Source organism: Oceanobacillus sp. FSL W7-1304 (assembly GCF_037969805.1).
Classification (GTDB): Bacteria; Bacillota; Bacilli; order Bacillales; family Amphibacillaceae; genus Oceanobacillus; species Oceanobacillus profundus.
The window spans coordinates 1,323,997-1,554,682 of record NZ_CP150211.1; the positions used below are offsets into that span (position 1 = coordinate 1,323,997).

The following is a 230,686-nucleotide window of genomic DNA, read 5'->3' on the forward strand; positions in this document are numbered from 1 at the left end:
ACCGATTGATCACCTGTTTCCTTGCTTTTTGGTAGTACCATATCCCAAAGCGCTCTTAGCTTGCCTTTACGTGAAAACACATTGGATGCGAGCAAAGGCTTTATTTCTTTTGGCACTCCCATAAAAGCACCTTTAGACATTTTATGTAATTTATTTTTCACTAAAATATAGGATTGTCCTGTACCATTGTAAACAATCTCGTCTTCCAGACCTAGTTCTTGTACAAGATTCATTGCTTCTGGTTTTCTTGCTAACAAAGAATCTGGACCGCGTTCGATCGTAAAACCATCCCTTTTAATTGTATGAATTCGACCTCCAAGACGTTCAGTGGCTTCAACCAATTTTACATCAACAGCTAATTGGTTTTCACGAATTTGCTTTTGCAAATAGTAAGCGGCGGATAAACCAGTTATACCGCCACCTACAATCACAATCTTCTTACGTTCCATCACACTTCACTCTTTACTTTGCTTAATACTACTTTTACTAGTGAATCAATGAAGTCAGGATGAACATTCGGCATGTCTGGACGATAATAGGATACACCTAATTCATCACACACTACTTTACATTCATAATCATTGTCGTATAATACTTCCAAATGATCTGCGATAAACCCAACTGGCGCATAGACAAAAGCTTGGTAGCCTTCCTGATTATATAGATTTCGTGTAAGATCCTGAACATCAGGTCCTAACCAAGGATCTGGCGTATTTCCTTCACTTTGCCAGCCTACTGCATAATTTTTAATCCCAGCACCTTCAACAATTAAATCCGCTGTTTCTTGCAACTGCTCAGGGTATGGATCACCATTTTGTAAAATCTTCTCTGGCAAGCTATGTGCAGATACGATGAGCACCGCTTTTTCACGTTCTGTCTCCGTCATTTCATTGTAAATCTTTTTAACTCCATCCACCCAGAACTGGATAAATCCAGGCTCTTTATACCAGCTTTCAACAGCTTCAATGGAAATACCATGCTTTTCTGCTTCATTCGCTGCACGATCATTATAAGATTTCACGCTAAACGTTGAATAGTGTGGAGCCAGTACAATAGAAACAGCCTCCTTGATCCCATCCTTTGCCATCTCTTGTACTGCGTCTTCTATAAAAGGTGAAATATGCTTTAATCCAATATACGCTTTAAACTCATATTCATTTTGCGATTCATTTAATCCCTTTTCAATTGCATATGCTTGTTCTTCGGTAATCTTTGCTAATGGAGAAGTTCCGCCAATTGCCTTGTAGCGATCTTTCAGATCCTGAAGCGCTTCAGGATCTGGCTTTCTTCCATGGCGAATATGTGTGTAATACGGTTCAATTTCTTCTTCTTTCGTTGGTGTACCATATGCCATTACTAATAATCCCATTTTTTTCTTTTCCATTTTTATTGCACCTCTTTGTGAAAATTTAAAGTGTGAGTTCAAAAGGAGGATGAAAAGGTCCGAGGACGGCTAAGCTCGCAACGTCCTGTGCGTCGAAGTTCGAGACGGTGTGGCTTTGAGCAGATGCACTTGCACGCAGGAAAAGTAATTTTCTTTTCCAAGGAGTAGCGCAAAAGCAGCCAACGAGCTTCACGCCTGATGTGGTGACTTCGACTCTCGACACAGGACGTGTCGGTACTTAGTCGAAGGTCTACTGCTCTCGATGCGTCATTTTCACCGGACTTTTTGAACAACCTCTTGTATCTATTTATGTGTATAAGAATGAATAAGCGCTGTTAACTTTTTCAATGTTTCTGGTTTTATATCAGGTGTAACACCGTGTCCAAGATTAAACACGTGCTTTCCATGCTGCATTCCTTCGTCTAGAATTGCCTTCGTTCGTCTCTCAATTGTTTCCCAGTCCGTCAGCAAAATGGTTGGATCCAAGTTTCCTTGCACAACCTTCGTTACACCCATTTTACGTGCTTCGGCAATGGATGTGCGCCAATCAAGACCAATAACGTCAACAGGAAGATCATTCCACTCTAACAATAAGTGACGCGCACCAACACCAAAAGTAATCAATGGTACGTTATGCTTTTTTAGCTCTGAAAATATTCTTGTCATTACTGGCTTAATAAATACACGATAATCCGCAGCATTTAATGAACCTACCCATGAATCAAAAATTTGAACTGCTTTTACTCCAGCTTTTACTTGTGCATCCACATACGTAATAATCATATCTGCGAGCTTTTCCATTAAAGCAAACCAAGCTTCTGGCTCACGGTACATCAAGCTTTTTGTTTTGCTGTAATTTTTTGATGGGCCACCTTCTATCATATAGCTTGCAAGTGTAAACGGTGCACCACTGAACCCAATCAGAGGTACATCAAGCTGTTCCTCTGTTAAGATACGAATGGTATCAAGCACGTATGGAATATCTGCTTCTGGATTTAATTCACCAAGCTTCTCAATGTCAGCCAGATTCCTGATTGGATTGTCAATAACTGGTCCAATCCCAGCCTTAATTTCAACATCGACACCAATTGCTGGCAGCGGGGTCATAATATCCTTGTATAAGATCGCGGCATCAACCCCATAATTTTCAACAGGAAGCCTTGTTACATAAGCACATAATTCCGGCTGATGTGTAATTTCAAATAACGAATATTTCTCTTTCAGCTCCCGATACTCTGGTTGGGAACGTCCTGCCTGTCTCATAAACCAAGCTGGTGTATAATCCGTATCTTCCCCTTTGTAAGCTTTTAAAATCGTATCATTGATTCGTTTTGACATAAATTTTCACCCTTTTAACATACTGTGCGTTTCCTCTATACTATCTCCATACCTAACTATAGCGATTACATGCCCTACTGTATAGTAACGGTGGCTGATTGTCATCAATTTGTCTAATTTATTTACCAATTCATTTTCACAACTTCCGATCTGCCACCTTCCAATTTAGTTAAGGGGTCGTACGCTACAACATAATACGTATTTCCGCGAAATAGTGCATGATTAATGGTATATGCTGTTTCTCCTTGCACTTCATCAATGCGTTTATCAATGCCAGGCTTCTCTTGATAGATTCTATAATGCACACGCTCATCATCTGACCCTTCCCAGCTTAACTTTCCCTGTACCAATGAAAAGCCACCAAATTGATATTCTGCACGAAGGTTTGTAATTTGCGGGAGCTTGATTGGCTTAGGTAATTCACTCACAGCATCTGGTTTTGTAAATTCCGCTGTGAGTGCACCACCAGTTTGCTGATCAACCTCAGTCAATATCGATTTCGTTAATCTCGTTGGATAAGAACTTCCACCAGTTAAGTAATGATCCTTATCTGACTTATCATACCCAATCCATGTAGCAGTTACATATTCTGGTGTATATCCAACAAACCAAGCATCCTTGACTTGTCCCTCAACATGGGGATGTTGGGTTGTACCTGTTTTTCCAGCTAATGCTTTTGTATAGTCACCAGCAGCTGCTGTCCCATTATTAACGGTCTCCGTTAGCATCTCCGTCATATGCCATGCTACTTGCGGACTAAAAACCGGTGTAGATACAGCTTCCTCTTCGTATAGTATTTCATTATTTCGATCAAAAATGCGATTAATCGTTGTTGATTCCACGACATTTCCTTCTGCAGAAAATGAACGATAACCGGTGGCAAGTTGTAGCGGTGTAACTCCTTCAGCTAACCCACCAAGCGCAATCGCTAATCCTTCATCCTCAATCGGCATTCCTAATTGTTCTAGATAATCTTTCGCATAGTCAATGCCAATTTGGTCAAGCAGCCATACGGTCGATGTGTTTTTGGAACTCATTAATGCTTCATAAATTGTAACTGCATTTGCGTACGTTCCATCCACATTCGACACCATATATTTATCTGTTTGTTGATCCGGTAAAAGTGTAAAAGGTGTATATTTTTCCTCCTGCATGAGTGCTGGCCCATATACTGCAACCGGTTTGAAGGTTGAGCCCGGCTGGCGCTTTACTACTGCACGATTTAAATCACCAACCTGATAATTTCTACCACCAATAGCAGAAACAACATTTCCAGTCTTACCTTCCATCATCACAAAGGCGCCTTCCACTCCATCCGTGTTTCCCGGAAAAAATGCATCGTTTTGAAACTCATCATAGGCAATTTTTTGAATCGTACTATCCATATTAACGATAATTCGATATCCACCACGCTTTAACGCTTCAACTGAAAGCTGATGCTCACTTGCCGCTTCTTTCATCACAAGGTCAATATAGCTGTCAGTCCAAGACTTGGCCTCTTTTTCCTGTATTTCCAGGCCTAATGTTTTTTCTTGTTCTGCAAGCCTTGTTTCAGCAGTAATGTATCCAGCATTTTCCATCGCCTGTAAAACAACATTTCTTCTATTAAGTGCTTTGTCTGGATGGTTAATCGGTGAATATCCATTCGGGGCTTTAGCAAGCCCAGCAAGCGTCGCACTTTCTGCAATTGTCAAATCACCAACCGACTTCGAGAAGAAATACTGTGAAGCTACTTCTACTCCATATAAACCATGACCAAAATAAATTTCATTCATATATAACTCTAGGATTTGATCCTTCGTTAATTCTTTTTCTAAATAAACAGCTGCCATTGCTTCCTTTATTTTTCGTGTCCATGTTTTATCATTATATAAAAATAAATTCTTCGCTAGCTGCTGTGTAATCGTACTTGCTCCCTCAACCTTACTCATTGCAATAATGTCTTTGTAGGTTGCACGAATAATTGATTTGATATCTATTCCAGAATGGTCATAAAAACGTCTATCTTCAATTGCAACATAAGCTTGCTGCAGGTGCTCTGGCGTTTGATCAATAGGGGTATAAATTCGATTTTCATTGTATAACGTTCCAATTACTTCCCCATCCTGTGTTTCAATGATAGTCGTTTCATCTAATACCATACCAGCCTGATCAACGATTAGCTTTCCACCAAATAAAGCAGCACCATATCCAAGAAGTCCCATGACGATCATACAAACGATCATAAATAAAATCACTTTAAATCTACGCCGAATTGTTAAACGTCGCTTCTCTTTTTTTACCTTTTTTCGCATATGTTCACCTCTACACAATTACATTATTTATTATACGACATTTTTCTCCGAATCTAAAGAATATACTCCCTATTATTTAATAATAATTTTAATATAGGATTTGTGTAATCGTTGTCAATAGAGGGTAATATGGTTAATATGATATTATAAAAGATAAAGGGGGTTATTATATGAAGGCGTATATGACCAATGGAACAGTTGAGTTCCTATTGAAACTACGTAAAAAAAATCCAGAAATCAACCTTCATCTTATGCATAGTAGTGAGGGCGGGATTGCTTACTATGAGAATCATGAAAAGAAACTATTCCAATCGGGAAGAGAATATGAAATTTTAATGCAAACCGGAGACATTCTGGAAGAAGGATTTGTGGTAATGAACAACATACCTGTTTCCGATGAAAGTAAACCCGGTTTTGAATATCGATTCAAGAACCGGACTAATTCGGTTGAAGGAATGCCCGGATTCCAAGCCTTTCGCTTACTGAGGCCGACTAAAAGCAATACGTATGTTGTATTCACACAATGGGAATCTGCCAAGGACTTCGAAAACTGGAAGGAATCGGAGCAATTTAAAGAAGCTCATAAAAACCAAAGTTCTAAAAAGCCAGCAAATTTTCTCGAACGGCCGTTTCTAACGATTTGCAATATGTATACAGAGGAAGAGGACTAGAATCAAACACTTGAAATAATGCTCGAAAATTATCCCTCGGGCATTTTTTCAAGGTAATTCATTACCATAAGCAGATTACGCAAAGATAGTTTATTTGCTTACATTAATTTTTGCTTCCTCTGGTGTTATCGTCTTTATTTTCTTTATGAAATAATAGTGCTTATAGAACATGAGTATAACCAAAACTATCCTCACGAACAGAATATCCACATAAAATATCGAAAAAAGAATAAAAGCGTCAGCAATCAAGTTTATTCGAACTTTTTCTTTTTTGGTCATGCCACGGTTTTCTTTGATTCGAACAACGTATTTTTCATAAAACATGGTACTCTTAAACCAGTTTTCAATACGCTTCGAGCTTTTCCCAAAACAAAACGCGGAGAATAGAAAAAACGGTCCACCTGGTAAGACTGGTAATACCGTACCAGCAACACCAATACCAAAGGATATAAGTCCTAGAAGCATGAAAAGGGCACTTCTTATATTTTTAATGGTAATCACCTTACCTTATATAAATTTGGCAACACGGAACAGCATACGATTTAGAGTATAAAATCATATTAATTATTACGTTTTACCTCAAAAATATCAACCTCCTGTTCATTTGAAAATGCAATTCTACTATAGAACACTTTATTTTTCCATACCCTATTGGCAAACACTAGCTTTCTTCCTTTTGCAAACTCATCCATGCTACAATGAGAGAAAAGACAGCTGGAAGGAGTGATACCATGCCAGACTGGTCTTATCATGGTATTTTTCGTCCCCTATTGAACATATTACCGCCTAATGTCTCAAGAGAACTTATACATCGTGGAATGAGTTTCATTGCTACACTTCCATTCCAGATCGGCCCACAAGTGATTCATTTCCTGGGTAGGGAAGAAAGTTCTCCACTCATCCAAAAAATTAACCATGGATTAATATTTAATAACCCAGTTGGGTTATCTGGAAAAATCGATCCGCTTCTTTCTGGAACACATGCTTTTACCAACTTAGGTTTTGGTTTTCTAGAAATCGGTCCTGTGACAGTGAAGCAAACAACCCATTTCTCGACTCCAATAGTTGATAGAAAGATAGAAGTGATTCAGTTTCCAACTAAGGTGGAATCCATTGGAATTGAAAAAACAATCGATCATTTACATAAGGTAAAAAAGAAGCAACCTCTATTTGTTAGACTAAGTGGGACATATGAAGAACTAAGCTATATGATAAAGCGGCTTGAACAATTTACTGATGGTTATATTATCGAATCTTCGTTTCCGGTATTAATTCAAGAAACGAATAAGCCAATATTCTTCTCAACCGTTCCACCAAGTGAGAGTCTTATAGATAGTCCTTTTGCTGGTATTGTGTTGGAACACACGGAAAAAGATATTCGTTTGCATGAAAAAGTGAAGAAGCTAAGAAATAACGGCTATAAAGGCACCATTATAACTTCAGGCGGGATCAAGGAACCAGAACAAGCAATACAGCTGCTAGATGCTGGCGCTGATTTCATTATGCTTTCAGATGGCTATGTATTTGCCGGCCCAGGTTTAACCAAGCGAATCAACGAAGCACTTTTAGATCGCCTTGATTACAGCCCTCCACAACTACACGGATGGTTTGCCTATTGGCTATTTGGTTTATTTATTATGATTGGAGGACTGCTGGCACTTCTTTTTAGCATGACAACTGTAGTACTACCATATGATGAGCTGTTTTTAGGAATGAAACGCGAGTCAATAATGACCTTCAATGAGCGAATTATGTTATTCATGGCACATGATCGTATGACACTAGCTGGTACCATGATATCTGGTGGAATTGTATACATGCAGTTAGCCAAACACGGAGTGAAACATGGATTAAAATGGGCAAAGCAGGCAATTGATATTGCTGCAATTATTGGCTTTCTGGGTATTTTTGCTTTTATTGGATTCGGTTATTTCGACTGGCTTCATTTTGTTTTTTGGCTTGTTTTACTTCCAGTTTATATATATGGATACAGGAAATCCATAGGCGTTACTGGCACGCCATCCTCTAAAAACAGAAAAAATGATGTCATCTTTAGAAGAGGATTATTCGGGCAATTAGCCTTTGTATTATTAGGGTTTTCTTTTGTATTAGGAGGGATTATCATTTCCACCATCGGAATGACTACCATCTTTGTCCCAACTGATTTGGCTTATATCTGCATGCCAGCTGAAATGATGAATACGTTTAACGAGAACTTGCTTCCTGTTTTAGCACATGACCGTGCTGGATTTGGCAGTGCTTTAATAAGTGTTGGCCTACTCGTATTGATGCTCTCATTATGGGGATTCCAACAAGGCAATCGGTGGGTATGGTGGACCTATTTAATAGGAGGCTTGCCAGCATTTTGGGCAGGAATCTATATTCACTTTGCAATTGGCTATACGACTTTTATACATCTGTTACCTGCGTATATTGCACTTGGTTTGTATTTTATTGGATTAATTCTTTCTTATCCGTTTTTTAACAAAACAGAAGCACGACGCTAAATGATTCTTTCGCGTGTTCACTCCCCTTTTTAGCGGTAGATAGAATTCAAATTTTATAGTCCAATCATATCAAAAAAAGTAGTGGCTTCATTGACGAAGCCACTACTTCTTATATTAATTCACAACATATTCATTAAAAAATGTTTCGTAACCCTCTTCAGGATATTGTCCAACAAGCCTGGCAACCTCTTGTCCATCTTCAAAATGAATCAGTGTTGGAGTTGATTCAATGCGATATGCATTGCCTTCTTGTCCAAACTCTAATAAATTGAATTTCTTCATATCGACATCCATATTCTCAGCTAATGGGGCGAGATATGGTGTTGTGTTTTGACAATAAATACAAGTTGGGCTATAAAAGTAAACCGTAACAGGATCTCCATTCTGAATCGTTTCACTTAACTCATCTGGAAGAATTTGATTTTGATATAATGGATTGTCTAGCTGATCAATTGTAGCTTGATCCAAATCCTCTGTTCCATAAGGATTTTCATTGTTATTAAGTGCTTGATTATTTTTATAATCGAGGACGAAAAATAAAGCAATAAATAATACAACAATTACCGCAATAATAGCTATCATTTTCTTTCCCATTCGTTTATTTCCTCCTTTGTTCCTTTAAAAGCATAAGATGTAAAACAATAATTACCGTAAACGCTACACCAGCTAAAAACGGTATCGTTATAAAGCCAAAGTAATTGACGTAGACAGCATTACACGGAACTGCTCCAGTGCATGCTCCCCCCAATTCATGCATTGCAGGCACTTTTTGCAGCATGTAGTGATAAATTGAAATTGGCAATCCGATTACACTCAAAATTAATCCTGGCAGCGCAATTGAAATATCCTTCTTAATTGCCGCAGTCCCATAAATAATGACTAATGGATACATTAGAATTCTTTGGTACCAGCACATTTCACATGGAACATATCCCATTATTTCTGAATAAAACAAACTACCTGTCGTTGCTACAAATGCTTGTACCCAAATGAACAACAATAAATTCTCAGCTTTCTTAGTCATCTGCCGCATATTCGAGTATTCCTCTCTTCTTTTTATACATTTGTATTATACAAATGCCTGTAGTGAAAAACAATAAAACAGCTTTGGTTGTTTCATCTAATATGACAAATTATTGAACAATCACGAAAGAAAAACTCCTGTTTTCATTATAATATTGTTAGTAAATTAATGGTCTATGCTAGTATGGACATGCTATTTCACGAAGTATGAGAGGGTGAATTAGAACGGCTCTGGAGAATTTTTTTTATATTTATTTTAATAAAAGCTGCTTAAACATAGTACCTTAAGCAGCTTTTAGCTAATCTTATAGTAATTGATTACGGTGGACATAAACAGCTGCTTGCGTCCGGTCATTTACATCCAATTTTGATAAAATGTTGCTAACATGCGTTTTCACCGTCTTAATACCGATGTAGAGCTTATCACTTATCTCTTGGTTCGTCATACCATTTCCGATACAGAGTAAGACTTCCATTTCACGTTCTGTCAATTCATCATGGGGCTTTTTTTGTTCAGCGCGGAAATTTGACATCATTTTTCCAGCCACTTTTGGCTCAATGACATTTTCCCCGTTGGCTGCTTTTTTGATAGCAGCAGCAATTTCAGGTGCAGCGGAAGTTTTTAATATATAACTAAATGCCCCGGCTTCAAGTGCCGGAAATATTTGTTCATCATCATAATAGCTCGTCAAAATAATAATTTTACATTCTGGATAGTCCCCCATTATTTGCTTTGTCGCTTCAATTCCTGTCCCATCATCCATAATTAAGTCCATTAAAACAACATCTGGCCGTAATTGAAGCACAAGTTCAGCCCCTTTATTCCCGCTCGATGCCTGACCAACAACTTCAATATCATCTTCCGTCTGTAAATAAGCAATAATTCCTTTTCGTACAATTTCATGATCATCAACAACTAAAACACGAACCATTTCCATTCCCCCCACTAAATAAACCGATTTATTTTCCGCTAACAAGGAATCCGAATATCAATATATGTTCCTTCATCGGGATTAGAACGAATAACAAATGTCCCGCCTAACTCCTCACTACGCTCTCGCATCGTTTTCAACCCGTAGGATGTTTTTCTTTCTTTATCATTTACTACATCAAAACCTTTACCGTCATCTTGAATGTGTACAAATAATTCGTTTGATTTTTTAAAAATCTCTACCTGTACGTTGTTCGCGTTTGCATGTCTTAAAATATTTGATAACGATTCTTGAACAATCCGAAATACATGCTCTTCTATCGTTTCACTTAGTTCTAGCTCCTCATTTATCTTGAGATGGAAATGAATTGAGCTCTTTTGCTTTAATTCTTCAATTAATTTATGTATTCCTGTTGCCAATGAATCTCCTGATAAATGAACAGGTCGTAAATGCAGTAAAAGCGCTCGCATTTCTGTCTGTGCTTGTAATGCCGCCGTAGCAACTTCCTTCATTTGCTTTTTCGCTAATGCCGGATTTTTATCAAATTGCTTAATCGAAGCTTCTGAAATCATTGTTAAAGCAAAAAGCTGTTGGCTAACAGCATCATGAAGGTCTCTAGCAATCCGCTGTCTTTCCTCTATAACAGCTGCTTTATGTGCTGACTTAGCAAAATCTGCTTTCTCATCCGCCATTCGCTGCAATGACTTTACCTGATTCTTTAATTTATTACCGAGCTCATTTAAATCCTTTGCAATTCTTGTAATCTCATCTTCATCTTTCATTGACTTTGGGAACTGAATAGAAGAATCATAATTTCCGTTTGAAAATTGCGTAATGAGAAGGGATATGCCATCCAGCTTGGTTTTCAACATATTCCCTACCTCTTTAAACCCAGTGTACAGCGAAATAACAAAGGCAATAGAGGCATACAAAATTGCAAATAGAAAAATGCTTTGAACAGTTAACCATTCTGGCTCAAATAAGACATAGATAGATAACAAAATGGTAAGAAGTAAGATGGATGTTAAAAACATACTGTACAAATGGGAACGAATAAAAATATAGCGGATACTTGAAAACCTGTTTTTCATCATACAGCCCTCCTCACACACGATCGATACGAATGTTACCAGCTTTTAGATTGATATAAAAATCCAGCTTTTTGACAGCAGCATCATAGTTATTCGTTTGATAGACGAATGTGCGATTTATACCATCCGAAGCTTGATCCAGCACTTGTATACCGCCAGCTTTCACCCTCGCATGGATACGAAAATCAATATTTTCAGGTACCACAATATTCACATCTGCTGCAAGCGAATCAATCGTAATTGGAATTTTCTTTTCAGGAATAAAAGCTTTCGAAAAGTTAAAATAAAAGTCTCCGGCCATATGTTTTAAATGCATTGGCTCTACTACCCAATTCTGCTCATCGAAGGTTTGGCTCCCCACCGAAAACATCGAATTATCAAAATACTTTTTATGCCATCCTGTATCATAATCATAATCATGATTCTTGTCGTCATCAAAAGAATAATTGATCTTAACCCGATTACGTCCAATTAGAGAAAATCCAATATATACAATAAGCAATGGCCATAAATTAATAACATCTTTAAAAGCAAATGTCATCCAGTCTAACCGATCCATGATTAACAACGAACCGAATATTGCGAAAAAGGATCCAAAAATCCAGCTTCCCCCTTTTCTTCCTAAATAACGAATCAAGCTCATAAAACCAATCACAACAAAGAAAATTGGATAAATATAATGCCATGCGACACTAAAATTGAAATCAATCACTTCAAGATTAGCCATCACAAGCATAACGCCAATAACGATTAAAAAAATCGCAAAGAAATAACGAAAGAAATTTCTCATCTGTCTGTCATCCTCTCAGAGTCAATCTGTATATAGGAGATTGCTCTACACATCCTCTTTTTTAAGGACCATAAGCAAGTTACTACTCCTATCATAAACTTAGTTGCTCCCCCTTTAAACCATCTAGAGGATGCTTTTAGCTCCGACTTAAGACTGACTCCATCCTTTCATACACATATATGAGTCCAATTAAACAGATAAATCCAAGCGCAAATCCAGCAACAATATCGGTTATATAATGGACATGAATTACATATCTGCTGATCCCAATCAAAAATATAAGTGTGACAAACATTGTTTGCGTAATAAAGATTAGGACATGCGATTTCATTTTCTTAACTAATAAATAAGCAATCAAGCCATAACAAACCATTGAGATCATAGCATGTCCAGACGGAAAACTGTATCCTTCTGCATTAGCTGCAACCGATATGCTTGGTCTCTCCCTTACAACAAGACTTTTAATAAGTATATTCAATTGATGTGTCAGTAAAATCCCACCAGGAAAAAGGATAGCAACAAACCATTTTTTGAGTAAAATACTTAACACAATCGTCATGACAACTACGAATGGTACGAGAAAGGATTCTGATCCAAGATTTGTAACCAATCGGAATGGCTGATAAATAATGGAATTATGCAAGGTTTCAACGAATTGGTTTGACCACCTGTCAATATAGGGTACATAACCATTTACAATTTGTACAACCCAAACTCCCGTTATTATAAGTACTGCGAATAATAGAAACAACAATAATGTCCGATCTTTTTTCATCATTATTTCACACCTTCATTTTATCTTCTTATTTCAATTTAATGTTATTATACAGGGATTTAGGTTTAAACAAAACTAGAGCGGGTATTGTATCAGTATACTTAACGTTTTACTATTGAAAAGGTGGAGATAAATAATGGAAAAGGATTTACAAAATTTAATTGATGGTTTAAATGAAGATTTAGCTCATGAGTATGGTGCTGCTATTCAGTACACATACAGTGCATCTGTTGTTTCTGGCTTATACCGATCAGCATTAAAACCATTTTTCGAATCAGAAATTACGGATGAGCTTGGACACGCACTCTATCTTTCTGAAAAAATCAAGGCTCTTGGAGGCACTCCAACAACCAAATCAGCTGATGTACCTCAACCAACAGAAGTAAAAGCAATACTTGAAGCAACACTTCAAGCTGAGTCCGATACAATTAAACGTTATGAAGAACGAAAAAAACAAGCAGAGGACCTTGGGTTAACAGAGCTTGTTGTTAAGCTAGAGGATTTAATATCGGATGAAACACACCATAAGGAAGAAATCGAACGATTACTTGCTGATCCTCGACTTTCTTAATAGATTCCTTTTTTCTTAAGGACGGCTAACTATAGCTGTCCTTTTTTATTGGTTATCACTAATTTACTTATCTATTACTTGTAAAATCATGATATGATGAATAAATTAGAATTGAACAGGTTCCTGTATATAAAAGGCGCCCGTATACAATACAGGCGCCTTCACGAAATTTGCGGCAAAGCACGATGTGTTCACATTCACATCTATTGCATTGTGCTTTGACTTACACAAATCAGCTCATCGCAACGTTAAGTATAACATCATTTATATAAAAGCACCATACCGCAATTATAACTAATGGAGGATAAAAATTGAATACGAAAGATTTATCATTAGAAAATCAGCAAAAAAATAAACGTACAACATGGCTTCTTATCTTCGGAATTATTCTAATCGGATCCAATTTAAGAGCCCCACTAACTTCTGTCGGATCACTCATCCCTTTTATTCGAGATGATTTAGCATTGAACAATGCCATAGCAGGAAGTATCACCACGCTGCCTCTAATCGCATTTGCACTTCTTTCTCCATTTGTACCAAAACTAGCGAACCGGCTTGGAATGGAATGGACGATTTTTCTTTCTATGCTTATTCTAACCACTGGAATTATTGTCCGTTCATTAGCAGATGTTGGCTTTTTATTCATTGGAACAATCTTAATAGGGACTGCAATAGCATTTGGCAATGTGTTACTACCAGGATTTATCAAAATGAATTTCCCTTTAAAAATCGGAATGATGACAGGTGTATATGCTGTATCGATGAATATATTTGGTGCGCTCGGCTCTGGATTAAGTGTCCCTCTTGCTGCAATTCAAGGTTTTGGCTGGCCAGGCGCATTAGGAGTCTTCGCATGTATTTCATTTTTAGCCATACTTGTATGGGTCCCGCAATTACTTCAAAGAAAAGGGACTACTAATACGATCGCTGTAAAGAAAAACGGAAATCATTTATGGAAATCTGGATTAGCTTGGAAGGTTACACTATATATGGGATGTCAATCTTTTCTATTCTATACATTAATAACCTGGCTCCCTGATATATTACGAACAATTGGTTATAGTTCAAGTGCAGCAGGATGGATGGTTTTCTTAATGCAATTCTCTGTTATTCCAATCACCTTTATTATCCCAATTATTGCAGAGCGCTTGAAAAATCAAATCGGTTTAAGCATCGTAACCGCTTGTTTATATGCATCAGGCATACTTGGATTGTTAATCGGACATCCAACTATCGTTCCTGTCAGTGCTATCCTAATTGGTATAGCCTCTGGTAGTGCATTTAGTTTGTCCATGATGTTCTTCACATTAAGAACAACGGATGGAAAACAAGCAGCAGCATTATCTGGAATGGCTCAATCATTTGGTTACCTGTTAGCAGCGACGGGCCCAGTTCTTATTGGTGCCCTACACGATATCGCAAACAGCTGGAGTATCCCGTTACTATTATTAATAGGTATCATTGGATTGCTGCTGCTCGCTGGAATTGGATCTGGCAGGCAAAGAACTGTGGGAGAAAAGCTAAAAGGGTCAGCTTAATAATGTATTGAACAAATCATTCTTATATTAATAATGGATTAATTTATTTGAATTACTTGTTCATATAGTGATACGCTTAAACTATTAGTGAAAGGGAGTGGTTCATAATGAGTAAATCGATTCCAGAGATTACGCTTCATGATGGTATGACCGTACCAGTTATTGGTTTGGGTACATATAAACTTAATGGGAATGCAGGTGTAAATGCGATTACAAGTGCGATCGACATCGGCTACCGGCTAATTGACACAGCTTATAATTATGAAAACGAAGGAACTGTTGGGGAAGCTGTAAGACGCAGTTCTGTTCCAAGAGAAGAATTAAGAATTACATCCAAATTACCAGGACGTTACCATGAGTATGATAAAGCCGTTACAACCATTCAAGAGTCATTATATCGTGCAAATCTAGATTACTATGATTTATACCTTATTCATTGGCCAAACCCAATCCAAGATATTTATATGGAAGCCTGGCAAGCATTAATTGATGCAAAAAAATGGGGGCTTATTCGCTCTATCGGTGTTTGTAATTTCTTACCGGAGCATATGGAGCGATTAGAAAAAGAAACTGGTGTAAAGCCGAGCATGAACCAAATTGAATTACATCCTTTTTTCAACCAAGAACAACTGCGAAAATGGCATCAGGATAACCAAGTTCAGACTCAATCCTGGAGTCCTATTGGTCGCACAAATAATGCTTTACAACATGAAGTGATACAAAAAATTGCCGAATACCATAACAAGACTGTGTCACAGATTATTTTACGTTGGCATTATCAGCTGAATGCCATTCCTATTCCTAAATCAGCGTCACCGCAAAGACAATTAGAAAACATATCGATTTTTGACTTTTCACTGGACGAAACTGAAATGAACCTCATTGGAGAGTTGACTCGCCCTGATGGCAGAAATAAAAATCAGGACCCAGCTGTTTACGAAGAGTTTTAAATCACATGATGATAGCGCATCGTATATGAGCCTTTGATGCACTATCATCACGTTTGTTTTTAATTTCTAATGAACGGATTACTTCTTATTCACCTTTCCTTCTCCATAACTGTGCCTTGATAATTCACTATCTTAACCTTCATATTAAACCTCCAATTATCGTAGTGGTTCCCAACTTAAAATATATAAAATTTATTTTCTGAATAGAAACTCATGTTATGATAGAATAAACGTAAAAGTGAATTAATTTAAGAGGTGGCGTTATCAATGTTAGAAAGTATACATCAATCAATTGATGATCTCTATCCAGAAATGATAGAGATCAGAAGATATTTGCATCAGCATCCCGAATTATCTTTTCAGGAAACAAAAACAGCAAAATACATAGCAGATTTCTATGAAGAGCTCGGGATTCCCTATCAAACAGGAGTCGGTGGAAATGGTGTAATCGCAACATTAAAAGGAGCAAAGCCAGGTAAAACAGTTGCATTAAGAGCCGATTTCGATGCACTGCCAATTCAAGATGAAAAAGATGTACCATACAAATCCAAGGTTCCTGGTGTCATGCATGCCTGTGGCCATGACGGACATACCGCAACACTACTTACACTAGCTAAAGTTATGAAAAAATATCAAGCCGAGCTTACAGGAACGATTGTCTTTTTACATCAACATGCAGAAGAATTTGCACCAGGTGGAGCGAAACCTATGATAGAAGCAGGCGCACTCGATGAAGTGGACGCAGTATTTGGAACACATTTGTGGGCAACCGTTCCCCTAGGCGTACTCCAGACTTCAAAAAAGGAATTTATGGCTGGTGCAGATCGGTTTGAGATAAAGATTCAAGGCCAAGGTGGACATGGTGCATACCCACATGAAACAAAGGATGCGATCGTTCTCGGAGCGGAAGTTATTACACAGTTTCAGCAAATCGTTAGCAGAAGAGTAGATCCATTACAAACAGCAGTGCTAACAACAGGAATTTTCCAAGCGGGGAATGCATTTAATATTATTGCTGATCAAGCAGAATTAGTTGGTACGGTACGATACTTTAATACAGATGTTCAAAAACTAATTATGGATGAGATGGAAAAAATCCTTAAAGGTATTTGTATATCAAACGACGCATCCTACACATTAAATTATATAAAAGGCTATCCGCCATTAATCAATCATTCTGAGGGAGCTGAAATTGTTCTCGAGGCGAGCAAACAAATTGATGCGATTCATACTACTGAGGAAATTTTACCGGTAATGGGTGGAGAGGACTTCTCCTATTATATGATGGAAAAGCCAGGAGCATACTTTTTTACAGGTGCGAACAAAGAAGGAAATCCATATCCACACCATCATCCCAAATTTGATATTGAGGAGAAAGCTTTACCAATTGCTGCTAAAACCTTAATTGGAGCTTATTTTGAATATCAAAAAGCGAATTCCGAATTCTAACCAGATGAAGCAGACCAAATCAAATAGATTTGGTCTGCTTCATTGTATTACTTTAACCTCGGTTTCATATAACCATTCACAAATAGAACGGTAAAGAGCAACCCACCACCAAGAATAATAACAAATCCCAAATATTCCTGTAACAGAACAAACAACAAGGCGAACAAGAGCGTTTGAATTGTACTTAGTTGATAAACAATCTTGAGAACAGCACTTCTCCTATAATTTAATTCAACAGGATAAAGATCCAGCCACATATTCGTTCGGTGATGTTGATAAAGGGGCATCATCTGGAATGTGCTCAAATAGAGAAATAAAATTCCAAATAATATCTTCATCCATACATTCGGAATGAAATAAATGAATAATCCTCCAATTACGATGAGACGCACATACATCCCTAAGTAATCTCCACTGCGAATAAAGGAAATTCGAAATAAGTAGTCATACGTATGTTTCTTTTCAATTGGGACACCTCTGTTAACTAAATGAACCAACCACTGACGCTTTTTTACGCGGTTTTTTAAATGTGGAACATCTGCAAACATATTGGCTATTCTATAAAACGTCTGCATGCGATTTTGATCCTTTTCAACAAGCAAATCCCACGCCAACCCTGATTGTTTATTGGAGTAATAATAATCATAGAGAAAAACGATGACAAATAAAATCGAAGTAATTCCTGCAAATAGCATGTCACCATTTACGATAAAATAAAAAATAACCCCATTCAAAACCGTGCGGATGAGAAGATCAATATTCCGAATTCCTGGCTCCCTAACTTTCAGCATCCACCAATTTGCAAATAAATTTGCAACTTTAAATAGTAAAAGAAGAACTAGTGTAAGTAAATACATACTTCCCGCTCTTTCTGGATATGAAGCAAAATAAAGCGGTCCAAATGCTGCAGCGAAAAGCAGAATCATATAAAGCTGAATGACAAAACTATAAATAAGCGCATTACGGAAATAGGCCCCCATCTTTGTCTCAGCTACGATAAGAAAAACAAGATCCGGCTCTTTTAATAACGTTCTTACAGGGCTATAACTCACAATTAGCCCGAATGTAATTCCAATTATCAAAGCCGTCGGAAAATTCGCTGGTAATTCCGTCAACCATTGTTGGTAATAATATGCAGATGCAGAAATAAAGAATAGGATAGCGAATGCCATATGACCATTAAAAATATATTTCAAATAACGGCCTGTCTCTTTTAAGTGAGATGAAAAACGCTTTTTATAAAATGCATGCGAATCAAACATGGCTATCTTCTTCTTTCGTTAATTGCACATACAAATCATCCAACGTTGAATCAGGCATATTAAAGCTTTCTCTTAATTCTTCTAATGTCCCAATCGCTCGAATAACACCATCATGCAAAATAACAAAACGATCGCAATAGCGCTCTGCAGTAGCAAGAATATGTGTCGACATCAACACACCCGCTCCTTTATTTTTCATGCTGTCCATCAGTTGTAGATAAGATTGAATCCCCAATGGGTCTAAACCTACAAATGGTTCATCAACAATATAAAGCGGTGGTTCGATTAAGAACGCGCACATAATCATAACCTTTTGTCGCATCCCTTTTGAAAAATGAACGGGGAACCAGTTTAGCTTTTTTTCTAAACGAAATTCCTTTAAAAGCGGCTGAAGTCTTGCCTCGAATGTATCCTCAGCAATTCCATATGCCATCGCCGTTAAGCGCAGATGCTCATAAAGCGTTAATTCATCATATAATATCGGCATTTCCGGAATATATGCCATTTGATTTCGATACGTTTCTGGATTTTCCTTGTAGCTCTTTCCATTCACGCGAACGGTTCCTTTTTTGGGCTGCATGAGTCCAATAATATGCTTAATCGTCGTACTTTTACCAGCACCATTCAAACCAATTAAACCTACAATTTCTTTTGGTTTAACATCAAATGAAATACCGTGCAATACATTTTTATGTGTATACCCTCCATGAAGGCTATCAATATGTAATAAGGATTCCATCAAAATCCCTCCTTGTCATTACTTTTGATTTTATCATTATTGCTGGACATTGCCAAAGGCAAACCTTACGACATTTTCTGACCAAAAGCGCAGAACGCCCTTAGATAATACGCGGACATTACTGTTTCAGTACAAGACATACTTCCCATCAAAATTTTTAAAAAATCCATGTATAAGATATTTATTTCGGAACAAAATAGAAAGGAAGAAACGAGGATGTCTCACTACAACAAAATCTTGTCATACGCAAATGAGGTGTTGACGATCGAATATCTAATGTAATTTCGTGTAAAAAACACAAAATGAGGTGTTAGTGTTCGATAATTACTCTGATTTTTCGTAAAAAAGCGAGATGGGGTGTCAGTGTTGGCATACTAATGATATAAAGCCCTTTTACCAGCTTCCGCTTCAGACGAAGTGGACAATTGGTATAATGGTTTTTGTAAACCAAAGACGAATCATCTTTGCATGATTTACTGGTGTTTACAGTTCCCCAGCATTAGTTTAAAACATCCTCTTTCTTCTTAAAACAGGCAGGTCCGCATTATGCGGGTCTGACCTGTTTATTTATTTTGCGCTTGTCCTTTTTCAGAAAATAAGAGGAATAGCTTTACATTTGTCCCTAATACTTACTACAATAAACATAATATATACAATTATAAAAGGAGAGATAACAAATGAGTCATGACGATTGTATTTTTTGCAACATAATTAATGGTGAACTACCTTCTGCCAAAGTATATGAAGATGAGCATGTTTATGCATTCCTGGATTTAAGTCAGGTAACAAAAGGACATACACTTATTGTTCCGAAAACACATACGAAAAACATTTATGAAACACCACCAGAGGTTGCAAAAGAATTGTTCGCTCGAGTTCCAATCATTGCCAATGCGATTAAAAAAACATACAGTCCATTAGGAATGAATGTATTAAACAATAATGAAGCGCCAGCAGAGCAGTCTGTATTCCATCTTCACTTGCATCTAATTCCAAGATATGGCGAAGGTGATGGCTACACACCAAACTGGACTGTACATACAGACGAATATACGTCAGAAGAACTGCAAAATATTGCCCAGGAAATTAAAGCCGCAATTTAAAACAAAAGCGGAAACGTCCAGTTAGCGACGTATGAACTGCGCCCTGTACCTATCGGTAAGTCTTCTTTATCGTGTCATGAGGTGATGGAAGTCTTGCTACAACTTTCGTGCTGGAGCTGGACGTCGCTATTCCAGCATTTACAAAAATTAGTCCTTTTAATTTTCAATAAATTCTGCTATACTATTGCTAACATTTCGCAACTGACAACGAGTGTACAGTTGGAAATAAAAAAGCTTGAGCATAGAATAGATGAGGAGAGTTAAAAATGAATACGAGAATATTGATTATTTTATCCCTATTGGTAGGTATCGGTGCTGTTTTGCATGCAGTTGTACCACCTATGCTTTTTGGTGTGAAGCCTGATATGCTGTTGTCCATGATGTTTCTAGGAATTTTACTATTTCCTAAAGCAAAATATGTACTTATTCTATCCATAGCAACAGGTATCATATCCGCTTTAACAACATCTGCACCTGGAGGACAAATTGCCAACATTATTGATAAACCAATCACAGCCTTTGTATTTTTCGCTTTATTTTTACTCGTGAAAAATAAAGTTAAGATTACATTAAGTGCACCTGTTTTAGCTGCTTTTGGTACAATGATTAGCGGTTCGATCTTCCTTTCTGTTGCATTATTCATTGTCGGATTAATGGAAGGCGGATTCTTAGCATTGTTTGTTGGAATTGTATTACCTGCCACTGCTTTAAACACCATCATCATGATTGTTATTTATCCGATCGTACAAGGAATTATGAAACGGTCTAAACCAATAACAGTAGCTTAATCTATACAAACCTCTGATAAAACAATGTCAGAGGTTTTTTATGTTTTTCTGCTTAGTAGTAGCTTTATTTCCGCTTATTTTTTATAATCAAATTAGTGAAGCCTTTTCATATGTGTGCGTGATTAAGAAAGTGGAGGTAGAGGCCGAAATCGGCTAAGGGCGCAGTATCCTATAGCAACAGGATATTTTTATTCCTCCTTAATAAATATGTTTGATAGCACTATGAAAAGTGGAAATGATATAATAGAAGCAAGAAAGGAGTGCGTAGCTATGTCAAAAGGAAAATCATTTATTCTAGGACTGCTTGTCGGGGGAACAGTTAGTGCAGCAGTCACATTATTAAGCACACCTGAATCAGGAAGAGATGTACGTGTTCGTGTAAAAGATCAGGGATTGGAATTAAAACTTCTTCTCAACCGACTAAAAGTAGAAGGTTTACGACTACAACAACAAATTAAACACACGTCCAAAGAGGGTGCTGTCCTCATTAAAGATTTAACAGACGAAATCAGAAAATCTGTTGAGGAATGGAAAGAAACGGTTGAACCCCATCAAGAAAGTATTTATCAATCATTGGAACAAATTGAAACTAGTCTGAGAGACCTGGAAAATAAGGTTAAAAATCATTAATACTAGAACTAAAAATGAGACAGCTTGGTTAGGGCTGTCTCATTTTTTATTCCAGAATCATTCAACTCACCTTCTACGATGTTGCCTGTCATATTCCTCCAATATCTTGCTGAACTCCGACATAAGCATTGGATAGCATCCATCTAATTTCAGTGCTTCAATTGTCTTATTTGGGTCCAGTTTCTCATTCAACATACCAGCAAATTGAATAAGCAATGATGTGAAATCTAGCAAGCCCTCTTCTTTTTGAAGCTCATACGCATCATTTAAGCTTTGAATCATCTCCATCATTTCGTTGTATTCCTTGCGGGTAAGATTATGTTCGATAATCATTTTGATGACGGGGTATTGATTCATATCTATTATTTTGGAAAGTAATTGTATATGAAATAATGAGCTGTCATTTGTATTTTCAAATTCCCCCAACTCAGCTTCCCCCTTAAAATAGCATCTCTCTAAACACTGTTTTCTCTATATAGTTGTGTTTCCTATCAATAGCAAGCGACCTGTTTTTTTGAATTGCTTTCATTTGCTATCTATATAATTTGTATACATGAAACTACTTTTTGTTATAATCGTTCTGATATATTTTTTTGTCTTTCTACTATTATACAGAAACATGGAAAACAAAAAAAGCTTCTTTCACTTTATTCACAGCGATTTATATATATCAGTAACTATATCATTCTAGCTGGAAAAATGATAATTCATTTCTCTATTTTTCTTCTCCTGCCTCTGTTCATCCAGCACTTCTTTTGGTAGAGTAAGATTACAAGTGTACATTGAATGAGAGGAGTTCAAGTCATGGTCATTTTTTATATGTGCTTTGCTTTTGTTGTATTGCTTATTTTCAACACCCTTACAAAATCTTTCTGCATCAAAATGCAAATGGACAAGCATAAGCAAGCTAAAATATTCCGTGTGATCAATATGATTATGGTCGCATTGCTCGTATGCTCCTACTTACGTGTCATGAATGTGACAGTTTAACGGTATTTTTTAGGTATTTTACATAATACTATTTTTTCTAAAAGGAAGTATGTTATATTTATCATTGGCAGATAATAAGGTATAAACCATTCTTATCTGCATAAGTGCAACGAAGTCATTCGCCCAAAAGACCTGGCGAATACCAAGTTTTCCAATGAAAACTAGAACCAACAAACAGATTAGGAGTGTTTAGAGACGATGAAGAAATTAGCCTTTGCTGCTATTATTACTGCTGGTACACTAACGTTAGCAGCATGTACAAATAATGAAGCAGATTCTGAAGTGGTTGTGGAATCAGAAGCAGGAGATATTACAAAAGAAGACTTTTATGAAAAACTGAAAAGCCGCAATGGAGAAGCTATCCTTGAAGAAATGATTACAATCAAGGTGCTCGAGAATAATTACGAAGTAACTGAGGAAGACGTGAATGCTGAGATTCAATCGATGAAAGATACATATGGTGATCAATATGATTCCATTATCGAGCAAAACTTTGGCAGTGAAGATGAACTTCGCGAGATTATTCGCATAAGCTTATTGCAAGAAGCTGCAATTGCAGAAGATATAGAGATTACAGAAGAAGATCTTGAGCAAGAATATAATCGTCAAAACACTGAGATTGAAGCACAGCATATTCTTGTAGCAGATGAAGATACTGCAAATGAAGTAAAACAAAAGCTGGATGAAGGTGAAGATTTTGCTGAATTAGCAAAAGAATATTCAACAGATGGTTCTGCAGAGGATGGCGGAGACCTTGGATACTTTTCAACTGGTGAAATGGTCCCTGAATTTGAAGAGGCAGCTTACAACATGGAAATAGACGAAATCAGTGATCCAGTACAATCACAATTCGGCTTCCATATCATTAAAGTAAATGATATTCGTGATAAAGAAGAAAGCATCGGTAAATTTGAAGATGTAAAAGAAGACCTGCGCCGTGAACTATTAACAAAACGAATGGATGTTACAAAAGTTCAAGAAAAAATGGATTCGCTAATTGAGGATGCAAAAGTCGATATTAAAATTGATGAATTCAAGGACCTTCTTGAAAAACCAGAAACAGAAGGTCAAGGATCAGAAGAAGCCAAAGGATAAGAGACAATTACGAAAAAATATCATAGGCTGTCAAGGTGAACGAACCACCTGACAGCCTATTTTAATTGGAGCGCTGTTGCTCATTTTCTGACTCTCGTCGCAATTTATCTTCATGAATACGATCCATATAGATTTGTCCTTCACGTTCAATAAACTGCTGATCTAATTTCCTTTCTGCAAGCATTGCTCGGAATGCCATATAACCGCTGAGGAAAATCAAAATAATTACCGCGAATACCCATAATGGAATTGCTTCTGTCATCCATAAATCCCCCAATCTTGTCCAAGCTTTCTATTTTATATATATGAACAAAAATGAGGAAAATAACTATTGCTTAATTTTCTTCAAATAATGGCTTATAAAATGCCCGATTATCCATTGCAAACAACCGATCTGTAAATTCACCAGGCTTCACCTTATCTAAAGAACGATTCAGCATATTCATCTTCGCATCAATTAAATCAATAAGATGAAGAATTTCCGCTTCACGCACTAATGGTGGTGTCGGGCTTCCCCATTCTGCCTTCCCATGATGACTTAAAACCAGATGCTGCAAAATGAGCACTTCTTCCCCTTCAATTTGCAATTCTCTAGCCATCAAGCCAATTTCTTCCACCATCATTGGGATATGCCCAAGTAATTTTCCTTCTAAAGTATATGTAGTTGTCACCACCCCAGAAAGCTCTTTCAGTTTACCAAGATCATGTAAAATAATTCCTGCATAAAGAAGATCTTTATTAATCTGCGGATAAAGCTTGGATAGCTCTCTCGCTATTTGTAACATGCTTACAATGTGATGAGCTAAGCCAGATGCATATTCATGGTGATTCTTAGATGCTGCTGGATAGGTAAGCAACCCTTCTTGGTATTTTTTTATAAATGCTCTAACTATCCGCTGAATGACTGGATTCTTCATTTCAAAAATAGCCTCTGTCAGCTTTTCCGTCAAATATTCCCTTTCCACAGGAGCTTTCTCTACAAAATCAGAGATCTTCACACCGTCCGTTTCCTGCGCTGGTCTTACAGATAAGATTTTTAATTGGTTCTTACCTCGGAATTGGTTGACCTCTCCTGTCACCCGAATAATTTGCTCTGCAATAAAAAGAGTTTCATCATCCTTTGTTGCATCCCAAAGCTTTGCTTCTATTTCCCCAGTTGCATCACGCAATATTAAGGTTAGGAATGGTTTCCCATTGCTCGTCATTCCTTTAGTAGCTTCCTTGATTAATAGAAAGTCATCGAACGTCTCGCCAACTGCGCTATAACCTATTCCTCTTTTCATGTATTCTCCGCCCTTTCCAATTTCCTGAAAACTATATATTTTGGACTTTTTCCGTTATGTCTATTTGCTTCATTTCCGTTACAGCAGAAGCGATTTCCTGTCTGCACGTAAACAGGATCACTTGTTGCTTTTCTGCAACTTGCTGAAGAATAGCAATCATCTTCTTTATTCTAATAGGGTCAAAATGCACAAAAGCATCATCAATCACAAATGGTAATCCGTGCTTTTCACTCATTATTTCACTTATTGCAAGACGTAATGCTACGTACAGCTGATCAATTGTTCCTTGAGATAATTCATTTACAGTGTATCGTATATTGTCGATTGATTCTACTTGAAACACACTACTATCTGTTGGCGCATAGACCTGAACATACTTCCCGTCCGTAATTTCTTTAAAATATAAAGTTGTTACTTCAATGACCTTCGATAAATAATTCGCTCGATAATTACGTTTTGTCTCTGTAAGTATTTCTTTAGCAGTTTTTAAAACCGCCCATTCTTTACCCAACTGGTTAAAATGCTCCGTTTCCATTTCAAACTGATGAAGACTAGTAGAATAAGACTCCGTTGATTCCATGGCAACGAGCTCTGCTTTCGTATCTGCTAAATTTTCTCTTACCTTTTCTAGCTTGCTTTCCAGTGATTGCATTGATTCTTCGGTATGTCGCCGATTCAATTCTAGTTCTGTTTCTGTTACCATCGTTTTTCCAAATTGCTGTAAGCCTTCCGTTGACAATAGGTTTTTAAGCTGTGTCGTCGTTTTTGCTAATTCCTTTTCAAGCGTAGCCTTTTCCTCTGATTGTCTCGCCTTTTCATAGAATAATTCCTCTGTATCAACTGCCGCTAGGTTAAACAAACGCTCTATTTCCGTTTCGTATGTTTGCATACTTTCTTGTAATTCACGTTGTTTTTCCTTTAAATCTGCTAATAGTTGCTTATAATAATTAAGCTCTTTACGTTTCTCTAGTTGGACATTATGAATTTGCTCTATCGTTTGCAGCTTTTCTTCTAGATCCTCTCCTGAATTAGTAACCCCCAGCTTTTCTATAAATTGCTCAAGATTTTGCTGATCTATTGCCAATTGCTTTTCCAGCGTAGCTACCTCATCCATATGCTTTTGCCAATCCTTTATTAATTTCAAAACATGTTTTAAATGATGATACAGTTCAGGCCAGTATGCCATTTCCATTTGCTTTAAGAAAGGATGGCTTTCATAATGACGACAAATTTGCTCCTCTAATCGCTGCTCCCGTTCAGCTAACAGGTTTTGTTTTTCATTCCATTTAATATACTGGATGTGTGCAAGCTTCAACTGCTCTTGTAAGGCCGCCTGCTCACTTTTATACTTTTCCTGCATTTCTAGCAGTTCCGCTGCTTCTCTTCTTTCTGCTTCCGTAACCTGTTGACCAGATTGCTCATGATAATCCTCAAGTACATGATCGAACTCTTTATTTGTTCGCTTCGTCATCAACCATTGCCCGATTCCCAACACAAGTGTCAGCAGCATAATCGTATAGAGCCAGCTATAATCGGTTAATATTGCGCCAATACCTAAAAGGATTGCAACAATAATACTTCCTATAAGGACATTTGAAGCTAGTTGATTTTCTTTATTTTGCGCTTCTTCCCTTTTTTTTGCATCCCTTTTGAGTTTATCCATTAATTGTGTTGATTTAAAAGTATCTAACCGATCACGCAACTCATGTACATGACTATCTGATAAAATCGATTCCTTCAACTGCTTGATTTGGTTGTTCATATAATGCTTCTCTTGCTCTAGCTGCTTCTGTTCATTGTCCAACTGTTCGGATTCAAGTTTGAGCTGCTCGTTTTCATTCTTTAATTGCGTCCATGCCTTTTCTAAATAAAAGGGAAGCTCTAGACTAGCAAGTTCTTTTACTTGTATACCTAGATGTAAACGATCCATCGCTTCATTTAGTTGAAGTTCATCATGGCTTACCGCAGTTTGTAGTTTTTTTAGTTCACCACATTGCGATTGAATCCGTTTCTTCTCGTCAAGAAGCCCTTTTGCTTCTTGACCGATTTCCTTTGCATGTAAGTCCTGCTCAATCGTCGCTATCTTTTGCTTATACTTCTTTTCATGACCTGCGACGATATTCCATTCACTTTTGAGCGGCAATAGCGATTCCTTCCATTTTTCCAGACGACTTACACCGTTTTCAGGAAATTTAATTGTCTCTGGATAATCTTCAAGCTGTTTTTTTAACTTATGGTATTCATGGATTACCGGTAGGGCATGTAGTTGTTTTTCGATCGTAAATGCTACTTTTTTTTCTTCTTTCATCTCTATTTGCAATTGCGTTAGCTCCTGCTCCAATTGTGCAACCGTTTCTTTTTTTTCGCGATATGAAGCTTCCACTTCCCGAAAGCTTTGTAAGGAATCAGAAATCCGATTTAATGATTCAATTTTTTGGTTCATTAGTGGCTTTTTTCCAGTTGGTTTAAACAGCTCACCGATTTTCGCATCCAATTGTTTTTCAACAGCATAGATATTATTGGATCCTGTCATCCCAATCCCAAGTAGCACTTCACCTAAATCTTCATCTTTCATATTGCGAATTTCCGTTAAGTCTAGTGCAGAGAAAGAAAAAATGGATTCGTATGTTTTTGCTGTCATTCCATTTAGCTGTTCCTTTAACCATGCTTCGTCATATGTTTTTCCGTCTTTCGTAAAGCATGCAGCAGCACCATTATTCACTTCATCCAATCGTTCAATGCGAAATTCACCGATCTCTGAATGAAGGACTGTCATTTTACCACCCATTTTTCCGCTCGTCTTCGGTCGATAAAATGTGCGCTGCTTCGGTGTGAGACCAAACAACATAAAAAGAATAAATTTTTGAATCGTTGATTTACCAGATTCATTTTCTCCATAAATACATGTTGCATCTGAAAAATCAATTTTATAGTCGACCCATTTTCCAAAACCATAAATTGTGGCATCGAGGATTTTCAAATCAATCACCCCTTCAGCAGTTCCTGGATCAGGAGCTGCTTTGCTTCTTCTTTAATTTCTTGTTCTTCTTCATTTGACAATGGCTTCAAATACCTCCTTGCCTGTTTGTGCTGATATAATTCTCCAATGTACGGAAGTATAGCCGTCTCTTTTAGGTGATGAGACAATTCTGCTATAAAATGACTACCGTTCTCCATAGCTTCATCAATTAGAACTTGCTTCACATCTGTTGAAACACGAAATATGTATTTCCAATTCATTCCAGAAACAGTTGTTTCATTGATAAGATCAACAATATCTTCCACATGTTTTAGACGCTCCCACTCTTTCAAGCTTGGATCATCACTTGTTAGGGTAAGTTCAATTAATTGAGGTCCTTTTGTACTAGTGATCTCCCTTAAGATTTGCTTTTCTAAATCATGAACCTGCTTACACGAAGAAACATCTATTTTTTTCGACTGAAATTCAATGGACTGTAAAGGGATAAAGGACAACTCAGCCTGCTTGTCCTTCAATATAACATGGTAGCATCCCTTTTCACCTGTTTCTTTTCTATTTCGTCCTTGAATATTCCCAGGATAGACGATAGGAGGATTGTCTTTTAATATTTCTCGCTTATGGATATGACCAAGTGCCCAGTAATTAAAATCTTCTTCTACTAAATCAGAAATTTGAAACGGGGCATATACGTCATGCTCTGTGTTGCTAACAATACTTCCATGTAACATTGCAATATGATAGGGAATTGTTTCATCGCTAATTTTGTATGCTTTCGCTTTCCTTTCAAATACAGCACGGTTTTCATAGCTGAATCCATAGATTTGCGCTACATCCGCTCCATCTTTGGTAAACGTGAAATTGGTCACTTTCTCTCCTGGAAAAATAGAAACATTTTCTGGGTATGTTACTGGGTAACGATTGCCCTTTATGTAATCATGATTTCCATAGGATAAATATACATGAATTGACTGCGATTCTAATTTCTCGAAAGCTCGTCGTAATCGAATTTGCGCTTTCAAGCTTTGCTTCTCATTATCAAATAAATCTCCAGCTATCAGAACAAAATCCACCTGTTTGCTAATCGCTACCTCAATTAGTTGATCCAAAGCGGCAAATGTACTTTCAAGTACTTCATTAAAAATTTGTTCCGGTAGATTACTCAATCCTTTAAAAGGACTATCTAAATGCAAATCAGCTGCATGGATAAATGATATTTCTTCTGCCATTTCGGATCTCTCCTTTTAACACATAATGATTTCGTTATTGAATCGTTATATTATTAATCCCATTTTACCAAACCGCTAAACAGAATGCACGTTCTATATAATAGAAGAGAAAATGCCCATATTATTTGAATAAATACGGGCATCTGATACTTCACCAATTATACCCCGAGTAATAAGGGCCATACGGTGGATATGGATACGGTTGATAAACTGGAAATGGTTGATATACGGGGTAATACGCCGGTCCAGGCTGGTATACCGCACCAGCGAGCAAACCACCGGCTAGACCACCTAGAAATGGCAGCAAGAACGGAAAAAATCGTTGATCACCATGATATTCATGTTCATTTCTAAAATAAGGATATGGTACATAAGCTAAATAGGGAGACATGTCATAATTCGTGGATACAAGCGTCTCATTTTGTTCATCACTCATCTATTTTCCCCTCATTTCTTTATTGCTCTCTCCATTATCCTATGCATATGCCTAAAGTAACTATTGGGCGTATGTACAGTTTTTAAAACTTTCCTGAAGAATTGTTTTGCTCCAGTCGCTTTCAACTTCCATCTTTATACCATTTCGGGATGACACGTGTAAAATCCTCATGATCTCTTATTACATCCAGCGAATAGTTTAGCATTATTTCGTATTGCGCTTGACTTCTTTTTAGTCCCCAGACAAGCGATGAAGCAACGTGCATCGCACTATATAATGTATATAATTTCCAAAATGATTCCGCTACAGGCTGCTCATTATGATAGCCGGCAATAACCCCATTTGTAAACGGAATACTTATACGCTTGGAGAAAAAACCGAGCTTCTGTAAGTCATGAACCGGATCTCCCCAATCCATTCGTCCGAAATCAATAATTCCAGAAAATGTCCTGTTATGAATTAGAATATTGGCAGGATGAAAATCATCATGCTGAAATGTATTTGGCCTTCCTTTTAACAGCATTTCATTTTCCCAAATATAGGTTTCTAGCATTTCCTTTATCCGTTTATCAACATCAATCTGCTGTAACTCCATTAAGTACCTATCACTCTTTTGTTTTTTTATTGTATTCCATGCTGGATAATCAGTAGGGGCTGAAAAACGATGAAGTTTCTTTAATTCCTTTCCCGCTAAAATTCCAATTCGATATTGCTCTTCGTTTGTTAATTCCTTTAAAGCAATCTCAGCGTCTTTTCCTGGGAGATACGTGAGTATCATATAAGCCATATCAGTTCCTTCTATCACATCAAATTCAATTCCTTTTGGGATTGCATCTGAATAGGCACCTAATTTGTTTACCGTAACAAATTCTTCTTTTCTGCGTTGAATTTGTTTATTCGAAAAAACTCGTAGCAGATACTGATTATCAATAATAAACTTCTTATCATAAGAAAATCCTTTGTCCAACGAAACGACTTCTTTCGAATATCGCAAAAAAGGAATCTTCTTTTTCCATTGTTCTTCCATCTGATCACTCCTTGTCTGTATTCTAGCGTTGGCAATGAAATGTAAGCATCATCCATATACTCCATACATGCAAACAAGACACTATCTCCGGTGCTTAAGACACCATACTCACAAATAACACACCATTCCAGCTGATTAAGACGCCATACTCACAAATAACACACCATTCCAGCTGATTAAGACGCCATACTCACAAATAACACACCATTCCAGCTGATTATGACGCCATGCTCACAAATAAGTCACCATTCCAGTCGTTAAGTATGACTCTTAAAAAGCGTTCCTTCATACGTAGCCCATCAGCCTTGTGTACAAATTTTGGATATGTTATGCCAGCTGCATGACTGGCTGATGCTTTTCATCGAATTCTCTCCCTGGCTCACTACCTACTTACGACTGACAATAAGCGCTCCAACACCACTTAAAAGAAAATATACCGCAAATGGGATCATTAAATAGAAAACTGCCACACTTTCTATATTCATGAAACTAATAATTCCCAACCCAATAAAAAGAAGCGCAATAAAGATATTTGCCGCATAAGCATAAAATTTAAGCATGTTTTTCACTGTTCGTTCATCAAAATCCGGTGTTTTGTCTTTTTTAAAACGCATTCGAGCTACATCAATTCCAACCACAAGTAATAATGCAGTTAAGGATCCAAGTATGCCACCGAAGTTCAGATTTCCTACAAGCAACTGCCCAATCGTCATTCCAATGACTCCTCCAATTCCTGCAAACGTAAAATTCCATTTGTGCATTTTTCTTCTTTTCATTCGCCTTCCTCCTCCACTAATGTAAATACTTCTTCGATCGGAACATTAAAGTACTCTACAATCTTAAGTGCAAGTTCAAGACTGGGATTATATTTATTTTTTTCAATCGCTGTGAACGTTTGTCTGGTTACCTGCAAATCCTCAGCTATTTGAATTTGCTTTATCCCCCTTTCTAACCTAATTTTCCGTATGTTGTTTTTAACCGGCATTATTTCACCTTCTAGCAAGTAAAGATATCTTTACATATTTTATAACATACCAAACCTTTAACGTAAAGACATCTTTACCTTTTCAAAAAAAAAGAATATGATAGAATGCTCTCTTTTGGGAATATTACATACTAACTACTATAGGAAAGGAGTTTGTCAATGAGTGAGAACCCTAAAATTAATGAAAATAGTAAGCAAGAGCAATTAGAGCAATTCCGTGTAGATGATACGAATAAGAAACTAACAACAAATCAAGGTTTAAAAGTATCGGAGGATGAGCTCTCATTAACTGCCGGAAAACGCGGTCCAACACTAATGGAAGACTTCCATTTCCGCGAAAAGATGACCCATTTCGACCATGAACGTATCCCAGAACGTGTCGTACATGCCAGGGGAACTGCTGCGCATGGCGTCTTTGAACTTTACGAATCCATGAAACCATACACGAAAGCAAAGTTTTTACAAGACCCAAAGGTAAAAACACCCGTATTTGTACGTTTTTCAACAGTTGTTGGTTTTCGTGGTTCGGCAGACACAGTCCGGGATGTTCGCGGTTTCGCTACAAAATTTTACACCGAGGAGGGTAACTATGATCTAGTAGCTAACAATATGCCTGTTTTCTTCATTCAGGACGGTATTAAATTCCCGGATATTGTTCATGCTATTAAGCCTGAACCGCATAATGAAATCCCACAGGCTTCTGCTGCGCATGATACATTTTGGGATTTTGTTGCAAATAACCAGGAATCCGCACATCAGGTAATGTGGCTTATGTCGGATCGAGCGATACCGAGAAGCTTCCGAATGATGCAAGGGTTCGGGATCCACGCATTCCGCTTTGTAAATGAGCAAGGCAAATCGCATTTTGTAAAGTTCCATTGGGTACCGAAGCTTGGTGTCCATTCACTCGTTTGGGATGAAGCACAAAAGATCGCTGGTAAAAATCCAGATTTTAATCGTCAGGATTTATTTGATGCGATCGAAATGGGAAATTTCCCTGAGTATGAATTAGGTGTACAAATAATCGAGGAAAAGGATGAGTTTGCTTTTGATTTCGATATTCTTGATTCTACGAAGCTTTGGCCTGAAGAGGATGTACCGCTAAAAATAATTGGCAAGCTTACATTAAATCGCAATGTCGATAACTTCTTCGCTGAAACAGAACAAGTCGCATTTCATCCTGGACATGTTGTACCAGGTATTGATTTTACAAATGACCCACTGTTACAGGGACGTTTATTTTCTTATACGGATACACAGCTTATTCGATTAGGTGGACCAAATTTTCATGAGATTCCAATCAATAAGCCTGTGTGTCCATTCCATAATAATCAGCGAGATGGCTACCATAGGCAAACAATCAATAAAGGAAGGGTAGCTTATCATAATAATTCAATGGCTGCAAATACCCCCGCTCCAGCAACAGAAGAAGAGGGAGGATTTGTTCATTATCAAGAAAAAGTCGAAGGCAGTATCATTCGAACTAGAAGTGAAAGCTTTAATGACCACTTCTCTCAGCCTAAACTTTTTTGGAACAGCATGAGTCCTATTGAAAAGCAACATATTATTAATGCCTTTAGCTTTGAAGTTGGGAGCGTAAAAGATAAATCGGTTCAACAGCAGGTAGTTGATATGTTTGGGAATGTTGACCTAGCAATGGCCACAGAGGTTGCGAACAACATCGGGGTAACTCCTCCAACTGCAGAAGAATCATCTGTAACAAAGGCCTCCCCTGCACTTAGTCAAGAAAACACAATAAAAACTCAAGTTGGTCGTAAAATTGCTGTGATTTTGCACAATGGCTTTCAGGATACGGAGGTAAAAGAGATTTTACAAGGATTGAACATAGCTGGAGTAGCATACGAAATTATTAGCGACAAACAAGGTTTCGTATCAGGTAAAAATAATGTTGACCTCCAAGTTGTTCATACTTTCACAACAACTCACCCAGTTTTGTATGATGCCGTTTATATTGTCGGTGGCAGTAATGTTGATGACGCATTCTACAAAAATGCAAGCGACTTTGTAAAAGAAGCTCATAAACATTATAAAGCAATTGGCGCAACAGCAGATGGAATTGAATGGCTTGAAAGTAATAATATAATTGGTGATCCAGGTGTTATTGAAGGAAGCGGCAAACAATTCTTGGAGACGTTTCTTGAAGCTATCGCAGCACACCGTCATTGGGATCGAAAGGTAATTTGATACTTGAATTGATTAAGAAAGTCTGTCAACACTGCCCCAATGTCGTTACTTTGGGAGCAGTGTTACATTTCATTTTTTCCATACAGCACGATAATCAACTCTGCCATGACTATCGAGTTCGATATTTGCATATTGACTTGATTCGGATTCGTAAATTGTATGAATACGATGATTGAGAAAAATGATTGCATGCTGCGCTTTTAAATAATCTTCTATTTCAAAATAACTATTCCAACGAGCCGTTTCATCTTGGAATGTTTTCATTTTTGAAACCTGTTTATTAATAAATACTTTCATGTCCTCATCCAAACATGGAAAAATGGATAATTGATTGGAATGAATGGAAGTTAGAACAGAAAGTAATCGATCATCCGATAATGCAATTCCAGAAACAAACAAGTCATACTTCTCGATAACCTGAGGATCCTTGAATTGGATTGCGTTTACAATTTCTACTTCCGCTTCTATACCTGCTTGCTCTAATTGCTGTTTGAGTATCATCGCTTCTCTTTCATGGTTAACTCCTTCTCGGATTTGCTGTGCAGCGATTTTCAGTTCAACATTGTCTGCCAACTTTTGCTTCGCATTACTCCTTACTGGTAAGTCAAGCTCTCTTGACTTCTGCGTTAGAAAACTATGCGCAACCATTTCTCCTTCTAAACAAAATTGCTCAGGATCGATTATTTGGCAGATACGCCGGCGAAATTCACTGTCCTGCAATGGCCCACTTTTTCTGCAATTAAATGTTATATAGTCTGCGCCTTCTTCAATCGAGCGCACTTCTTTCCAAGCAGTATCTGGTGCAGTTAATCGAAACGGATGGGATTGGTCGTCTTGAAATAATGCTGGTGTATTTATAACCTCCACACGATCCAACCAAGGGCGTAACCCATAATACTGCTGAAACACATCTAAACGAATCATTTCATTATCATTGCGAATTAATTGAAATGGACCACTACCTACAGGTAAATTCTGAAATCCTTCTTCATCTTTCTTGAAAACTTCAATCGGAATAATCGATGCTTTTAGGCTTGATAAATATCGCGGAAATAAATAATCAGCATGCTTAAGCTGGAACACAATGCTATATCTTGTTACACACTCCATACGTATTACATTTCCTTTAATATTATCTTCCTTTAAAAATCGTTCCAATGTTGCGCTTACATCTTCACTTGTCAATTCTCTCCCATGATGAAATAAGACACCTTTATGCAAATAAAACACCCATCGTTTGCCATCTCGACTTTCAAAATGGCGAGCAATTTTAGGTACCAGTTGTCCTGTATGACGATTAAATTCTACTAAACGTTCAAAGACTTGCTGAACCATATGTGCATCATGTCTTGATATGATCAACAATGGATCCATCGATAGCTTTGTTTCGTAAAAAGGATATCGCAGGATGTCCAAATCATTGTCCTCTATATTCTTATGGGTCATTCCTAAATATCCTCTAAACCATTCCTGGAACGTATATTGTGCTTCTTTTTCTAATTGACTCACAATGAAGAATGCAGCTTGATACTTTTCCATCTTTACGCTTTGCTTCGCTTCCTTAAGATGCACCTCTTCATGCGTATAATTCAGCATTAACTTCGGCTTCTTCCCACGACCTCTTTGGATTCTCCACTCTACGTAACCTGCTTGGTGAAGGAAGTTTACAATCGTTTTCACATGTCGTTCAGAACAGCTAAGAATTTCAGCTAATCGAGCGACAGTTGTTTCTACTTCTTCTTTTTTATTAAAATAACGCGTTAGCACCTTCATATGTTCAATATATTTCATTTTTCCTCCAAAAGGTGATCATTTTTTTTTACAATCTTCACTTTATATTCATCTTTTTTTATTTTACACTTCTTTTAGGAATAGAATCAATGAAAGGTTGGAGTGTATGCCAATGGAAGCAGCTAAAAGCAAGGACAACATTCTCACATTGTGGAGAAACAAAAACTTTCTACTTCTATGGGGAGGAAATATAATTTCAAGCTTCGGGTCACAGATGTACACAATAGCAATTCCCTTATTAATTTATGAAATTAGTCAATCAGCATTAGCAATGAGCAGCATGCGCGCAATTGAATTTTTCCCTAATATTTTCATCGGAATGCTTGCTGGTGTACTTGTCGATCGATTTAACCGAAAAAAGATGATGCAGTTGACAAGTTTTATTCAATTCACTTCCGTATTTGGCATCGTACTTCTATTACTCACAAATAGTCTGCAGCTTTGGCATTTATACATCCTTGGATTCATACTCTCCTGCGCCGGCTATACATTTGGAAATGCCCATCATTCCGTTATACCGCAAATTATTTCGAAGGAACAACTGACCTCAGCCAATGCAAAATTATCATTTGTAAGTACATTGATTCAAACAGCTGGCCCAGGGCTTGCAGGAGCATTTTTAGTCGCCTTCTCCTATACAGCCACATTATCAATCTATTTACTTTGCTTATTCATTTTATTTCTATGTGTTCAATTCTTTAAACTTCCTGTTTCGGAAAGAGAGATCAGAGAAAAAACCAGTATTTGGCATGATATGAAAGAAGGGATTGATGAGCTATTTCGTAATAAAACATTACTGACACCAACAATTACTGTATTATTTATCAACTTTGCTTCGAGCCTTGTCATTGGCGTGCTTATTTTTTATGTTACCGATAAACTTGGTGCTACGGAAGCACAAATCGGGTTGATGTTTACGATTTCAGCGGTAGGTGGCCTTTTAGGTGCAGTTGTAGTCAGTAAGATTCGCGCTAGATTTGGGCGTGGCAATATTTATACATTCTGTTTACTTTTTGATATCGTCGGGGTCAGTTATCTTATCTTTGCACCGACATGGTGGGCCATCGGAATTGCGCTTGCCATTCGGACCTTTTCTACTACAATTTCTAATATTGTCTATTTCACGATTCGGCAAGAATTCACGCCAAACCATTTATTAGGTCGTGTAGCAGGAACATCCTCCATGCTCATGAAGTTAACCCTACCATTTGGATTATTTATTGCTGGATTATGGGCAGAATGGCTACCCATTCCAATTTTATTTGCTATATCTGCAGGAATATTTTCTCTTTTGTTCATCCGCCTTTACTTTCATCCATTTCGCAATTTAGTTTAATTTATTAAAAGACCATTAAATCAAACCTGAACTTGATTTAATGGTCTTTCTTACATTCCGGCCCTACTTTTCTTTCTTCCCTAATACAAGCGCCTTTTTTAAATCCTTCAATGAACCAGATCTTCCATACATCAGCACGCCGCCACTATAGACCTTCGCACCGATATACGCAAGAACGGCAATCGTTCCAACCATAATTCCCAGTGATAATGCAACTTCCCAAATTGGAATATCAAGCATTCCAACTCGCAAAAACATAATCATCGGTGTAAAGAATGGAATATAAGAGGTTACTGTTACAAACGTTGACTCAGGTGCCCCTAGGCCAAAAATAGCGATCATGAAGGCAATTACAATTAACATCATCATCGGCGTCGTTAATTGGCCCACATCTTCAATTCGACTTACAAGTGAACCAAGCATTGCTGCTAATGTTGCATAAAGTAAATAACCTAGAATAAAGAACACAATTGCGTAAACAAAAATCATTGGCGATGTATCCTGAACACCAAATAACTCGAAGACTCCCCCGACTAACTCTTCCTGTTTCGAACGAATTAGCGTATAACCAACTATAATAAATAATCCAATTTGCGTCAGTCCAACTAATGCAATACCAATTATTTTTGCAAACATATGTGTAATTGGAGGTGCACTCGATATCAGTATCTCCATAACCCTTGATGATTTCTCTGTAGCGACATCCGTTGCAATCATCTGACCGTACATCATAACAGTCATATAAAGTACAAACAGCATGACATAGACAATACCTCGCGCTTGATTGAGTTCTTCCTCTGTTTTTGCTGATTCATCAAGCGCAACTGCTTCAAATGCAATTGGTGCATAAATTTCCGCAATCTTCGCTTCGTCAATACCAGAGGCTTGTGTTGCAATGGCAATCTTTAATTGTTGTAAATGCTGTTCAATAATCATTTGATTTCCAGACTCTGTAATAGTACTCGCAAAATACGTTGCATCAAAAATTTGTTCTTCGTTTTCCGTCAGTTCCACAACTGCATCATATTGACCATCTTGTACAGCCACTTTCGCTTCGTTAACCGTACCATCAAATGGAACTAATTCAATGTCCTCTTCTGCTACAGCAAGGCTTTGTTGCAATGCTTCTGTATAGACACCTGATTCATCCACAACCACAATTTCACCCGATTCCTCTCCAGCGAACATGTCAATAATGGTTTGGAAATTAGCAAGACCCGCGATAATTAACAAAGTAATGAGCGTACTGAAAATAAATGACTTTGTCTTAACCTTCGTAATGTATGTATGGGATAAAACAGTCCAGAATTTATTCATATGCTTCACCTACTTTCGCAATGAAAATATCATTAAGCGATGGTTCTTCAAGATCAAATTTACGAACAAAACCTTTTCCCTGGATTGCGGAAAGAATGTCTTGGGATACTTGCTCATTATCTATTTGCAGCTTACAGCCTTGAGCACCTTTTTGATATCCAGATACACCTTGGAAATTTTTTAAAAAACCAAAGTCGATATCTCCATGAATAATCAAGTTCTTTTTTCCATAGGAGCGTTTGATGTCTTTTAATGATCCATGCACAACTGGTGTACCTTTTCGTAAAATGCACAAATTCTCACATAGCTGCTCCACATGATGCATTTGGTGGGATGAAAAAACAATCGAAGTTCCTTGATCTTTCAGGTCAATTACTGCCTCCTTCATCATTTCAACATTAACAGGATCCAGCCCTGAAAATGGTTCATCTAAAATAAGTAATTTGGGCTTGTGAATGACAGCTGAGATAAATTGAATCTTTTGCTGATTCCCTTTAGATAGCTCTTCAACTTTTTTTGTCATGTATTCAGGTACTTTAAATCTTTCCAGCCAGTATTCGAGCTCTGTAAGAATTGCTTGCTTCTTCATTCCTCTTAACTTTCCTAAGTAAATCAACTGTTCTTTCACGGTTAGTTTTGGATAAAGTCCCCTTTCTTCTGGGAGATAACCAATCAAATGACTATTATCGTAATCGATTGGCTTACCATTCCAAGAAATTTCCCCTTCCGAGCTATCCAATAGCCCAAGAATCATCCTGAAAGTAGTTGTCTTACCAGCACCATTACCTCCTAAAAAACCGAACATTTCCTTCTCTGGAATTTCAAGTGAAAGTCGGTCTACTGCCGTATGTCCTTGAAAACGTTTTGTGACGTCTTTTAATACCAATGTCAAAAAAAACTCCCCCTTCTCTCGTATTCATACGATTCTTTATAAGATTTGATTCATTTTTATTCGTGCTTTGTTGAAAAAAAGAAATTTGTAATAATTGCAGTTACATTATGCAGAGCATAGAGTGCGGTTAGTAAAAAAAAGCTGAAGCCAATGCCATCAAATATGATGACAACAAACCAGGCTATTAGGTATACTACGATCATTGCATCCCAGGATCTTGCCTTTGAGCGGTTATTTGTCTGCTGATAGCGCTCATCAAATAAATGCTTCTTTCGACCAATGCGCCGATTAATGAAAAATATAATAATTGATACGATTACGGCAGCAATTAAACCCCAAATACCGGATGGGTTTGCTAAAAAGTCCTCACTCAATGTTCTCATCCCCTTCAAAAATAAATAATTCCTCAATTGTGCAGTCAAACGTTTGAGCTAGCTTATGTGCTAATATTAATGATGGCTTATACTTGCCTTTTTCCAAGGATATAATCGTCTGTCTAGAAACCTTTAATTTCTGTGATAATTCTTCTTGTGTAATATCCAGCTCTTTGCGTTTTTCCTTTATAAGTGTTTTCATGCTATCTCCTATTTTTTAGTAAAGTGAACTTTACGTACAGTTTACTTTACACTACCATTAATGTCAACCATACTTTACACCCTTTTCCTTTCACTTGTATTAAAATTTAGATTATAATGAATATACAGCTGACTTATTATAGTGGTAAACAGGAGCCGGGATTAGCGGAGCGAGGATAAGCTCTAACCATAATTGCACATTATGTCTCAGTTCCTTTCAAATGCGACAAATACAGGCAACTGCATGCTCGAAATGTGTCTAGCTATATATCTGGTACAAAGAGACAAAACAATTAACAATATCAACGCAAGCAATAATTTCTAGAAAGTTAAGTATATAGATTACATAAATATTAGGAGGAGTTTTTTATGAGAAACTATGCTTTAACAGTATTTGACCCAAGGGGTGAGAAACTGCTGGATGAATCATTTACTGCTGCAAATGATGCAGAAGCTAAAGAGGTAGGACAGGCACGATTGGATAAAGAAGGATACAGCGAACATACACATCGCTGCGTAAGCCCGGAAGCAAAGCTTGTCTTATTTCACAGGTAATTCACCATTCTCTTAAATAAGGAAAAAACTTCTTTGCGTACTTTCAAATAAGAATATTTAATCAAAAAATCCGCAGATATTAACTGCGGATTTTTTATGTATTTTCTTAGTTTGTTTCATCTGTAGTACCGTATAGTTCTTCTAACGGCTTCGTAATAATACGACTAATATCATTGATTGCAAGATTTAAACGTTGTTCTTCTTCCATCAATTTAGAGATATCCTGATGTTCTTGCACAGCCTCAACGACCGCTCGCGCTTTTTCTAGTTCTTCTTCTGTAATATCCAAACCTTGCATTTGCTTTTCTTGTAAATTCATTTGTGTATCACGGAAATCCTCGAACATTTGCTTTGCACTCGGATTATTCATTACCGTTTCATAAGCTAATTTCAAACTTTTAAATTCTTCGCTTTCACGAATAGCTTTTTCCAATTCATATGCGCTATCATAAATATTAGGCATGATGTTCCTCCTTTAGTATCAATACTAACGTTACTATAACAGAGCTTTTATCCTGTGTATACCCTCAACGAAAAAACCCTATTTTTGAAAAAATATTTTTACACTTGTATTTGACTGCTATAATTAAACAATAGAATAAGGAAAAAGGAGATTTCAAGATGTATAAAATGCTAAAAAATTTTTTCCCTACTTTTTTAATTTATGATGAAAATATATCTGAAATACCCGATGACTATCAATGGTTCGTTACAGATACAAATGCAATTATCGGCATAGCTAAAAGCGATTTGAGCGCAAAGGATGCTGCCATGCTTTCAACATTTTTAACACCATACCAGCTTACGATACCAAAACCGACTGATTTAGAAAAATTATGGAAAAATCGAATTCATCATTCTAGTTCTATGCCAGAGACATCACATGAAAAATTTCGCTTTGTTTATTTTTCTTTTCCTAAAAATCAAATAGAGCCTAACATTTTTAGAACTGCAATGTATGAATTTTTCTCTAATCCAATACCTATTTTATGGGAAAATGAACAGGAAGGAATTCTTATTGAACAACAGGGAGTACAGCTAGAAGATTCGCTCACGTATGACCAAATTGTTGATACACTGATGAGTGATCTTTATGTGAAAACGAAGTTCTTTATTGGTCCTTATTTATTGGACTTCAAAGATCTCTCTAATCAGTATTTATCTTTCATACAATTAGCAAAAATATCAGCTAGCTATTCCGATAATCCTGTTATTACATATGTGGATGCCATTCCCTTCCGACTTGTAAATCAAATACCCTTTGAGCAACGAAACCAAATTAGCAATTTGGTACTCAAGGAGTTTAAGAACGATGAGGAAATGCTTCAAACCATTTGGACGTTTATCCAATGCAATCTTAATATTTCACTCACTGCAAAAAAACTCTACATGCATCGGAATAGTCTACAATATCGCATTGATAAATTTTTCGAAAAAACTGGGATTGATGTTCGGCAGTTTAACCAAGCTTTAACCGTATACATAGCACTGCTAGCAACCATGCACAAAGAGCCTGTCTAAATTTGTGCACATTTCCCATTATGTAAAGCGCTTTCTTTCTATACAATGAATATATAAAACGTTTACATTTTGGAGGGGTAATAATGGCTGAATTACGCTTAGATCATATTCAAAAAACGTATGATAAAAATGTGGTTGCTGTATCAGACTTTAATCTACATATTAAGGACAAAGAATTTATTGTCTTTGTTGGACCATCTGGGTGTGGGAAATCAACGACTCTAAGAATGGTGGCTGGTTTAGAGGAAATCACAGGTGGCGAGCTCTATATTGATGACAAAAAAATGAATGATGTCGCACCAAAAGATCGCGATATTGCGATGGTATTCCAAAACTATGCATTATATCCACATATGAATGTGTATGATAATATGGCTTTTGGTTTAAAGCTTCGTAAATTTAAGAAAGACGAAATCGACCAGCGTGTTCAGAATGCAGCAAAGATTTTAGGGTTAGAGGCATATTTAGACCGCAAGCCGAAAGCACTCTCAGGTGGACAACGTCAGCGTGTAGCACTTGGACGTGCAATTGTAAGGGATGCAAAAGTTTTCTTAATGGATGAACCTTTGTCTAACTTAGATGCCAAACTGCGTGTACAGATGCGTGCAGAAATTCAAAAATTGCATCAACGTTTGCAGACAACAACGATTTACGTAACCCATGATCAGACCGAAGCAATGACAATGGCAACTCGCCTCGTTGTAATGAAAGATGGAGTTATTCAACAGGTCGGAGCGCCTAAAGAGGTTTATGATCATCCTGAAAATGTATTCGTCGGTGGTTTTATTGGATCACCCTCAATGAACTTCTTCCTAGGTAAACTAACAGAGGGCTATTTCGAAGCTGATGGTATAAAACTGAAAGTTCCAGAAGGCAAAATGAAGCTTCTTCGAGAGCAAAATTACGTTAATAAAGAAGTTATTTTAGGTATTCGACCAGAAGACATCCATGATGAGCTACTAATCGTTGAAGCTTCACCGGAATCCAAAATTGACGCACATATTGAAGTTGCTGAATTAATGGGAGCCGAGTCCATCTTATATTCTAAATTAGGCACACAGGATTTTGTAGCACGAGTTGATTCTCGCTCTGACGTTAAAGGCGGTGACAATTTAGAACTTGCTTTTGATATGAATAAAGTGCATTTCTTTGATAAAGAAACGGAAGAACGGATACGCTAAGAATAGAAAAAAATAACTTCATATCATGTTAAAGAGGAAAGTCCCGAAAGACTTTCCTCTATCCATATTTATGAAATTTATTTCCCGTGTAATTGTTGTTGTGCAGTTTGCACTAGACGTTTTGTAATTTCTCCACCTACAGAACCATTCGCACGTGATGTTGAGTCTGGTCCTAAGTTAACACCAAATTCTTGAGCAATTTCATATTTCATTTGATCAAGAGCTTGTTGTACTCCAGGGACAACTAATTGATTTGAACTGTTGTTAGCCATGTTTATCACCTCCTGTAATTCTATTGTTTGCACTATCAAAAAACTTATAAGTTTTATTTACTGGTAAATTGTAGGATTCCTTCCAGTTAAACAAAAAAACGCACTGCATCAAATTGCAGCACGCTTTTTTGCTTCGTCTATTTTGGAGATGTCATTTCTTTCGCGTTCACATACTTATCAAATTCTTCTTCTGTCAGTAAGCCTAGTTCAACTGCAGTAGCTTTTAGCGTTGAATTATCATTGAATGCTTTTTTAGCAATTTTAGCAGCATTTTCATAGCCAATATGAGGATTCAGTGCTGTAACGAGCATTAAGGAATCATTAAGGTATTTCTCAATTTGTTCATGGTTCGGTTCAATTCCAACCGCACAGCGCTCATCGAATGAAATAATACTATCCGCTAATAATTGACTGGATTGTAAAAAGTTATATGCAATCACTGGTTTAAATACATTGAGTTCGAAATTACCTTGACTTGCTGCAAAACCAATTGCTGCATCATTCCCCATAACTTGCGCAACAACCATTGTAACAGCTTCACTCTGAGTCGGATTTACTTTACCCGGCATAATTGAACTTCCAGGCTCATTCGCAGGTATTATAATTTCTCCAATCCCACAACGCGGACCACTAGCTAACCATCGTACATCATTTGCAATCTTCATCATATCTGCAGCTAATGCTTTAAGTGCTCCATGTGCATAAACCGTTTCATCATGACTTGTTAATGCGTGAAATTTATTCGGTGCAGAAACAAATTTTTTCCCGGTATACGAACTGATTGCCTCACAAACGCGTTCTGAGAACTCTGGATGTGCATTCAGCCCCGTACCAACCGCAGTACCACCAATAGCTAATTCTCTTAGATAATCTGTACTTTCCGTAATCATTTTTTCCGATTTTTCAAGCATGCGATGCCAGCCACTAATCTCCTGCCCAAGTGATAATGGTGTTGCATCTTGTAAATGCGTTCGTCCAATTTTCACGATATCGGAAAAGGCTTCCATTTTTTCTTTCAGCGTCGCTTTTAATTGCTGTACAGCAGGAATAACCGTATCTTCCAGCTTCAATACAGATGCTACGTGCATTGCAGTTGGATATGTATCATTAGAGCTTTGAGATTTATTTACATCATCATTTGGATGAAGTCTTAGCTCGCTTCCTTTTCCTTCAAGCCATTTATTCCCGACAAATGCTAGAACTTCATTTACGTTCATATTGGATTGTGTACCACTTCCCGTTTGCCATACAACTAATGGAAAATGTTCATTCAATTCATCAGCTAATACAAGGTCAGCAGCATACGAAATTGCTTCTGCCTTCTGACTTTCCAACAAGCCTAAATCACTGTTTGCTTTTGCCGCACTTTTCTTTAGAATTGCAAACGCTTTAATAATTTCAGCAGGCATAGTCTCAGAACCAATTGGAAAGTTTTCCTTGCTTCGCTGTGTTTGCGCTCCCCAATATTTATCTGCTGGTACATGTATTTCCCCTATTGTATCTCTTTCCACACGGTAATCCATTCTAATTCCTCCCTATAATATGTATTACTCAAACCCTCTTCTATTGTAACAAATTTTTGAAATAAATTAATAGTTATCGACTTATTTTTTTAGTGCAAGTAACGACTTATCAGTTAAACACCCCTCTCTCAATAACTGAGAAAGGGGTGTATGCTTCATTATATACTCATAATGCCGCCTTTAGATGCATTTGTTACAAGCTTGGAATACCTTGCTAACCATCCAGTTTTAATTTTTGGCTCAAATGGTTTTAAGTCTTTACGTCGTTCTGTTAATTCTTCGGCCGAAACTATTACATTCATTGTCCGGCTTGGTAAATCAATTTCGATTATATCACCATTTTCAACCAAAGCAATTGGACCGCCTTCAGCTGCTTCTGGAGAAATATGACCAATTGAAATACCACGAGATGCACCACTAAAGCGACCATCTGTAATGAGTGCAACTTTAGTTCCTAGTCCACGACCCATAATAGCTGACGTTGGCGCAAGCATTTCTGGCATGCCTGGTCCACCTTTTGGTCCTTCATAGCGGATGACTACAACATGACCTGCTTGTACTGTCCCATTATCAATCGCTTCTTGGGCTTCGTCTTGTGAATTAAAGACAATTGCTTCACCAGTAAATGTTTTGATTGACGGATCAACTGCACCTACTTTAATCACGGAACCTTCTGGAGCAATATTTCCATACAATACAGATAAACCTCCAACTGGACTATAAGGATTGTCTTTCGTACGAATCACTTCTGGATTAGTAATGTGATGGTCCTTTACAAGCTCACCCATTGTTTTACCGCTAACGGTAATTCTTTCCGGATGAATTGCCCCAGGGATTTTTGTTAGTTCATTAATAATTGCTTCTACTCCACCAGCTTTATTGATATCATCCATTGAAAGATCTGATGCCGGCATAATTTTTGCTAAGTACGGGACTCTTTCTGCAACTTTATTTATAACTTCTAAGTCGTACTCAATTCCAGCTTCATGCGCAATCGCCAATGTATGTAGTACGGTATTTGTTGACCCACCCATTGCCATATCAAGTGCAAAAGCGTCATCGATCGCTTCTTTTGTGATGATATCACGCGGCTTAACATCTTCTTTAATCATACGAACTAATTGTTTGGCCGCTTCGCGTACTAATTCTTTACGCCTTTCACTTGTAGCAACGATTGTACCATTACCAGGAAGTGCAACTCCCAGCATTTCCATTAAGCAGTTCATTGAATTTGCTGTAAACATACCTGAACATGAACCACATGTTGGACATGCATTCATTTCAATATCTAACAGCTCTTCTGAAGACATTTGTCCGGATTTGTGGGCACCAACACCTTCAAATACAGATGTTAAAGAAATTTGTTTTCCTGTTGCACTTACACCAGCTTCCATCGGTCCGCCTGATACAAAAACAGAAGGAACGTTCGTACGAGCAGCAGCCATCAGCATACCCGGTGTAATTTTGTCACAGTTTGGAATATAAAATACCCCATCAAACCAGTGTGCATTTATTACCGTTTCGGCAGAGTCTGCAATAAGTTCACGACTTGGTAAAGAATAACGCATTCCAATATGTCCCATTGCAATTCCGTCGTCTACTCCAATTGTATTAAACTCAAACGGAATACCACCTGCTTCAATAATCGCTTCTTTTACAACATCTGCAAACTCTCGTAAATGAACATGACCAGGAATAATATCAATGTACGAGTTACAAACACCAATAAAAGGTTTCTCAAAATCTTTAGGTTTTACTTTTCCTGTTGCATATAAAAGACTGCGGTGTGGAGCACGATCGACTCCAATTTTAATCATATCGCTTCTCATCTGAACAACACATCCATAATTTCAAATTTTAAATCTATTTTAAATCCTAAGTTGTCTGCTGTCAATATAGTTGTACGACAAGTTAAATAAAACTCTTCCTGTGACATTTCACCGGACTTTCTGAACTTCTCCTAATAAACTGTTATTCAATTCTTAAGTCTTTCATCGCGTGTAAAATGTGAATTTTCATTGCACTTCTGGCTCCCTCAGGATTACGGGCTTTCATAAATTCCATAATCAGCTTATGATCATTCAACGTATCTTTTACGACTTGCTCATTTTTTTGGGACAATTGGACTCCTTTATCAATTGCCTGAAAAACAACTGGCATAAGCTTGTCGATAAATTCATTATGAGTAGCCTTGGCTATCGATTTATGAAATTTCTGTTCAACATCTGTCCGATCCTCACCCTGGTCAATTTTTTGTTCAATCTGATTTCCATACTCTAATATGCGACTTAGCTCAGCATCACTCGCTCGTAACGTCGCATAATAGGCTGCTTCCGGCTCAAAAATCAGACGCATTTCATACAGGTCTTTCGCATTTATTCTTGCATGGGAAAGACCATTCAATGATTGCATGGTATCATGTAAATCAACTTCCTTTTTCACAAATGTACCTTTGCCTCGTTTAATTTCCAATACTCCATTTGTTACTAATATTCGAATCGCTTCACGCAATGTCGTTCTGCTAATCTGAAGTTCCTCTGATAACTCAATTTCGTTCGGCAGTTTATCACCTGGTAAAAATCTTTCTTCGATCGTAATCATTGATAAAATATCTTCTGCTATATTATCGGAAAGCCGCTTCATTTGTTTCATCTATCCTATCATCCTTATTTTTTTATAGTATAGCACACCATGTACACTGCATTATTAATCATTTAGAATACTAAACATGAACATAAACACTGGAAAAAATATGTAATGACACAAAATTGTACTACTCTACAGACCACCAACTACTGATATTTCGATATAATACGTTACATAGCTTTAATTTAAGGAAGACTTCATACTTTTCACTGTCCTAAAGGTTTTCCAAATACTTCAAGAAGGAGGATGTCGCTATGCCAAATACATGGACACATATTTTATTTTGCGAAGATGTGATTGATTCCGTCAAACAGCCTTATCCATTTTCACAATATGAACCTTATATGAAACTAGGCGCGCAAGGACCAGATCCATTTTTCTATTATAACTTCTGGCCATGGATAAAGGATGAACCTGTCCATGAAGTCGGTATGACACTTCATACGGAACGCTGTGGCGATTTCCTAATGGATTTGATTCGAAAAGCGAAGGGCCAATGTAGCGAGGTAAAAGCCTATGTTACCGGATTTATCACCCACCATATCCTTGATCGTAATACGCATCCATATATTCATTATCGCGCTGGCTATGAGGGAAGTAATCATCAAAAGCTGGAAATTATTATTGATACGTTAATGATGGAAAAATACCATAAATTAAAAACGTGGAAAACGCCTGTATATAAGGAAATTGATGTTGGCAGAACACTAAATCTCGAAGTACGAGAATTGCTTCACGAAACAATAAAGAAACACTATCCAGAATTAAATCGAGATACATCTGAATATATTCAAAAAGCATACCGAGATATGCTGCTTGCATTGAAGATACTTATGGATCCTTATGGTTGGAAAAACTTCATGCTACGCTCATTGATTTCATCCTATTCACATCAACCAGTAAAAACAAATGTTGATTACTTGAATTTAAATCATACAACCTGGTATCACCCTGCAACAAATGAAGCCTCAAACCATAGCTTTATTGAGCTATACGATAAAGCGCGAGTAGAAGGCATTGAAATTTTGTCACAGCTTCAAAACTATTGGGAAAACAGTGCCAACTCATCCGAACAACGATTAAGCGAACTTATTGATAATATTTCATATGATACTGGTAAGCCGTTAAAACTCGGCCTTAAAAATAAATATAGTGATCCAATTGTTTAGACATTAGTATATAGTTTTTACACGATTAAAATAAATTCCTCGAGTAAAATATACTCAGAGGGTCTATATAGATAGCTCGGGATAGACAATAACTTGTATATCCCGAGCCTAATTTTTGTCAGCACTACTAGCAAACAATTTTTGATGACATGATGCTATTTCGGTTTTACCTCTACTACACCTTTAGGGTTTGTCAGTCGTTCCGCATCTTGCATTCCTTTTTCAACATCAACAAATCTCAGGATAATAATACCTGCAATAAAGAATACGATAAGTGAAACAATTCCAAGTCTACTGCTTCCTGTTACTTGACCTACAAAGGCAAACATAAATGGTCCAATCACAGCTGCGAATTTAGAGGATATTCCATAGAATCCAAAGAATTCCGCATGTTTATTTGCTGGAACCATCCGACCGAAAATGGAGCGGCTTAGGGATTGTGCTCCCCCTTGGACCATTCCAACTACAATAGCCAAAATATAAAAATGCAATGCAGAGGTCATAAAGTATCCAATTATGACAATACCAAGATAAACGAATAACGTAATATTTAATGCTTTTTTAGCTGTAATGACTGAAGCTAGCCACCCAAAGAAAAATGTAAAAGGAATTCCGACAAATTGTGTAATTAATAGGGCGACAATTAAATCATTCTGCGCTATCCCAATTTCACTGCCATAAACAGTAGCCATCCGAATAATCGTTGATATTCCATCATTATAAAGCCAGAAAGCCAGCAAGAAAATAAGCAGCTGTTTATATTGCTTCATTTCTTTAAATGTATTTCCTACTCGGGAAAAACCAATAGCAACATATGACCTATCACGTTTTACTTCAACTTTCTTTTCTTCTTTTATGTTTTTAATGAGTGGGATGGAGAAGATTAACCACCAAATCCCAACGGTGACAAAAGCAACTCGAGTAGACATCTCCGTATCTGGTAGCCCGAACCAGCCGGGATTTAAAATCATTAAAACATTAATCGCTAACAATATTCCTCCGCCTATGTATCCATAGGCAAAACCACCAGATGAAACACGATCAATTTCGTCTTTCGTGGCGACTTCTGGAAGAAATCCATCATAGAACACGTTCGCACCAGAAAAACCGATGGAACCAACTATAAATAGTACGGAGGCTAATATATAATCCCCTTCACCAACAAAAAACAGTAAAATACTTGCTATGATACCCATAAATGCAAAAAACTGAAGAAATTTTTTCTTGGCTGCAGAGAAATCACTAATGGCACCTAAAATTGGCGCAAGCACAGCCACGATTAAAACAGAAATGGACTGCGAATAGCCCCAATAGCTTGTAGCCAATCCTTCCTCTAAACCAGAGGCCGCTACACTAGAATAATAAACAGGAAGTACCGCCGCCATTATCGTTGTTGCAAATGCTGAATTACCAAAGTCATATAACATCCAGCTGCGTTGTATTTTCTTTTTATTTTCCATCAATTTTCACCCCTTTTTTTAGCATACCAAACTTTTCCTGTTTGGAAATAACAACATTGTAAAATTTACAAAAATAATATATGTAGGAATAAAGTAAAGGCTCCCAAAACTAGGTTAGCCAAAGCTTTAGAAGAATTTTTATAATGAAGCAGCAAGAAAAAGCCTCACCATAACGGTAAGACTTGGTATTGTTACTCCCATATAAAGTGTCTGTATGATTCACTTGCTTTAAGAAATTCCTCTTTATTACCTTTCTCAATGGAGCTATTGATGTCTTCTTCTAATCGATTTTTATTCCAGTTAAAACAAAGCTCATCCAAAATCAATCGGGAAAAGAGTCTTAATTCATAAGGTATTTCTCTTTTTGCTTGTAGCTTTTCACCTTCATAGCGATAAAATCGATATACTATTTTTTCCTTCTTCATGGAACATGCCCCCTTTGTTCCCTTTTTATTATTATCCTAAATTTTTAGAATAATTTCAACTAAAAACAACTTTTTTAGGCGATTTGGTACAAAAACTTAAATGCTGTTGTAACCTAGTTGCGACTAAATCTTAGCTAAAACCTAATGTCGGCATAAGGAATATGTTACCTTAACATTTCCTACATAAGCTAAGCATGTTCACCTGGTCAAATCATCCCACAATACAGACGCATAATCGGACATCGCATTTTGTATTCTGTAAGGACACTTCCACTTTCGTTTCTAATTTTTCCCTCTGTAAACATCCTTCACACCCTTCAATACATATAACCAGGGTCTTGAATGTTTCTCTAGACCCACCATGTCTTGCTCTGATAGACTGTTAAAGCTATATAAAAATGGAAACAATTAAATGTGGAGGCATTTAGGATGAATCATTCAGAAAACCTGAAAATGGGAGAAAAAGGCGCATGGCTAAGCATTTTTGCGTATATTACGCTTGCCATTATTAAATTATATATCGCTACAATTGGTGACTCTGCTGCCCTTTATGCAGATGGATTAAATAATATTACGGATGTAATTGCTTCTGTTGCTGTGTTAATCGGCCTAAAAATATCAAGAAAGCCGCCAGATAAGGATCATCGCTATGGACATTACCGGGCTGAAACCGTTGCAGCATTATTTGCAGCTTTTATCATGATGTTTATTGGCGTACAAGTGATATACGATACATTGAAAAGTATGGCTGCCGCTGAAGCTTCACAGCCAAGCATGTTAACAGCATGGACCGCTTTAGGTTCTGCAGTTGTTATGTTATTTGTATATCGCTATAATGCTAAACTTGCTAAAAGAATTGAGAGCAGCTCATTAAACGCTGCTGCACAGGATAATCGTTCAGATGCGCTTGTAAGTATTGGGGCATTTATCGGTATTTTCGGGGCACAGTTTGGGCTTTTCTGGCTCGATCCATTAGCTGGAATGGTCGTCGGAATTATTATTTGTAAAACAGCATGGGATATCTTTAAAGATGCCACACACACACTAACAGATGGATTCGATGAAGAACAGCTGGAAATGATTAAGAAAAGCATTATCAAAGTACCTGAGGTTATAGAAGTCGTTGATGTCAAAGGGAGAGTCCATGGTAATCAAGCATTAATTGAGATCACCATTTTAGTTGACCCAACTTTGAATGTAGCAGAAAGTCACCGCATTACGGAAAGAATTGAAGACTATTTATTTAAAAAGCATCGCATCACACATGCGCATATCCATATTGAACCATATGGAGGAAAATAGGCTTTAGCAAATCATCGCTAAGCCTATCTTTTGATTGTTGATCAGGAGCTTTTTTAAAATGATAATAAAAAAACAGTAAGAATTGCTCCTAAGACAACTAAAATAATATTTAATCCAAAGTATGCCAGAACAACTGCCACAAGTCCACCTATCATTCCATGATGAGGCTCTTCTGGTTTAACAGACATAATACCAGGAAAAATTAAAGCTCCTAGTGCTGCATATGGTATTGCACTCAACCACTTATTAATCCAAGGACGAAACTGCATTTTTTCAATGATAACAGCAGGAATAACCCTTGGCAGCATTGTGGCTAATGACATCCCAATAATCATCAAAATAATCATGTGCGTTCCTCCCCTAGGAAATAAATGCCGCTAAACCCACCAATAATCGTTCCAGCAACGATTGCCCAACCAGTACTCATCCCCAGCTGAACAAATCCTGCGTTGACTAGCATTGCTACAATTGCAATCGCAGCTATTCTTGTTTCCTGTTTAATGGATGGAATGAGCAGTCCAATAAACATGGCATACAATGCGATCCCCATACTTTGACTAAGTTTTTGGGGTATGATATCTCCAAGCATACCACCAAGCAGAGAACCTAAAACCCATGATAAATATGCGCTAGCAAGAATCGTGCCATAGAATAAAGCACCCTTTTTCATGCTTGCTTCTTTCGAATTCATTGCAGAGACTGCAAACGATTCATCGGTCAATCCGAAAGCTAATGGAATTTTCCATTTTAGTTTAATTTTTTTGAGCTGATTCATAAAAGATAGACTCATAACAAAATGCCGGAAATTCAGGACAAAGGTTGCAATAATAATTTCCAATGCTCCTGTTCCAACCGCAAACATATTCACTGCCATAAACTGACTGGCACCTGCATAGACCAAAGCACTCATCAATGTTAATTCTGTTAATGACATCCCTGCTTGCTTGGCTAGAACTCCATATGTAATCGCAACTGGCAAATAACCAAGAATTATTGGAAACCCTGTTGCAAACCCTTTTCGAATCATATGTATAGAAGTATACGAATGTTGTTCTTCTTTTAACACAATGTCTCACAAGCCTCCTCAAGTAAAATAAAACTTCCTCTTTTAGCAGTACTCTATTGCTAGTTGATAAAACATAATAAAGCTAAGGCAGAATATAGTGTCTTCCTCCCCTTTCTCTTGTTTTTGCTCTCGATCTTCGTGGTGATGGGAATTACAGCCTGGTAACGCATATAAAATTCTTTATAGTATAACTGAATATTTCCTAAAATGGAAGGATTCTATCTTATAGGAGGTGTTGACAAATGAAGATTGGAGCATGTATAGTCAATATTACATAATTGAATTACGCAATTTATCCTAGGGATTCGAAGTAGATTATTTTTTAGCAAAGAATAGAGACAAAGCGGGTGGTGCAAGCTTTGGCGGAAAATAGTTGAATTACAAATCCTGTCTAGATATGTGCTGAATGTTAGCATGAACTATTCAAAGGATTGCATACAATGAGCGGGTGAATTGTATTTCACCAATCAGGGTGGTAACGCGGAGTATAGCTTCGTCCCTTTTTTAGGGGACGGAGCTTTTTTGTATTTGGTAACAGCCACAGACCAAGTTTTTTAATATCTTCAAAAGGAGTAAACATCATGATTCCAATTAACCCAAAGCATCAACCTTCATTTATCGAAGCAATTTTCTTTTTTTTACTGATTATCGGTTTAATCAGCTACTTTATCATTGGATTAGAAGCTGTGCCACATATACCTATTTTACTCGGGATTTTTATACTTGTTGCATACGGTTTATTTAAACGTATCACTTTTAAAGAACTACAAGATGCCATGATTTCAGGAGCACAATCAGGTATGGGAGCTATTTTCTTATTCTTCCTTATTGGGATTCTAATTAGCAGTTGGATGGTTAGCGGGACCATCCCAGCACTAATCAATGCTGGCTTCACAATCATTGGCGGAACTTGGTTTTATGGGATTGTCTTTGCTGTTACTGCGATTATAGGCGTAACACTAGGTAGTTCCTTAACGACGACTGCAACTGTTGGCGTCGCCTTTATTGGAATGGCAGGTGCAATGGAAGCTTCCTTAGCAATTACAGCAGGTGCAATCGTTTCTGGTGCTTTCTTTGGGGATAAAATGTCGCCGTTATCTGATACAACCAATCTTGCTTCAACTATCGTTGGAGTGGATTTATTTGACCATATAAAGCATATTAGTTTAACAACGATACCAGCTTTTATCATTTCGTTAATTTTATTTGTTTTAATATCGCCAGAACAAAATACGTCTCTACAAAGTATCGTATCCTACCGTGAAGCATTACAAGCTTCTGGATTAATTCATTGGTTATCATGGATTCCATTGATCGTTCTCGTTATTTGCACAATTATTAAAGTCCAAGCTTTTATTGCCTTAACTGTAAGCAGTTTGGTGGCAACATTTATAGCAAGAATAACAAGTGACCATACTTGGTCAGAAATTTGGGCGTATTGGTTTAATGGTTATACTGGGACTACAAATTTTGAACCGGTTAATGAGTTGCTGTCCAAAGGCGGTATAAACAGTATGCTCTTCACGATTTCACTCGTTATTTTAGCTTTAAGCTTTGGTGGCCTATTATTTGTAACAGGGATTATTCCTACGATGCTAGCCACTTTTCAGGAAAAATTACGAAAAGCACGTTCCATTATCGCTGCAACTGCTGCTACAGCAATTGGTGTCAACGTCCTAATTGGCGAACAATATTTATCCATTCTACTTACTGGAGAAACATTTAAAACGGTATATGAAAAAGCTGGTCTAACTAAAAAGGCTCTTTCTAGATCTCTGGAGGATGCAGGAACCGTGATTAATCCACTCGTTCCTTGGAGTGTTTGTGGTGTATTTATTGCAGATGTACTAGATGTACCTGTACTAGATTATTTGCCATTCGCATTTTTCTGCCTGCTCAGCCCTGTTATTACGGTTTTATTCGGAGCAAAAACGGCAACATTGAAAAAATAAGTTACTAATGTGTTTCGATTGAACAAAAGCGCGTGGCGCTGAAGCTGGACATGGCTGTTTCGGTAAATATGTAATCCACAGCATTCAAATTTTTATAGTTACCTATCCTCAAAAAAATAATATGAGGCTTTCCCGATAAGGAAAATCCTCATATTATTTTTGATAACTTTCTTAAGCCTTCAAGCAACCTTGGTGACGGTCTGCAAAAGAGCGATTCTTCTAAAACATGAATATTGTTATTTCGAATTGCTTTCATCTCATTCCAGCCTGGTCGCTTTTTTACTAATTCAGGTCGCATCTTATCTTCTTTTATTCCTACCCAAACCATACAAATATGATCTGGATCTCTTTTTTTTACTTCATCCCAATTTGTTTGATAACTAGCAACATGTTCCGTTGCGAAAATGTTTGCTGCTCCTGCCAATTGACTTATTTCTGTAAGCCAATTTACATATCCCGGAGTAAAAACTGGTTTTGGCCACCATTCCCAATATAAGGTTGGTTTATGTTCTTGTTCGAGTGCCTTTTCTTTATAAGCCTTCACTTCAGCAAGGAATTCGTGAGCTTTCACATCTCCAAGTGATTTAGCATTTAGAGCTTCTCCAACTACTCGAATATCATTTGCTATTTCTTCTAAAGAATTCGGATTCAAAATAATATAAGGGAGCTTTCTAGCATCTAGCTCCTCGATATTCTTTTCCATTCCAGGAACACTTAAAGAAGCTAGTATGAGGTCTGGCTGCAATGCTTCTACTTTGTCCATATCGATGGAAAGATCGGGCCCAACTTTCGGTAAATCCAATACCCTCTTCGGCCAGTCTGAATAATCGTCTACACCAACTAACACATCAAGTTTTCCCAAATATGCTAAAACTTCCGTATTGCTCGGACAGATTGATACAACACGCATAGACAATCGTCTCCCCGTAACGTACTATTATTCCTTGTCTTGATCCGTCGTTAAAAGTGGTCCATCCTTTGTAATTACAATTGTATGCTCATACTGTGCTGAGCGTCCTTTATCAATAGTTCGTGCTGTCCAGTTATTTTCATCCATTTGACTTTCCCAGCTTCCTTCATTAATCATCGGTTCGATTGTGATCACCATACCCTCTTTAAGACGCAATCCTTTATTAGGCAAGCCGAAATGCGGGATATGCGGATCTTCATGAATCGTCGGTCCAATTCCATGCCCAGTGAAATCACGAACAACAGAAAAGCCTTCTCCTTCTGCATAGGTTTGAATAGCATGTCCAATATCTCCAATACGCTTACCTACCTGGGCTTGTTCAAGCCCTTTATACAGAGCTGTTTTCGTGACATCCATGAGGCGTTTTCCTACCCCATCAACTTCTCCAACTGCATACGTCCATGCTGAATCGGCTAGCCCACCGTTAAGATTCACAACCATATCTATTGTAACAATATCACCATCTTGCAATTTTTCTTCTCTCGGGAAGCCATGACATATCTCATCATTAATTGATGCACAAATTGCATACGGATAGCCGTTATATCCTTTCTGCTCAGGTGTCGCTCCCCGCTCAGATAGAAACTTTTCTACAAAATCATTAATCTCCATGGTTGTAACCCCAGGTTTTATCATATCAGCTATCGCTTTATGACACGCAACAAGCACATCACCAGCAGCTTGCATTTGCTCAATCTCACGTTTACTTTTTCGTGTAATCATTGGTCATCTTCCTCTCTTTTATCGTCAACATTACGAACACTTATTGTTAAGTCATTATGGTTAATAACAGGAAATATACAAAATAAATTTTATCATAAAATAAAATTACTTTCAGTAACAGTCTACTATACTATATTATTCAAAACATAAAATTCATGACAAACACTTTCCTTCATTGTAAACCATTATTTGAGACTCCCAAGGCTAAAGCCGCTAGCTCTATACCTAGAGGTTTAACGAGTGGGATTCTTGCATGACTTACCGTTCGCAATCCATTTCTGTTTTGAACAGCCTGCAAGTTAAGGGGCATCTCATTGCCCCGCCCTGTTTCGTTCCACCCATCTTTGATAGGCGTGTACCAAAACAGGCGGTGTCACTATTACCACGACACTAATTCTTTTTAGATTTCTCCTCGGATAGTCCGCTCACTGCTTTCGAAATATTTATGGCGGCATTTATATCTGCATGACTTCGGTAGCCGCACTTCCTACAACAAAAAGCATCTCTGTTCCGGTTTCGCTTGTCAACATGTCCACATTTGCACATTTGGGAGGTGTAGGTTGGATGCACATACTCAACCAAGAGCCCTGCCATTTGTGCCTTGTATGCAATAAACTGTTGCAATTGATAATGGGACCAACGATGCAAATTGCGTCCTGCTTCTTTTGTTGATTTTCTGGAATGCCGGATACCTGTCAAATCTTCCATTCGAATGAGATGAACACCGTTCTCCAATGCGAATTCGACAATTTGACGGCTTATCTTATGGTTTGTTTCCTTCATCCAGTCAGATTCTTTATTTTTCGATTTACGAATAGCTTCAAGCTTCTTCAAGCTGCCTAATTTTCGTCTACGGGAAGCGAAACGTCTTCTTCGATATCCAAGTTCCTTCCCTGGGAAAAAGATAGAAGTCGTCCCAATAGAACAGGTGGCAAGCTGGCGCATTCCGATGTCAATGCCCATGGTTTTGGCTTGAGCTTGATCGGCTTGCTTTTGTTCTACTTCAAAAGAAAAGCTGATTGCGACAAACCACCGCCCTCTTTTTTCAAAAAGCTCTGTAGTGCCTTGTTTAACCTCACTAGACAAAAGTTTGTCAAGCCATGGCTTTTGATGGTCTTTACAGACAACTGGCACACCAATCCGCTTTTCTTGTGTTGGAAAAGAGACTTTATATAATCTGTTTTCTCTCTCAACCTTAAAGTTTTGATTATTGAATCCACACCACATACGGCGAAAAGTTTTCGTTTTCTGTTTTTTCTTTTTCGATTTTACTGTTTGAATCGTTTGATTGACAACAGCTGCAGGAAATGGCTTATCTGAAAAGTGTTTAAATACTTTCGAAGTAGCTGTTTGAAGTCCATCAAAATGCAACAACCAATTTGAAAAAGCGGTATTAATCGCTGTCATTTTTTGGTACATTGCCATTTTCTCTTTTGTCGGTTTTTGTAGCTCCAGCTTAAGTGTGATCGTTTGCACGTTATACACCTCCTGCTTAAATTATATCACGAAAGGGAACGTTTGTGCTGTTTAAGTGTTACTTTTAGATTGGGTTTAAGGGTAAATCTCAAATACTGTAAAGTTTAAAACATGGAATGTATTTGTTTCCAAATAAAAATGCAGCAGGATAACTGCTGCATTTTTATTATGATGACGAAATGCGAAAGCACCTCATCTTATTGTATTCTATTTCTTAGCAGCAGTAGCCACCATAGCCTCCATTGCCCCCGCCTGTATAAGCAGTGCCAATGATTATTAATAAAATAAATAATACGACTAACAAGGCGAAACCGCCAGAGCCGAACTCTTTACCTCCAACATCTTTACTCATTTTTTTCCCTCCCTATTTTCAAGACTACTTTACTTTATGCTGCGTTCATCAAATTGGGAGGGCTATTTACTCATTTTTTTTTCTAAAAATACTTATACATAATCACGCACATGATAAATTTTTCCGTTTTCCACATCATCATCTGTTAAAATATCAACCACTACTCCACCAACTAAATCTGTATCTTTTAGCAAGTTATTATCCTTAAATTCTTTAAACTTTTCCACATCGGCAAATTCATCTTCAGAGCTTGAACGTATTTTCTCTTGCATGTTTGTATCCATAATTCCTGGACTAAACGCGATTATTTTATGACCATTCTCCAATTCTTCCTGTTCCAGTGCAGCAGTTTTCGTATACATGTTCACACTCGCTTTAGTTGAACAGTAAGCACTCCAGCCATAAGATGGCTTTTCAGCTGCACCAGAAGTGATTACAACGCTAATTAACTGAACCCCTTTTTCCGTTGTCTTTTTTAGGAAATAATTTGTTATTGCCATCGGAGCAATCGTATTGAGATTCACATGTTTTGTAAGATCTGTAGTCTTTATATGCATCGATTGAGCAATTGGCTCAACCGTAGCAGCGTTATTTACTAAATAAACCGTTGTCGCTTCCTCCCAGAAAATAACATCGCTAATTTCATCACATACTGAATCCAATGTATTGATATTTGCCAGATCACAAGAGATATGCGTGAATAAATCTCCGTGATTTTCTAACTGATTATTCGTACTACGAGAAAGTCCAATTACATGAATATTTAAATCAATAAACAACTTGGCAATCGATTCTCCAAGCCCTTTCGAGACCCCGGTAACAATGGCATATTTCATTTCCACTCTCTCCTTTTAACGGTTTTTCATATTTTTATTTATCTTAATACAGAATTACCCCGAATCTGAAAAGGAGAAACGGGGTACTTTAATCATTCCTTATTAATTTCATCCCAGTAGTATACGAGTGTTTCCATCCCTTTATCAAAGCTATCTAACGGGAAGCTTTCATTTGGTGAATGCAAGCGATCCTCTGGTGTTCCAAATCCTAATAAAACAATTGGCATATCGTAAATTTCTTCAATCCATTCTACGACAGGAATCGAACCACCCATGCGAATGAAAATTGTTTCTTTATCAAAAGCTTTCGTATAACTGGCAGCAGCCTTTTTAATGAGTGGATGGTTCGGCTCTACTTTATATGCTTTAGAAGATAGTTTTTCTTTTTTCACTTCTAGTGTTACACCTGCAGGAGCAACTTTATTGACATGTGCTTCTAGTAATTCCTGAATTTTTTCAGGATCTTGTCCAGGAACAAGTCGACAGGTTATTTTTGCAGTTGCAGAAGATGGAATTATAGTTTTCGTTCCTTCTCCTTGATATCCGCCATAGATTCCGTTTATTTCAAATGTCGGACGTCCCATCGTGTGTTCTTTAGCCGTATACCCTTTTTCAGATACCGTCTCAGGTATACCAGTTGCTTCAACAAAATCCTCACTTGGAGCTTGTTCCATTAATTTCCTTTCAGCACCACTCAGTGGTTCTACATCGTCATAAAAACCATCTACTGTGATTACTTCATTTTCATCCTTCATTGATGCGAGTATGTGGCTTAATGCGATAATCGGGTTTCTTACTGCACCACCATACATACCGGAATGCAAATCATGATCGGGCCCATTTACGGTAATTTCAATGCCCGTAAATCCTTTTAACCCATATAGAATGGTTGGTTGATTTTTCGCCGCCATACCGGAATCAGAGATAACTGCAAAATCTGCTTGAAATTGCTCTTTCTTTTCTTGTAAAATGTTGTACAAATTCTCGCTGCCAATCTCTTCTTCCCCTTCAATGCATACCTTTACATTGAGCGGCAGTTTTCCTTCGGTTTTCATATAAGCCTCAAAAACTGCCAAGTGCATAAATACTTGTCCCTTATCATCACTTGAACCACGTGCATAAAGGCGACCATCTCTTACCTCTGCTTGAAAAGGATCACTTTTCCATTGGTCTATCGGGTCTACTGGCTGGACATCATAGTGCCCGTAAAAAAGCACTGTTGGGGCATCTTCTCCCGCCCCATTGTACGCAGCATATACAAGTGGATGACCTTCTGTCTCCTGCTTTTCTACCTTGTCAAAACCAATCTCTTTTAAGTATGTAACAATAAAGTCTGCCGCACGAGTTACATCTCCTTTGTATGCACTATCCGTACTCACACTCGGAATCGCCAGGAAATCACTCAATTTGGTTAGCAGACGTTCTCGGTTGTCCTTCAAATAGTATAATGCTTTTTCACTCATTAGACATTCCTCTCCTATCATATTGATATATAGTTTATTTTAGCATAACGGAAATGAAAAGGAATAGTTCGTCAAACTAATGGGTTTCGTTTTAGATATATATTAATAAATAAGGGTACAATTCTTTATTCAAGATTTGCACCCTTAAGTTCAAGATCACCTATTAAAGTTTCACATTTGCTATTGGAAATGGACTTTAAAGGGACTTATATCAAACACCACGTTTATTCCCCCATAAATAAGTGTGAAGCTGTGGCAATACCCGAACGTCGTTCAATTCTGAATTATTCATTACAAGGTCAACCAATCGTTCGTATTTTTCAAGTAAATATGGTAACAACTTATCCTGTTCTACTGTTTCCAAATCATCATTACCCACTTGCAGAAACAATTCTACATCAGGATACCTTTTGTGTATGTTGATGGCATATTGCAAATCTTCTTTCTCAAAGATAACCACCTTTAAACTGAAATTGCCTTGTTGCTTTTCCTCTAATGAACGGATGATAAAATCCAATGTTTCAAAATTTGTAGTCATTCCAGAGCTCGGTGGCTTAGGCGAAATCGTCAGATCATCTATCTTTGTAAACCATTTCTGCCATCTGCTACCTTGTGTTTCCAATGCAACCTTCACCTGATTTTCATGAAGTAAATCTACTAATGTATTCAATTGTGCCAATAAGCCGGGATTTCCTCCTGAGATGGTAACATGCTGAAATCGCCCGCCTCCCTTCTCAAATAAGGCATCCACTATTTTCTGCGGTTCCATCATTTGAACTGATTCCTTTTCTGAACCGTCCCACGTGAATTTCGAATCACACCACGAGCAGGAATAATCACAGCCGGCCGTTCTGACAAACATCGTTTTTTGGCCAATGACCATTCCCTCCCCTTGAATGGTTGGACCAAATATTTCAAGTACAGGTATTTTTCTCATAATGTTTTCTCCTTCGGTCGGTAAATACAATAGCTTGTGGGCGTTTCCCTTAAATATACCTGAACACAAGTTGGGTTATTCGACAGGGTGTTTAGGTATTCCTTAATGATTTCATATATAGTACGGGCAACCACTTCTGTTGTTGGAAAATATTCAGCGTCCTGGTCGGAGAATTTGGTATCTTCGTTCATCATACGATGATCAAACCGCTTATGAATTAAATCTTTTATTTTTTTAAAATCTACCAAAAAACCTGTGTGATCAAGCTCGTCTCCAGCAATGGTGACATTTGTAAAATAGGTATGCCCATGAATATTTTGGCATTTCCCAGCATCCTCATGTGGTACATAATGAGCTGCGGCAAATTGAAAATCTTTATTTAGTTCATATGCATAGGGATGTTCTGTTACTGGATAAATCTGTTGCATCATGAATCATCACTCCTTCGTTTATTTTGTATCTTTGGGAGCTTGTATCCATCCAATAAGGAAAAGCGTGAGCTCCCGTTTAGCGACGTACGGACTGCGCCCCGTACTGTGGGGTGGTTCGGCGTGTCGAACATTCTTACGTAGGAGATAAAGAAAACACGACGAACGGACTGAGTCGATGTTGACTTTCACCGCCAGGGTATAAGTGCGACTAAGCCTTTGGCATAGCCAATCGGCAAGTCTTCTTTATCGTACGGAGGTGAGGGAAGTCTCGCTAGTCGCTGGGCGCTGGAGCTAGACAAAAAAGGACAACACTAAGAAGATGCTGTCCATGCTCCTTAGTTTTTTATAGAGGGATGGAATTTCGAACCTCTCCTGCCAATACGCAGATTCTATTATTCACTTACCATCTTACTTTACCATATCTTTTGTTTAAGATTAAAGAATACATATCAACATAGAAATGAATTCATTCATGGTATAGCAAAAAACGTTTCAAAGGAAAAGACGATAACCGATGATCGTCTTGTTTAACGTTTGCATCAGTTTACTATAATAATAGACAGCTAAAAATATAAGAAATATGTAAAAATAAGAAATAAAATTGAAGATACAATAATTCTAATCCAACTCAATTTTTTACTTATCCCTGCTCTTTTTTCTAAGTAATTTATATAACCAACTGTTAATATAAAACCAAAAAGTATAATTGCATATCCTAAATTATCATTTTCTTTAATCAAATACCTCATTGCAGCTATAGCAACGAGTATAATGCCGATTGTTCCCAAAGTCATATTGAAATAAAGAGCTTGTTTATTTTCCTTCAAAACTACCCCTCCCTCTAAAAAATTCCTCAGGTATATCCCTTTCAATTACTTAACAACCCCGCCCCGCAAACGATAAAAAGCCACTTCTCTAATTGAAAAGTAGCAACAGATCGTTCAATAAGAATTATTTATTTTTTCTCTAATGCCTTTACACCTCTGATTAGCCAATACAAAGCTATCCAAGGTAAAACAAATTTAGTAATCCATTCAATTAAAACAAATAAGAAGAAACTTTCAATGTTAAAAAACGGGAGAATTATGAAAAGTACTACTAAAACGGCACCACCAATGATGAAAATATTCATCGGATTATCACCTCTTCCATAGGTAAACTAATCTTTAATTTGGAAAAATAGTATCTTTTGAATAGGTAAACAGCCAAAATCTAACCTCTTTTCGAAAATAAATCTTTAACAAACCTATTACTATACTTCAATAAGACAGAGCCGGTGTCCTTTTACACTAAACCTACACCGTTAGTACCATTGCTACCATTTGCATCATAACCTAATAACTTTTCCTTAGATTTTCTTTACTTTTAACCATATGCCTTATTCCTTTACCTGCAAGTGGTTCGTCTTTAAATCTTGGTATAATGTGGAAATGGGCATGAAAAATATGCTGACCACCTACTTCACCACAGTTCCAACCAAGATTATATCCTTGAGGTTCGTGTTCTTTGTCTAAGTATTTTTTTACCTCTTGAAGAAGACTGTAAGTTGCTGCCCATTCATCCTGGGTTAAGTCAAATGCAGTTTCTCTATGATTTTTAGGAACAATGAGCCCTGCTCCTTCAAGTAGACCAGCTTTTATTTTTGATTGGTCTAATTGTAAAAAAAGACAATGTTCATTACTCAAAACAACTTTTTGTTTAGGTTCTGAATAGGGGTTACAAAAAACACACTTTTCCATGGTAATCTCCTCATTTTTTATTTCTCTTCTTAGTTACTTCTACATAACCCGATTCCAGCACATATTTATTCAGTTATAGCACCATCATTTGAAGAAGCATTAAATGGCATTAAATGAAACTTATTAAACAATCGTGCCATTTAATTGAAATATTCCATACTGCAGGTCAGTAAAAAATAAAAAGCAGCAGATACTAATAATAAATTAACGATTGCTAACTTCTTCATACCTTCTTTTATACATATAACCAAGCCATATAAACTGCTAAACATCCAAAAAGCTATCAAAATTATCCAACCCAAATGGTCATTTCTATAATCGTCATCGAAAAACATTGTTATTGCACCTATAATTAAAAAGATAAGCAAGGTGTTAGTCCCAACTCTTAAAGCTTTAGTTGTTTTATCACTTTTCAATTTATCCCCACTTTTTTTGCGCTAAACTGCCAGTTACATTAAGAACAACATTTCACAAAATTATCTTACCATATATTAATAATCTTTTAAAAAATTCAATAATGTCCTCGTTATTTTAATAATAAAAACCGTCTGAACTAGACGGTTTTGTTTGTTAATTTATTAGTCAATCTAATGTGATTTGAGTTGTATTTTTTGTCAATACAACTCAAAACGGAACCACATTTAAATGAGTTGTTCCTGTTTATTGCTTAGTGCTATTTTTAAATCATCAATCAAGTCATCAGCATCCTCAATTCCAACCGATATACGAATTAACCCATCGGTGATCCCAAGCTCTTGTCTACGCTCAGCTGGAATTGAAGCGTGTGTCATTTTAGCCGGAACAGAAATTAAGCTCTCAACAGCTCCAAGACTTTCGGCTAATGTAAAATAGTTTACCTTACCAAGTACTTCATCTGCTTTTTCAGCACTTCCAACATCAAAGGACACCATGCCGCCAAACCCAGTTGTCTGCTGCTTCGCAATTTCATGTCCTGAATGAGTCTCGCGTCCAGGATAATAAATAGTGGAGACACTCTCGTGTTTTTCCAGGAACGAAACGATTTTCTTCGTATTTGCCTCAATTGCTTCCATACGAATAGCCAACGTCTTAATCCCCCGCATAATAAGCCAGGAATCCTGTGGTCCAAGTACCGCACCAACTGAATTTTGGATGAAATGAAGCTTTTCTGCAAGTTCCTCTGTATTTACAACCACTAATCCAGCTACTACATCACTGTGTCCTCCAATATATTTCGTTGCACTGTGAAGTACAATATCTGCTCCTAAATCTAATGGCTGCTGCCAATATGGTGTTGCAAATGTATTGTCCACAATTAAAAGAATATCATGCTTTCTGGCAATCTCAGCCATCTTTCGAATATCCGTAATTTTTAACAATGGGTTTGTAGGTGTTTCTACAAATATTGCCTTTGTATTCTCTTGTATAGCAGCCTCCACTTCATCTGAAGAGCTTGTATTGGTAAACGTATGCTCTAAATCAAAACGATTAAGCACTTTTGACATCAAACGATAAGAGCCACCATAGACATCATCGGTTAATACAACATGATCTCCAGCGTTAAATAACATCATAACAGATGTCATGGCACCCATTCCTGAACCAAAAGCAAAGCCTGCCTTACCATTCTCAAGGTCGGCAATGACTGTCTCCAGTGCATGACGAGTAGGATTGCCTGTTCTTGAATATTCATATCCACGATGCTTACCTACTTCATCCTGCTTATACGTACTTACTTGATAAACCGGCACAGAAACAGCTCCTGTTTGTTCATCTCCCGTTATACCGCCATGAATCATTTTCGTTTTTGCACGCATGATTATTCCCCCTTAAAATCTAAAATTGTTCATATATTTGCTTACTTAGATAACGGTCACTCGAATCTGGAAAGATTGTAACAATTGTAGTTCCTGGTTTGGCATGTTTTGCCTCATTTAGGGCTGCAGCCATCGCAGAACCCGAAGAACTTCCAACGAGCAATCCTTCTTTTGCCGCAAGCATCTTCACCATCATAAAAGCATCCTTATCTGTAATCGTGTAAATATCATCAAAATGTTCGCGATTCATATAATCTGGAAGGAATTCCATCCCAATCCCTTCCGTCAAATGTGGGCCTGATTTGCCGCCATTGATAATAGAACCCTCTGGCTCAACAATTACCGTTTTAACGGCAGGATTTTTTTCCTTTAGAAATGATGCTATACCTGTAAATGTTCCACCAGACCCAGCACCAGCAACAAATACATCCACTTTCCCATCAAGCTCCCTCCAGAGTTCTGGAGCAAGTGTCTGATAATACGTCATTGGATTAGCTGGATTTGAGAACTGTTTTGGTGAGAAGCTATTTGGAATTTCTTTTAGTAATTGTTCGGTCTTTTCAATAGCACCCTTCATTCCCAGTTCACGCGGTGTATGAATAATTTCCGCTCCTAATGCTTGCATCAGCTGCTGTTTTTCCTTGCTAAAATGTTCTGGAACACAAAATATGACAGACAATTTTTTATTTAGGGCTGCAATTGCAAGTCCAATACCAGTATTACCTGCAGTAGGCTCAATAATTGTACCGCCTTCTCGTAATCCCCCACGTTTCATGGCATCCTCAATCAAGGCAACACCTAATCGATCCTTCACACTACCACCCGGGTTAAAAAATTCAAGCTTTGCAAATAAACGTACTGCTTCAGGCAGATTAAAATTTCTAATCTCTAATAACGGGGTATCCCCAATCAGTTCATGTATTGAATTATAAAGAACCATTTCGTTTCGCCTCACATTACATTTTAGAGGTTATTAAAAAACTTCATGCCACCCGTGACGCTTGCTTAACATTTCCTTAGCGATTTCCTTTGCACCTTCCAAGCTATGGCTTGCTGCCCAGCCGCATTGCACTTCATTACACGCAGGAACTTCAGTTGCGTCGAGCACATCTGTCAGCGTTTTTTCAAGCATTGTTAAGACATCATCATAGTTATCATGATTGATTAACGATAAATAAAAACCAGTTTGGCATCCCATTGGCCCAATATCAAGAACATTATCTGCATGATTTCGGATATTCTCAGCCATCAAATGCTCTAACGAATGAAGTCCTGGCATTTCCATATGTTCTTTATTTGGTTGCTTAAAACGGATATCATATTTTTGTACTTTATCTCCATTTGCACCTTCTGTTACACCAACTAATCTTACATATGGCGCCTTTACTTTTGTGTGATCAAGATTAAAACTTTCTACATTCATTTTTTTAGTCATTATTTCATTACTCCCCACTTTTTTATTTTTTGTTTGCAGTCAATACCCAAACAAAATCATTCATTTGCCTAAATGATACATCAAATCCATGCTTTTCAAAAGCATTCTTCATTGTATCCAATGTGGGATAGTATTCACGATTCAAGTCTTCTGCTAGATCATGATGCCCTTTTTCCACTGCCTCTTTTATTTGCATCCTTTTATCGGCTTCCGTTTTAAACATCGTATCTCCAAAAACAACCTTGCCATTCAGTGGCAATAACTCTGCAAATTGTTTAATTGCAATCGCCTTTTCATCATCTGTTAGATGATGGAACGCATACGTACTTGTAATCGTTTCAATCTTTCCAGTGGGGGCCGGGTAGATTAAGAAATCACCATCCAGAATCGTCAAACCTGGAATTTTCCTTTTTGCAATGTTTCTCATTTCTTTTGAAGGTTCAATTCCTATTACAGAATGCCCTGCTTGCAGCAACTTCTTGGATAAATTACCTGTTCCAACACCAAATTCCAATACCCTGCCAACACTATGATCCACTACTGCATCAAGGATTACATCATAATTAGCAAAAACCTCTGCATATTGTGGGTCTTCTCCCACTACACTGTTATCATAATCCTCCGCCCACTCTTCAAATAGCTCAATAAACTCTCTCCCCATATATGATCAACTCCGAAGTTTATTAAATCAAAGTAACTAACTAAGATTACTAAGGATTATATGTATGTACTATACCACAGGTTCCAACTCATGACAAAGTTTTTTATTTCACAATTCGGATATATCTTTATCCATAAGAAAAAGAGCGCTCCTTTCAGGAACACTCTTTATGACTATCGTCTATTTTGTGGGAAAAGTCGTTCAACCATATTCCCCATCTGATCGAAAAATCCTTCGACCGGTTCACCATTATTAACATCATCAACATAGTTATTCGTTAAATCAATAAAATCAGGGTTCGTGGATACATACACATTATCAATTCCGTTATCCACAGACTTCACAATATCTCCAATTTTTTCTTTTACTTCATCTGTAAGTTCGCCACCATTATCACGTGTTCCGCGATTTGCATTACGATTGTCCGTGTCTAGTGTTGCAGCTACATATGCATTATTATCTGTAGTTAATACATACGCTCGATCAATATCATTAACTTCGTTCGTAATTCGCTCTGCAGCCTCTTCTGATATATCATATTGGTTGTGCTCATTTGCTCGATTGTTCCCATTGTCTCGGTTTTGGAATTGCTCCGAATTTCGATCTAGTGTATAGTTTCGAACATTCGTCATTCCCTCTCCAGCATTGTTGTAAAATCGGGTTTGTTCAATATTGTCATTAGGGCCAGTCGCATTGTCTCGAGCGTTATTATCTGTAGCTTGGCAAGCTGTCAAAGTTAAAAAAGTCGCAGCAGCGATACTTAAAACTTTCCATTTCATCATAAATCCCTCCTTATGGATTTGCTTTTAGTATGTAACAGAGGAGCATTCCTATGCTTAAATATCTACATCCTTTAAATGGCATTCACACCAAATAAATCACACGCATTATATATAAAAAGCGGGCAGTCTAATTAGTAACCCTTTAAACAAATGTGTCTTCAATAAAGGAGGGGGAAAAGTTGATTCCAGACTATGACAAAGCTTTATATTATACATTGTGGGGCCAATGGGATGATCTACTCGTACTAATGGTTCGAACAAAGGATGATATGCTTTCCAAAAAAATTGAACAATTTTTAAATGCTTATCACTATTCACTGGATCAGTCTAAAGTAATAAACACGCATGATACACTGCTTTATTATATAGACCATGCGATGAAATATACCCCACCAGTCATGATGGAAGTATAAAAAATGGAAAAGCACTTGTTGTGCTTTTCCATTATCTTAATTCATCAGGCTACTAAATCTTTTTTCATCATCCAGATGCGACGAATTTTTATCATCTATATCTTCCTCGTTAAAAAAAGTATTAATAATTGCCCTATCATCGGAAGAAATCGATGTTAAATCATTCGCTGAAGCATCTTTCTCTAAAAGTTTTAATGCCATTACTTCATTCATCGAAGTAGATTCTTCCTTTGCTTGGTCTCTAATTTTTTGCGGGATTAGCAATGTGGCTATTTCCCATCCAGATATACTTTGAAAAAAATCCTCCAATTCCAGAGGGATAAAGATGTTTTGATCAGGTACCCCATCAGCAAAGCTAAAGCCGACGATCATATTTTTTTCATCGTTTACTAATCCTGTTTGCTCACTAATATCTAAAATACGGCCAATTACCTCTTCCAGCAATTCATCTTGATAATTTGGTAATTGTTCCACAATTAATGAAGCCTCGTCATTTAAAGCTCGGATTGATTGCACATTAAATTTCTCATTTACTTCCATTTCAATACTAGGATTTATATCCAATGTCACGTACGCATAAGATTCGCGCTCACCCGAAAACATATAGAAAGGTAGAAAAAACAACAATATGACACATGTCATGAAAAAAGTTTTAAACGGTGTATTCAACATCTTCCAAGATTGTAAAATGGAAATATGCCGCTTATCGAGATCTAGCGGTTCGTAGGCGACCTCCTCTCCGATTATTACACCTTTTTTACATGGCTTCGCTTTTAAAAAGAAACCCTCTTTGGTCATAATAATCGTATAGTTGCGATGGAGTTCCATCACAATTCCTTTTTTCATTGCCCCACTCCCTTAAGATAATCCTTAAGATAGATGTAGTCTCCACTTAACACAATGAATATTGCTAAAATAAATTTCCGATTTCGCTCCAACGTCTTTTTGCTGACATCCACTTTTTTTACAAGCTCCTTAATCGGAAGTTTCTTTTTTCGATATACGTATTCACTTAAATGCTTATCGTGATAAAGAATTCTTGCAGTTTTGACTGCAGAATCACGTGCATCTCTATGTTTTGGAGAGGCCTCTGACAGTTCAACCAATGTCAACTTATATTCACGCAACTTTTCCTTAAATTCCATAATTTCTTCCTTACGATAAACTGCATCTAATTCCTGATTATACCTATCCTTTACAACGGCAACCTCAAGCGGATTCTCCATCAGTTCCTCATCAAAATTCTCATCAAATGAAATGGATGAGAGTCTTTTTTGATTAAACCGAATGTAGTCAATTACCTTCCGTTTTATAACAAGCTTTGCAAAGGATAAAAATGAACATCCTCTATCTGCAGAATAGGAAAAGATAGCTTCATTAAACGCAGAAAGCCCTATACTAAATTCATCATCTCTTTTTGGATCTATGTATCGTTTGCATACTTCTGAAACACATTTTGCAATAAATGGTTGATACGTACGCAATAAATAATTTTGTGTTGCTGTATCTCCTTGTTGAATCGATGCTACTAATTCTTCAAGGGGTTGTTCTTGGACCGAAGTACTTGCCATCATTTAAAAGCACCTCCGTCCATTATAAAATACGTATGTTAAATACCCTTTTTGGGTGTAGCTGTCTAATTGTCCATTTGAATTAAAAACGTTAGTGCAATGTATATGTATCATATGATGTCCCCACCATTTTCATTTTTATTTTTATTTTATAAGCAATCATTTCAAAAAGTCTGGTAAAAATTCAACTTCAAAACAACGATCATTCTAAACATGTATTATCGATATCTGTATTTTTCAATTTGTTTCTTTATATATTTCGACAAATAATGCTAATTATTTTAGTCTAATCCATGTTAACGTAATGCTGATTAGGTTGCTATCTCAATTCCATTACAGTTCCTTTAAAAAACAGTAACTAAATATATTAAACGCAAAAATTTTACTTTTCCAACTATTCTAACATATTATACATTCATAAAAGCAGGACAAAAGAACACCTGCATATTACTAGCTTAGGAGGTGCTCTCTTTAAAAGGAAACTATTTCTACCGTTACGACACTAAATTACTCAAAACTTACCAAAATCTCCTCTTTTTGCTGAAATGGCTTGTTATTTAAAATACCTTCAAGAGAATCATTGATATATAAATCTTTTTCAAACCAATCCACCGTGTTTATTTGTCTTGTGTGAAAAATATAAAATTCATTTTCAACAATACTTTTACTGCTCCGAACAACGATATACTCGATTATCCATTGAGACGTATCATAGATCATATCTACAATTCGGCCAATCTTACCGTCTTTCGCGTGTACCTTAAAATCGTTCGTTTCTTCCTCACTACGCAAATAATTATCATGCTCATGATATCGTCCATTTCGATTTAAATGCGGCTCTTCCGGTGGCCGTTCATTCTCTAATCCAATAACTGGAAATGTACCAAGCAGTCCACGTTCTGCGTGAGGTAATGCATTATCCGTATAACTGTTCCATCCAAAATAATCAATTAAGTGATTCTCTTTATCCTTCGTTAAATCCTCATTTTCTGGAACAGGAGGACTATTTCGGATCATCAGCTTATCGAATTCTACATTGACACTTTCATTTGTCTCATCTACCTCTATAAAGGAATTCGGTGACAAGAGGACTTTTCTACCTGGAAGCCATTTCCTTGTATCCACAATTGCATAGCGTATTTCCCAATTACGATCATCGAAATAAAAGTCTTTAATTTTTCCAAGTTCACCGTCTGTTGCGTGAATATTAAATTGCTTTAATTGAGATGTTAAGCGCATCATTTTGTCTACCCCCCAAAAGGTTTTATAAGGTACATACCCTTCTTAAAAACAATAAAACCCAGGAATACTTATTCCTGGGTATACTCGTGAAAGTAGTCAATCGATATAAACAGTCCAACTTTACCGTGGTTCTCATGTTCAAGCGTTGCAAATATAACACCAATTACCTCACCGTTCTGATTAATAACAGGGCTCCCACTATTTCCTCGATAGACTGGAGCATCCAGCATAAATACACGTTCATTCCAATCGGATAAGTGGGTATCGCCAATAATTGTTCCCTCATTTGCAATTCCATTAAATCGCAAAGGATTACCAATGAATCGAATGGGTTCATTTTCTTGAATATTTGGATCTTGGGCTAATGATAAGGATGGCAGTCCTGTTTCATTCACTTCAAGAACGGCTAAATCAATTTCTGGAAATTGTTCGGTAACTTCTGCAGTAAATAAACCATCCTCAGGGAATGCAACAGTCACTTGCTCTTCTCCTTCAACAACATGATGGTTCGTTAAAATAGTGCCATTTGCAGAAATAGAAAATCCGGTTCCCTTGCTGTTATCTGTCTCTACAACGACAACAGCTTCTTTAAACGTTCGGATATCTTCTTCAGCTGACAGCTTAGCAGATGTAACGAGAAAATCAAATGCAGGTATCGAAAAGGTTTGCGGTATTAGGGCGAAGAGATTAAATACTAAAGCGAAGGCGATCAGCCAAAACGCCCATTTCGGAAAGGAACGCTTTGGAGCTTTTTCTTCCTCAGAACGACGAGCTCGCTCTAAAGCCTTTCTACGCTCTTCCTGTACAAGCTCATATAATTCCTCGTCATCAAACTCTTCAAATAAGTCCCCATCAAGTTGATCATCTTTTTTATCTTGTTTATGATCCATAAGCCACCTCGCGTGAAACATAATTGAAAACAAAAGCGCCCGTTTTAGCGACGTACGGACTGCGCCCCTTACTTTAAGGGTGGTTCGAGGTATCGAACATTTTTACGTAGGAGATCACTCCAAAGTATAAGATGATCTAAGACTTTTGCTCTCATGGGCGCAAAGTCAAGTTCATCTAAAAGGAAACATGCCATGTAAAGGGGAGAGGCCAACGTAGGCTTTAACTAAGGTTTAGTTGGCCATCCTTTACCTAGAGTCGATTCCCGATTTCACCACAAGGGTATAAATACGACTAAGCCTCATGTCTTGCAGTCGCAAGTCTTCTTTATCGTCTCATGAGGTGAGGGAAATCTCGCTATCACTTAAGCGCTGGAGCTGGACTAGAACATCCAAACGCAAATTTACACAGCAGCTTTAACCTTTCCTTGCTGCATTTGGTACATCTGATAATATAAACCTTGCTGTTCAATTAGTTTATCATGATTTCCTTGTTCTTTGATAGTTCCATGGTCGAGAACAAAAATAATATCAGCTTGTTGGATTGTTGATAAACGGTGTGCAATAACAAGTGTTGTTCTTCCTTCCTTCAACACTTTTAATGCTTCCTGAATAATATTCTCTGTCTCCGTATCAATATTTGCGGTTGCCTCATCTAAAATTAAAATAGCCGGATCAAAGGCGAGTGCACGTGCAAAAGATATAAGCTGACGTTCTCCTAGTGAGAATGTGGTGCCTCCTTCTGTAACAACCTCATCATAAGTGTTCGGTAATTTATCAATAAACCGGTTTGCTCCGACAGCATGTAAAGCGCTTATTGCAGCTTCTCTGCTGATTTTCGGATCATTCATCGTTACATTCGAAATAATCGTACCCGAGAATAAAAATGGATCCTGTAAAACGATTCCCATATGACTTCTTACTTGCTGCCTCGCCCAATCTCTCGTATTGTATCCATCAATCCTGATTGAACCTTTTTGCGCATCATAGAATCGAAATAATAAATTCATAATCGAGCTTTTACCTGATCCAGTATGACCGACAAATGCTGCTGTCTGACCTTCGTTAATTTCAAATGAGATATCATTTAGAACATAATCTTTTTCGTTATAGGCAAATGAAACATGATCAAAGACAATCTTCCCGCGATATTTTTCAATTTGCTTATTCTCTACAGCTTCTCCATCATGATCCAATAATTCAAATACACGCGCACCAGCAACACGTGCTTGTTCTAAGAGCGGCAGCTGGTTCACAATATCTGTAACTGGTTCAAATAATCTTGTAATATAATCGACGAATGCATAAAGCATACCGATGGATATAACACTTGTCAGTTCAAGCGAAGAAGAGCCGAAGTACCAAATAAAACCAACAAAAGTCAAATTTCGAATAACCGTTACAAGATTATATGATGTCAACGCACTCAATTTAATCAGCTTTTTCTGATACGTATAATTGCGTTCATTCAATACCTCAAATTCCTCTTTTGTCTTCTTTTCACGATTAAACGCTTGAATTACCGGCATTCCTTGAATAGCTTCACTAATATTTCCATTTATTTGGCTGATCGTTTTCCGGATAACCTTATTGTATTTTGTTCCAAAGTATTTATAAGCTTTCATCCAACCATATAGCAACGGGAGAATGAGCAGACACATCATCGCAAGCTTAGCATCTAGAATAAATAGGGCAATAAAAATCCCTCCCATGTATACCGCACTTGTCACGATAATCGCTAATACCCTTTCATATAAATCACGAATTGCTTCCGTATCGTTTGTAATTCTGGCAACAATTGTTCCTGCAGGCTGATCGACAAAATAATCAATTGGAATTCGCTGTGTATGCGCAAATAAATCCGTTCGCATTTTTTTAACAATTTGATTTGCAGCTTTTTGCAGAAGAAATGTTTTATAAAATTGAAATATCCCAGCAATGACAAGCAATCCTATATATAGTCCAAGCAGTAGTAAAATTGGCCGTTGTTCCGGTTTAAAGAAAGGATAAGCTTCTGTTAAGGCGAGACGCTCCCCTCCATAATGAAACGTCCCTTCTGCTGTTGTAATGCTAATTTGATTATCATTCGCATTCGCATCTCGTTTCCCATCCAATGGCGCCCTATCATGAATAAAATGATATGCTGTGCCTATTTGAAGCAATGTAACAGCCTCGCCTATTGTCTCATCAGAAGCAGTTAAGCGGTCTACCCGCTTGAAAGACCCGCCATCATAATCCACCGTATAGCGATCATCATTTTCCGCAACTTCCTGCCAATAGCCTTCAACACCAAGTATATGGTCATCAATAACTATTTTCGCAATAAACGGTCCGGCCAATTCCATCGCAACAGCTATCATTAAGCAGAACAAACCAATGATAATTCCTTTTTTATAGTGTAAAGCATAGTTAAATAATCGCTTTTCTGTTGATGGCTTTTTCATTACATCGCCACCTCCCCATCCTCCAACTGTTGCTGTTGGTACTGCTTTTTATACCAACCATCCAACTGCATTAATTGTTCATGTGTTCCTTCTTCGGCTATTCTTCCATCCTCTAACACGATAATGTGATCTGCATGTGTCACTGCAGATAGACGATGGGCTGCTATGAAGGTTGTTTTATGCTGCCTTTCTGTTCTTAAATGGGCAAGAATTTTCGCTTCTGTCTTACCATCTACCGCAGACATTGAATCATCTAGAATTAAAATCTCTGGGTCCTTAATAAAAGCCCGTGCAAGCGCAACACGTTGCTTCTGACCACCAGATAAAGTAATCCCGCTTTCTCCGACCTGGGTGTCCAGCCCATTCGGCAGCTGCTTTATATCATCGAGAAAATGTGCTAGCTTCATCACACGAAAAATTTCCTCATCGGTTGCATCGGCTTTACCAAACTGAATATTTTCCCGAATTGATTTGGAAAACATCATTTGATCCTGTGGAACATAACCAATCCAGTCTCTAATTTGCTCCAATCGAATAGCATTTAAATTGATATCGGAAACCTTAATCTCTCCTTCTACTCCAGGATATTGCCGAAGTAAAAGCTTAAACAATGTTGTTTTTCCAGCTCCAGTTTTCCCTACAACACCAATTGTTTGACCACTTTTCACCTGTAAAAGTATTTCACTCAATTGCTTTCTTTCAACAGATGGATAGGAGAAAGATACATTGTGGAAATCGATGGAATGAACACCGAAAACAGATTTGGGTTCGGTCGTTTCCTTAACATCTGCTTCGTAGGATAGAGTTGCGTTTACACGGTCCAAGGATGCATTACCGCGTTGTAAAATGTTAATTAATTCTCCAACAGCAAACATTGGCCAAATCAGCATGCCTAAATACACATTAAATGTAACAAGGTCACCAAGCGTAATGTTACTTTCAAATACAAGAAATGCACCATAACCAATTCCAATTGTATAAGATAGCCCAACTAAAATTTTCATCGTTGGCTCGAATAATGCATCAATTTTTGCAACTTCAATGTTTTTCTCGTAGACATGATTTGTTCTGGTTTCAAATCGATCTGCATCTTGTTTTTCCTGAACAAATGCCCGAATAACACGCGCTCCTCGAATTGATTCCAGTACTTCATTGTTCATTTCTCCAAAAGCTGCTTGTGCTTCTGTAAAACGCGCGTGAATGGCTGAACCATATTTATTCATGACAATCGCCATAATTGGAAGCGGCAACAATGCTGCTAATGTTAGCTGCCAGCTGATTGTAAAGCCCATAACTGCAATAATCATTAACATAAAAATACTTGAATCCACAAGTGTCAGCACTCCGAATCCTGCAGTCTGACTAATTGCTTTCAGATCATTTGTAGATCTTGCCATTAAATCACCAGTTCGATGCTTTCCATAAAAAGTTGGCGTCATGCTAAGAAAATGTGAAATTAATCGACTTCGCATCCAGCGTTCTAGAATTACAGCTCCGCCAAATAACGTATAATCCCATAAATAGGATATTGCGTAATGGATAATAGTGAGAACGAGATATCCTAAAATAAGTGCAACTAATAATTGCATTGTTAATGAACCAAATTGGATTTGATCGATCGTTAACCCGACAAGCTTCGGGGGGATAAGTCCAATCGCACTTGCAATAATTAAAAAGATAATTGCTATTACATATCGCTTCCAGTAATACTTAAAAAACCAATCCAATTTCTTGAATACCTGAAACATTTTTTCACCTTCTAATCTACTTGTTTTTTCCCTTCATTAAGACACAAAAATAGCACACGCCTATGACGTGTGCACATAAATAGGTTAGAAAACGAGAGGTCTCACTTGCGTATAGCAAGTGTCTTCGTTAGCCTTATTCAGACAGAAAATGTTTACTTTCCACCTGACAAGAAATACCCCTTTATAATACAAATGGTCACAGACATCTGTAACCATTCAATGATTCATCCGATACTTAAATAGCTAAGAATCATTCGCATCCTTCATGAAGGTCACAGTACATATAAAATTCATTCGGTTTATGATAATTACCTTTTCCATGGTAGTGACCTCCTTTTCCGTTTCATTTTCAATTCCCAAGTAATTATATTATTTAGATAGTTTTTCGTCAATAGTTTTTTGAAAATTTTTTATTTCCTTTGAGATTACGAAATAGGATTTGTATTATTGGACAAAAATATAATACTTAAATCATTTTTTGAATCCTTTTCGTATTCTATGATGTATTACAGTTAATTCATAAAAAGGGAGTGGAAAAATTGAATAACCATGAGATTGATTACAAGTTATATGGCGATGATATGCAGTTTGTAGAAGTAGAGTTAGACCCGTCCGAAACGGTTATTGCAGAAGCTGGAAGCTTAATGATGATGGATGATCAAATACGAATGGAAACCATTTTTGGTGATGGCTCCACCAAGCAAACTGGTGGAATCATGGGCAAGCTGATCGGAGCTGGAAAAAGATTAGTTACAGGAGAAAGCTTATTTATGACAACATTTACGAACGAAGGAACTGGTAAAAAACATGTTTCGTTTGCTTCTCCATACCCCGGAAAAATTATTCCAATGGATCTAAGTGAATTGAATGGAGAGTTAATCTGTCAAAAGGATGCATTTTTAGCAGCTGCGAAAGGCGTATCTGTTGGAATCGCATTACAACGGCGCATTGGAACAGGTTTCTTTGGTGGAGAAGGATTTATCATGCAAAAGCTCGAAGGAGATGGCCTAGCATTTGTCCATGCAGGCGGAACCATTCATCGAAGAGATTTAAAATCAGGTGAGATTCTTCGAGTAGATACCGGTTGTCTCGTCGCGATGACAGGCAATATTGATTATGACATTGAATATGTTGGTGGCATTAAAACGGCATTATTTGGAGGGGAGGGTTTATTTTTCGCTACTTTACGCGGTCCCGGGACTGTCTGGATTCAATCCTTGCCATTTAGCAGACTTGCAAGCAGAGTATTTGCAGCAGCCCCTCAACGAGCAGGCTCAGATTCTAAAGGGGAAGGTAGTATTGCAGGCGGACTATTTGATTTATTAGGTGGAGATCGTAAATAACATAATTGACATTCTTCTAATTTCTATCTGTTTTACATTACTTCACACGATATAAATCTATTACATGAAAAAAGAGAATGGCTCAATAATTTGAGTTATTCTCTTTTGGTATATTTTATAAGGGGATCCTCAATGTAATTCAGATTCTAATTCACCCTTGCGATTATGGCCTAAATAGACCATATCTTCTACTTTTTCCAACGATACTTTGGTGTATCGTGAAATTTCTACAAGCGATACATGAGGATTTTTCTGGACAAAGTTGCGAACTTGTTCACTGTCCCTTAAGCATGTTGGGCACATCATAAACGGACTGCTTTTCATCGGTTCTTTGCACAATCGACAATTTCGAACAAATTCTTTCATTTCCTCACCCCTTTAAAGTATTACTTCCATAATACAACATATTTATTTAACTAACAATCACAATTTGGAATTATTAGAAAAATAATGCTTTAGTCACGCCTTTTAGCTTTTTTATTTCCTATTGCGCAAAAAACTGATATAGTTTTATAAAAGATAAAGTAGGAGTTGATTGGATGCATTTAGATGAAATGTTAGAGTTCAACAAACAATTCGTGGAGAATAAACAATATACAGCATATAAAACAGATACATATCCCAACAAAAGGATGATTGTTTTTACATGTATGGATTCACGCTTAGTCGAATTATTGCACAAAGCATTAAACATTCAAAACGGAGACGTAAAAATGGTCAAAAATGCTGGTGCAATCATTCGTAAGCCGTTTGATAGCATCATGAAAAGCATTCTTGTTGCCGTTTTTAACCTTAAAGCTGAAGAGGTTGTCGTGATTGGTCACCATAATTGTGGAATGTCGAATGTAGATACAGAAGCCCTTAAGAAAACAATGATAAATCGTGGAATTGATGAAGAGAAAATAAACACATTAACCCATAGTGGAATCAGCCTTGACGAGGAATTTCACGGTTTTGAAACTGTAGAAGAGTCCGTCATGCAAAGTGTTGGCATCATTCGAAACCATCCATTGCTGCCGAAAGAAGTAAAAGTGCATGGTCTAGTTATTAACCCTGATACGGGTAAAGTAGATGTTGTTACAAAAGAATAGAAATAGGTACTAACTACTGCTTTTCTTTTAAAGCAGTAGTCTATTTGTATATTATTGAGGATAGTAAATAAAGTACAATCTGCCTTCAATATCAATTGCCTTTGCGGGTTTGTTCTTTAGACTTTTATTGCAAAGAATCGTAGAAAAAAGCTAATTCACCAAAATTGATCAGCTTTTCTCTTTATTTTTGGCTAATTTTTTCCGATCTTTAATTCCTGGTGGTTGTTCCAGCCAATTATGTTTAATCATAAGATCGGCCCCACTTTTGGCTAAGCGGGTAATTTCTAATGATAATCGTTCGTAATTGACCGCTAAGTCCAATCGTTGACTAGCAGCTGCAGCAGTGGCATAGTTCCCAATCCCCGCTGCACTTATAAGTGACATATGAAACATCATCAATTTATCTGAAAATGTTTGTGTTGTAGAATCACTTACAGCTACATCAGGTACTTGCGGTGCTTCAATGTCATCTTTCAAAAATGTATCCACAAAAATTTTAATATGCTTTTGCGAAATTTCCTTTCCTCTTAGCATAAAATCTTGTACTTCTTTGGACGGAGAGGTTTGAGCAAAGGCAAGACATAATTTTACTCCCATCACGTTTGTTAGTATGTTCATATATAGATGGGAAATTTCAACTGCGTTCAATGGTCGTTTGTCACTAAATGGATTGAAGCCACTGTAATATTTCTTACTGTCCACATAATCCGTTTCTTTCGGAACTTCAATATATGGGTGTCTGCCGTTAATTCCCTTATTAACAGCAATTTTAAGTGATTCATTATAAAGATTCGTGATTTTACTCAAACCCATCGAAAAATAATTACATATATCTTCTCTTGTACTCATTGAAAGAAAACCACCGTATGCCAACATTCCCACTTTAGACATATGATTTACATAGGTTAAACAAAACGCATCTGTAAAAAGCCATGGAGCATTAATGTTAACGTCTTGTTCGTTAAAACCATTTGGAATGGCGTATCGTTCTTTTTCAAAAATGGATACCAATAGTTCCAGATGTTTGGAAGAAATGTCATAGGAAAGTTGAATAACAGGTTTTATATCTGGATCTTCAATATGCTTCAGCATATAGCCTAAAACGCACTTCGACATACTATCATTCATATATCCAGTCCAAAGTGAAGCAATTTCACCTGATGTTAAATATATTTTCTTTTCACTCATTCTGGTCCTCCTAAAGCGATGATAGACTTAATATGCGCAAACAATTTTAGTTTATGTAAAGGTTTCCTGTTTAGTTATCCGTCGAGGAAGGGATGAAGCGAACCAACATTACCAATAAAAAAATACTGACAAAATAGCAATGATAACAAACAAAATACTAGTTAACATCCCAAATACGTATTGCTCTCTTCTTGAAAAAATCCCCGTTCCATATGCCAAATAAGTTGTTGTTGTATGAATAGGCAAAATCATCATCCCTCCAATAATCATGACAACTAAAAATGCAAGCTGTATTGGCGGTATTCCAATTAATTCTGAATAAGAAATAACGATTGGGAAAATAACAACTATTGCTGAAGAAGGGACAATAAAGAAAAAGCGCAAAACAAAAACAATCAAGGCAATAATCACTACTTTTATAACAATACTCGTACCTTCTGGAATAAAACCAATTAGTAAATTGGCTAATGCTTCTGCAGTACCATTACTTTCTAATAGCAATCCCAACGAAAAAGATGCACCAAGCAATAAGAAATTTTCCCAATCATAAGCTCGAAGCATACGGTTGGTGACTAACCCTATTTTTGGAATAGCATAAAATGCAACTAATAGCATTGGTGGAAGTAAGAGCGGAACTTTCTCTTGATCTGTTACAATCCAAACGATAATCATTAAAAAAAAGCTTACTAATACAAACCAAAACTTAGTGGAAAACACCTCACCTCTCTCCTCGTTAATATCTTTTTCCTTGTTCAATAAGGTAGTTATTTTTTCATCGGGCATCGTCATTTTTAGATAGTACCATACAAATAAAACCATAAAAATCGAACCTAACCAAAGTGGAGGGGCTATCATTATAAACCATTCCACCCACCCTAAATCAGCTATATTATAATCACGAATCAACTGAGAAGCGAGTATCGGGAAGCCACCACCAGTAAAAATAACAGTGGTAACATTTTGATTTAACATCCCGATGATATAAAGACTATACTTTTGAAAAATACTCTTCTCTGCAAATCCATATAAATAATTCATGTTCTGAATCAATGGAAAAAGTATCTTAAACCGAGCTACTGCTGAGGGCAGAATAATCGGTGAGATCAATACAAATAATGCCAATCCGATAATAATAAATCGAATACCACCCCTACTGCATCTTATTAAAAATCGAGAAACAACCTGATCCAACCCCACTTTCACCAGTACGTGACTAATGATGGATAGCAATAATATAAAATAGATGGCAGGAGATAAAAAACCTGCCAATACCTCTTCAACTGTATCTACTAAGTTCAGCAAAAGCATAAGTGCCAGTATTAAAAAGCTGCTCGCACCTGTTGGAATTGGTGCGGCTATCCATAAATAGACTGCAAATACTAGTAACCCTAAGGTTAACTGTTGATCGACAGAAAAATCCTCTAAAGCGGAAAGTCCTCCACTCAAAAAAATTGTAACCGCTAAAGTAAATAAAAAAAGATATACAATTATTCTTATCTGCTTATGTAAGTCTGTATTAGAAGTAAATTTCATCAATCATAATCCTTTTTACTACATATTTGTATATTTATTTAAATCAGATTCTGATAATTCAATATTAACACAATTAGACTTTTACAAAAAAATATTTTTAAATAAACGTCAATTGCTACTCATATTTCTTTTATTTATCGGCATACTAAGTCAAGCTAAGCTGTGATGGAGGGACGACCTATGAGAAAAAGAATGAAACGTTCATCCAAAAACGTGTTTCCTCTGAAAATTGATGAACTAGAGCAACTAATGAGAAGTGAGTTTGATAAAAGCCCAGATTTAAGTTTTAGCAAATACGAACATCAAAATAAAAAAATTGCAGTATTTTTCATTCCCTATCAAGTGCAGCCGGATAGAGTAGAAAATCTGCTATTAACACCATTATTAGAGAGTAAGGAAGAATGGTCAAATACTGCTATTCTTAATAAAATACCGTTAAATTCAGGTAAAGAATATCAACAAATGGATGAAATTCTCCCAGGACTCATAACCGGTAAAGTTATGATTTATATTGAGGATGAAGCAGCTGTTGTATCCTATGATTTTTTAAACAAAGAAAAACGTTCTTTAGAAGGAGCCGAGACGGAATCCGTTGTTATTGGGCCGAAAATAGCCTTCACAGAATCATTGGTTACGAATTTAAATGTGATTCGCTGGAATATTCGTACACCAGATCTGGCAATAGAAGAGATAACAATAGGTAAAAGAGCTCCACGTGAGGTCCGATTAATTTATTTGAAATCGCTTGCCAACGATACGGATGTAGACACAATGAGACAACGTTTAAATGAATTAGATGTCGATAATGTTGAAGATAGTAATGTACTCATGCAATACATCGAGGACGACTCTGCGTCCATATTTCCACAATTTCATACAACCGAGTTGCCTGACCGTACTTCATATGCCATTTTAAAAGGAAAAATTGCAGTATTAATGGAAAATAGCCCGTCGGCATTAATTGCGCCATCGACCTTTTTTAGTTTTTTTGAATCAACGGAAGACTTATACATGCGCTGGAATTCAGGTTCACCTTTAAGGTTTATAAGATTTATGTCTATGTTCATCTCGGTCGTTCTGACACCAATGTATGTTGCTGCAGTTACATTTCATTATGAAATTATACCAACGCAACTACTCATTTCAATTGGACAATCAAGAGCAGGAGTTCCCTTTCCTCCTGTATTTGAAGCATTATTTCTTGAGCTAATGATTGAATTATTACGTGAGGCTGGCGCAAGACTTCCAACGAAGGTAGGACAAACAATTGGTATCGTTGGTGGTGTTGTTGTCGGAACAGCTGCTGTTCAAGCTGGAATAACGAGTAATATATTAATTATCTTTATAACGATAAGTGCACTAGCTTCCTTTACAGCACCAAGTTATCAAATGGGTACTTCCATCAGATTGCTGCGTTTTCCAATGATTGTATTAGCAGGTATTCTAGGCTTGATTGGAATTATGTTCGGTTTATGTATGCTGATTATCCATTTATTAAAAATGACATCCTTAGGCAGACCATATCTGTCACCGATCTACCCAATTCGTTTTGAGGATTTAAACAAAGCATTATACCGGTTACCTCAAAATTTTCAGTACAAACGATTTATATCACTTTCTTTAAAAGATTCCATTCGTTTTTCTAAACGTAATGCTAAAGAGAAAAAAGATATTGATGAGTAGGTGTCTCCTGTGGAAATTAATGTAAAAATAAAACCAAATATGCGTATTCAAGCATTTTATTTGTTTTTTATTATCGTTTCCATGCAAATCGGGGTTGGTATATTAGGTGTCCCACGATTAGTTTTTAGCGAGGCAAAGCAAGATTCCTGGATATCCATCTTAGTGGCGGCTGCTTACGTTATCATCGTGTTATTGGCAATGCTGCTCATTCTTAAACAATATGATAATGCGGATATTCATGGTATTCATCGTGATATTTTTGGAAAGTGGCTTGGGAATATATTCAGCACGGTCTACATCTTATATTTTGGGATTGCTTTTTACTCTGTGCTATTAACATATATCGAGGTCGTTAAAGTATTTGTATTTCCTGATGTAAGCAATTTTGTAATGGGGCTGCTGCTCATTTCTCTCACTATTTATGGTGTCCTAGGTGGCTTGCGAGTTATTATAGGCGTTAGTTTCGTCTTTGGGGTCCTAGCTAATTGGATCCTATTTTTATTAATTCATCCTGCACTGCAAATCGATTTTAATCATTACCTGCCACTTTTTCAAGCACCTTTTGTCGATTTATTAAAAGGTGCAAGGGCTACTTCCTATACATTTATGGGATTTGAAATTCTATTTTTGGTTTATCCTTTTATCCAAAATAAAAATAAAGTTAGGATTACGAGTCTATTAGCTGTCTCCTGGTCTGCTCTCCTTGTACTATCCGCAACAATGCTGGCGATAGGTTTCTTCAGTGCTGAACAGCTTGAACGCAGAGAGTGGGCTGTTCTTGTATTATTTAAAACCCAAAGCTTTCCCTTTGTTGAACGGTTTGATTACATCGTTGTCGCTGAATTGATGATGGTTGTTGTACCATCCCTGCTCTTTCTTATGTGGGGATTAACGTACAGTATGAAAAGAGTATATAAGGTCAAACAAAAACCAACATTGTATGTAGCTGCCATTATATTTTTAATTGGTACGTTCTTCTTTGAAAAGCATTTTGAAACGCAACGAGTTATTAATTTTGCTGAGCAGTTTGGATTCTGGTTTATTTATGTATATCCTTTTTTACTACTTCCATTGGTTTTATTCAAAAAGAGATTGAAGAAGCGAAAAGGAGCTGGATCCTCATGATAAAAAAAACAATTCTTTTGCTGATTTTCTCTGTCATTCTTACCTCCTGCGTACCCTATAAACAACTTGAGGAGCTAGGGATAATTAATACTCGTGGTGTAGACGTAACCGAAAACAATCGTGTTGAAACGACAATCATCGCTTACCAATTCGATGCGCAAAACCCACAAATAACGACATCTATTACTGGAATGGGGAAAACAATTAAAGGAGCACGTGAGAATGCCGGTTATAATACAAATTTTGAGTTAAGCCCCGGACAAATACGACTTGAATTATATGGCAAGGAAACTGCCGAGGAAGGAATTTTAGAATACCTAAGTACACTAGTTCGTGATGCACGTGTATCAGATACAATGCTAGTAGCTATTAGTAATATTACTGCAAATGAGGTCCTTACAGTGGGGCAAGAAGAATTGAATACCGATGTCGGTCAAATAATCCAAAGTTTAATTGAAAAGGAAGTAAGGGAGTATAGTATACCAAAAACCTCCTTACAAAATTTTTTGCATATTGAAGCAGATATTGGACAGGATCCCGTCGCTCCAATAATTGGTTTACGAAATAACAAACCAGCGATTGTCGGAATAGGCGCTTTTTCGAATGATAAGCTGGTTGGTGAGCTGCATATCGATCAAGCATTTCTAATTAATACCTTTTTAACAAATGTTAAAGGTACTCCAATGGAAGTTTCACTTCCGCGAGAACCATTTTTAGATTTTATCTTTAATAACGAAACGAATTCGATGCAACCAGATAAACTTGAAGATAAGGAACACTTGACCATACTAGTAAGAATATCGAAAGGTGAAGGTGATATAACATTAAAAAACATCGATGATCTCCACTTTGAGGCTAATGTTCATTTAGAAGTAGATCTATATGAAACATCAGAGTTACTCAGTGTTAAAAATGAAAAAATAGCAGCCATACTGGAAGAAGAAATTGAAAAAGAGTTTATGCGACAGTATGACGAACTATTGGCCAAACTCCAAGAGATGGATTCCGACCCATTAGGATTTGGAGGAATTTATCGAACAAAGAAAAAGGGGGAGCGTTTAACAGATACAGAGTGGAGGGAAAAATACCCAAACATTACAGTAGATTTCAATGTAAATGTAGATTTAATGCATTATGGAACAATACAGTAACAAACAAATCCAGACTAATAAATATACCCCCTGGCGTCCAAACCAGGGAGTATATTTTATTTGCTTGTCGCATTAATAATTTCGATAACACGATCCCGCGATTTTTCACTTTTATATTCCTTCATCGTATCTATCATAATCGGTGCATATTCTTTTAATTGTAAAAGCTCATCTTTTAATGTTTGTTTTGTTAGTTTTTCCTCATCTATAACCCTGGCATAGCGTTTTTCCTGAAACGACTGCGCATTGATAATCTGATCCCCCCGGCTTGCACCTTTGGATAAAGGAACCAACAGCATAGGTATTCTTAATGCCAGAAATTCAAAGATTGCATTCGATCCAGCTCGAGACAGCACATAGTCTGAAGCAGCAAAAATATCCTTTAGCTCTTCATTAATATATTCAAATTGCACATATCCAGCTTTTTGAATCGAATGATCTATTTTGTCTCGTCCACAGATATGAATGATTTGAAAGTTCGTTAAAAGCTCATCCAAGCTTTCTCTCACGGTTTCGTTGATCTTATATGACCCGCCACTACCTCCCATGATGAGTAGTACAGGTAATTTTTTCGATAATCCGGCAAATTTCAAGCCACTATCCTTATCCCCTTTAAAAAGCTCATCGCGAACAACTGCGCCAACATATTCCGCTTTTTTCTCAGGCAGATATTGCATCGTTTCTGGAAATGTCGCAAGTACTTTTTTCGTAAATGGAATGGAGAGCTTATTTGCTAATCCTGGTGTATAATCTGATTCATGGATAACGGATGGCACGCCTCGTAATTTTGCAGCTGCAACAACAGGAACGGATACAAATCCTCCCTTAGAAAAGATAACTGCAGGCTTACGTTTACCAATTATCTTATACGCTTGCATTGTACCTTTTATCACCTTAAAAGGATCTTTTATATTTTCTTTCGACATGTAACGGCGAAGCTTTCCAGTGGATATTGGATGATAGGTTACTCCTTCGAGCTGTCCAATTAAGTCTCTTTCTATACCATTATAAGAGCCAATGTAATCAATTTCCCAGCCTTTTTCCTGATAGAATGGAATCAACGCTAAATTGACAATCACATGTCCAGCTGTTCCTCCACCAGTGAAAAGGATTCTTTTCTTTTTCATTGAAATGTACTTCCCTTCTTTCACAAATCAGTATAACCGAGTATAATAAAGGCTACGTCTTATTAGGATTACACTACTCTCTATCCTATTAGAAAACATACAAAAAAGGAAGAGTTTTAATGTATGAAACAAAAACAGTTAAGGAAAAACTGAAGCTATTTATCATCATTTTAATTCCCATCTTAATTACGCAAATCAGTATGAACCTCATGACATTCTTTGACACGATGATGTCAGGCCGTTCTAGTGCTGCAGACCTTGCAGGCGTAGCAATTGGGGCTAGCCTCTGGGTTCCGATCTCTACCGGAATTAATGGTATTGTTCTGGCAATCACGCCAATTATAGCACATCTGATTGGCGGGCGAGCTGACCAGGAAGTACCAAAAGTTATTCAGCAAGGAATTTATTTGGCAATTATTTTATCTATCTTAATTATGGTGGCCGGTGTGATTTTCTTAGAACCGATACTATCTATGATGGATCTGGAATCTGAGGTGCGACATGTCGCAAAATATTATCTGTTCACACTAGGAATTGGTATTATTCCCTTGTTTATTTTTAATACAATTCGTTGTTTTATGGATGGCCTCGGACAGACACGCATTTCCATGATCATCATTCTGATCTCCCTGCCACTTAATGTTATCTTTAATTATATATTTATTTTCGGAAAATTAGGGGTGCCGGCATTAGGTGGTATAGGAGCAGGCATTGCAACTGCGATTACGTATTTTATCGTGTGCATTATTGCTCTTTACTTTCTTCATCGAATTCAGCCTTTCAAGAAATTTGCTGTGTTTGCTAAATGGTTTAAACCTTCCCTCAAACAATGGCGTAACCAATTAAAGATTGGTATACCAATTGGTGCAGCAATATTTTTTGAGACAAGTATTTTCTCAGCTGTAACGTTATTGATGAGCGTTTACAGCACAAATACAATAGCGGCACACCAAGCGGCATTGAACTTCGCTAGTCTCTTGTATATGATTCCACTGAGTGTCGGGATGGCGTTAACAATTACGGTTGGCTTCGAAGCAGGTGCTAAGCGTTATAAAGATGCACGTGCATATGGATACATCGGAATGAGCGGAGGTATATTTATCGCACTCTTTGCAGGAGTTATTTTGTATTTATTGAATGGTCCTGTAGCTGCCCTTTACAATTCCGATCCAGAAGTGATTGAGCTAACGAAGCAATTTATTTATTTTGCTATTTTTTATCAGCTGGCAGATGCATTTGGTGCTCCAATTCAAGGTATACTTCGTGGTTATAAAGATGTAAATATGACATTGATTATTGCATTAATCTCTTATTGGGCTATCGGGCTTCCAATTGGCTGGTTATTAGCAAATTACACTGCTCTGGAGCCATTTGGCTACTGGGTTGGAATTATTGTTGGCCTCAGCGCTGGCGCAGTTGCATTATTATGGCGACTTCTCTATATTCAGAAGAAATATGCGTTTTCTAAAAAAGCACATCCAGTTGAATGAAAGGGTTCCGTTTATAAGTGCATATTAGTTAAACAACAAAACTGACGTATGGCAATTCATACGTCAGTTTTGTTGTTATTCTAACGATTAATGCTTAAATTAGGTTTTTGGCATCCGAATATCTCATTTATTTTTTATTGGACAAGATATTGTACATATAAAAAACGATGGCAATTTGGCTGTCAATTTAGATAATAGACCTTTGTTTATAAAGTACAAAAGAACCTCTTTTAAAAGATCCAGGTCAATTTCTCCTTATTATTAAACTCCCTCGATGGATTCAATTTACTCCTAAATTCTAAAGCACCCGTAATTTAATATAATTTGCTTCACAAATGGAGGGAGAGCAATAAAGTCAGAACTATAAAAAGCTAACGTCTCGTCCAACTTTAAAACATTTTTGAATCTAAATGGAATTAGTCCAACACATTAAGATCACGATCGAATATTTCTTCATTATCCATGCCTGTTGAAGTGAAAATGCACTATTAAAATTCTCGCGAGGCATGGATACAGATGGAGAAACAAGCATAGTCAGTAGGACACGGATTTAAAACAATGCCAATAGCTTTATTCGTTCGGATAAAGATCTTTATATGTTTCTACTGTATGTTTAATTAAATCCTTTAAAACATTGGTATCGATATCAGCTAATTTATTTACATAAATACAAGCCTTACTCTTCGTGTGTTTACCAAAGTTTTCTAATAATTTTTCCCTTTTCTCACTTTCATAGTCCAAATAAAGACTAATTTTCGCTTTTCTTGGTGAAAAACCCACTAAAGGCGCATCCCCTTCACGTCCTGATGCATACTTATAGTGATAGCTACCAAAACCTATAATACTAGGCCCCCACATTTTTGCTTCGTAACCAGTTACTTCTTCAAATATTTCCAATAACTGATAGGCATCTGCCTTCTTCTTCTCATTTTCCACACTTTCAATAAATCCAATTACACTGTTGTCGGTTTCTTTCATCTTCGGTTCATACATATATGCGCTCTCCAATTCTCTGAGTAAACAATTGCTTACGATATTGTCATCATTATTACATTCTAGAATACAAGTCCAATTTCCTGCAATAAAGATGGGAAACTACTTTTTATACATTCATTTCTTTATAAATAAACCTCTTATCCGTTAAAAAACGAGCATAAGAATTATGGAAACCCTCCTCTATAACCAACGGGCTGTTTTGAAGTTCCTCTGGGAGATTAATTAAATTTACTTTTTTATTGAGCACAATAGGTGCCGTTTAATTTCTTGTTCAACTCTTGCACCATTAATTAAGAAAGGTTTTATTAATTAACGGTAAACCTGTCTTCCTTCAAAACGACATCTACAAGACCCTCTAAATCAGCATCATTATTATCAAGCATAAACTCATCAGGAAAATAATTTGAATTAAAATCTCTAACAATTTGTCTAATTCTTTCTTCTCCTACATACGCAATTCCACTTCGTAGCCTATCCCTATTAATTAGGATATTTATATCACTTTTAATTACTATTATTTTAATGTTAATATCTAAATGTTTCATTCTATCTATAACAGAAAATATCTGCTCTTTAGAAAAAACATAATCAGTAACTACATTCATATTATTTTGTGTAAAGTTTTCAACCAGAGCAACTATATTGTCCCATAAGACATTCAGAAAAAAATTATCGTGATCATCACAAGGATGTACCCATCCTTTCTTTACCAAATTGTATAGCACATCCCCCTCTATATGTACACATAATCCATCCATACTTTTACATATCTTATCAGCCAATGTACTCTTTCCAGCCCCAGGGGGACCACTTATCAAAAAGACTGTTCTTTTTGAATTCAAAAAATCACGCCCTTTGAAATGAATTATAACCTTTAGATCCACTCACCGTGTCTCCTCTCACACTCTTCATTATATTTGAGAAAAAAGGATTATAAGCCCAACAATAAATGCAAAGAAAAGACGATTGACTTAATACCCAACTGCGTAACTCTCACCAGTTGAATAAAAATGCTGAAATGATTCACCTTCGTTATATAGTTAATAAGATAATCGCTATCCTCGGAATAGATTAATTCTAATTTTTCCCCAAAGCTTATAACGATCTTGGAAATTGGTTTTTCCATTCACTATCTTACTTTCTTACATTGTTCAACCTTCACTATGGCTTAATAAAGACAACCTTAAAAGGTGGATATGAAGTGTGCCTTCTTTCGCTAATTTAGCTATGTATATCAATTCCTGTTTAGTCAAACCACAATAAAGTTTACCTAAACTCATATGGGTAAGATAATCATCCTGTTCATAAAATTTTACGGTAACTTATTACCGCGTGAAGCCGTATACAGAGAATACCATTCTTCACGAGTCATAATCTCCGCCTGTTGGATTGCATCCTGGCATTTAGCAATTCTATCTGGATTTGTTGTACCAATGACAGGCTGAACCATAGCTGGATGACGCATTAACCATCCAAGCACAATTGCTTCTGCGGAGGTTTCTTTTTCTAATGCTAATTTTTTCACGAGCTCTATCGTGACTAGCTCCGATTCTGACGGATTATCTATGGAGCGACCAGAATAGATTCCATTTGCTAAAGGTGACCATGCTTGAATTTGTACATTGGCTAAGCGACAATATTCAATTGTCCCATCTGGAAAATTCACACCTGTCCCTTCCTTTTGGTTCACTAAAACACCTTGCTCTAGCCAATCAACTTGCTGTAAGCTCATATTCAGTTGGTTAACAATCATAGGTTCAGAACAGTAAGCATTCAAAAATTGGATTTGAGAAGCACTCATATTAGATACCCCAAAATGACGAACTTTTCCTGACCTCTTCAATGTTTCGAATGCCTCTGCTACTTCTTCTGGTTCCATTATGGGGTCGGGACGATGCAATAAAAGAATATCTAAATACTCGGTGTTCAATCTATTTAGGATACCATCGACTGAATTCAGGATATAATCCTTTGAGAAATCATAGCGACCTGGATTCTTGCCATCCGCAAATCGAATACCACATTTTGATTGAAGTACTATGTTTTCTCTGAGTTCCGGACGCGATTTTAAGATTTCACCAAATACTTTTTCAGCTTTTCCCATATTATAAATGTCGGCATGATCAAACATTGTAATTCCGTGCGATAATGCTGCATCGATTGCTTTTTCTGTTTTTAGTATATCCTCTTTTGTGTAAGCAGTTTGATCCCTGTCTCCCCCAAACCCCATACAGCCTAGTATGAGACGGCTTGTTGTGATTCCCATTTTTTCAATAGGCATTACTTTCATGTATTTTCCTCCTGACTTACTAAATTCATAATATAATTTTGTTTATTTTCTATCAGAATTATAGCACCTTCTGTTAAATTAAACTGTCCTGTTCGTACGATATCAGAAACTTTAATTAAAGCATCGGTTAACTTAATATTAACATTTGCATATCATTAAGATGTTTCCATCCGGATCTTTGAAATTAAAATAATGATTATGTTCGATTGGTGTAATTAAATCAACATCCTTTTTACTCATAAAATGGAATGCTTCTTCAATGCTTTTTGTATTGAAGTGGAATGCTGGAACTTTAAATATTCTATCTTCTGAATAGATCTTGCTGTCTAACACAATCCCTGTACCTTCCATAGGAATAACGTAAAGATGACCGAATTGAATCTCCCCATCTGTTTCTAGTCCTAAAATATCGCAGTACCAATCTCTCGCTTTCTCTATGTTGCTTACTGGAATGAATACTGTTCCTATTTGTTTTAAGATAGGATTATCCATAAAAATCCCCCCCTTTAAATAACCTTATTAAATATTCCATATACTAAGTATAAAATCCTGCTTCTTTAGTAAAAAAAGACCGCCGCATTGACTAGCTCATTGTTATATTAAAACACCTGTTCGTTTAAGTGCAATTGTCTAAATAAGACTTAATTTCTTGTCTACTCTTTAAAATAATAATCTCTTTTGTAGAATCTAAGGCTTGAAAGTTCTGAAATTGTTCGATCATTTTTCTTTTACGAGGATAATAAGTAGTATATATAAACCTAATGAATTTCCAATCTAACTTTTCCTTACAACCATTTCCCATATCAGGCCGTGTTTTGCCGATGTTCTTTAGCCATCGCTTAACAACACGATATAAACAAACATATAATGGTAATTCCAAATAAATTATTGTGTCAGCGTGTTTTGCGCGAATCTGAATAGTATTACTATAGTTTCCTTCAATTATCCATTGACCTTGTTTTACAATCTCTTGCTGTGCTTCCGAAAACTCTTCTAATGTGGCTTCTACCCAGTTTGGCTTCCAATATAAGGCGTCTAAATGATTAACTTTTATATGAAGCTCTTTCCCTAACTTTTGTGCGAAAGTTGACTTCCCAACACCTGCCGAAACTCCAATTACCATTATTTTTTTCATCCTAAGTCACCACCTCTTAACAGGTTTTATAATCTGTTTAGTATCTCTTTTTCAATAATACCATAATATTCAAAAATATTTACCGAAAGAAAAAGACAACCATTTTTATGATTGCCTTGTTTAACAATGCACCCTTTAATAGAATAACTAAGAGTCATTCGCTGAAACCGTTACAGGTTCAAGCTATAAATCACATATACCAAAGTAAATCATTTTTCATTTTTTTACCTTGTCTTCTTTCCTTCTTTACAACTACCCATTTACCATTTAACCTAGACAGTTGAAAAACAATGTTAGTTCCATCTGCCTTTTTAAAAAGAATGTATCCTTGATTATTCTTAATAAAGGTAACTGGCTCTATAATATTTTTATATGGGGGTTTTATTTCGGGATTTAAATCATTCACTATGATGTCCGTTACAATATCCGATAGAGATTTGTATTCCTTTTGTTTTTCCGATTTATATAATAGTTGTTCATATTTAATTTTTTTGAAGGAGTTTAAGTTTATTTTAAATGTCTCTTTGATATCTGTAATAGTCTCATTATAGAAATTTGCTATTTTGCTTTCTTCTTCATCTCCCTCGTGGATGAATTTAATGACTTTGACCTTGTCTACTTCCACTCCAAGGATTATTGTTTCTTTACCGTAAGGGGGATTATGAGCTTCTTCAAAGGTATTTACTTGAACTTTGACTTTAAAACTAAATCCACCGTCTTTTTCTCTTGATATACCGAGTATTTTTGCATCGTACAAACCATACGATTTATGATAGCCGTAATACTTTTCTACTGCTTCTGATATATACGGATCCAATAAAGTAATCAATGTGTCGAGCAGCAATTTATTTTCTATTTTATTTTGTTTGGCATTCGTGTCATTTGGCTGGATAAGAATAATGAACAAGAAAATTAAAAGTACAAAACACAATTTGTTTTTCATATACACCCACCTAAAATTCTTTAGGTTTAGGATTTCCCTTACTGAAAATACAATACAACCCTTTAAGTCGAGCAACCACGCATTTTTTTTGACAATAAATAGACGGTAGAGTTTTCTGGCTTCCAAGTTAGTTACACCTGCCCACCTATCCATTAATTTCGCAATTGATCATTCAGCGATATAGTCCGATTGTTGAACAGAAGCTAATCACGACTCTTCAAGTATTCTGCCTCGTTCGTTCAAGACCTTTTATTCAAAAGAAAACTGCACCTCCAATTGAGGTGCAGTTCATTTTAGTCTACTTTTGTTTCCAATTTTAACGGTGGATTTTAATGTCAGTTGAGGTGTATTTTTGGAAAATGCACCTCAAAACGAATCCTTTACAGTTGTTTGGATGAAACGAACAACCCTCGTGCCAGGTCTTCATTATAAAAATAACCCTGTTATAGTTGCTGATAAAATCGAAGCTAGAATCGAACCAGCTAATAGCTTCATTCCAAATCCGGAAGCTTGTACTGCTTTTTTCGCATCGATACCTTTTACCGTTCCAGCAATAATACCGATAGATGAGAAGTTAGCGAAACTTGTTAAGAATACTGTAACAATACCAATTGTTTTCTCTGACATTGTATCCAGAAACGGTTGAAATTCAAGCATAGCTACAAATTCATTGGTAACGATTTTCATACCCATAACTGCTCCAGCGTCTATAACTTCACTTGGATCAATCCCCATTAGAATACCGAGCGGAGCAAGAATATAACCTAAAATTTGCTGCAATGTTACCCCTGCAAAGATAAATTGAATAATCCAGTTAACCAAGGATAATGAAGCAATAAAAGCTATTAGCATAGCAGCAACAATCAAAGCAATTTTACCGCCCTCTAATGCACCATTCCCCATTGCTTCAAAAACACTTTTATCCTGCGTTACATTACTTATATCAACATAATCCTCTTCCTTTGGTACTCGAACTGGTGCAATGATTGAAGCTATCATTAAACCACTGAACATATTTAAAGGAAGTGCTACTAAGATATACTGTGGTGGGAGCATTAGAATATAGGAACCTACAATTGCTGCTGAAACGGAACTCATTGCAGAAGCACAAACGATGTACAAACGATTTTCCGATAAATGGTGAAATTGGGATCGAATTGCAATTAATGCCTCTGACTGACCGAAAAAGATACTATTCACCCCGTTAAAGGATTCAATTTTAGGTAAGCCTGTAATTTTAGAAATAGCTGCACCAATATACTTAATTATCAATGGTAAAATTTTTAAATACGTAAGCACAGAAAGAAGTGTTGCGAAAAAGATAATTTGCAGTAATACGTTGAAGAAGAATACGCCACCATCTTCTAACGCAAATCCGCCAAGCACAAAGCTTATCCCTTCTACACCAAATTCAATTAGCTTATTAAATACAGCAGAGATACCATCAATGATTGCTTTTCCAATCTGTGTGGAAAACATAAACCATGTTATTAACAGCTGACAAACCAGCATAATGCCGATTCCCTTGTAATTAATTATTTTCTTATTATTGGACATTAAATAGGCTAGGCCTAAGGTAATAATTATCGCTAAAATACCGAGAAGTATACCCATCACGGTAAAGCCTCCTTTAAGAAACAGTATTAAAATAGTTTTTCCCTATTTTTATCTTTTTTAACATATAAATTTCCTGTTTGTTTGAGCCGTAAAAAACTGTCTCCCTTCGGTTGTGGAGACAGTATTCATTTGGCAGATAAGAATAAGAATGTCTTAAACATTCTTATTGCCTAAGGGCAACTATGGGATTTACATAAAAGCTTGGTAAATGCCAAGTTTTCTAATCAATGCGTTGGGAAAAAGGCCATTTGGATAAGAAAAATCACACCAAACACATATAAAATCCAATGCACTTCCTTACCTTTACCACTTACAAGCTTCAATATTGGATACGTTATAAACCCAATAGCAATTCCTGTTGCAATACTTGATGTGAATGGCATTGTTAAGATGACTGCAAATGCCGGGAAAGCTTCATCAAATGCTTTCCAGTTAACCTTAGCCAGTCCTTCCATCATAAAACACCCTACAATAATTAAAACTGGTGAAGTAATGGCTGGCAAACCAGCGATTACTGAAATTATAGGTGTAAAGAAAATCGACAGCGCAAATAGAATTGCCACAACAATCGATGTTAATCCGGTTCTTCCCCCTGCTGCAACTCCTGAGGTAGATTCAATATAAGCTGTTGAAGGGCTTGTCCCAAACATCGAGCCAACAGTCGTTGCGGTTGCATCTGCTAAAAGTGCCTGCTTTGCACGCGGCATTTTTCCGTCTTTCATAAACCCTGCTTGTTCGGCAACTCCTATCATTGTTCCAGTAGTGTCAAACAGTGTTACTAATAAAAAGGCAAATACTACTGTATAAAGACCGTTTGAGAATACGCCACCTATATCCATATCAAAAAATACTGGTGCAGGAGGTGCAGATAGAACACCTGTCACCGTTAACTGTCCTGTAAAATATGCAATGATTGCCGTAGCAAGCATACCGATGAATAGTGCACCTTTTATCTTCATAACAAAAAGAATTAGTGTGATTAATAACCCCACTAAGGTTAATACAATCATCGGATCATGTAAATCACCAAGCCCAACAATCGTCTCTGGATTCGCTACAACAATCCCTGAATTGCGCAGCCCGACGAAAGCAATAAACAAACCAATACCAGAAGTAATTCCATATTTTAATGATGGTGGGATTGCACCAATCAATGTTTCACGCAGCTTTGTCAAACTAAGAATAATAAAAAGAATTCCAGCTAAAAATACAGTGCCAAACACTACTTGATAGGACAACCCTTGCGTTGCGACAATACTCGCAAAGTATGCATTTAACCCCATACCAGGAGCAATTGCTATTGGGTAATTCGCGAAAATCCCCATAATTAAAGTACCTACTATAGCAGCAATAACGGTTGCCATAAATACCTGTTCAAATGGAATTCCTACAGAAGATAAAATAGCAGGATTTACAACAACAATATAAGCCATCGTTAGAAATGTTGTTGTTCCAGCAACAACCTCCGTACGGATATCTGTATTATTTTGTTTTAGTTTAAAGCCCTTATCCATATAATACCCCTTACTTTCCGTATATTTTTACCAACGTTTACTATAATATTCGTTTCACTACTATTTTGCAATGGTTAACTTGAGATTAAAGCAATTGTCATTGATTTTTCATCGTTAATTATTTTTAAATTGGGATATGGTTGGGCAGAAATTGCAGATGGTTCAATTAGAGGATTAGGTGGATATATGGACTAAGCGATTAATTTGAGACGTATGGTAATCGCGATTTTCCAGTGAAACAACACGTAAAAAACCTTTGCTGATACTTTCACAGCAAAGGTTTTTTAATTCTATTCAACTATTAACCTTCTAATAATAAATCATATGGGTCTTCTAGCATTTGTTTTACACGTACAAGGAATTGAACCGCTTCTTTTCCATCGACAATTCGATGGTCGTAAGATAATGCAAGGTACATCATTGGACGAACTTGGATTGAATCATCCGGCATTACCATTGCTCGTTTAACAATGTTATGCATTCCTAGGATTCCTACTTGTGGTGCATTTAAAATTGGTGTAGACATCATAGAACCAAATGTACCACCGTTTGTAATAGTAAATGAGCCACCTTGTAAATCCTTCAATCCTAATTTATTATCACGCGCTTTTTTGCCTAGGTTGACAATTTCACCTTCAATACCTGCAAAGTCAAGACGATCTGCATCACGTACTACTGGGACGACAAGACCTTCATCTGTGGATACTGCAATACCGATATCGTAAAATTTCTTTACAACTAGCTCATTACCTTGAATTTCTGCATTCAGTAATGGGAACTCCTTTAGTGCTCCTACAACAGCTTTTGTAAAAAAGGACATAAAGCCAAGCTTCACACCATTTTTCTCTAAAAATTTATCTTTACGCTGTTTTCGAAGATCCATCACAGCAGTCATATCCACTTCGTTAAACGTTGTTAGCATCGCAGTTTCGTGTTGAACATTTACAAGATTTTTAGCAATTGTTTGACGTCGACGGGTCATTTTCACACGCTCAACTGGCTTATCAAACTCCGTTTTATTTGCAGCTGCTGGCGCTTCTTTTTTAGCAGGAGCTGACTTAGGTGCTTTTGGTTCACTTGGTGCTTGTGCTGCGGCATCTACATCTTCTGGACGAATTCGACCGAGCGGATCACGGGCATTCACTTTACTCAAATCAATATTTAGCTCACGCGCACGTTTTCTAGCCGCTGGAGAAGCAATCACTTCAGAATTGTTATGATCCTTTTCAGAATTTGCTTCTGGAGCTTTTGGAGCCTCTACTGGTTGCTCTTTCGCAGCTTCCTCTTGCTTCTCTTCCTTTGGTGTTTCGGCTGGTGCAGTACTTCCGCCTGCTTCTCCATTCTCATCTAAGCTTGCAATCGTATCTCCTACGGAAACATCGTCACCTTCTTCACTGAGAATTTCGGTAATAACACCAGAGAAATCAGAATTGACTTCAACGTTTACTTTATCCGTTTCCAGCTCAACAATCGGATCTCCCTTTTCTACTTTATCCCCTTTTTTCACGAGCCATTCTGCAATCGTACCTTCTGTAATGGATTCAGCTAGTTCTGGAATCTTAATTTCTTGCACTGGATTTTCCCCCTTCAGATATGTTTAGCGCTTGATTGATAATTTTGTTTTGAGCTGTTTTATGAACACTTGGTATTCCTCCAGCTGGTGCTGAACGACTTGGCCTGCTTATTACGCGTAATTTCTGCCCTTCTTGTAATAATTCTCGTAAGTAATCATCCACAAAATTCCAAGCCCCCATATTTTTCGGCTCTTCTTGCACCCAGACAATTTCTTTTAGATTCGGTAATTGTTTTAACTCTTCTTCCAATGCTTTTTTCGGGAACGGATAAATCTGTTCCAACCGAATAGCACGCAACCATTCAAAGCTTTGTTCTGAAGCTTCCATTGTTTCCTCTATATCAATCATGATTTTTCCACTGCCGATTAAGAGACGAGTCGCACTCTCTTTATTTATCTCTAAACCTGGCTGGTTACGCAACGTTTTAAATTTCCCTGTTGTAAACTCTTCAGCAGGCGCCCCCATTTTAGGATGACGAATGAGACTGCTTTTTGGCGTCATTAGAATTAAAGGTCTTGCTTGTTCACGCCCACGTAACGCTGCTTGTCTGCGTAACAGATGGAAAAGCTGTGCGGATGATGTAACGTTCGCCACAATCCAGTTGTTCTCCGCTGCCATTTGTAAAAACCTTTCCAAACGTGCACTGGAGTGTTCTGGACCCTGCCCTTCATAACCATGCGGCAGAAGGATAACCATATTGGATTTTTCTCCCCATTTAGCACGTGATGATGATATAAATTGGTCAAAGATTACTTGACCAGCATTCGCAAAATCACCAAATTGTGCTTCCCAAATAACTAGCGTGTTTGGCGAATGAACACTATAACCATATTCGTAACCTAAAACAGCAGCTTCTGATAATGGGCTGTTTCGAATATCAAAGGATGCTTTTGCATCGGTTAACCCGTGCATTGGACTATACTTTTCATTTGTTACCGTATCATGGAGCACAATATGACGGTGTGCAAATGTACCTCTCTCCGAATCTTGACCAGTGAGGCGTATTGGAATTCCATCTCGTAAAATAGATGCATATGCCAGTGTTTCACCAGTACCCCAGTCCGCCGTATTTCCTTCTTCGAAAGCTTTTTCACGGCGTTTCAAAATCTTTTCTGTTTTCTTGAACCCATTAAATCCTTCCGGGCGTTTCAGCAAATCTTTATTTAAGGATTTTAATGTTTTCAGATCAATTGCAGTTTCAAACTGATCCAACCCATTTAATAGCACTTCAGGCATTAATTTTGCTTCTGGCTGACCAATATCATGCTCTTTCATATTTTTATAAATGTCGGTTAATTTTGTTTCGACATCCTCTTTCAGTTTATCGAAGTCCCCTGGATCAATAATATTTTTCTCTTCCAAAGCTTTAGCAAATATCTCTGCTACAGGCGGATGATTATCAATTTCTTGATACAATTTCGGCTGTGTCGTTCTTGGTTCGTCCATTTCATTATGACCAAACCTACGATAACCAACTAAATCAATCATGAAATCCTTACGGAACTTTTGTCGGTATGCATAAGCTATTTTTATGGCTGACAAGCATGAAATTGGGTCATCAGCGTTTACTCGGACAACCGGTATTTCAAATCCTTTCGCTAAATCACTTGCATAACGAGTGGATCGGCCATCCTCCCGGTCAGTTGTATAGCCTAAAAGGTTGTTTGCAATGATATGAAGCGCCCCACCTGTATTGTAACCAGGTAGCCCACTTAAGTTTAACGTTTCTGCAACAACACCTTCTCCAATAAATGCTGCATCACCATGAATCAGAACAGCAAGCGCTTTATTGAAATCACGCTTCGGATAACCTTTTTCTGACCGGTCATCTTGTGCTGCACGTGCGAAGCCTTCTACTACTGGATTCACAAATTCTAAATGTGATGGGTTATGTGCTAACGTAATGCGGGTTTTTAACGCATCCCCACTACTGACTTCTCGCTTTGCCCCATAATGATATTTCACATCACCTGTCCAGCCATAATTAATTGCTGCTGACCCTTCTGATGGCATCAATTCTTTATCTTTCGAGTAGTTAAACTCTGAGAAAATTTTATCGTATGGCTTCCCTAAAACATTTGCAAGAACGGCTAGACGACCACGATGAGCCATGCCCATCATTACATTTTCAATTCCATCCTTAGCTGCATAGTGTACGATTCGATCAATCATCGGCACCATTACCTCTAAGCCTTCAATTGAAAAACGCTTTTGTCCGACAAATGTTTTTTGCAAGAAATGTTCAAAACCTTGTACATCTACGAGCCGCTCTAAAACTACCTTTCGCTGCTCATCCGTTAATTCAAGTCTAGCATTTCCATTTTCAATTAAATCAAAAAGCCATTTTCGTTCTTCATGGTTATTCACATGATCATATTCAAATGTGATGGTACCCGTATAATATTTCCTTAGACGGTTTACAACATCTAATCCATTCTCCACATCACTTGGAGCTTTATCCCATACCCAGGAGGCTGGAATACTTTTTAAATCTTCTTCCGTTAAATCATACGTTTTCAATTCCAGTAAGTTCGTTTTGCTTCCTTTATAGCCACCAATCGAGTAAATATCTGCCTCCGTGTGACCATAACGACGAATAGCCTCAACAAGTTGCATCGCTGAGGTTAATTTTTTTACACTACTTGCTAATGTGTTTTGTGATACGGATTGCCCTGCATTTTCTTGTTGGTACATCCATGCAGGAGCCCCATACTTATCGAACATCTCTTTAATAGATGGTTCGACAGCTTCAGGGTCTTCTCTGTACAATTCATACTGTTGTTCTAAATACCCCGAGTTTGGTCCATGAAATTGCCCCCAGAATCTCTCTACAGATTCTCCATTTTCTGCCACGTCTGATACCCCCATTAGAAGTTAACTTCCCCCGCCATGTAAACGGTTCAATTTTATTATAGATATGTAACTACGTTTCATCAACTAATATACCTTATTTTTAGCCCACTTACAATATATGTACATACTTTTCAATATATTTATTTATTCCAAATTTTAATTAAATTGCAGGAGGAAATTCATCAAATTTTATCACTGGAATCAATCGGAAAAAATGCCTTTTCCAAGTACTTATATTAGAGGGATCAACTAAATAAATTGGATGATAGTTTCCTTATTGAAATAATTTCGTTATAATAGGGGCATATTCAATTAAAACGCTTTATTTTCATAATAAGGAGGAAATTCTCATGAAATTAGCATTACTTATGGGTGTTATTCTAACATTCGTCGTTTCTTTTTTCACTTCTGGCTATGAAGCAAAACCTGGGGTGCCTAAGAAAAACCAATAATGGTATGAAGTAAAAGTAACATATCCTAAAAAATCCGCTCAGCATTATTTGCCGAACGGGTTTTTTTACCTTATATCAAATTTGGAAAGCCTTGCTGTCTTAATGCTTCATAGATAATAATCGCGGCCGTATTCGACAGATTCAGTGACCTTACTTTATCATTCATATGAATTCGCAAGCATTGGTCTTCTCTACCGATTAAAAGCTCTTTCGGAAATCCAGTTGATTCTCTTCCAAAAACAAAAAATATATCTTCTTCTTTTTTGCTATAATCAAAATCAGAATAGTGCTTTATTCCGAAGTTTTCAATATAATAATAGACACCATTTGGATACTGCTCATATAATTGATCCATCGAATCATGCTCATGGACATCGACATGTTTCCAATAATCCAACCCAGCTCTACGCAGCATCTTATCATCTGTCGAAAAGCCGAGTGGACGAATCAAGTGAAGTGTAGTATCAGTTGCTAAACACGTTCTTCCAATATTTCCAGTATTAGCAGGTATCTCTGGTTGATATAATACGACATGTAAACTCAACATTCATTCTCCTTAACAATTTATTAACCCTACTATTATAGGTTGTTAAAAAATTCCGGTAAAAATGACACATCGAATTTCTTCGTTGGCTTGCTTTTCCGTTCCTCACGTATTAATTGCATACGTTCCGGTACTCAAAACTTCGCCGCCTCAAACTTCTCGGTCATTTTCATCCTCATTTTTAACCCTACTATTATATCACTAATCATCCCCAATTCGGAAAAATTTATAGTTAATCTCTGGTGTCCATGCAGTTGAATCCTCATAAGACCAATAGCGATTCCTGCTATTATCCGTATGTGCATTAACAAGTGGCATTCCATAGGCATCTTTGGCAACAACAATTGTGTTATGATCCCACCTGCCATCTCCTTGGAAATCATAACAAATTACATCCCCGGGAATGAGCTGATCCGCTCGCTCCATTTCCTTTCCTTTTAAACCCTGATTCGATCCACTTAGATACCATCTTAATGAATGAGCCACAGCCCAGCTGAAACTCCAATTATCCGTTTGGTACCACCAACCTCGCTCCCTCACAGGGACTCCCCACATTGGTGCCCCTCCAGCACGCAGGCATTGTGATACATAGTTTGTACAGTCAACATCAAAAACGCGATATTCTGGATTATAACTATCCCACCAACGCTCCGCATATTGGACAGCAGCTAAACGATCATAAGCGAATCTTTCTCCCTCTTGTATCCTCGTTTTCAATTCTTGTTCGATTCCTTTTCTATTTGTAGCAGTCTTTCTTTCAATTCCTTGGTGATTCTTCACAACGCCATCCTCATATCGAAAGCGGTATGGTATAAGCTGCTCCTCTACGTGAAACTGTCCTTTTTGTTTAATTACATATCGAAGGTGTAATGTATAATCGAAATTTGTGCTGTTATCATAATGGAGCCTTTGGAATATTTTTCCGTCCACTTTTAACCGAACTATTTCTGCTTCTCGGTCTTTCAGAGAAGCCTGCTTACGTGTCCACCAAACCGGAACGTCATCCGATTCATTTTGAAAAAAATCGAGCCACAGCTGCTTTATTTCTTCCATAAAAAATCCCCTCCACAAAAAGTATATGGAGGGGAAGCTTGGCATAATCTTTCAATGACAAAATATTATTTAATTCATGATTTATACTTGAATTCTAAACCTTTTTCCATTTCAAATAGTACTTGGTCGTCTTTTTCATTTTCCATAGCAGCCTCAATTGCCCGGAATGCTTCCACAGTTCCTATTTTCCCAAGAGCCCAGGCTGCAGTACCGCGAATCACTGGACGAGGATCTTCTTTCATTACACTAATCATTTCCGGGATCGCTGTTTTATCTTTATAATGACCAAGTGCGATTAACGCGTTTCGCTGCAATGGTTTCTTCCCTCGCCACGAACCGGACATGTGACCAAATTTTTCTTTAAATGAACGATTGGAAATCCGCAGCATTGGCTCAAGCTTGGGTTTTGCCAAATCATGCTCCGGTTCAAATTCAGGATGGATATGAGAATCAATTCCTTTATTCCTTGGGCAAACTTGCTGACAGGTATCGCATCCGTATAGGCGATTTCCTAGCTTTGTTCGAAATTCGTCGGGTAAGAAATCCTTTGTCTGAGTTAAAAATGCAATGCAGCGCTGTGCGTTTAATCTACCACCTTCAACAAGTGCACCGGTAGGACACGCGTCCATGCATTTCGTGCAATCACCACAGCTATCCTCGATCGGGTCATCTGGAACAAATGGAATATTGGTTATCATTTCACCTAAATAGACAAACGAACCAAATTCGGGTGTAATAATCGATGTGTTTTTTCCACTAAATCCGATTCCAGCTCTTTCTGCAACAGCACGGTCTGAAAGTTCACCGGTATCGACCATTACTTTATTGCTAACCTCTGGAACCTTTTCTTGGATAAAAGCTGCGAGCTTTTCTAAACGGTCACGCAAGACAACGTGGTAATCAATTCCCCAAGAGGCGCGGGCAAACAATCCACGCCTTTCCTCTTTTGTACTTCTTGGCGCGTCTTTCATACGAGAAGGGTAGGCAATCGCAATGGAAATGATTGACTGCGCTTCTGGTAATAGACGTTGTGGTTCTGTGCGTTCTTCTAGACTTCCTTTTTCGAAGCCTGATTGAAAGTTCAATTCCTGCTGTCTTCTTAATCGCTCTCTCAGCTCCCCAAATACATCTGCTGAGGCAAAACCAATTTTGTCTATTCCAATCTCCTTCGCATAATCAATAATCTCCTGTTTCAATTGCTCTGTTCGCATCTGAACAACCTCCCTTCTACTTTTGTTTTACAATTGCTGTTCGCATCCTGTTTAACACAGCCGCAATTTCGTGTCTGCGAGGACGTGCAAGATCCCCTGGATGCTGATTTTTAAATACAGTGAATGAAGCCAAACCAACAGCATCCAACTGACGTTCTATCTCATCGAGGACTTCATGTAATGATTTATGCTTAAAGTCATTTGTACGCGCCAAATAATGTATTATTTCAGCAATCATACGAGTCTGCGATAAATCAATTAATTGTTCTGTATAATCAAAGGTAATTGGTGTCTTCCCCATTACAATTTGATACAGTCCTTTGGCTTGTATTTTCATTCGATTTGCCTTTTCAAGTTTTAACGATTCAGGCTGAAAATAACGATTGGTTGTTTCATTAAAACCTGATTGTGCACGTACCTGACGTTCTATTGGATGCTTCTCTATAATCACACGCGCTCGATCTGTTACATCATAAGGGACATATTCATCCATCATTACAACTGAATCTGCTACTGAGAAATAATCACCTGATCCTCCCATAACAAGAATCGTAGAAATACCAAATTGATTAGAAAGCTGTTTAATTCGATCAATAAATGGTGTAATTGGTTCCTTATTTTGGCTAACAAGCTGTTGCATACGATAATCACGAATCATAAAATTTGTTGCACTTGTATCTTCATCAATCAGCAGTGTTTTTGCCCCAGCCTCCAATGCCTCCATCACATTAGCCGCCTGCGAGGTACTGCCGCTTGCATTTTCTGTAGAAAAGCATACTGTATCTTGTGCATTTGGTAAGTTATTAATAAAGGAGGAAATATTGACAGCAGTAACCTGTCTTCCATCCTCAGCACGGATCTTCACTGCATCTGGATCTGTTAATACATATTCCCGCCCGTCACCTTTTTGGTGAAAATACACACCGCGTTCAATAGCCTTTAACAAGGTGCTTTTACCATGATATCCTCCACCAACTATTAATGTAATCCCCTTTTTAATCGCCATTCCTTTTAGCGGATGTGCTTGGTGTGGAATTGTTATAGAAACCTCAGACGCTTTCGGACTTTGAAACGGCACAGCATGTTTAAGCGGTGTATTCCGAATGCCGCTTTCCCGCGGAAGTATGGACCCATTCGCAATAAAAGCAATCCAATTTTGCCGCTTCATTTCATTAAGAATTGCTTCCTGCTGATCAGCCAGCTTTATCGCCGTCTCTATTTCGCTATTTGTTATTTTAAATATAGAATTTTTTATAATAGATGGGATTGTTGCCGTAAAAAGCTTCTCGGCTTCTCTTGCATTAATGCGTCGACCATTAGCGGGTAGACCAACAGAAATACAAATTGTTATCGCCTTTGGACTAATTTGCAATGCCGTCCGTTCTAAAACTTCCTGTCCAGGGCGATCAAAGAAAATCATACCGCTTTTCCCTGAACCTTTCACGGAAAAAGACTGTCTATCCGTTTCCTTCCCTACAACTCGTGCAATTGCATCCTCTACAGCTACTTTTCGAGTTCGGGTTTGCAGCCATTCCGGACGAATCGAACGTCTATTCCCTGATATAACAACCCGAATCTTGGACGGTGTCGCAAATGGATCTCCTTGTACATAATCTATATATAAGTCATAGTCGTCAAATTGATAATGACCTTGAATGCTTTTATAACCTTTATAGCTCTTATTATCCAGTTGTCTTAGTTGCTGAAGCAAGTTTTTCATCGTGATCCCTCATCATTTAAATATTAATTTCCTATAGAATACTACTTAAAAAATGATAAATTCAAGTATGAAGATGTTGGAAATATCGTGAAAATTAAAAACGCAACGCTTCGTAATCCTACTTTTACGAAACACTGCGTTATCACATATGTATGGAGCGGGTGAAGGGAATCGAACCCTCATCATCAGCTTGGAAGGCTGAGGTTTTACCACTAAACTACACCCGCAAATCATTATTCATTTTTCGCTAACAGATAATATTATAACAACCTCTTCTTAACAAATCAATAGTAATTTCAACATTTCTTTACAAAAAATTTAATTGACAAGAGAAACCTTTGCTATAAAGACGAAACTTTATTAAATAATTTCTAATAATTCATTATTTACTTTAGAGGATAGAGGCTATAAACTAGGAATAGGCTTTTAAAAACGGATGTTCAAAAGGTATGTGACAGGAAACATTTTAGTCCTCTGCCCTTCTTGAACCCGTACTTAGAGAAAGGGGCTTTTATGTATGTCTGTTTATCCTATTATTATGACACAATCCCAGTTTACACACCGTGATAATTTACATTATCCATTTGAAGAGCGTGGTCTTCAATTCGGGGATGGAATATATGAAGTAATTCGAATCTATCACGGAACTTACTATTTACTCGATGAGCATGTGGATCGCTTATTTCGATCTGCTGAAGCAATTAAAATAAAATTACCATTCAATAAAGAAGAAATAACACATTTATTATTAGAATTGCTTGAACGAAATAAAATGACTACAGACGGTAAGGTATACTTACAAGTAACACGTGGATCTGCCCCACGTGATCATATTTTTCCTGCTGATGTTCTACCTAATATCTATGCATATGTAGGAGACCAGCCGAGAAATTTGGAGTTATTACAAAATGGTGTTCAAACAATTACACAAAGAGATATTCGATGGGAATACTGTTACATCAAAAGTTTAAATTTATTACCGAATGTATTAGCAAAGCAAGCTGCTAAGGAAAATAACTGCTATGAAGCGATTCTCCATAAGGATGGGCTGGTAACCGAATGCAGCTCTTCAAATGTATATTTGGTAAAGGACGGAACGATCTATACACACCCTGCTAACAAAAATATTCTCCATGGCTGTGTAAGAATGGCAGTTGAGAGATTTGCTGGTGAATTAAATATTCCCTTCATTGAGGAAAGCTTTGAAGTGGAAGAAATTAGTCTCGCTGATGAACTTTTTCTTTCAAGCAGCACTTCTGAGATTACACCAATTGTAAAAGTAGATAATCTGGACATTGCTGATGGAAAGCCAGGAAAGATAACGCGGCAATTACAAGAAGCTTATGAGACGGATGCTAAGATACAAGAAAACAATACAAAACATACAGTTTAATGCATAAGTGACCCGGATTCGGGTCACTTTTCGTATGTATGATAAGTATACATCACATTTATAGTCACCTTCATTCGCCGAATTTCCTAATTGATTCGTAACACGAAATAGTTTAAACTAATAGACAGTTCTTATAAAGTGAAAATTCATTCAAAGAGGAGCATTCTCTCCTCTTTGAATGACAATTTTAAATTAGGGGGAAATTCTATGGTTCATACCAAACGATCGATTAAATCAGAAGACCTAAAAAAGATCGAAGTATACAGCGATCCACAATATACACCTGATGGAAAAGCATTTACATATGTTTCCACAACAATTAATGAAGAAAACAAGTATCAATCACAGCTTTATTTTCAACAATTTGACGAAACTGAAGCAAAGCAATGGACTTTTGAGAATACTAAAAACGATAACCTTCATTTTTCACCAGATGGGAAAATTGCGGTCTTCCAATCAACGCGCAGTGGTATTTCGCAGCTTTATCTAATAAACAAAGCTGGTGGAGAAGCAAAACAATTAACCGCATTTAAGCATGGCGCCTATAGTCCTTTATGGTCAAAAGATGGAAGATCCATCTTCTTTCATGCTTCTCTTGACAAAGGAGATCATATTGAGGACCAAAAAGAATTGACAACGGAAGAGCGACAAAAGGAAAAGGAGCATAATGCGAAGCAGCCCCTTGTCGTCAATCGATTAAAATATAAGTCAGATGCAAACGGGTTTCACGATAATAAAACAACGCAAATTATCCAATACAGCTTAGAAACAAAAGCATTCACACAATTAACGACAAAAGATGCAGATCACAGTTTTCAAGATAGTTCTCCAGATGCGAGCACCATTTTATTTACTGCTAACTTCGATGCGGATGCCGACTATGAACGTTTTAGTGACTTGTTCACACTCCATTTGGAGACAAAAGAAGTAACAAAATTAACGAATGGAAAAAGCAGTTATTACAACGCTAAATTTTCCCCTCACGGTAATAAGATTGCCTGCTTTGGTCACGATTTTGAATACAGCACTGCAACGTTAAGCAAACTGTTTCTAATTGATGTAACAACTAAAAGCCGTACGCCCCTCAGCAACGATTGGGACATACAACTCGGTGATGTGATGGTAGGTGATACACGACTTGGCGCGGCAACAACGGGTCCCATCTGGTCGGCAGACGGGAATCGAATCTTTTTCATTGCAACAGACTTTGGCGCCACAGGTCTTTATCAAGCAACAATGGACGGAAACTTAAACGTGCTATATAAAAATAATAATCATGTATTTAGTTTTACGTATCACCCAGAAGCCGAGTCTTTTATTCTTGGGATTAGTACGCCTACTAATCCGTGCAATTTCTACCAGCTTAACAAGGATTTACAGTTGGAGCGATTAACAAATGCGAATGAGAAGTTCCTTCAGGAAGTAGCGATTTCCGAGCCAGAAGCACTTACCTTTACAGCACAAGATGGATTGGAAATCCAGGGATGGTTATTATGCCCATATGACTTTGATGAAACGAAAAAATATCCATTCATCCTGGAAATCCATGGCGGGCCACATATGATGTATGGACAAACTTTCTTTCATGAAATGCAGCTTTTAGCAGCAAAAGGCTATGTCGTTCTTTATACGAATCCACGGGGAAGCCATGGATATGGTCAGAAATTTGTTGATGCCGTTAGATTCAACTATGGAAAAGGCGATTATTCGGATTTAATGGATGCTGTGGACTATGTATTAGAAAACTATAGCTTTATCGATGAAACAAGACTTGGCGTTACAGGGGGAAGCTATGGTGGATTTATGACAAACTGGATTGTTGGTCATACGAATCGCTTTAAAGCTGCTGTCACCCAACGTTCGATTTCCAATTGGCTCAGCTTTTATGGTGTGAGTGATATTGGATATTTCTTCACGAAAGGAGAACACGGCTTAAACTTGCTCGATGATCCAACCAAACTTTGGGATATTTCTCCTCTAAAATACGCAAATAATATCGAAACACCATTATTAATACTGCATGGTGAACGTGATTTCCGGTGCCCAATCGAACAGGGTGAACAGCTTTTTATTACATTAAAGCACCTACGTAAGGAAGTGGAGTTTGTTCGTTTCCCTGGAGCAACTCATGAATTAAGTAGAAGTGGTCAACCTATCATGCGCATAGCAAGACTTGATCAAATTTGTCATTGGTTTGAGAAATATCTATAAATACGGTGCAAAAATAAATGCAGTGTGTCGCAAAGAGGACCACTGCATTTATTTATCAGCTATTCCAATTGTAGCACCTTCATCTCCTCTTCGGATTCAGAACCTTCCCATACCTTTAAAGAGAGATAAAATGTTGTTCCTCTTCCCTCTTCACTCTCCACCCAAATTCTTCCTTGATGCGCCTGCATAATTTCCTTGCAAATAACTAATCCCAGCCCATGCCCTGCCTCTTTGCTTCCATTTGCTTTTGTATAAAATTGATCAAATATATAAGGGAGATCGGTGGCTGCAATACCACGTCCTTCGTCCGCAATTGAAATAACGGCTTCACCTGTATTCTCTAATGATAGCCTTAATGCTATTTCACCTTCGTCCGAATGCTTCATTGCGTTGGAAATGAGATTCCCCATGACTTGCTCGATTCGTTGTACATCCACTTCAACTAGCGGATAGCCCGATCCTATGCGACCAGAGAATTCCGATCTAAAGGTTAGTCCTTTCATGTTAACCTCTAATTCAAACTGACTGCATAAATGAAGAAACAATTTATCAATAGGAATCACATCCATTGCAAAGGAGACATTACCAGATTCAAATTGTGCTAAATCAAACAAATCTTGAATAAGACCATTTAAAGCAGTTACACGCTTCTTAACAATTTGAAGGTACTCTGTACGTTGTTCCTCTTCAATAATTCCCTCTAAAATGGCATCAACGTAGTTTTGAATTGCAGCGATTGGCGAGCGTAAGTCATGTGAAATAGTAGAAAGGTATCGAGTACGCTCTGCCTCTGCATGCTCTAGGGAAATATTAGCATTCTTTAATTTTTCATTTGCAGCATGTAACAAGGCAGTCCTTTCCTCTACTGTGGTTTCCAAATTCGCATACAAATAAGCATTTTCAATAGAAATTGCAACTTGCGAAGCCAATAAAGTTAACAAAACTACCCTTTCTCTAGTAAATACATTTGTAGATTGATTGTTCTCTAAATAAAGGATACCTGTCAACTTACGATGATACACAATTGGTAAACAAAGAATTGATTTCGCTTCTGTTTGCTTAATAAAATGGTCTTTCGTAAATTCCCCTTGATTCATAGCATCGTCCAACACAACGACTTCCTTTGTATTTGCAACGTAATGAACAATCGCTTCTGAAAAATCGCGGAACATCTCCACCCGTTTTGGTTTTTTATATAATGTAATCTCATCTTGCACATTTTTTTTTGCAACAAGCTGAAGTAATTCATCTTCCTTCAATAAAAGAAAAGCACGTTCGGCACCAGCATTAATTACCATTAGATCCATAAATTTTTCTACTAATTGATCGAACATTACCTCATCAGCAATTAGCCGAGAGGTTTTAAATAATGTGTTCATATCAATCGATTCATGAGGGTGTTCAAGGTTAAAGGTACGTTCTCCTTCCTGGTGATTAAGGATTGGATAAGCTTCAGCTAAATTATGAGCGATTCGTTTTGCACCCCATTTTAAGTAATGAACATACGCATCAACGAGATATGGTTTTGCCGATTTTGATAAATTCTTTGCTAAATAAAATTCTGCTGCACAGTGATTGATAATCGCCACATCTTGTATAAACCCAGATTCCGTCGCAAATCGTATGGCACGATTATAAAGATAAATCGCTCGCTCTTTTTTATTTACGTGCAACCATTCAGCTTCCAATAGTAAATATTTATGCCGATAATTAGCTGGGGAGTTCTTTGCCCACATTTTCATCTTTTTTAGTCTTTTAAATAGCTTTTGCCGTCCTTGATTTCTCGACAACTTTCCTCTTCTCATGAGTCGCGTTAACCATAATGCGTGATAAAAATAATAGTCAGGGGCAATGACAAGAATAAGTGTACGATCGACAATCGATTCTAGCTTTTCCATAATAGCCAATGCAGCATCTTCATTATCCAGTAGGTATGTCATTTGAAGTCTGATTGTGTAATGTACAATTTTTGCAGATACATCATTTGTAAAATCTGGAAAATTCCAGTTTACCGGATCAGTCCTAGTTGCTAATACATCAATCCAATCTATGGTTTCATCCAAAAAATCATCTGAAATGATATATTCATTTTGTTTTGCAAAGTCATGCTGCCGTTTAATTCCTTTTTTTACATCGTTTAAATGATCACCTTTTATCAATAGAATAATTGCAATAAAAGAGCTGTTAGCTCCAGCAAGATGGAGATTACCTGACTCAATACAAAGCTGCTGTGACTGCTCTAAATAGACGAGACTTTCGCGAATCGGTTTCTTCCAATGGTTAACAAAGCTGCCAAATACAAAGTAAACCCGGGCTTTTAAACTATTATCCTGAAACTTTTCCAAATGCTTCATGGCTAATTTGCCAAATCGATAGCTGCTATCATAATCGTTAAATCCTGCACTCAGTGTCAAAGCATAATTGTTGTAGACAAGAGCCGTAATATCCATATCTCCGTATTTCAATGTTAATCGCAGTGCACGCAGCATTAAGATGGTGGCTAGGTTTTGATTCCAATGGTAGGTTGGTGCATTTGAATTAATTAACGTGCGCATCAAGGCATGCACAAGTTTATCTTCCACAACCGGAAGCTGCAGTAAATCCGTTTCCTTTTTCTTTCTTAGCGCAAGCTTCGTGAGTAGATATTCTTTTGCAACATCCATCTTTGTCGCATTACTTTTGAAATTCCACCCACCTAGACTCAATCCTTCCAGACCAGCATTTGTGGCTTTTTCCACCTCGTGTATATGAACATTCAGTAATATTTTCAAGTCATAAATCTGTAACTTTTCTTGAATTGTCTTCGCATTTATTAGAATTTCCTCGAATGTATTCTCGGCCTCTTGAAATAAATGATTTAAGTACTCGGCCTCTCCAAGCCCTGTCATTATTTTAAATGTTAAAGGATAATAAGCGGCGCTCCATCGTTTTTCTGGAAGTAATTCTTTGCCTATCCGAAAGAAATTCAATGCGGATTCAGATGCAGCTCTATTCTTAGCACGCTCCCCCGCCATCCAGTTCCATTCAATTAAATTTAACTTTTGCTTTTCGGTCAAAAGGACTCTGCTTTGGTTTAAATGATTAACAATCTCAAAAATATGCGATTTTAGTTCTGCTTTACCATATAAATAGACAAGCTCTAAACCGATAAGCTGATGATTTTTCATTTGCTTTTCATTTGAAAGCGTTGTGTAAAAGGCTTGTTGAATTTTATCATGTACAAATACATAGCTTGGAGGGTACCCCTGATCGATATTTGAATCAGCATCCTCATAGACCCACTTAAAGCTAGAATCGATTGGCAGGATAAGGCCAGCTTCCAGTCCATTCCTAAAACTTTTACTCACTTCTAAATAGGTTCTGTTTGCTATTTTGGCTAATGCCTTGAGGTTAAATCGATTTCCAAAGCAGGAAGCCAATTGTAAAATGGCAATCGTCTCTTTTGGTAATCTCCCAATACTTTTTAATACGAAATCAATAATCGAGTCTGACATCGGCATCTGCTTTACTGCATCCCTGTTGAGTATCCATTCACTCTTTTCCATTCGGAATTCAATTACCTTTTCATCTAGAAGTGTTTGAATTACTTGGACGATGAAAAACGGATTCCCTCGCGTAATTCGATAAATAAATGACACAAGAAAGTCTATGTCATCCTCCCCTAACGAAAACGCCTCCCTAACCCATTCACGAACATGCTGAGCAAGTAATGTCGCTATTCGTATAAAGGTAATGCCGACATCCCTTTTCTGCAGCTTGTTTAACATGATTTCAAATGGATGCCCGACATGAACTTCATTGTCTCGATATGCAGCAATAATTAACACATACAGATCATCCGGATTGCTTACTAGATAATCAAGTAAATCCAATGTTGCCTCATCAGCCCATTGCAAATCATCTAAAAATAATACAAGTGGATGTTCTTTTGTTGCAAATACACGCACAAAGCTTCTGATCGCATGCCGAAAACGATTATGAACTCCTTGTGGGGGCAAATCTGGAACCTCGCCATTTTCCCAAATTAACCAGCGAAGCTCCGGAATAAAATTCGCAATTACGCTTGCAGAGTGTCCTAACGATTCCGTTAATCTTCTCCCCCACTGCTCCATACTAGATTTACCTTCTGATACAATCTGACGGAGCAGCCCTTGGAATGCATATACAATTGGAGCATAAGGAATTTGTTTTTCTAATTGTTCAAACTTCCCCGAAATGAAATATCCTTTTTCCTTTACCAATGGCTTATGCAGCTCATGAACAACAGATGTTTTTCCTACACCGGACGGACCAGGGATAAGCACCAGTTCTGTTCTTCCTTTTTGAACACGATAAAAGCTTTTGATTAATTGCTCGATGGTTTGTGCACGACCATATAATCTTCTTGATTTTTCGTAAATACGCTCAGATCGTTGATCACTTAATTCAATATTTTGTATATCACCAGTTTCATCCAGCTGTTTTAGACATTTTTCTAAGTCATCTTTTAGTCGTTTCGCATGCTGATAACGGTACGCAGGAGCTTTTTCTAACAATCGTAGGATAATAGCAGAAATTGGTTCTGGGATTGCTGAATTAACTGAACGCGGACTTTCTGGCAGTTTCGCTAGATGCGCGTGGATGAGTTCAGCAGGGTGTTCTGATGAGAATGGCAGTCTTCCAGTTATCATCTCATAATAAATAATCCCTAAAGAATAAAGATCTGTACGATAATCTAGCGCACGATTCATTCTTCCAGTCTGTTCTGGAGACATATATGTGATTAGCTCTCTAAATTGATATGGACTACCATTTGTATGCTGTATTTCTTTTGAAAATGTTGTCGCGTGATGAAATCCGGTTAATTTTACTTCATGTAATCTCGGTTGAAGAACAATATTTTGAGGTTTTAAAGCTTTATGTATAATATGTGCTTGATGTAAATGTGAAACAACACCAGCTAATTTGGCTGCAATCTTAAGAAAGCTCCTTACATCAAAAGGACCCGCTGTTCTTTCTAGTCTCGTCTCTAACGTTTCACCTTGTATGGGTTCTGTGATGATATACATTTCTTCTCCATATTTCTCTATATGAAGTGGACGTAAAATATACTCACTATTTAAATCCTTTGCAATATAAAAATCATGTGAAATTTCAACTCTCGAACGGTTTTTTTCTGCCTTTATCGCGACAACTTTTTCATCTTTTAGTGAAATAGCTTTATATAGAATCCAAGATTCATTGTCTATCAGTACATTTAAAATCCGATAACCAGGCAGTTCAAACATGGTAATCCACGCTCCTTTATAGTTAAGGGGGTATTTAAGAAAACTTAAAGGAAACTTCAACTAATCTTTAACGCAATTTATACTCTTGCTATTATTCTGTTTATATAAAGTGCAAGGAGGGTCTTCATTGGAAAATAATGTACAGTTACCGTCAAATCATTCTAACGTGTATGACCAGGATTGGATTCATTTAATGAAACAAGCAAAATATATAGGATTAAGTCCTTCAGAAGTGCGTCAACTGCTTAAACATTTAGCGATAGAAGAGGAAAAACCTTTAGTGAGCAAGATCAGCGAATTTGTAACCGATCCCACGTAATGTGTGAATATACTGTGGTTCATCTGGATTTTTTTCGATTTTTTTTCGTAATTTACTTAAATGTACCATGACAGTTCGAAAGTCTCCTAGACTTTCTTCACCCCAAATGAGTTCAAATAATTTATCCACTGTATAAATACGCTCTGGATTTTGTGCCAGAATACATAATAGTTGATATTCTTTTGCTGATAGTTTCACAATAGATCCGTTCACCTTAACTACTGCACTTGTCAAATTAATTTCAAGTCCGGGATAGCTAATGATAGCGGAATTTGCTTTTTCTACTGGCCTTACCTTCACTTCAACTGCTCGACTGCGCCTTAAATGAGCCTTTATCTTCGCAATCATCACAGGCATACTCGTTGTTTTAGGTAAATAATCATCCGCACCTATTCCAAGACCAAGCACTTTATTCATGTCGTCGTCGATCGAACTAAACAAAAGGACTGGTACATCTGTATGTTTGCGAATGATTGGTAATAGTTCAAATCCATCAAGGTTTGGCATCATAACATCTAAAATAATCAATTCTGGGTTTTTATCCTCAATTACAGCAATCGCTTGAATACCATCTTCTGCTGTAAAAATAACATATCCACTTTTTTCAAGATACAGTTTAAGTACCATTTGCATATCTGTATCATCGTCAACAAGTAAAATCCGTTCACTAGCCATGAACGTACGCCTCCATTCATCGTTAATGCTCTAAAAGAGTTACTACAATTCGCAACTATTTGAAAATAACATAACTATTATACTACAAATTTATCCTTTACAACAGATAAATAGGTAAAAATATGGATAAATCACTTCACATTTAATTAGAAAACTTGACATTCGTTAGAGCGATTTTTTATAACTGTTTATACTTTTCCATGTCAAAAAAATACAGTCGGTCCCACATTCAGGAACCAACTGCTTGCCCTAACTTTACTTTGTTATAATTTTTTCCAGTCGGAAACTTTCACTCAAATACTCCTGTAAAGATAATATCTCTTTTTCATGTAAAGCTTGATTTAACCCGCCTGCAAATACATTTAACGTTTCAAGACTCGTAAAATACGGAACTTGAAAGCGTACCGATAATTCACGAATTAAAAAGCCAATTTTCTCTTTTTCCCTTCCTTGATTCGGGATGTTCAGTACAATATGTGGTGGATTATCTTGCCAATGATTTAGAATATCTTTTTTGCTTTTGACAATTCTTTTTGTTACCATTCCATTTTCTTCAATAACCTTAGCCGTGCCTTCTGTTGCCGTAATAATAGCACCACGATCAGAGAATTCACGAATGATGGGAAGACTCTCTTGTTTTAACCGATCTGAGATCGAGACAAATAATTGGAGCGGCTTTGTTAGTTCTTCTAGGTGATGTGTACGTATCATTGTCTTTTTTAATGCTTCTTTTTTATCATATCCTATTCCGATAATTTCTCCTGTTGACTTCATTTCTGGTCCAAGCACATGGTCTACACCCTTTAGCTTACTTGCAGAAAATACAGGAGCTTTGATCGTATAATATTCTGGTTCCTTCATTAAATTAACTTCATCTGTAATTTCCGTTAGAGGTATACCCAGTTGCGATCTTACTGCCCATTCAACCATTGGGACACCAGTTACTTTACTCATGATTGGAACCGTTCTGGACGATCGTGGATTAACTTCCAATACATAAATCGTATCCTGATGAATTACAAATTGAATATTCATCATTCCGATAACCGGTAAATTACTACTAATCTTTTGGACAATTTCCACGATAGCTTCCTTCGTCTTATCGCTTAAGGTGACAGGCGGAAATACACCTATGCTATCACCAGAGTGAATACCTGCCTTCTCAATATGCTCCACAATTCCTGGTATCACAACCTCTTTGCCATCACTTACAACATCAACTTCACATTCTAAGCCAGGTAAGTATTGATCAATTAACAACGGCCAGCAACGATCATTCGTATCCTGTTGAATTCTTGAGGTATATTGATACAATTCTTTCTCGCTATAGCAAATAAACATTGACTGACCGCCAATAACGTAGGAAGGTCGAATCAGCACTGGAAATCCTAGTTCATGAACTAGGGATGGAAGTTCATCCAATTCATGTACAATTCGTCCTGCAATATGGGGTATTCTTAATTCATTCAAAAAGTTATAAAATTGTTCCCTGTCTTCCATCTGGTCAATATGTTCTGGTAATGTTCCAAGTATATGGACACCCTCATCTTTCAAATCATTTGCCAGATTAATAGCTGTTTGACCACCAAACTGAATAAGCACCCCTGCTACTTGCTCTTTTTCAATGACAGCAAGCACATCTTCCAATGCTAACGGGTCAAAATATAAACGGTCTGCCACAGAGTAATCTGTACTCACTGTTTCTGGATTATTGTTCATTACAACTGCTTCATAGCCGATTTTCTTTAATGCTAACGTAGCATGAACGGAACAATAATCAAATTCAACACCTTGCCCAATTCGGATTGGGCCAGAACCTAGAACAAGTATTTTCTTTTTGTTAGCAGTTGTCAGGACCTCATCATGACCATGCCAAGTGGAGTAGTAGTATGGAGTAACTGCATCAAACTCCCCTGCACACGTGTCCACTAATTTATAAACAGGCTGCATACCATTCACTTTATATTTTTCCCTTAATTCCTTCGGGGTTGTGCCGAGTAATTCCGCAATTCGATGATCACTCATATTCAATTGCTTTGCTTTTTTTAGCACATCTACTGGAATCGTTGCTAATTGATATGCTACTAACACTTGCTCATAATCAATGATTCGCTTTATCTTTTGCAGGAACCAATAATCAATTTTCGTTAATTCCATAATTGTTTCGGTTGAAATCTTTCGTTTAAATGCTTCCGCGATAGCAAATAGCCGAAGGTCATTAGGAATCTCAATCAGGTCTAGAAGTTCTTGTATATTTTTCTGATCCATACCAGGAAAATGTAAACTATATAAGTTCAATTCCAGTGACCGAATTGCTTTATGAAGTGCCCCTTCAAACGAACGATCAATTGCCATTACCTCACCTGTAGCCTTCATTTGTGTACCGAGTGTTCGATCCGCCTCCGTAAACTTATCAAATGGAAAGCGGGGAAGCTTTACAACAATGTAATCTAATGCGGGTTCGAAAGAGGCATATGTACTTCCTGTTATCGGGTTTAAAATTTCATCAAGTGTATAGCCAATCGCACATTTAGCAGCAATCCGAGCAATGGGATAACCAGTGGCCTTCGAGGCTAATGCAGAAGATCTGCTAACCCTTGGATTAACCTCAATAATGATATATTCATTAGATGTTGGATGGAGTGCGAATTGTATATTGCACCCTCCGACAACATCAAGTGCCCGGATAACCTTTAATGATGCAGTACGAAGCATTTGATATTGCACATCTGAGAGCGTCTGAGAAGGTGCTACCACAATCGAATCTCCCGTATGAACACCAACTGGATCAAAATTTTCCATATTACATACGATAACACAGGTGTCATTTTCATCGCGCATTACTTCGTACTCTATTTCTTTCCATCCTTTAATGCTTTTTTCAACAAGCACTTGATGGATCGGGCTTAATGCAAGGCCTTGTTTCAGCAAACTCACAAACTCTCCCTTATGATAGGCGAATCCTCCGCCTTCACCACCAAGTGTATAGGCAGGACGTAAAATAACCGGAAATCCAATTTCCTCGATAAAACTTAGACCTTCCTCAACCGATTGAATGATTTTTGAGTCTGCAATCGGCTCCTGTATATCAATCATTAACCTGCGAAATAATTCCCGATCTTCTCCGTTCTTAATGGAAGAAACCGAAGTGCCTAATAGCTCCACATGATAGTTATCAAGAATTCCCTTATCAGACAATTCAACCGTTAAATTCAAACCCGTTTGCCCACCAAGACTACCAATTAAACCATCTGGCTGTTCTTTTGCAATAATTTTCTCCAATGTACCTACATCGAGTGGTTCTAAATAGACACGATCTGCAACCCCGTCGTCTGTCATAATCGTTGCAGGATTATTATTTACTAAAATAACTTCAATTCCTTCTTCTTTTAAAGCTAAACATGCTTGTGTGCCTGCGTAATCAAACTCGGCCGCCTGACCGATCACAATGGGACCAGATCCTATCACCATTACTTTGTTTATTGCTTTACGCTTCGGCATAAATAATTGCCCCCTTCTGTCTATTAGCTGCTGCTTGTTGAATAAATTCCAGAAAAATATAAGCTGTGTCACTTGGTCCAGGGTGAGCCTCCGGATGAAACTGTACAGATTGAACCGGAAGTTGCCGATGTTTTATCCCTTCCAGCGAATGATCATTCACATTCTGAAACCAGATATCAAAGTTTTGCTTGGAAAGACTATCCTTCTCTACGACATAGCCATGATTTTGCGACGTCATCCACACTTTCCCTGTTTGCATATCTTTAACTGGATGATTCCCTCCACGATGACCGTATTGCATCTTCTTTGTTTTTCCACCATAGGCTAATGCTAGAAGCTGATGTCCTAGACAGATTCCAAGGGTTGGGAAGTTTTTAGTTATACGCTTTATGTCCGGAAAATATCGCGCCAATGCTAGCGGATCTCCAGGTCCATTACTAAGTAAAACCCCATCTGGCTCGAATTCCTTTATTTTTTCAAATGGTGTATCAAAGGGAACGATTGTCACTTTACAGCCTAGAGCAAGCAATTGATCGAGAATTGATTTCTTATAGCCATAATCCACCAACACAATGTGATGCTGTCCACTTCCATAAGAAATCGGTTTCTTAACAGAAACTTGTTCTATAACCGCTAGCCAATCTGGCGCTTCCCAGTTCATTTCATGTGCATTCTTTTGCTTTTCCGAAATGATTTTTCCGTTGACCGTTTTATTTTTTCGTATGACGCCAACCAATGCGCGGGTATCCACATTCATTAACCCAGGAATACTGGCAGCCTTTAATCTCTCGGAAAAAGAAGTCATTGCTTGATAATGACTTGGTTCTTCACACATGTCACTAACAATAACAGCAGAAACGGCCAATCCTTGACTCTCATCATCATAAGCATTCATGCCATAATTCCCTATCATTGGATAACAGAAGGTGAGCAGTTGTCCTGCATAGGAAGGGTCTGTCATCATTTCCTGATATCCGGTCATACTCGTATTAAAAACAACCTCTCCACTAACCTCCTGTTCAGTGCCTATCCAGTCTCCAACAAATTCTTCACCAGTTTCCAGAATGAGATAGCCCTTTGTCATACTGTAGTTCCCTTCATCTCTACTAGTACCTCTTTAAATACTTCGATAAATTGGGTCAATTCTGCTTTTGTCGTTGTTAATGGAGGTAAAATACGCAATACGTGCGAACCAGCAGATAAAACGAGAATTCCCTTTTCACGGAATGCTTTAATAAAAAAGTTAGCCTCTTCCTTTAATTCAACACCAATTAAAAATCCAATTCCTTTCACACTAACCATTACTTCTTCTTTCGCTTGCAATGCTTCCAACTGTTCTTGCAGCCAGCTGCTATTCACTTTAACCTGTTCTAAAATATTTTGTTTAAGTATCGTTTCTATTGTTGCAATACCAGCAGTTGCTGCTAATGGATTCCCCCCAAATGTGCTACCATGTGTCCCTGGACTAAATGTACTAGCACATTCTTTTTTCGCTAACATCGCTCCAATTGGGAAACCAGATCCAAGTCCTTTAGCTGATGTCATGACGTCTGGTTCAATCCCAAACTGCTCATAAGCAAATAACGTTCCTGTACGACCTGCGCCAGTTTGCACCTCATCCACCATTAATAAAATGTCGGCTTCCTTACAACGTGCAGATAGCTTTTCAATCCAGACTTGTTCTACTGCATTTATACCGCCTTCTCCTTGAATAAGCTCAAGTAAAACAGCTGCAGTTGTTCCATTATTCACGGATTCAAGTGCTTTATCCTCGTTTAGCGTTAAATATCTGAATCCTGGTGTTAAGGGAGTAAATCCTTGATGGATTTTTTCCTGTGCAGTTGCCGCCATCGTCGACCCAGTACGACCGTGAAACGATTGATGGAATGTGACAATTTCCGTACGCTCGGTGTAACCTTTATCCTTTGCGTATTTTTTAGCAAATTTAATAGCTGCCTCGTTTGCTTCTGCTCCACTATTGCAAAAAAACACACGATCAAAGCAGCTGTTTTCTGTTAACAACGCTGCAAGCTCATTTTGCGTTGGAATTTCATATAAGTTCGAGCAGTGCCATAGATTATCAAGCTGATTACTTAACTTTTGATGAACGGAATCCGGAACATGCCCTAAATTACACGTCGCAATGCCAGAAGTATAATCTAAATATTTATTTCCATCTTGATCCCAGACATAACTTCCCTTCCCCTTTGCAATTGATAGTGGAAAGCGTTGATATGTATGCATTACAGAATGGTTTGTTTGTTGAATCATAGCTTCAGACATGTTGCTCTTCCTCCTTTTTCATGACTACTTTCGTTCCTGCTTGTTTTCCTTCGATATACTTTTTGATATCTTCTGGTGCTAAGCCATTTAAAATAACTGACTCCTTGATTCCTCCAGATAAACCCTTTAAGGCAGAGAGAACTTTAGGAATCATCCCACCATAAATAACTCCCGAAGCAATTTTTTCTTCAATCTCGACTTTCGTTAATTGCCCATGTACGATCTCTTTTCCAGATATGTTCTCCATTACTCCCGGAATATCACTGATTAACGCTAGCTTTGCTTTTAATGCTTCGGCAACGGCTGCTGCTGCCATATCCCCATTAATATTTAAACGCTCACCAGCTGCATCGATACTAATCGGTGAAATAACTGGAATCGCTCCATGCTCCATGATTGTTTCAAGCCACGACACATTTACTTCTTTTACCTGACCGACTAAGCCGAACTTACCTGCCGCATCAATAGGCTCCGCCTGCAGAAGCTTACAATCGACACCGCTCATACCAATTGCTGTACCACCTTGTTTTTGCAAATTAGCTACGATTTTCTTATTAATCGAACCACTCATTACCATCTCAGCAACATCCAATACTTCCTTCGTCGTTACACGTAAACCATCCACAAATTTACTCTCAACATGAAGTTCTTTTAATGCTTGATTAATTTCTGGACCACCACCATGAACAATAACCGGCTCACATATGTTCTGTTTCTTTAAAGCTACAACCGTTTCATAAAAGGAGTCCGGAAGCTTTGCTAATACACTGCCACCCATTTTCAAAACAAGAATATTCATTACTACACCTCACGTTCGATAAGAAGCATTTATTTTGACGTAGTCATACGTTAAATCACAGCCCCATGCTGTTGCTTCATGTGGACCATTTTGCAAGTCAATTTTTAAAACGACCGTTTCATTACCAAGATAGAGTTCTCCTTCTGCTTCATCAAAATCTATTGGGAGCCCGTTCCTTACTACCTCGATATCACCTAAGGAGACACATACCTTTTGCGGGTCGAGTGGCTGTTCACTGTAGCCAATCGCACAAACAATTCGCCCCCAATTCGGGTCTGCCCCATAAACGGCTGCTTTTACAAGATTAGAAGAAATAATTGCTTTTGCTACCTGACCGGCTGCTGTTGCCGTTGAAGCTCCACTGACTTGAACTTCAATGAGCTTCGTTGCACCCTCTCCGTCTCGAGCAATCATCTTTGCGAGCTCTTTACTGACAAATTGCAGCGCCTGTTTAAATAATTGCCACTCTGGGTGCAGGTCATTCAGTAGATTGTTATTTTGCTTGCCATTCGCGAGCACTAATACCATATCATTGGTACTGCAATCTCCGTCGACTGTAATCATGTTAAATGACTGATCCGTCACTTCACGCAGTGCCTCTTGTAAACTAGCAGCTTCCACAGCAGCATCTGTCGTAATAAATGAAAGCATCGTCGCCATGTTCGGATGGATCATTCCTGATCCCTTTGCCGCTCCACCAATCGTTATTTTTTGACCATCTATTTCCAATTGAACGGCAATATGTTTTGTTACGGTATCCGTGGTTAAAATTGCTTGTTCGAACTTCTCCGGGCTATGCTGATTATCCATCAATTCAATGCCAGCTTTCATTTTTTCCATTGGCAGTGGTACGCCTATAACTCCAGTTGATGCTACAGCAACATGACGGGTCGCAACTCCCATTTTTTCTGCTGTTTTACGCTGTGTTTCCAGTGCATCCTTATATCCCTGCTCTCCCGTGCAAGCATTAGCATTTGCCGAATTAACAACTATCGTTTGAATAAGCTGCTCTTTTTCAATGCTTTCTTTCGTCACCTTTAATGGAGCTGCCTGGAAGGAGTTTAAGGTATACACACCAGCAGCTGCAGCTGGATTATCTGAATGAATCCATCCGAAATCCAGCTTTGTTTTGCGAAGGCCACAATGTACACCACCTGCTGTAAACCCTTTTGGACTTGTAACATGCCCGTTTTTTAATACGTGCAGCTTGCTTTCTATTGTAATTGTCATATTTTCCGCCTCCTATGGATAAACAGGTATTGTGTGTAATCCCATTGTCTCTTCCCAGCCATTCATCAAATTCGCATTTTGGATTGCTTGCCCTGCAGCTCCCTTAACCAAATTATCAATTGCTGCAGCGATAATAATTTGATTACTGCGCTCATCCACATGAATTCCAATATCGCAAAAATTACTTGCATACACATCCTTTGTCGCAGGAAAAACTCCCGCTTCTCGTATTCTTACAAATGGATTGTTTTCGTAATAAGATTGATAGATTTCAAGCAATTCTTCTGTTGTTGTCTCCTTCACCAATTGCCCATACATGGTACAAATTAAGCCTCTTGTCATAGGAATAAGATGTGTTGCAAAAGCTACGGCAATTGGCGTCTTTGCTTTATCCGATAGGTACTGTTCAATTTCCGGAATATGCTGATGCTGTCCGATTTTATACGGTGTAACATTTTCATTTGTCTCTGAAAAATGTGTTTTAGCTGTCGATGTTCTTCCTGCACCGGATATGCCGGTCTTTCCATCAATACTAATTCCTTGTGGTGATATAATCTGATGCTCCAGTGCTGGCGCTAAGCCGAGCAAAGCCGATGTTGGAAAACATCCAGGGTTAGAGATAACGCTTGCCTGTTTAATTTCTTCCGCATAAAGCTCAGATAAGCCATAAACCGCTTGGTCCAGTAATTCCTGTGGAGCAGCTTCTTTTCCGTACCAAGTTTCATATTCCGTTGGAGAACTTAAACGCAAATCACCCGAAAGATCAATACATTGTAATTTTGAATTAGATAACTGTGGCAGAATATCTTTAGCCACCCCAGCTGGTGTTGCAAAAAACACAATATCAACTTCTTCTTCGAGTTTATCAATTTGCAGCTCATCCATTGGTTCTTCAATAAAATCCGTCAAATGTGGATAAATGGAAGCAAGCGAATCTCCATGCTGAGAATGGGAAATAACTTTCTTTACATGCATTTTTTCATGCAACTGCAACAGCCTGATTAACTCAATTGCTCCATAACCTGTTCCACCAATAATTGCTACTTTCTTCAATTAATTCCGCTCCTTCATATAGTTTGAATTATTCATTATTATAGTTATACCGCGATCTTTATGCAAGTATATTTATAAAAAAATATTAATAAATATACATTTATTTTTATAAATACCTTAAATCTTTTTATATTAAACGTATATAGAATGCATAAAAAAAGAGGTCCTCGTTATGAAGAACCTCTTTTTTATGGAATATATTGATCTAAAAATGAATTTAATACTGCAATATATGAATCTCGATGTTTAACAAAAGACTCCCCATGATTTGCATCATCATAAAGATGAATCTCAGCATCACTATTTGTATTTTCATATAGATCTTTCGTCATTCTTGTTGGTACAAAGGTATCACTTTTTCCATGAATATAAAGGATAGGAATCTCTGCTTTTCGCACCTGCTCCAGCGCGGAAGCTTCTTTTAATGTGTAACCAGCTCTTATATTCGTAACAAGGCTGGTCGCTGGCAATATCGGAAATGCAGGTAAGTGAAACATCCGGTCAAGCTGATAGGCAAATAAATCATTCACTGACGTATATGGACTATCGGCAACAATTGCCTTGACATTACTCGGGAGCTCTTCCCCACTAGCCATCAATACGGCAGCTGCCCCCATGGAAATGCCATGAAGGACGATTTCAGTATCCGTTCCAAGTTCTGCAATGATTCTATCAATCCAGTCAACTAAATCCATTCGATCATGCCAGCCAAAGCCAATATAGTCGCCTTCGCTTTCTCCGTGACCTCGTAAATCTGGCGTAAACATATTATAGCCAAGTTCTTCATAATAGTATTCTCCAAATAAGGACATGTCCGTTGCGAGACCAAGGTAGCCATGAGCAAATACTACTGTTTTATTGGTTGGTTTCTTTGCCTCTAAATAATAGCCTTTCAAGGACAGGTCATCATGGGATTCCATTTCCCATATTTCAAAATCCTGCTCACGCGACCAATCACGCCAATCCCCAGCAAGCAAAACATCCATCGTATCCGCAGAAACTTCCAAGTCCGCATTGCCATTTAAAAAATCTTTTACATTTCGTTCAATGGCCAGATTATAAAAGAATAAACCTGCCAGAGCATCTATAATCAACAGAATCACAATGATTCCTGTTACAATTTTCTTCCAATGTTTCTTCCACTTCACACGAACGCTCCTTTCGATTCTATCTATATACAAGTTCAAAACAAGGATGGAAATTCACTTTGTAATATATATCCTCCTTTTTGAATAGGCACTATAAGACTATTATACTAGAAAATTCTCGTAATGGAATAACCATATATTGGTACACCTTCGGTTTTGCGTCTTATAGTTTGTAAATATCCAGATTGATAATAGCCTGTTTCATGAGCTGCAACACTATGAATAGGCAAAATAACGCATAAGATATCCAACATTGGAAATCCCATGCGTTATGTTTAATGCATAAAAAGCTTAACGATATTCAACTACTTTTTCATCCGAATGATTCATCCATTCATATTGACGAATATTTAATTCAAATAGTGTAAGCGGATCGGTATATACCTCGGGATTTTTTCGCATATCATGAAGCGACTCCTCATTAGCTTTAATCTCCTGTTGGTTTTCTTCTATCGCTCTATTCAGCTCGTCAAAAGGGTTTGTGAAAAATATCGTAATATCTCGTTCCAGTGTTTTTCCAAAAAACTCGAATTGCTGCATGAACGTATTTGTAATTGATTGTGCATCTTTTGTGTAATCCTTATTTTTAATGCTTTGTTTAAACTTATTTTGCAGCGTTCCTTTATTTTGTGAAATGGCGCCGAGTAATTTTCCTGCACTTTTCATAAATAACTGCGATGAGGCAGAACCTTTAATGATATCGAACTTTTCCAATTGTACATTACGCATCGTCATGCGATCCAAATCACGGCGCCAATCATCTAACACTTTAAAATCACAGGCCAAACTTAGCTTTTCTTCCTCATATAACTGATTAAAACTCACGCTCGTTTCATTTAATAATGCCCAACAGTCACTGAATTCTCCTTCACTACTCGCAATCCATATTTGAATTTCTTCATGTAACTTAGGCAAGACTGTTTCATCAATATGTTTATTAATCCGGTTATTCATTTCATCATTTAGCTTCACATGTATATTTTCAAGATTTGTGTCTTCCTTAATTAATTCTGCGCAATCTTTCAGCAAATCAGGGATGCTTGTCATCAAATCCTGTCTTGCTTTATTCACTATCTTAGTATAATCTCTTTTAATAATCTGCGTTTTTTCCTCTTCCGTATCACGTAATTGATTAACTGCACCATCTAGCTTCGTGATCATCTCTTCATTCCATTTTATTGTATTTATAATGCTATTTTCCAATTCTAGTCGTTTTTTAGGCAGCAATTTAATCAATTGCTTACTATAATAAAGAATTTTACGTTCGCTTCCCTCATCCAAGCTGTAGCCATTCATAATGGATTGAATAAATGCTTCTAATTGGCTACTATGCTCTTCAAATTGCGAGAAGGAGAGGATCTTAGCATTTGGAAAATACGTATGAAGCCAGGATGTTGTTTTCTCCATCCATTCCACTGACTCCAGTTTGTTCGTGCTTTGCTCCATGTTATGCAAGAGAAAATGAATCGGCAGCTCTGGTACACGCTCCCTAATTTTGACGACCGTCTCTATTTCATTATAAGTCAAAATGGAATCGCTATTTAAAACAAACAATAGACTATCCGCTAAATAAAGATAGGGAATTACATCCTTTTTTGATTTTCTTTGATCGGCAAGTACCGGTGTATCAATTAAAGCAAGTTTATTTTTATCCAATAACGGTATTGGCATTTTACAGCGAATATGTGTCTGTTCATTCTCTGCAATCTGCATGAAATCATCTAGCTCAAGTTTTCTTTTTCCTTCTTGGTCTGTAATGACATGAATTTCTTCTTGATCGTCATGTTTAAATAAGACAGTGGAGGTGATGGAAGCTACAGTCATCTCCTTGCCAAGCAATCCATTTACAATGGATGCTTTTCCGGATGCATCGTTACCTGTAACCAGTAGGTGAAAGTTATTTGAATCAAGCAGCTCATCTATTATCGATTCTGCACGTTCTCCTATGGATAAGTCCTTACCATTCGCCCACTTCCGAATGGATTCGAAAATAAGGAATATATCACCCATACGCTTGCTATTATAAGACTGGCTTACCAAGCCTTCAGCCTCACTTACTACCGAATCCTCCATCAATAAAGGAAACAGCTCATTCCATGCTAACACAGCCGATGAAGCTGCCAGTATATCAGAACCAGTAGCTATTTTCATCCAATTGGTTAAGTGGAAAGGTATATAATCAGACAATTCCTTTATTAAATAAGTACCATTCATTAATTCCAGATACGCTTCTTTATATTGCTTCGAAAGCTCTTGCCAATTCAAGGATCGTCTTGGATTTATATCTAACAAAAGATAGTTAATTTCCTTCAGCCATTGGAAATACAAATCATTCTGTTTGTAACTGTCCCAAAGCGCTGCAACGAGACTTTCGAAACGCACTTGATTGACCAAATACAAGGTCATTAATAATTCCCGAAAATACGCTGGTGCTATTGCTGTTGTATGCCCATCTTTCACATACTCCTCCAAAACCTCAAACCAAAATAGAGACTCTGTTCGGATCGCTTCAGCTACAGCTAACTCAACTCCGCTCGCAAAGTCTTTTTGTTCCTCAAAGAATGTACGCGCCATATCGGTTACATTCGGGTAATCCGGGTTTAATTCAACTGCGTTCTTTATTGAATCAGCTGCCATTTCAAGTTTGTCACGTTGTATGTATAATGAAAATAGTTGCAAGAGCACTTCCACTTTTAAATCATCCGAATCGGTTTCAACAAGTTTATAATATTCCTCCGCAATTTCAAGAAAATCCAGTTCGAAATTTGCATCCGCAATATTTTTCTGCGCCCATGGCATTAGCTCATTATGAATATTTCCCCATTTAAAAATCGCTGTTTCGTAATCTTTATTTTGAAAATATACCTCTCCCTGAGCAAAGCGGATATAGGATAAATCGTTCACTTCCTTCTGTTGCTCAAGAATAGACAATTCTCCCAAAACCTTTATTGGATGCTCATTTTCACTGCCCTCCGTAAGTGTTTTATAATAGCACTTATTAATTAGTTGCTTCTCTAATGTCATCTTTATCCCCCGTACTATTTTTATTGAACAACCTCTTATAGAAGTACATGAATTAGATTCCGAGCACATAATACTCGGAATCTAACTATTTATTCTTATTACAGTTCATACTATATTATTCGTAATTGTTCTCAAAATTTGAGGGGTATTAGAGACTATAGACTGAAAACAATTTCAACCTTGCATGCGACAAACTTCCTGCTTCCTATCCAACTAAACATGACGCCTTTCCATCAAGTGAATCCCCACTCCCATCAGGACAACTCCCATTAAAAGTAAAATACTGATTGGAAACAATACTTGCTCTAAAGGATAACCATAAACAGCAATTCCATTTAAAATTTCCATACCGTAAGTGAGCGGATTAATTTTCGATAATGCAAGCAGAAACTCAGATTCGACAATTTCAATTGGCCAATAAGCACCACCAATCATCGCCATACTCACGGAGATAATTGGAATGATTGCGTTAAATTGCTGTGCGTTTTTCACCAATGCCGTTATGAAAATCGATAATGCAACAATTGAAAACACATACGGAATAAGAACGAGCAACGTTTCTAAAAACCTGCCATGGAAGTCAACTCCTACCCAATAGCGGAAAATGAGAAAGATAATGAGGACTTGTAAATAGCCTTCAAAAAAACTATAAATTAAATTGGCAACGTACATTTCCCATTTCTTTACTGGCGATAAGATCATTCTATCCCATAAGCCGTCTTTCTTCTCAACTAATATAGGCAGTACATTGTAGGAAATTGTATAAATGACGAAAAACAAAGTAAATCCAAATAACCTATGAAACGTATTATCATAGACAAATGCATCGGAGTTTCTGAAGCTGCTTTGATGAATTTCGAATACAGGCGAAGCCATTGTTTTTTGTAAGTTTTCTAAAACGACTTCTTTATCTGCATCAGCAGCTGCTAAAATATTTTCCTGTTGCAGCATCTCTACATACGCAGCTCTAACCGTTTGTTCTAGCATTGAACGATTAGGAGAATCCACCCCAACGATAAAGCGGTAGTCATCCTCTAAAAGAATAACACCCATCTCCGCTCTGCCATTTGAGATTTCGTCTTTTAATTCCTCCTCTGTCATCCAAGAAAATATGAATGCATCTGACTCCTCCAGCTTTTCACTAATGAATGACTGCTGCATCGCTTCATCCTCCGCATAGATTGGAACACGTATGGTTGACAGACCACTGCCGCCCAATATAAGTGCGAAGCCAATTGACATTCCGGTAAAAAGCACAAACGTCCAAGGATTTCTTAAAAACATCTTAAATTTTGCTTGCAGGATTCCAATCATACGGATGCCCCCCTTTTAGGAAAACTAATTGCAGCGATGATAATCGATGTGATTGCAAACAAAACGAGAAATAGGATATGATGACTTATTTCAGAAAGCCCATCACCTCGTAAAATCATTAAGTAGGAAGACATTCCAGCACCGTTTGGTGTTAAGTTCCCTAGTGATCGAAAAAAGGCAGACGAATCCCCAATTGGAAAGAAGCTTCCGCCTAATACCGCCATCATAGTTACAACGATACCAGCGAAGAAATTCGTGATCGCTTCTGAATTAAATCGATAGCTAATTGCCGTAAGCAATACCGCGATACCACCTACTGCAATTGCAAGAGACGCGGTTACCGTAAAAAAGGAAAGCAGGTCTGGCCACCTGACACCATAGACAACCCAAGAAAATCCGTAGACAATCAGCAAATGGATAAAACTGAATAATGTACCAGAAATTAATACACCTATAAAATATTCCCACCGCGAGATATTCCCTAAAATGATCCGATCAAATACATGGATCTTTTTTTCCATAAAGGCAATCGTTCCAATTGTTGACGCTATAAAGAGCACGTTCATCACCGTCATACCAACTGCATAATATTCCTGCGATCCGATTGGTTTTTTCTGATTCAATGTTAGAACCTCACCAGTTAACATTCCTTCCTCCAATTGAATAGCTTGTTGGTCAATTCCATTTTTTTGTAAAAACGTGCCCAATGTGAGCTGCTCTTGAAATTGTTCTACGATGTCATTTACAATCATTGGACCAATTTGATGATCATCATTTTGTGAAATTTCAAGTACCGCCTGAGATTTATTATCGAGGACCATGTATTCTAACGATTCATAGGTGAAGTTCTCTGGGACTTCTATAACAGACGTATAAGAATTATCATTCCATATATCAGTTAGTGCTGAAGGCTTCACTTCATGAATTTCAATAAACTCACTCACCTCTCCACTTCCCAAAACCGAGTCCTTTAAAATTTGTACAGGTGAGAGCTGCTCGATTCCAGCTTCGATTTCTTCAACAACTTTTGGAGGCACTCCTCTATTTTCCAAATCCCCTAGAAACCGCTGAATTTCTTCATCCTCATCTCCATGCTCCACAAATGCTATTTTCATATTAATATTCGATGCTCCCCCACTCATCATCATGCTGCCAAGCGCTGTACTTAGAATAGCAATTAAGATGATTGGCAGCCCAACCAACAGGAGGATTTGAACAGGGTTTCTCCATAATAATAACGCTTGTTTTTTAACAATTTGACTTATCATTTATCCCAGCTCCTAATCTCGCAAAGCTCTTCCAGTAAGATGTAGAAACACGTCTTCAAGTGTTGGTGTCTGTACATCGACAGAATTCAACTCAAGCTCCGCATTCTCTGCCATTCGAATAATCTTAGAAAATAGGTTGACTTCTCTTGGGACAATAATGGTTATTTCCTTTTCTCCCATAGTTACACGATTTATCGTTGGATTCTGCTTTAGTTCTTCAATAAACGCATCATTCCAACGGTCCGCTTTAATAGATATCGTCTTTTCTGCAGAGAGAATTCGCTTAATCTCATCTTTTGTCCCTGAAGCGATAAGATTTCCTTGATCCATAATGTAAATTCGATCACAGAGAAACTCTACTTCTTCCATATAATGGCTTGTATATAAAACGGTCATCTGCTTTTCTTCATTCAATCTTTTTACCGTTTCTAGAATATAGTTTCGAGACTGCGGATCAATCCCAACGGTCGGCTCATCCATAATAATTATTTCCGGATCATGCAACATCGCTACACCAATGTTCAACCTTCGTTTCATTCCGCCTGAAAATGTTTTTACAATATCTTTTCGGCGATCGGTTAGCCCGATTTGCTCAAGCACCTCATCTGTTTTATTTTTTAACTGCACACCTCTAAGGCGGTAGATCCTTCCGAAAAATTGCATATTTTCTTCTGCCGTTAAATCTTCATACAACGCGATTTCCTGCGGTACTACTCCAATTACTTTTCGGAGTGGTGCAGGATGCTTTATTATACTTTTATTATGAAAACGAACATCACCATTTGTCGGTTCAACTAAGGAAGACAACATGGAAATGGCTGTTGATTTCCCTGCACCATTCGGCCCAAGCAACCCAACAATCTCTCCCTTTTCAATAAACATATTTAAATTTTTCACAGCATCCATTTGTTTAAATTTCTTCGACAAATCCACTAATTCCAGCATGCAAATCCCTCCCATAAATTTAGTTTACGAAATTTATGGGAGGGAATATACTGTCTGAGGTCATGAAATAGGAAAATAATAAAATGACTTAAGTCACTCTTTAAATATCGGGTTCATTCGTGGTTGTGAGAAACGCGCTGTAATATGCAATTATGGATGGTACTTGCTAACTGGTAACGAGAAACTTCTAGTTTGGCCTCCTTCTCGGTCGGTTTCTTCTCGAGTTCTTTTTATATAGACCGTGATAAACATTCTCTCGGTTGATTCTGCTTGTTTTTCCGTTTTATTCGACCGAGACAGCCTTTCTCTCGGTTTGCCTTTTAATTTCGGACTTATTGTTTAGGGTAATACGAGATTTATCATTATTGCGATAAATATGATTAGTGCAATACCCATTACTGAAACACAAGGCACACGCTTGAACTATCATTTTTCAGAGTATCCGTATTACGCAGGGGGCATCGTATGTTGTTACGCATAAAAAAAGAGATCCACTTAAGCGTTCTTAAGCGGATCCCTTCATTAAATCCTTTTAGTTGACAGAAAAGTAACAATCGTAAAGCTGATCAAAATGCCACCAAAGAAATATAATGCTCCAAGCCATTGCTCATGAACTGGATCAAAAGGCAGAAGTGAGGTAAAGAATTCAGGAGGAACATCTGTTAAATCAGGTAAGCAAAGAGCAAGTGCAGACATGAACAAGTTAATATCCGAATAAATCGCATACAGTCCAGTCTTTGCAAAGAATAAAATCATACTAAATGGGGCTAGCAATACGATATTCACGAATGAATACTTCCACTTTTGTCCACGGGACAACTGATTTGATGAAAGAAGCGGAATCCAGAGCAATACAGCTGAAAGAAAAAGTGCAAGTAAAAAGAAATAATTTAAATAAAGATCAAGTCTTGCGAAATTAAAAATGAATGGAATGTGATAACTGTAAAAAACGACTTGAAATAAAACTGTAGCTACAATAGGCTGCGTAAGCATTACAATTACTTTCTTAATGCCTCCAATTGATTTCATCCGCTTTAATATTTCCGTTTTAAATCCTGCAATGAGAAGCGGTGGAGCAATAAGCAGTAATAAAACCAACTGCAAGCTATGCGTGCTAAACTTAATTCTACCCGTAACATTTAATGGACTAGCACTAGCAATAAAAATAACAATTAGTCCTACTACAAAAGCAAGCGACTTCCACCATCTATGTTTCTTTGAAGTAGGCAAAAGAAAAAAATAAATAATTGCTGCAAACATTGTAAATAAAAAGATTCCACCATTCCACAACGTAGAAAAATGAAATTCATCCAGAATAATATCAAGCATCCATAACCCCACCTTTCTCGTTCGCCCTACCCTAAATTATAAAGTAGATGATAGCTAACAAGTCAGGAGAGTTATAACAATCTAATGACACTATTTTAGGTTCTCTATTTCCATTAATCCGTAATCCCATGTGTTACCGCATAGATCGCAAGCTGCGTTCGGTCACGTAAACCTGCTTTCTGCAAAATCAAGGTCAAATGATTCTTAACTGTACCAATCGAAAGATATAGTTCATCCGCAATTTCCTTATTTGTTCTTCCTTCACCGACGAGTTTTGTAATCGCAAGTTCTCTCTCTGAAAAATTAATATCAAGCTTCGGTTTTTCACTTGTCTGCAATAGCCGCGGCATTACCTTTGCTGCCACTTCATCATGAATCGTTAATCCACCACTCATACAGCTGTGTACAGCATCGATTAATTTTGCGGGGTCAGAGGTTTTTAATAAAAAACCATTTGCTCCTTCTCTTAGGGCCTGCACCGCATATTCATCATCATTAAACGTTGTTAAAATTAAAATCTTCACATCTGGCCAACGTTTTTTTATAATTCGCGTTGCTTCAATTCCATTCATTACAGGCATCCGCACATCCATCAAAATAAAATCGATTAAATGCTTTTCCATTATTCTTACTGCCTGCTGTCCATTTTCTGCTTGATGTGATACGTTGAACCTTTCTTCTTGTTCTAAAATAACCTTTAACCCTTGACGAACAATCGTCTGGTCCTCAACTAATAAAATATTCCACATCATACCCCTCCTAACCTGGGATCACACCCGATACGATAAAATGCTTTTCCGTTTGATACACTGTTAGCTTTCCCTCAACTTCTTCCACTCGATTTTTCATACTTGAAAGTCCAAATCCAAACTGAAATGGTTTTGGCTCAAAGACAGCATTCCTAATTTCAAATGATATATCTTCTGTTGCTGTTTTTCCGAGCGTAATTTTTACTTCTCTTGACTGGACATGTCTCATTGCATTCGTTAAAGCTTCTTGGATAACACGGTATAGAACGACACTTTTTTCATTCGAAAGCGGAATCGATAATACCCCTTGTCTCATCGTAAATTGAACTAAAATATGGCTTTCTGCCTCTAATTTTCGAATTAGATGAACAACAGTTGCAATCCCTTCGTTTTCTTCTGATTTTAATGCTTTAACAGCATGCCTTGTTTCGTCTAGACTTTCCTTCGCCATCTGTTTAAGCTCGTTAAAGCTATTATCTTTTTTTTCAATGCTGAGCATTTCTAATTTCATAATTAATGCCGTTAACCGATGCCCAACAGAGTCATGAATATCTCGGGCAATTTTAGTCCGTTCCTCTAGTCGCGCATGGCCTTCTGCCTTCAGGTTCATACGTTTCAATTTACGATATTCTCCCAATAATTGATCATAAATTTCCCATTGCTCATTCCGCTCCAAAATAAGGCGATTTAATAAAAACAGCAGCATGGAGAATAGGAGATATACGAGTGCAAAGCGCACATCAAACATATCAAGCTTAAAAATGGGGATGGCCGATACGACAATCGTAAATAATAGATACAAGATCAATTCCCTTCGCTTTAAACGAACCGCTGCATCTGCTAAACAATAACCGTACAATACAATCGTGAGCATCACCGTATCGACATAAAGAAAGCTATGTATTCCAATTATAAAAGAGAGACAGATAAATAAGAAAAACAATCCATTATGAAGAGACATCAAAAAGTATAATGCAAGTGCTAAGGCAAAGAGTCCTATACTATATGCAGTATTAATACTATCGAACAAAATCATCATAATCCATATCAGGCCAAACAGTACAAAACGCAGCCAAAAAATGTCCATTAAGCAAGTCTACCTTCTGTCATGCTGCAAGCTTTCCACAAATGTTTTGAGCACTTGAACTGTTTGTACACAGTCACTTAAAGACGACCATTCAGCAGGATTATGACTAATTCCATTTTTACTTTGTGTAAAAATCATGGCTACAGGTATTTTTTCGCCTAGGATCATTGCATCATGACCTGCCCCACTTGGTAATTTATAGGGTGAAATTCCATGCTCCAATAACGCTTGTTCTAAAACTTGTTGAATATCTTCTGCAATCGGAACCGGATGAACACGGACTTTTTCTTCATGGTTCACTTGAATATGATACGTATCTGCAATTTCCTTACTTAGTGATAGAACACAATTTACTAGCTCATCACGTGTTTCTTTGTATATATCCCGAATGTCAACATAGAGGGTTACTTTTCCAGGAATAACGTTTACCCCGTTTGGTTCAACCTGTAGTTTACCTATGGTAGCCACTGCAGAATCATTTATTTGTCTTGGCAATTTATTGACTTTCATCACAAATTCACTTGCAGCAACTAACGCATCCCTCCGGTCATCCATTGGTGTATTGCCTGCATGCCCTGCATCTCCATCAAAGGTAAATTCAAGCCAGCATGGGCCCGCAATCCCTGTAACAATTCCACATGGAAGCTCTTCCTTTTCTAATCGTTTTCCTTGTTCTATATGTACTTCCACAAACAACTCGATTTCATCTAATTGCCGACCCGCTTCTGCATAACCTTGAACAGATAATCCTACATCCTGTAAAACCTCTGCAAAGCTTCTTCCTTCTTCATCCTGCAGTTCTATTTTCTCCTCTACATTCGATTTCCCAATCAATGCTTCACTACCATTTAATCCATTGTTAAATCGGGAGCCTTCTTCATCTGTAAAAATAGCAACCTCAAATGGCTTTCTTGGGCGATAGTCAATTTCCTTCCAAGCTTCTACCACTTCAAGCGCAGCTAAAACACCAAGCGGTCCATCAAAATGACCACCATTTGGAACACTATCAACATGAGATCCACTCATGATAGCTGGCAGATGATCTTCCTCACCAGTTAATCTGCCAAACACATTTCCAGCTCCATCCTCCAAAACTGAAAGTCCAGCCTTTAGCATCCATGTTTTGATTAATTCCTTCGCTTGCTTTTCTGCTAAAGAAAAACCTGGGCGGTTGGAACCATTATCGGCGGTTAGGCCAATTTTTGACAGTTCACTTAAACGATGTGCGATTCGTTCACCCGATATTCCATGCCCTTCATAGCTTTTATCATATTGCTCAAGCAATTGTTCCTGTAATGATAGATTTTTAGTCAACGTTTAACATCTCCTTTTTCTTTTACAACATATCAGAAAAACATTCATTTGAAAATTCACAAACAACTTGTAGTTTAAACTTTACGAAAGCTAATCATCCAATTTGCGCCGGTCTCAATATGGTACGCTTTAGCGAAGGAACCTTGATTAATAGCTACCCCTAATTTATCTAATGAATTCACAAACACAATCGGCTCGCCTAATCGACTATCTGCAAACGAACGCCCAAATCGCATCATATTTTTATATATATGTCGTGTATTGTTTTGAATGGATACTTCTAATGTATCACCATATTGAATTCCTGCTTCGATAAAAAGTTCACGATTAATATTCGTCCATAGGTTACCAAAACGAACATCAAGAATATCAATATTTCCTTTAATTGTATCATCCTTAATTCTAGCTTTTGTCCTTGGTAATTCAATTATTTCGTGGGCAGCAACACTCGGACCAACCTCTTCAAAGGAAATAACACCTGCAGCGAGCCTTGCTCCAGTATATGCATATACATCTCGCCCATGGAACGTATAGGATTCTCCAGAGTTCGGGAGCCGGTTTATTTTTTCATCAATTACTCGTGCTTCTGAGATTCCAATGCTATGTTTTATATGGGTTAGGGTTCCATTATTCGGGGTTACAATATATTGACCTTCCTTCGTTTTTACAACAACACTCATCCGATCTGTTCCGACTCCTGGATCGACAACGGAAATAAACACAGTCTCCTTTGGCCAATAACTAATCGTTTGGTACAAACGATAGGATGCTTCCCATATATTGTATTGCGGAATATCATGTGTCAGATCAAAAATACGAATAGCTGGATCAACGGATATAGCTACTCCATTCATTGCACTTACTGCCCCGTCACTTACTCCAAAATCTGTTTGCAACACTAAATTTTTGCTCATTCTCTGACCCTCCATTTTATCGTTTATACGCTTAATTATTCACTTTTTTAATAGAAAACTTGTCATTCGTTAAAGGGATTCTTGGAAAAAGTTCGTTGCTTTCTTAGAATTCCTTATATTTTGGATTGCAAGCTTTTAAGCGAGTTCCTAAGTGCATTATACTTTCCTATTTGCGCATTAAAAAACCACGTCATTACCGAATAAACGGTAAGGACGTGGTTGAATGAACGTGGTACCACCTTACTTCACCGTATGCTCACACATACAGCCTCATCAAGTACGAAAAGCTAAACCGCTCTTTATACTGTGGTATGGATAACGAGTACCAAATCTCGCCGGAACCTACTTCTATAACAATAGTTTCAGCTACGAAACTCCGAGGCCATTGTTCAGATTTCTTTTTTTGCTCCTTCTCAGCTGCTGGAGCTCTCTTTGAAAAAATGGAAATCTTACTTTTCCCCATCAACGTTTTTTAATTTATTACGAAATTAAATTCATTATACGGATAATTTTTTAATAAATCAAGCGATTATAAAAAAACAACCATTGAAAGCTTATTCCAATTGCCTTATATTGTCCTTAACAAGACCTAGATGATAAACATTCACTTCTACTATGTACTCATAAATAGCTGTTAATTTCTAGGAAATTGTTATCATTTTTAAATAATTTAAACTTTTTATAATATTTGTATAGTATAATCTAATAGATAGGTCTTGCAGAGTATGCTTAGGCAGAAGCAGTAAAAAAGTTCAACTTTTTTACATGGTGGCTTAAACCCTAACGAAAGGGGTTGAAGCCTGTGATACCAATTGACAAAGTGCTTGAGTTAATGTTCGCATTTGCTACGCTCGTCTTGTTAATTGTGAACAGCCATGAAAAAAAGTAATCATCCTGACGATTCAATCGCTCAGGATAATTGCTTTTTTTCGTACCCTAGTCAGGGCCACCTCTACCTTGTAAGAAACCGTCCGAGTCGTAAGTCCCCCCTTACGACTCGATTCACCTAAACTTCTCTTTAAGACCCATTATCAATCTTATTACGAAGTGTACTTAGATATGATTTAAAATTTCACTCCAAGACACTACTTTTCCTTCAAACGATTTCGTATACCTTCCCGGGATAGGGCTCGTGGACGGTAATTTTATAATACGAATCGCTCCAAGATCTTCTGAATTAAAATTTCTCTTAAATGTATTATATGACTTGGTTCCATTACATGCAATTAAACGTATCGTTGGATACTTGTCTAACAGCCCAATAATATCATTTGGATTCTCATCCATTATATTCGAATCCAAGCTTCCTTCTCGATAACAGGAACCAATCGAATCCCATAATGCAATTCCCCGTTCTTTTACGAATGCTACTTTTTTTTCATATTCCTCTATAGGTTCAACCTTAAACAATTTAAATAGAATTGGCCAAAAGTGGTTTCGGGCATTTCCGTAGTATTCGCCTTTTTCTAATGAAATTTTCCCCGGCATGGAACCAAGAATAAGAACTTTAGGCTCCTTTGGTATTATCGGTGGAAAAGAATTTAGTCTTTTTGTCATTACACCCACTCCAGTATCACTATACCAAGTATAACCTACTTCTATGATCTACTGCACATTTTAGAAATCCCAGTAGATCATTTCTTTTCTATTTCTTCATGATTCGTTGTTGTTTCCGTTTGTTTACTTCTTTTTTTCATTTTTTCCATTATGACAGCTTTACCTTCCATTATTTTATTAAATGGAACCTTCTTTATCCATTTCCACGTATCCAAAAATAAAAACCACCAAACGACGAAATAAACATGTACTAAAATAATGAACACAGACAACGTATCTCTTGTTTTAAACTGTTCCAGTATATATTGAAATTCGTTCAGTCCCTCTGACCTTCCGATACTGTATACAAATCCAACAAGGGGAGCAAGGAGCGAAAATATGATTGTTATGGCAGCTAACGGACTATATACTTGCCTTACCCAGTTTATAACGCCACTAATTAATGTTAGGATTAAAAAGATATAATAACACACCCAAAACCAAGTTGGTAAAGTTTCCATCAGACACACTCCCGTTTCTTTCTATATGTATACAATTCGACATAAGCTTTAAAAAACCTGCAATTACAATACTTTTTACCTAGTCACACATTCATTTTATAAAAATTAAAAAAAGTTATTCAAATTAAATTGATGTCTGATATGATTATTGTAATTATTGTTTATTAATTGGAGTGATTTGGTTGAAAGCTATTTTAATTGGGATTTTGGCTGCAATGTTTTTTTCCGTTACCTTTATACTTAATCGTGCCATGGAGTTAGATGGCGGCAGCTGGGTTTGGAGTGCTACCCTTCGATTTTTCTTTATGCTGCCTATTCTAATTTTAATTGTAGGGTATCAACGAAATATCAAGCCTGTAATCAAACATATGATAGCTAAGCCAGTTCCTTGGCTTATGTGGAGTACTGTCGGTTTCGGATTATTTTATGCTCCCCTTACTTTTGCAACTATTTATGGGCCCGGCTGGCTTGTGGCAGCGACATTCCAGCTGACGATAATTGCTGGTTCTTTACTCGTGCCATTTTTAAACAACAAAATAAAGCAAAAAATCCCGATCCAGAGTATTTTTATATCCCTTATTATTTTAGCTGGTGTATTCATTATGCAATTCGAACATGCTTCTTCTGTACCTTTGATAAGTGTTTTGCTTTGCGTTATTCCCTTAATCATTTCGGCATTTGCGTATCCACTTGGCAACCGTAAAATGATGCAAGTTGTAAACGGAGAATTAAACACCTTTCAGCGAATTCTCGGTATGACACTTGCTTCCTTGCCTTTTTGGATTGTTCTTTCGATTTATGGATTTACAGCACATGGATTACCAAATTCAAGTCAGATAATCCAAACATTTGTTGTAGCGATATCTTCTGGAATTATTGCGACTGCTTTATTTTTCTACGCTACGGAAATAGTTCAGCAGGATAATCAAAAAATGGCTGGAGTTGAAGCTACTCAATCAGGTGAGGTTGTCTTTGCACTAATCGGTGAAATCATTATTCTAAGTGCCCCATTACCAAGTATTGTTTCTTTTATAGGAATAGGGTTTGTAATCATTGGAATGATCCTGCACAGTATCGTCTCTGCGCTTGGAAATCGCAAAAGTCTTGAAGTTATTAAAAAATCTGGCATTCGTCAAAACCCTTAGACGAATGCCAGATTTGTTACTATGCAGATATTCTTTTACTATCTTTAGAAGGGCTTGTCCCTTTGATGAAAAAGGATAGTATTAGAGCGACTAATGATAATACAGTCGCAACATAAAAGGAAACATTCACACCGTGAATCATTTCCATTGGGAGTGCCTTTTCTCCTGTACGAAGGGCAGAAGCAGTCATGATTGTCACTAAAATTGCAGTCCCTACTGACGCTGCTACCTGTCTCATCGTATTCGTCATTGCTGAGCCATGCGGAATCAGACGAGTCGGTAATTGGTTGAGCCCAGCCGTTGTCGCAGGCATCATTATCATCGATATTCCCAGCATTCGTATTGCAAACACAACCGTAAGATAAGATAACGTCGTTTCTTCAGTTAACCTTGTATATAAAAAAGATGTAACGCTTAACAAGGTTAAACCAATAATCAGCAGATACCTCGCACCAACTTTATCAAAAATCCTCCCATTAATCGGCGACATAAATCCCATTAATAAAGCTCCAGGCAATATCATAAGCCCTGATTCCAAGGCTGAAAATCCAGCCATGTTTTGCATGTAGATTGGCAAAATCGTCTCCGATGCAATCAGTCCAATAAAAGCAATCATTCCGATAATGGTTGTCAATGTAAAAATTTTATTTTTAAAAATCCGGAACTCAAGAATAGGTTGCTTCAGCTTGAATTGTCGCAGAATAAAGCCAGTAAGTGTAATAGTTCCAATGACAAGACTACTAACAACTGCTATACTCGTCCAACCATAGCTCCCAGCACTACTAAAACCATAAAGTAATCCTCCAAAACCTAAGGTTGATAGAATAATAGAAAGGATATCTACTTTTGGGAAGGTTCGTTTCGTTACATTTTTCATAACAAAATATGCGATTACGATATTTATAACCGAAAGGGGCAGCACCAAATAGAATAAAGCACGCCATGGATAATGCTCGACCAACCAACCTGAAATTACTGGTCCAAGTGCAGGTGCAAATCCAATTACCAGTCCTACTGTCCCCATCGCTGTACCACGTTTTTCAATTGGAAAGATTAGCAGAAATATTGTCATCATCAAAGGCATCATAATACCAGCACCGGCAGCCTGTATGATACGCCCTATCATTAAGAGCATGAAGGTTGGAGCAATGGCGCATATCAATGTCCCCACGGCAAATGTGATCATTGCGGTTAAAAATAGCCTGCGAGTTGTAAATGTTTCAATTAAAAAAGCTGTGATTGGAATCATAATTCCATTCACTAGCATAAATATCGTTGTCAGCCACTGTGCGGTGTTCTCTGTTAAATTCAAATCATGCATAATATGGGGAATCGCCGTCGCCAATAATGTTTGATTTAAAATTGCCAAAAACGCTCCGGTTATTAGTATAGCAACAATAGGAAATTTATTCAGCTTGTCTATATTTTCGATGTTATTATTCTTCAGACGCCACACTCCCCTTACTTCGTATCTCGAATCATTTTCTATCGTTTATAATGAATTATATGGGAGTATGAGGACAATGTCTATTATTGAAACTGAGGGAGACGAACATGGGCGGGTTTTCCAAATGTTCATTTACCAATTTGAAAGCATTTATTACTTTGTCGCTTTTTTATGCCAAAACAGCTATCTCTTTGTATTTGCAAGAGATAGCGATGTAATGTGCAATTATGGTTGGAGTATTGTCAATTGAATTTCCGTAGCTTGAGTTGTCAACTTGATTTTCTCCTCTGACTAAAATATTTCTAGGTAGATTTTCATCGTTTTGGTTTCTAATCAACCGTGTAAGCTTTTCTCTCAGCTGGTTCTGCTTGTTTTTCCGTTTCATTCGACCAAGACAGCCTTTCCATCGGTTGATTCTTCTTATCCTTTTCCTATTTGTCAGAGTAAAATCCGAAGAACGAGTTCAAGGTGACTCACAGGGCCCCGAGAGCGACTGCCTAAAACTATCCCGGACCCGGCGAAACAATTCAAACTTAGCAAATAGATATTAGTTAGAAGTCTATATAAAAACGCATAAACTTTAGTATCTATGCGTTTTGTATAATAAGGCAACATGAATTAAGCACATGCATGTTACGAAGCTTTTTGTTCTTTTAAAACGGTACGTGTTTTTCTTGTTGGCAGCATATGGAATACAATATTTAGTGCGATTGCTGTTACACTACCAGCAACAATTCCGTTACTCGTTAAAATTTGAATACTAGATGGTAATTGAGCGAACAATTCCGGAACAACTGTAACACCAAGCCCCATTCCAACTGAACAAGCAATAATCATTGAATTTTCCGGAGAATCCGATATAACACTGCTTAGCATTTTTATGCCCTGGGAAATAACCATTCCGAACATCGCTACCATTGCCCCACCTAAGACTGCAGTTGGGATTATCGTTGTCAATGCTGCAATTTTAGGCACAAACCCTAAAGCAATTAACATACCTCCGGCAACAAAGATGACTTTTCTCGTTTTTACACCAGTCATTTGAATCAGCCCAACGTTTTGAGAAAAGGCGGTATATTGAAATGCGTTAAAAACTCCACCGAGGAAGATAGCAATTCCTTCTGCCCGATATCCTTTTGAAAGATCTTTTTCCGTTAGCTTTCTTTCAGTAATATCTCCTAATGCAAAATAAACACCAGTCGATTCAACTAGAGATACGATAGCAACTAGAATCATCGTTAAAATTGCAGACCATTCAAATGTCGGTGTGCCAAAGTAAAACGGTTCTACCATGTGGAAATAGGAAGCTTCCGCTACTGCTGAAAAATTTACTTTTCCCATAAACATAGCAACAGCTGTACCGACAATTAGACCAATAAGAATAGAAATTGATCTTAAAAAACCAGTCGCAAAACGATACAATAAAATAATAAATAATAACGTTCCAAAACCTAAAGAAATATTGGCAATCGATCCAAAGTCACTTGCACCTTGGCCACCACCCAAATTATTAATAGCGACAGGAATTAATGTGATACCAATTATCGTAACCACTGTACCCGTCACAACTGGTGGGAAAAAACGTACCAGACTACCAAAGAATCCGCTGATTAACACAACGACAATACCTGTCACAATAATTGCTCCATAGATAGCTGAGATGCCATATTGTCCACCGATTGCAATCATTGGTCCAACCGCTGTGAATGTACAGCCAAGAACTACGGGAAGTCCAATTCCAAAGAAACGGTTATTAACGACCTGTAAAATCGTAGCAACCCCACACATTAAAATATCAATTGCAACAAGATATGTTAGCTGTTCTGACGTTAGCCCTAGAGCATCTCCGACAATAAGCGGAACTAATATTGCACCAGCATACATTGCTAGAACGTGTTGAAATCCTAATGCTGCAGTTTTCATTTCGGAACTGCCTCCTTCTCAAAGGTTGCCTTCCCATTTTCCAGAGACGAGATAATTGCTAACGACTCTACACGAATACCACGCTCGCGAATTTGCTTCCCGCCTTCTTGAAATCCTTTTTCAATGACAATTCCAACTCCTGCAAGCTTTGCACCTGACTGCTCCACAATCTCAAGCAGACCTGAAACCGCCTGTCCATTTGCAAGGAAATCATCGATAATTAAGACAACATCGTTCTCTGAAATATAGTCTTTAGACACTGAAATTTTGTTTGTTTCTTTTTTCGTGAATGAATATACTTGTGCTGAATATAATTCATTTATCAAGGTCAATGACTTGCGCTTTCTAGCGAAGATAACCGGTACCCCGAGTGCTAGACCTGCCATTGTTGCCGGTGCAATCCCAGAGGATTCGAGTGTTAGAATTTTTGTAATCCCACTATCACGAAATCGAGCTGCATATTCTTCCCCAATTGCCTGCATTAGCTTGGGATCGATTTGATGGTTTAAGAATGAATCCACCTTCAAAACTGTATCGGATAATACATTTCCTTCATCTCTTATTTTTTGCTCCAATAAATCCATTTTTTGTCCTCCTAACAATTTAAAAAAGCCCGGAAGCCTGCTTTCTACCATAACTATGATAAAAGCAAACCTCGAGCTTTCGAATTCGAAATAGAACAAAATGGACTCACACAAATAAGAGTTCCCAATTTGTTACGTTACTTTTCATAGTCGGTTTATTTACGGTAAACCGGTAGAAACTTACAGGCCATATTCCTGTTATTATATGAAAAAACATATTCAATTTGTAAATGCTACTAATAGCACCACTACTAGATTGTTATAAGTATAGCATGTGAGTCGCTTATTACAAGTCAAATTAAAAAATAAAACCATTCGCACAATTTAGAGATATTTTTAAATCATGTTGCCCCCATGTAAAACAATTCTATTTTTCCCACTCTAAAAATTCAATACGATTTCCAAACGGATCGGATAGATAAAAACGATTTGCACTCGGCAGTTTATAATCAACTATGAAATCCACTTGATTTTCATTTAAATATTCTTTTAGTTTTTCAATATTTTTGACTAAGATTGCTGGATGTGCCTTCTGCGCAGGAACAAATGGCTTTTCAATACCAATATGGATATTTATCGTCCCAGCCTGAAACCAAACCCCACCATTCGCTTTCAACAATTCCGGTTTTTCTACCTCTCTAAAACCTAATATTTTCACATAAAAGATACGTGCTTCTTCTTCGCTGCCAGGAGGTGCAGCTAATTGAACATGATCAATCGTTTCATAATGAAAAGTCATCGGTTTTCACCTCGGTTTATTAGTAATTCTATCTTATCCTTTTTTATCAGCTTAGAATAATACCGATTTTTAATCAATTTGTTAAAGCTAACCTTATCACACAACCAAAAGACCGACTACCATTGCGGAAGTCGGTCTATAATATTCTATGTATACAGGCCACAATTGCCGTATTTTGTAATAAAAAGTTTTAAACCACCACTTCGCAAAGTGGGTGTTCGCAGAAACCTTCCTGTCTTCCGCTTCTTTGGCGGCGCGACATTCCAATTTCGATGTAAAACTCCCTATACATTCATTAGAGGTTAAAACTTAATTAAATACGAACATTGTAGCTTGTATTTATATATTACATCTTCTCACGAAAAAATTCAATGGTAAGAACTTACCATTTTATGCAAGTTGTAAATTAACTTATATCTTTGTATTTTTCTTCTTTGCACGCTGCTCCAGCTGTGATTTCGGCTCCTGATCAGCTATGTCTTCTGAATATCCTTGTGGATTCAAACTTGAATTAACGCGTTTCTTACTCCAATTTTCATTTTTATTTGCCATTTGAAACACCTCCAAGATTTAGTGTTTCAAATTCGTTTCATTGTATACGAACAATTTGGCTAATCCTTTATTGTGCTGCCAATCCTTCATATTTATCTCTCAAGGAACGCTTCAGCACTTTCCCACTAGGATTTTTCGGTAGTTCGTCCGTAATCTCAACATACTTCGGAACTTTGTATTTCGCCAATTTGTCTGTACAAAATTGAATTACCCTTTCTTTTGTTACTTCTGCTCCTTCTTTTGGAACAACAATCGCTGTCACCGCTTCAATCCAATAAGCGTCCGGTATACTAATTACAGCGACCTCTGAAACCCCTTCTAACTGATAAATGATTTCCTCAATTTCTCTGGAAGAAACATTCACTCCACCAGTATTTATCATGTCTTTTTTGCGATCTACAATTGTAATATAGCCTTCCTCATCCATTACACCTAGATCACCACTATGAAACCAGCCGTTTCGAAATGCCTCTGCCGTTTTTTCTGGTTCGTGTAGATAACCTTTCATGGCATGCGGTGTACGGTGGACAATTTCTCCCACCTCGCCGCGCGGTACCTCCTTATCTGCTTCATCTACAATTTTCGTCTGGACATTTAATGTCGCTTTGCCTGCTGAACCCAACTTCCGTAACTGATCTTCTGGTTGAAGTGCGGTGGCAAGCGGCGCAACTTCTGTCTGACCATAAAAGTTCCAAAACTTTGCGCTTGGTAAACGTACCGAGAGCTCCTTTAAAATTTCCATTGGCATTATGGCTGCACCGTAATAGCACTTTTCAAGGGAGCTTAAATCACGCGTATCAAAATCTGGATGGCGTAATAATCCAATCCATACAGTTGGGGGACAAAATAGCTGTGTTGCTTTTTCTTCCTCAATTGTCCTTAAAATTAATTCCGGGCTTGCTGATCCTAGAATAATCCCACTAGATCCTAGGTAAACGCTCGGCCCCAAAAAAACATGCAGTTGTGCACTATGATATAACGGCAATGCATGGATTGCGATATCTTCCGTCCCCATTTTACCATCTACAATACTGCTGAGGTATTCACTAATAAGGCTTTTATGTGTAAGCATGACTCCTTTAGGCCTTGATTCCGTTCCACTTGTATATAAAACTTGCACGAGATCATCATCAAGAATATCTGCATCCATTAATTGAGTGGACATCCCTTCTTGTGCTTGGGATAATGGCTTCCATCCTTTATTTTCATCATTATAAGGAAGGGTTATATCCATCAGATAACGGTATTTAATATTCTGTTTGCCAACAGATTGATCGAGTAAGCCTGCGTATTCCTCTGAAGCAATAAAACCATTAACATCAGCATGCTCTACAATATACTGCACATCTTCCCGATTAAGCATATAGTTGATTGGAATCATAACCGCTCCAATTCGTGCAAGCGCATAATTTACTACAACAAAATCAAGGCTGTTTTTAGACATGACCGTAATCATATCTCCCTTTTTCATGCCATCTGCTAAAAATGCATGTGCTGTCTGATTAACAATGTTATCAAGCTCTTCATAGGTTAACCGTTTGTTTTGATAAGCGAATGCAAATTTAGTCGGGGTTCTTTCTCTCGTACGAGCTAATAAATCTCCTAATGTGTTTCTTCTTGCTCTTTGCAGCAATTTATCCAAATCAGTTTGTACATTTGTATTGGTATTCATCCTACCACTCCCTCAATGGTATCATGATGGCAAGCCTGTTGAATATTCTATCTATTATTTTAATTCAGTTAATTAAAGATAGCAAGTTGCAGTACTCATTCAAGTATATTTATTCGTAAGCATAAAAAAATGCTAGAACAATCATTGCAGATATTCTAGCATTTTTAATTTACTTTAAATATAGTCTTGTACTTCCTTTTACACGTTTCATTTTTGGCGGATAATAGCCACGGTCATAAATTTTTCCATTTGTCATGCTGCACTTTTCTAAAAAACGGTCAAGAGAGTTTGTTTTGGTATCCCGTAATGCTTGAATCATCACTTGCGCAGCGACTCTAGCGTCTTCTAGTGCGTGGTGATGTTCAAACTGAAGGTTATGATAGTTCGCAAGTGTGTTTAATTTATGGTTCTCCAATTCCGGCCAAAGCTTTTTAGCGATATTTACGGTACAAAGGTAGTCCATGTCAGGATATGAGAGCTTGTAATAATCAAGTGTATTGCGAATCACACTCATATCAAAGCTTGCATTATGTGCGATTGTTAGGTGGTCGTTTAAGTAATTCCGCAATGTCGGCCAAACCTCTGCAAATGTAGGAGCATCAGCAACATCATGCTCAGTAATCCCATGAATATACGTATTGAATGATTTAAATTCCATTAATGGATTGATAAGGCTGTAGAATTCATCTATTATGCCATGCTCATTGGCTACTACTAAACCAACCGCACAAGGACTAAAACGTTTTTCATTAGCAGTTTCAAAGTCTATTGCTACAAACTCCATAGCTGTCCCCTTTCGTATTGCATACTCAAATCTCCATAATATCCCAATTGGTAACAATCCCAACTAGTCCTCCACTGGAGCTTCCTTCCTTTGTAATCAATAATGCTTCCAATCGATTGCCTTTTCCAATTTGCTCCTTAAAAATTTCCTTTGCTTCATATACAGATGTCTCCTTTGATATGAATCTAAAGTTATCCCTTTTTTCACATTCCAAGACCTCTACTAATCTTGCATCTAATAGAGAGGTTAATCGATTTTCGATACCTTTCGAAAACCATTTTTTAATTCCTTTATGCGTAATTAACCCCTGAAACACATTACCACTGTATACTGGAAACTTCGTAATCCCTTGCTTATTAACGACTTCTAGTACATTCGATAATGGCTCGGTTTCTTGAAAGCATACGACCTTACGAATAAAAAGCGGGTCTACTTTTCTAGGCTTTAAAAGTTCAATTTCAATTGCTTCTATCCGTTCTACAACGGAATCATGTGGCTCTGCAATAGTATACATGAGATCCGTCTTGTTATGTACAATAGCATTTCGTAACTCAGCAAATTCAAGCAGGTCATCTTGAAACTGTTTTATCAACGCATTTGATTTACCCAGGACTTTAACAGCTCTTGAAAACCCCATTTCTTTCTTAATAAGCAAAGCTTTTAAGCCCTTTTCGATTCGATTGAACGCCGTCAAAAAACGATCTGAGTTTCGATGCACGACAGTTTCATTTTGTTTTAGTATCGGATTGTTAACACGATTCACTTTCCGCCCTCCTTATTCTTTTTCTCTCTTCTACATACCAGTGATTTCGTACACTCAAATATTACGACTGGTTAATGCTGAAAATAAACTTTCTCATTATCATAAAATCGGTGTATCTTATCCATAGACTCTAAGTATATTAGTCTTGTTAAAGTCGCCATAAATGGGCTAACAAAGTGACTAAATTTTAGGCTGCCATAAATTTTTTCACACACTTCGGCTGCTGTCAAAGTCTCTGCTTTCACAATGCTTTCAACCTCATTTAACCGACGCTCATGTCCTTGAATCAATGTTTGTACACGTTCACTCAAGCGATGGATATTCTCACCATGCCCTGGTAAGGCTAATGCTGTCGGATAATGCTGCATCCGCTCAACGGATGCAAAATAATCGTTTAATGGATTGAATTCCTCCCCTGTCCACAAACCGATTACAGGAGAAATCTTATTTAAAATATGGTCGCCAATTAGCATTAGCTTCCTGTCTTTTTGATAAAAGCAATAGTGATCCGGAGCATGACCCGGTGTCCAAACAACCTCAAAACACTGATTCCCTAACAGGATGGTATCAGTTTCATCAAAGAATCCATCTGGTTCAAATTCATAGATAAAGGAATCATTACCTATTCTGCCAGGCAAATTCGGCCCACCATGCATATGAAGCAAATCAGCAAGATTTTCTTTAATTCTCTTCTTATCACGATGTTTCAGCATTTCCTTATACCCGAGTTTCGATGTGTAAACGGGAACTCCCTTTTTCTCCTGAAACCATCTCGCTAGACCAATATGGTCCTGATGTGTATGTGTTAAAACAACCTTTTTCACTTCAACACCAGTATCAAATAGCGCTTCCCAAGTCGCAATTGCTTCCTCTGAATAAATCCCTGTATCAATAACGGTATAGCCATTCTCTCCTTTGACAAGATAGCTATTTACCTCTTGCATTCCTCCTGGAAAACGAACGACTAGCTTTTCTATACCCTCACTTACATTAACTAACAAAATATCATCCCCATTGTACAAAGCTCTTTCTATACTATTAATTTTAGCGTTGATCAGTTAGATTGCAAGAATCTCTAACTTTTGCAATTTTTTTCACGCTACATGTAATATTCTTAATTTTAATGGTTGACATTCAGAATCGTATGGAGTATTCTAATTATTAATTTCATACAAAAAACTTTCTTATCCAGAGAGGTGGAGGGACTGGCCCTATGATACCTCGGCAACAGACTTTTTAAGTACTGTGCCAATTCCAGAAGCAATGATTGCTTGAAGATAAGAAGAGATATTAGACGATACGGTGCCTAACCTCTTCTTATTTTTAAGAAGAGGTTTTTTCTTTTCTTTAAAGAAGTTTTAAAAAACTACTGGAGGGGATTAAATGGCAACGGTTCAAGCAGGAACAGAATTGCAACAGGCAATTGCATTACTGAAAAAGAAAAATTGGGTAGACCTCACGCACGCATTCGGGCCAAACTCACCACATTTCGCAGCATTTGACGATGCCGAATTCAAAACACTTTTCACACATGATGATGGCTTTTTCGCACAACGATTTACCTTTCCTGGACAATACGGCACACACATTGATGCACCAATTCATTTTGTACAGGATCAACGTTATCTTGAAGAGCTTGAATTAAAGGAACTTGTTTTACCGCTTGTGGTGATCGATAAGTCAAAGGAAGCTTTAGAAAATAATGACTTCACCTTATCGAAAGAAGATATTCTAGCATTTGAAGCAATAAATGGTGAGATTGAAGCAGGTACATTTGTAGCGTTACGAACCGACTGGAGTAAACGTTGGCCAGATAAAACTGCTTTTGAAAATAAGGACGAAGCTGGTAATAGTCACTTGCCTGGATGGGGAATTGACGCATTGCGATTTTTATTTGAAGAAAGAAACGTAAATGCTGTCGGTCATGAAACATTTGATACAGATTCCTCCATCGATGTCCGAAAGAATGGCTCACTCATTGGCGAGTATTATGTGCTGGAGCAAGATACATACCAAATCGAGCTTCTAACCAATTTAGATAAAGTACCAACAAAAGGTGCTTATATCTTTAATATCGTTGCCAAACCAGAAAAAGCAACTGGATTCCCAGTAAGATCTTTTGCAATATTACCTTAATAAAAATATGGAGGGATTTTCATGACGAAAACATTAATTAAAGCACCATTTAAAGCAGATCACGTAGGAAGTTTATTACGACCGGAAAGGGTTCATAAAGCGAGAAAGGATTTTAAAGAAGGAGCTATTCCGGCAAGTGAGCTTCGTACGATTGAGACAGAGGAAATTAAGCGAGTGGTTGATAAACAAATTGAAGTTGGCCTTCAGGCTGTAACCGATGGGGAGTTTCGCAGAAGATTTTGGCATACAGATTTCTTAGAGCATTTTATTGGTATTGAAGGCTATGTACCAGATCATGGATTTAAATTTGTGGACGTGGAAACGGAAAAATACGACGTGCGCAATGTTGGAAAAATAGCATTTAACCCAGACCATCCATTCATCAAAGATTTTATTGAGTTTAAAGAAATTGTTGGTGACAGGGCTGTCGCAAAACAAACGATTCCAAGTCCAAATCAGTTATTCAATGCTGGGATTCGGAATGCAGATGTCTATCCAGACATTGAGGAATATGCACATGATATTATCGTCGCTTACCGTGATGCGATAAAAGCATTTTACGATGCTGGCTGTCGTTACCTGCAATTAGATGATGTCTATATTGCAGGATTGAGCTCTGATACGATTCCATTTAATGATAGTAAATTAACAAGAGAATATTTAATCGATTTAGCGCTTCGTGTTGCTAATGGAGTGCTAGAAGATAAACCAGAGGATTTAGTTGTAACAACACATCTATGTCGCGGAAACTATCAATCTACCTGGGCGTTTGAAGGAAGCTACGCAAAAATTGCGCCAACATTATTCGCAAAAGAAAAAGTAGATGGCTTTTTCTTAGAATATGATGATGACCGTTCTGGAACCTTTGAGCCATTGAAGTATATCCCAGAGGGCGGTGCACAAGTAGTCATTGGCGCTGTAACATCTAAATTTGGTGAGCTTGAAGATAAAGAGGCATTGAAAGCACGCATTCAGGAAGCTGCTAACTATGTACCGTTGGAGCAAATAGCTTTAAGTCCGCAGTGTGGATTCGCGTCAACCCATCATGGTAACAAGCTAACAGAGGAAGAACAATGGAATAAACTGAAATTTATCGTAGACATTTCAAAAGAGATTTGGGGATAATTTTCCTACCTACTATTAAAATAAAAGAAAGAAGGAATAGATCATGACACAAACGCTAGTAAAAGCGCCATTCAAAGCAGATCACGTAGGAAGTTTATTACGTCCAGAGAACCTACATCAGGCAAGAGAAGATTTTAAAACAGGCAAAATCACTGCAGCAGAATTACGTGAAGTCGAAACAAAGGAAATCAAACGTATTGTTGATAAACAGATTGAAGTCGGATTAGAAGCAGTAACCGACGGTGAATTCCGTCGCAGCTGGTGGCATCTTGATTTTCTTGAGCATTTAAATGGGATTGAAGGCTACAACACCGAAAAAGGCTATCAATTCGATGGCGTAGAAACAGACCGATATCATGTGCGTAACACCGGGAAAATTTCCTTTAATGCCGATCATCCGTTTATTAAGGACTTTATTGAATTTAAGGAAATTGTTGGTGACCGTGCGGTTCCGAAACAAACGATTCCAAGTCCAAACCAGCTATTTGAAGTTGGGATACGAAACCCAGAAATTTATCCAGATATTGAGGAATATGCCAACGATATTACACAAGCATACCGAGATGCTGTAAAAGCATTCTATGATGCTGGTGTGCGTTACTTACAACTAGACGATGTGTACATTGCTGGACTTTCATCTTCTGACTTTAAATTAATCGATACTGGCGGCTATTCAAGAGAGCAATTAATCGATTTAGCAGTTCGTATTGTAAATGGTGTACTCGAAGACAAACCAGAGGATTTAATTGTAACAACACATCTATGTCGCGGAAACTATCGTTCTAGCTGGGCATTCCAAGGCAGTTATGCTGAAGTTGCTCCGATTCTTTTTGCGAAAGAGAAAGTGGACGGCTTTTTCCTTGAATATGACGATGAGCGTTCTGGAACCTTCGAACCGTTGAAACATGTTCCAAAAGGTGGAGCACAAGTTGTTATTGGCGCGATTACATCAAAATTTGGTGAGCTAGAAGATAAAGAAGTGATCAAAAAGCGAATTGAAGCTGCATCACGATTTGTGCCATTAGAGCAAATTGCTTTAAGCCCACAGTGTGGATTTGCTTCCACGCATCACGGGAATAAGCTAACAGAGGATGAGCAATGGACAAAATTGAAATATATTGTTGAGTTATCGAAAGAGATTTGGAAATAATCATGTAGACTTGGCATCGCCCAAACTTGGTGAATACCAAGTTTTCTAAAAAAACGAACAGCATGCAATTGCTGTTCGTTTTTCTCATTTATGATTGTGCTTTTCTTAATCTAACCCAAGATATAATAACCGCAATAATTAAAACAAAGCCTAAATATCCGGTAATTGGATAAACGGTCCCTACAAGTGTCGTAAAGCCAATAAAGCTTACACCAAAAGCTAGTAAACCTATGATAACAACGGCTCCTTTAAACGTTCTCGTATTCTGCGGCACAAGTCGTGCAGTAAAAGCATAAAGCATACCTACTGCTGTGTTGAAAATCATCCCTAATAAAGCAATTGCCATTAAGATACCAACAATTGGCGATACCTCTGTCGCCAGTACTAATGTAGGCATATCTGCTTCTTGAATAGACCCGATATTCATAAATAAACTCAAATTAATTAGAAATAGTAATAACCCAAGTCCGATTCCACCAAGAATTCCACCCCAGCCAGCAGTTTTTCTATCCTTCATCGTGCCGCCAATGACGGCCAGCATAGCAAATCCTGCTGCAAGATTATACGAAACATAGAGCAATGCTCCTATAATAAAGTTAGGGGCTGAAGCAGGCTGCGCTTCTGCCAATGCATTTAACTGACTAAAGCTTGCATCACTCGTAAATAAAGAATATCCTGTAATAATAAATATTAATACCAATAAATAAGGCGTTATACTACTAATTACCGCAATAACTTTATTTACATTCAAACAAAGTGTAACAATGACAGCTACAGTCATGATTAAGTTCCCAACAAGTGGAGGAATACCGAATTGTTGTTCAAATATCGATCCGCTACCTGCAATCATGACAACTGCAACACCAAACAGAAAGAATGTAATTAATAGATCGATTGCAAAGCCAAAATATCTTCCACATATTTTATAAATTACTTCACGATGTGATGCTGTTTGATAATAAGTTCCTAACTGAAGCACATGCATTCCTAGAAATGCAAAGAGTAACCCTGCGATGATGGTTCCAATTACACTATAGATTCCAAAGCTTGTAAAAAACTGCATGACTTCCTGACCAGAAGCAAACCCTGCTCCCACAATTAATCCAACATAAGCTCCAGCAACCTGAAGACTCTTTTTCATATGTAAATCCCCTTCAATATATCATAATATTATGAATTTTTATCTTGTAAAAGAGGAGAGCTTACAATGCGCTCCTCTATATAACACCGTATTTTATTAAAAATGATAGACTCTTGCCCATTCCGTAAATTCATCCATCGCTTTCTCGTCGATATCATAACCAATTCCAGGCTGATCTGGAACATTTATCAGTCCATTCTCTACAACTACTTCCGGCTTAATAATGTCTCTTTCCCAATATCTTGATGAACCAGCTGTATCTCCTGGTAACACGAATTGTGCTAATGTTGTTAATGCAACATTATGCGCCCTGCCTACACCAGCTTCAAGCATTCCACCGCACCAAACGTCGATACCTTTATCCATACAAAAATCATGAATTCGTTTCGCTTCGGTTAATCCACCGACTCGTCCAATTTTTATGTTAATAATTTTACAGCTGCCAAGCTCGTAGGCTTTTCTCGTATCTTCAAGTGAATGGATACTCTCATCTAAACATATTGGTGTTTTCATAACCGCTTGAAGCTTCGCATGGTCTACAATATCATCATGCTCCAATGGCTGTTCAATCATCATTAAATTGAGATCATCTAACTTTTGTAAATGTTCAATATCATCAATCGTATACGCTGAATTTGCATCTGCCATAATTGGTGTATCCGGAAAATGCTTGCGAACCTCACGAAGTACCTCTACATCCCAACCCGGCTTAATTTTTATTTTTATTCGTTTGTAGCCGGCATCAACAAAGTGTTGAATCGTTTGAATTAAATCATCTACTGTAGGTTGGATTCCAATACTGATTCCAACATCAATTTGTTTTCTTTCTCCACCTAGAGCTGCACCTAAGGTGAGTTTTTCTCGTTTTGCATACAGATCCCAAACCGCTCCCTCTAATGCAGACTTTGCCATATTATTACGCTTAATTGGATGGAATAAATCAGATACTTGTTCCGGATGGCTAATTTGATTATCTTTTAAAATCGGAATAAGAAAGTCTTCCATGACATGCAAGTTGGTTTTTACCGTTTCTTCACTGTACCAAGGACTTGAAAATGCAACAGACTCCCCATACCCGCGATTTCCGTCTTCATCAATGAGCTCTGTAATAAAAAATTCCTTATCCTGAAAGGTACCAAAGCTTGTTGTAAAAGGATCTTTTAAACGCATATTCAATTTATGTATTTTTAACTGTTTTATAGGTATTGTCATTGTATATCCTCCTGTTTAAATTCATAACTTTTCATCGTACAGGCAGAAAAGCTTTACCTCTTCTACCTGCTTTAATACTTACTGTTTGCGAAAAACATAATAATTATAGTCTTCAGCATAATGAATAAAGTCGGAAGCTTGATAGCCATGTTGGAAGAGTCTTCGAAAGAGCTCTTGCGTTGTCAATCTCCACTCTTTTGCAAGATTAAAGTTTTCCTCTTTCAGACTTTGAAAATTTGCTGGAATTGCAACCAGCCACATATCCCATTCCATACTATCATTAGCATGATAATTGTCTGTTAGAACAGGCTTACGCTCAGAGTCCATTTGTAATAATATATTTACTGCATCAACTGATATGGTTTCCTTCTCTTCGCAGGTTTGACTGATATCCCATATAATTTGAAAACGATCAGATGGCAGGCCTTGGCTAAACTCATCGCCTAGTTCACCGTAGTGATTTTCTTTAAAATAAACTCCTTTGGCACCAAGCTTATGCAAGTTTAAATAGGCGTTTACACTTTCCAATGGATCGAATGTCCATGTTATTACTTCATAGCCCATTTCCCTTGCCAATACTGCTTGCTTCAGTTTTAGCTTTCTTCCGATTCCATCTTTCCTATACGCTGGAAGTATTCCCATCATATGAGAGCATAGGTAAGCATTTTTCCCATCAAATCCTGCAAAGCTATATAGAAAACCAATTAGCTTTTCGGAATCATAGGCGCCTAAAATAATGCCGCCATTCGTTAATGCTGTATATGTTTGATGCAACGGGATCGCCGACATATGCCAAACTGTTTCTTCTAACTTCTGAACTTCTCTTAATTCATCCAGCGTCGTTAATTTCCTAATTTCGAGTTTACCTTTTACCACAAGAATGACTCCTTCTACTATAATGATTCCATTGTTTTATATAAGGCGCATGTTATAATTTCAACTGCTTTTGGAATAGCGTTATGATTAAAGGTCATCTCAGGATGATGCAAACCTGGCACCAAATCGCAGCCAACTGCCAGCATTGTTGCTTTTAAAGCTGGGCGTTTAATCGTATAGAAATGAAAATCATCGCCACCTGTTGTTGTAATAACCGGGGATAAATTCTCATCTCCCGCACATTCAACTATTGCCTGTCTCATAAAAGATATTGCATCCTGATCAAGCACCGCAGCGGCCACATTTGCACCAACTGACAAGTCAATTTCCACGTCATGAAGCTGTGCTAGCGATGAAGCAATGCGATAAATTTTTTCTGTGATTTCTTCCATCACCTCATTATTCTGAGCCCTAACATCAATTGAAAAACTAGCATTTCCGGGAATTATGTTTGAGCTTTTTCCACCTGCATGAAATGCAGTCATTTTAGCAGAGTGAGGAATCATTGGATTCACATGAATGCTATTTATTGCTTGAAAAAATTCCGTACCAACCTGAATGGCATTTGCATTTAAATGTGGTCTTGCTCCGTGTGCATCATGCCCTTTTATATGGCCTTGGATAAACTTAGCTGCACCGTGCTCAATAGCCGGAGCAAATTGTCCATATCCCAACTCCTCTATCGGTCTCAAATGCATTCCATACAAATAATCCACATCGTCAACAATACCCTTGTCCACAAAAGCTAACGCACCATTGCCTTTCTCCTCTGCCGGTTGAAAAATAAACCGAAACGTTCCTTTAAACTGTTTCTTTTCTTCTAAGATTGTAAGGAGAGCACCAATGACAATCGTCATATGGGCATCATGTCCGCAAGAGTGGTTTGCTTGGAATGTCCCGTTCACTTCCTGCCATAAGGCATCAATATCTGCTCTGAGGGCAATAACAGGACTGCCACTACCTATATCAATTACTAATCCCGTCGAATCTTCAAAACGTTTAATCGTGCAGTTTTTCCCTTGAAACAACCGTTCAATATAATCCGTAGTCTTCCTTTCTTCCCAGCTAATCTCTGGATGTTCGTGTAAATGATTAAATATATCCTCTAATAATGGATTTATTTTTTTCAATGTTGCGTTCATTTTAATTAACTCCCATCTAAGCTTAAAAAACTTGGCGTCGTACAAAATAAGAAAGCTGTTCTTATCAGTCAAAAAAATCTTTTCCACTTATAGAATCAAACAATTCCACTCTTTGTTTAACTTTTTCGTTATTTTCAAGTGATATTGAAGCAATGATACTGTTTGACAATGACATCACTGCTGGTGCTGCATCTAATGTTGATTTACCAGACAGTTGCACATTTAATACTAAATCGCAATATGCTGTAATTGGAGAAAAGCTTGAATCTGTAATTCCAATTACAAACGCTCCCTTATCCTTAGCATGCTTAGCAATATTAATCGTATCTACAGCATAGCGATGAAAAGAAAATCCTACAAACACACTTTTCTCAGTGAGCTCACTTAGCCGCAATAGAATATCATCTGTGCCAGGATTATACATCCTTGTATTTCCGTGGATTAAGTCGAGTGAATACGAAAACCAGCTTGCTAGTGCATGAGAGGAACGAACTCCAGCAACAATAACACGATCTGCATTTGTTAATTTCGTTACAGCTGTTGAAAGACTTTCCTCTGACAGCTGCTGCATCATTTTTTGAATGTTTCCTGCATCACTCGCCATTAATTGTTTAATGGAATTCTCTGTTCCGCCATCAACCTTTTTATCTTCTACATAATCAGATAATGAACTCCTTTGTAATAGGATATTTTGAACCTCCTCTTGAAGTTCCTTATATCCTTTATATCCAAGTTGTTTACAAAATCGTATGATAGTTGTTTCACTAACTCCAATTTGTTTTCCAGCTTCCGTGGCAGAAGAAACTGCAAACAACCTGGGATTCTCTAAGATATATGATGCAATCTTCTGTAAACTGTTCGTAAATGTATTTTTTTGTTCATAAACTTTTTGGTATATATTTTCCATATAATCCCTCATTATTCAGCGAATAAAGGAATTCCTTTATTTATCAAAAGAAAAGAAGTAATTCCTTTTTTCAGTTAATTTATACTATCATATTTTCGAATGTATGTCACCCTGTATTTGATTTTAAAAAGACTATATTGCTTCAGGCAGCTGACGTTAGTTTGCACTTAATTTAGACAATATTTTGCACGACCTTTTGGCAGTGTCAGGAAATGTGTGTTTACAGCAGAAGGAAATTCCCATCATTAAGAGCCTAATTTCTCAGTATTAATATTTAGAAATTAGGCTCTTGGTTGCTCTATTAAAACGTTGATAGTTGCGGAAAATCTTATTAAAGAAATAGTGCTTTTTGCGCTAATGGCCGTTTTTTGGAACTTGCTTCTTTTTTCGATTATTGTTGTAGTGCAAAAACAGAGCATCTTAAAGCAATCGTACCATCACCAAGATGTATCGGTATCAATAATAGCTCGTTTTTTGCCTACATCCAGAAGTCCCCTCTATTACTTTTTTGCTAATTCAGTCATATAATCAAAGAATGCATTGCGATTTACATCATAAACGACATTAACAGGTCGTCCATCAGCGGTTTCAACTGTACGGCCTTGGCTTGGACCATCAGCGTGCACTATGCTGTTAATGGTTTGTACTTTCACAAGATTACGATTTCCAACAAATGCGGTCGTTAACACATCCCACAAATAGTATGTAGAGTTCGTTGAAAAGTGAACAAGTGGTGGTACCATCGCATAACATTGTCCAAGAAAATCAACACCCAGGTATTTGCGTTCTTTAGCCCAACGCTCACGCACATCTAAGGTTAGCGGCACTTGGTTTGTACTTTCAAGCGCCACTAAATCAATTTCTATGCTGGTATCCCATACACGAGCGGCTGCTTCAGGATCCCAAAACACGTTCCATTCCGCTGTTCCATCATGTTCAGGCTCATGTACGTTTCCTGCTTCACGGAATGTACCACCCATCCAAACAAGCTTTTCAATTTTCTCTTCAATTTCAGGAGCTTCATCTAATGCACGAGCAAGGTCAGTGAGCGGTCCTGTAAATAATAAAGTTGTTTTTTCTTCAGTTGCTAAAACCGTATCTATTAAATGAAGATGTGCTGGCTTTTCCGCCACCGGTGTTACAACTTTTCCAGATTCATTTAAAACCGGCAGAGCATCAACATAAAATGCATGCATACGCCAGTCTTTCGGAAAAGGATTTTTCCCACGAGAATTTGATGCTGCTACATCAAGACCGCCATAACCAAAGCGATCAATAATTTTACGGCTCGCAAACATTGCTGGCTCTAAATAACAATCTGCTGGAATGACCGAAACACCTGTGAGTTCAACCGTATCCATTTTTAGTAATAAAAATAGCGAAACGAGATCATCAACTCCGCCATCATGATTAAAGTAAATCTTTCTATTCATAATTTTTTCGATCCCTTCATGATTAATTTTTTAAAATTGCTTGGAGATTCACCCAACTGTTTTGTTGTTGAACACTCGGATAAAATGACTCTTTGTTTCCCATTTGCCTGACGCGTCACTGCTAATGATAACATCTTATAATATAAAAAATGCTCCGATAGCTACCAGAGCATTGACTAAAGCATGTGTAAAATACAAAAGGAAGAATCAATCGTTTCTAACATTTAACACTTATATCGTAGTCAAGCCATTTACAGCAACTTGGTAGAAACTATTGGACCCTATCCCCAGATCTTAATATTTATCATCTATAGCTTCAGCTTTTATTACTTTTACTATAACATAATAAGGGAAATCGGGAACATCATCGTACCATTTCAACAAGAATGGTCACATTTTTTGAATCTACTGCTTTCCTTGCACGGATCTATCCTCTACCATTCTAGAACAATCGCAAGAACAAAGATAGGGCACCTATCCCTATTCTAAGATAAGCGCCCTTTTGTTGAATAGCTATAAATTAAGTTATAGTGGTTTCCAATTTTGATCTTTCATATCTTTTTCGTTTGGTTTTCTTACAAATTCAATACACCTTTTCTCACATGCCCCAAATTCAATGTAATTTCTCTGTGCTTCCCTTAAAGAAGGCGTATTTGCACCACCTTCATAATCAGGATCATTATATTGAACCGCATCATCTTCCCAAAAACAAATCTCACAAATAGCATATGTTCCAGGGGGTTCATCATCTAATGTTTTATAACCACAACAGGGACAAATAAATTTCATCTAATCACCTTCAATAAGTTAATCAGTAATAATAACAGCTTTTATTTTACACTGGAATCGCGCCCTTTTGCGGTAGGTCTTAATCATAACTTCTTTTTGAACTAACGCCTCTGTTATGTACCATCATTTGATGAGCTCACTTACTCAATTCTTTCATTATAAGTTGGAGTACAAACCATACTATAAAAATCCAGAACCGAAATAAGTTCCGGCTTCTCTTTAAAAGAAATCGGAACTTCATTTATTCGCAGCAATATGTTTAGCGTGACGCATTTGGAGGTTGACAAACATCACAATTACGTTGGTTATTATTTTTAAATTTCTTAAATGTTTTTTCAAAGTTACTGCCACATGCACATTTCAATAGTAACTTTTGAGAAAAACCGTGATATTCCGTCGTTAGCAACTTACTTTCTGAATTGCTCTCAACAAATTCTTTAATTTTATCAATCGTCCATCGTTTATTCATTCTCTTACACCTCCATATTTTATCGATAGGCGGAGGCTTTATTGGCATCCGTTCTATTAAAAGTAAAAGTCGTAATTCTCTTAAGATGCTCATTATAACATGAGCTGAAACACAATTAAACAGATGGAAGGTATCTTACTAAACTATCCAGACATATAGCACAATAGGAGGCTGCTCTTATTGAACAATTACACCAGTTAATTAAGTAAAAATTAGTAACTATATATTTTCATTTCTTTTTCTGAAATAACTTAATCAAAAAATAATCTACAGCAATAAATATTAGACGATCTTCCAATACAGAGACCAAGAGCTAAAACTAAAAATGGATGGACTACCATGGCATTCCATGAGGATTTCGAAGAAGCGATGTGGGTGGCATTAGGTGATATGCTATAATTTATATCATACTTGTATGACATTTCTCATGCAGTGGCTTATGCATATGCTATTATGGTGGTTGACTTACGGATGACTAAAATTGTAAATTCCTTAAAGGGAGTTCATACCTTTCTTCCCTTTTGTGCACTCAGATAAAATTATTAAAAACGCCCTCATTTCTAAATTGCGCTTTTCCTTTTGCTTTCATTGTCTTTTTCTTTCTTGTTGTAATATTTTACTCCTTTTATTAGAGCAGCAGTTCGTTTACTAAGATTTCTTTATTTTTCATTATTTCCGGTGTCAATCTTTGGGGTAAACGTAGTCATCAAAACTATAAAAACAGGTAATAAACTCCATAAGAAGAATCCCCAACGGTGTGTCATTAAAGATAATACTAAGAAGAAAGCAAGTGTTACAATTGAAATATAAACAGAACGTCTTTGGTATTTTTTCACCTAGAACACTCCTTTTTAACAATTAAAATATTCTGTGTTTATTATAACATATCTTATTCCATCAAGTATTGCTTCATAGAGAGTTATTTCTTAGTCTTTATAAATCAAGAAATGCGAGGTTATCTAATGGTAGATTTAAACGTTTTAATTGTTTAACGACTATCTCTTGTTTTACTTTCCCATCTTCTTGTAATGCTTTTGGATAGCTTTCTGGGTGACCGACTACTGCACCTTTTTCAATCCACTGTTTTCGATATAATTGAAAAGCGGCTTCTTTCATTTCATCTGGAGTGACAATATATCCTAAATCTACATCATGATCTTCGCTGTACCCATATTGAAAACGACAACAAGGACATATTTCATAAGAGGGAGCATTGGTATTCTCTTCGTATGGTGTTTCATCTTCTACCCCATCGTATCCGCAAATTGGACATGTATAAGTTTTCATCTAAATTCAGCTCCTTATTGATTATTATAATTTACTCCAGCTTTTTTCTTCCAGTCTTTTTGTCCATATTTAGGTTTGAAAAAGTTTTTATCACATATTCTTCGTTAAAGAAATAAATTCTCAAGTGTAATCTCTTCTATTTCTTTACCAGCACGTATTGTTTACCTTCTAAATAGAATGTATCGCAATGATGGGTTATATCTTTTAACTTATATGGCTATATGAGATCACTATATAAATTAGAAAAGCAGTTAGAAAATTTAGCAAACAACTTTGATAAAATTAATCACGAAAAACACGGGACACCCAAAAACGAATTCAGCCAGAATCACAACTAATGGAAATACAACCAGGGGATTCTATAATGGTTGATAGAATTATTGTACTAGCTGATACATCTCGCCACCTGATTGACCTTAATAGCTGTCCTTACTCGAACTAAAAAATATATAATACTAATGCAAATAATGACAAGCTAATTGTAACCACATAAATCCAAATGAGTGAAGGCAAATTGGATTTTAGCGATTTTGTCTCGTACTCAAGCGATCGTTCTAATTCACTTGCGGCCTCTTCTCCAGCTTCTTCATACTTCTTTTGTTTGTCTTCTTCCTGTTTCATTCCATACAAAGTCAATACAATAGCAATCAGACATACAACACCAATAAGAACAATCATTCCTGCACTTACCACCATGTGCCCTCCTTAATTCGTACCACACTTGAATAGCAAAAAAATTAATAAATACTTCAAATCTATTATATAGTATTTTCTTTAACGCTTGTTATTCTCTACCGCTTTGTTGATTTTTTGTAACTTCACTTGCTGCAAAAAACGAAGCCCACTTAATAATGGGCTCCGCCTTATTTAATCGATACAATCTATTAAACTGCAATAACACCAATTAATACAGCAATAATTAAAAGTACAATACTTAGTCCCCACATCCATAAAAGAGAATAACGGATATGTTTTCCCATTTCAAGGCCTGCCAAGCCTAATGCGAGCCAAAGTGCAGGTGAAAATGGACTAACAAAGGTACCTACAATATTACCAATTACCATGGAATATGCTGTAGAAAGTGATTCAATTCCAAATCCAGTAGCAATTTGATCAACAACTGGCAATAAAGCAAAGTAGTAAGCATCCGTGCTTAACAGTAAATCAAATGGTACTCCGAAAAATCCGATAATTAAGTGCAGATATGGTGCAATAAATGCTGGAATAATTGTAACAAGATCCTCTGCAATCGAATTCAGCATTCCAGTTCCGGTAAGAATACCTAAAAAGGAGCCTGCTGCGAGAATTATCGTTGCCATCATTAAAGCACCAGGTGCATGACTGCGTATTCTTTCCGATTGCTGTTTCATATTTGGATAATTAAGCGGCAAGGCAATACTAAGCCCAATCATAAATGCAAAGCCTGCTGGAATAATTCCCCATACAAGTATGCCAATTACGGCAAGAAAAAGAATCGCATTTACCCAAAGTAATTTAGGTCTGGTCAATGACTCCTCATCTTTTGCAGAAGACGAATCACCATTTATTCTTTCAATTGCGGCTGCAGATTCTTTCGCACTGACCAGTCCATAATGCTTGCTTATTCTTCGCTTTTCCATAACTCCAAGGAAAGCGGCTAAAGCAATCATCAACACAAGACCACTAATTTGAATTGGTATCAATGGTCTCCAAAGCTCGGTGACATCCATATTCAGTACAGAAGCTGTACGTCCTAAGGGACCTGCCCACGGAACCATATTCATAATACTGGCACTTCCACCAATTAATAGTAAAAGCAAATACGGGTTCATTTTCAAATGCTTATACAACGGTAAAAGTGCTGGAATTGTAATTAAAAATGTAGAAGCTCCAGAACCATCCAGATGTGCAATTGCTGCCACAAAAACTGTACCAATACTAACTGTAATAACGTTTCCTCTTGTAAGTCGTATCATATTTTGAATTAAAGGATCAAAAAGTCCCGCATCTTGCATGACGCCAAAAAACAAAATAGCGAAAATAAACATGATCGCAACTTCAATTACGGTTAATGCACCTTCTGTGAAAAAGTCTCCAATCTCTGAAAATCCAAAGCCTGCAATAAGCGCACCGATTAATGGCACGAGCACCATGGCTACAATTGGTGTTACTTTATTGCTGATCAGTAGTACCACAATAATTAAAATCGTCAAAAAACCTATTATACTTAAACTCACTCTAATTCCCCTTCCTAACTAAACGCAATACATCATCTTATCTCCCATACCCTTTATGTAAGCGTTAGCAAAACGTATAAGTAAAAAATAGTGTGTATTTTTTACTTATTGAAAAAAGTAACATAAATGAATTTAGGAAGGAAGTTTCTTATCATAAACGGTCTAATTTTCATATTAATCATTTTGTTCATAAGTTTCACAAGGGAAATATCTTCGCTCTGGTCTTCCTACAGTCCCATATTTCAGTCTTGTTTCAACCTGATCTATACTGACTAAATACTCTAAATATCGTCTTGCTGTTGAACGACTCGTCCCAATTTGTTTGCTAAGCTCAACAGCCGTAACCCCCCCAGATTGTTCGGTTTTCAACAAGCTTGTAATTTCCTTTAACGTAATCGCATCAATCCCTTTTGGCAGACCAGCACGCTGCTTTTTTGGTATTGTAGCTGGCTTTGACCAAAACATTGCATCTATATCTCCTTGTTCCATTTCCTTTACAGATGATAGTAAATGCCTTCTTTCTTTATACCTCGTTAACATTTGCTCAAATCGAGTCACATCAACTGGTTTGATAATATAGTCAAACACACCGCCACGAACTACTTCTTGAATTGTCTCTACTTCTTTTGCGGCTGTGATAACAATAATATCTATTTCTTTATATGTGCTTCTGATCTCCCAGAATAAATTTAAGTCTTCTACATCCGGAATATAGATATCCAAAAGAATAATATCCGGAAGTTCATTACCTTCACTAAGAAATGCCAATACTTCTTCCCCTGTCCTTACCGTATCACTTACGATAAATCCGTCTACTTTTTCAACAAATTGGCGATTTATATTTGCAATGCGAAAATCATCTTCCACGATTAAGACACGATAAGCTTCATGCATCTGTATCTTCCCCTTTCTTTGGTATGATCATGATAAAACAGGCGCCTCCCAGGTCACCTTCTTCTAGAATTAATTGACCCTCAATCCGTTGGACTGCTTGATACGTTAAAGCTAATCCAATTCCTCGATGGGTTCCATTCTTTGTCGAAAAGCCTTGTTCGAAAATCCATGGAATATCTGATTCAGCAATACCCGGGCCGGAATCTTCTACTTCCACTAACACATCTTCTCCAATATCTGTAAACAAAATGGATACATTACGATTATTAGGCTTTTGATCTTTCACTGCTTCGATAGCATTTTCGATTAAATTCCCAAGTGCAGTTAATAATACATCTTTTTCCTCTTCCGAAAAGCGATAGGAAAGCTGACTATCTGGATGGATCGACATGTTCACACCAAGTTCATTCGCTTGATTGAATTTCCCTTGAAGAATGGCGTGAATAAGTGGATCTGCAATATTATCTGTCAAAAAACGCTGCCATTTTTGCCTTAGTTTACTTTCTTTTTTAATAAATTCAATTGCTTCCTGATTCTGATTCAGCTGCAGGAGACCAAGAATGGTATAAAGCTTATTGGAAAATTCATGTGTTTGTGCACGTTGCGTATTTGCATACTGCTTTACCCTCGATAACTCATGGATAACACCTTCTAGCTCTGTTTTTTCACGAAATGTCAGAACGGTTCCAATAATTGTTTCCTCGTTATACATCGGGGTTTGGTTTATTAGTACCACTTTTTCACCAAGAATCGCTTCTCTGTCATAGAAGCTTCTATTATGATGTAGAAAATCTTGTATATTTAAAGAAGGGATTATCTCTTGAATTAACTTTCCACTGTAATCCTTTTCCCCTACTCGTTGTTTAAATAAAAGTTGCTGGGCTTGAGCATTCATCATTGTAATGTGCCCATTATTATGAACAGCAATTATCCCTTCATGTGTTGATTGCAAGATAGCTTCCTTTTCGATCATTAATTGTGATATTTCTTCCGGCTCCATATTGGACAGTAATTTTTTGATATAATGTGAAATAAAAATAGCTCCAAGAACACCGAGCAATATTATAAGAAATAAGGTAATCCAAAGCGAATGATTCTGATCTGCAATCACTTTCTGTATATCATCATTTAGGAATCCAACCGATACAACCCCGATAATTTCTCCTTCATCAGAGAAAACTGGCGCTTTTCCCCGAATGGATAATCCGAGCGACCCCTCTTCAACAGAAACGTAGGACTCTCCATCTTTCAGGGCCCGTTCATTATCGTCTCCAACCATTCTTTTTCCGATGTGATTTGTACTGGGGTGTGAATAACGAACACTCTCTGTATTTCCAACTACAATAAATTCTGCCTCTGTTCCCTTCCGAATGGGGGCAACAATATCCTGAATGACAGCTGCCGGATTTTCCAATTGAAAAGCTTCCCTCAATTCAGGGATGTTTGCGACACTTGTGGCAACACCGAGCGCTCTTTTCCCAATCTGTTCTTCCATCGTATCCTCAATAAAGTTCTCAAGGAATAATGCGAAAATGATAAAAACCCCTACAATTAAGATACTTATTAATGCAATCATTTTTGCTTTTAGCTTAATCCTTATTCTTGGGCGGATGTTTTGTTTCTCTGATGACTTCCGCATTTTCCCCGCTCCTTTTGAAATTTCCTTATATACTGTTTCTCCACTATAACATTCTTCATAAAACACATTATTTTAAGAATACTAACCAGCTACTATAAAATCAAACTTGGCTGTTATGCCTCTGAAATTTTCAAATTCTTTGATTCTCCAGCGAGAAATCGTTCACAATGGTTTCACTGAATCGCCAACACTTAATTCGTGATATAATGTTATACTAGCGCTACATACATAATAGATTGATCGTTCGAAAAGAAGCATAAATAAAAGGGGACATTCAAATGAAGAAAATACTCCTGCTACATATACTATTAGCTTTCATTCTTATCGGCTGTAGTTCAGAAGCTATTGAAACAAACATGTCGGAAAAAGTAGATGATTTTCAATTCACAACACAAGATAATGAGAGCTTAGGCCTTAAAGACTTGGAAGGTCAATGGTGGATAGCCGATTTTATTTTTACGAATTGTACGACCGTTTGTCTTCCAATGACAGCAAATATGGCTGAGTTGCAATCCAGATTGAAGGACGAAAACCTCGATGTCCAGCTTGTATCTTTTTCAGTTGATCCCGATTATGACACACCAGAGGTTCTGAAGGAATATGGCGAGCGTTATCAGGCAGATTTTGGAAACTGGTCATTTTTAACTGGATATGACTTTCAAACAATCAAAGAATTATCAATCAAATCCTTTAAAAATTTGGTCAAAGAACCACTAGAAGGAGATAATCAAGTCATGCATGGGACTAGATTCTTTCTTGTTAATCCTGAGGGAGAGGTTATTAAAGGGTATGATGGTATAAGCTCAAGTGAAATTGATATTATCGTAGGAGATTTGAGAGCTGTAACCAAGGAATAGCACATATATAAGGAGTTGAAATGAGTTGCCGACCAGTGAATACAAGGCAATCTATTCAACACTATATAGCACACTCGAAAAATTAGATCATACAGATAAACCAAAAATCATTGCCATTGATGGACGATGCGGAAGCGGAAAAACGACATTAGGAAAACAACTTGCCTCAAAGTTCGATTGTACCCTTTTTCATATGGATGACTTTTTCCTTCCTTTGAAATGAAAACAGAAAAACGGATGTCTGAGCCTGGTGGCAATGTTCACTACGAGCGATTTAAGGAAGAAATTATTCAGCCTTTATAAAATGAAATACCAACCGTTCATCGTCCTTATAATTGTCAGAAGAAAGCGCTGGATAATCCAATTCAAACAGCATTCTTCATCCATTCAATAATTCGAGTAATAGGAAGGGCTGCTCCAGCACGGAACAGCCCCTTTACATAGACAGTGTTAATTTCTAATTTGACCACTACCTTTAATTTGAAACTTACTTGATGTTAATGCCGCAAGTCCCATCGGACCCCTAGCATGTAACTTTTGTGTACTGATTCCAATTTCGGCTCCATATCCAAATTCAAATCCATCGGTAAATCGGGTTGAGGCATTATGGTAAACGGCCGCTGCATCGACATGCTGCAGGAACATTTCGGCATGTGCAGTGTTCTCCGTAATGATCGACTCTGAATGTCTCGTTCCATATTGATTAATATGACCGATTGCTTCCTCAACCGAATCCACTACCTTAATACTAATGGAAAGCCCAAGGTATTCGCTCGACCAATCTTCCTCTGTTGCTTCGATAGCAGTTGGAATAACTTTTCGAACAAGCTCGTCAGCATAAATTTGTACACCGTTATCCTCTAGTTTTTTCATTAGGTCACTACCATGTTGATTGAACCAATTAGCATCGATTAATAGAGATTCGATTGCATTACACACTGATGGCCGCTGCAGCTTTGCATTCAGAACAATTTGCTCTGCCATTTCTTTCTCAGCTGTCCTATCAATAAAGATATGACAATTTCCAGCGCCTGTTTCAATTACTGGAACTGTAGCTTCACGCACAACCGTATCGATCAGGTTTTTTCCGCCTCTAGGAATTAATACATCCAAGTAATCATTCAAACGAAACAACTCTCCTGCTGTTTCTCTGCTTGTGTCCTCAATTAATTGGACAGCATTCTTTGGAAGAGCACTATTCTCCAACGCACGATGAATTGATCTGACTAATGCAATATTCGAATGTTTAGCTGATGAGCTCCCTCGCAAAATAACTGCATTACCAGTTTTTAACGTAAGTGTTGCGGCATCTACTGTCACATTCGGTCTAGCTTCATAAATGATACCTATGACTCCAATAGGTACTCGCTTTTTCTCTATGTTGAGTCCGTTTTCCTTGTTGATCGTTTCTAAGATTTCACCGATCGGATCATGGAGGTCAATTACTTGATGGATTGCAGCAGCAATTCCTTCAATACGCTCTTGATTCAGCATAATCCGGTCTAATACAGATTCCGACAGACCCTTTTCTTTTCCTGTTGCTAAATCTTTTTCATTCTCAATAAGAATCATTTCCTGATCTATTATTAATTGCTCTGCTATCAAAGCTAATGCTTCGTTTTTCTCTTTTGTTGTAACTCCAGTCATCAAATAGCTTGTTTTCTTAGCAACCTTCCCTTTTTGAATAACTTCACTCATGACAGTTCCTCCCCAATTTTTTGTACACTCACCCAGCCATCACGGTGGATGGCTTCTATAGATGGCGTGATGCGTTCATTTTCCATATGATCTTCAATTGCCTTTTGTAATTCAACGGACGAACAGCATATTTCTCCCTTGCCAAGTAATTCATGTATTCCATAAACCTGGACGACATCACCCTTTTCAAATGTCCCGCTTATTCTTAGTACTCCAGCTGAAAGCAGACTACTACCGTGATGGGATATTGCTTCTTCTGCCCCTTTATCAACATAAAGCTTACCCATTGATTCGGAGTGAATTGCTATCCATTGTTTCCGTGTATTTATGTGCTCCTTAGCATGACCGGCAATATACGTACCATCTCCGCTTCCTTGCAACACTTGAAGGAGTTTATCATGGCCATTTCCATGACCGATAAAGACAGGAACACCTATCATTGTTGCCGTTTTAGCGGCCATTAGCTTCGATTTCATGCCACCTGTTCCAACTTTTGAACCGCTCGTTCCTGCAGCTTCGATCATTTCATTTGGAATCTCATCCAGGAAATCATATTTTACCGCAGAAGAATTCGTTCTTGGATTCCCACTATAGATTCCATTAATATCTGTTAAAATAATGAGCTGATCCGCATGGATAAACCCACTAACTAAAGCTGATAACATATCATTATCACCGAATGTCAATTCTTCAATTGACACAGTATCATTTTCATTTATGATTGGAAGAATACCTCTTTCCAGCAGCTCTGTCATGGTTGCATAAGCATTCCGGTAACGTTCTCGATTTGAAAAATCATCCCGCGTTAATAGTAGCTGTGCCGCCGTTATTCCATAGACACTGAATTTTTCCATATAAGTTTGAATCAATAAGCTTTGCCCAACAGCAGCAGCAGCCTGCTTTCCTTTTAAGGTGACGGGTCTTGATGAATAACCAAGCCTTCTAAAGCCAGCTGCAACAGCACCTGAAGATACAAGAATAACTTCATGGTTTGCTTCTCGAAGCGCAGCCAGCGCGTGAATATGATCATTTAGTTTTTGCTGATCGATTTCACCCTTATCATTTGTTAGGGAGCTACTGCCAATTTTGACTACGATTCGTTGCTTACGCATTTCGATTACCTCCATTAAACGTATTTCCTTATGTACACAAAAAAGCCCAATCGCCCTATATTATAAGGACGAAAGAGCTCTCTTCCGCGGTACCACCATTACTTGAATGTATGCACATTCCACTTCATCCATAACGCTGGAAATGCGCCCATGTATTGGCATGGGACTCTAAAGGTAGGTTCTGCAGGTTGTCTATGACGGAATCTTTCAGCTTCTAAATTCCGCTCTCTTTCATAGCAAGTACCGCATACTAGTCCTTTATTAACGTTCAATATATTGATTTCTATTATGGCGAGAAAAAATCCCGTTGTCAATAGGTAAAATATTCAGTTCTTTTTATTGGTAATTTTTAATTTGATGAAGGTTATTATGAAAGTAAAGGACGTGTTGCTCGATAATACTAAAAAAAGACAGCTAGAAGATTCTACTGGATGAATAAAAAATTAAGCCCACTTTTAAAGAATTGGCTTATCGTAGCTCGATAAGCCAATTCCATATATAATGTATTATTCTGCTAAAGCGATTTTTATATGGGCTAAGTGGTGCTCTTCGTGCCAAGCTAATTTTGCAACTTTTGTTGCAACCGTGATTTTACCGTTTTTTTGGTGAGTAAACGCCAGATTTAATTGCTCTTCAGTTAAATTATTCCCTAAAGATACGATGCGTTCATTTATGCCTTCTAGCATTTTAATGGAACTTTCTATAGGAAGTTTTGTATCCGGTTGAATAGCCCACTTGTCTTGATCAAAATTTGGTACTGTGGGATTTTCATCTGTTAAAGCAAGCTTCAAACGTTGATACATATTCAACTGGGAATCTGCAATATGATGAACAAGCTGACGAACTGTCCAGCTGCCATCACGATATTGTCTGCTGAGTTCCTCATTACTTAATGAGTCAACAGCTTTCCTTAAACGGATCGTGTAAGTTTCAATTTCTTTTAGGCATTCATGTGTATTTTCTAATGTTACTTTTTCAGGAACCTGTAATTTCCCTATTGGATATTTGACATCCATTTTTAATCCCCTTTCCTTTATTCGTTATTTTTAATTTGATTAGATCATCCTCTTTTTATTTTAACATATCTATCTAATTCCTCTAGTAAACGCTTTCCATAGAAATGGTCCTCTTTTTCAAGAAATACCTTTCCAATTAAATATAGATTAACAACGATTTTTTTGGGGAAAATACATATTGGTTGTCATTTTCTCGATTTATTATAAGATTGTTAAAGAGTTCACAATTAATTCATTTCCCGTTTGAAATATTGTCATATCTAATATCCAATTAGGTACGTCAACACGTTAGAATGAACTTAGATGTGCCTTTACATATCTAAGTAGAGCCTAATCTTAGGTGGTTTATTTGTGAAATTAAGGAGGAGGATCTGCGTTGTTATTTGATGATCCGGTATTTGCCAGTAGATTATTAACCCTTTTAACCCTTTCGTTTCACATTATCTATGCAACCATCGGTGTAGGGGTGCCCCTCATGATCATGATTGCACAATGGGTTGGAATCAAGAAGAACGATATGCACTATATGCTGATGGCTAGACGATGGGCAAAAGGGTTTGTCGTGACGGTTGCCGTAGGTGTCGTGACAGGAACTGCAATTGGTTTACAATTATCACTATTGTGGCCTAACTTTATGGAGCTTGCTGGTAATATCATCGCATTGCCATTATTTATGGAAGTTTTTGCTTTCTTCTTTGAAGCAATATTCTTAGGGATTTATTTGTATACATGGGATCGTTTTGATAACCCTCGTAAACACTTACTATTATTGATCCCGGTTGCACTTGGAGGTGGTATGTCTGCTGTCTTCATTACGATTGTCAACGCCTTTATGAATGCCCCAGCAGGTTTTGACATTATGAATGGACAACTTGTAAATGCAAATCCGATTGCAGCAATGTTTACTGCAGCAATGCCGACGAAAGTGTCCCACGTACTTGCTACTGCTTATATGACCGTTGCATTTATGCTGGCAGCCATTGCTGCATTCAGATTGCTTAAAGGTTCGAAACATGAATACCACAAAAAAGCTTTGTTTATGACGATGAAAATCGGACTTATCTTTTCCATTGCAACTGTGTTAATTGGAGACCTGTCTGGAAAGTACTTGGCAGAATATCAGCCTGAGAAACTAGCTGCAGCTGAATGGCATTTTGAAACTGAGGAAGCTGCACCACTCATTCTTTATGGAATGCTTGATGAAAATCAGGAAGTGAATTACGCGCTGCAAATTCCATTTGGATTAAGTATTCTTGCGCATGGTTATCCAAATGCAGAAGTAATTGGATTAGATCAATTTCCAGCAGAAGAACAGCCACCGTTAATTATCCATTATTATTTTGATTTAATGGTTACAATCGGTATGTTCATGCTGGCTCTCTCATTCGTCTATTGGGTTGGAGCAAAACGAGGCTGGTCTTTCGTTAAGACAGCATGGTACCGATCACTTATTGTCCTTGGTGGGCCATTGTCATTCTTAGGAATTGAAGCTGGCTGGTGGATGGCGGAAGTTGGTCGTCAACCTTGGATACTCAGAGGAATCATGACGGTTGATCAAGCAGCAACATCAAGTGATTATGTTGGCCATATGTTTATCCTTTTCGTAGGATTATATTTCGTTTTAGGTGTTGGTACGGTTGTCGTGCTAAGACGAATGTTTAAAAACGATCCGATTGAAAAGGCGCTCGCCAAACAGCAAGGTGGTGATTCTGAATGAGTTTAGAAGTTCTAGGAATTTCCGTACTCTGGTTATTTTTATTTGGATATGTCATTGTCGGCTCGATCGACTATGGTGCAGGGTTTTTTAACGCCCAAAGCATTATAACTGGTAAGCAACATATTTTATCTAAAATTATTCAGCGTTATCTATCTCCTGTCTGGGAAGTAACGAATGTATTTTTTGTTTTCTTTTTCGTTGGGATTGTTGGGTTCTTTCCACAATCGGCATATTACTTCGGAACAATTTTACTGATTCCAGGAAGTATTGCGCTAGTTTTGCTGGCAATCCGAGGCTCTTATTATGCGTTTGAATCGTATGGAGCACGAGGTCATAAAGGATATGCCTTTATGTATGGAGCTTCCGGACTGTTAATTCCAGCTTCATTGTCGATTGTCTTAACCATCTCTGAGGGTGGGTTCGTATCCATCGTGAACGATAACCCAGTGCTTGATTACGCAGCTCTATTTACTAGCCCATTAACCTGGTCTATTGTGGCATTAAGCATTGTTGCTGTTTTATATATATCCGCTGTCTTCCTTACGTGGTACGCATATAAAACTGGTGATACAAAAGCAACTGATTTGATGCGGAAATACGCACTTGGGTGGGCTTTACCATTGATTATTACTGCTAGTGGCATTGTTTATGAATTAAGCTCTCACAATGAAGCCCACTTTGAACGGATTATGGATTTGTGGTGGATGTTTGCACTTTCCTTTATATTATGGTTTGCAACAGTATGGCTCATCTGGAAAAGAAGAAACTACGGTATGGCATTCTGGCTGCTTGTCGGTCAATTTGCAATGGCATTTTTCGCGTATGGAGTTTCCCATTATCCGTACTTGCTTTACCCGCATCTTACCATTTATGAAGGGTTCACTAATACGGCGATGGCAATTTCATTAGTATTCGTGTTTATTCTTGGCCTAGCCTTATTGCTTCCCTCCTTGTATTTGTTATTACGGCTATTTCTGTTCGATAAAAATTATGTACAAGGAATCAAGAATAAGAAGGAGTGAGCTAAATGTTTCATGATTTTCTAATCTTTGTCGCTCCCATTCTCATTATTCTAATTGCGATTGCGGTTGCATTTTGGGGAGCCGGTAAGGATAAACCTGTAACAAAAGAAGCTGACGAGGACTAATCTTCTCTGTCAGCTTCTTTTTCTTTTTACAGATCTGCCAAAAAGACACTTTGTTCGATTTTCTTCATTTGATAAAAATAACCTTTACTTTTCATCAATTCTTCAAAGGTGCCAGCTTCTGCAATTTCCCCTTGATCCATGACAATAATTTGATCCATTTTCTCAAGCCCTGTTAAACGGTGACTAATTAAAACGACTGTATCATTTTCAGCTACTTCAAATAGCCGTTTATATAGCTGTTCCTCTGTTAATGCATCGATGGACGAGGTTGGTTCATCCAGCAGCCATAATGGTGCTTGTTTTAGCAGTATTCGCGCCAGTGCTAATCGCTGCTTTTCGCCGCCTGAAAGATTCTCTCCCTTTTCTAAAACTTGATCATCCAATCCAAAATGATTTAACTGTACGTGAAAAAGAATGTCTTCCATCTCTCTGTCAGCTAATCCATCCTGAGAAATCGCTAAGTTATCTCGAATTGTTCCATAGAAAAAATGGTTCGACTGAAGCATAACATTCGCATGCTCCCAAATGCTCTCAGCTTTTAGATCGGCTACCGATTGATCATTAAGTGAAATAGCACCATCTCGTACCTGGTATAATTTCAGTAAAAGCTGCATAATGGTAGACTTCCCGGACCCACTTGGACCGACAATTGCCGTTTTTGAACCAGCAGGTAAATGAAACGTTAGATCTTTTAATGTATCACGTGATTCTGTCGGAAAAGCAAAGGACACATCATGAAAAGTAATGGAAGGAGCCCGTTTAATTTGCAGCGTTTCGAACGAATCATCCTCATTTCCTTTCCTCTCCATTACCTCATCTAGCCTTGTTACTGCCTGACGACTTTCTTGAAGATAGCTTGGAAAAGCCGCCATCGGAGAAGTATTTTCAAACAGTGTTAAGGATATCATCACAAGCATGGCAAGAAACAAACCATCTAGCTGCTGTACGGATACAAAATATGCACTTACCGTTAGCACGGATACGGAAACAAGTAGGGATAGAAACGTATTTGCCGATTCACTAAATAAACGATGCACATTTTCCCGCTCCTGCTCCAACAAATACGTATCAGCTGATTTTAATAATGCTTCCTCTTTGTCATCTACTTGCTGATATATTTTTAAATCACGAAACCCGTACAGGAATTCTGTTACTTCCGTTGATAAATTGCCTCGCTCACTCCTAACACGATAATCGATTTTCCGTTGCTTCATGCCGATGACTAACGGAACAACCAAAGTGGTTAATAATAATCCAAGTAGCAGAAGCAAGGCTGCTTCAATGGAAAAATAAGCCGTGAAAAGAATGGTAACAAGAAATACAAGAACAAGCACTATCGGTGGGTAAAAAACACGTAAAAAGTAATTTTGCAGCGATTCTACATCGCCAACGATTCTTGCTAGTAAGTCTCCACTGCGATGACTTTGAAAAATAGTTGGTGCGAGTGGCTCCATTTTTTTATAAAACGAAACACGCAAATTACTTAGCATTGTAAAAGTCGCTCGATGTGAAAAATATCTTTCACCATATCGACTTAATGCCGATATTATTCCGAGTAGCTTAACGATCGCAACAAGTACCATCAAGGAATAGATCGGTGGCACTAAGGCTGCCTTGGAAATTAAATAACCACTCGATGAGAATAGCCCGACGGCAGTTACTCCAGCTAGAAATCCACAAGCAATTGAAAAAATGACATCTTTTTTTTCCTGCAACACGATCTTGATGACAGAACGTAATCCCTTCATTTAGTCATCCCTCCCTGCTGTACAGTCACCATATTCCGATAGGCTTCTACCGTTGTTAGTAACTCATCATGTGTTCCTGCTGCCTTAATTTCACCGTTATCTAAAAGGACGATTTTATCAGCCTTTTGAATCGTATGAAGGCGGTGAGCAACCGTAATAACTGTCGAATGTTTTCCTAGTTCCTCCATTGATTTCTGAAGAATTTGTTCCGTTTGCAAATCCAGCCCTGTCGTCGGCTCATCAAAAAGAATGACAGATGGGCGTTTGAGAAATGCTCTGGCTAGCGCTATTCGCTGTTTCTCCCCACCAGAAAGGCCTCTTCCTCCTTCACCGATTAACGTGTCATATCCATGTTCAAGCGAATCCACTAAATCATTAATCCCTGCCTTTTCAGCTGCTTTGATAATTTCTTCTTGATATGCGCTTTTTGTAGAACCAATTGCAATATTCTCTGCAATCGTACCTGAGAATATATACGGATTCTGTGAAATATAACTTAATTGGTCAAACCAATCCTTCTCTCTGTATTGCTTTAAGGAAGTTTCATTTACTTGAATCATTCCCTCCGTTAGCGGGACTAGTCCTGCTAGCATATGCAATAATGTCGTTTTTCCTGATCCCGTTTTTCCGATAATCGCAATCTGCTCAAAAGCTTCGAGTTCTAAATTAATATGCTTTAATGCAAAACCGCCTTCCTTGTAAGAAAATCCTGCATCATTCACTTTAATATGGACTGGCTTTTTTTTCGCCAAGGGTAGTTCTCCCCATCGTGTCTCATCATCTTCGAGTGCAGAAAGCTCTATATCTAATTTATTCGCTGCCGCCATGCTCGTCCTTCCCGTATGAAATGAATTTCCTAGCTCCTTTAATTTCGTGTAAAACTCTGGAGCAAGAATAAGCATTAAAAAGCCAGTAAAAAACGTGATATCTTGAAAAATAATCATTCGAACAGCAACTTCTAACGCGATAAGCCCAATGCTTAGCATAGAAATAAACTCTAAAGCCAGAGAATTCGTAAATGCAATTTTAAGCACTTCCATCGTTGCATCACGGAAATCTAAGCTGCTTTTTTGAATGGTTTTCTCCTGCTCTTTAGACCGTCCAAATAATTTCAATGTTGTTAACCCTTGCAGCGTATCAAGAAACGTACCGGAGAACGCATTCATCTTATCTAGCTGCTGTTCGGATTTGTCTTTCGTATTAAAGCCAATAATTATCATAAATATAGGAATAAATGGTGCGGTAACTAGGATAATAATTCCTGTTGCCATATGTTCCATTAAAATAACAACAAGGATGAAAAGCGGTACAATCGTTGATTGAATAATTTGTGGAATATAGCTGCTAAAATAAGAATCTATTTCATCAACCGTATCCAATAGGAGCCCAACCTTTTGGCCAGACTGTCCTTCCAATGAAGCTTGCATTGAATTTCTTGAAAATGTATGTACAAACAGCCTGCGCAGCTCTCTTTTAGCAAGAGTAGCCATTCTTGCTCCTGCTCTTCCATTCAAATAATTTAGTCCTGTCCGTAAAAAAAGCGCTACGACTAAGCCTATAATTAACGGGCTAATTTCTGAAAATGAATAGCCTTTTAGGAAAATACGATCAATGATTATCACAAATAAATAACCTTGACCGATAATAGCAAACGCAGAAAGAATCGCAAGCACAATAAAAAGTATGAGCTTTCCTTTCTGTTCTGCTGCTATATTCTTCAATCTATTCATTGATTCTCCCCCTAACGAAAGCTATTTTAGTGAACATCTTCACATAAGTATACATGATTTAAAATACCGAAGTAAACGGATAGCTAGGGTGTTAACATAGTTGTCGATTTTAAGGGTGATAAAATTAACCTTGCTCCTTACGTTAGAGAATTTTCACCGTCTCCAAAAGAGGAAGTAGAATTCACGTAAAAACTGCCCAACAAAACGAGCGATCGCATAGTCTCACTTTGTTGGGCAGTCAGCTACTTCTTAATAAATTTTATAGCAAAGTAAATAACGCATGCAATTACAGCATAAATGAAAAACATGACAAAAAAGCCCCATAGTCCCATTACTGCATCTGCAAACTCCATGTTTCCCCGATTCGTAATTGCTTGCTGCAATTCAATTGCAAAAACGATAACAACCATAATGGTGAACGTATAGATAAAGGAAAATATCGTCGTACTCCATTTAAGCTTTTCCAATAGCTTGAAAAAGATATAGACAAAGAAGAAAATCGTCATTCCCATAAAGCCCATAATCCAAAAATGGAGTTCTTTATCTGTCATATGTAGACCGAACATGTCTGTAAGGATGTCATGAATATTATTTACAATTTCCGCAAGAGTAATAACGATTTCTCTCATTTTATCTCCCACTTTTCATTTGTCTTTATTACAATTTATCCAAATCATCAGCCATCTCCCAAAGTCAGTGATTTAGATAATCGTTCTATTCCGAAAGCGCGTTTAAATTTGCCAATGCTTTCTTCAATTGGACAATCTCTTCTTCTGTTAAAGTAACACCTTTACCCATCTTTTCCTTACCAGGTGCCCAGTCTCGTAAATCATATTTTGGTGGGCGACCATTCCAGCTGATCACATTCAATTCCTTTGTCCATCCTTTTGGCGACTCCGAAATAACAGCAATTGTTTCTACAATTTTATAATTTAATTCAGCCATATTCATACTCCTTTATGCTTCATTCTATTTAACAATCAAAACAGGGCACTTGGCGTTCTGTACAATCGTATTGCTCACACTACCTAACAGAAGACTTTTTATATTACTAAGCCCCCGATTGCCTACAATGATCAAATCTATTTCGTTAGCTAAAGCATATTCACAAATCGCTCTCCCCGGGTTACGCTGTGAAAAGTCCGTCCGAATTTCCGTTATCGTAACAATTCCTGATGCTTCCATTTCCTTCTTGATTTGATGTAGTTCCGGTAAAAGAAATTCTGCATCTGCCATGGATATGTTGCCTGCAATAGCTGTCTCGTTACTTTTAATTCCCGGTGTCACAACAGAAATAACATGTACTTCTGCTTTTTCTGTAATTGACGCCTGATTCTTTGCCTCTTTAATCGCCTTTTTACTACGATTTGAACCATCATACGATACGAGAATTTTTCGATTCATTTGCATTCCTCACTTTATTAAAGGTTAGCTACTTAATCCACTTAATTTATTATACATGGATACGTCTAGAGAGGTTAATTTTTTAATGGCTTTCGTCAGACTTCATATTTGGTAAGTTGACGCTGATGTACGGACTGCGCCCCATATTTTGGAGTAGGTTCGACTTATCGAACATTCCTGCGCAGGTGATTCACTCCAGGGTATAAGTGCTACTAATCTATGTCTTCCCAAGTCGGTAAGTCTTCGTTATCGTGTCATAAGGTATTTATCCACAGCATTCCCTGGTATCAAAAAAAGGAATAAGCTTCACTGCTTACTCCTTTTCTCTAACTTAATATCCGATTGCGTTTTTCACTTCATAGGCCGCTACTAGTTTACAAATAGACGCTCTTTCTGACTCCGTCAATGGTACAAGTGGTAGACGAACACCACCAACTGGTACTCCAATATGGTTCAGTGCTTCTTTTACTGGGGTAGGGCTTGGAGCTGAAAACAATGCTTTCATTACTGGCAAAATATGTCGGTGTATAGCACTGGCATTAGCTACATCACCATTCTGAAAAAGCTTTACCATCTCTTGCATCTCATTACCTAATATGTGTGATGCTACAGAAATAACCCCAGTTCCACCTACAGCAAGTGTCGGCAATGTCAGACTATCATCCCCGCTGTAAACAGTAAAATTATCAGAAGTATGGCTTATAATCTCCGAAACCTTATCTAAATCCCCACTAGCTTCTTTTAGTGAAACAATGTTTGGGATTCTAGAAAGTCGAACAATCGTTTCTAATTCCATGTTTACCACACTTCTACCTGGAATATTATAAAGCATGACAGGAAGTGCTGTACTTTCTGCAATCGATTTAAAATGCTGATACATGCCTTCTTGTGACGGTTTATTATAGTAAGGAACAACAAGCATAATCCCGTCAACACCTGTAGCCGCTGCCTCTTTCGTTAATTCAATAGATGCTCTTGTATTATTCGTACCAGTTCCTGCAATAACAGGAATCCTTCCATTTACTTCTTCTACAACTGTTTGAAATAACTTCACTTTTTCATTATTAGAGAGTGTTGGTGATTCCCCCGTTGTCCCAGCAACAACTAAACCTTCTGTACCGTTTGCTATCAAGTAATTAACTAAGCCCTTTGTTCGTTCAAAATTAATTTCTCCCGCCTCATTAAACGGAGTAACCATTGCTGTTAATACATTACCAAAATTCATATCAATACACCCTTTTCATCCAATATTTTATTGATGCTTTAGGACCAAATTAAAAAGCAGCAACGAGAGAGAGCTCGCTGCCGCTTATAGAACATTATTTACCGTTCTAAGCTTGATAGCCCTCCATATAGTTTCCTATATGACAGTCCCGTATCTATTTGATAACAGGCCCAGCTTCAGAAGATGAGTCTTCTTCCACTTCGGCAAATCCCCCTTTCCTCACATTTCTTCAGAGCTCATTCTCCTCCATGTAAGTATTAATGGTCTTTGCACCTCTACCCTTACTTTACAAATCTAAAATAAGAAAGTATTTAATTATTATGTGTATTATAACAGGGATATATCTAGAAAACAAGCATTTGAACCACATGAAAAGAACAGCATTACTTTCAAAATGATGGGCAGGATAAGCGAACAAAACATACGCTATTACATAACTTAATTCTGAGGAGGTAATTAAGATGGAGCGAAATTCATATCGTGACCTCCCTGCAAATTTCGGTGATAAGCTAATTCTAGTAGGTGGTTTAATTAGTACCATTGGAAGTAATTTGGCAGTTATTGGTTCCTTTATCACATACGAACAGGAAAAAGAAGTGGAACTACAAGTAAATCAGGAAAAGATACAGATGGATCAGCAGATTCTATTGATGCAGCAGCAAATAACAGACTTGCAAAAAAAGATAGATATGCTATATCAAGATCAAAATCACGGGAAGTCATAGTTGCATGTTAAGCAAAGAAACTGTTGTCCAAACTTATGTTTAGAGAACAGTTTCATGCATTTTAGCTAAATGTATCATAATGTACAATTTCTTCTCTTGCTAGGTGTTTTTTCGGTTTTAATGCTTCTTGAGGATACCCCATTCCCAAAATAGCGACAATACGGTGTTCTTCCGGTATGCTAAGCAGCTTTCGCACATGGTTTTCCCTATCGATGGATTCGTTCTCATCCTCGGAATGATAAACCGCTCCAAACGCTGCACCAAGCCCAACCTCAACTGCTTCGAGCCAAATAAACGCACAAGCAATTGATGCATCCTGCAGCCAGTATTTACTTATTTGGGACTTTCCCGTAACGACAATCGCCGCCTGTGCCTCTTTTAACCATTTCATATAAGGTGTTGTTGCAGCAAGACTGTCCAAGGTAGAACGATTCCTTACTACAATTAACGACTTTGACGGAAGATTATTTCCTGATGGTGCATAATAACCTGCATCCACGACTTTTTCTAGTACTTCATTCGGAATGCAACGGTTAACATACGCAGTAATTTCGCGCCTTTCTTGTATCGCTTGAAAAACATCCATCGTACAACCTCTCTCCCTTTATTCTTATTTTCTGTATTAATCATATCAAACTAATATGATTTAGACCACCAAACGTCAAGTTATTTTTAACAATCCATGAGTATGTGTTTAGTGACAGACCCTTCAAAAGTGCTATAATAAAAATTAGCATTCTAGAGGAGGTTCTATCAATGACAATGAAAAAAACGTTAACACTTGCAGGTTCGGACACAAGTGGAGGTGCAGGTATCGCTGCTGATTTAAAAACGTTTCAGGAGCATGATGTATATGGTATGACTGCATTAACCTGCATCGTTACAATGAATCCAGAGGGATGGAATCATCACGTAACACCAATTGACCTGGATCTTGTAAACAGACAATTAGACACGATTCTATCCGTCGGAGTAGACGCGATGAAATCCGGTATGTTAGGCTCGGTTGATATCATTAAGCTTGGTGCAGAAAAAATCGATGCATATAAAATTAATAATTTCGTACTAGATCCAGTTATGGTTTGTAAAGGCGAAGATGAAGTATTACAGCCGGAAAATACAGACGCAATGCGTGAATATCTTCTTCCGCGCGCACTCGTTACAACACCTAACTTATTTGAAGCTAGTCAATTAGCACAGACTAAGCCCTTAAAATCAATTGAAGATATGAAACAAGCTGCATTAAAAATCCACGAGCTCGGTGCCAAGAATGTTGTCATTAAAGGCGGCAAGGCGCTGGATCATGAAAAAGCGATTGATTTATTTTATGATGGTACAGACTTTGAAATACTTGAAAAAGAAAAAGTCGATACCACATATAATCATGGAGCTGGATGTACATTTGCTGCAGCAATCACAGCAAATCTAGCAAATGGCAAAAGTGTAAAGGAATCCGTATTTGCTGCTAAGGATTTTGTTACTGCAGCAATTGCTAATGGTTGGAAGCTAAATGAATATGTTGGCCCAGTTATGCATGGTGCCTACAACAAAGTAACAAACAACAAATAAATATTAGAACAAGCCTTGGAAACGAATGCATTCGATTTTCAAGGCTTTTAATAAGCATTAGAATTCACAATCACTTCCTGATACAAATTACTTAGAATATTCTAGTTCTATCATTCGAATCTACAATTAAGATTCTTACCATAGGTGAAAAGATACAAAATGCTATTACATCGTTTAGTTTTTAGGCTTTTGGGCAATATAGTGGTATAAACTATTAGATAGGAGTGAGCACCATGAAAAAGTTTATGGTACTAATAACAATAACAACATTAGCCTTTCTTATTGCAGCATGTGGAACTACGGAAGAAGATACAAATCCTCCAGCGGATAATAATGCGGGAGAGACGGAAAACAACGCCACAAACGATCAAGATAATGCTTCTAACGATCAAAATAATGGCAATACAGACAGTGGTTCAGCGACAGATAATAATGCAACGAATGACAGTGATAATGTAACAACAGATACGGAATCCGATTACGCGTTTACTAGCTTTGATTTAGAAGCAGATTTCGAAGGAACAGAAGATATTGTCGAAGTAGAATATGAGCAGGATACGAACGAAACGGAAGCATCCTATCGAAATGAAACACAAGGAATTCAATTACGAGGCGATGAAGCGATGCAAGAGCTTGATAGCATCTTCTCTACTTTTGACTTTGATGAAAATACGCCAAAGGAAGAGGTTCTAAGTACTGTCCTTGAAGCTTTCAATATCCCAACTGACGCGCAGAATGTTGAACTAGACATCGAGTATGCTGGTGGTACGGAAGTCGAATATCAACAGTAAACCATTTGCAGCATAAGCTTCAACTAAAAACTCCGCTGTTTTGTATACGATACAAGCAGCGGAGTTTACTATTAATCATTATTTTACATCAGCAGTTACTTTAAAACTTTCAGTCCAGCTAACAAAATTCGTTACAACGGAATCAATAAATTGAACTGTTGGCTCATTTGTCAGATTCCCTTGTGCGTCAATTTTTTCATGAACAGAGCCAACAAAAACTTCATTTCCAGGCAATGTCAATGTTGCTACTCCTGGCGCATTCAAAATTTGACGTAAATGCAGTTGTGCTTTCACTGTACCTAACGCCCCCATTGAAGCTCCAACAATCATTGCTGGCTTTTTCACCATTACTTTTTCTACACGAGAAAACCAATCAATTGCATTTTTTAGCATTCCAGAAATAGAGCCATTGTATTCTGGAGTTGCAAATAAGATTCCATCACTTGCCATTATTTTCGCACGGATTTCTTTTACAACCTCTGGCGGATTTAGTTCGTCATCTTCGTTATACATCGGCAGCTGATCAATCGGTAAAATTTCAATATCAACTTTTCCTGCATATCTATTCTGCATGAACTGAACAAGCTTCATGTTATAGGACTCTTTACGGTTACTTCCTACCATCGCAACAATTTTCATTCTATAATTCCTCCATCTATAGTTACGTATCTTATTGTAATACTTTAATTACATAACTATATGTTTATCAAATTGAGGTCATATATTCAAGTAATGTGACTTCTCGAACTCACTTTCAGCTTTCACTCAAAATAATTGTTATTTCAGATATGAAAATAAAACGCTTACAAAATGAAATGTTTAATTATTGTAGAAAATAGGCTAAAATAAATCTAGTTGAAAGGAGATTCATATGAAAAAATTAATAATGCTTTTATTAATATCGACCGTACTTTCCGGTTGTTTCTTCATTGAGGAGACGAATAATACATTGGACTATGCAACAGAGGCAACGGAGTATTTAAATGAATTGAGCAGCTTTACAGAAGAGGTTCCAGGACTTGTAGATCAAGCAGTTTCCGACCCGGCAGTACAAGAAGATTTAAAAAGTCATTTCATAGCCTTAGAGGAATCCATTGCTGATTTTAATGCCATAGATGTTCCTGAACTCGCAGAAGGTCTGCACCAAAATTTCACAGAAAAAAATCAACAACTCTTGGACATTACATCAAATGTTATTCAAAATGGAGAAGTCGCTGTTGAGAAGCTAGAGGAATCGGAATTATTCCAAACGATTGAAACGATTACTGAACTCCAAAATCAAATCGAAGACCTTGGATTTTAATATATGAATCGGTTATGATGCATCGCCTGCGTTCATAGCCGGTTTATTTTTCATCTGGTCTTATGCCAAAGAAATAAAATTTCCCTAGCTAGACTATCCGCTTGATCATGGTACTAAACTCGGCCCGCTCACTTTGAAATTTAGTTTGTTCAACAAAGCCCGCTTTTTCATAAAGACGAATGGCTCGTTTATTAAAGGTAGCAACGGTTAGTCTTATATCTATTCCTTCATAGTTTTCTGCTACAAAATCAAGAATAGCTGAAAAAAACGAAAAGCCAAGCCCTTTTCCAGTAAATGCTGGCTTCATACCTAATCCCACATCTACACAAGCTTCTTGATATGCACCATGTGGATAGCCAGCAGGCACCTTAGCAGAAGCTCCAACACAGAAAAATCCTATCAACACATCGTATTGGTCAAAGACAACATAGTATTTATTTCCCGTCAATTCCATAATTGCATGACTTGTTAATACTTGATTATAGAAATTATATGGTCGTTCATATTTCCAGCAAAGAACCTCAATCGCATACGTTTCTGTCATGTTCCTTATCGTATATTGCATGTCATTTCCTCGCTTTTTCTGCGGTATGTATTATCCCAATATATACTTAATTATAACAAGGAGAATTGATGATTGTCTAAAAAATGATAGCCAGCTCTCCATTAATATTTTAGAGGCGGCCCAATTTGAACCACCTCTACAACAATTAATTATAGTTTCTTTTAGCTTTCCGATTTTTCCACAGTTTTCTAATGATTGGATAAAGAATCGGACCATATCGAATAAGTCTTCGTAGTAATCTGCTCATATGCATCTCCCTTACAGTAGTCGATTTTAATCCTATATCATTATCATTCCTTTGAATCAACATAATTAAACTAATCTAATTATTTCACATAAAGAAGTTATTTTTCCGCTTCTGCTTCTTTAATTTTTTCAATGAAAGTCCATAGCAGCTGGAAGACTTGTCGTTCATTGCCAATTACTTCTCGTTCATCAACTATTTTTGACAAAGACATGAGAACACTTTCTACTAAAAAGAGTCGTGGTTTTTCCATTTCTAATTCACCGATTAAAAATTGCAGATATTCACATTTCTTTGTATGATTCCCTTCTCGTTTGTTTACTTCTTTAAGTAATGTCTCTAACTGAGAAATTGTTTGTATTTTTAAAGACATGATATTCTCACCTATATCTTCTGGAACGTTTGAAATCATATCCGCATGAAAAAGCACTTCCTGGGAGTGTCCTTTCACAATGGGCTTTATAGAATCGATAGCAAATTGTATCACTTTTCTTGGCGTTATTTCTTTATTCTCATTGATTTTCAAAAGATGAACGGCGTGATGGATAGTCCCCAAAAGAATGACAGCATGATCCAATGCAAAGCGTTCTGTATCCGCTCCATTAACCTCTTTTAGTCTTTTTGCAACCCATTGTAATTCCCTTCTGTGTTGCTTTCCAATGAATGCTTGTAAATCTTCATCATCCAAAAGCGATATCGAAGAAAAAAGCGCCATCATGCTATGCTTGCGATTCGTATCCATCCGAATAGCTATTTGTTCAGCTAAAACCTTCTCATCATTTATATTTTTCCCATGCGCAATCTCATTTCTTTTTTGGTTCGTTTCTTCATATACAAATTCCAATATTGCCATTAAGCATTCATTTTTTGAAGTAAAGTAATTATAAAACGTCCCCTTTGCAATTTCCGCTTCATCTAAAATATCTTGAATTGATGTTGCTACAAATCCTTTTTCAATAAACAAACGATGTGCAGCATTTATAATTTGCTTTTTCTTACGGTTCATTTAATCACCTTTTTATAATAGTCGTCTAGTTATAATATAGTCTTTTAAACTTGTTATATCAATTTTTACATAGAAAATAAATTATATACTTGATATTATTAGACTGTGAGTATAGAATATACTTTGTCCTAAATGCAGGACTATTTAATTATAGAAAGAAGGATTAGGAATAATGAGTGAAATAAATCCTATTCAACATAAACCTCCATATGGTATGATTGCAATTTTATTTATCGGCGCCTTTGTTTCCATCTTAAATGAAACCCTGTTAAATATTGCTCTGCCATCTATTATGGATGAATTTCAAGTAAATCCTACAGCTGTCCAATGGTTGTCTACAGGATACATGCTTATTAACGGAATTTTAATTCCTGCGAGTGCATTTTTTATTCAACGTTTTACGAATCGCAGTCTATTTCTGACTGCAATGACATTGTTTACGATAGGCACATTGCTTGCAAGCTTGTCTCCAACATTCGGTATACTTCTTACTGCAAGAATGATTCAAGCAGCAGGATCAGCGATGATGATGCCATTGTTAATGAATATCATGCTAACTGCCTTTCCAATCGAAAAAAGAGGTACTGCGATGGGTATCTTTGGAATGGTTATGTTTGTGGCACCAGCAATCGGGCCAACACTTTCTGGCTGGATTGTTGAACACTACAGTTGGAGAATGCTGTTCGACATTGTATTACCTTTTGCTGTCTTTACCTTAATTTATTCCATTTTCAAACTGAAAAATATTACACCACAGCGTCATATAAAGCTCGATGTATTTTCCATTGTTTTATCTAGTTTCGGCTTTGGCGGACTATTATACGGCTTCAGTTCAGCTGGTGACAAGGGATGGGATCACCCACTTGTATACAGCACAATTATCGTCGGTATCATAGCTTTAATTGCCTTGATACTTCGTCAGCTTCGAATGGATGACCCAATGCTCGAATTCCGGATATTCAAATATCCAATGTTCGCATTATCATCAGCAATCTCCATTGTTTTATCCATGGCAATGTTCTCTGCGATGATATTAGTACCGATTTATATTCAAACCATTCGTGGTTTTTCTCCAATGGACGCTGGATTACTCATGCTTCCTGGAGCAGTCGTAATGGGATTCATGTCCCCGATCACCGGCCGTCTTTTTGATAAATACGGAGCAAGAACGCTTGCCATTATAGGGCTAATTATTGTCGTAACAACGACCTTTTTCTTCAGTCAACTAGATATGGAAATGTCCTATGTGAGTCTCATGCTTTTATTTACTTTCCGTAGCTTTGGAATGTCTATGGTAATGATGCCAGTCATGACAAATGGATTAAATCAGTTACCCATGGAAGCAAACCCACACGGGACTGCAATGAATAATACGCTTCAACAGGTTTCTGGTGCAATTGGTGCTGCATTATTAGTTACCTTAATGAATAATCGTACAGAAGCAAAAGCACTTGAATTAACTGAAAATGCGATGGCAACAATAGATTCTAGTATAGCACAATCTAACCAAGCAATTGCAGAGGCACAGGCACAAATTATCAATGAAGCAATGCTTCATGGAATCAATTTTTCTTTCTTTGTTTCCACCATAATCGGAGCTGTAGCACTAGTTCTGGCTTTCTTTATTCGTCGTGTTAAATCAGATGGTACGATTGAAAAAAGGAATGTAAAGAAAAAGGAAGCGGATAAAGCAATTGCAGGATAATAACTGATATAACAAAAAAATCCCTTGAAATTCAACTAAATTCCAAGGGATTTTTAATGCATTAAATTTCTATATCAATTAAGGAAAAGGAATCGAAATGGAATAACCCCTGATCCGTAAGCTTTAATTCAGGTATTACTGGTAAGGTTAAGAAAGATAGAGTTAGAAACAAATTAAATGATTCACTTGCACCTAACTTGCTTGTTGCAGCATTCATTTTTTGTAGCGTTTTGTAAGTATCTTCATAAGTAGTGTTAGACATCAATCCTCCAACAGGTAAAGATAAGGAAGCTAACACTTCTTTTCCATCTACAACTACTAATCCACCATTTGTTTTTAAAACTTCATCGACCGCGCGAAGCATCTCCTTATCAGATACTCCAACAACAACAATATTGTGAGAATCATGTGCCACTGAAGTAGCAATTGCCCCTTTTTGCAATCGAAATCCTTTCACAATCCCTATTCCAACATTTCCGGTACCCTTATGTCTTTCAATCACAGCCACCTTCAGATGATCAGTTTTTGCTGAAGCAACAAACAATCCATTTTCTACGTGTACACTTTCTTTTAAATGCTTCGTCACAATACTGTTCGGCATAATTTCGATAATATTACAATCAGTTGATTTAAGAGGAAGCTCTAAATCATTTTCAGTTAGCTTTTTTGTATGAAATGCGGGAAGAGAAGCCATCGTGCTTTGAATTGATCGCACCTCAGAAAATGATGCTTTATTAATTTCTCCCTTATCTACAACACACTTGCCACCCTTATATACTTGATGAATGGAGACAGACTGTAAGTCATCTAACAGCAGAAAATCTGCCTGATATCCTGATGCAACAGCTCCAATATGACGTAAACCAAAACATTCAGCAGCATTCAAGCTTGCCATCTGAATCGCAATTGCCGGGTCTAGTCCCTTTTCCATTGCAAGTCGGACAATATGATCAATGCTTCCTTGCTCTACAAGATCATCTAACAATATATCATCTGTTACAAACATACACCTTCTGGAATTTTGTGCTGTGATAATCGGAAGTAATGCCTCTAAGTCCTTGGCAACAGTACCTTCTCTTACCATTAGATACATCCCTAAATCAAGACGGGCTTTTCCTTCTTGACTGCTTACACTTTCATGATCCGTGCGAATTCCCGCAGCCATATAGACGTTTAAATCTTCCTTATCAACTCCTGCTGCATGTCCGTCAATTACTCCTCCATTCGCTTGAACCATTGCTATCTTGTTAATAATCTGTTTCTCTCCATTTTTCACAGAAGAAAAATCCATGACCTCAGCAAGACCCAGAACATTTGGATGAGCCAAAAAGGGCTGTAAACCTTTCGCATCTAATGTTGCACCATTGTTTTCAAACATAGTTGCCGGTACACTGGATGGCAAATTGATGAAAATATCCATCGGCAGATCTTCGGCGTCATTCAAAAAAACTGGATTCCTTCTGCTCCGGCTACATTGGCAATCTCATGTGGATCCGTTATAACTGTCGTTACACCATGTTGTAACGAAAGCTTGGAAAATTCCCGTGGAGTGAGCATCGTACTTTCGATATGAACGTGACCATCAATAAATCCTGGTACCACTGTTTTCCCACTGGCATCTATTACTTCCATTCCGTCATACGATCCAATTCCAGCAATATAGCCATCGACAATCGCAATATCTCCATCCATCATTTCTCCTGTAAAAACATTTAGAATATCAGCATTTTTAATAACGGTATCGGCAGGAGTTCTTTTGCCAGCTACTGCTATTCTTTTTTTAATTGCTTCTGAATTGCTCATCAAAACAACTCCTATTCATGTTCTGGAAATACTTCTTTCGTCACAGCTATTTAAACTCCATCATAGCTTTTTCATTATTGAACCGTCAACTTGTACCCAACGTATAATATTCCTGCGCTTGAAATGTTCGAAAGCCACAGGATTCATATAATTTCAGCGCATTGGAATTTTTCGCTTCTACATCTAGAAATACATCGTAACCATTTCTATATTCATTCATTATTACTTGCCTTAAAGCTCTTCTTCCAATTCCTTTTCCTTGAAATTCAGGAAAAACAGCGAATCCATAAATCCAAGCTTCTGACTCTTCATGAGAAATACGTATTTTTCCAACGGACCTCTTTTCATGTTCAATGATAAAAAAACGCTGTTTATCATCTCTCCTTATCCGCTGATTATAATCAACTGCTTCGTCTTCTAAGAAATTAAAACAGCTTATATCTAATTGTATTTCTGTTTTAAAATCCTGTTCTGATAGAGAAGGTCTAACTATAACTTCTATGTCTTCATGAAGGTCCATATTCGACCACTTCATTTGATATTCTGTTGATGTATGGTCACATTTAATTGTTTTTAAAAATTCCTTTGCTGTTGCAGATGCAGCTGGTGCATTCAATAAAATCTCTCTATACTTCCGTTTTTTACAAATGGCAAGTGCTTCATCAAGCAACCTTGAAAATATACCTTTCCTACGATACGCCGGCTTAACCATTCCACATATCTCTGCTTTATTCCCAAATCCATACAAACCTAAAAATGCAATCAGTTCTTCATCTTCATAATAAAAAAAGTCATTCTTTTCGTTTGCCTCTCTATTTTGCAGCATATCCCAATTCAATTTTAACGTTATTTGATCGTCTGCTTCACAGAGATACTGAAGCGCTTTGATATCGCGTAATTGTTTTGTCGTTAACATATATTCCCCCATGTTTCTAGCTTATTGGCACATATTCTTCAAGCGGAAAAACGTTATATGCTATCACGTCTTCCCCTTCATAAGCAAACCGATATTCATATGTATTTTCTTCTTCTAGCATCTGCGACAAATAATAGTGCAGATTAGCTATGCCAGTATTTTCGGGATGCAGAATCCAATCGATTTTTTTCCAGTCTAATATTCCTTCTTCAGTTTTGAATGGCGTTTGATAAGTATAATTTTTAGGCACCTTTGCAATAAATGCGTGCATGCCGCCTGAATAATGGCTCTTGTCTCCCCATGTAACCGTTCCTTTATACTGAACCACTGATAAGAGGATTCCAGTTTCCTCTCTCACTTCACGTAAAATACAATCAGTTGGCGTTTCCCCAGGTTCGACTTTCCCTCCTACACCATTCCACCTGCCCATCCAAATAGACTTTTCTCGATTTAGCATTAATAGTTCATCACCCCGTCTAATGAAACAAATGGTATATTTAAACATTATTCATTTCCCTTCATTTTGAAACCAACGAGTGCCCCTAGTGAACAGCCTGCAACATGAGCAGTGTCGATTTCTAAATAATCCATCGTCTCCAACAAAACCTTTGCAGATTCGTTAAAATAATCCACATACGCTTCCGAATCGGATTTACCATGACCACATAAATCCGGTAAAATCACCTGATATTTCCACGAAAATAAGCAGCTTGTTCCGCAAGCTCCGTTCCACCTGTCTGTAGCGCTGTATGCAGGAAAATAATCGTTTCCCCTTCCCTTGACTTTTCCGTATGTAAAATCATTTATTTCCCTCCGATTACTCAACCAGCTCCTCTCTTCCTGTTTTAGAGAGAGGAGCAGCGCTTTTTTTTCTTCTTTTTCTGTTTACCAAATCAGTGCAACCGCACCTGCAACACCTAAATTGCGATCCATGATTCAATATTCATCTGTTTCCATCCAAACCAATCATTATCACATCTCACTTCTGCTTGCACAACTTCTATCGTCTATTATTCCACAGAGGTTAACCATTCACTTTTCATACGCCCGTTCAGCAACCTTCTGCAACTGTTTCAAATCCGACCATCCATAAACAATTTCATGCATGAACGCACCAGCTATTTTGATTTCTAAACGATCGACAATATGCGCCCCTAATGATTCATAAAAAACCCTTGATGGATTTTCTTCAATCACCTTAACAATCATTGTAGTTATTCCTTTTTGCAGCAATTCTTCCACGACAGGTTGAATAAGCAGCTTTCCGATACCTTGCCGCTGATATGCTTTTAAAATATAAATCGCATTAAGTTCCCCTTCATACCCGTCATACATTTCTGTTCTTTCCTTTTCACCGATAGAAAAACCAACAACTTTGCCCTCAGCATTTTCCGCAACGTATACATTCTGTTCCAATGTATTACGCTCCCAAAGCATTGTTCGTTGTTCATAGGATAAACGATTTAAAAATTCGTCAGGTAAGATCCCCTTATAAGCTGTCTTCCAGCTGTCTACATGTACTTTAGCAATATCTTCTGCATCAACAATCGTTGCTTTTCTTATCATCATTGTTTCTCTCTCCCTTTAATTAGATAGGTTATTTCCCTAGACGCAATACCATTCGAACCGTATTCAACATGTGCCCCTCTAAGTTATCATCATACTCAGCTACCACTTCGAATCCTTTAGCATGATAGAAATTCATTCCAATTTGGTTATTTTTCTCCACATTCAAATGAAGTTCCCTCAAACCAAATTGGTCAATACCGGCTCTTAAAAACGCAGTACCAATTCCTGCCCCTTGATACTCCGGATATATATAAATCGCTCCTAATTCTACTCGCCCACTTTCAGGAACTTGAAAAAAATTAGCAAACCCTACTATTCGGTGATTTATCTCAGCAACAAAAAAGGTAGTGTTTTTTAGACGCCATTTTAAATTTTGCTTACTGTAAACAGTTTTTAGGAAGCGCTCTTGAATATCCATAGGAATAATCCCTTCGTAAGTGGCACTCCAGCTTGTTTTCGCAACGTCTTGCACCTGCTTCATATCTCGCTTTTTCATTTTGCGAATCAAATAATCCATAAAACTCATCCTTTTGAACACTCTTTTTAATTGTTGCTTAATTCGAATAGTTTCTAACATTATATCATCAATTAATTTAAAAAGGAGTAGGCAATCACAATTTTTTACATACAAAAAGCATTGCAGCTGTTTGCAATGCTTTAATCTATTAACGATTTTTCTTTATTTTTTATTCCCTTTTTCCAAATGCTTTTCCGTTACCTATTACCTCTGCAGAGAAAGGAAGTTCATATCGTCTATGTATCTCAAAATACCTATTATTGGGAATGTTTATTAGAATCATCTGTAAATGCATTACTATATGCTATTTTCTCTATTAATGTAAATAAAGTAATCAGAACTCATTAAAAGAGATAATAGCTTATACCCGGGATGAAGTCACTCCAAAGGAAAAAGCCACTACATACAACCTGGAAGATTCAGAAATTGTTCAGCTTTATGACTATTATATCTTGATGCAGATCTGTACTATGGATAGAAATCAATTTCATAAAGATATTATAAACTACCTGTGAAAGCAGCTAAACAAGGGACGTTCGTTCAGTCCCTTGTTTTACTTAGTAATGAAATCGAGCTTCCACAACAGCCCTAATACCAACCTCACCAGGTTCAATTGGTGTAGAAAAGCTTTCTGCTGAAACTGCCATTGTTTTGAATGTAGCAGGCGTTTCTGAGACTTCTTCCGTTATTTTGATTGGTGTAAGATCAAGGTCTACTTGCAAGCTTTCCGCGATCGTACTAGCTTTTGCTTGTGCATTCTCCAGTGCTTGGATAAGTGCTTGCTGGTAATAGTTTTCTACATTCGTAACTGAAAATTGAATGGATGATACCCGATTTACACCGTTTTGTACTGCAGTATCAATAACTGTTCCAACCTCAGAAATCGGACTAATACGAACCGTAATCTGATTTGTAACCTCATAGCCGCGTAATAACTGCTCACCATCTACAAAATCATACCTAGGGAATATTTGATATGAAGTTGTACGGATATTTTCCCTTGGTATACCTAAATCTACTAACGACTGAATAACTTGATTCATTGTTTGCGCATTGTCCTGTTGAGCCTTACTTAACGATTCATCCTCTGTAATAACAGCAAGCTGAATACTCGCTATATCGGGTTCAACCGAAACTCTACCATTTCCAGTCACTATAAGCATACGATCTTGTTGCCTGGAAACAGGCTGTCTGTATGGAGGTCCATACGAATAATACATCCTTATCCCGCCCCTCATTATCTTTAGCTTCCATAGATAATATGCAAAGGAAAGGGAAAAGATTAAATTTAATTAATTTGACTATCAATGCTTACTCCCAGTAGTTAGGATCAGACATTCGAATCTCCTCTACAGCATCATCTAAATCTGCTGGTGTAATCGTAAAAATAGGATAATCCTTATTTGCGTTTTTTGCTGCTTCATAAAAGAATCGATTGCTTCCTGGATATTCTTCATCCATTAAAAGGAGACAGCCATCACTCTTGTCCACAAACCACATATTTTTGGCCTTGAATTGATAAGGTCCTTTATAATCTCCTTGATAAATTGGTTTATAAAAATCTGCAATCATCATTAATTCTTGGTATTTTTCTTTTATAGAATCGGGCCAACGGTTATCCTGATTTTCAAATGGAGGAAAGACACCAATATTAATATCATACATCTCCTTCAATTCGAGCACTAAATCTGCTGTCCATAATTCAACACCCATTTGTCCAGAAATTAATACCCATTCCAGGCCTTCTTCAATAAAGCCGATTAGCCTTTTTTCAATTGCTGCTTTTATAAAAGTAATACGTGGATCATCTTCTTTAAAAATATTTAATTCCATTGGTTTGTATCCAGATACGGTTAAAATCTTCATATGTACGAACACCTCATTTAAATACCTTCTTTACACTTATTAATAGGATAGTTACTTTCCTTCCAATTTGTCAAAAGGAAAAGCTGGCAACATATAATTTGCCAGCCCTTTTCTTTCGTTAGCACCATTTTTGTGGCTTTTTACAGTTATGGTTTCCATGCCCATATCCTGGTGACATAGATCCTGCTACTTGGCCTCCTTGACCATAGCCTCCTTGGCCATATCCCGGTGACATAGCTCCCGCAACTTGGCCTCCTTGACCATATCCTGGTGACATAGATCCTGCTACTTGTCCCGGACCGCCCGGAACTTGGAAAGATCCACCGTATGCATCAACACTATTTGTTGTATTTTGAAAAGATGTTGAGTGCGGGAAGAAATGATTATTTTTAACTAAATGATGGTTTGTAACAGTTGTATGAGAAGGATGCACATGGTTAACTGTACTTTGTGAGAAAGTATCAACACAATTATACTTTGTCGGATGTACAATTGTTTTACAAGAATTACAACCACAATGACGTCCATGACGATGTCTCATTGAATAATCCCCTTTCTATTATTGGTTCACTTCTAACCTATGTTAGTTAATCGCGGATTGTATGAGACATGTACCTATTTCTTGAAATTTTTCTAAGAAAACGCCTTTTCTGTTACTACTAATAATGTGCCATTAATCCTTTCTTCATCGCAACTCGTTCACAATATAAGAATACCCCAATGCCTATTGCAAAATAAAAAAGTGCATTAAATCCTAATATCATAAAATCTCCGACTTGAAGCTGGTTAAATGCAGCCCCATGGATCATCACTTCACGAACCATGTCAATCCCTTGCACAAAAGGTAAGAAAGCGAGAACTGGTGACACGGATAAGGGAATAAAGGTTAGTGCCATTAAAATAAATTGCAGGATTTGTAAGAATGCTTGAACCTGCTTTAGAATAATGGATATTCCTGCGATAATGAATCCTACACCAAACATACTAATCACGGTAAGCAATAAAATTGGAGCTATCGTTATCACATCGATATTCAGCCATTGTCCCGCAGTTGCCATCGACAAATATAATAGCACAATCACAATAACTAAATTTATGAACGTCGTAGAAATTAGCCGTACCGTCATAATACGCCACATTCCCATCGGTGACATCGAGAGCTGCTCCAGCGTCCCTTTCATCGCCTCATTAATAATTTCATAGCCAATACTATTGATAACCATAAAGGATAAAAACCAGAAAATATAATTTACAATCGCATATTGGATGTTGCTATCCTGTGTACTTGGATCGCCAATTAGCTGAATTCCAGCAAACATTCCGACAAAAATAATGTAAAAGGTAAGCAGCATCGCAATTGTATTTGGTAAATAGCGCTTTAATTCAATATATTCCTTTTTTGTATTTGCTTTAAGAAGATTGAGCCAACGCATCCTGCTTTTCCCCCTTTACAATTTTCATAAAGATTTGTTCAAAATTAATGGTTTTTCGATCAATTGCCTCTACAGGTGTATTATTCAATTTGAGCACATCGAATAAATCATAAATTCCTTCACTTTTTGCTAATTCGATATTTAAAATGGATTGATAAGTATCTTGTTGATAGTCATGTTGTGGAAATTTTTGTAGAAGTAATTGTTGTTGCTGACTGTTCAAAATGTCACCAAGTGTAATGGTGTAGGCGCGAATCTCAAATAATTTCAATAGGTTTTCTACTCGATCATCTGTTACAATTTTCCCTTGATTAATAATCACTGTGCGCTCACAAATATCCTGAATAACATCCATATCATGCGAGCTAATAATAATGGTTCGATTGTAATCCCGAACAATCGCCTTTAAAATTTCTCGTACCTCATAGCCTGTTTCAACATCCAATCCAAGAGTCGGCTCATCCAGTAAAATAACATCACTTTCGGCCAGCATTGCCACTGCTATTGCCAGCTTTTGCTGCATTCCTCTAGAAAGTCGATTAACAAGTTCATTTTCCTTCCCCTTTAAATTGAATTTTAGTAACAGATCCTCAACTTGATCAATGACGTCCTTCCGCGACATTCCCCGATTTCCTGCAAAGTACTCCAAATTCTCCCTGACAGTCAAACGCCAGTATAGATTGCGATTCCCTTCAAGCACTGCACTGATATGCCGTAATGCTTTCAGCCGTTTCTCCTTATTATCAATTCCATTAATCCGAATCATACCTGAATCAGGTATCAGCAATCCGCAGATCATTTTAATTGTCGTCGTTTTTCCCGCTCCATTTGGACCTAGCAACCCTAGAATTTCACCTCGATTTACTTTAAAAGAGATATCACTGACCGCGTGTACATATTCTTTTGATCTTCTTTTTCTGTACGTTTTCCTAAGATTCTGAACTTCGATAATCGATTCCATTTATTTCATCCTTTCTTCAATCTATTTTCATTCTAATTAGGAATTGGCCCTGCATCCACTACCCGAAGTTGTAAATCATCTACGTCTAAAGACTGATATTCACATATTACGCAGTGCAGTGATTCGTTTAATTGCAATTGCTTCATTTGATGAGTGACCGATTTACTTGGCTTTCTCTTTTTTGGGGCACTCATCACCTTGATGAGTAACCGATTCTCTTGGCTTTCTCTTTTTTGGGGCACTCATCACCTTGATGAGTAACCGATTCTCTTGGCTTTCTCTTTTTTGGGGCACTCATCACCTTGATGAGTAACCGATTCTCTTGGCTTTCTCTTTTTTGGGGCACTCATCACCTTGATGAGTAACCGATTCTCTTGGCTTTCTCTTTTTTGGGTCACTCATCACCTTGATGAGTGACCGAATGACATGGAGTTGAATATCAATCAACCTCACTATCGTACAAAATCTGCAAGATGTTACTTTATCAGAACTAAATGACATTATTTAAGAAAAACGAAACCTAACTCACTTTTGAATCGTATTTATTAATAGTACTTTTTAGAACGGGGGTGAATACAGATGCTTATCGAGCTCTTATCCGAATTATTTAACGAGTTCTCGCCAATCTATTTCTATATCGGTTTATTGCTCTCCATCATTCCATTGCGAATTTACAATCAACCAAATACTTATCAAACAGATGTGTATCTTCGAAGATCACATGCATTGCAATTTCAATTGCTTTCCTTACCTGACTTAACCGCAACAGCTCTGGATATACGTAATTGGATTACCAATAGAACGAAACGTATTGAGGTACCGGATGATAATGAAGAAGACAGCTCTTCTCTAGTTTTTTATCGTTATAAAAATCTAGGAGGGCTAAAATGGAAACAACTTCTGTATTCATCAAAATTAAAAAATATAGCTTCATCATACTTGGGCTTTTATCAATTGTATTACTTGCTGGATGCCAAGGCACAACCGAGCCAATAAGCGCTAATTCCACTGGTTGGTTTGATCATTATTTCGTCTATACGTTTTCTGTACTAATCAAGGGTTTAGCCGGTTTTTTCAATGACAATTACGGGTTATCCATTATCCTATTGACTCTATTTATTCGATTTGCATTGATGCCTATCATGCTAAAACAAATTAAAAATAATACTGCAATGAAAGAGAAAATGAATGTATTAAAACCTGAAATGGATGCGATACAAGTGAAGTACCGCAACAAGCAGGATTTAGACGAGCAGAAGAAAATGCAGGCGGAATTAATGCAGCTTTATGGAAAACACCAAGTAAATCCATTAGCTTCACTTGGTGGATGTTTACCGATGATCATACAGTTTCCGATATTAATTGGATTTTACTATGCGATTCTTCGAACACCTGAAATTGCAGCCCACTCTTTTCTTTGGTTTAATCTTGGGCAGTCGGATATCATCCTAACCATACTGGCTGTGGTCATCTACTATTTCCAGTTCAAAGTGTCTCTACTCGGTATGGACCCAAAAACAAAAAAGCAGATGACCATCATGGGGCTCCTCTCACCAATCATGATCGGCGTAATTTCGTTAAATGCCCCAGCAGCATTGCCGCTATACTGGGCAGTTGGTGGACTATTCATGATTGTGCAACAACTGATTGCTAAGAAAATGTACAACTCTTATAAAAACAGCGAAAAACCTGCAGAAGCATAATCTGCAGGTTTTATTTTACGTTTTGTTCTTTTAATAGATCTCTAATCTCAGTAAGCAGCTGTTCTTGCTTATCGATTACTTCTTCAACAACTTTTTCTTCTTTCTTTTTAAATTTAGACAGGACGCGGATTGCCATAAAGATTGCAAATGCAATAATCAAAAAATCAACAAAGGATTGAATAAAATTGCCATATAATACTTCCGCATTTCCAACAGTTATACTTAATCCGGTAAAATCAATACCCCCTGCTAAAATTCCTACGAGAGGCGTAATAATATTCTCAACAAAGGATGTTACAATTGCACCAAAAGCTGAACCAATTACAACTGCAACAGCTAGGTCAAAGATATTCCCTTGAAAAGCAAATTTTTTAAAATCTTTCCACATTAATAAATTCTCCTTTTAAAAAGTATACCTACCACTAAATATCAATTCGCAGCACAATTATAATTTTAGGGGATAGAATGGAAAAGAGCAATAATCGTAACTGATTATGCTCTTTTAATAGAAGAAAAACAATTATAAACCATGGTGTGGATTATGATTTTGTCTAGAATGATTTGCATTTTTATCCTTTTTAGAACCACTTAATGGCTCACCATATGGCTGAACTGGACTTTTAGGTAAGTTCACTTTCTCTTGCTGCTTTGGTCCCTTTGGTTTTCCTGCCATGATGTATCACTCCTTTCCCCTTTCTCTTAGTTTCTATTTTAAGTGTGATATTATGCATATTTTTTAATTGGCAAACCAACGCAAAATACTGCTATATCAGTACTTTAAGTAACAATATAAATCTCCTCAAAACTTTTTTGAAAAAAAGTGGATATTTTTAAGAAATCTATGCTATAATATAAATAATTATTGTTGTTCGTGAGAAATACAGGATAGACAGTAGTATCTCTTTAGTGATTTCGTCTTGAGTTGTATCTTGAACAAAAATAGTAATAAACGTGCAAAATGCACATGGAGGTTTTTTTAATGAACACAGGTTCAGTAAAATGGTTTAACGCAGATAAAGGCTTCGGTTTCATCGAAGTTGAAGGTGGAGACGATGTATTCGTACATTTCTCAGCAATTCAAGGCGAAGGATTCAAAACTTTAGAAGAAGGTCAAACAGTAACTTTCGATATCGAAGAAGGTAACCGTGGACCACAAGCTACTAACGTTAACAAAGCGTAAGTATTGATAAAAAAGCTTTCCCATTTGGGAAAGCTTTTTTATTTTATATGCGACTAAATAGAAAGGATCTCTAACCTAAGATAGGACCAGAGATCCTTTTCCATTACTTATTTTAAAAACTCGTCTGTTAACGTTGTAACAATTTGCTTCTTGCGTGATACGACGCCTTTTAACATTGCTCTATTGTTTCCTGCAAATGTTACATCAAATCCAGATGCTACTTTATCTTTCCCGCTACCGATTGCAAGTACTTCGGAGTCATTATTTAAAATATCCGTTGCAACAAATAGAAATAGATCCAATCCCTTCGCTTCTACAACCTTCTCTATTTCCGCTTCAATTTGGTCCTGGCTTTTATAAATATCACTCGTGTCAACCGCATTTACTTGAGCAATCTCGACTTTTGCCTCACCCATAGAAAATTCTTTAGCGTCCATCGTAATTAAGTCACGTGCAGACTTATCACTTAGATCAGCTCCAGCTTGAAGCATTTTCAGACCATAGGTTTCAATGTTCACTTCTGCGATTTCTGCAAGCTCATGTGCTGCTTGCACATCTTCATCCGTACAGGTTGGAGATTTTAGCAATAAAGAATCAGAGATGATCGCTGATAAAAGCAAACCAGCAATTTCCTTTGTAACAGTAATACCTTTTTCTTTATACATCTTATTTAAAATCGTAGCTGTACAGCCTACTGGCTCTGCACGAAAATATAATGCTTCTCTCGTTTCAAAATTAGAGACACGATGGTGATCGACAACTTCTAGAATATGCGCATTTTCAATGTTTTCCACACTTTGCTGGAATTCGTTATGGTCCACTAAGATAACCTTCGCACCGTCTTCTACTTTTTCAATCTGTTCAGGTGCTTTGACACCAAAATAATCTAATGCAAATTGCGTTTCATTATTAACGGCTCCAAGTCTTACCGGAACTGCTTCTTCGCCAATTTTATTTTTTAAATCCGCAAAAGCTAAAGCCGAGCAAATTGTATCTGTATCTGGATTCTGATGTCCAAAAATGAATGGTTTAGTCATACTTTTTTTATAACTCCTTTAATGTGAATTTTCTCTTGGCAGTTAAGAAAGTCCAATATTTTCTTACTGCATAAACAGGTGCAACTGAGGTTTGCCACCTAGACTCTTGGTAACAATCAAGTTTTCCAATACTAGAGTACCATATTTTTTGTCGCTATGTATTATTTTTTGACTTATTCTATGTCTTTTAATGTTTCCGTTACATTCCAGATTCGGTCAAAGGTTGTGTAATTATTCAGTGCAATATCTAAATCATGAAAATAACGATGCAAATCACGAACAATGTCACTATCTTGCTCATCCGATATACGGTTTGCTATATCAACAATATGATTTAAATCCGCAAGTAGTGATTCATCTGTAACTTCTGTTTTTAGCTGTTCGATCTTATCGATGACAGTTTCTGCTTGTCCCCTTTGCTCATCCCAATCCAGATTATTAATCCCACCATATCCAGTTGTGTTATTATAAAACTCGTGCATCGTGGCAATAAAACGGCTTATCTCCGTATTTTCACTCCCAACGGTAGCACGTACCCGATCAATTTCTTCCATTGACTCTTGTGAAATATCCTTCTGATTAGTTGAGCCAACCAAATCCTCATCCTGGAATAGGGACTTTATATCTAGATGGAATACATTAAAAAAGAAGAGACTAGATGCAATTACTATAATTACGACGACCCAAGTCATCGTCCAACCAAACCAACCCATTTTCAGTTTTCTCTTTTTCAAAAAAGCCACCCCTTGTTGCAATTAATAAAATACAGTTTTTCCACTCCATCCAAGTGCTTCTTTCGTTCCTTATGCTTCCTGTTTATTTTTCATCCGTGTAACATATCTCCATTTTAAGAAAGTCATTGGAAACGAATTCACGAAAAATCTGTATCAAAACATCTCCCTTCTTTTATTATTCTTGAAAAGTTTACAATTTCCTTTATAAAAATCCATATAATTGTTAAAGTAGTGCTGTTTCTATTATAATCAATACTATTGGAGGGATAAATATGTCACGAAAACAATTCAATTTAACAAGAACTTCTTTACTGACATTTATAAAAGAGCTAGACGAATCTACCATTGATCGCCAATCGGAATACTTTAGTAATACGATTCGCTGGCACATTGGACATGCACTTGTTGTAACTGAGAAATTTTTATTTAGATATCCTGCAAAGTCAACAAATATTCCAAAGGTTTTTGCAGAGCTTTTTAGTTCGGGTACCAAGCCGAGTGATTGGACTTCAGAAGCACCATCACTTGATGTATTAATTGAAGCACTCGAAGATCAGCAAAATCGTGTAAATGAATTTGATGATTTATTTTGGAAATCCAACGTTAAGTTTAAGGTACCGTTTGGCAGCATCGAAACACATGGAGATTTGTTAATCATGCTTGCTTATCATGAAGCAGAGCATATTGGAAAAATCAAAGCAATGCACCAAGTTGTGAAAGCTGGGTAACATGGTCAAGAAATGCATTATAATTGGCTCTGGAATACTAGGGGCAAGCACTGCCTACCATCTCGCCAAAAAAGGCGTCAATGTTATTGTTATTGATCGAAATGATCAAGGACAAGCAACAGATGCCGCCGCGGGAATCGTTTGCCCCTGGCTTTCCCAGCGCCGAAATAAAGCATGGTATAATCTAGCGAAAAACGGGGCGCGGATGTACCATAAGTTAATCAATGAATTGCAAAAAGATGGTGAAGAGGACGTTGGTTATGCTCAAATCGGTGCGATTAGTCTCCATACGGATGAAAAAAAGCTTCTTGCAATGCGTGATCGAGCACTTAAACGCCGGGAGACCGCCCCTGAAATTGGTGAAATTACCTTACTTGATTCGAAACAGACTACATCAATGTTCCCTTTAATTTCAGAAGCGTATAGTTCCGTGCATGTGAGTGGTGCAGCTAGAGTCGATGGGCGCAAACTACGGGATGCGCTGCTTCGAGCTGCAAAAAAGAATGGTGCTGAATTTATAACTGGAAATGCGAGCCTTGTTAGAAATGGCTTTGAAATTACTGGAGTTTCTGTAAATGGTACAAACATTGATGGAGATTGCGTAATTGCAGCAACAGGTGCATGGATGAATGAACTAATCGAACCACTTGGAGTGACTTTTCAAGTTACCCCACAACGTGCGCAAATCATGCATTTAGCAGTTCCTGATATGGATACATCCACATGGCCTGTTGTCATGCCTCCGAATAACCAATACTTGCTAGCATTTGATGGTGGACGAATTGTGGTTGGTACAACATACGAAGATGACACTGGATTTGATTATCGAAATACTGCTGGTGGCATACAGGAAATTTTAAATAAAGCAATTGATGCAGCTCCTGGCTTACAGAGTAGTACCATATTAGAAACAAGAGTTGGTTTTAGACCAGTTACCCCTGGTTTTCTACCTGTAATTGGGGAACTGCCTAATTTTAAAAGGCTACTGCTTGCCAATGGACTAGGCTCTACCGGGTTAACAATGGGACCCTATATTGGTAACCAATTAGCAAGCCTGGCATTAGGGAAGCCGCCTGAAATTAATTTAGACAACTATCCAGTAGCTGGTGCTGTTAAATAGGTTGGGTATTTAATCCTTCCTATTTCTAATAATAAACAAAAAACTGCCCTCATGATAGGGCAGTTTTTCAATATAATTATTTAACAATCAAGACCGGGCATGCTGTTCGTTTAGCAACCTTGTGGCTGACGCTCCCCAAAAGAAAGGATTGTACTTGATTTAATCCGCGGCTTCCGATTACCACACAATCAACTTCTCTTTCTTCTGCAAACTGAACAATACATGGGCCAGGTTCTCCATGGAGTACGTGTGTACCAAAAACAACATTCGATTGTTCCAATAAATTCCGAATCGGTTTTATTTTTTCCTTCCGCTTCGCTTCAATTTCAAGCTTATTTGCAGCATACAATACATCTTTCTTAGCTGTATTTTCGTCTACAACATAAACGGTTTCAATGACACCATCAAACTTTTCAGCCAGTTCGATCGCATATTTTACCGCGCGAACGGAATGATCTGATCCATCAACCGCTAGCAAAATTCGTTTAAACAAACGCACCACCCCCATTTTTTCCATCATAGCACAATCAGCTTAATATTCGGAAGAGATACCATGTATTTTGTTTTTCAACTGCATACTTTCCTTGTTTAGCCCAGTATACATAACTCGAATGTTAGCATCCTTAAACTTTGATTCGATTTTATCCAATGCAGCTATTGCTGAATCATCCCATAAGTGCGCATTCAGCAAATCTATTTCAACACTTTCCACTGTATCTTCATAGTTAAACCGCTTTGGAAGGTCACTAACAGAAGCAAAGAACAATTGTCCGACTACATGATAGATTCGTTTATTTCCTGCCTCATCAAGACTATCTGTCACCGTTACTTTCGAAATTTTCGCTGCAAAGAAGATTGCACTTAATATTACACCTGCAAATACTCCTAAGGCTAGATTATTCGTTACAACAACAATTATAACCGTTGCTACCATTACGAACGCATCGGTTCTTGGCACTTTGAAAATATTGCGTACCGAAGACCAATCAAACGTACTAATGGAAACCATCACCATTACCCCAGCCAAAGCTGCCATCGGTATTTGAACAACAAGGTCACCCAAAACGACTATAAGAAACATTAAAAATGCACCAGCAACAAATGTCGATAACCGACCTCTTCCACCTGATTTAACATTGATACCAGATTGTCCAATCATCGCGCATCCAGCCATACCGCCAAAAAATCCGGTTACGATATTTGCGATTCCTTGACCGCGGCTTTCCCTATTCTTATCACTTTCCGTATCTGTCATATCATCCACAATATTCGCTGTTAGAAGCGATTCTAATAAACCAACAATTGCCAATGCAAGAGAATATGGGAAAATAATCATTAATGTTTCCAATGTTAATGGAATAGACGGAATCAGAAAGACTGGCAATTGCTGTGTCAATGCCCCCATATCACCAACCGTTCGAATATCAACATTGCCGAATATCACAATTGCAGTCACAACTACAATTGCCACCAATGTAGAAGGTATTGCTTTTGTAAAACGTGGAAAAAGATAAATGATTGCTAACGTTAAGCCAACAAGTGCATACATAATCCATGTTTCCCCGACAAAGTGCTCAAGCTGAGCTGCAAATATTAAGATAGCTAATGCATTAACAAAACCAATCATGACGGAGTGCGGTACAAATTTCATTGCTTTTGCTAATTTACATACCCCAAAAACAACTTGAATAATTCCTGTTAAAATAGTTGCTGCTAATAGATATTGCAGCCCATGCTCTGCTACGAGGTTTACCATTAATAATGCCATCGCACCTGTTGCAGCTGATATCATGCCTGGTCTTCCCCCAACAAAGGCAATGACAATCGCAATGCAAAAAGATGCGTATAAACCTACCATTGGATCTACACCAGCAATAATCGAAAATGCGATTGCTTCTGGAATAAGTGCAAGTGCAACAACAATTCCAGACAAAATATCACCCTTCACATTTCCAAACCATTCTTGCTTTAATTGCTCAATTTTCAATTTTTTACCTCTTTCTATTTTATATATTATTGCTTATAAACTACCTAGATTATCATTTTCCAAAAGCTTATCATACCATAATACAAGCTTCTTATCAAAGTCATAATTTAGCGTATACACGGGTGATTTCTTCGTGTTCGGAATTTTATATTTACAGGTAATGACGAATTTGATAACCTATCTGTAGACGAAAGAGGTGTCTTCCATGAAGGGTAAAGTTGTTATACTTATCATTGTGCTTGTTACTGTAATTGCTATGCTTCTAACCTGGTGGTTTATGGAGAATATCATTGAGGATTATGATGTTGATAGAAAATCATTAGAAGAAAGCACAGAGCTTTTCATTTGAGATAGCCAGAGAAGTGTTTATTTCTTTGGTTTTTCGATTTTATCTTCTTCCACTCGCACACTCTAATTAAAACCAGTATCATTATGCCTGTGGTAATACTGCGATTCTTTCGTTGAATAACACTCGATTATCCAACACTTTTCAAATGTTAATTCATTATTCCCCAAAGCTGTTATAAGGCGAGCTTCATTATCCTGATATACTCTTTTAACGATTTCATATCAGCTTGCTTAGAATCCTTATCCAATAGTATTGGAGTATCTGTATTTACCTCAATTAAACTGCTGATCGTACAATAAAAGTCTTCTCCAAATGGCATTAACAAACCACTGATAAGATCCCCGTTCTTCAGAGATGGATAGTGATTACAATACACAACACTTATCCTTTGGTGAATCACATCTTGAAAAATAAAGATACTACCACTCCTGTTGCCTGCTTCCGTTACACGATAAAAACCAGGTCGCAGCTCAAGCCAGCTAAATAGAACATTACGCAGCTTTATATTGATACCTTCCAAGCAATTCCTTCTTTTGTTTAAATAATGCTGATATATTGTTAAACCATCTGCATCACGATCGCAAAAAATAACAATCCAGATAAATGATTTAAATAATCCACCCTGAAAATCTTCACGAATACCAAGTTGCAGGATCATCCATTCGATTTTCTTATAAAGGCGCACTCGATAATGTTCTTTAGCAAAGAATAACAGATCGTCTAGAATACCATATAGTTCTTCTGTAAGCTTATCTCTATCATAAACCACATTCACATACCTCTCCCCCTCTTTAATTATTTCCTTCATTCTAGCATAGCTAAAATATATTTCCAGAATAGTAAATATCATTATCAGTTTGCTTATCCCTACCAAATCGAATTCTTTCCTTTGTTAAAATTAAATTTCCAATAAATAAAAGTTATTAATTTTTAACTTTTATATAAAATTTCCAGTATCTTGGCATCTAATTCCTTTAGGAGTGTGCCTTTGCTTTCTATATTGCAAAAAAAATAAACATGCAGGACATGTCTATTTTTTTTCTTCTGGATTCCAATTCTTTATATCATCTGTTTCGACAATCCCTAACAAAACATCGGCAACTTCTGGCTCCCTTAATAAAACGTCTCTTAAGCGATATTTAATATCATCCGCCTCATCTAAACTTAGTCCTTTTTTCAGTTCAACCGTGCCTTCCACATGATAAAGCCTGCCTTCTTGTATCATTCGTATCCGTTTAATATCAACGACATCTTCATCTTTTAATACGATGTTATATATTTTATCCTGAATCTCCGCTGGAGCAGATACACCGATTAAACCAACCATGTTATCATAGCCAACCCGAAAGGCAACATATAACATTAGAATCCCAATAATCATAGACGCTATTCCATCTGCGGCAAGTATACTGAAAAATTGCGCCAATACAATCCCAATAATCGCTAATACTGCACCTGCCGTAGCAACCAAATCTTCATAAAACACAAGCCTTGTTGCAGGTGAAGCCTTATTTACATTTTTAAATGCATAAGGAATGATAGCGACAGCTTTGTCGCCTCCAGTCACCATCCTGATTTCCTTCATTGCTTTATACAAGATAAACCCGTCAACCAATAACGCAACCAATAGAATAATTAGATTAAGCCAAAAGTGCGTTGATTCTGCTGGATGCTGTAATAAATGCCAGCCTTCTTTAATTGTTTCATACGCCATTATCGTAACGACAACTACGGCAATCATGCAAAAGATATTAATAACACGGCCAAATCCTGCTGGAAAACGCTTCGAGGGTGGCAATTCAGCAAGAACACTTCCAAAATAAACAAAGCCTTGATTAACCGCATCTGCTAAGGAATGCATTGCGGATGCAAACATCGTACCACTGCCACTGAACGCAGCAGCTACACCTTTGATAGCAGCAAGAAACGTATTTCCAAGTGCAGCAATACCTGATGATGTATTTCCCTGTTTCAATCTTTCAATAATACCCATCACATACCTCCTATATAAATAGCTATACCCATAGTTGCCCTGTTATATTAGGAGATTTTATTTTGAATTAGATGCTCTTTCCGGATGCTTATAATCCCGTCGAAGCACAACCTTACCAAGCCTTAAATATGTAAATTGAAAGATTGGACTTTGAATAAACGTAAAGATAAATGTAAAAATAAAGACTGGTCCACCAATTAAAAGTCCAATAACAAGTACACTGCACTCTGTAATTATTCGTACCCTGCCAATCGGCGCTCCCAGATTTTCTGCTATCGAAAGCATAAAGCCATCTCTTGGTCCTGCCCCCAAGCCTGCCGCATTGTACATTCCACCACCAAATCCCATAATGACAATACCAAGAATGATGAACAGAATATCAATCCATGTATGTGTCGCGTTTGGCAAAATATCCATCCAACGATACAGATCGACAAACAAACCAACTAAAATTGCATTCAAAAACGTACCAAGCTTAATATAATTTTTACCTATGATCCAGGTTATTATGATTAATACAGCAGAAATGATGATATTCCATGATCCAATCGATAGCCCCACCTTTTCAAAAAAGGCGACGCTTAGCACATCCCACGGATGAATCCCCAAGTGCTGCATATTAATTGTTAATGTAATACCTGCACTGAACACAATAACGCCTATGAAATAAAACGCTAAACGAAGTGGATAATTAATTTTAACCTCCCCCATCTGTGACCATAAAAAATGCTTTATATCCATACTCCTTTTTTCAAATGTAGAGTCTGTTCCTCGAAATATAAAGCCGCGCTACTTCATCTTTTTTTACTTTTTTACCCATTCCTTTGCTACCTGTGTATAGAAATCTTCATCATGACGATGGTCACGAAGCTTAATAAAAGAATCGATCAACTGTATGGAAAGCTTATTCTTGCCTTCGACGGATCCTTTTGTTAAATCCTCATGGAGCTGATTATTTTCCACCAATATGGTATGATAATTTCTCATGAGCGCTTCAGATTCGTAACGATTCGTTTTTAACAGTGTATTCAACGATTTCTTTGCGATGAAAAGCTGACTATACGATTTCATTTTTTGTAACATATTTCCTATCCTTTCATTAATTCTTATGGAATATAGTTTCTTCATCAATTACTTGCATTCCCACTAATCGTCCCAGACATAGTCATCGCTGCATCCATATCGACAAAGAATAAAACAACAGTCGTGTCTTCTATTGCTGTAATGGCTGGAAGTGGGTTATCCAAGTCTGTTACCGCTTCCTTCGGATTTAACTGAACATCATCGATTGCAACTTCTCCATCTAGTACATATAAAAAAGGCACGAGCTCTGGGTAAACAGGAATATCCAAGACATCTCCCTTTTTTGGGTGTGCGTCAAGAATATATACATTATTTCTAACATACAACGGTGTCTGACTATCCTCTGGCCCTACCATCACATACCAATTTCGATTAGCTACCTCTTTCTCATGAAATTGAATTCTAGGTTCCAGGTCTGCTTCTCTCGGCCGCACGAAAATTTGCAGCATCTCTACGTCTTCATTTTTTACTTTCTCTTCATGCCAAAAGCTAGAACCAGCATTCATCATCATAAGTTTCCCAGGAAATATTGGAGCGTCTAACCCTGATGAGTCTTTGTGATTTGATGTCCCCTTATAAACATAACTTAGTATCTCATCGTTCATATGCTCATGCATTTTTATCGTTAACCCTTTTTTCATAACAGCATGATCAATAACGCTTAAAGGACCAAATGCAGTATCATGAAACTTTTGATCAACAATATCGCCTGGATGCACACGAGTTATTGTGAAATAGCCTTTGTAGGGCTGTTTATGTTTGTCTGCGAATAACTTTTGCAGCATCCAAAGCCCTCCTTTTCATTTATACATTCTGCTATTATTATAGCAAACTATAACGATTTTAGAGCTACCTGAAACAATTATGTATTCTTATCTGCCTTCTGAAATTGCACTCTCCCTCGTGCCACCTGTACATCTTGGACTGTTCCCTTGACTTCAAGCCATTGTAAATCGTTTTTCTCTTCTACAATCAGTTGCAGTTCATCATTCACATATACTGGCTGCAGAAAATTCATCTCATAATCGGAAATTATCACATTGCTTTCCAAAAGACTAGAACAAAGCGCAGCACCAATACCCATGATTAGCATTCCATGGGCAATCGGCTGCCTATACTTGTATTGCTTTGCAATCTTTTCATCATGATGAATTTGATTTTGATCACCTGATAATAGCGTATATTGTTTTACTTTTTCTTCTGTTAAGAAGACCTTACAATTAGTTCGGATACACATCGAAAGCTCTCCTTTCCTTCTAAGTCGAAACCTACAAGGGTTTGTGTATAAAATGTATTCATTCCTCTTCTCACTTTTCGATCAAGCAAAACTTCACATTCGTAACTTTCGCCAATCATAAGTTGAGAATGACAAACACATTTTTGCTTTCGATGAATAGGTTCTGCTTCGTATTTCCATGGTACTTCGATATACTTATAAAATAACATCGGAAAAGTCGGTGGCAATTGTTTTTGTTTGCCAAAAATCGCTTCATACCTTTCCACCATTGTTTCAGTAATCGTCACACAAACCCTTTTTGATTTCATTTTATTCTCTCCCAGAGCACCGCTATACCAAGGCCACCGCCAATTCCAATAGTTGAAATGCAGTAATTGGGCTCAAGTCTTTGTGCCTCATAAAACAATCTTGTCACAAGAATCGCTCCTGATGCACCGTATGGATGTCCTAACGCAATCGCACCGCCTTCTGGATTTATACGGTCATACGAAAACGAAAGCGCTTGAGCAAATAATGCAACCTTCACCGCAAATGCTTCATTTAGTTCAATGAGATCAATGTCTTCTATGGATAATTTATTTTTAAATAGGAGCTTCGAAACGGCTGGAATCGGACCTGACGCAGGGTAGTTCGGATCGACTCCGATTACACTGCTATCTACAAAGCGAAGGATTGGTTGCAGATTTAGCTCCTTTGCTTTATCTTCTGACATAATTAGAACAGCTGCCGCCCCATCATTAACGCCACAAGAATTACCCGCTGTTACCGTTCCATTCTTCTTAAAACAGGGGGACACGCGCTTTAACATCCGCTCATAATTCAAATCTGGTTTTAATCCTTCATCTCTAAACGAAATATCTGCAATCCGGACCATCTCATCAGAAAAGTATCCTTTTTCATGGGAATCAAGTGATCGCTGATAGCTTAAATTCGCGAATTCATCCTGCATTTCTCTTGTAATCCCGTATTTTTCAGCAATATTCTCGGCTGCAATCCCCATATCAGGGTCACCGATATACGCTGGCGAAAAACGAGCTCGACTTTTAAAGGGGGACGTGCTCACACTTTCCACACCACCAGCAATATAGATATCGCCTGCGCCTCCCTGAATGAGATGACAGGCAAGACGGATTGCTTCTAGCCCGGAACCACATTGCCGATCAACTGATAATCCTGGAACCATGTATGGCAGACCACTTTCCAATGCTGAAAGTCGCCCAAGGTTTCCACCTGGACCAACCGTATTTCCTAAAATGATATCATCAACTGATTCGTTAAGTTCTTTTGTAAGATCATGGATAACAAAAGATGCTAACTGTTCTGGAGAATAGTGTTTCAAAACACCATTTTTCTTTCCAATTACCGTTCGTTTCGCATTTACAATCACTGCATTTCTCATACATAAAAACCTTGTTCGAACCGCTTTTTCAATTCTTGACGGGAAACTTTGCCACCAGCTGTTTCCGGAAAAGAGTCGATTTTCCTCCAAATTCTAGGTATCTTGTATGCCGCTAAGTTTTTAAGACAATAGTTTTTTAAGGATTGGATCGAAACATCGCCCTGGATAAAAGCAGCCACCTTCTCTCCCCAATACACATCACTGATTCCAATGACTGCAGCCTCTTTTACACCAAGATGGCTTTTAAGCATCTTTTCTATTTCCTGTGGATAAATGTTGTACGCTCCATATAAAATCATGTCATTTTTCCGACCAAGAATGTATATATACCCATCTTCATCCATTTTGGCAACATCATACACTGTCGCCCAATCTCCTTGAAGAACCTTTTTCGTTTCGCCTGGATTATCAATGTATCCATCAAAAAACATATTGCTTTTCACATATAATATTCCTTCTTCTCCCACTTCCGCTTTTTTACCATCTTCCTTCATGATGCAAATCTCTACGTTATGAAAAGCTTTGCCAACAGATGTATCATATTTTTCATTCGCATCGTCTTTTATAAGGGAAACAAAACTAAGCTCTGACGCACCATAAAATTCATGAATGAGCACACTGGGAAATTGTTTTCGAAACGCCTTCTTCACACTTGGCAACAGCTTGGCCCCTGTTGAAATAATGGTCACCTTTCTGTCACTTTGATATCCTTCATTTATCATTGCCTGTGTCATTGTCGGAACAACATAAACTGTCGATATAGGATATATATCAATGGTCCTCATCAGATGTTGAGCATTAAATTTCTTCAGCAAATAAACTGTACCACCATCAAAGAGCGTACTTATTGCCCCATAAAGAAACGTTGAATTTACAAATGACCCAGGGATCAGTACGTGTTCACTTCCATTCATCCCCAAATCTTCTCGATTGCATGTAAATGTCTCAATCCACGAAGCATGCGAACGTACAAAAGCTTTTGGCATTCCAGTTGAGCCGGAAGTAAATCCAATATAAAATGGGATATTTTCTTCTAAATCTGCCTTTTGAAGACTTTTACTATTTACCCATTGAGCCAAATCATCGGAAAACACAACCTTGATAGGGAAATCAGCCAGAATTTTTCTCATTTTTTTATCAGCTATAATGAAATCGGGTGACGTTTGTTTCAATCGTGCTTCTATTTCTCTCTTTTTCCATCTCATATCACCAATAATACTAGCCCAGCCAGCCTCACATGCACCTGCAAATACTTGTAAAAACACGTCATCATTTGGCAAAAAAAGTGCAACCCTTTTTGTTGTGCCCGCTTCCATCGAAAAAGCGGCTGCTGTTCGTTGTACGGATTCATACCATTCCCCATAGGTCAGATGTTTTTGTTCTGTAATAATTGCAGGCTTATTAGGGTATAATTCGTTATGTTTTTTATATGTACTTGTCACTTTCAACTTAAGCTTTGACCTCCTTTAAAAGCGGAACACGCTTCTGTAATTTAATAGCTAGTAACGAAGCAATCATGACTTTTGTGAAATCACCTGGTAGATAGATCAAATTTAAGAGAGCTGCTTGCCCAATCGAGATTTCCATCACAAAAGCCTGAAACGGTATCCCAAACAAATAGATAACCAACATACCGCCAACAAGATTAGCTACCATTAATTTAAATAAGGAAGTTTCTTTCATTTTATAGGATATGTAGCCAATGATAAATGCACCAGCAACCCAGCCAATGAGAAAACCACCTGAGGGTGTAACAAACACGCCCAGACCGCCTCTGCCACCTGACAATAATGGCAGTCCTGTAGCAACTAATAATAAAAATAAAATTAAACTATACGAAGCATACTTGGGTCCAAAACGAGCACCTAACACACTTCCAGCAAGCATAACACCTAATGTTTGCAGCGTTATCGGAACTGGTGAAAACCCCAATGGAATCGGAGGAAATAACCCTAATACCCCAATGACTGTTGCAAATAATGATACATATACAAGTTTTCTTACATCCATTGTCAACCACCCCTGATTATAAGTTAACAATAGTGTAGTATAAATATCATTTTTAGTAAATTGATACGACCACTTGCTAATTTTGATGCATTATGGATAAGCGTTACGATGGTGAACTTTTAATATATTCTTTTCCTTTGTTAAATATTGAATTACACTATCTTCAACGTTTGTTTTTTTAACTATTTCTTCAAGTAACCTGTCGCCTTAGCACAATAGCTGCAGTTTGATCTTATCTTCAACTCTTGCACCAATTAATACAATAAGAAAATAAGGCTCATTTGGTCTTTAGTTGCAATATTTCTTAATCATCCAATTACTTTGCATATAGAATGAAACTGTTTAATGACTTCTCATTTTCATTTGACACATTCATCAGTTCATAATAGCTGGTAACCAATGTTTGAATCATCGAGGGGACATTGGCGAACTCTTTACGAATGCTATTGGCATAACTCTTTTCCCACTGTGCGTCCTGTAAATACGAGGCATCGACCATACCTTGTTTAACGATTTGAAAACCTGCCTTTTCAAGCAACTCCCGAATTTGTTCTTTATGAAACACGTTTTGTATATTTCCATCATTCCCCACAAAATTCGCGTACAAGGCTAGAATGGAAGCAGCACAAAAATGGGCACGCTGCGATATGTGAGTAAAGTCAAGATCCCACTCTGCTAAGCATATACATTTCGTCATTCTACGCAATTTCTTAAAATAACGGAGTAAATCTTCAGGTCTTTTAAAATACCAGGAACTATGAGACAACACTGCCACATCAAATATTTCACTTGATTCAAATGATTCAAGATCCACTTCAAAATGGAATGTAATACGCTCTCCCAATACAGAACTCTTGATTACGTCTGTTGCTTGTCCTAATGTCAACGGAGCTCCATAGTCCCGACTAGCAATATCAATGCCGATAACTTTCCCATAATCTCCTACTGTATCTGCTAATGCTACGGATGTATCACCCTGTCCAAAGCCAATTTCTAGTACACTCATTCCCTTTTTAACTTCAAATGCTTCCATTAAATCCAAACGGTGTTGCAGTTGGACTTGTTGTATTTTATCTGTTTCAAAGAGCTTATATTTAGATAAAAACGTTGTTGTTTTACTGTTTAACTTAACAAATGTCATTGTCCACCTCCAGATTACTTAATGACTTATTCTGTTTCTAGATAATTTCAAGCACTTTAGACAAATATTATAGTCATTCACTAAACAGTAATTCCCTTGTTAAAACAAACCTGCCATTTAGTACAATAATCGAACGTCAATCGATCTTTCGTTAAAGCACCGTATAGTTGAAGTAGGAAAGAGAAGTTTATTTCACAATCGTGCCCAGTTCTTGAATTCTTTTTCTGCTTTTAGCTGGTAATACCACAGATGTTAGTTAAAAAATATCTTCTTTAAATTTTCCTTACCCTAACAATTTGTTTCCTCGGCTTCTAGTAATTCACCGCTTTGGTCATCTACTTGAACAGCACCAAACTCACAATTCTTATCGATTTCCCATTCAACGATGTACTTTCCTCTACTGTTGCTCACTGATTTTATTTTAATTTTAATTTCGACTTTGTTTCGGTCTTCTGTAAGATATTGCAAAACAATTGCTTCTGCTTTGGCTTGAGTAATTTTAGGTTCTGAAACATCATGACCGCACCCAACTGTAATTAATAAAAGAATGATCAAGAAAATACGTCTTTTACAGTCAATTTGCCTCCTTTTCGTATTAGACGGTGCAATATCAAAAGATGTTTAAAATTACCTGTCTGATTGATTATAAATATTCAAACAAAAAAGGATAGGATCGCACCCATTTGTTTAAGTTCTTTTTGAAACCAACAGTTATCCAAAGTGATTATGAAACCACCAAACAATAAGAATCATACTCACTATTCCCCAAGCTGTGGTAATCACTATCCACCAAATTATGGATGTAGCTTTTGTTGAACTTTCCTCGTCTTCCATACTTGTTGTTATAAAAGCGAGCTTACTTTCCATACCTTTTTTCATAGAAGTAAGAACAACAAATCCGATTATTATGAAACCAATAGTTATCCAGAGTAATAAGTCCACCTTTTATACCTCCCTTTGTTGTGAATTACTTTCCTTTCAATCTTCTATATTCAATTATCCTCCCCCGTTCGTACAATAACTTCTATGTCAAATAGCGTTAATCCTTTTTAATTAACGCACCATATACTATAAGTACATCTTTTTCACAGTATTTTGTTCAGCTTATCATATATTTAAAGTTTTTAATATATTCAAAAATAAAAACCCGAGCATGCAAAGTGACTTCACATGCTCGGGTTAGATTTGTATTTACACTAATATTTGTTCTTGTTTCCTAACCTTTTCAGTTTCCTTAGCCATTGCTTTCAGTGCTACCTGATTTAGGAAATTTACTGGTTTATTGTAATGTGGCTGGAAAAAGAAATCGGTTAATGCCAATTGTTCAATCGTCATATGGTTGGCAATACCGACACTTATCGTGTTGATTGCCTGCGTAAAGTCGGCATCAGAAATGACTTGCGCCCCAACAATACGATGTGTTTCTGTTTCATACACAAGCTTTATTTGGATCACCGCATTTTCCGGCATGAATTCCGGACGATAATTATCTTCCATAGTGGCACTTGCTACAGATAATCCTGCTAATTTTGCAGCACTTTCGGTTAATCCTGTTGAAGCAATGTTATGATTGTATATTTTCAATCCAGATGTTCCTTGTGTTCCAGGATGTTCCAAGATAGGATTCTCCAGATTATGAGCCACAAGTGTACCCATTCTTACTGCATTCGTTGCCAATGGAATATAGCTATGCTGTTTTGTTGCATTATTTGGCACAGCACAACAATCACCCGCAGCATACACATCTTGCACACTTGTTCGCATATACGAATCAACGATAATTGCTCCATTATCCAACATCTCTATTTGCCCTTTAAATAGTCCTGTATTCGGTCTAAATCCAACACACATTACAACTAAGTCTGCGTTATATTCTCCTTTGTCCGTGATTACCTTTTTAACAGTCCCGGTTCCTTCAAATTGGGAAACTGTTTGGTTAAGAGCAAGTTCAATGCCCCGCTGTTTGAAGCTTGCTTCCACAGGGGAAGTGAATGTGTCATCTAAATAACGATTTAGAATTCTTTCTTCACTATCGATCAATGTGACGTTTTTTCCGTTTTCTTCAAACGCTTCAACGAGTTCCACACCAATGTATCCTGCACCAACAACGACAACATTTCGAGCAGATTCAGAACATTTAATGATCTCTTTTGCATGTTCAAAGTTCTTACATAGCAATACGTTTTCTAAATCAGATCCTGGAATTGGCGGTGTTACAGGCCAAGAACCAGAAGCGATGATCAGCTTATCATAGCTATAGCTTTTTGTTTCATCTGTTTTCATATCTCTTGCCTGGATTTGTTTCCCATCTAGATTGCAGGCTGTTACTTCATGATTCATATGCATGTTTACACCAAGTCGCTCGAAATGCTCCACAGAAGCGTAAAACAGTCCATTCGGATCCTTCACGACACCACCTACATAAAGAGCAATACCGCAAGAAAGGAATGAAACATTATCATTTTTTTCAAAAACATCAATCTGTGCGTTTGGGTAAAGGTTCACTATATTATTAATCGCTGCTGTTCCAGCGTGTGTACATCCAATAACTGCTACTTTCATTATTCATCATCCTCCAATTGTTTGTTCAATACTTCACATATTTACATCGTAAATATACTATATCACTTTGTTCATCATTTCACAAGTGGTGATGAGAAATTTTTTTGAATGTCACGTCTATGCTGCCGGACACATAGACATCATTAATTTTGTCTTTGCTAACATCGTTTACAATAAGAGAATCTAAACCACCTGCATTTAAATTCTCTATTTCATTCACTGCCTTTTATCTTAATCCAGGATATTTCTAATTATATCGGCATATTAGTTTCTAAAGAAGAAACAGAGAGCCAATTGTGTTGTATTAAGTTCTTACAATGTAGTAATAATCGGTCCTTCCTTCGTAAGAATAATCGTATGTTCGTATTGAGCTACAAAGCTTTCATCAGTTAGGAAGGTCCATCCATCTTCGGATTGAAAAACTTCTTCTTCAAATGTAGAGATAAAAGGTTCAAAGGCAATTACCATACGATCTTGTAAAATTTCGTCATCCCAACGAGAGAAGTAATTGAAAATATGTTCTGGTGCTTCATGAATCGAGCGCCCAACACCATGCCCGGTGAGATTTTTTATGACAGTTAAGCCATGCCTTTTCGCTACATTATGTACAGCTTTTCCGAGAGCACTTTTTTTCGCACCCGGTTTTGCCTTCTCAAGTCCAGCGTCGAATGCTTCTTTAGCAACGTCACATATTTTCTGCAAAGTTTTATCTCCCTTCCCAACAACAAAGGAAATACCAGTATCTGCGAAATATCCATTTTTAGAGCCTGAAACATCAATATTTACAAGATCCCCTTCTTGTATGATCCGCTCACTGGGAATCCCATGCGCTACTTCTTCATTTATGCTAATGCACGTAATCCCTGGAAAATCGTATTCTCCTTTTGGCGCAGATTGAGCTCCTGCCTTTTTAAACATCTCCTCAGCAATTTCATCGAGTTCTTTTGTCGTAATTCCAGGTTTCGTACATTGAACTAATTCATCTCGAATAGCTCCACAAATTTTACCAATTTCTTTTAGTCCATTAAAATCCTCTTCCGTCTTTGCAATCATCGTGGATCCTCACTTCTTTAAGTATTTTATAATTTTAAATTTTAGCAGAAATGGAACTGCCCTTTCTTTTTCAATGTGGCCGATAGTTGAACACAAGTTAAACAACACTCTTAAGATAACCTTCGTTGTCAGGATAAATACAATTTCATGTCTTTAATTATAAAAAAACTTAACATTCCTGTCATTATAATTATAAAAGCTGTCTAATTTCAGGCAGCTTTTATTAGCCATTTGATCGTTCCATTTAATTTGATTCTTTATGTACGCCTCAAAACGGAATTATCCCAAAAGAAGCTGATGGATCTAATGGCAATAACAAACGCTATCGCCAGGTGTCATCAGCTTTTCGTGTTGCATTTATTGTATTTTATAACAGCAAATTTGAAAAAGGAACTTAGAAACTTAAAAAATAGAAATGTCATCATGGTGATTGCGATTATTGTGTTTGGTCTTTCGGGGATTTTTACCGCTTATACATTTATTGAGCCGATGCTTCGAAAAATTGCTGGTTTTGATATTACAGGCGTCACAATCGGATTATTCTTCTTATTTTTGATTAGACTATTCAAAAGTAATTCGGTATAAAATTGCTGTTATTAAATAAACTAAGCAAAATTCACTAGCCCCTGTTTTTGTTTTTTTAGGACAGGTGCTAGTGGAAACAAAATTTGAATTTCATGATAAAAGACGTCATCATCTTCAATTTCGCTATATTTTTTATCAAAAAAGTTTAGCATAGTTAAACAAAATCACTCATATAGTTAAATGGAATTCATCCTTTTCTTCCCTTATCTAATATGTCTTCAACATATTCCTTTAAATCATCATTATTTTTACAAAACACAGGGTACAACTCCTTTAAAGCCTTTAATTATTGAATATCATGTACTTGAAAAGAGGTTTTTATACATGAGAATAGAAATTGAAATGAAAGATGAAACGTATGAAAAGATAAAGAATGTAATTGACTGGATTAATTTAGATAATTCATTCCGTGGGAGAAGTGATACTCCAGAAGCCAAAATTGAGGATTTTATAAAAGGAGCAGCCATTTCTAAATTATTGGATGTTGAAGCAATGTCCCCTGTACTAAATTCTGGGGGCTTGGATAGTTTAGAAGTTAAAAATCGATTTAAGGACATTGCGAAAGAAAAGAAAATTAGACAAGTTGATATTTGTAAAAGGACTGGACTTAAAAAGGCAAACCTTAGTTTGATCTTTAATAATGAAAAAACGTTAAGAGCGGACACTTTTTTTGCTATTTGGCTGGCATTAGGCTGTCCACCTATTCATGAGTGTTTATATATTAAAAAATCCGACTGAGATGGAGATAGAACGAGTAAAAAAACTCGTTTTTTTTATTTTTTTGGAATAGTACAAGTCATCCTCACCATACGTTTAACTAAACTAAATAAAAACAAAGCAAAAGTTTCTAATGATTAAACTTCAGGGGTTTATTAACTAATTGAATCACTGTGGTTGTATTGCAGCAACAGCAATTTGAAGATTCTAGATAAATTTAATGTGTGCAGGACTTTACCTGGTGGCTCATCCCTCTGATTCAAGAAGAAAGGGGCTGAGATAATGACGGTATTTGAAAGCTTGGTCATCTGTATGTCATTTGCTTCTTTGATCGTATCCGTACTGTCTTTTCACCAAAAAAAATAACCACCCATATCGCCCAGCCAGCAATTCGTGTGGTTATTTTTCGCTGATTTGTGAGCTGCCCTTTAAAAAGCTTCTGCACAAACCCGCTTGGTGTTACAGCACCAAGCCTTTTTTATATTGTATGACTATAGATATATATTGATACCCGATTTTAGGCTTTAAAAAAACTTTGCTGAGGAGATTGTTTGTTGCTCATTGAACTTGCCTTAAATCACCTACTCTACGGGTATAATACAATATGACATGGTAAAACTAAATTGGATGATTATATAGATAATATGAAATTAAACAATGTCTCGTTCTTCCTTACTTGATTTTTCAGTGTCCCGTCTTCCCCATAACACATTCTGCATCACAATACCAAAAAGCCCAATCAGTGCTGTAATCATTCATATCACTTGGAAAATAGTGAACACACCAAATAATTGTACAAGGAATCCACCAGTAATGGGGCAACCAGTAAAATGATTCCATTCAGGGATTTGTACATTCCCGACATCTGACCTACCTTTCCATCTGGACTTTCCATTTGTAATATATAACTAAAAACTACACTAAATATACCAGTTCCTACACCTATTATGAGCGAGGCTCCAATCAGCCACCAATAACTCGCCCCAGGCCAAACCACTATATTCCATCATCTACTTAACAGTATGCTCAATTTGTCAGGGATATTGCTTTCAAGTCTACAACTGCAACAAAAGAAGCGATTAGCGAATCATTTTTTGGCATGATATTGTCCCTCCTATTTTTACATGTGATGCTTACATGAATAAGATTACTGGTACTAGTCTTATTATAGCCGCTAATTAAATCGCGGAAATTAAACCCAAATTTGCATCGAAAACGTATGGTAAAGAAGACATAAAAAATAAAGCGATAGAATAGCTCTCAAGCTAGACTATCGCTTATTAATGTGTATTAACAAAAAGTAAGATCATTTAATCCTGCTTATTATTTGATGTTTACTTCACCAACCATTCCTTCATTTTCATGAAACCGACAAATAAGTTCGTATGTACCGGCTTCTTGCGGTTCTATGGTAATGGTTTTCTGTTCTCCCGGCTGAAGCTCGGCGTCAATACCAAGCTTTTCCACGGTGAAGGTATGTTGCTTCTGACCTACATTTTCCAATAATAGTTCTGTCGATTCCCCACTAGCAATCGTAATCGCATCTGGATTAAAGAAATCATCGTGCAACTCGACTATCATCTCATTTACCGGCTCCATTGGCTCTGTTCCAGCCCCGCTTGCTGCAAACACATGGAGTGGCACTGAAATAGACATAACCATCATTAACGCAAGTAATCCAGCTAAGGATTTTTTGATAGACATATAATCCCTCCTTTCCTTACACTATTTTCTTCAAGTTATTACAAATTATTAGGATATTTATTTTAGGAAACATGAATGGTATTTAGGGATTTTAAAAAGAGCAATAAAATTTAAAATGGATTTCTTAATGTTATTGATTACCTTAACATAAACCCTTTTAACATGATTCCATACGATTCAAACCCACTTCTCCGCTATTTTAGGACTCATTATAAAGGCTGGTATAAATAGTATAATCACCACTAAAGCTTTTAAATTTGTAGTCAAATCAAAGATTTTTTGATGATACAGTTCGTGAAAAAAGATGATGTTGTATGGAATAATACGTAATATTGTTGTCCATAATCCTGGAACATAACATTTTAATACAGATGCCTGAAGGGGATAGATAAAGATATTTAAAGCAAAAATAATGTTGATCCCTACCCTAGGAATAAGTAATATTGATTGATTGATTGGTTGTTATTGTTATTAAAGCAGATGCGAGAATAAAGAGTATACCCACAACCAAGGAAAAACGAGCTGCAGTCATTGTTTCGAATTGATCGATCTCTCTTTTGACGAACGGAAGTATTCGCTAACGGACAACTGGGTATGTTTTTTTACCATCTTTCAATCAGGATAATTTCTTCAAAATTATGAAGCATGAAGATGATTAAAAAGGACCAAATTAATAGATTGATATCCACAGACATCCACCTTTAAAAGTAATTTTATTCATTGGATTAACGGCAATCATAATTGTAAAACAAATAGCCAAGTACTGCTTTCTTACAATTCAGTCGAAATATTTTTTACATTGTGCCTTTTTGCTTTTTCGGGAATAACGTATAGCTGATACTTATTATAAAATCAATGACCAAAACCAGCGTCCAGAACTGTATGGTACGTAACAATACTTGAGTCTGTGAATGATCGTTGATATAAAGAATAATACCCACTAATATTCCCCCACCGATTAACCAGGACAACAAATGACGATACCATCCCTCCCGTTCTTTTCTGGCATGTGCTTTTCCATATTTTATTTTCATCGGTTCATTACCATTTCCGAATCGATAACTAAAACGCGCATCCGCCCATTTAATCATTTGATGGCCAAAGGCTACACTTACTCCAATATAAATCGCAGCAATTCCATGGAAGATAGTCGCAACTGCTCCATTTTTCAAATCAAATACAGTTACAATAAGCAATATGAGGTCGACAATTGGTGAACAAATGAGTAAAAATGTTCCCAATCGCTTTTTCTTAAAAATATATCTAGATGTCAATCCAGCTAAAACAAACACCCAAAATCCAATCTCACAGGCTATAATCAACCAACCAATCAACAGGAACACTTCCTCTACATTTTATTTAATACGTTTGCATTAAAATAATAACAGAATGGTTTATTTAATACAAGTGTGTTAAAATAAAAATATGCCAAAAATAGTTGATCATTATAAACGAAAAATTCAGATCGCAGAAGCTACATGGAAAGTCATTGTAGAGGAGGGAATCGAACAAGCAACAGTAAGGAAAATTGCCGAGACTACTGGACTGTCCGTTGGTGCGGTAAGACACTATTTTGCATCACAGTCAGAATTGCTGCGCTTTTCCATGGAATTGGTTTCAGATCGTGTCAAGCAACGGGTAAAAACAAGAAAATTTCCAAAGGATCCGGTATCGTTGGAATTTATTGCAGATGGTGTGTGTGAAGTTCTACCCATCGATGATGAGCGAAAGATAGAAATGGAGGTATGGCTGGCTTTTTCTGCAAAAGTACTTGTCGATAACACCCTCCATGAACTGAGCAATAAAATGTACAACGACATGCATCAAGGATTTAAGAAAGTCATAGAGACCTTGCAATTATTACAATTTGCAAAGGACGAACTTGATCTCAATATGGAAGTAAACAGGCTTCATGCAATCGTTGACGGTATGGCTATGCATCACGTATTGAATTCGAAGCAACTTACTCAAGAAAAAATGATCCAGACTTTAAACTATCACCTTCAATCACTTTGCAAATAAGTTATTCAATGCGTTAGTTTATTTATTACAATACCGCCTAAACCGTAAAAAGCTGATGAACTGTTACGACGATAACGAATGCTATCGCCAGGTATCATCAGCTTTTTGGATTATATCAATCGGCATGTATTCTTATATCTTAACCTAAGGAACTATTAAACATCACTATGTATATTCACTCATGCTGATCACCACTCAAGTCAACTGCTACTGTTTTTCTCCATTCAGCAAACGTTACAGTAGCCCATTGGATTAATACAGGTTTTAAGATTTCTCAGGAAGCATTTATTAAAGAAGTTATTCAGTTATCGCGAACGCATATTGCTTCTGTTAAGTTTGTTGGGAAGGTGTAAGCAACGGGACAGCTTTTTAGCAATTTCACCCTACTAATAGTGCTCACCTCAACCAACCATATTGACACCCTCCGCTTTCTCAGCTATGATAATTAGGAATGAAACACAGAATCGGAAGAGGTTCATAGCTGATACCCTCTATAAAAAACTATGGATACATTGACGATTAGCCATGTCCATATTGGATGTGGCTTTTTTTGTTAAAATCGTAGTTTGCTATAGCCTCTCTTAGTGTTTTTGAAAAATACGGGGAGGTTTTTTCATGTCTGGAAATAGGCATATATAGGAGTTAAAAGAATTAGACAAACAAGTATTTCGACTGGTCCTTTCCTGTTTAAAATCTAGGTTATACAAAGGTATGGTCATACATATTCCGAGAAGAATATAATCTTTAAAACGAATAAAAAGAGGTTTTTAGCTACCCTCTTAAAAAAACTAAGAAAACAGCCTTTCTTAGTGCTGTATTTTCTTTTTAAAAGGAGTTTTTACATGAAAAAAGATAAAGCCATTGTTGTCTTTAGCGGAGGACAGGATAGCACGACCTGTTTATTCTGGGCAATGGAACAATTTAGAGAAGTTGAAACAGTTACGTTTGATTATGGGCAACGCCATAAATTAGAAATTGAATGTGCGAAAGAGATTGCAGAAGACGTTGGTGTAAAACATCATATTTTAGATATGTCGCTGCTTCATCAACTGGCACCAAATGCCTTAACGCGAAACGATATTGAGGTAGCTGATGGAGATGAAACGGAGCTACCAAACACTTTTGTACCAGGAAGAAATTTACTTTTTCTATCCTTCGCTGGTGTGTTGGCAAAACAAGTTGGTGCTAAGCATTTAGTGACAGGGGTTAGTGAAACGGATTTTAGTGGTTATCCAGATTGTCGAGATAATTTTATCAAGTCATTAAATGTAACGCTAAATCTGGCGATTGATGAACCGTTTGTAATCCATACACCGCTAATGTGGTTGGATAAAGAGGAAGTCTGGGGGCTTTCAGATGAGTTAGGCGTATTGAATGTCATTCGGGAAAAGACACTGACTTGCTATAACGGTGTAAAGGCTGATGGCTGTGGAGCATGTCCAGCTTGCAAGCTTCGAAATAATGGGTTAGAGCAATACTTGCTGAAAAAGGGAGAGAAATAAATATGTTACGTGTATTCTTTTATTTAATTTCAATTGTCACGGCTAATGTTATTACTGCGGCAATGATGCCTTTAGAGATTGGTATATTTATTATTCCTATGGGAACATTTCTAATCGGTGCGACATTTATCTTTCGTGACTTGGTGCAAAACAAGTACGGAAGAGCAAAGACCTATTTATTCATTCTTACCGCATTGATATTATCCGGTGTGGTCTCCTCTTTACTGGGAGATACATTAATGATTGTTGCAGCTTCCGCCCTATCCTTTATTATTTCTGAAACGGCAGATACAGAGATTTATACGAGGTTAAAACTGCCAATCGCATGGCGCGTATTTTATAGCGGAATTGTTGGTGGATTACTAGATTCCGTTGTTTTCGTAATTGTTGGATTAAGTCCACTAGGTGCAGGTTTTATCCCTTGGGGGGCCGTTCCAGCAGCAATTACAGGCCAGGTAATTGCGAAAACCGTTATTCAGCTGATTGGAGCTCTGGCACTAAATCAAGTGTATGTGATGAGAGCAAGAAGGGTAACAGCAAGCTAAATTCACGTAAACAGGGGGTTAGGAGTTTCAAAGGAATATATTTTGAGGTGCCATATCATATAAAATGAAATTGCCCAAATGACGTATGAATTGGCTACGTCATTTGGGCTGTTATCTCAATGTTTAATAGCTAATTCAGGCTGTTTTGCCATCAAAATATTAAAGTTCTTTTCAGATAATATATAGCTATTACGCACAGACAAATCGATGTCAATTGCATTGTCATTTAGGAAGTACCGTTATTTATTCATACAACAATTTCTTATGAAGCTAAAGAAACCTCGTTAGTTCAAAAAAATTCCTCTTAAATCCACTCCTTTCCATTTTCACGAATAAATTTAATATCATTATGATAATGTTCAAGATGCCCTGCTTCTATCATTTTTTGAAAAGAAATATCGCCTTCTTTGGCTTTTCTTCTTATTGTTTGACATACCCCCTCTAATCGTAGTAATACCATTTCCAGATAACCTTCCTCAATTCCTTCACCATAGGATTCAAAAAACAGTGTAATTCTTTGTTTTATACGATCGGCATGCAGTGAGGAATTATAATGAACTGCCTCACCTGCTTCAGAATAGTAAAATCTACTTAATGGGATACACGTGTAAAGAGTATAGGCTATGTCCCAAAGTTTTGGACCAGGACCAACAAGGTCAAAATCAATAATACCTACTGGTCTTTTATGATTAAAAATAATGTTGTATATTGCAAAATCATTATGGCATAGTACCTCAAATGGTTGGGGGGTATTATCTATTGATTGCCAACTCGCTTCAATTAAAAAATCACTCACGGCATCATGATAATGACGAAGCATTTTCGCTATTTCCTTTAAAACATCATTAGACCACATGTATTTTTTTAAAGGATAGTTGCCAGCTTCTCCTTCAATAAATGATAATATCTCTCTACCTTTTTCATCAATACCTAGAAACGTTGGTGCATAGCTGAATCCTTTGTTTTCCAAATGCTTTAATATCTTGTGAGTTTTAGTGCTTTCTCGCTTTAATTCTCGTCGAACAGTATCCCCTGAACGATATACTTTTGAGACGTTCCCTCCAGTTAGCATTTCTTCGTTTTCATAATTTGACACCTGAGAACCCCCTCCATTATTGGGACAACTAGACATTCTCAAAACAAATCCTGATTTCCAATAGTCCTACCTCTTTCGTTTATTAACTCCACCTTTAATAATAACGCAACATTCAAAATAAAGATTTTAAACATGGTGATTGTTCTAGGATCGTTTTTGTACTCTTGCACGCTATAGTTGAAAAAGTACTATATAAATTAAAATAAACTATAGAAAAATTATCTTTGCTATTTAAAATCACTTAAAATATTTTTCATAGCAAACACATTCATAAATTCGCTCGTTGTCTGATTCAAATTGCTCAATATCTTCTCCTACATAGTGAGCGAATGTATTTACTAGGTGGAGATTAGGTATGGTACTTTGAATTCGATTTTTCATTTCATATCCTTCGAAGTAAATATGGTAATAGGAATAGACTTTTTTAAACTGCACTTTTTCATACCAATTCCGTACCCAGCAATCATCTCGAGTCCATGCTTCAAATCGATTTAATCCTAAATTAGTAGCTCGCTTTTCTGCTTCTTGAAGAAGTTGCTTTCCAATTCCTTGGCGATAGTAGTCTGGATGTACTGCAACATGCCAAATCATCCCCCCTAAGCCTTGTCCTCTTGAACAGACAGTCTTTTCTTTCTTTTCATACTCTACATCAATGAGCCCGATAATTTGTCCGTTTAATTCGGCTACTAATTCAATTGCAGGATTTTCGTATTTTTCTTTTTTATTTAACACATTATCAAAGTAGGCTGTATTTAAAAATGATAGGGTTCTACATCGAACCCAACTGATTTCATCAGTATCTTTATATTCACGAATAAACATTTTATATTTTCTCCCATCGATACAGAATTTAAGACCCTCATAATTGAAGTAAAAAATATAACACCCTATATAAAAAATAGTTCTACACAATAAACCTGCCTCGATAGCTTAAAATCCGTTTATTTAAAAAAAGAATTTCACATTCTGGTTGCCTTATTTATCTCGTGCACCAGATCGTTTAATACATAATTTAAGGCAACCTGATAATTTTTTTACTTCGTAATCTTTGCTTCAAATTTTTCGTGTTCTTCTAAAAACTCCGTTGTAATTGAGTCAAAATCTATTAGTAGATTTATCCAATCATCCTTTATAAATCCTTTTTCACGGTATATGTCGAAGAATAAATCAGTATTTACCGTTCCTGTATCTGGATTTATTCCATTTATATTATTAATCAGGGCCTCCCTCCATAAGGAATTTAATGCCTGGATAGTATGTATGTGCTCTAGTTCATCCTCATTCAATTTAATCCTTTCATTTTTACTCAGTATAGTCGTCAAATCTGATAAATTATCAAGTTTTTCTTCATAGACAATATCCCACTGTATTTCATAAAAAAATGAATTAATATCAGACGCTGTAAATGCAGTTATGGAATTTAATTCCTCATCCGATGCACGTTCAAAAAAGTTAACCGCTATCATTTTTAATTCCCGAACTTTTACTCCGAAACTACCATTATAACTCAAGATCATATCCATTTGCTCCAATGTAATGCTTCTGGAATCAAGAATTTCTTCATACATTATTTGGTTATTATATAAAGCAGAAGACATACCCGAAACAGCACCTGATAACTGATGAGACATATACCTTACATAGTGTTGTTTATCCATATATTGATAAAATCCAAAACATAATATTAATAGAATTATTAAAACGGTAACGATCTTTCTATATTTCATATTCCCTCCTATTTCTAACGTGAATTCTACAAGTTCTTAGTCATACTATGCTACCTATTAGTTGAATAACTTTACTTTTTTCCAGTAGTCTTCCAGTTACTGATCGAGATTACTATAACCTGCCCTAAAATATAAATTACTGAAGTACCTAAAACCACAGTATCTCTTCCAAAGGGTTTAAACCAGCCTCCGTCATCAGATATAAAGAAATAACTTAATAACAATGAAAGGATGGTCATAAAAATGACTGATAGGAATATTCGAAGTAGTTTAACCTCTCTTAGCTGTAATCCAACAATTATTATGAATAGTAAGAATCCTGGGAATAGGAAAACTGGCTCTTGTCTCGTCAAATG

General features: G+C 37.3%; 226 protein-coding genes, 1 tRNA gene, 1 other RNA gene, 1 pseudogene, 5 riboswitches and 1 other annotated feature (1 of these 235 cut by a window edge). Of the genes and pseudogenes, 51 read left to right on the top strand and 178 right to left on the bottom strand.

The window, feature by feature from the left end; genetic code table 11:
- From hemY to NYE61_RS06635, 4 genes are all read right to left on the bottom strand, one after another.
- Positions 1-449 carry the beginning of a protoporphyrinogen oxidase gene (gene hemY, locus NYE61_RS06620; protein ID WP_303448018.1) on the bottom strand. 958 nt of this gene lie to the left of the window's left edge, so 449 of the gene's 1,407 nt are visible here — the first part of the coding sequence; its start codon is at positions 447-449; its stop codon lies beyond the left edge, outside the window.
- Positions 449-1,384 carry a ferrochelatase gene (hemH, locus tag NYE61_RS06625; RefSeq protein ID WP_303448019.1) on the bottom strand — a complete coding sequence of 312 codons (936 nt, stop codon included), beginning with the start codon at positions 1,382-1,384 and terminating at the stop codon, positions 449-451. Before hemH ends, hemY begins: the two co-directional genes overlap by 1 nt.
- 303 nt (positions 1,385-1,687) lie before the next feature.
- A complete protein-coding gene (gene hemE, locus NYE61_RS06630; RefSeq protein ID WP_118888723.1) occupies positions 1,688-2,722 on the bottom strand; it encodes a uroporphyrinogen decarboxylase in 1,035 nt (344 codons plus the stop codon).
- Positions 2,723-2,844: 122 nt separating this feature from the next.
- On the bottom strand, positions 2,845-5,016 hold the full coding sequence (locus NYE61_RS06635) for a transglycosylase domain-containing protein (RefSeq protein ID WP_303448020.1): 2,172 nt from the start codon (positions 5,014-5,016) through the stop codon (positions 2,845-2,847).
- Between the two features lie 170 nt (positions 5,017-5,186).
- Between NYE61_RS06635 and NYE61_RS06640 the strand changes: the two genes are divergently transcribed.
- Positions 5,187-5,687 (top strand): antibiotic biosynthesis monooxygenase, encoded by a 501-nt coding sequence (locus NYE61_RS06640; RefSeq protein ID WP_303448021.1) that lies wholly within the window; start codon positions 5,187-5,189, stop codon positions 5,685-5,687.
- 90 nt (positions 5,688-5,777) lie between these two features.
- Here NYE61_RS06640 and NYE61_RS06645 read toward each other — a convergent pair whose 3' ends face one another.
- Together NYE61_RS06645 and NYE61_RS06650 are read right to left on the bottom strand one after the other, a co-directional pair.
- Complete coding sequence (locus NYE61_RS06645) at positions 5,778-6,152, bottom strand: YbaN family protein (protein WP_240033726.1); 375 nt, start codon at positions 6,150-6,152, stop codon at positions 5,778-5,780.
- A 95-nt stretch (positions 6,153-6,247) separates the two neighbouring features.
- Positions 6,248-6,379, bottom strand: a complete 132-nt coding sequence (locus tag NYE61_RS06650) for a hypothetical protein (RefSeq protein ID WP_339317156.1) — start codon at positions 6,377-6,379, stop codon at positions 6,248-6,250.
- A 39-nt stretch (positions 6,380-6,418) separates the two neighbouring features.
- On the opposite strand from NYE61_RS06650, the gene NYE61_RS06655 reads away from it, so the two are divergent.
- Positions 6,419-8,194 carry a dihydroorotate dehydrogenase gene (locus tag NYE61_RS06655; protein ID WP_303448022.1) on the top strand — a complete coding sequence of 592 codons (1,776 nt, stop codon included), beginning with the start codon at positions 6,419-6,421 and terminating at the stop codon, positions 8,192-8,194.
- A 114-nt stretch (positions 8,195-8,308) separates the two neighbouring features.
- Here the strand turns inward: NYE61_RS06655 and NYE61_RS06660 are convergent, their stop codons facing one another.
- The 6 genes from NYE61_RS06660 to NYE61_RS06685 all read right to left on the bottom strand — a co-directional run bounded on the left by NYE61_RS06660 (position 8,309) and on the right by NYE61_RS06685 (position 12,808).
- A complete protein-coding gene (locus NYE61_RS06660) occupies positions 8,309-8,788 on the bottom strand; it encodes a thioredoxin family protein (RefSeq protein ID WP_118888718.1) in 480 nt (159 codons plus the stop codon).
- Positions 8,789-8,792: 4 nt separating this feature from the next.
- Positions 8,793-9,227 (bottom strand): disulfide oxidoreductase, encoded by a 435-nt coding sequence (locus NYE61_RS06665; protein ID WP_303448023.1) that lies wholly within the window; start codon positions 9,225-9,227, stop codon positions 8,793-8,795.
- 295 nt (positions 9,228-9,522) lie between these two features.
- A complete protein-coding gene (locus tag NYE61_RS06670; RefSeq protein WP_095309636.1) occupies positions 9,523-10,149 on the bottom strand; it encodes a response regulator transcription factor in 627 nt (208 codons plus the stop codon).
- Between the two features lie 38 nt (positions 10,150-10,187).
- Positions 10,188-11,240: a sensor histidine kinase gene (locus NYE61_RS06675; RefSeq protein ID WP_118888715.1), complete on the bottom strand. Its 1,053-nt coding sequence runs from the start codon at positions 11,238-11,240 to the stop codon at positions 10,188-10,190.
- Positions 11,241-11,253: 13 nt separating this feature from the next.
- Positions 11,254-12,030, bottom strand: coding sequence for a cell wall-active antibiotics response protein LiaF (gene liaF / locus NYE61_RS06680; RefSeq protein WP_303448024.1), 777 nt, complete (start codon positions 12,028-12,030; stop codon positions 11,254-11,256).
- 136 nt (positions 12,031-12,166) lie between these two features.
- A complete protein-coding gene (locus tag NYE61_RS06685; RefSeq protein ID WP_339317160.1) occupies positions 12,167-12,808 on the bottom strand; it encodes a phosphatase PAP2 family protein in 642 nt (213 codons plus the stop codon).
- Positions 12,809-12,941: 133 nt separating this feature from the next.
- On the opposite strand from NYE61_RS06685, the gene NYE61_RS06690 reads away from it, so the two are divergent.
- The 4 genes from NYE61_RS06690 (at position 12,942) to NYE61_RS06705 (ending at position 17,313) form a co-directional block, all read left to right on the top strand.
- Positions 12,942-13,376, top strand: a complete 435-nt coding sequence (locus NYE61_RS06690; protein ID WP_095309630.1) for a ferritin-like domain-containing protein — start codon at positions 12,942-12,944, stop codon at positions 13,374-13,376.
- 311 nt (positions 13,377-13,687) lie between these two features.
- Positions 13,688-14,914: an MFS transporter gene (locus tag NYE61_RS06695; RefSeq protein ID WP_303448026.1), complete on the top strand. Its 1,227-nt coding sequence runs from the start codon at positions 13,688-13,690 to the stop codon at positions 14,912-14,914.
- 107 nt (positions 14,915-15,021) lie between these two features.
- Positions 15,022-15,864 (top strand): aldo/keto reductase, encoded by an 843-nt coding sequence (locus NYE61_RS06700; RefSeq protein ID WP_095309641.1) that lies wholly within the window; start codon positions 15,022-15,024, stop codon positions 15,862-15,864.
- Positions 15,865-16,131: 267 nt separating this feature from the next.
- Positions 16,132-17,313, top strand: coding sequence for a M20 family metallopeptidase (locus NYE61_RS06705; RefSeq protein WP_303448027.1), 1,182 nt, complete (start codon positions 16,132-16,134; stop codon positions 17,311-17,313).
- Between the two features lie 47 nt (positions 17,314-17,360).
- On the opposite strand, the gene NYE61_RS06710 is transcribed toward NYE61_RS06705, so the two are convergent.
- Positions 17,361-18,575 carry an ABC transporter permease gene (locus NYE61_RS06710; protein ID WP_303448028.1) on the bottom strand — a complete coding sequence of 405 codons (1,215 nt, stop codon included), beginning with the start codon at positions 18,573-18,575 and terminating at the stop codon, positions 17,361-17,363.
- A complete protein-coding gene (locus NYE61_RS06715; RefSeq protein ID WP_303448029.1) occupies positions 18,568-19,314 on the bottom strand; it encodes an ABC transporter ATP-binding protein in 747 nt (248 codons plus the stop codon). The genes NYE61_RS06710 and NYE61_RS06715 overlap by 8 nt, the downstream gene beginning before the upstream one ends.
- A 677-nt stretch (positions 19,315-19,991) precedes the next feature.
- Between NYE61_RS06715 and NYE61_RS06720 the strand changes: the two genes are divergently transcribed.
- From NYE61_RS06720 to NYE61_RS06730, 3 genes are all read left to right on the top strand, one after another.
- The gene (locus NYE61_RS06720) at positions 19,992-20,417 is read left to right on the top strand and encodes an HIT family protein (protein WP_095309649.1); all 426 of its coding nucleotides are present in this window, start codon (positions 19,992-19,994) and stop codon (positions 20,415-20,417) included.
- A gap of 266 nt (positions 20,418-20,683) precedes the next feature.
- The gene (locus NYE61_RS06725; protein ID WP_095309651.1) at positions 20,684-21,205 is read left to right on the top strand and encodes a tryptophan transporter; all 522 of its coding nucleotides are present in this window, start codon (positions 20,684-20,686) and stop codon (positions 21,203-21,205) included.
- A gap of 270 nt (positions 21,206-21,475) precedes the next feature.
- Complete coding sequence (locus NYE61_RS06730) at positions 21,476-21,835, top strand: YtxH domain-containing protein (RefSeq protein WP_095309653.1); 360 nt, start codon at positions 21,476-21,478, stop codon at positions 21,833-21,835.
- A 66-nt stretch (positions 21,836-21,901) separates the two neighbouring features.
- On the opposite strand, the gene NYE61_RS06735 is transcribed toward NYE61_RS06730, so the two are convergent.
- Positions 21,902-22,261, bottom strand: a complete 360-nt coding sequence (locus NYE61_RS06735; RefSeq protein WP_240033724.1) for a DUF1878 family protein — start codon at positions 22,259-22,261, stop codon at positions 21,902-21,904.
- A 261-nt stretch (positions 22,262-22,522) separates the two neighbouring features.
- Complete coding sequence (locus NYE61_RS06740; protein ID WP_339317166.1) at positions 22,523-22,723, bottom strand: hypothetical protein; 201 nt, start codon at positions 22,721-22,723, stop codon at positions 22,523-22,525.
- A gap of 300 nt (positions 22,724-23,023) precedes the next feature.
- On the opposite strand from NYE61_RS06740, the gene NYE61_RS06745 reads away from it, so the two are divergent.
- Complete coding sequence (locus NYE61_RS06745) at positions 23,024-23,920, top strand: peptidylprolyl isomerase (RefSeq protein ID WP_251660667.1); 897 nt, start codon at positions 23,024-23,026, stop codon at positions 23,918-23,920.
- A gap of 61 nt (positions 23,921-23,981) precedes the next feature.
- Here the strand turns inward: NYE61_RS06745 and NYE61_RS06750 are convergent, their stop codons facing one another.
- The 8 genes from NYE61_RS06750 to NYE61_RS06785 form a co-directional block, all read right to left on the bottom strand.
- Positions 23,982-24,182, bottom strand: coding sequence for a sporulation YhaL family protein (locus NYE61_RS06750; protein ID WP_095309658.1), 201 nt, complete (start codon positions 24,180-24,182; stop codon positions 23,982-23,984).
- A gap of 73 nt (positions 24,183-24,255) precedes the next feature.
- Positions 24,256-25,203, bottom strand: a complete 948-nt coding sequence (gene yhaM, locus NYE61_RS06755) for a 3'-5' exoribonuclease YhaM (protein WP_303448030.1) — start codon at positions 25,201-25,203, stop codon at positions 24,256-24,258.
- A 31-nt stretch (positions 25,204-25,234) separates the two neighbouring features.
- Entirely contained in the window at positions 25,235-28,183 is a 2,949-nt protein-coding gene (locus NYE61_RS06760) for an AAA family ATPase (protein ID WP_303448031.1), read from the bottom strand.
- Positions 28,184-28,188: 5 nt separating this feature from the next.
- Positions 28,189-29,409: a DNA repair exonuclease gene (locus tag NYE61_RS06765; protein WP_251660661.1), complete on the bottom strand. Its 1,221-nt coding sequence runs from the start codon at positions 29,407-29,409 to the stop codon at positions 28,189-28,191.
- Positions 29,410-29,560: 151 nt separating this feature from the next.
- Positions 29,561-29,800 (bottom strand): hypothetical protein, encoded by a 240-nt coding sequence (locus tag NYE61_RS06770; RefSeq protein ID WP_095309689.1) that lies wholly within the window; start codon positions 29,798-29,800, stop codon positions 29,561-29,563.
- A 166-nt stretch (positions 29,801-29,966) separates the two neighbouring features.
- On the bottom strand, positions 29,967-30,872 hold the full coding sequence (locus NYE61_RS06775; RefSeq protein ID WP_095309666.1) for an aminoglycoside phosphotransferase family protein: 906 nt from the start codon (positions 30,870-30,872) through the stop codon (positions 29,967-29,969).
- Positions 30,873-31,258: 386 nt separating this feature from the next.
- Positions 31,259-31,648, bottom strand: a complete 390-nt coding sequence (locus NYE61_RS06780) for a hypothetical protein (RefSeq protein WP_118888708.1) — start codon at positions 31,646-31,648, stop codon at positions 31,259-31,261.
- Positions 31,645-31,857, bottom strand: a complete 213-nt coding sequence (locus NYE61_RS06785; RefSeq protein WP_303448459.1) for a helix-turn-helix transcriptional regulator — start codon at positions 31,855-31,857, stop codon at positions 31,645-31,647. Before NYE61_RS06785 ends, NYE61_RS06780 begins: the two co-directional genes overlap by 4 nt.
- A 159-nt stretch (positions 31,858-32,016) precedes the next feature.
- On the opposite strand from NYE61_RS06785, the gene NYE61_RS06790 reads away from it, so the two are divergent.
- Positions 32,017-34,062, top strand: a complete 2,046-nt coding sequence (locus NYE61_RS06790; RefSeq protein WP_303448461.1) for a catalase — start codon at positions 32,017-32,019, stop codon at positions 34,060-34,062.
- A gap of 69 nt (positions 34,063-34,131) precedes the next feature.
- On the opposite strand, the gene NYE61_RS06795 is transcribed toward NYE61_RS06790, so the two are convergent.
- Positions 34,132-35,853 carry an ABC transporter substrate-binding protein gene (locus tag NYE61_RS06795; protein WP_251660655.1) on the bottom strand — a complete coding sequence of 574 codons (1,722 nt, stop codon included), beginning with the start codon at positions 35,851-35,853 and terminating at the stop codon, positions 34,132-34,134.
- Between the two features lie 112 nt (positions 35,854-35,965).
- Here NYE61_RS06795 and NYE61_RS06800 point away from each other — a divergent pair, with 112 nt between their 5' ends.
- The gene (locus NYE61_RS06800; protein WP_303448466.1) at positions 35,966-37,189 is read left to right on the top strand and encodes an MFS transporter; all 1,224 of its coding nucleotides are present in this window, start codon (positions 35,966-35,968) and stop codon (positions 37,187-37,189) included.
- 63 nt (positions 37,190-37,252) lie between these two features.
- Here the strand turns inward: NYE61_RS06800 and NYE61_RS06805 are convergent, their stop codons facing one another.
- The 4 genes from NYE61_RS06805 to NYE61_RS06820 are packed head-to-tail and all read right to left on the bottom strand — an operon-like array spanning position 37,253 to position 39,974.
- Complete coding sequence (locus NYE61_RS06805; RefSeq protein ID WP_303448468.1) at positions 37,253-38,506, bottom strand: ABC transporter permease; 1,254 nt, start codon at positions 38,504-38,506, stop codon at positions 37,253-37,255.
- Positions 38,499-39,398 (bottom strand): ABC transporter ATP-binding protein, encoded by a 900-nt coding sequence (locus NYE61_RS06810; protein WP_118888704.1) that lies wholly within the window; start codon positions 39,396-39,398, stop codon positions 38,499-38,501. The genes NYE61_RS06805 and NYE61_RS06810 overlap by 8 nt, the downstream gene beginning before the upstream one ends.
- Before the next feature lie 56 nt (positions 39,399-39,454).
- A complete protein-coding gene (locus tag NYE61_RS06815) occupies positions 39,455-39,772 on the bottom strand; it encodes a DUF3796 domain-containing protein (protein ID WP_251660647.1) in 318 nt (105 codons plus the stop codon).
- Positions 39,765-39,974, bottom strand: a complete 210-nt coding sequence (locus tag NYE61_RS06820) for a helix-turn-helix transcriptional regulator (protein WP_095309685.1) — start codon at positions 39,972-39,974, stop codon at positions 39,765-39,767. Before NYE61_RS06820 ends, NYE61_RS06815 begins: the two co-directional genes overlap by 8 nt.
- 368 nt (positions 39,975-40,342) lie before the next feature.
- Between NYE61_RS06820 and NYE61_RS06825 the strand changes: the two genes are divergently transcribed.
- Entirely contained in the window at positions 40,343-40,528 is a 186-nt protein-coding gene (locus NYE61_RS06825) for a YhzD family protein (protein ID WP_095309691.1), read from the top strand.
- Between the two features lie 106 nt (positions 40,529-40,634).
- On the opposite strand, the gene NYE61_RS06830 is transcribed toward NYE61_RS06825, so the two are convergent.
- Entirely contained in the window at positions 40,635-40,991 is a 357-nt protein-coding gene (locus NYE61_RS06830) for a YlbF family regulator (protein ID WP_095309693.1), read from the bottom strand.
- A 158-nt stretch (positions 40,992-41,149) separates the two neighbouring features.
- On the opposite strand from NYE61_RS06830, the gene NYE61_RS06835 reads away from it, so the two are divergent.
- Both NYE61_RS06835 and ugpC read left to right on the top strand, forming a co-directional pair.
- Entirely contained in the window at positions 41,150-42,049 is a 900-nt protein-coding gene (locus NYE61_RS06835; RefSeq protein WP_303448473.1) for a helix-turn-helix domain-containing protein, read from the top strand.
- An 83-nt stretch (positions 42,050-42,132) separates the two neighbouring features.
- Positions 42,133-43,230: a sn-glycerol-3-phosphate ABC transporter ATP-binding protein UgpC gene (gene ugpC / locus NYE61_RS06840; RefSeq protein WP_095309697.1), complete on the top strand. Its 1,098-nt coding sequence runs from the start codon at positions 42,133-42,135 to the stop codon at positions 43,228-43,230.
- 77 nt (positions 43,231-43,307) lie between these two features.
- Here ugpC and NYE61_RS06845 read toward each other — a convergent pair whose 3' ends face one another.
- From NYE61_RS06845 to NYE61_RS06860, 4 genes are all read right to left on the bottom strand, one after another.
- Complete coding sequence (locus tag NYE61_RS06845) at positions 43,308-43,502, bottom strand: alpha/beta-type small acid-soluble spore protein (RefSeq protein ID WP_095309699.1); 195 nt, start codon at positions 43,500-43,502, stop codon at positions 43,308-43,310.
- 137 nt (positions 43,503-43,639) lie between these two features.
- On the bottom strand, positions 43,640-45,025 hold the full coding sequence (gene fumC / locus NYE61_RS06850; protein ID WP_303448476.1) for a class II fumarate hydratase: 1,386 nt from the start codon (positions 45,023-45,025) through the stop codon (positions 43,640-43,642).
- 158 nt (positions 45,026-45,183) lie between these two features.
- Positions 45,184-46,854, bottom strand: a complete 1,671-nt coding sequence (gene ilvD, locus NYE61_RS06855; RefSeq protein WP_251660642.1) for a dihydroxy-acid dehydratase — start codon at positions 46,852-46,854, stop codon at positions 45,184-45,186.
- Positions 46,855-46,996: 142 nt separating this feature from the next.
- The gene (locus NYE61_RS06860; RefSeq protein WP_118888698.1) at positions 46,997-47,677 is read right to left on the bottom strand and encodes a FadR/GntR family transcriptional regulator; all 681 of its coding nucleotides are present in this window, start codon (positions 47,675-47,677) and stop codon (positions 46,997-46,999) included.
- Between the two features lie 248 nt (positions 47,678-47,925).
- Between NYE61_RS06860 and NYE61_RS06865 the strand changes: the two genes are divergently transcribed.
- Complete coding sequence (locus NYE61_RS06865) at positions 47,926-48,840, top strand: zinc dependent phospholipase C family protein (RefSeq protein WP_118888697.1); 915 nt, start codon at positions 47,926-47,928, stop codon at positions 48,838-48,840.
- Between the two features lie 155 nt (positions 48,841-48,995).
- On the opposite strand, the gene NYE61_RS06870 is transcribed toward NYE61_RS06865, so the two are convergent.
- A complete protein-coding gene (locus tag NYE61_RS06870; RefSeq protein WP_095309709.1) occupies positions 48,996-50,300 on the bottom strand; it encodes an MFS transporter in 1,305 nt (434 codons plus the stop codon).
- A gap of 191 nt (positions 50,301-50,491) precedes the next feature.
- Entirely contained in the window at positions 50,492-50,725 is a 234-nt protein-coding gene (locus tag NYE61_RS06875) for a hypothetical protein (protein ID WP_118888695.1), read from the bottom strand.
- Positions 50,726-51,154: 429 nt separating this feature from the next.
- On the opposite strand from NYE61_RS06875, the gene NYE61_RS06880 reads away from it, so the two are divergent.
- Positions 51,155-52,027 (top strand): cation diffusion facilitator family transporter, encoded by an 873-nt coding sequence (locus tag NYE61_RS06880; RefSeq protein ID WP_303448481.1) that lies wholly within the window; start codon positions 51,155-51,157, stop codon positions 52,025-52,027.
- A gap of 53 nt (positions 52,028-52,080) precedes the next feature.
- Here NYE61_RS06880 and NYE61_RS06885 read toward each other — a convergent pair whose 3' ends face one another.
- Positions 52,081-52,374 (bottom strand): AzlD domain-containing protein, encoded by a 294-nt coding sequence (locus NYE61_RS06885; protein WP_118888694.1) that lies wholly within the window; start codon positions 52,372-52,374, stop codon positions 52,081-52,083.
- Complete coding sequence (locus NYE61_RS06890) at positions 52,371-53,096, bottom strand: AzlC family ABC transporter permease (protein WP_303448692.1); 726 nt, start codon at positions 53,094-53,096, stop codon at positions 52,371-52,373. Before NYE61_RS06890 ends, NYE61_RS06885 begins: the two co-directional genes overlap by 4 nt.
- Before the next feature lie 578 nt (positions 53,097-53,674).
- Between NYE61_RS06890 and nhaC the strand changes: the two genes are divergently transcribed.
- Entirely contained in the window at positions 53,675-55,045 is a 1,371-nt protein-coding gene (nhaC, locus tag NYE61_RS06895) for a Na+/H+ antiporter NhaC (RefSeq protein ID WP_118888693.1), read from the top strand.
- A gap of 148 nt (positions 55,046-55,193) precedes the next feature.
- Here the strand turns inward: nhaC and NYE61_RS06900 are convergent, their stop codons facing one another.
- From NYE61_RS06900 to NYE61_RS06980, 17 genes are all read right to left on the bottom strand, one after another.
- Positions 55,194-55,955: a cobalamin-binding protein gene (locus NYE61_RS06900; RefSeq protein WP_303448484.1), complete on the bottom strand. Its 762-nt coding sequence runs from the start codon at positions 55,953-55,955 to the stop codon at positions 55,194-55,196.
- A 27-nt stretch (positions 55,956-55,982) separates the two neighbouring features.
- Positions 55,983-56,738, bottom strand: a complete 756-nt coding sequence (map, locus tag NYE61_RS06905) for a type I methionyl aminopeptidase (protein WP_118888691.1) — start codon at positions 56,736-56,738, stop codon at positions 55,983-55,985.
- Between the two features lie 390 nt (positions 56,739-57,128).
- Positions 57,129-58,214, bottom strand: coding sequence for a transposase (locus tag NYE61_RS06910; protein ID WP_303448488.1), 1,086 nt, complete (start codon positions 58,212-58,214; stop codon positions 57,129-57,131).
- A 214-nt stretch (positions 58,215-58,428) separates the two neighbouring features.
- Positions 58,429-58,566 (bottom strand): YjcZ family sporulation protein, encoded by a 138-nt coding sequence (locus tag NYE61_RS06915; protein ID WP_095309724.1) that lies wholly within the window; start codon positions 58,564-58,566, stop codon positions 58,429-58,431.
- Between the two features lie 92 nt (positions 58,567-58,658).
- Positions 58,659-59,402: a (S)-benzoin forming benzil reductase gene (locus NYE61_RS06920; protein ID WP_303448491.1), complete on the bottom strand. Its 744-nt coding sequence runs from the start codon at positions 59,400-59,402 to the stop codon at positions 58,659-58,661.
- Positions 59,403-59,494: 92 nt separating this feature from the next.
- The gene (locus tag NYE61_RS06925) at positions 59,495-60,865 is read right to left on the bottom strand and encodes a dipeptidase (protein WP_303448493.1); all 1,371 of its coding nucleotides are present in this window, start codon (positions 60,863-60,865) and stop codon (positions 59,495-59,497) included.
- Positions 60,866-61,076: 211 nt separating this feature from the next.
- The gene (gene queE, locus NYE61_RS06930) at positions 61,077-61,802 is read right to left on the bottom strand and encodes a 7-carboxy-7-deazaguanine synthase QueE (RefSeq protein ID WP_303448495.1); all 726 of its coding nucleotides are present in this window, start codon (positions 61,800-61,802) and stop codon (positions 61,077-61,079) included.
- On the bottom strand, positions 61,799-62,233 hold the full coding sequence (gene queD, locus NYE61_RS06935) for a 6-carboxytetrahydropterin synthase QueD (RefSeq protein WP_303448498.1): 435 nt from the start codon (positions 62,231-62,233) through the stop codon (positions 61,799-61,801). The genes queE and queD overlap by 4 nt, the downstream gene beginning before the upstream one ends.
- A 329-nt stretch (positions 62,234-62,562) precedes the next feature.
- Positions 62,563-62,609: riboswitch (PreQ1 riboswitch) on the bottom strand.
- Positions 62,610-62,796: 187 nt separating this feature from the next.
- Positions 62,797-63,060, bottom strand: a complete 264-nt coding sequence (locus tag NYE61_RS06940) for a hypothetical protein (RefSeq protein ID WP_303448500.1) — start codon at positions 63,058-63,060, stop codon at positions 62,797-62,799.
- 128 nt (positions 63,061-63,188) lie between these two features.
- Positions 63,189-63,365 carry a hypothetical protein gene (locus NYE61_RS06945; protein ID WP_339317184.1) on the bottom strand — a complete coding sequence of 59 codons (177 nt, stop codon included), beginning with the start codon at positions 63,363-63,365 and terminating at the stop codon, positions 63,189-63,191.
- Positions 63,366-63,567: 202 nt separating this feature from the next.
- Positions 63,568-63,972: an HIT domain-containing protein gene (locus tag NYE61_RS06950; RefSeq protein WP_303448502.1), complete on the bottom strand. Its 405-nt coding sequence runs from the start codon at positions 63,970-63,972 to the stop codon at positions 63,568-63,570.
- Positions 63,973-64,112: 140 nt separating this feature from the next.
- Positions 64,113-64,388, bottom strand: a complete 276-nt coding sequence (locus NYE61_RS06955; protein ID WP_303448504.1) for a hypothetical protein — start codon at positions 64,386-64,388, stop codon at positions 64,113-64,115.
- Between the two features lie 225 nt (positions 64,389-64,613).
- On the bottom strand, positions 64,614-65,768 hold the full coding sequence (locus NYE61_RS06960; RefSeq protein ID WP_303448506.1) for a bifunctional cystathionine gamma-lyase/homocysteine desulfhydrase: 1,155 nt from the start codon (positions 65,766-65,768) through the stop codon (positions 64,614-64,616).
- 19 nt (positions 65,769-65,787) lie between these two features.
- Entirely contained in the window at positions 65,788-66,708 is a 921-nt protein-coding gene (locus tag NYE61_RS06965) for a cysteine synthase family protein (RefSeq protein ID WP_303448508.1), read from the bottom strand.
- 33 nt (positions 66,709-66,741) lie between these two features.
- A complete protein-coding gene (locus NYE61_RS06970; protein ID WP_303448511.1) occupies positions 66,742-67,203 on the bottom strand; it encodes an S-ribosylhomocysteine lyase in 462 nt (153 codons plus the stop codon).
- 22 nt (positions 67,204-67,225) lie between these two features.
- On the bottom strand, positions 67,226-67,864 hold the full coding sequence (locus NYE61_RS06975; protein ID WP_303448513.1) for a class I SAM-dependent methyltransferase: 639 nt from the start codon (positions 67,862-67,864) through the stop codon (positions 67,226-67,228).
- 173 nt (positions 67,865-68,037) lie between these two features.
- Positions 68,038-68,646, bottom strand: coding sequence for a YhcN/YlaJ family sporulation lipoprotein (locus NYE61_RS06980; protein ID WP_339317188.1), 609 nt, complete (start codon positions 68,644-68,646; stop codon positions 68,038-68,040).
- 179 nt (positions 68,647-68,825) lie between these two features.
- On the opposite strand from NYE61_RS06980, the gene NYE61_RS06985 reads away from it, so the two are divergent.
- Complete coding sequence (locus NYE61_RS06985) at positions 68,826-69,059, top strand: YhdB family protein (protein WP_095309750.1); 234 nt, start codon at positions 68,826-68,828, stop codon at positions 69,057-69,059.
- A gap of 36 nt (positions 69,060-69,095) precedes the next feature.
- On the opposite strand, the gene NYE61_RS06990 is transcribed toward NYE61_RS06985, so the two are convergent.
- The 6 genes from NYE61_RS06990 to NYE61_RS07015 form a co-directional block, all read right to left on the bottom strand.
- On the bottom strand, positions 69,096-69,905 hold the full coding sequence (locus NYE61_RS06990) for an anti-sigma factor domain-containing protein (protein WP_118888688.1): 810 nt from the start codon (positions 69,903-69,905) through the stop codon (positions 69,096-69,098).
- Positions 69,902-70,633 (bottom strand): RNA polymerase sigma factor SigI, encoded by a 732-nt coding sequence (gene sigI, locus NYE61_RS06995; protein WP_095309754.1) that lies wholly within the window; start codon positions 70,631-70,633, stop codon positions 69,902-69,904. Before sigI ends, NYE61_RS06990 begins: the two co-directional genes overlap by 4 nt.
- A gap of 504 nt (positions 70,634-71,137) precedes the next feature.
- Positions 71,138-71,872 (bottom strand): PRC-barrel domain-containing protein, encoded by a 735-nt coding sequence (locus tag NYE61_RS07000; protein WP_303448517.1) that lies wholly within the window; start codon positions 71,870-71,872, stop codon positions 71,138-71,140.
- Positions 71,873-71,940: 68 nt separating this feature from the next.
- Positions 71,941-72,762 carry a serine protease gene (locus tag NYE61_RS07005; protein ID WP_303448519.1) on the bottom strand — a complete coding sequence of 274 codons (822 nt, stop codon included), beginning with the start codon at positions 72,760-72,762 and terminating at the stop codon, positions 71,941-71,943.
- A gap of 401 nt (positions 72,763-73,163) precedes the next feature.
- The gene (locus tag NYE61_RS07010; protein ID WP_303448521.1) at positions 73,164-75,203 is read right to left on the bottom strand and encodes an ABC transporter ATP-binding protein; all 2,040 of its coding nucleotides are present in this window, start codon (positions 75,201-75,203) and stop codon (positions 73,164-73,166) included.
- Positions 75,203-76,951, bottom strand: coding sequence for an ABC transporter transmembrane domain-containing protein (locus NYE61_RS07015; RefSeq protein ID WP_303448524.1), 1,749 nt, complete (start codon positions 76,949-76,951; stop codon positions 75,203-75,205). Before NYE61_RS07015 ends, NYE61_RS07010 begins: the two co-directional genes overlap by 1 nt.
- Positions 76,952-77,490: 539 nt before the next feature.
- Between NYE61_RS07015 and NYE61_RS07020 the strand changes: the two genes are divergently transcribed.
- Positions 77,491-78,294, top strand: coding sequence for a TIGR00266 family protein (locus NYE61_RS07020; protein WP_303448526.1), 804 nt, complete (start codon positions 77,491-77,493; stop codon positions 78,292-78,294).
- A 129-nt stretch (positions 78,295-78,423) separates the two neighbouring features.
- Here NYE61_RS07020 and NYE61_RS07025 read toward each other — a convergent pair whose 3' ends face one another.
- A complete protein-coding gene (locus tag NYE61_RS07025) occupies positions 78,424-78,660 on the bottom strand; it encodes a FeoC-like transcriptional regulator (RefSeq protein WP_095309766.1) in 237 nt (78 codons plus the stop codon).
- Between the two features lie 173 nt (positions 78,661-78,833).
- On the opposite strand from NYE61_RS07025, the gene NYE61_RS07030 reads away from it, so the two are divergent.
- Positions 78,834-79,385 (top strand): carbonic anhydrase, encoded by a 552-nt coding sequence (locus tag NYE61_RS07030; protein ID WP_095309769.1) that lies wholly within the window; start codon positions 78,834-78,836, stop codon positions 79,383-79,385.
- 168 nt (positions 79,386-79,553) lie between these two features.
- On the opposite strand, the gene NYE61_RS07035 is transcribed toward NYE61_RS07030, so the two are convergent.
- Together NYE61_RS07035 and NYE61_RS07040 are read right to left on the bottom strand one after the other, a co-directional pair.
- A complete protein-coding gene (locus NYE61_RS07035; RefSeq protein WP_303448530.1) occupies positions 79,554-80,573 on the bottom strand; it encodes a DUF3231 family protein in 1,020 nt (339 codons plus the stop codon).
- Between the two features lie 108 nt (positions 80,574-80,681).
- A complete protein-coding gene (locus NYE61_RS07040; protein WP_303448532.1) occupies positions 80,682-82,106 on the bottom strand; it encodes an SLC13 family permease in 1,425 nt (474 codons plus the stop codon).
- Positions 82,107-82,286: 180 nt separating this feature from the next.
- On the opposite strand from NYE61_RS07040, the gene NYE61_RS07045 reads away from it, so the two are divergent.
- The 3 genes from NYE61_RS07045 to NYE61_RS07055 are packed head-to-tail and all read left to right on the top strand — an operon-like array spanning position 82,287 to position 86,065.
- A complete protein-coding gene (locus tag NYE61_RS07045) occupies positions 82,287-83,789 on the top strand; it encodes a spore germination protein (RefSeq protein ID WP_303448535.1) in 1,503 nt (500 codons plus the stop codon).
- Positions 83,790-83,798: 9 nt separating this feature from the next.
- A complete protein-coding gene (locus tag NYE61_RS07050) occupies positions 83,799-84,914 on the top strand; it encodes a GerAB/ArcD/ProY family transporter (protein ID WP_303448537.1) in 1,116 nt (371 codons plus the stop codon).
- Entirely contained in the window at positions 84,911-86,065 is a 1,155-nt protein-coding gene (locus NYE61_RS07055; protein ID WP_303448539.1) for a Ger(x)C family spore germination C-terminal domain-containing protein, read from the top strand. The genes NYE61_RS07050 and NYE61_RS07055 overlap by 4 nt, the downstream gene beginning before the upstream one ends.
- Positions 86,066-86,121: 56 nt before the next feature.
- Here the strand turns inward: NYE61_RS07055 and NYE61_RS07060 are convergent, their stop codons facing one another.
- On the bottom strand, positions 86,122-87,192 hold the full coding sequence (locus tag NYE61_RS07060) for an undecaprenyldiphospho-muramoylpentapeptide beta-N-acetylglucosaminyltransferase (RefSeq protein WP_303448541.1): 1,071 nt from the start codon (positions 87,190-87,192) through the stop codon (positions 86,122-86,124).
- Positions 87,193-87,311: 119 nt separating this feature from the next.
- On the opposite strand from NYE61_RS07060, the gene NYE61_RS07065 reads away from it, so the two are divergent.
- The gene (locus tag NYE61_RS07065) at positions 87,312-88,682 is read left to right on the top strand and encodes an MATE family efflux transporter (protein WP_303448542.1); all 1,371 of its coding nucleotides are present in this window, start codon (positions 87,312-87,314) and stop codon (positions 88,680-88,682) included.
- A 570-nt stretch (positions 88,683-89,252) separates the two neighbouring features.
- Here NYE61_RS07065 and NYE61_RS07070 read toward each other — a convergent pair.
- From NYE61_RS07070 to NYE61_RS07140, 15 genes are all read right to left on the bottom strand, one after another.
- The gene (locus NYE61_RS07070) at positions 89,253-89,675 is read right to left on the bottom strand and encodes a DUF1801 domain-containing protein (protein WP_118888678.1); all 423 of its coding nucleotides are present in this window, start codon (positions 89,673-89,675) and stop codon (positions 89,253-89,255) included.
- 308 nt (positions 89,676-89,983) lie between these two features.
- Positions 89,984-90,562, bottom strand: coding sequence for an AAA family ATPase (locus NYE61_RS07075; RefSeq protein WP_303448544.1), 579 nt, complete (start codon positions 90,560-90,562; stop codon positions 89,984-89,986).
- Positions 90,563-90,990: 428 nt separating this feature from the next.
- On the bottom strand, positions 90,991-91,968 hold the full coding sequence (locus NYE61_RS07080; protein ID WP_303448546.1) for an aldo/keto reductase: 978 nt from the start codon (positions 91,966-91,968) through the stop codon (positions 90,991-90,993).
- A gap of 138 nt (positions 91,969-92,106) precedes the next feature.
- A complete protein-coding gene (locus tag NYE61_RS07085) occupies positions 92,107-92,460 on the bottom strand; it encodes a VOC family protein (protein WP_118888675.1) in 354 nt (117 codons plus the stop codon).
- Positions 92,461-92,584: 124 nt separating this feature from the next.
- Positions 92,585-93,103 carry a DNA topology modulation protein gene (locus NYE61_RS07090; RefSeq protein ID WP_118888674.1) on the bottom strand — a complete coding sequence of 173 codons (519 nt, stop codon included), beginning with the start codon at positions 93,101-93,103 and terminating at the stop codon, positions 92,585-92,587.
- A gap of 190 nt (positions 93,104-93,293) precedes the next feature.
- Positions 93,294-94,046 (bottom strand): DUF3888 domain-containing protein, encoded by a 753-nt coding sequence (locus tag NYE61_RS07095; RefSeq protein WP_158586201.1) that lies wholly within the window; start codon positions 94,044-94,046, stop codon positions 93,294-93,296.
- Positions 94,047-94,472: 426 nt separating this feature from the next.
- Positions 94,473-95,660: a nucleoside transporter C-terminal domain-containing protein gene (locus tag NYE61_RS07100; RefSeq protein ID WP_095309802.1), complete on the bottom strand. Its 1,188-nt coding sequence runs from the start codon at positions 95,658-95,660 to the stop codon at positions 94,473-94,475.
- 227 nt (positions 95,661-95,887) lie between these two features.
- Positions 95,888-97,177 (bottom strand): NCS2 family permease, encoded by a 1,290-nt coding sequence (locus NYE61_RS07105; protein WP_095309804.1) that lies wholly within the window; start codon positions 97,175-97,177, stop codon positions 95,888-95,890.
- Between the two features lie 301 nt (positions 97,178-97,478).
- Entirely contained in the window at positions 97,479-98,750 is a 1,272-nt protein-coding gene (gene odhB / locus NYE61_RS07110) for a 2-oxoglutarate dehydrogenase complex dihydrolipoyllysine-residue succinyltransferase (protein WP_303448551.1), read from the bottom strand.
- Entirely contained in the window at positions 98,737-101,604 is a 2,868-nt protein-coding gene (locus NYE61_RS07115) for a 2-oxoglutarate dehydrogenase E1 component (RefSeq protein WP_303448553.1), read from the bottom strand. Before NYE61_RS07115 ends, odhB begins: the two co-directional genes overlap by 14 nt.
- 522 nt (positions 101,605-102,126) lie before the next feature.
- The gene (gene trmL / locus NYE61_RS07120) at positions 102,127-102,600 is read right to left on the bottom strand and encodes a tRNA (uridine(34)/cytosine(34)/5-carboxymethylaminomethyluridine(34)-2'-O)-methyltransferase TrmL (protein ID WP_339317472.1); all 474 of its coding nucleotides are present in this window, start codon (positions 102,598-102,600) and stop codon (positions 102,127-102,129) included.
- 201 nt (positions 102,601-102,801) lie between these two features.
- Positions 102,802-103,653, bottom strand: coding sequence for an amidase domain-containing protein (locus tag NYE61_RS07125; protein WP_339317201.1), 852 nt, complete (start codon positions 103,651-103,653; stop codon positions 102,802-102,804).
- A gap of 74 nt (positions 103,654-103,727) precedes the next feature.
- Positions 103,728-104,864, bottom strand: coding sequence for a tRNA epoxyqueuosine(34) reductase QueG (queG, locus tag NYE61_RS07130; protein ID WP_339317203.1), 1,137 nt, complete (start codon positions 104,862-104,864; stop codon positions 103,728-103,730).
- Positions 104,865-104,880: 16 nt separating this feature from the next.
- Positions 104,881-106,584, bottom strand: coding sequence for an ABC-ATPase domain-containing protein (locus tag NYE61_RS07135; protein ID WP_339317205.1), 1,704 nt, complete (start codon positions 106,582-106,584; stop codon positions 104,881-104,883).
- Between the two features lie 153 nt (positions 106,585-106,737).
- A tRNA-Gly gene (locus tag NYE61_RS07140) sits at positions 106,738-106,811 on the bottom strand.
- A 290-nt stretch (positions 106,812-107,101) separates the two neighbouring features.
- Here NYE61_RS07140 and dat point away from each other — a divergent pair.
- Both dat and NYE61_RS07150 read left to right on the top strand, forming a co-directional pair.
- A complete protein-coding gene (gene dat / locus NYE61_RS07145) occupies positions 107,102-107,977 on the top strand; it encodes a D-amino-acid transaminase (RefSeq protein ID WP_303448561.1) in 876 nt (291 codons plus the stop codon).
- 207 nt (positions 107,978-108,184) lie between these two features.
- Complete coding sequence (locus NYE61_RS07150; RefSeq protein ID WP_339317207.1) at positions 108,185-110,188, top strand: S9 family peptidase; 2,004 nt, start codon at positions 108,185-108,187, stop codon at positions 110,186-110,188.
- Between the two features lie 59 nt (positions 110,189-110,247).
- On the opposite strand, the gene NYE61_RS07155 is transcribed toward NYE61_RS07150, so the two are convergent.
- A complete protein-coding gene (locus NYE61_RS07155; protein WP_339317209.1) occupies positions 110,248-115,455 on the bottom strand; it encodes an ATP-binding sensor histidine kinase in 5,208 nt (1,735 codons plus the stop codon).
- 127 nt (positions 115,456-115,582) lie between these two features.
- Between NYE61_RS07155 and NYE61_RS07160 the strand changes: the two genes are divergently transcribed.
- A complete protein-coding gene (locus tag NYE61_RS07160) occupies positions 115,583-115,774 on the top strand; it encodes an anti-repressor SinI family protein (protein ID WP_095309822.1) in 192 nt (63 codons plus the stop codon).
- Here NYE61_RS07160 and NYE61_RS07165 read toward each other — a convergent pair.
- The 19 genes from NYE61_RS07165 to NYE61_RS07255 form a co-directional block, all read right to left on the bottom strand.
- Entirely contained in the window at positions 115,733-116,449 is a 717-nt protein-coding gene (locus NYE61_RS07165) for a response regulator transcription factor (protein WP_303448567.1), read from the bottom strand. The two genes, NYE61_RS07160 and NYE61_RS07165, sit on opposite strands and share 42 nt — an antisense overlap.
- Before the next feature lie 255 nt (positions 116,450-116,704).
- Positions 116,705-119,950, bottom strand: a complete 3,246-nt coding sequence (carB, locus tag NYE61_RS07170; protein ID WP_251660599.1) for a carbamoyl-phosphate synthase (glutamine-hydrolyzing) large subunit — start codon at positions 119,948-119,950, stop codon at positions 116,705-116,707.
- Positions 119,937-121,034 carry a carbamoyl phosphate synthase small subunit gene (locus NYE61_RS07175; RefSeq protein ID WP_095309830.1) on the bottom strand — a complete coding sequence of 366 codons (1,098 nt, stop codon included), beginning with the start codon at positions 121,032-121,034 and terminating at the stop codon, positions 119,937-119,939. The genes carB and NYE61_RS07175 overlap by 14 nt, the downstream gene beginning before the upstream one ends.
- Positions 121,031-122,233, bottom strand: coding sequence for an acetylornithine transaminase (locus tag NYE61_RS07180; protein ID WP_095309832.1), 1,203 nt, complete (start codon positions 122,231-122,233; stop codon positions 121,031-121,033). Before NYE61_RS07180 ends, NYE61_RS07175 begins: the two co-directional genes overlap by 4 nt.
- A complete protein-coding gene (gene argB, locus NYE61_RS07185; RefSeq protein ID WP_095309834.1) occupies positions 122,226-123,032 on the bottom strand; it encodes an acetylglutamate kinase in 807 nt (268 codons plus the stop codon). The genes NYE61_RS07180 and argB overlap by 8 nt, the downstream gene beginning before the upstream one ends.
- Before the next feature lie 9 nt (positions 123,033-123,041).
- The gene (gene argJ / locus NYE61_RS07190) at positions 123,042-124,262 is read right to left on the bottom strand and encodes a bifunctional glutamate N-acetyltransferase/amino-acid acetyltransferase ArgJ (protein ID WP_303448574.1); all 1,221 of its coding nucleotides are present in this window, start codon (positions 124,260-124,262) and stop codon (positions 123,042-123,044) included.
- A 12-nt stretch (positions 124,263-124,274) separates the two neighbouring features.
- Positions 124,275-125,315 carry an N-acetyl-gamma-glutamyl-phosphate reductase gene (gene argC, locus NYE61_RS07195; RefSeq protein WP_303448576.1) on the bottom strand — a complete coding sequence of 347 codons (1,041 nt, stop codon included), beginning with the start codon at positions 125,313-125,315 and terminating at the stop codon, positions 124,275-124,277.
- A 188-nt stretch (positions 125,316-125,503) separates the two neighbouring features.
- On the bottom strand, positions 125,504-126,463 hold the full coding sequence (locus tag NYE61_RS07200) for an alpha/beta hydrolase (RefSeq protein ID WP_095309839.1): 960 nt from the start codon (positions 126,461-126,463) through the stop codon (positions 125,504-125,506).
- Positions 126,464-126,754: 291 nt separating this feature from the next.
- Positions 126,755-129,487 carry a GTP-binding protein gene (locus NYE61_RS07205; protein ID WP_303448580.1) on the bottom strand — a complete coding sequence of 911 codons (2,733 nt, stop codon included), beginning with the start codon at positions 129,485-129,487 and terminating at the stop codon, positions 126,755-126,757.
- Positions 129,488-129,700: 213 nt separating this feature from the next.
- The gene (locus NYE61_RS07210; RefSeq protein ID WP_303448582.1) at positions 129,701-130,801 is read right to left on the bottom strand and encodes an ABC transporter permease; all 1,101 of its coding nucleotides are present in this window, start codon (positions 130,799-130,801) and stop codon (positions 129,701-129,703) included.
- Entirely contained in the window at positions 130,798-132,069 is a 1,272-nt protein-coding gene (locus NYE61_RS07215) for an ABC transporter permease (RefSeq protein WP_303448584.1), read from the bottom strand. Before NYE61_RS07215 ends, NYE61_RS07210 begins: the two co-directional genes overlap by 4 nt.
- A 12-nt stretch (positions 132,070-132,081) precedes the next feature.
- Positions 132,082-133,014, bottom strand: coding sequence for an ABC transporter ATP-binding protein (locus NYE61_RS07220; protein WP_303448586.1), 933 nt, complete (start codon positions 133,012-133,014; stop codon positions 132,082-132,084).
- Between the two features lie 522 nt (positions 133,015-133,536).
- Entirely contained in the window at positions 133,537-134,343 is an 807-nt protein-coding gene (locus NYE61_RS07225) for a cytochrome c oxidase assembly protein (RefSeq protein WP_303448588.1), read from the bottom strand.
- Positions 134,344-134,456: 113 nt separating this feature from the next.
- Positions 134,457-135,092 (bottom strand): response regulator transcription factor, encoded by a 636-nt coding sequence (locus NYE61_RS07230; RefSeq protein ID WP_095309851.1) that lies wholly within the window; start codon positions 135,090-135,092, stop codon positions 134,457-134,459.
- Between the two features lie 10 nt (positions 135,093-135,102).
- Positions 135,103-136,179, bottom strand: coding sequence for a sensor histidine kinase (locus NYE61_RS07235; RefSeq protein WP_339317215.1), 1,077 nt, complete (start codon positions 136,177-136,179; stop codon positions 135,103-135,105).
- A 9-nt stretch (positions 136,180-136,188) separates the two neighbouring features.
- The gene (locus NYE61_RS07240) at positions 136,189-137,493 is read right to left on the bottom strand and encodes a M20 family metallo-hydrolase (RefSeq protein ID WP_339317217.1); all 1,305 of its coding nucleotides are present in this window, start codon (positions 137,491-137,493) and stop codon (positions 136,189-136,191) included.
- A 74-nt stretch (positions 137,494-137,567) separates the two neighbouring features.
- Positions 137,568-138,407 carry an S-adenosyl-l-methionine hydroxide adenosyltransferase family protein gene (locus NYE61_RS07245; RefSeq protein ID WP_339317219.1) on the bottom strand — a complete coding sequence of 280 codons (840 nt, stop codon included), beginning with the start codon at positions 138,405-138,407 and terminating at the stop codon, positions 137,568-137,570.
- 206 nt (positions 138,408-138,613) lie between these two features.
- Positions 138,614-138,882, bottom strand: a binding site (T-box leader).
- 578 nt (positions 138,883-139,460) lie between these two features.
- Entirely contained in the window at positions 139,461-139,964 is a 504-nt protein-coding gene (locus NYE61_RS07250; RefSeq protein ID WP_303448594.1) for a DNA-deoxyinosine glycosylase, read from the bottom strand.
- Between the two features lie 77 nt (positions 139,965-140,041).
- A complete protein-coding gene (locus tag NYE61_RS07255) occupies positions 140,042-140,464 on the bottom strand; it encodes a hypothetical protein (protein ID WP_251660585.1) in 423 nt (140 codons plus the stop codon).
- Between the two features lie 182 nt (positions 140,465-140,646).
- On the opposite strand from NYE61_RS07255, the gene NYE61_RS07260 reads away from it, so the two are divergent.
- Complete coding sequence (locus tag NYE61_RS07260; RefSeq protein ID WP_303448597.1) at positions 140,647-141,609, top strand: multidrug resistance efflux transporter family protein; 963 nt, start codon at positions 140,647-140,649, stop codon at positions 141,607-141,609.
- 19 nt (positions 141,610-141,628) lie between these two features.
- Here the strand turns inward: NYE61_RS07260 and NYE61_RS07265 are convergent, their stop codons facing one another.
- From NYE61_RS07265 to NYE61_RS07315, 11 genes are all read right to left on the bottom strand, one after another.
- Positions 141,629-143,056, bottom strand: coding sequence for a DHA2 family efflux MFS transporter permease subunit (locus tag NYE61_RS07265; protein WP_303448695.1), 1,428 nt, complete (start codon positions 143,054-143,056; stop codon positions 141,629-141,631).
- A gap of 169 nt (positions 143,057-143,225) precedes the next feature.
- Positions 143,226-143,441, bottom strand: coding sequence for a hypothetical protein (locus tag NYE61_RS07270; protein WP_339317223.1), 216 nt, complete (start codon positions 143,439-143,441; stop codon positions 143,226-143,228).
- Positions 143,442-143,689: 248 nt separating this feature from the next.
- Positions 143,690-144,979, bottom strand: coding sequence for a nucleobase:cation symporter-2 family protein (locus NYE61_RS07275; RefSeq protein WP_118888647.1), 1,290 nt, complete (start codon positions 144,977-144,979; stop codon positions 143,690-143,692).
- The gene (locus NYE61_RS07280) at positions 144,976-145,563 is read right to left on the bottom strand and encodes a xanthine phosphoribosyltransferase (RefSeq protein WP_303448600.1); all 588 of its coding nucleotides are present in this window, start codon (positions 145,561-145,563) and stop codon (positions 144,976-144,978) included. The genes NYE61_RS07275 and NYE61_RS07280 overlap by 4 nt, the downstream gene beginning before the upstream one ends.
- 127 nt (positions 145,564-145,690) lie before the next feature.
- Positions 145,691-145,792, bottom strand: a riboswitch (purine riboswitch).
- Positions 145,793-145,930: 138 nt separating this feature from the next.
- Positions 145,931-146,302, bottom strand: a complete 372-nt coding sequence (locus tag NYE61_RS07285) for a VOC family protein (protein ID WP_118888645.1) — start codon at positions 146,300-146,302, stop codon at positions 145,931-145,933.
- Positions 146,303-146,454: 152 nt separating this feature from the next.
- Positions 146,455-146,640, bottom strand: a non-coding RNA gene (ssrS, locus tag NYE61_RS07290) — 6S RNA.
- Between the two features lie 73 nt (positions 146,641-146,713).
- The gene (gene sspL / locus NYE61_RS07295; RefSeq protein ID WP_095309871.1) at positions 146,714-146,854 is read right to left on the bottom strand and encodes a small, acid-soluble spore protein L; all 141 of its coding nucleotides are present in this window, start codon (positions 146,852-146,854) and stop codon (positions 146,714-146,716) included.
- Between the two features lie 67 nt (positions 146,855-146,921).
- Positions 146,922-148,526, bottom strand: coding sequence for an acyl-CoA synthetase (locus NYE61_RS07300; RefSeq protein ID WP_251660572.1), 1,605 nt, complete (start codon positions 148,524-148,526; stop codon positions 146,922-146,924).
- 169 nt (positions 148,527-148,695) lie between these two features.
- The gene (locus NYE61_RS07305; protein ID WP_303448605.1) at positions 148,696-149,373 is read right to left on the bottom strand and encodes a 3'-5' exonuclease; all 678 of its coding nucleotides are present in this window, start codon (positions 149,371-149,373) and stop codon (positions 148,696-148,698) included.
- Positions 149,336-150,073 (bottom strand): CBS domain-containing protein, encoded by a 738-nt coding sequence (locus NYE61_RS07310; protein WP_303448608.1) that lies wholly within the window; start codon positions 150,071-150,073, stop codon positions 149,336-149,338. The genes NYE61_RS07305 and NYE61_RS07310 overlap by 38 nt, the downstream gene beginning before the upstream one ends.
- Before the next feature lie 71 nt (positions 150,074-150,144).
- On the bottom strand, positions 150,145-151,074 hold the full coding sequence (locus NYE61_RS07315; RefSeq protein ID WP_303448611.1) for an MBL fold metallo-hydrolase: 930 nt from the start codon (positions 151,072-151,074) through the stop codon (positions 150,145-150,147).
- 180 nt (positions 151,075-151,254) lie between these two features.
- Positions 151,255-151,357: riboswitch (SAM riboswitch) on the top strand.
- A 99-nt stretch (positions 151,358-151,456) separates the two neighbouring features.
- Between NYE61_RS07315 and NYE61_RS07320 the strand changes: the two genes are divergently transcribed.
- From NYE61_RS07320 to NYE61_RS07330, 3 genes are read left to right on the top strand one after another with little or no spacing between them, the layout of a single operon-like run.
- Positions 151,457-152,209 (top strand): cyclase family protein, encoded by a 753-nt coding sequence (locus NYE61_RS07320; protein ID WP_303448613.1) that lies wholly within the window; start codon positions 151,457-151,459, stop codon positions 152,207-152,209.
- 21 nt (positions 152,210-152,230) lie between these two features.
- Positions 152,231-153,334: a 5-methyltetrahydropteroyltriglutamate--homocysteine S-methyltransferase gene (locus tag NYE61_RS07325; protein ID WP_303448616.1), complete on the top strand. Its 1,104-nt coding sequence runs from the start codon at positions 152,231-152,233 to the stop codon at positions 153,332-153,334.
- 43 nt (positions 153,335-153,377) lie between these two features.
- Positions 153,378-154,484, top strand: a complete 1,107-nt coding sequence (locus NYE61_RS07330) for a 5-methyltetrahydropteroyltriglutamate--homocysteine S-methyltransferase (protein ID WP_118888641.1) — start codon at positions 153,378-153,380, stop codon at positions 154,482-154,484.
- Positions 154,485-154,572: 88 nt separating this feature from the next.
- Here the strand turns inward: NYE61_RS07330 and NYE61_RS07335 are convergent, their stop codons facing one another.
- From NYE61_RS07335 to NYE61_RS07405, 15 genes and pseudogenes are all read right to left on the bottom strand, one after another.
- On the bottom strand, positions 154,573-155,625 hold the full coding sequence (locus tag NYE61_RS07335; protein ID WP_303448620.1) for a hypothetical protein: 1,053 nt from the start codon (positions 155,623-155,625) through the stop codon (positions 154,573-154,575).
- A gap of 96 nt (positions 155,626-155,721) precedes the next feature.
- Positions 155,722-156,837: an o-succinylbenzoate synthase gene (gene menC, locus NYE61_RS07340; protein ID WP_303448621.1), complete on the bottom strand. Its 1,116-nt coding sequence runs from the start codon at positions 156,835-156,837 to the stop codon at positions 155,722-155,724.
- Positions 156,838-156,915: 78 nt separating this feature from the next.
- Entirely contained in the window at positions 156,916-157,713 is a 798-nt protein-coding gene (locus NYE61_RS07345; RefSeq protein ID WP_303448623.1) for a GNAT family N-acetyltransferase, read from the bottom strand.
- Positions 157,714-157,730: 17 nt separating this feature from the next.
- Positions 157,731-158,855: a M20 peptidase aminoacylase family protein gene (locus NYE61_RS07350; protein ID WP_303448626.1), complete on the bottom strand. Its 1,125-nt coding sequence runs from the start codon at positions 158,853-158,855 to the stop codon at positions 157,731-157,733.
- Positions 158,856-158,919: 64 nt separating this feature from the next.
- Positions 158,920-159,762, bottom strand: a complete 843-nt coding sequence (locus tag NYE61_RS07355; RefSeq protein WP_118888638.1) for a MurR/RpiR family transcriptional regulator — start codon at positions 159,760-159,762, stop codon at positions 158,920-158,922.
- A gap of 500 nt (positions 159,763-160,262) precedes the next feature.
- A complete protein-coding gene (locus tag NYE61_RS07360) occupies positions 160,263-161,195 on the bottom strand; it encodes a nucleoside hydrolase (protein WP_303448629.1) in 933 nt (310 codons plus the stop codon).
- Between the two features lie 219 nt (positions 161,196-161,414).
- Positions 161,415-161,513: riboswitch (purine riboswitch) on the bottom strand.
- Positions 161,514-161,720: 207 nt separating this feature from the next.
- The gene (locus NYE61_RS07365; RefSeq protein WP_118888637.1) at positions 161,721-161,984 is read right to left on the bottom strand and encodes a CPCC family cysteine-rich protein; all 264 of its coding nucleotides are present in this window, start codon (positions 161,982-161,984) and stop codon (positions 161,721-161,723) included.
- A gap of 259 nt (positions 161,985-162,243) precedes the next feature.
- A complete protein-coding gene (locus tag NYE61_RS07370) occupies positions 162,244-162,453 on the bottom strand; it encodes a hypothetical protein (RefSeq protein WP_095309888.1) in 210 nt (69 codons plus the stop codon).
- Between the two features lie 659 nt (positions 162,454-163,112).
- On the bottom strand, positions 163,113-163,289 hold the full coding sequence (locus NYE61_RS07375; RefSeq protein WP_168927275.1) for a hypothetical protein: 177 nt from the start codon (positions 163,287-163,289) through the stop codon (positions 163,113-163,115).
- A gap of 97 nt (positions 163,290-163,386) precedes the next feature.
- Positions 163,387-163,740, bottom strand: a complete 354-nt coding sequence (locus tag NYE61_RS07380; protein ID WP_240033720.1) for a hypothetical protein — start codon at positions 163,738-163,740, stop codon at positions 163,387-163,389.
- 14 nt (positions 163,741-163,754) lie between these two features.
- Positions 163,755-163,866, bottom strand: a pseudogene (locus NYE61_RS07385) (SAR2788 family putative toxin); the annotation flags it as partial.
- A 312-nt stretch (positions 163,867-164,178) separates the two neighbouring features.
- Entirely contained in the window at positions 164,179-164,436 is a 258-nt protein-coding gene (locus NYE61_RS07390) for a hypothetical protein (RefSeq protein WP_339317231.1), read from the bottom strand.
- 188 nt (positions 164,437-164,624) lie between these two features.
- Positions 164,625-165,956: a citrate:proton symporter gene (locus NYE61_RS07395; RefSeq protein ID WP_303448636.1), complete on the bottom strand. Its 1,332-nt coding sequence runs from the start codon at positions 165,954-165,956 to the stop codon at positions 164,625-164,627.
- A 174-nt stretch (positions 165,957-166,130) separates the two neighbouring features.
- Entirely contained in the window at positions 166,131-166,850 is a 720-nt protein-coding gene (locus tag NYE61_RS07400; protein ID WP_303448638.1) for a response regulator, read from the bottom strand.
- Positions 166,843-168,489 (bottom strand): sensor histidine kinase, encoded by a 1,647-nt coding sequence (locus NYE61_RS07405; RefSeq protein ID WP_095309896.1) that lies wholly within the window; start codon positions 168,487-168,489, stop codon positions 166,843-166,845. The genes NYE61_RS07400 and NYE61_RS07405 overlap by 8 nt, the downstream gene beginning before the upstream one ends.
- A gap of 278 nt (positions 168,490-168,767) precedes the next feature.
- Here NYE61_RS07405 and NYE61_RS07410 point away from each other — a divergent pair, with 278 nt between their 5' ends.
- On the top strand, positions 168,768-169,346 hold the full coding sequence (locus tag NYE61_RS07410) for an SCO family protein (RefSeq protein WP_251660544.1): 579 nt from the start codon (positions 168,768-168,770) through the stop codon (positions 169,344-169,346).
- 450 nt (positions 169,347-169,796) lie between these two features.
- Here NYE61_RS07410 and NYE61_RS07415 read toward each other — a convergent pair whose 3' ends face one another.
- From NYE61_RS07415 to NYE61_RS07425, 3 genes are all read right to left on the bottom strand, one after another.
- Positions 169,797-171,044, bottom strand: a complete 1,248-nt coding sequence (locus tag NYE61_RS07415) for a glutamate-5-semialdehyde dehydrogenase (RefSeq protein ID WP_303448646.1) — start codon at positions 171,042-171,044, stop codon at positions 169,797-169,799.
- Complete coding sequence (gene proB / locus NYE61_RS07420) at positions 171,041-172,156, bottom strand: glutamate 5-kinase (RefSeq protein ID WP_095309906.1); 1,116 nt, start codon at positions 172,154-172,156, stop codon at positions 171,041-171,043. Before proB ends, NYE61_RS07415 begins: the two co-directional genes overlap by 4 nt.
- A gap of 506 nt (positions 172,157-172,662) precedes the next feature.
- Positions 172,663-173,172, bottom strand: a complete 510-nt coding sequence (locus NYE61_RS07425) for a YfiT family bacillithiol transferase (protein WP_095309908.1) — start codon at positions 173,170-173,172, stop codon at positions 172,663-172,665.
- A 376-nt stretch (positions 173,173-173,548) separates the two neighbouring features.
- Here NYE61_RS07425 and NYE61_RS07430 point away from each other — a divergent pair, with 376 nt between their 5' ends.
- Positions 173,549-174,889, top strand: coding sequence for a cytochrome ubiquinol oxidase subunit I (locus NYE61_RS07430; RefSeq protein ID WP_095309910.1), 1,341 nt, complete (start codon positions 173,549-173,551; stop codon positions 174,887-174,889).
- Entirely contained in the window at positions 174,886-175,911 is a 1,026-nt protein-coding gene (locus tag NYE61_RS07435) for a cytochrome d ubiquinol oxidase subunit II (protein ID WP_095309912.1), read from the top strand. The genes NYE61_RS07430 and NYE61_RS07435 overlap by 4 nt, the downstream gene beginning before the upstream one ends.
- 151 nt (positions 175,912-176,062) lie before the next feature.
- Here the strand turns inward: NYE61_RS07435 and cydC are convergent, their stop codons facing one another.
- The 6 genes from cydC to dapA all read right to left on the bottom strand — a co-directional run bounded on the left by cydC (position 176,063) and on the right by dapA (position 182,143).
- On the bottom strand, positions 176,063-177,784 hold the full coding sequence (gene cydC, locus NYE61_RS07440; RefSeq protein WP_118888634.1) for a thiol reductant ABC exporter subunit CydC: 1,722 nt from the start codon (positions 177,782-177,784) through the stop codon (positions 176,063-176,065).
- The gene (cydD, locus tag NYE61_RS07445) at positions 177,781-179,514 is read right to left on the bottom strand and encodes a thiol reductant ABC exporter subunit CydD (RefSeq protein WP_303448652.1); all 1,734 of its coding nucleotides are present in this window, start codon (positions 179,512-179,514) and stop codon (positions 177,781-177,783) included. The genes cydC and cydD overlap by 4 nt, the downstream gene beginning before the upstream one ends.
- A gap of 242 nt (positions 179,515-179,756) precedes the next feature.
- A complete protein-coding gene (locus NYE61_RS07450) occupies positions 179,757-180,143 on the bottom strand; it encodes a hypothetical protein (protein WP_118888632.1) in 387 nt (128 codons plus the stop codon).
- Positions 180,144-180,228: 85 nt separating this feature from the next.
- Positions 180,229-180,459 carry a PC4/YdbC family ssDNA-binding protein gene (locus NYE61_RS07455; protein WP_095309920.1) on the bottom strand — a complete coding sequence of 77 codons (231 nt, stop codon included), beginning with the start codon at positions 180,457-180,459 and terminating at the stop codon, positions 180,229-180,231.
- 24 nt (positions 180,460-180,483) lie between these two features.
- Positions 180,484-180,918, bottom strand: coding sequence for a universal stress protein (locus tag NYE61_RS07460; protein WP_158586200.1), 435 nt, complete (start codon positions 180,916-180,918; stop codon positions 180,484-180,486).
- A 331-nt stretch (positions 180,919-181,249) separates the two neighbouring features.
- Positions 181,250-182,143, bottom strand: a complete 894-nt coding sequence (dapA, locus tag NYE61_RS07465) for a 4-hydroxy-tetrahydrodipicolinate synthase (protein WP_303448657.1) — start codon at positions 182,141-182,143, stop codon at positions 181,250-181,252.
- A gap of 108 nt (positions 182,144-182,251) precedes the next feature.
- Positions 182,252-182,429: riboswitch (Lysine riboswitch) on the bottom strand.
- Between the two features lie 175 nt (positions 182,430-182,604).
- Here dapA and NYE61_RS07470 point away from each other — a divergent pair.
- A complete protein-coding gene (locus NYE61_RS07470; RefSeq protein WP_095309926.1) occupies positions 182,605-182,868 on the top strand; it encodes a hypothetical protein in 264 nt (87 codons plus the stop codon).
- 61 nt (positions 182,869-182,929) lie between these two features.
- On the opposite strand, the gene NYE61_RS07475 is transcribed toward NYE61_RS07470, so the two are convergent.
- Complete coding sequence (locus NYE61_RS07475; protein ID WP_303448660.1) at positions 182,930-183,454, bottom strand: nitroreductase family protein; 525 nt, start codon at positions 183,452-183,454, stop codon at positions 182,930-182,932.
- Positions 183,455-183,624: 170 nt separating this feature from the next.
- On the opposite strand from NYE61_RS07475, the gene pdxK reads away from it, so the two are divergent.
- Complete coding sequence (gene pdxK, locus NYE61_RS07480; RefSeq protein WP_095309930.1) at positions 183,625-184,437, top strand: pyridoxine/pyridoxal/pyridoxamine kinase; 813 nt, start codon at positions 183,625-183,627, stop codon at positions 184,435-184,437.
- A gap of 233 nt (positions 184,438-184,670) precedes the next feature.
- Positions 184,671-185,228, top strand: coding sequence for a YusW family protein (locus NYE61_RS07485; RefSeq protein WP_303448663.1), 558 nt, complete (start codon positions 184,671-184,673; stop codon positions 185,226-185,228).
- A gap of 78 nt (positions 185,229-185,306) precedes the next feature.
- Here the strand turns inward: NYE61_RS07485 and NYE61_RS07490 are convergent, their stop codons facing one another.
- Positions 185,307-185,867: an NADPH-dependent FMN reductase gene (locus NYE61_RS07490; RefSeq protein ID WP_303448664.1), complete on the bottom strand. Its 561-nt coding sequence runs from the start codon at positions 185,865-185,867 to the stop codon at positions 185,307-185,309.
- Between the two features lie 232 nt (positions 185,868-186,099).
- Here NYE61_RS07490 and NYE61_RS07495 point away from each other — a divergent pair, with 232 nt between their 5' ends.
- Positions 186,100-186,531: a DUF6376 family protein gene (locus NYE61_RS07495; protein WP_303448665.1), complete on the top strand. Its 432-nt coding sequence runs from the start codon at positions 186,100-186,102 to the stop codon at positions 186,529-186,531.
- A gap of 88 nt (positions 186,532-186,619) precedes the next feature.
- On the opposite strand, the gene NYE61_RS07500 is transcribed toward NYE61_RS07495, so the two are convergent.
- Together NYE61_RS07500 and NYE61_RS07505 are read right to left on the bottom strand one after the other, a co-directional pair.
- Positions 186,620-187,096, bottom strand: a complete 477-nt coding sequence (locus tag NYE61_RS07500) for a GNAT family N-acetyltransferase (protein ID WP_303448667.1) — start codon at positions 187,094-187,096, stop codon at positions 186,620-186,622.
- Positions 187,097-187,440: 344 nt separating this feature from the next.
- Positions 187,441-188,346 (bottom strand): TetR/AcrR family transcriptional regulator, encoded by a 906-nt coding sequence (locus tag NYE61_RS07505; RefSeq protein WP_303448669.1) that lies wholly within the window; start codon positions 188,344-188,346, stop codon positions 187,441-187,443.
- Positions 188,347-188,518: 172 nt separating this feature from the next.
- On the opposite strand from NYE61_RS07505, the gene NYE61_RS07510 reads away from it, so the two are divergent.
- On the top strand, positions 188,519-190,051 hold the full coding sequence (locus tag NYE61_RS07510) for a DHA2 family efflux MFS transporter permease subunit (protein WP_095309942.1): 1,533 nt from the start codon (positions 188,519-188,521) through the stop codon (positions 190,049-190,051).
- 61 nt (positions 190,052-190,112) lie between these two features.
- Here NYE61_RS07510 and ade read toward each other — a convergent pair whose 3' ends face one another.
- The 13 genes from ade to NYE61_RS07575 all read right to left on the bottom strand — a co-directional run bounded on the left by ade (position 190,113) and on the right by NYE61_RS07575 (position 199,116).
- Positions 190,113-191,495: an adenine deaminase gene (gene ade, locus NYE61_RS07515; RefSeq protein ID WP_336623562.1), complete on the bottom strand. Its 1,383-nt coding sequence runs from the start codon at positions 191,493-191,495 to the stop codon at positions 190,113-190,115.
- Positions 191,492-191,854 (bottom strand): amidohydrolase family protein, encoded by a 363-nt coding sequence (locus NYE61_RS07520; RefSeq protein WP_336623563.1) that lies wholly within the window; start codon positions 191,852-191,854, stop codon positions 191,492-191,494. The genes ade and NYE61_RS07520 overlap by 4 nt, the downstream gene beginning before the upstream one ends.
- An 85-nt stretch (positions 191,855-191,939) precedes the next feature.
- Positions 191,940-192,770 carry a GNAT family N-acetyltransferase gene (locus tag NYE61_RS07525; protein WP_303448673.1) on the bottom strand — a complete coding sequence of 277 codons (831 nt, stop codon included), beginning with the start codon at positions 192,768-192,770 and terminating at the stop codon, positions 191,940-191,942.
- A gap of 16 nt (positions 192,771-192,786) precedes the next feature.
- Positions 192,787-193,275, bottom strand: coding sequence for an 8-oxo-dGTP diphosphatase (locus tag NYE61_RS07530; RefSeq protein ID WP_303448675.1), 489 nt, complete (start codon positions 193,273-193,275; stop codon positions 192,787-192,789).
- Positions 193,275-193,454, bottom strand: coding sequence for a hypothetical protein (locus NYE61_RS07535; protein ID WP_303448678.1), 180 nt, complete (start codon positions 193,452-193,454; stop codon positions 193,275-193,277). Before NYE61_RS07535 ends, NYE61_RS07530 begins: the two co-directional genes overlap by 1 nt.
- The gene (locus tag NYE61_RS07540) at positions 193,451-193,573 is read right to left on the bottom strand and encodes a hypothetical protein (RefSeq protein WP_303448680.1); all 123 of its coding nucleotides are present in this window, start codon (positions 193,571-193,573) and stop codon (positions 193,451-193,453) included. Before NYE61_RS07540 ends, NYE61_RS07535 begins: the two co-directional genes overlap by 4 nt.
- 229 nt (positions 193,574-193,802) lie before the next feature.
- Positions 193,803-194,339 carry a GNAT family N-acetyltransferase gene (locus NYE61_RS07545; RefSeq protein WP_095309952.1) on the bottom strand — a complete coding sequence of 179 codons (537 nt, stop codon included), beginning with the start codon at positions 194,337-194,339 and terminating at the stop codon, positions 193,803-193,805.
- 28 nt (positions 194,340-194,367) lie between these two features.
- Entirely contained in the window at positions 194,368-194,856 is a 489-nt protein-coding gene (locus tag NYE61_RS07550; RefSeq protein ID WP_095309954.1) for a GNAT family N-acetyltransferase, read from the bottom strand.
- A 557-nt stretch (positions 194,857-195,413) separates the two neighbouring features.
- Complete coding sequence (locus NYE61_RS07555) at positions 195,414-196,076, bottom strand: SIMPL domain-containing protein (protein WP_303448685.1); 663 nt, start codon at positions 196,074-196,076, stop codon at positions 195,414-195,416.
- A gap of 91 nt (positions 196,077-196,167) precedes the next feature.
- On the bottom strand, positions 196,168-196,722 hold the full coding sequence (locus NYE61_RS07560) for a DUF1273 domain-containing protein (protein ID WP_095309957.1): 555 nt from the start codon (positions 196,720-196,722) through the stop codon (positions 196,168-196,170).
- Positions 196,723-196,840: 118 nt separating this feature from the next.
- A complete protein-coding gene (locus NYE61_RS07565; RefSeq protein ID WP_303448687.1) occupies positions 196,841-197,263 on the bottom strand; it encodes a spore coat protein in 423 nt (140 codons plus the stop codon).
- A gap of 118 nt (positions 197,264-197,381) precedes the next feature.
- A complete protein-coding gene (locus tag NYE61_RS07570) occupies positions 197,382-198,155 on the bottom strand; it encodes an ABC transporter permease (protein WP_095309968.1) in 774 nt (257 codons plus the stop codon).
- The gene (locus NYE61_RS07575) at positions 198,133-199,116 is read right to left on the bottom strand and encodes an ABC transporter ATP-binding protein (protein WP_251660515.1); all 984 of its coding nucleotides are present in this window, start codon (positions 199,114-199,116) and stop codon (positions 198,133-198,135) included. The genes NYE61_RS07570 and NYE61_RS07575 overlap by 23 nt, the downstream gene beginning before the upstream one ends.
- 579 nt (positions 199,117-199,695) lie before the next feature.
- Between NYE61_RS07575 and NYE61_RS07580 the strand changes: the two genes are divergently transcribed.
- Positions 199,696-200,112: a hypothetical protein gene (locus NYE61_RS07580; protein WP_158586199.1), complete on the top strand. Its 417-nt coding sequence runs from the start codon at positions 199,696-199,698 to the stop codon at positions 200,110-200,112.
- On the top strand, positions 200,004-200,819 hold the full coding sequence (gene yidC, locus NYE61_RS07585) for a membrane protein insertase YidC (protein ID WP_118888625.1): 816 nt from the start codon (positions 200,004-200,006) through the stop codon (positions 200,817-200,819). Before NYE61_RS07580 ends, yidC begins: the two co-directional genes overlap by 109 nt.
- A 10-nt stretch (positions 200,820-200,829) precedes the next feature.
- Here the strand turns inward: yidC and mscL are convergent, their stop codons facing one another.
- Both mscL and NYE61_RS07595 read right to left on the bottom strand, forming a co-directional pair.
- Positions 200,830-201,207: a large conductance mechanosensitive channel protein MscL gene (gene mscL, locus NYE61_RS07590; protein ID WP_095309977.1), complete on the bottom strand. Its 378-nt coding sequence runs from the start codon at positions 201,205-201,207 to the stop codon at positions 200,830-200,832.
- Positions 201,208-201,339: 132 nt separating this feature from the next.
- Entirely contained in the window at positions 201,340-201,492 is a 153-nt protein-coding gene (locus NYE61_RS07595; protein ID WP_095309980.1) for a small acid-soluble spore protein P, read from the bottom strand.
- Positions 201,493-201,798: 306 nt separating this feature from the next.
- Here NYE61_RS07595 and NYE61_RS07600 point away from each other — a divergent pair, with 306 nt between their 5' ends.
- The gene (locus NYE61_RS07600; protein ID WP_067724698.1) at positions 201,799-201,999 is read left to right on the top strand and encodes a cold-shock protein; all 201 of its coding nucleotides are present in this window, start codon (positions 201,799-201,801) and stop codon (positions 201,997-201,999) included.
- 107 nt (positions 202,000-202,106) lie between these two features.
- On the opposite strand, the gene NYE61_RS07605 is transcribed toward NYE61_RS07600, so the two are convergent.
- Positions 202,107-203,036 carry a manganese-dependent inorganic pyrophosphatase gene (locus NYE61_RS07605; RefSeq protein WP_095309982.1) on the bottom strand — a complete coding sequence of 310 codons (930 nt, stop codon included), beginning with the start codon at positions 203,034-203,036 and terminating at the stop codon, positions 202,107-202,109.
- A gap of 173 nt (positions 203,037-203,209) precedes the next feature.
- A complete protein-coding gene (locus NYE61_RS07610; RefSeq protein ID WP_240033718.1) occupies positions 203,210-203,770 on the bottom strand; it encodes a hypothetical protein in 561 nt (186 codons plus the stop codon).
- Positions 203,771-204,042: 272 nt separating this feature from the next.
- On the opposite strand from NYE61_RS07610, the gene NYE61_RS07615 reads away from it, so the two are divergent.
- On the top strand, positions 204,043-204,498 hold the full coding sequence (locus tag NYE61_RS07615) for a DinB family protein (RefSeq protein ID WP_303451123.1): 456 nt from the start codon (positions 204,043-204,045) through the stop codon (positions 204,496-204,498).
- A gap of 1 nt (position 204,499) precedes the next feature.
- On the top strand, positions 204,500-205,618 hold the full coding sequence (locus NYE61_RS07620) for an FAD-dependent oxidoreductase (RefSeq protein WP_303451125.1): 1,119 nt from the start codon (positions 204,500-204,502) through the stop codon (positions 205,616-205,618).
- A gap of 76 nt (positions 205,619-205,694) precedes the next feature.
- On the opposite strand, the gene NYE61_RS07625 is transcribed toward NYE61_RS07620, so the two are convergent.
- On the bottom strand, positions 205,695-206,111 hold the full coding sequence (locus tag NYE61_RS07625) for a universal stress protein (RefSeq protein ID WP_095309988.1): 417 nt from the start codon (positions 206,109-206,111) through the stop codon (positions 205,695-205,697).
- Between the two features lie 39 nt (positions 206,112-206,150).
- The gene (locus NYE61_RS07630) at positions 206,151-207,605 is read right to left on the bottom strand and encodes a SulP family inorganic anion transporter (RefSeq protein ID WP_303451127.1); all 1,455 of its coding nucleotides are present in this window, start codon (positions 207,603-207,605) and stop codon (positions 206,151-206,153) included.
- Positions 207,606-207,810: 205 nt separating this feature from the next.
- On the opposite strand from NYE61_RS07630, the gene NYE61_RS07635 reads away from it, so the two are divergent.
- Positions 207,811-207,954 (top strand): hypothetical protein, encoded by a 144-nt coding sequence (locus NYE61_RS07635; protein WP_158586198.1) that lies wholly within the window; start codon positions 207,811-207,813, stop codon positions 207,952-207,954.
- 172 nt (positions 207,955-208,126) lie between these two features.
- Here the strand turns inward: NYE61_RS07635 and NYE61_RS07640 are convergent, their stop codons facing one another.
- The 15 genes from NYE61_RS07640 to map (NYE61_RS07710) form a co-directional block, all read right to left on the bottom strand.
- Positions 208,127-208,729, bottom strand: coding sequence for a hypothetical protein (locus tag NYE61_RS07640; protein WP_095309992.1), 603 nt, complete (start codon positions 208,727-208,729; stop codon positions 208,127-208,129).
- Positions 208,730-208,984: 255 nt separating this feature from the next.
- Positions 208,985-209,947 (bottom strand): cation diffusion facilitator family transporter, encoded by a 963-nt coding sequence (locus NYE61_RS07645; protein ID WP_303451132.1) that lies wholly within the window; start codon positions 209,945-209,947, stop codon positions 208,985-208,987.
- A 57-nt stretch (positions 209,948-210,004) separates the two neighbouring features.
- Positions 210,005-210,658, bottom strand: coding sequence for a YitT family protein (locus NYE61_RS07650; protein ID WP_303451135.1), 654 nt, complete (start codon positions 210,656-210,658; stop codon positions 210,005-210,007).
- Positions 210,659-210,751: 93 nt separating this feature from the next.
- Positions 210,752-211,030 carry a hypothetical protein gene (locus NYE61_RS07655; RefSeq protein WP_095309996.1) on the bottom strand — a complete coding sequence of 93 codons (279 nt, stop codon included), beginning with the start codon at positions 211,028-211,030 and terminating at the stop codon, positions 210,752-210,754.
- Positions 211,031-211,074: 44 nt separating this feature from the next.
- Positions 211,075-211,815 carry a pirin family protein gene (locus NYE61_RS07660; RefSeq protein WP_303451142.1) on the bottom strand — a complete coding sequence of 247 codons (741 nt, stop codon included), beginning with the start codon at positions 211,813-211,815 and terminating at the stop codon, positions 211,075-211,077.
- Positions 211,816-211,892: 77 nt separating this feature from the next.
- Positions 211,893-212,267 carry a MaoC family dehydratase gene (locus NYE61_RS07665; RefSeq protein ID WP_095310000.1) on the bottom strand — a complete coding sequence of 125 codons (375 nt, stop codon included), beginning with the start codon at positions 212,265-212,267 and terminating at the stop codon, positions 211,893-211,895.
- Complete coding sequence (locus NYE61_RS07670; protein WP_303451146.1) at positions 212,234-212,575, bottom strand: hypothetical protein; 342 nt, start codon at positions 212,573-212,575, stop codon at positions 212,234-212,236. The genes NYE61_RS07665 and NYE61_RS07670 overlap by 34 nt, the downstream gene beginning before the upstream one ends.
- A complete protein-coding gene (locus NYE61_RS07675) occupies positions 212,572-213,666 on the bottom strand; it encodes an acetyl-CoA C-acyltransferase (RefSeq protein WP_303451148.1) in 1,095 nt (364 codons plus the stop codon). Before NYE61_RS07675 ends, NYE61_RS07670 begins: the two co-directional genes overlap by 4 nt.
- A complete protein-coding gene (locus tag NYE61_RS07680; protein ID WP_303451182.1) occupies positions 213,663-215,108 on the bottom strand; it encodes an AMP-binding protein in 1,446 nt (481 codons plus the stop codon). The genes NYE61_RS07675 and NYE61_RS07680 overlap by 4 nt, the downstream gene beginning before the upstream one ends.
- 7 nt (positions 215,109-215,115) lie before the next feature.
- Positions 215,116-215,676, bottom strand: a complete 561-nt coding sequence (locus NYE61_RS07685; protein ID WP_095310008.1) for a biotin transporter BioY — start codon at positions 215,674-215,676, stop codon at positions 215,116-215,118.
- 316 nt (positions 215,677-215,992) lie between these two features.
- Positions 215,993-216,817, bottom strand: a complete 825-nt coding sequence (locus tag NYE61_RS07690) for a class I SAM-dependent methyltransferase (protein WP_303451151.1) — start codon at positions 216,815-216,817, stop codon at positions 215,993-215,995.
- Positions 216,818-217,105: 288 nt separating this feature from the next.
- On the bottom strand, positions 217,106-217,372 hold the full coding sequence (locus NYE61_RS07695) for a hypothetical protein (protein WP_303451153.1): 267 nt from the start codon (positions 217,370-217,372) through the stop codon (positions 217,106-217,108).
- Between the two features lie 156 nt (positions 217,373-217,528).
- Positions 217,529-217,759 carry a hypothetical protein gene (locus NYE61_RS07700; RefSeq protein WP_303451155.1) on the bottom strand — a complete coding sequence of 77 codons (231 nt, stop codon included), beginning with the start codon at positions 217,757-217,759 and terminating at the stop codon, positions 217,529-217,531.
- A gap of 249 nt (positions 217,760-218,008) precedes the next feature.
- Complete coding sequence (locus tag NYE61_RS07705; protein ID WP_303451157.1) at positions 218,009-219,379, bottom strand: FAD-dependent oxidoreductase; 1,371 nt, start codon at positions 219,377-219,379, stop codon at positions 218,009-218,011.
- Positions 219,380-219,691: 312 nt separating this feature from the next.
- The gene (map, locus tag NYE61_RS07710; RefSeq protein ID WP_339317255.1) at positions 219,692-220,432 is read right to left on the bottom strand and encodes a type I methionyl aminopeptidase; all 741 of its coding nucleotides are present in this window, start codon (positions 220,430-220,432) and stop codon (positions 219,692-219,694) included.
- A gap of 306 nt (positions 220,433-220,738) precedes the next feature.
- On the opposite strand from map (NYE61_RS07710), the gene NYE61_RS07715 reads away from it, so the two are divergent.
- Both NYE61_RS07715 and NYE61_RS07720 read left to right on the top strand, forming a co-directional pair.
- A complete protein-coding gene (locus tag NYE61_RS07715; protein ID WP_240033716.1) occupies positions 220,739-221,017 on the top strand; it encodes a hypothetical protein in 279 nt (92 codons plus the stop codon).
- Between the two features lie 324 nt (positions 221,018-221,341).
- Positions 221,342-221,755: a helix-turn-helix transcriptional regulator gene (locus tag NYE61_RS07720; RefSeq protein WP_303451161.1), complete on the top strand. Its 414-nt coding sequence runs from the start codon at positions 221,342-221,344 to the stop codon at positions 221,753-221,755.
- Positions 221,756-223,057: 1,302 nt separating this feature from the next.
- On the opposite strand, the gene NYE61_RS07725 is transcribed toward NYE61_RS07720, so the two are convergent.
- Entirely contained in the window at positions 223,058-223,438 is a 381-nt protein-coding gene (locus NYE61_RS07725) for a cupredoxin domain-containing protein (RefSeq protein WP_303451164.1), read from the bottom strand.
- Positions 223,439-224,232: 794 nt separating this feature from the next.
- Positions 224,233-224,772 carry a hypothetical protein gene (locus NYE61_RS07730; RefSeq protein ID WP_095310026.1) on the bottom strand — a complete coding sequence of 180 codons (540 nt, stop codon included), beginning with the start codon at positions 224,770-224,772 and terminating at the stop codon, positions 224,233-224,235.
- Positions 224,773-224,863: 91 nt separating this feature from the next.
- Between NYE61_RS07730 and NYE61_RS07735 the strand changes: the two genes are divergently transcribed.
- The 3 genes from NYE61_RS07735 (at position 224,864) to NYE61_RS07745 (ending at position 227,507) form a co-directional block, all read left to right on the top strand.
- Positions 224,864-225,460 (top strand): TetR family transcriptional regulator C-terminal domain-containing protein, encoded by a 597-nt coding sequence (locus NYE61_RS07735; RefSeq protein ID WP_303451167.1) that lies wholly within the window; start codon positions 224,864-224,866, stop codon positions 225,458-225,460.
- A gap of 842 nt (positions 225,461-226,302) precedes the next feature.
- Entirely contained in the window at positions 226,303-226,962 is a 660-nt protein-coding gene (gene queC, locus NYE61_RS07740) for a 7-cyano-7-deazaguanine synthase QueC (RefSeq protein WP_303451170.1), read from the top strand.
- 2 nt (positions 226,963-226,964) lie between these two features.
- The gene (locus NYE61_RS07745) at positions 226,965-227,507 is read left to right on the top strand and encodes a VUT family protein (RefSeq protein WP_118888613.1); all 543 of its coding nucleotides are present in this window, start codon (positions 226,965-226,967) and stop codon (positions 227,505-227,507) included.
- A 304-nt stretch (positions 227,508-227,811) separates the two neighbouring features.
- Here NYE61_RS07745 and NYE61_RS07750 read toward each other — a convergent pair whose 3' ends face one another.
- The 3 genes from NYE61_RS07750 to NYE61_RS07760 form a co-directional block, all read right to left on the bottom strand.
- Positions 227,812-228,603 (bottom strand): phosphotransferase, encoded by a 792-nt coding sequence (locus NYE61_RS07750; RefSeq protein WP_303451174.1) that lies wholly within the window; start codon positions 228,601-228,603, stop codon positions 227,812-227,814.
- Between the two features lie 237 nt (positions 228,604-228,840).
- Complete coding sequence (locus tag NYE61_RS07755) at positions 228,841-229,425, bottom strand: GNAT family N-acetyltransferase (RefSeq protein WP_095310036.1); 585 nt, start codon at positions 229,423-229,425, stop codon at positions 228,841-228,843.
- A 212-nt stretch (positions 229,426-229,637) separates the two neighbouring features.
- The gene (locus NYE61_RS07760) at positions 229,638-230,330 is read right to left on the bottom strand and encodes a hypothetical protein (RefSeq protein ID WP_118888612.1); all 693 of its coding nucleotides are present in this window, start codon (positions 230,328-230,330) and stop codon (positions 229,638-229,640) included.
- Positions 230,331-230,686 lie beyond the last annotated feature (356 nt).

Excerpts from the sequence above, each read along its gene's own strand:
- NYE61_RS07210 (WP_303448582.1), bottom strand. The coding sequence starts at position 130,801 with ATGATTGGAATCCTGCAAGCAAAATTTAAGATGTTTTTAAGAAATCCT.
- NYE61_RS07010 (WP_303448521.1), bottom strand. The coding sequence starts at position 75,203 with ATGAAAAAGCCATCAACAGAAAAGCGATTATTTAACTATGCTTTACAC.
- NYE61_RS06875 (WP_118888695.1), bottom strand. The coding sequence starts at position 50,725 with ATGAAGAAGGAAAAAATAGTATATCGATTTTATCGCTATGAAGGTGAA.
- NYE61_RS07255 (WP_251660585.1), bottom strand. The coding sequence starts at position 140,464 with ATGGAAACTTTACCAACTTGGTTTTGGGTGTGTTATTATATCTTTTTA.
- NYE61_RS06725 (WP_095309651.1), top strand. The coding sequence starts at position 20,684 with ATGAATACGAGAATATTGATTATTTTATCCCTATTGGTAGGTATCGGT.
- map (WP_339317255.1), bottom strand. The coding sequence starts at position 220,432 with ATGATTGCAAAGACGGAAGAGGATTTTAATGGACTAAAAGAAATTGGT.
- NYE61_RS06950 (WP_303448502.1), bottom strand. The coding sequence starts at position 63,972 with ATGGAAAAGTGTGTTTTTTGTAACCCCTATTCAGAACCTAAACAAAAA.
- NYE61_RS07580 (WP_158586199.1), top strand. The coding sequence starts at position 199,696 with ATGCTTATCGAGCTCTTATCCGAATTATTTAACGAGTTCTCGCCAATC.
- NYE61_RS07045 (WP_303448535.1), top strand. The coding sequence starts at position 82,287 with ATGAGAAAAAGAATGAAACGTTCATCCAAAAACGTGTTTCCTCTGAAA.
- NYE61_RS07125 (WP_339317201.1), bottom strand. The coding sequence starts at position 103,653 with ATGGAAGAAATAAAGCAGCTGTGGCTCGATTTTTTTCAAAATGAATCG.
- map (WP_118888691.1), bottom strand. The coding sequence starts at position 56,738 with ATGATTACACGAAAAAGTAAACGTGAGATTGAGCAAATGCAAGCTGCT.
- NYE61_RS06785 (WP_303448459.1), bottom strand. The coding sequence starts at position 31,857 with ATGCCGGTTAAAAACAACATACGGAAAATTAGGTTAGAAAGGGGGATA.
- NYE61_RS07325 (WP_303448616.1), top strand. The coding sequence starts at position 152,231 with ATGACGAAAACATTAATTAAAGCACCATTTAAAGCAGATCACGTAGGA.
- dapA (WP_303448657.1), bottom strand. The coding sequence starts at position 182,143 with ATGAATTTTGGTAATGTATTAACAGCAATGGTTACTCCGTTTAATGAG.
- ugpC (WP_095309697.1), top strand. The coding sequence starts at position 42,133 with ATGGCTGAATTACGCTTAGATCATATTCAAAAAACGTATGATAAAAAT.
- NYE61_RS07715 (WP_240033716.1), top strand. The coding sequence starts at position 220,739 with ATGGCAATAACAAACGCTATCGCCAGGTGTCATCAGCTTTTCGTGTTG.
- NYE61_RS07250 (WP_303448594.1), bottom strand. The coding sequence starts at position 139,964 with ATGACAAAAAGACTAAATTCTTTTCCACCGATAATACCAAAGGAGCCT.
- NYE61_RS06775 (WP_095309666.1), bottom strand. The coding sequence starts at position 30,872 with ATGGAAGAACAATGGAAAAAGAAGATTCCTTTTTTGCGATATTCGAAA.
- fumC (WP_303448476.1), bottom strand. The coding sequence starts at position 45,025 with ATGGATTACCGTGTGGAAAGAGATACAATAGGGGAAATACATGTACCA.
- NYE61_RS06860 (WP_118888698.1), bottom strand. The coding sequence starts at position 47,677 with ATGAAACAAATGAAGCGGCTTTCCGATAATATAGCAGAAGATATTTTA.
- NYE61_RS07570 (WP_095309968.1), bottom strand. The coding sequence starts at position 198,155 with ATGCGTTGGCTCAATCTTCTTAAAGCAAATACAAAAAAGGAATATATT.
- NYE61_RS07365 (WP_118888637.1), bottom strand. The coding sequence starts at position 161,984 with ATGAAATTTATTTGTCCCTGTTGTGGTTATAAAACATTAGATGATGAA.
- NYE61_RS07245 (WP_339317219.1), bottom strand. The coding sequence starts at position 138,407 with ATGAGCAAAAATTTAGTGTTGCAAACAGATTTTGGAGTAAGTGACGGG.
- NYE61_RS06650 (WP_339317156.1), bottom strand. The coding sequence starts at position 6,379 with ATGGATGAGTTTGCAAAAGGAAGAAAGCTAGTGTTTGCCAATAGGGTA.
- NYE61_RS07545 (WP_095309952.1), bottom strand. The coding sequence starts at position 194,339 with ATGATGATAAGAAAAGCAACGATTGTTGATGCAGAAGATATTGCTAAA.
- argB (WP_095309834.1), bottom strand. The coding sequence starts at position 123,032 with ATGAATATTCTTGTTTTGAAAATGGGTGGCAGTGTATTAGCAAAGCTT.
- NYE61_RS07660 (WP_303451142.1), bottom strand. The coding sequence starts at position 211,815 with ATGCTGCAAAAGTTATTCGCAGACAAACATAAACAGCCCTACAAAGGC.
- NYE61_RS07725 (WP_303451164.1), bottom strand. The coding sequence starts at position 223,438 with ATGTCTATCAAAAAATCCTTAGCTGGATTACTTGCGTTAATGATGGTT.
- NYE61_RS07755 (WP_095310036.1), bottom strand. The coding sequence starts at position 229,425 with ATGTTTATTCGTGAATATAAAGATACTGATGAAATCAGTTGGGTTCGA.
- NYE61_RS06900 (WP_303448484.1), bottom strand. The coding sequence starts at position 55,955 with ATGCGTGTTGTATCAATCTGTCCGAGCAATACGGAAGTTTTAGCATAT.
- NYE61_RS06765 (WP_251660661.1), bottom strand. The coding sequence starts at position 29,409 with ATGGCAGAAGAAATATCATTTATCCATGCAGCTGATTTGCATTTAGAT.
- queE (WP_303448495.1), bottom strand. The coding sequence starts at position 61,802 with ATGAGAAAAATACCTGTACTTGAAATATTTGGTCCAACCATTCAAGGG.
- NYE61_RS07435 (WP_095309912.1), top strand. The coding sequence starts at position 174,886 with ATGAGTTTAGAAGTTCTAGGAATTTCCGTACTCTGGTTATTTTTATTT.
- NYE61_RS07105 (WP_095309804.1), bottom strand. The coding sequence starts at position 97,177 with ATGGATAAGGGCTTTAAACTAAAACAAAATAATACAGATATCCGTACG.
- NYE61_RS07155 (WP_339317209.1), bottom strand. The coding sequence starts at position 115,455 with ATGTTTGAACTGCCTGGTTATCGGATTTTAAATGTACTGATAGACAAT.
- NYE61_RS06790 (WP_303448461.1), top strand. The coding sequence starts at position 32,017 with ATGAGTGAGAACCCTAAAATTAATGAAAATAGTAAGCAAGAGCAATTA.
- NYE61_RS06745 (WP_251660667.1), top strand. The coding sequence starts at position 23,024 with ATGAAGAAATTAGCCTTTGCTGCTATTATTACTGCTGGTACACTAACG.
- hemH (WP_303448019.1), bottom strand. The coding sequence starts at position 1,384 with ATGGAAAAGAAAAAAATGGGATTATTAGTAATGGCATATGGTACACCA.
- NYE61_RS06925 (WP_303448493.1), bottom strand. The coding sequence starts at position 60,865 with ATGAGTGAAAAAGCATTATACTATTTGAAGGACAACCGAGAACGTCTG.
- NYE61_RS06635 (WP_303448020.1), bottom strand. The coding sequence starts at position 5,016 with ATGCGAAAAAAGGTAAAAAAAGAGAAGCGACGTTTAACAATTCGGCGT.
- NYE61_RS07065 (WP_303448542.1), top strand. The coding sequence starts at position 87,312 with ATGTATGAAACAAAAACAGTTAAGGAAAAACTGAAGCTATTTATCATC.
- NYE61_RS07175 (WP_095309830.1), bottom strand. The coding sequence starts at position 121,034 with ATGACAAAGGGCTATCTCATTCTGGAAACTGGTGAAGAATTTGTTGGA.
- ilvD (WP_251660642.1), bottom strand. The coding sequence starts at position 46,854 with ATGAGAAGCGATATGATTAAAATTGGAGTCGATCGTGCTCCACACCGC.
- NYE61_RS06920 (WP_303448491.1), bottom strand. The coding sequence starts at position 59,402 with ATGAAATATGCCATTGTTACCGGGGTCTCGAAAGGGCTTGGAGAATCG.
- NYE61_RS07705 (WP_303451157.1), bottom strand. The coding sequence starts at position 219,379 with ATGAAAGTAGCAGTTATTGGATGTACACACGCTGGAACAGCAGCGATT.
- NYE61_RS06645 (WP_240033726.1), bottom strand. The coding sequence starts at position 6,152 with ATGCTTCTAGGACTTATATCCTTTGGTATTGGTGTTGCTGGTACGGTA.
- NYE61_RS07275 (WP_118888647.1), bottom strand. The coding sequence starts at position 144,979 with ATGAAAACTGCAGCATTAGGATTTCAACACGTTCTAGCAATGTATGCT.
- NYE61_RS06685 (WP_339317160.1), bottom strand. The coding sequence starts at position 12,808 with ATGATGAAAAAAGATCGGACATTATTGTTGTTTCTATTATTCGCAGTA.
- sigI (WP_095309754.1), bottom strand. The coding sequence starts at position 70,633 with ATGATGGCAAGTACTTCGGTCCAAGAACAACCCCTTGAAGAATTAGTA.
- NYE61_RS07605 (WP_095309982.1), bottom strand. The coding sequence starts at position 203,036 with ATGACTAAACCATTCATTTTTGGACATCAGAATCCAGATACAGATACA.
- NYE61_RS07505 (WP_303448669.1), bottom strand. The coding sequence starts at position 188,346 with ATGAACCGTAAGAAAAAGCAAATTATAAATGCTGCACATCGTTTGTTT.
- NYE61_RS07550 (WP_095309954.1), bottom strand. The coding sequence starts at position 194,856 with ATGGATTATTTGATTCGCAAAATGAAAAAGCGAGATATGAAGCAGGTG.
- NYE61_RS06720 (WP_095309649.1), top strand. The coding sequence starts at position 19,992 with ATGAGTCATGACGATTGTATTTTTTGCAACATAATTAATGGTGAACTA.
- NYE61_RS07055 (WP_303448539.1), top strand. The coding sequence starts at position 84,911 with ATGATAAAAAAAACAATTCTTTTGCTGATTTTCTCTGTCATTCTTACC.
- NYE61_RS07735 (WP_303451167.1), top strand. The coding sequence starts at position 224,864 with ATGCCAAAAATAGTTGATCATTATAAACGAAAAATTCAGATCGCAGAA.
- menC (WP_303448621.1), bottom strand. The coding sequence starts at position 156,837 with ATGACAATACCTATAAAACAGTTAAAAATACATAAATTGAATATGCGT.
- NYE61_RS07485 (WP_303448663.1), top strand. The coding sequence starts at position 184,671 with ATGAAAAAGTTTATGGTACTAATAACAATAACAACATTAGCCTTTCTT.
- NYE61_RS07675 (WP_303451148.1), bottom strand. The coding sequence starts at position 213,666 with ATGAGAAATGCAGTGATTGTAAATGCGAAACGAACGGTAATTGGAAAG.
- NYE61_RS07525 (WP_303448673.1), bottom strand. The coding sequence starts at position 192,770 with ATGTTAACGACAAAACAATTACGCGATATCAAAGCGCTTCAGTATCTC.
- NYE61_RS06670 (WP_095309636.1), bottom strand. The coding sequence starts at position 10,149 with ATGGTTCGTGTTTTAGTTGTTGATGATCATGAAATTGTACGAAAAGGA.
- nhaC (WP_118888693.1), top strand. The coding sequence starts at position 53,675 with ATGATTCCAATTAACCCAAAGCATCAACCTTCATTTATCGAAGCAATT.
- NYE61_RS06835 (WP_303448473.1), top strand. The coding sequence starts at position 41,150 with ATGTATAAAATGCTAAAAAATTTTTTCCCTACTTTTTTAATTTATGAT.
- NYE61_RS06870 (WP_095309709.1), bottom strand. The coding sequence starts at position 50,300 with ATGGAAAATAAAAAGAAAATACAACGCAGCTGGATGTTATATGACTTT.
- NYE61_RS06690 (WP_095309630.1), top strand. The coding sequence starts at position 12,942 with ATGGAAAAGGATTTACAAAATTTAATTGATGGTTTAAATGAAGATTTA.
- NYE61_RS07030 (WP_095309769.1), top strand. The coding sequence starts at position 78,834 with ATGCATTTAGATGAAATGTTAGAGTTCAACAAACAATTCGTGGAGAAT.
- NYE61_RS07285 (WP_118888645.1), bottom strand. The coding sequence starts at position 146,302 with ATGACTTTTCATTATGAAACGATTGATCATGTTCAATTAGCTGCACCT.
- NYE61_RS07575 (WP_251660515.1), bottom strand. The coding sequence starts at position 199,116 with ATGGAATCGATTATCGAAGTTCAGAATCTTAGGAAAACGTACAGAAAA.
- NYE61_RS07300 (WP_251660572.1), bottom strand. The coding sequence starts at position 148,526 with ATGAATACCAATACAAATGTACAAACTGATTTGGATAAATTGCTGCAA.
- NYE61_RS07565 (WP_303448687.1), bottom strand. The coding sequence starts at position 197,263 with ATGAGACATCGTCATGGACGTCATTGTGGTTGTAATTCTTGTAAAACA.
- NYE61_RS07035 (WP_303448530.1), bottom strand. The coding sequence starts at position 80,573 with ATGAGTGAAAAGAAAATATATTTAACATCAGGTGAAATTGCTTCACTT.
- NYE61_RS07080 (WP_303448546.1), bottom strand. The coding sequence starts at position 91,968 with ATGAAAGTAATGCCTATTGAAAAAATGGGAATCACAACAAGCCGTCTC.
- NYE61_RS07495 (WP_303448665.1), top strand. The coding sequence starts at position 186,100 with ATGAAAAAATTAATAATGCTTTTATTAATATCGACCGTACTTTCCGGT.
- NYE61_RS07230 (WP_095309851.1), bottom strand. The coding sequence starts at position 135,092 with ATGTGGAATATTTTATTAGTTGAGGACCAGACGATTGTTCGTCAAGGG.
- NYE61_RS07135 (WP_339317205.1), bottom strand. The coding sequence starts at position 106,584 with ATGAAAAACTTGCTTCAGCAACTAAGACAACTGGATAATAAGAGCTAT.
- carB (WP_251660599.1), bottom strand. The coding sequence starts at position 119,950 with ATGCCGAAGCGTAAAGCAATAAACAAAGTAATGGTGATAGGATCTGGT.
- dat (WP_303448561.1), top strand. The coding sequence starts at position 107,102 with ATGTCTGTTTATCCTATTATTATGACACAATCCCAGTTTACACACCGT.
- argJ (WP_303448574.1), bottom strand. The coding sequence starts at position 124,262 with ATGACAATTACAATAGAAAGCAAGCTGCACGTATTAAAAAACGGGCAT.
- NYE61_RS07070 (WP_118888678.1), bottom strand. The coding sequence starts at position 89,675 with ATGTATGAACCGAAGATGAAAGAAACCGACAACAGTGTAATTGGATTT.
- NYE61_RS07635 (WP_158586198.1), top strand. The coding sequence starts at position 207,811 with ATGAAGGGTAAAGTTGTTATACTTATCATTGTGCTTGTTACTGTAATT.
- NYE61_RS07645 (WP_303451132.1), bottom strand. The coding sequence starts at position 209,947 with ATGGGTATTATTGAAAGATTGAAACAGGGAAATACATCATCAGGTATT.
- NYE61_RS07270 (WP_339317223.1), bottom strand. The coding sequence starts at position 143,441 with ATGAAACGGAAAAACAAGCAGAACCAGCTGAGAGAAAAGCTTACACGG.
- NYE61_RS07350 (WP_303448626.1), bottom strand. The coding sequence starts at position 158,855 with ATGAACGCAACATTGAAAAAAATAAATCCATTATTAGAGGATATATTT.
- pdxK (WP_095309930.1), top strand. The coding sequence starts at position 183,625 with ATGACAATGAAAAAAACGTTAACACTTGCAGGTTCGGACACAAGTGGA.
- NYE61_RS07370 (WP_095309888.1), bottom strand. The coding sequence starts at position 162,453 with ATGAATAAACGATGGACGATTGATAAAATTAAAGAATTTGTTGAGAGC.
- NYE61_RS07510 (WP_095309942.1), top strand. The coding sequence starts at position 188,519 with ATGAGTGAAATAAATCCTATTCAACATAAACCTCCATATGGTATGATT.
- cydC (WP_118888634.1), bottom strand. The coding sequence starts at position 177,784 with ATGAAGGGATTACGTTCTGTCATCAAGATCGTGTTGCAGGAAAAAAAA.
- NYE61_RS07060 (WP_303448541.1), bottom strand. The coding sequence starts at position 87,192 with ATGAAAAAGAAAAGAATCCTTTTCACTGGTGGAGGAACAGCTGGACAT.
- NYE61_RS07560 (WP_095309957.1), bottom strand. The coding sequence starts at position 196,722 with ATGAAGATTTTAACCGTATCTGGATACAAACCAATGGAATTAAATATT.
- NYE61_RS06845 (WP_095309699.1), bottom strand. The coding sequence starts at position 43,502 with ATGGCTAACAACAGTTCAAATCAATTAGTTGTCCCTGGAGTACAACAA.
- NYE61_RS07665 (WP_095310000.1), bottom strand. The coding sequence starts at position 212,267 with ATGTGTATCCGAACTAATTGTAAGGTCTTCTTAACAGAAGAAAAAGTA.
- NYE61_RS07000 (WP_303448517.1), bottom strand. The coding sequence starts at position 71,872 with ATGATGCGCTTAACATCTCAATTAAAGCAATTTAATATTCACGCAACA.
- NYE61_RS06990 (WP_118888688.1), bottom strand. The coding sequence starts at position 69,905 with ATGAAAAAAGGAATTGTGATGGAACTCCATCGCAACTATACGATTATT.
- NYE61_RS07540 (WP_303448680.1), bottom strand. The coding sequence starts at position 193,573 with ATGATTTTACATACGGAAAAGTCAAGGGAAGGGGAAACGATTATTTTC.
- NYE61_RS07595 (WP_095309980.1), bottom strand. The coding sequence starts at position 201,492 with ATGGCAGGAAAACCAAAGGGACCAAAGCAGCAAGAGAAAGTGAACTTA.
- NYE61_RS07090 (WP_118888674.1), bottom strand. The coding sequence starts at position 93,103 with ATGAAAAAAATAATGGTAATTGGAGTTTCGGCAGGTGTTGGGAAGTCA.
- NYE61_RS06710 (WP_303448028.1), bottom strand. The coding sequence starts at position 18,575 with ATGTTTGATTCGCATGCATTTTATAAAAAGCGTTTTTCATCTCACTTA.
- NYE61_RS07500 (WP_303448667.1), bottom strand. The coding sequence starts at position 187,096 with ATGCAATATACGATAAGGAACATGACAGAAACGTATGCGATTGAGGTT.
- NYE61_RS07720 (WP_303451161.1), top strand. The coding sequence starts at position 221,342 with ATGAGAATAGAAATTGAAATGAAAGATGAAACGTATGAAAAGATAAAG.
- NYE61_RS06805 (WP_303448468.1), bottom strand. The coding sequence starts at position 38,506 with ATGAATAAATTCTGGACTGTTTTATCCCATACATACATTACGAAGGTT.
- NYE61_RS07025 (WP_095309766.1), bottom strand. The coding sequence starts at position 78,660 with ATGAAAGAATTTGTTCGAAATTGTCGATTGTGCAAAGAACCGATGAAA.
- NYE61_RS07650 (WP_303451135.1), bottom strand. The coding sequence starts at position 210,658 with ATGGGGGAGGTTAAAATTAATTATCCACTTCGTTTAGCGTTTTATTTC.
- NYE61_RS07215 (WP_303448584.1), bottom strand. The coding sequence starts at position 132,069 with ATGATAAGTCAAATTGTTAAAAAACAAGCGTTATTATTATGGAGAAAC.
- NYE61_RS07165 (WP_303448567.1), bottom strand. The coding sequence starts at position 116,449 with ATGGCTAGTGAACGGATTTTACTTGTTGACGATGATACAGATATGCAA.
- NYE61_RS07205 (WP_303448580.1), bottom strand. The coding sequence starts at position 129,487 with ATGACATTAGAGAAGCAACTAATTAATAAGTGCTATTATAAAACACTT.
- NYE61_RS06885 (WP_118888694.1), bottom strand. The coding sequence starts at position 52,374 with ATGATTATTTTGATGATTATTGGGATGTCATTAGCCACAATGCTGCCA.
- NYE61_RS07320 (WP_303448613.1), top strand. The coding sequence starts at position 151,457 with ATGGCAACGGTTCAAGCAGGAACAGAATTGCAACAGGCAATTGCATTA.
- NYE61_RS07180 (WP_095309832.1), bottom strand. The coding sequence starts at position 122,233 with ATGTCTGAAGCTATGATTCAACAAACAAACCATTCTGTAATGCATACA.
- NYE61_RS06730 (WP_095309653.1), top strand. The coding sequence starts at position 21,476 with ATGTCAAAAGGAAAATCATTTATTCTAGGACTGCTTGTCGGGGGAACA.
- NYE61_RS06880 (WP_303448481.1), top strand. The coding sequence starts at position 51,155 with ATGAATCATTCAGAAAACCTGAAAATGGGAGAAAAAGGCGCATGGCTA.
- NYE61_RS07600 (WP_067724698.1), top strand. The coding sequence starts at position 201,799 with ATGAACACAGGTTCAGTAAAATGGTTTAACGCAGATAAAGGCTTCGGT.
- NYE61_RS07390 (WP_339317231.1), bottom strand. The coding sequence starts at position 164,436 with ATGGTGGTAAGTGCAGGAATGATTGTTCTTATTGGTGTTGTATGTCTG.
- NYE61_RS06960 (WP_303448506.1), bottom strand. The coding sequence starts at position 65,768 with ATGCGTGCAAAAACGAAAATGATTCATGGCGGTATAACGGGAGATGAA.
- NYE61_RS07085 (WP_118888675.1), bottom strand. The coding sequence starts at position 92,460 with ATGGATAATCCTATCTTAAAACAAATAGGAACAGTATTCATTCCAGTA.
- NYE61_RS07520 (WP_336623563.1), bottom strand. The coding sequence starts at position 191,854 with ATGAGCAATTCAGAAGCAATTAAAAAAAGAATAGCAGTAGCTGGCAAA.
- NYE61_RS06865 (WP_118888697.1), top strand. The coding sequence starts at position 47,926 with ATGCCAAATACATGGACACATATTTTATTTTGCGAAGATGTGATTGAT.
- NYE61_RS07760 (WP_118888612.1), bottom strand. The coding sequence starts at position 230,330 with ATGAAATATAGAAAGATCGTTACCGTTTTAATAATTCTATTAATATTA.
- NYE61_RS07100 (WP_095309802.1), bottom strand. The coding sequence starts at position 95,660 with ATGGGTATACTTCTCGGTATTTTAGCGATAATTATTACCTTAGGCCTA.
- NYE61_RS07400 (WP_303448638.1), bottom strand. The coding sequence starts at position 166,850 with ATGCATGAAGCTTATCGTGTCTTAATCGTGGAAGATGATTTTCGCATT.
- NYE61_RS06750 (WP_095309658.1), bottom strand. The coding sequence starts at position 24,182 with ATGACAGAAGCAATTCCATTATGGGTATTCGCGGTAATTATTTTGATT.
- NYE61_RS06820 (WP_095309685.1), bottom strand. The coding sequence starts at position 39,974 with ATGAAAACACTTATAAAGGAAAAACGCAAAGAGCTGGATATTACACAA.
- liaF (WP_303448024.1), bottom strand. The coding sequence starts at position 12,030 with ATGAGAAATTTCTTTCGTTATTTCTTTGCGATTTTTTTAATCGTTATT.
- NYE61_RS06665 (WP_303448023.1), bottom strand. The coding sequence starts at position 9,227 with ATGCGGCAGATGACTAAGAAAGCTGAGAATTTATTGTTGTTCATTTGG.
- queG (WP_339317203.1), bottom strand. The coding sequence starts at position 104,864 with ATGCGAACAGAGCAATTGAAACAGGAGATTATTGATTATGCGAAGGAG.
- NYE61_RS07415 (WP_303448646.1), bottom strand. The coding sequence starts at position 171,044 with ATGAGTGAAGTTATTCAAAAAGGGAAGGTTGCTAAGAAAACAAGCTAT.
- NYE61_RS07470 (WP_095309926.1), top strand. The coding sequence starts at position 182,605 with ATGGAGCGAAATTCATATCGTGACCTCCCTGCAAATTTCGGTGATAAG.
- queD (WP_303448498.1), bottom strand. The coding sequence starts at position 62,233 with ATGATGCAACAGATTTATCCAGTAACAGAACATCCCTATGCATATGAA.
- NYE61_RS06640 (WP_303448021.1), top strand. The coding sequence starts at position 5,187 with ATGAAGGCGTATATGACCAATGGAACAGTTGAGTTCCTATTGAAACTA.
- NYE61_RS07620 (WP_303451125.1), top strand. The coding sequence starts at position 204,500 with ATGGTCAAGAAATGCATTATAATTGGCTCTGGAATACTAGGGGCAAGC.
- NYE61_RS07225 (WP_303448588.1), bottom strand. The coding sequence starts at position 134,343 with ATGCTTGATATTATTCTGGATGAATTTCATTTTTCTACGTTGTGGAAT.
- NYE61_RS07475 (WP_303448660.1), bottom strand. The coding sequence starts at position 183,454 with ATGGATGTTTTTCAAGCGATACAAGAAAGGCGCGAAATTACTGCGTAT.
- NYE61_RS07455 (WP_095309920.1), bottom strand. The coding sequence starts at position 180,459 with ATGGCTGAATTAAATTATAAAATTGTAGAAACAATTGCTGTTATTTCG.
- NYE61_RS07615 (WP_303451123.1), top strand. The coding sequence starts at position 204,043 with ATGTCACGAAAACAATTCAATTTAACAAGAACTTCTTTACTGACATTT.
- NYE61_RS07425 (WP_095309908.1), bottom strand. The coding sequence starts at position 173,172 with ATGGATGTCAAATATCCAATAGGGAAATTACAGGTTCCTGAAAAAGTA.
- NYE61_RS07040 (WP_303448532.1), bottom strand. The coding sequence starts at position 82,106 with ATGAAATTTACTTCTAATACAGACTTACATAAGCAGATAAGAATAATT.
- NYE61_RS06980 (WP_339317188.1), bottom strand. The coding sequence starts at position 68,646 with ATGATGAAATGGAAAGTTTTAAGTATCGCTGCTGCGACTTTTTTAACT.
- NYE61_RS07095 (WP_158586201.1), bottom strand. The coding sequence starts at position 94,046 with ATGAAAAACAAATTGTGTTTTGTACTTTTAATTTTCTTGTTCATTATT.
- NYE61_RS06975 (WP_303448513.1), bottom strand. The coding sequence starts at position 67,864 with ATGGGGAGAGAGTTTATTGAGCTATTTGAAGAGTGGGCGGAGGATTAT.
- mscL (WP_095309977.1), bottom strand. The coding sequence starts at position 201,207 with ATGTGGAAAGATTTTAAAAAATTTGCTTTTCAAGGGAATATCTTTGAC.
- NYE61_RS07360 (WP_303448629.1), bottom strand. The coding sequence starts at position 161,195 with ATGAATAGAAAGATTTACTTTAATCATGATGGCGGAGTTGATGATCTC.
- NYE61_RS06655 (WP_303448022.1), top strand. The coding sequence starts at position 6,419 with ATGCCAGACTGGTCTTATCATGGTATTTTTCGTCCCCTATTGAACATA.
- sspL (WP_095309871.1), bottom strand. The coding sequence starts at position 146,854 with ATGGCAAATAAAAATGAAAATTGGAGTAAGAAACGCGTTAATTCAAGT.
- NYE61_RS07015 (WP_303448524.1), bottom strand. The coding sequence starts at position 76,951 with ATGTTTCAGGTATTCAAGAAATTGGATTGGTTTTTTAAGTATTACTGG.
- NYE61_RS07235 (WP_339317215.1), bottom strand. The coding sequence starts at position 136,179 with ATGGACATTTTTTGGCTGCGTTTTGTACTGTTTGGCCTGATATGGATT.
- NYE61_RS06830 (WP_095309693.1), bottom strand. The coding sequence starts at position 40,991 with ATGCCTAATATTTATGATAGCGCATATGAATTGGAAAAAGCTATTCGT.
- NYE61_RS07335 (WP_303448620.1), bottom strand. The coding sequence starts at position 155,625 with ATGAAAAAGAGTCTTCAGGTTGCTGGAGCTTATGTTGGATTAATTGTG.
- NYE61_RS07005 (WP_303448519.1), bottom strand. The coding sequence starts at position 72,762 with ATGGATCATAAACAAGATAAAAAAGATGATCAACTTGATGGGGACTTA.
- NYE61_RS07670 (WP_303451146.1), bottom strand. The coding sequence starts at position 212,575 with ATGAAATCAAAAAGGGTTTGTGTGACGATTACTGAAACAATGGTGGAA.
- NYE61_RS07655 (WP_095309996.1), bottom strand. The coding sequence starts at position 211,030 with ATGTTACAAAAAATGAAATCGTATAGTCAGCTTTTCATCGCAAAGAAA.
- NYE61_RS06715 (WP_303448029.1), bottom strand. The coding sequence starts at position 19,314 with ATGGAATCCTTATTACATATTGATAGCCTTCATGGAGGGTATACACAT.
- NYE61_RS06780 (WP_118888708.1), bottom strand. The coding sequence starts at position 31,648 with ATGAAAAGAAGAAAAATGCACAAATGGAATTTTACGTTTGCAGGAATT.
- NYE61_RS06825 (WP_095309691.1), top strand. The coding sequence starts at position 40,343 with ATGAGAAACTATGCTTTAACAGTATTTGACCCAAGGGGTGAGAAACTG.
- NYE61_RS07330 (WP_118888641.1), top strand. The coding sequence starts at position 153,378 with ATGACACAAACGCTAGTAAAAGCGCCATTCAAAGCAGATCACGTAGGA.
- NYE61_RS07150 (WP_339317207.1), top strand. The coding sequence starts at position 108,185 with ATGGTTCATACCAAACGATCGATTAAATCAGAAGACCTAAAAAAGATC.
- NYE61_RS06915 (WP_095309724.1), bottom strand. The coding sequence starts at position 58,566 with ATGAGTAAAGATGTTGGAGGTAAAGAGTTCGGCTCTGGCGGTTTCGCC.
- NYE61_RS07555 (WP_303448685.1), bottom strand. The coding sequence starts at position 196,076 with ATGTATTATTCGTATGGACCTCCATACAGACAGCCTGTTTCCAGGCAA.
- NYE61_RS07490 (WP_303448664.1), bottom strand. The coding sequence starts at position 185,867 with ATGAAAATTGTTGCGATGGTAGGAAGTAACCGTAAAGAGTCCTATAAC.
- NYE61_RS06770 (WP_095309689.1), bottom strand. The coding sequence starts at position 29,800 with ATGTCTCCCTATTTAGCTTATGTACCATATCCTTATTTTAGAAATGAA.
- NYE61_RS06660 (WP_118888718.1), bottom strand. The coding sequence starts at position 8,788 with ATGGGAAAGAAAATGATAGCTATTATTGCGGTAATTGTTGTATTATTT.
- NYE61_RS07380 (WP_240033720.1), bottom strand. The coding sequence starts at position 163,740 with ATGAAAACTTATACATGTCCAATTTGCGGATACGATGGGGTAGAAGAT.
- proB (WP_095309906.1), bottom strand. The coding sequence starts at position 172,156 with ATGCGTAAGCAACGAATCGTAGTCAAAATTGGCAGTAGCTCCCTAACA.
- cydD (WP_303448652.1), bottom strand. The coding sequence starts at position 179,514 with ATGAATAGATTGAAGAATATAGCAGCAGAACAGAAAGGAAAGCTCATA.
- NYE61_RS06705 (WP_303448027.1), top strand. The coding sequence starts at position 16,132 with ATGTTAGAAAGTATACATCAATCAATTGATGATCTCTATCCAGAAATG.
- NYE61_RS06700 (WP_095309641.1), top strand. The coding sequence starts at position 15,022 with ATGAGTAAATCGATTCCAGAGATTACGCTTCATGATGGTATGACCGTA.
- yidC (WP_118888625.1), top strand. The coding sequence starts at position 200,004 with ATGGAAACAACTTCTGTATTCATCAAAATTAAAAAATATAGCTTCATC.
- NYE61_RS07410 (WP_251660544.1), top strand. The coding sequence starts at position 168,768 with ATGAAGAAAATACTCCTGCTACATATACTATTAGCTTTCATTCTTATC.
- yhaM (WP_303448030.1), bottom strand. The coding sequence starts at position 25,203 with ATGAAAAGAGGAATAGGTTATAGCGCAGTTGGCGAGACGTTCGATGAC.
- hemE (WP_118888723.1), bottom strand. The coding sequence starts at position 2,722 with ATGTCAAAACGAATCAATGATACGATTTTAAAAGCTTACAAAGGGGAA.
- NYE61_RS06800 (WP_303448466.1), top strand. The coding sequence starts at position 35,966 with ATGGAAGCAGCTAAAAGCAAGGACAACATTCTCACATTGTGGAGAAAC.
- queC (WP_303451170.1), top strand. The coding sequence starts at position 226,303 with ATGAAAAAAGATAAAGCCATTGTTGTCTTTAGCGGAGGACAGGATAGC.
- NYE61_RS07690 (WP_303451151.1), bottom strand. The coding sequence starts at position 216,817 with ATGACATTTGTTAAGTTAAACAGTAAAACAACAACGTTTTTATCTAAA.
- NYE61_RS06795 (WP_251660655.1), bottom strand. The coding sequence starts at position 35,853 with ATGAAATATATTGAACATATGAAGGTGCTAACGCGTTATTTTAATAAA.
- NYE61_RS07685 (WP_095310008.1), bottom strand. The coding sequence starts at position 215,676 with ATGGATGTAAGAAAACTTGTATATGTATCATTATTTGCAACAGTCATT.
- NYE61_RS07460 (WP_158586200.1), bottom strand. The coding sequence starts at position 180,918 with ATGAATCGAAAAATTCTCGTATCGTATGATGGTTCAAATCGTAGTAAA.
- NYE61_RS07530 (WP_303448675.1), bottom strand. The coding sequence starts at position 193,275 with ATGTTTAAATATACCATTTGTTTCATTAGACGGGGTGATGAACTATTA.
- NYE61_RS06965 (WP_303448508.1), bottom strand. The coding sequence starts at position 66,708 with ATGGTTCTTTATAATTCAATACATGAACTGATTGGGGATACCCCGTTA.
- NYE61_RS07405 (WP_095309896.1), bottom strand. The coding sequence starts at position 168,489 with ATGCGGAAGTCATCAGAGAAACAAAACATCCGCCCAAGAATAAGGATT.
- NYE61_RS06945 (WP_339317184.1), bottom strand. The coding sequence starts at position 63,365 with ATGAATATTTTCATCATTGGTGGTGCCGTTTTAGTAGTACTTTTCATA.
- NYE61_RS07450 (WP_118888632.1), bottom strand. The coding sequence starts at position 180,143 with ATGAGAGAAATCGTTATTACTCTTGCGGAAATTGTAAATAATATTCAT.
- NYE61_RS06675 (WP_118888715.1), bottom strand. The coding sequence starts at position 11,240 with ATGAAAAACAGGTTTTCAAGTATCCGCTATATTTTTATTCGTTCCCAT.
- NYE61_RS06970 (WP_303448511.1), bottom strand. The coding sequence starts at position 67,203 with ATGACTAAAAAAATGAATGTAGAAAGTTTTAATCTTGATCACACAAAA.
- NYE61_RS07355 (WP_118888638.1), bottom strand. The coding sequence starts at position 159,762 with ATGGAAAATATATACCAAAAAGTTTATGAACAAAAAAATACATTTACG.
- NYE61_RS07745 (WP_118888613.1), top strand. The coding sequence starts at position 226,965 with ATGTTACGTGTATTCTTTTATTTAATTTCAATTGTCACGGCTAATGTT.
- NYE61_RS07280 (WP_303448600.1), bottom strand. The coding sequence starts at position 145,563 with ATGGATTTATTGGAGCAAAAAATAAGAGATGAAGGAAATGTATTATCC.
- NYE61_RS07220 (WP_303448586.1), bottom strand. The coding sequence starts at position 133,014 with ATGCTGGAATTAGTGGATTTGTCGAAGAAATTTAAACAAATGGATGCT.